Source organism: Limnothrix sp. CMB-01 (assembly GCF_055193175.1).
The window spans coordinates 4,267,815-4,498,500 of record NZ_CM143720.1 but is presented as its reverse complement, the minus strand read 5'-3'; the positions used below and the strand labels follow the sequence as shown (position 1 = coordinate 4,498,500).

At 53.8% G+C, this 230,686-nt stretch carries 189 protein-coding genes, 2 pseudogenes and 1 riboswitch (2 of these 192 only partly in view); of the genes and pseudogenes, 91 read left to right on the top strand and 100 right to left on the bottom strand.

Annotation, left to right across the window (positions count from 1 at the left end; genetic code table 11):
* Positions 1-1,275, top strand: partial view of a hypothetical protein gene (locus tag ACZA91_RS18580; protein WP_463184003.1) — the 3' portion only. It extends 684 nt beyond the left edge of the window; the window shows 1,275 of its 1,959 coding nt (coding positions 685-1,959); its start codon lies off the left edge, out of view; its stop codon occupies positions 1,273-1,275.
* Between the two features lie 13 nt (positions 1,276-1,288).
* Here the strand turns inward: ACZA91_RS18580 and ACZA91_RS18575 are convergent, their stop codons facing one another.
* The 6 genes from ACZA91_RS18575 to ACZA91_RS18550 all read right to left on the bottom strand — a co-directional run bounded on the left by ACZA91_RS18575 (position 1,289) and on the right by ACZA91_RS18550 (position 5,874).
* Entirely contained in the window at positions 1,289-2,446 is a 1,158-nt protein-coding gene (locus tag ACZA91_RS18575; protein WP_463184001.1) for an FAD-dependent oxidoreductase, read from the bottom strand.
* Between the two features lie 207 nt (positions 2,447-2,653).
* Positions 2,654-2,890: a 50S ribosomal protein L28 gene (rpmB, locus tag ACZA91_RS18570; protein ID WP_099533188.1), complete on the bottom strand. Its 237-nt coding sequence runs from the start codon at positions 2,888-2,890 to the stop codon at positions 2,654-2,656.
* A gap of 352 nt (positions 2,891-3,242) precedes the next feature.
* Positions 3,243-3,767 (bottom strand): hypothetical protein, encoded by a 525-nt coding sequence (locus ACZA91_RS18565; RefSeq protein WP_463183999.1) that lies wholly within the window; start codon positions 3,765-3,767, stop codon positions 3,243-3,245.
* Between the two features lie 448 nt (positions 3,768-4,215).
* On the bottom strand, positions 4,216-4,788 hold the full coding sequence (gene cobU / locus ACZA91_RS18560; RefSeq protein WP_463183996.1) for a bifunctional adenosylcobinamide kinase/adenosylcobinamide-phosphate guanylyltransferase: 573 nt from the start codon (positions 4,786-4,788) through the stop codon (positions 4,216-4,218).
* A gap of 113 nt (positions 4,789-4,901) precedes the next feature.
* Positions 4,902-5,360 carry a hypothetical protein gene (locus ACZA91_RS18555; RefSeq protein ID WP_099533192.1) on the bottom strand — a complete coding sequence of 153 codons (459 nt, stop codon included), beginning with the start codon at positions 5,358-5,360 and terminating at the stop codon, positions 4,902-4,904.
* Positions 5,361-5,469: 109 nt separating this feature from the next.
* The gene (locus ACZA91_RS18550; protein ID WP_099533193.1) at positions 5,470-5,874 is read right to left on the bottom strand and encodes an NIL domain-containing protein; all 405 of its coding nucleotides are present in this window, start codon (positions 5,872-5,874) and stop codon (positions 5,470-5,472) included.
* Positions 5,875-6,432: 558 nt separating this feature from the next.
* On the opposite strand from ACZA91_RS18550, the gene ACZA91_RS18545 reads away from it, so the two are divergent.
* Both ACZA91_RS18545 and ACZA91_RS18540 read left to right on the top strand, forming a co-directional pair.
* Entirely contained in the window at positions 6,433-7,056 is a 624-nt protein-coding gene (locus ACZA91_RS18545) for a thioredoxin family protein (protein ID WP_463183994.1), read from the top strand.
* A gap of 144 nt (positions 7,057-7,200) precedes the next feature.
* Positions 7,201-7,722, top strand: a complete 522-nt coding sequence (locus tag ACZA91_RS18540; protein ID WP_099533195.1) for an SRPBCC family protein — start codon at positions 7,201-7,203, stop codon at positions 7,720-7,722.
* A 183-nt stretch (positions 7,723-7,905) separates the two neighbouring features.
* On the opposite strand, the gene ACZA91_RS18535 is transcribed toward ACZA91_RS18540, so the two are convergent.
* Positions 7,906-8,058 carry a hypothetical protein gene (locus tag ACZA91_RS18535; RefSeq protein ID WP_463183990.1) on the bottom strand — a complete coding sequence of 51 codons (153 nt, stop codon included), beginning with the start codon at positions 8,056-8,058 and terminating at the stop codon, positions 7,906-7,908.
* Positions 8,059-8,087: 29 nt separating this feature from the next.
* Here ACZA91_RS18535 and ACZA91_RS18530 point away from each other — a divergent pair, with 29 nt between their 5' ends.
* Positions 8,088-8,312: a hypothetical protein gene (locus tag ACZA91_RS18530; RefSeq protein ID WP_158234428.1), complete on the top strand. Its 225-nt coding sequence runs from the start codon at positions 8,088-8,090 to the stop codon at positions 8,310-8,312.
* Positions 8,313-8,388: 76 nt separating this feature from the next.
* Here the strand turns inward: ACZA91_RS18530 and lpxD are convergent, their stop codons facing one another.
* Complete coding sequence (lpxD, locus tag ACZA91_RS18525) at positions 8,389-9,435, bottom strand: UDP-3-O-(3-hydroxymyristoyl)glucosamine N-acyltransferase (protein ID WP_190355083.1); 1,047 nt, start codon at positions 9,433-9,435, stop codon at positions 8,389-8,391.
* Positions 9,436-9,703: 268 nt separating this feature from the next.
* Positions 9,704-10,909 (bottom strand): phosphoglycerate kinase, encoded by a 1,206-nt coding sequence (locus ACZA91_RS18520; protein ID WP_463183987.1) that lies wholly within the window; start codon positions 10,907-10,909, stop codon positions 9,704-9,706.
* 86 nt (positions 10,910-10,995) lie between these two features.
* Between ACZA91_RS18520 and ACZA91_RS18515 the strand changes: the two genes are divergently transcribed.
* Both ACZA91_RS18515 and ACZA91_RS18510 read left to right on the top strand, forming a co-directional pair.
* A complete protein-coding gene (locus tag ACZA91_RS18515; protein ID WP_099533199.1) occupies positions 10,996-11,379 on the top strand; it encodes a universal stress protein in 384 nt (127 codons plus the stop codon).
* Between the two features lie 316 nt (positions 11,380-11,695).
* Positions 11,696-17,008, top strand: coding sequence for a PAS domain-containing protein (locus ACZA91_RS18510; RefSeq protein ID WP_463183985.1), 5,313 nt, complete (start codon positions 11,696-11,698; stop codon positions 17,006-17,008).
* An 81-nt stretch (positions 17,009-17,089) separates the two neighbouring features.
* On the opposite strand, the gene ACZA91_RS18505 is transcribed toward ACZA91_RS18510, so the two are convergent.
* Positions 17,090-19,840 carry a tetratricopeptide repeat protein gene (locus ACZA91_RS18505; protein WP_463183984.1) on the bottom strand — a complete coding sequence of 917 codons (2,751 nt, stop codon included), beginning with the start codon at positions 19,838-19,840 and terminating at the stop codon, positions 17,090-17,092.
* Positions 19,841-19,983: 143 nt separating this feature from the next.
* The gene (locus ACZA91_RS18500) at positions 19,984-21,282 is read right to left on the bottom strand and encodes a glycosyltransferase family 4 protein (RefSeq protein WP_099533202.1); all 1,299 of its coding nucleotides are present in this window, start codon (positions 21,280-21,282) and stop codon (positions 19,984-19,986) included.
* Between the two features lie 7 nt (positions 21,283-21,289).
* Between ACZA91_RS18500 and ACZA91_RS18495 the strand changes: the two genes are divergently transcribed.
* Entirely contained in the window at positions 21,290-21,481 is a 192-nt protein-coding gene (locus tag ACZA91_RS18495) for a hypothetical protein (protein WP_463183980.1), read from the top strand.
* Here ACZA91_RS18495 and ACZA91_RS18490 read toward each other — a convergent pair.
* Together ACZA91_RS18490 and ACZA91_RS18485 are read right to left on the bottom strand one after the other, a co-directional pair.
* Positions 21,478-22,545, bottom strand: coding sequence for a Gfo/Idh/MocA family protein (locus tag ACZA91_RS18490; protein WP_463183978.1), 1,068 nt, complete (start codon positions 22,543-22,545; stop codon positions 21,478-21,480). The genes ACZA91_RS18495 and ACZA91_RS18490 overlap by 4 nt on opposite strands.
* Before the next feature lie 319 nt (positions 22,546-22,864).
* Positions 22,865-24,817, bottom strand: a complete 1,953-nt coding sequence (locus tag ACZA91_RS18485) for an adenylate/guanylate cyclase domain-containing protein (protein ID WP_463183976.1) — start codon at positions 24,815-24,817, stop codon at positions 22,865-22,867.
* Between the two features lie 667 nt (positions 24,818-25,484).
* Between ACZA91_RS18485 and ACZA91_RS18480 the strand changes: the two genes are divergently transcribed.
* Both ACZA91_RS18480 and ACZA91_RS18475 read left to right on the top strand, forming a co-directional pair.
* Positions 25,485-27,020, top strand: coding sequence for a YifB family Mg chelatase-like AAA ATPase (locus ACZA91_RS18480; RefSeq protein WP_190530597.1), 1,536 nt, complete (start codon positions 25,485-25,487; stop codon positions 27,018-27,020).
* A 21-nt stretch (positions 27,021-27,041) separates the two neighbouring features.
* Positions 27,042-28,226 (top strand): glycosyltransferase family 4 protein, encoded by a 1,185-nt coding sequence (locus tag ACZA91_RS18475; protein ID WP_463183974.1) that lies wholly within the window; start codon positions 27,042-27,044, stop codon positions 28,224-28,226.
* 33 nt (positions 28,227-28,259) lie between these two features.
* Here ACZA91_RS18475 and ACZA91_RS18470 read toward each other — a convergent pair whose 3' ends face one another.
* Complete coding sequence (locus tag ACZA91_RS18470) at positions 28,260-28,706, bottom strand: bacteriohemerythrin (RefSeq protein WP_463183972.1); 447 nt, start codon at positions 28,704-28,706, stop codon at positions 28,260-28,262.
* A gap of 1,097 nt (positions 28,707-29,803) precedes the next feature.
* On the opposite strand from ACZA91_RS18470, the gene ACZA91_RS18465 reads away from it, so the two are divergent.
* Positions 29,804-30,640: a DNA alkylation repair protein gene (locus tag ACZA91_RS18465; RefSeq protein ID WP_190355169.1), complete on the top strand. Its 837-nt coding sequence runs from the start codon at positions 29,804-29,806 to the stop codon at positions 30,638-30,640.
* Positions 30,641-30,736: 96 nt separating this feature from the next.
* Positions 30,737-31,525, top strand: a complete 789-nt coding sequence (locus tag ACZA91_RS18460) for an MBL fold metallo-hydrolase (RefSeq protein WP_099531925.1) — start codon at positions 30,737-30,739, stop codon at positions 31,523-31,525.
* Here the strand turns inward: ACZA91_RS18460 and ACZA91_RS18455 are convergent.
* The 3 genes from ACZA91_RS18455 to ACZA91_RS18445 form a co-directional block, all read right to left on the bottom strand.
* A complete protein-coding gene (locus ACZA91_RS18455; RefSeq protein ID WP_463183970.1) occupies positions 31,500-34,154 on the bottom strand; it encodes a CHASE2 domain-containing protein in 2,655 nt (884 codons plus the stop codon). The two genes, ACZA91_RS18460 and ACZA91_RS18455, sit on opposite strands and share 26 nt — an antisense overlap.
* Positions 34,155-34,274: 120 nt before the next feature.
* Entirely contained in the window at positions 34,275-35,447 is a 1,173-nt protein-coding gene (alr, locus tag ACZA91_RS18450) for an alanine racemase (protein WP_463183968.1), read from the bottom strand.
* Positions 35,441-35,719: a hypothetical protein gene (locus tag ACZA91_RS18445; RefSeq protein WP_463183966.1), complete on the bottom strand. Its 279-nt coding sequence runs from the start codon at positions 35,717-35,719 to the stop codon at positions 35,441-35,443. Before ACZA91_RS18445 ends, alr begins: the two co-directional genes overlap by 7 nt.
* A 127-nt stretch (positions 35,720-35,846) precedes the next feature.
* On the opposite strand from ACZA91_RS18445, the gene ACZA91_RS18440 reads away from it, so the two are divergent.
* Together ACZA91_RS18440 and ACZA91_RS18435 are read left to right on the top strand one after the other, a co-directional pair.
* Positions 35,847-36,227 (top strand): TMEM165/GDT1 family protein, encoded by a 381-nt coding sequence (locus ACZA91_RS18440; protein WP_463183964.1) that lies wholly within the window; start codon positions 35,847-35,849, stop codon positions 36,225-36,227.
* A gap of 4 nt (positions 36,228-36,231) precedes the next feature.
* Positions 36,232-36,540 carry a TMEM165/GDT1 family protein gene (locus ACZA91_RS18435; RefSeq protein WP_099531929.1) on the top strand — a complete coding sequence of 103 codons (309 nt, stop codon included), beginning with the start codon at positions 36,232-36,234 and terminating at the stop codon, positions 36,538-36,540.
* A 55-nt stretch (positions 36,541-36,595) separates the two neighbouring features.
* Here ACZA91_RS18435 and ACZA91_RS18430 read toward each other — a convergent pair whose 3' ends face one another.
* The gene (locus ACZA91_RS18430; RefSeq protein ID WP_463183963.1) at positions 36,596-37,855 is read right to left on the bottom strand and encodes an MlaD family protein; all 1,260 of its coding nucleotides are present in this window, start codon (positions 37,853-37,855) and stop codon (positions 36,596-36,598) included.
* Positions 37,856-39,242: 1,387 nt separating this feature from the next.
* Between ACZA91_RS18430 and ACZA91_RS18425 the strand changes: the two genes are divergently transcribed.
* The 4 genes from ACZA91_RS18425 (at position 39,243) to ACZA91_RS18410 (ending at position 43,071) form a co-directional block, all read left to right on the top strand.
* The gene (locus tag ACZA91_RS18425) at positions 39,243-40,142 is read left to right on the top strand and encodes an MBL fold metallo-hydrolase (protein ID WP_099531931.1); all 900 of its coding nucleotides are present in this window, start codon (positions 39,243-39,245) and stop codon (positions 40,140-40,142) included.
* 218 nt (positions 40,143-40,360) lie between these two features.
* Positions 40,361-41,326 carry a bifunctional riboflavin kinase/FAD synthetase gene (locus ACZA91_RS18420; protein WP_463183961.1) on the top strand — a complete coding sequence of 322 codons (966 nt, stop codon included), beginning with the start codon at positions 40,361-40,363 and terminating at the stop codon, positions 41,324-41,326.
* Positions 41,327-41,494: 168 nt separating this feature from the next.
* A complete protein-coding gene (locus ACZA91_RS18415; RefSeq protein WP_190355069.1) occupies positions 41,495-42,433 on the top strand; it encodes an AAA family ATPase in 939 nt (312 codons plus the stop codon).
* 47 nt (positions 42,434-42,480) lie between these two features.
* Positions 42,481-43,071 (top strand): diheme cytochrome C, encoded by a 591-nt coding sequence (locus ACZA91_RS18410; RefSeq protein ID WP_099531934.1) that lies wholly within the window; start codon positions 42,481-42,483, stop codon positions 43,069-43,071.
* 128 nt (positions 43,072-43,199) lie between these two features.
* Here ACZA91_RS18410 and ACZA91_RS18405 read toward each other — a convergent pair whose 3' ends face one another.
* The 8 genes from ACZA91_RS18405 to pruA all read right to left on the bottom strand — a co-directional run bounded on the left by ACZA91_RS18405 (position 43,200) and on the right by pruA (position 51,338).
* Positions 43,200-43,655 carry a hypothetical protein gene (locus ACZA91_RS18405; protein WP_463183959.1) on the bottom strand — a complete coding sequence of 152 codons (456 nt, stop codon included), beginning with the start codon at positions 43,653-43,655 and terminating at the stop codon, positions 43,200-43,202.
* A gap of 59 nt (positions 43,656-43,714) precedes the next feature.
* Positions 43,715-44,053, bottom strand: coding sequence for a XisI protein (locus ACZA91_RS18400; protein ID WP_190530606.1), 339 nt, complete (start codon positions 44,051-44,053; stop codon positions 43,715-43,717).
* A complete protein-coding gene (locus tag ACZA91_RS18395; protein WP_463183957.1) occupies positions 44,038-44,457 on the bottom strand; it encodes an element excision factor XisH family protein in 420 nt (139 codons plus the stop codon). Before ACZA91_RS18395 ends, ACZA91_RS18400 begins: the two co-directional genes overlap by 16 nt.
* A gap of 195 nt (positions 44,458-44,652) precedes the next feature.
* Entirely contained in the window at positions 44,653-45,084 is a 432-nt protein-coding gene (locus ACZA91_RS18390) for a nucleotidyltransferase domain-containing protein (RefSeq protein WP_463183956.1), read from the bottom strand.
* A gap of 9 nt (positions 45,085-45,093) precedes the next feature.
* Positions 45,094-45,432: a nucleotidyltransferase family protein gene (locus ACZA91_RS18385; protein WP_463183953.1), complete on the bottom strand. Its 339-nt coding sequence runs from the start codon at positions 45,430-45,432 to the stop codon at positions 45,094-45,096.
* Positions 45,433-45,508: 76 nt separating this feature from the next.
* On the bottom strand, positions 45,509-46,723 hold the full coding sequence (locus ACZA91_RS18380; protein WP_463183951.1) for an MAE_28990/MAE_18760 family HEPN-like nuclease: 1,215 nt from the start codon (positions 46,721-46,723) through the stop codon (positions 45,509-45,511).
* Positions 46,724-46,827: 104 nt separating this feature from the next.
* Complete coding sequence (locus tag ACZA91_RS18375; protein WP_463183948.1) at positions 46,828-48,099, bottom strand: GmrSD restriction endonuclease domain-containing protein; 1,272 nt, start codon at positions 48,097-48,099, stop codon at positions 46,828-46,830.
* 272 nt (positions 48,100-48,371) lie between these two features.
* Entirely contained in the window at positions 48,372-51,338 is a 2,967-nt protein-coding gene (gene pruA, locus ACZA91_RS18370; RefSeq protein ID WP_463183946.1) for an L-glutamate gamma-semialdehyde dehydrogenase, read from the bottom strand.
* 243 nt (positions 51,339-51,581) lie between these two features.
* Between pruA and ACZA91_RS18365 the strand changes: the two genes are divergently transcribed.
* The 4 genes from ACZA91_RS18365 to ACZA91_RS18350 all read left to right on the top strand — a co-directional run bounded on the left by ACZA91_RS18365 (position 51,582) and on the right by ACZA91_RS18350 (position 53,142).
* Positions 51,582-51,905: a nucleotidyltransferase family protein gene (locus tag ACZA91_RS18365; protein ID WP_190355165.1), complete on the top strand. Its 324-nt coding sequence runs from the start codon at positions 51,582-51,584 to the stop codon at positions 51,903-51,905.
* Complete coding sequence (locus tag ACZA91_RS18360) at positions 51,892-52,233, top strand: HepT-like ribonuclease domain-containing protein (protein WP_190355063.1); 342 nt, start codon at positions 51,892-51,894, stop codon at positions 52,231-52,233. Before ACZA91_RS18365 ends, ACZA91_RS18360 begins: the two co-directional genes overlap by 14 nt.
* A gap of 268 nt (positions 52,234-52,501) precedes the next feature.
* Entirely contained in the window at positions 52,502-52,798 is a 297-nt protein-coding gene (locus ACZA91_RS18355) for a DUF2442 domain-containing protein (protein WP_463183943.1), read from the top strand.
* Positions 52,799-52,878: 80 nt separating this feature from the next.
* The gene (locus ACZA91_RS18350; protein ID WP_190530614.1) at positions 52,879-53,142 is read left to right on the top strand and encodes a hypothetical protein; all 264 of its coding nucleotides are present in this window, start codon (positions 52,879-52,881) and stop codon (positions 53,140-53,142) included.
* 68 nt (positions 53,143-53,210) lie between these two features.
* Here the strand turns inward: ACZA91_RS18350 and ACZA91_RS18345 are convergent, their stop codons facing one another.
* Positions 53,211-53,405, bottom strand: a complete 195-nt coding sequence (locus ACZA91_RS18345; protein WP_463183941.1) for a hypothetical protein — start codon at positions 53,403-53,405, stop codon at positions 53,211-53,213.
* 441 nt (positions 53,406-53,846) lie between these two features.
* Here ACZA91_RS18345 and ACZA91_RS18340 point away from each other — a divergent pair, with 441 nt between their 5' ends.
* Complete coding sequence (locus ACZA91_RS18340) at positions 53,847-54,281, top strand: acyl-CoA thioesterase (RefSeq protein ID WP_099531947.1); 435 nt, start codon at positions 53,847-53,849, stop codon at positions 54,279-54,281.
* 66 nt (positions 54,282-54,347) lie between these two features.
* On the opposite strand, the gene ACZA91_RS18335 is transcribed toward ACZA91_RS18340, so the two are convergent.
* A complete protein-coding gene (locus ACZA91_RS18335) occupies positions 54,348-55,112 on the bottom strand; it encodes an ABC transporter ATP-binding protein (protein ID WP_099531948.1) in 765 nt (254 codons plus the stop codon).
* A 156-nt stretch (positions 55,113-55,268) separates the two neighbouring features.
* Between ACZA91_RS18335 and ACZA91_RS18330 the strand changes: the two genes are divergently transcribed.
* From ACZA91_RS18330 to ACZA91_RS18320, 3 genes are all read left to right on the top strand, one after another.
* Positions 55,269-55,760 (top strand): hypothetical protein, encoded by a 492-nt coding sequence (locus tag ACZA91_RS18330; RefSeq protein ID WP_463183939.1) that lies wholly within the window; start codon positions 55,269-55,271, stop codon positions 55,758-55,760.
* A gap of 334 nt (positions 55,761-56,094) precedes the next feature.
* Positions 56,095-56,715, top strand: coding sequence for an anthranilate synthase component II (locus ACZA91_RS18325; RefSeq protein ID WP_190355058.1), 621 nt, complete (start codon positions 56,095-56,097; stop codon positions 56,713-56,715).
* A gap of 295 nt (positions 56,716-57,010) precedes the next feature.
* Positions 57,011-57,778 carry an MBL fold metallo-hydrolase gene (locus tag ACZA91_RS18320; RefSeq protein ID WP_463186475.1) on the top strand — a complete coding sequence of 256 codons (768 nt, stop codon included), beginning with the start codon at positions 57,011-57,013 and terminating at the stop codon, positions 57,776-57,778.
* Between the two features lie 87 nt (positions 57,779-57,865).
* Here the strand turns inward: ACZA91_RS18320 and ACZA91_RS18315 are convergent, their stop codons facing one another.
* From ACZA91_RS18315 to ACZA91_RS18305, 3 genes are all read right to left on the bottom strand, one after another.
* Positions 57,866-59,929, bottom strand: a complete 2,064-nt coding sequence (locus tag ACZA91_RS18315) for a cache domain-containing protein (RefSeq protein WP_463183936.1) — start codon at positions 59,927-59,929, stop codon at positions 57,866-57,868.
* A gap of 945 nt (positions 59,930-60,874) precedes the next feature.
* Positions 60,875-61,933 (bottom strand): ABC transporter substrate-binding protein, encoded by a 1,059-nt coding sequence (locus ACZA91_RS18310; protein ID WP_099531952.1) that lies wholly within the window; start codon positions 61,931-61,933, stop codon positions 60,875-60,877.
* Positions 61,934-62,081: 148 nt separating this feature from the next.
* Entirely contained in the window at positions 62,082-63,932 is a 1,851-nt protein-coding gene (locus ACZA91_RS18305; protein WP_463183934.1) for an SLC13 family permease, read from the bottom strand.
* Between the two features lie 945 nt (positions 63,933-64,877).
* On the opposite strand from ACZA91_RS18305, the gene ACZA91_RS18300 reads away from it, so the two are divergent.
* Entirely contained in the window at positions 64,878-65,411 is a 534-nt protein-coding gene (locus ACZA91_RS18300) for a nitrate reductase associated protein (RefSeq protein ID WP_242030761.1), read from the top strand.
* A gap of 197 nt (positions 65,412-65,608) precedes the next feature.
* On the opposite strand, the gene ruvB is transcribed toward ACZA91_RS18300, so the two are convergent.
* Positions 65,609-66,790 carry a Holliday junction branch migration DNA helicase RuvB gene (ruvB, locus tag ACZA91_RS18295; protein WP_242030760.1) on the bottom strand — a complete coding sequence of 394 codons (1,182 nt, stop codon included), beginning with the start codon at positions 66,788-66,790 and terminating at the stop codon, positions 65,609-65,611.
* Between the two features lie 108 nt (positions 66,791-66,898).
* A complete protein-coding gene (locus ACZA91_RS18290; RefSeq protein WP_190530618.1) occupies positions 66,899-67,438 on the bottom strand; it encodes a hypothetical protein in 540 nt (179 codons plus the stop codon).
* A 1,079-nt stretch (positions 67,439-68,517) separates the two neighbouring features.
* On the opposite strand from ACZA91_RS18290, the gene hpsP reads away from it, so the two are divergent.
* The 4 genes from hpsP to ACZA91_RS18270 all read left to right on the top strand — a co-directional run bounded on the left by hpsP (position 68,518) and on the right by ACZA91_RS18270 (position 77,202).
* Positions 68,518-69,684 carry a hormogonium polysaccharide biosynthesis glycosyltransferase HpsP gene (gene hpsP / locus ACZA91_RS18285; protein ID WP_099532013.1) on the top strand — a complete coding sequence of 389 codons (1,167 nt, stop codon included), beginning with the start codon at positions 68,518-68,520 and terminating at the stop codon, positions 69,682-69,684.
* A 121-nt stretch (positions 69,685-69,805) separates the two neighbouring features.
* Positions 69,806-70,552 carry a dienelactone hydrolase family protein gene (locus ACZA91_RS18280; RefSeq protein ID WP_463183930.1) on the top strand — a complete coding sequence of 249 codons (747 nt, stop codon included), beginning with the start codon at positions 69,806-69,808 and terminating at the stop codon, positions 70,550-70,552.
* 30 nt (positions 70,553-70,582) lie between these two features.
* Positions 70,583-71,704 (top strand): glycosyl transferase, encoded by a 1,122-nt coding sequence (locus tag ACZA91_RS18275; protein ID WP_190530620.1) that lies wholly within the window; start codon positions 70,583-70,585, stop codon positions 71,702-71,704.
* An 815-nt stretch (positions 71,705-72,519) separates the two neighbouring features.
* Complete coding sequence (locus ACZA91_RS18270; RefSeq protein WP_463183928.1) at positions 72,520-77,202, top strand: PAS domain S-box protein; 4,683 nt, start codon at positions 72,520-72,522, stop codon at positions 77,200-77,202.
* On the opposite strand, the gene ACZA91_RS18265 is transcribed toward ACZA91_RS18270, so the two are convergent.
* On the bottom strand, positions 77,195-78,916 hold the full coding sequence (locus ACZA91_RS18265; RefSeq protein ID WP_190530622.1) for an ABC transporter permease: 1,722 nt from the start codon (positions 78,914-78,916) through the stop codon (positions 77,195-77,197). The two genes, ACZA91_RS18270 and ACZA91_RS18265, sit on opposite strands and share 8 nt — an antisense overlap.
* Positions 78,917-79,277: 361 nt before the next feature.
* The gene (locus ACZA91_RS18260; RefSeq protein ID WP_099531961.1) at positions 79,278-79,484 is read right to left on the bottom strand and encodes a hypothetical protein; all 207 of its coding nucleotides are present in this window, start codon (positions 79,482-79,484) and stop codon (positions 79,278-79,280) included.
* Positions 79,485-79,595: 111 nt separating this feature from the next.
* On the opposite strand from ACZA91_RS18260, the gene dacB (ACZA91_RS18255) reads away from it, so the two are divergent.
* Entirely contained in the window at positions 79,596-80,825 is a 1,230-nt protein-coding gene (dacB, locus tag ACZA91_RS18255) for a D-alanyl-D-alanine carboxypeptidase/D-alanyl-D-alanine endopeptidase (RefSeq protein WP_463183924.1), read from the top strand.
* Positions 80,826-80,978: 153 nt separating this feature from the next.
* Here dacB (ACZA91_RS18255) and ACZA91_RS18250 read toward each other — a convergent pair whose 3' ends face one another.
* Positions 80,979-81,254, bottom strand: coding sequence for an HU family DNA-binding protein (locus tag ACZA91_RS18250; RefSeq protein ID WP_099531963.1), 276 nt, complete (start codon positions 81,252-81,254; stop codon positions 80,979-80,981).
* A 460-nt stretch (positions 81,255-81,714) separates the two neighbouring features.
* Between ACZA91_RS18250 and ACZA91_RS18245 the strand changes: the two genes are divergently transcribed.
* The 3 genes from ACZA91_RS18245 to ACZA91_RS18235 all read left to right on the top strand — a co-directional run bounded on the left by ACZA91_RS18245 (position 81,715) and on the right by ACZA91_RS18235 (position 85,616).
* Complete coding sequence (locus ACZA91_RS18245) at positions 81,715-83,028, top strand: glutamate-5-semialdehyde dehydrogenase (protein WP_190530625.1); 1,314 nt, start codon at positions 81,715-81,717, stop codon at positions 83,026-83,028.
* A 208-nt stretch (positions 83,029-83,236) separates the two neighbouring features.
* Entirely contained in the window at positions 83,237-84,133 is an 897-nt protein-coding gene (locus ACZA91_RS18240) for an SH3 domain-containing protein (protein ID WP_463183921.1), read from the top strand.
* 157 nt (positions 84,134-84,290) lie between these two features.
* The gene (locus ACZA91_RS18235) at positions 84,291-85,616 is read left to right on the top strand and encodes a glycosyltransferase family protein (protein ID WP_463183918.1); all 1,326 of its coding nucleotides are present in this window, start codon (positions 84,291-84,293) and stop codon (positions 85,614-85,616) included.
* Between the two features lie 235 nt (positions 85,617-85,851).
* Here ACZA91_RS18235 and ACZA91_RS18230 read toward each other — a convergent pair whose 3' ends face one another.
* A complete protein-coding gene (locus ACZA91_RS18230) occupies positions 85,852-86,784 on the bottom strand; it encodes an NAD(+) kinase (RefSeq protein ID WP_099532014.1) in 933 nt (310 codons plus the stop codon).
* A 134-nt stretch (positions 86,785-86,918) separates the two neighbouring features.
* Positions 86,919-87,902, bottom strand: a complete 984-nt coding sequence (locus ACZA91_RS18225; protein WP_099531967.1) for an NAD(P)H-binding protein — start codon at positions 87,900-87,902, stop codon at positions 86,919-86,921.
* Between the two features lie 489 nt (positions 87,903-88,391).
* Between ACZA91_RS18225 and ACZA91_RS18220 the strand changes: the two genes are divergently transcribed.
* Complete coding sequence (locus ACZA91_RS18220) at positions 88,392-88,814, top strand: ArsR/SmtB family transcription factor (protein ID WP_099531968.1); 423 nt, start codon at positions 88,392-88,394, stop codon at positions 88,812-88,814.
* Between the two features lie 509 nt (positions 88,815-89,323).
* Here ACZA91_RS18220 and trmD read toward each other — a convergent pair.
* The 3 genes and pseudogenes from trmD to ACZA91_RS18205 all read right to left on the bottom strand — a co-directional run.
* Positions 89,324-89,986 (bottom strand): annotated as a pseudogene (gene trmD / locus ACZA91_RS18215) (tRNA (guanosine(37)-N1)-methyltransferase TrmD); the annotation flags it as partial.
* Positions 89,987-90,257: 271 nt separating this feature from the next.
* Positions 90,258-90,905, bottom strand: coding sequence for an alpha/beta hydrolase (locus ACZA91_RS18210; protein ID WP_463183914.1), 648 nt, complete (start codon positions 90,903-90,905; stop codon positions 90,258-90,260).
* Positions 90,906-91,162: 257 nt separating this feature from the next.
* The gene (locus ACZA91_RS18205; protein ID WP_190355041.1) at positions 91,163-92,137 is read right to left on the bottom strand and encodes an alpha/beta hydrolase; all 975 of its coding nucleotides are present in this window, start codon (positions 92,135-92,137) and stop codon (positions 91,163-91,165) included.
* Positions 92,138-92,462: 325 nt separating this feature from the next.
* Between ACZA91_RS18205 and ACZA91_RS18200 the strand changes: the two genes are divergently transcribed.
* The 3 genes from ACZA91_RS18200 (at position 92,463) to ACZA91_RS18190 (ending at position 96,926) form a co-directional block, all read left to right on the top strand.
* The gene (locus ACZA91_RS18200) at positions 92,463-93,257 is read left to right on the top strand and encodes an SDR family NAD(P)-dependent oxidoreductase (protein WP_190530630.1); all 795 of its coding nucleotides are present in this window, start codon (positions 92,463-92,465) and stop codon (positions 93,255-93,257) included.
* 366 nt (positions 93,258-93,623) lie between these two features.
* Positions 93,624-95,522: a molecular chaperone DnaK gene (gene dnaK / locus ACZA91_RS18195; RefSeq protein WP_463183910.1), complete on the top strand. Its 1,899-nt coding sequence runs from the start codon at positions 93,624-93,626 to the stop codon at positions 95,520-95,522.
* 207 nt (positions 95,523-95,729) lie between these two features.
* Positions 95,730-96,926 carry a glycosyltransferase family 2 protein gene (locus ACZA91_RS18190; RefSeq protein WP_463183908.1) on the top strand — a complete coding sequence of 399 codons (1,197 nt, stop codon included), beginning with the start codon at positions 95,730-95,732 and terminating at the stop codon, positions 96,924-96,926.
* Between the two features lie 29 nt (positions 96,927-96,955).
* Here the strand turns inward: ACZA91_RS18190 and ACZA91_RS18185 are convergent, their stop codons facing one another.
* The 3 genes from ACZA91_RS18185 to ACZA91_RS18175 form a co-directional block, all read right to left on the bottom strand.
* Positions 96,956-97,567: an ATP-binding protein gene (locus ACZA91_RS18185; RefSeq protein WP_190355038.1), complete on the bottom strand. Its 612-nt coding sequence runs from the start codon at positions 97,565-97,567 to the stop codon at positions 96,956-96,958.
* A gap of 13 nt (positions 97,568-97,580) precedes the next feature.
* Positions 97,581-98,576: a sugar transferase gene (locus ACZA91_RS18180; protein WP_190530632.1), complete on the bottom strand. Its 996-nt coding sequence runs from the start codon at positions 98,574-98,576 to the stop codon at positions 97,581-97,583.
* Between the two features lie 570 nt (positions 98,577-99,146).
* Positions 99,147-100,382, bottom strand: a complete 1,236-nt coding sequence (locus tag ACZA91_RS18175; RefSeq protein WP_463183903.1) for a calcium-binding protein — start codon at positions 100,380-100,382, stop codon at positions 99,147-99,149.
* A 2,112-nt stretch (positions 100,383-102,494) separates the two neighbouring features.
* Between ACZA91_RS18175 and ACZA91_RS18170 the strand changes: the two genes are divergently transcribed.
* The 8 genes from ACZA91_RS18170 to argJ all read left to right on the top strand — a co-directional run bounded on the left by ACZA91_RS18170 (position 102,495) and on the right by argJ (position 115,417).
* A complete protein-coding gene (locus tag ACZA91_RS18170) occupies positions 102,495-103,598 on the top strand; it encodes a PstS family phosphate ABC transporter substrate-binding protein (RefSeq protein ID WP_463183901.1) in 1,104 nt (367 codons plus the stop codon).
* A gap of 274 nt (positions 103,599-103,872) precedes the next feature.
* Entirely contained in the window at positions 103,873-104,799 is a 927-nt protein-coding gene (gene pstC, locus ACZA91_RS18165) for a phosphate ABC transporter permease subunit PstC (protein ID WP_099531982.1), read from the top strand.
* Positions 104,799-105,710: a phosphate ABC transporter permease PstA gene (gene pstA, locus ACZA91_RS18160; RefSeq protein WP_099531983.1), complete on the top strand. Its 912-nt coding sequence runs from the start codon at positions 104,799-104,801 to the stop codon at positions 105,708-105,710. Before pstC ends, pstA begins: the two co-directional genes overlap by 1 nt.
* Positions 105,711-105,934: 224 nt before the next feature.
* Positions 105,935-106,729: a phosphate ABC transporter ATP-binding protein PstB gene (pstB, locus tag ACZA91_RS18155; RefSeq protein WP_099532015.1), complete on the top strand. Its 795-nt coding sequence runs from the start codon at positions 105,935-105,937 to the stop codon at positions 106,727-106,729.
* Between the two features lie 1,417 nt (positions 106,730-108,146).
* The gene (trpC, locus tag ACZA91_RS18150; protein ID WP_463183897.1) at positions 108,147-109,049 is read left to right on the top strand and encodes an indole-3-glycerol phosphate synthase TrpC; all 903 of its coding nucleotides are present in this window, start codon (positions 108,147-108,149) and stop codon (positions 109,047-109,049) included.
* A gap of 1,022 nt (positions 109,050-110,071) precedes the next feature.
* Entirely contained in the window at positions 110,072-112,432 is a 2,361-nt protein-coding gene (locus ACZA91_RS18145; protein WP_463183895.1) for a hybrid sensor histidine kinase/response regulator, read from the top strand.
* 132 nt (positions 112,433-112,564) lie between these two features.
* Positions 112,565-113,836, top strand: coding sequence for a sensor histidine kinase (locus tag ACZA91_RS18140; protein WP_463183893.1), 1,272 nt, complete (start codon positions 112,565-112,567; stop codon positions 113,834-113,836).
* Positions 113,837-114,175: 339 nt separating this feature from the next.
* Positions 114,176-115,417 carry a bifunctional ornithine acetyltransferase/N-acetylglutamate synthase gene (gene argJ, locus ACZA91_RS18135; protein ID WP_190529660.1) on the top strand — a complete coding sequence of 414 codons (1,242 nt, stop codon included), beginning with the start codon at positions 114,176-114,178 and terminating at the stop codon, positions 115,415-115,417.
* Between the two features lie 60 nt (positions 115,418-115,477).
* On the opposite strand, the gene ACZA91_RS18130 is transcribed toward argJ, so the two are convergent.
* Both ACZA91_RS18130 and ACZA91_RS18125 read right to left on the bottom strand, forming a co-directional pair.
* Positions 115,478-116,038: a Uma2 family endonuclease gene (locus ACZA91_RS18130; RefSeq protein ID WP_463183890.1), complete on the bottom strand. Its 561-nt coding sequence runs from the start codon at positions 116,036-116,038 to the stop codon at positions 115,478-115,480.
* A gap of 58 nt (positions 116,039-116,096) precedes the next feature.
* Entirely contained in the window at positions 116,097-116,561 is a 465-nt protein-coding gene (locus ACZA91_RS18125) for a helix-turn-helix domain-containing protein (protein ID WP_463183888.1), read from the bottom strand.
* A gap of 91 nt (positions 116,562-116,652) precedes the next feature.
* Between ACZA91_RS18125 and ACZA91_RS18120 the strand changes: the two genes are divergently transcribed.
* A complete protein-coding gene (locus ACZA91_RS18120) occupies positions 116,653-117,204 on the top strand; it encodes a hypothetical protein (RefSeq protein WP_463183886.1) in 552 nt (183 codons plus the stop codon).
* A 198-nt stretch (positions 117,205-117,402) separates the two neighbouring features.
* Entirely contained in the window at positions 117,403-118,830 is a 1,428-nt protein-coding gene (locus ACZA91_RS18115; RefSeq protein ID WP_463183883.1) for a TIGR04283 family arsenosugar biosynthesis glycosyltransferase, read from the top strand.
* Here the strand turns inward: ACZA91_RS18115 and ACZA91_RS18110 are convergent.
* Both ACZA91_RS18110 and ACZA91_RS18105 read right to left on the bottom strand, forming a co-directional pair.
* Positions 118,761-120,644 carry an aspartate kinase gene (locus ACZA91_RS18110; RefSeq protein ID WP_463183881.1) on the bottom strand — a complete coding sequence of 628 codons (1,884 nt, stop codon included), beginning with the start codon at positions 120,642-120,644 and terminating at the stop codon, positions 118,761-118,763. The two genes, ACZA91_RS18115 and ACZA91_RS18110, sit on opposite strands and share 70 nt — an antisense overlap.
* A gap of 181 nt (positions 120,645-120,825) precedes the next feature.
* Positions 120,826-121,395 (bottom strand): Uma2 family endonuclease, encoded by a 570-nt coding sequence (locus ACZA91_RS18105; protein WP_463183879.1) that lies wholly within the window; start codon positions 121,393-121,395, stop codon positions 120,826-120,828.
* A 188-nt stretch (positions 121,396-121,583) separates the two neighbouring features.
* Here ACZA91_RS18105 and ACZA91_RS18100 point away from each other — a divergent pair, with 188 nt between their 5' ends.
* From ACZA91_RS18100 to ACZA91_RS18090, 3 genes are all read left to right on the top strand, one after another.
* Positions 121,584-121,814 (top strand): helix-turn-helix domain-containing protein, encoded by a 231-nt coding sequence (locus tag ACZA91_RS18100; protein ID WP_393011474.1) that lies wholly within the window; start codon positions 121,584-121,586, stop codon positions 121,812-121,814.
* 219 nt (positions 121,815-122,033) lie between these two features.
* Positions 122,034-122,264 (top strand): helix-turn-helix domain-containing protein, encoded by a 231-nt coding sequence (locus tag ACZA91_RS18095; protein ID WP_190530762.1) that lies wholly within the window; start codon positions 122,034-122,036, stop codon positions 122,262-122,264.
* Positions 122,265-122,355: 91 nt separating this feature from the next.
* Positions 122,356-122,511 carry a hypothetical protein gene (locus ACZA91_RS18090; protein WP_463183876.1) on the top strand — a complete coding sequence of 52 codons (156 nt, stop codon included), beginning with the start codon at positions 122,356-122,358 and terminating at the stop codon, positions 122,509-122,511.
* On the opposite strand, the gene ACZA91_RS18085 is transcribed toward ACZA91_RS18090, so the two are convergent.
* Together ACZA91_RS18085 and ACZA91_RS18080 are read right to left on the bottom strand one after the other, a co-directional pair.
* Complete coding sequence (locus ACZA91_RS18085) at positions 122,508-122,873, bottom strand: LEA/WHy family protein (RefSeq protein ID WP_463183873.1); 366 nt, start codon at positions 122,871-122,873, stop codon at positions 122,508-122,510. The two genes, ACZA91_RS18090 and ACZA91_RS18085, sit on opposite strands and share 4 nt — an antisense overlap.
* 269 nt (positions 122,874-123,142) lie before the next feature.
* Positions 123,143-123,463, bottom strand: a complete 321-nt coding sequence (locus ACZA91_RS18080; protein WP_463183871.1) for a hypothetical protein — start codon at positions 123,461-123,463, stop codon at positions 123,143-123,145.
* A gap of 589 nt (positions 123,464-124,052) precedes the next feature.
* Here ACZA91_RS18080 and ACZA91_RS18075 point away from each other — a divergent pair.
* On the top strand, positions 124,053-125,021 hold the full coding sequence (locus ACZA91_RS18075; protein WP_463186432.1) for a transposase: 969 nt from the start codon (positions 124,053-124,055) through the stop codon (positions 125,019-125,021).
* Here ACZA91_RS18075 and ACZA91_RS18070 read toward each other — a convergent pair.
* On the bottom strand, positions 124,995-125,555 hold the full coding sequence (locus tag ACZA91_RS18070; protein WP_463183867.1) for a hypothetical protein: 561 nt from the start codon (positions 125,553-125,555) through the stop codon (positions 124,995-124,997). The genes ACZA91_RS18075 and ACZA91_RS18070 overlap by 27 nt on opposite strands.
* A gap of 260 nt (positions 125,556-125,815) precedes the next feature.
* On the opposite strand from ACZA91_RS18070, the gene ACZA91_RS18065 reads away from it, so the two are divergent.
* Positions 125,816-129,487 carry a hydantoinase B/oxoprolinase family protein gene (locus ACZA91_RS18065; protein ID WP_463183865.1) on the top strand — a complete coding sequence of 1,224 codons (3,672 nt, stop codon included), beginning with the start codon at positions 125,816-125,818 and terminating at the stop codon, positions 129,485-129,487.
* A 50-nt stretch (positions 129,488-129,537) separates the two neighbouring features.
* On the opposite strand, the gene ACZA91_RS18060 is transcribed toward ACZA91_RS18065, so the two are convergent.
* Positions 129,538-129,903, bottom strand: coding sequence for a winged helix-turn-helix transcriptional regulator (locus ACZA91_RS18060; RefSeq protein WP_463183862.1), 366 nt, complete (start codon positions 129,901-129,903; stop codon positions 129,538-129,540).
* Positions 129,904-130,029: 126 nt separating this feature from the next.
* Here ACZA91_RS18060 and ACZA91_RS18055 point away from each other — a divergent pair, with 126 nt between their 5' ends.
* Complete coding sequence (locus ACZA91_RS18055; RefSeq protein ID WP_190356301.1) at positions 130,030-130,590, top strand: cupin domain-containing protein; 561 nt, start codon at positions 130,030-130,032, stop codon at positions 130,588-130,590.
* A gap of 213 nt (positions 130,591-130,803) precedes the next feature.
* Here the strand turns inward: ACZA91_RS18055 and ACZA91_RS18050 are convergent, their stop codons facing one another.
* On the bottom strand, positions 130,804-131,304 hold the full coding sequence (locus tag ACZA91_RS18050; protein WP_463183859.1) for a hypothetical protein: 501 nt from the start codon (positions 131,302-131,304) through the stop codon (positions 130,804-130,806).
* Between the two features lie 489 nt (positions 131,305-131,793).
* On the opposite strand from ACZA91_RS18050, the gene ACZA91_RS18045 reads away from it, so the two are divergent.
* The gene (locus tag ACZA91_RS18045) at positions 131,794-132,834 is read left to right on the top strand and encodes a bifunctional heptose 7-phosphate kinase/heptose 1-phosphate adenyltransferase (RefSeq protein WP_190530119.1); all 1,041 of its coding nucleotides are present in this window, start codon (positions 131,794-131,796) and stop codon (positions 132,832-132,834) included.
* A 259-nt stretch (positions 132,835-133,093) separates the two neighbouring features.
* On the opposite strand, the gene ACZA91_RS18040 is transcribed toward ACZA91_RS18045, so the two are convergent.
* Positions 133,094-133,684, bottom strand: coding sequence for a TetR/AcrR family transcriptional regulator (locus ACZA91_RS18040; protein WP_190530144.1), 591 nt, complete (start codon positions 133,682-133,684; stop codon positions 133,094-133,096).
* A gap of 111 nt (positions 133,685-133,795) precedes the next feature.
* Between ACZA91_RS18040 and ACZA91_RS18035 the strand changes: the two genes are divergently transcribed.
* The 7 genes from ACZA91_RS18035 to ACZA91_RS18005 all read left to right on the top strand — a co-directional run bounded on the left by ACZA91_RS18035 (position 133,796) and on the right by ACZA91_RS18005 (position 141,352).
* Positions 133,796-134,509: a GNAT family N-acetyltransferase gene (locus ACZA91_RS18035; RefSeq protein ID WP_190530120.1), complete on the top strand. Its 714-nt coding sequence runs from the start codon at positions 133,796-133,798 to the stop codon at positions 134,507-134,509.
* Positions 134,509-135,213, top strand: a complete 705-nt coding sequence (locus tag ACZA91_RS18030; RefSeq protein ID WP_463183854.1) for an SDR family NAD(P)-dependent oxidoreductase — start codon at positions 134,509-134,511, stop codon at positions 135,211-135,213. The genes ACZA91_RS18035 and ACZA91_RS18030 overlap by 1 nt, the downstream gene beginning before the upstream one ends.
* 72 nt (positions 135,214-135,285) lie before the next feature.
* Positions 135,286-136,401: a dTDP-glucose 4,6-dehydratase gene (gene rfbB, locus ACZA91_RS18025; RefSeq protein ID WP_463183852.1), complete on the top strand. Its 1,116-nt coding sequence runs from the start codon at positions 135,286-135,288 to the stop codon at positions 136,399-136,401.
* A gap of 100 nt (positions 136,402-136,501) precedes the next feature.
* A complete protein-coding gene (locus ACZA91_RS18020; RefSeq protein WP_463183851.1) occupies positions 136,502-137,182 on the top strand; it encodes a hypothetical protein in 681 nt (226 codons plus the stop codon).
* Between the two features lie 299 nt (positions 137,183-137,481).
* Entirely contained in the window at positions 137,482-139,164 is a 1,683-nt protein-coding gene (locus ACZA91_RS18015; protein WP_463183849.1) for a VWA domain-containing protein, read from the top strand.
* A gap of 80 nt (positions 139,165-139,244) precedes the next feature.
* Positions 139,245-139,664 (top strand): hypothetical protein, encoded by a 420-nt coding sequence (locus ACZA91_RS18010; RefSeq protein ID WP_463183847.1) that lies wholly within the window; start codon positions 139,245-139,247, stop codon positions 139,662-139,664.
* A 299-nt stretch (positions 139,665-139,963) separates the two neighbouring features.
* Complete coding sequence (locus ACZA91_RS18005) at positions 139,964-141,352, top strand: Fic family protein (RefSeq protein WP_463183846.1); 1,389 nt, start codon at positions 139,964-139,966, stop codon at positions 141,350-141,352.
* 6 nt (positions 141,353-141,358) lie between these two features.
* On the opposite strand, the gene ACZA91_RS18000 is transcribed toward ACZA91_RS18005, so the two are convergent.
* Positions 141,359-143,161: a proline--tRNA ligase gene (locus ACZA91_RS18000; protein WP_463183844.1), complete on the bottom strand. Its 1,803-nt coding sequence runs from the start codon at positions 143,159-143,161 to the stop codon at positions 141,359-141,361.
* 135 nt (positions 143,162-143,296) lie between these two features.
* Between ACZA91_RS18000 and ACZA91_RS17995 the strand changes: the two genes are divergently transcribed.
* Both ACZA91_RS17995 and ACZA91_RS17990 read left to right on the top strand, forming a co-directional pair.
* The gene (locus ACZA91_RS17995; RefSeq protein WP_099532004.1) at positions 143,297-143,590 is read left to right on the top strand and encodes a nucleotidyltransferase family protein; all 294 of its coding nucleotides are present in this window, start codon (positions 143,297-143,299) and stop codon (positions 143,588-143,590) included.
* Complete coding sequence (locus ACZA91_RS17990; protein WP_099532005.1) at positions 143,587-143,916, top strand: HepT-like ribonuclease domain-containing protein; 330 nt, start codon at positions 143,587-143,589, stop codon at positions 143,914-143,916. Before ACZA91_RS17995 ends, ACZA91_RS17990 begins: the two co-directional genes overlap by 4 nt.
* A gap of 252 nt (positions 143,917-144,168) precedes the next feature.
* On the opposite strand, the gene ACZA91_RS17985 is transcribed toward ACZA91_RS17990, so the two are convergent.
* From ACZA91_RS17985 to ACZA91_RS17940, 10 genes are all read right to left on the bottom strand, one after another.
* On the bottom strand, positions 144,169-144,636 hold the full coding sequence (locus tag ACZA91_RS17985; protein WP_099532006.1) for a hypothetical protein: 468 nt from the start codon (positions 144,634-144,636) through the stop codon (positions 144,169-144,171).
* Between the two features lie 101 nt (positions 144,637-144,737).
* Entirely contained in the window at positions 144,738-145,394 is a 657-nt protein-coding gene (locus ACZA91_RS17980) for a ferritin-like domain-containing protein (protein WP_463183839.1), read from the bottom strand.
* A gap of 74 nt (positions 145,395-145,468) precedes the next feature.
* Positions 145,469-146,848 carry a glycyl radical enzyme family protein gene (locus ACZA91_RS17975; protein WP_463183837.1) on the bottom strand — a complete coding sequence of 460 codons (1,380 nt, stop codon included), beginning with the start codon at positions 146,846-146,848 and terminating at the stop codon, positions 145,469-145,471.
* A gap of 100 nt (positions 146,849-146,948) precedes the next feature.
* Positions 146,949-147,383 carry a hypothetical protein gene (locus tag ACZA91_RS17970; RefSeq protein ID WP_463183835.1) on the bottom strand — a complete coding sequence of 145 codons (435 nt, stop codon included), beginning with the start codon at positions 147,381-147,383 and terminating at the stop codon, positions 146,949-146,951.
* Entirely contained in the window at positions 147,367-149,616 is a 2,250-nt protein-coding gene (gene metE, locus ACZA91_RS17965) for a 5-methyltetrahydropteroyltriglutamate--homocysteine S-methyltransferase (protein ID WP_463183833.1), read from the bottom strand. Before metE ends, ACZA91_RS17970 begins: the two co-directional genes overlap by 17 nt.
* A gap of 672 nt (positions 149,617-150,288) precedes the next feature.
* Positions 150,289-150,432, bottom strand: a riboswitch (cobalamin riboswitch).
* Positions 150,433-150,514: 82 nt separating this feature from the next.
* Positions 150,515-155,290, bottom strand: coding sequence for a CHAT domain-containing protein (locus ACZA91_RS17960; RefSeq protein ID WP_463183831.1), 4,776 nt, complete (start codon positions 155,288-155,290; stop codon positions 150,515-150,517).
* A gap of 759 nt (positions 155,291-156,049) precedes the next feature.
* The gene (locus tag ACZA91_RS17955) at positions 156,050-156,631 is read right to left on the bottom strand and encodes a pentapeptide repeat-containing protein (RefSeq protein ID WP_190354693.1); all 582 of its coding nucleotides are present in this window, start codon (positions 156,629-156,631) and stop codon (positions 156,050-156,052) included.
* Between the two features lie 230 nt (positions 156,632-156,861).
* On the bottom strand, positions 156,862-157,809 hold the full coding sequence (locus tag ACZA91_RS17950; RefSeq protein WP_463183829.1) for an alpha/beta fold hydrolase: 948 nt from the start codon (positions 157,807-157,809) through the stop codon (positions 156,862-156,864).
* A gap of 178 nt (positions 157,810-157,987) precedes the next feature.
* Complete coding sequence (locus tag ACZA91_RS17945; protein ID WP_463183827.1) at positions 157,988-158,578, bottom strand: VOC family protein; 591 nt, start codon at positions 158,576-158,578, stop codon at positions 157,988-157,990.
* 31 nt (positions 158,579-158,609) lie between these two features.
* Positions 158,610-158,771: a hypothetical protein gene (locus tag ACZA91_RS17940; RefSeq protein WP_158234514.1), complete on the bottom strand. Its 162-nt coding sequence runs from the start codon at positions 158,769-158,771 to the stop codon at positions 158,610-158,612.
* A gap of 219 nt (positions 158,772-158,990) precedes the next feature.
* On the opposite strand from ACZA91_RS17940, the gene ACZA91_RS17935 reads away from it, so the two are divergent.
* The 3 genes from ACZA91_RS17935 to ACZA91_RS17925 all read left to right on the top strand — a co-directional run bounded on the left by ACZA91_RS17935 (position 158,991) and on the right by ACZA91_RS17925 (position 162,611).
* The gene (locus tag ACZA91_RS17935; RefSeq protein WP_190529601.1) at positions 158,991-159,458 is read left to right on the top strand and encodes a DUF3119 family protein; all 468 of its coding nucleotides are present in this window, start codon (positions 158,991-158,993) and stop codon (positions 159,456-159,458) included.
* A 218-nt stretch (positions 159,459-159,676) separates the two neighbouring features.
* Positions 159,677-161,080, top strand: coding sequence for a DUF3086 domain-containing protein (locus ACZA91_RS17930; protein WP_463183824.1), 1,404 nt, complete (start codon positions 159,677-159,679; stop codon positions 161,078-161,080).
* A gap of 247 nt (positions 161,081-161,327) precedes the next feature.
* The gene (locus tag ACZA91_RS17925) at positions 161,328-162,611 is read left to right on the top strand and encodes a D-Ala-D-Ala carboxypeptidase family metallohydrolase (protein WP_463183823.1); all 1,284 of its coding nucleotides are present in this window, start codon (positions 161,328-161,330) and stop codon (positions 162,609-162,611) included.
* A 266-nt stretch (positions 162,612-162,877) separates the two neighbouring features.
* Here ACZA91_RS17925 and ACZA91_RS17920 read toward each other — a convergent pair whose 3' ends face one another.
* From ACZA91_RS17920 to prmC, 3 genes are all read right to left on the bottom strand, one after another.
* Complete coding sequence (locus ACZA91_RS17920) at positions 162,878-164,038, bottom strand: histidinol-phosphate transaminase (RefSeq protein WP_099534619.1); 1,161 nt, start codon at positions 164,036-164,038, stop codon at positions 162,878-162,880.
* A 745-nt stretch (positions 164,039-164,783) separates the two neighbouring features.
* Entirely contained in the window at positions 164,784-165,977 is a 1,194-nt protein-coding gene (gene purT / locus ACZA91_RS17915; protein WP_190354698.1) for a formate-dependent phosphoribosylglycinamide formyltransferase, read from the bottom strand.
* A gap of 267 nt (positions 165,978-166,244) precedes the next feature.
* A complete protein-coding gene (gene prmC / locus ACZA91_RS17910) occupies positions 166,245-167,153 on the bottom strand; it encodes a peptide chain release factor N(5)-glutamine methyltransferase (protein WP_099534616.1) in 909 nt (302 codons plus the stop codon).
* Positions 167,154-167,611: 458 nt separating this feature from the next.
* On the opposite strand from prmC, the gene ACZA91_RS17905 reads away from it, so the two are divergent.
* Positions 167,612-168,841 carry a DNA cytosine methyltransferase gene (locus ACZA91_RS17905; protein WP_463183820.1) on the top strand — a complete coding sequence of 410 codons (1,230 nt, stop codon included), beginning with the start codon at positions 167,612-167,614 and terminating at the stop codon, positions 168,839-168,841.
* A gap of 1 nt (position 168,842) precedes the next feature.
* Here the strand turns inward: ACZA91_RS17905 and ACZA91_RS17900 are convergent, their stop codons facing one another.
* Positions 168,843-169,634: a hypothetical protein gene (locus tag ACZA91_RS17900; protein ID WP_190530664.1), complete on the bottom strand. Its 792-nt coding sequence runs from the start codon at positions 169,632-169,634 to the stop codon at positions 168,843-168,845.
* 89 nt (positions 169,635-169,723) lie between these two features.
* Entirely contained in the window at positions 169,724-172,552 is a 2,829-nt protein-coding gene (ileS, locus tag ACZA91_RS17895) for an isoleucine--tRNA ligase (protein ID WP_463186474.1), read from the bottom strand.
* A gap of 246 nt (positions 172,553-172,798) precedes the next feature.
* On the opposite strand from ileS, the gene ACZA91_RS17890 reads away from it, so the two are divergent.
* A complete protein-coding gene (locus ACZA91_RS17890) occupies positions 172,799-173,296 on the top strand; it encodes a hypothetical protein (RefSeq protein WP_463183818.1) in 498 nt (165 codons plus the stop codon).
* A gap of 258 nt (positions 173,297-173,554) precedes the next feature.
* On the opposite strand, the gene ACZA91_RS17885 is transcribed toward ACZA91_RS17890, so the two are convergent.
* From ACZA91_RS17885 to ACZA91_RS17850, 8 genes and pseudogenes are all read right to left on the bottom strand, one after another.
* Entirely contained in the window at positions 173,555-174,163 is a 609-nt protein-coding gene (locus tag ACZA91_RS17885) for a Uma2 family endonuclease (protein ID WP_463183816.1), read from the bottom strand.
* Positions 174,164-174,239: 76 nt separating this feature from the next.
* Positions 174,240-174,863, bottom strand: a complete 624-nt coding sequence (locus ACZA91_RS17880) for a type I restriction endonuclease (protein WP_190354705.1) — start codon at positions 174,861-174,863, stop codon at positions 174,240-174,242.
* A gap of 147 nt (positions 174,864-175,010) precedes the next feature.
* The gene (locus ACZA91_RS17875; protein ID WP_463183813.1) at positions 175,011-175,370 is read right to left on the bottom strand and encodes a chemotaxis response regulator CheY; all 360 of its coding nucleotides are present in this window, start codon (positions 175,368-175,370) and stop codon (positions 175,011-175,013) included.
* Positions 175,371-175,779: 409 nt separating this feature from the next.
* Positions 175,780-176,001, bottom strand: a pseudogene (gene yidD, locus ACZA91_RS17870) (membrane protein insertion efficiency factor YidD); the annotation flags it as partial.
* An 83-nt stretch (positions 176,002-176,084) separates the two neighbouring features.
* Positions 176,085-176,354 (bottom strand): YciI family protein, encoded by a 270-nt coding sequence (locus tag ACZA91_RS17865; protein WP_099534605.1) that lies wholly within the window; start codon positions 176,352-176,354, stop codon positions 176,085-176,087.
* Positions 176,355-176,471: 117 nt separating this feature from the next.
* A complete protein-coding gene (locus ACZA91_RS17860) occupies positions 176,472-177,965 on the bottom strand; it encodes a carotenoid oxygenase family protein (protein ID WP_463183811.1) in 1,494 nt (497 codons plus the stop codon).
* Positions 177,966-178,095: 130 nt separating this feature from the next.
* Positions 178,096-178,377 carry a photosynthetic electron transport-dependent transcriptional regulator PedR gene (gene pedR / locus ACZA91_RS17855; RefSeq protein WP_099534603.1) on the bottom strand — a complete coding sequence of 94 codons (282 nt, stop codon included), beginning with the start codon at positions 178,375-178,377 and terminating at the stop codon, positions 178,096-178,098.
* Positions 178,378-178,560: 183 nt separating this feature from the next.
* Positions 178,561-179,379 carry a YdcF family protein gene (locus ACZA91_RS17850; RefSeq protein ID WP_190530765.1) on the bottom strand — a complete coding sequence of 273 codons (819 nt, stop codon included), beginning with the start codon at positions 179,377-179,379 and terminating at the stop codon, positions 178,561-178,563.
* A gap of 566 nt (positions 179,380-179,945) precedes the next feature.
* On the opposite strand from ACZA91_RS17850, the gene ACZA91_RS17845 reads away from it, so the two are divergent.
* From ACZA91_RS17845 to ACZA91_RS17830, 4 genes are all read left to right on the top strand, one after another.
* Positions 179,946-180,533 carry a hypothetical protein gene (locus ACZA91_RS17845; RefSeq protein ID WP_099534602.1) on the top strand — a complete coding sequence of 196 codons (588 nt, stop codon included), beginning with the start codon at positions 179,946-179,948 and terminating at the stop codon, positions 180,531-180,533.
* 777 nt (positions 180,534-181,310) lie between these two features.
* The gene (locus tag ACZA91_RS17840; protein WP_463183807.1) at positions 181,311-183,071 is read left to right on the top strand and encodes a glycosyltransferase family 39 protein; all 1,761 of its coding nucleotides are present in this window, start codon (positions 181,311-181,313) and stop codon (positions 183,069-183,071) included.
* An 890-nt stretch (positions 183,072-183,961) separates the two neighbouring features.
* Positions 183,962-187,924: a PAS domain-containing protein gene (locus tag ACZA91_RS17835; RefSeq protein ID WP_463183805.1), complete on the top strand. Its 3,963-nt coding sequence runs from the start codon at positions 183,962-183,964 to the stop codon at positions 187,922-187,924.
* Positions 187,925-188,180: 256 nt separating this feature from the next.
* Positions 188,181-189,383, top strand: coding sequence for a glutathione S-transferase family protein (locus ACZA91_RS17830; RefSeq protein ID WP_463183803.1), 1,203 nt, complete (start codon positions 188,181-188,183; stop codon positions 189,381-189,383).
* A 28-nt stretch (positions 189,384-189,411) separates the two neighbouring features.
* Here the strand turns inward: ACZA91_RS17830 and dacB (ACZA91_RS17825) are convergent, their stop codons facing one another.
* Both dacB (ACZA91_RS17825) and ACZA91_RS17820 read right to left on the bottom strand, forming a co-directional pair.
* Complete coding sequence (dacB, locus tag ACZA91_RS17825) at positions 189,412-190,986, bottom strand: D-alanyl-D-alanine carboxypeptidase/D-alanyl-D-alanine endopeptidase (RefSeq protein WP_463183801.1); 1,575 nt, start codon at positions 190,984-190,986, stop codon at positions 189,412-189,414.
* Positions 190,987-191,240: 254 nt separating this feature from the next.
* The gene (locus tag ACZA91_RS17820) at positions 191,241-191,417 is read right to left on the bottom strand and encodes a hypothetical protein (protein WP_463186490.1); all 177 of its coding nucleotides are present in this window, start codon (positions 191,415-191,417) and stop codon (positions 191,241-191,243) included.
* Between ACZA91_RS17820 and hrcA the strand changes: the two genes are divergently transcribed.
* The 4 genes from hrcA to ACZA91_RS17800 all read left to right on the top strand — a co-directional run bounded on the left by hrcA (position 191,361) and on the right by ACZA91_RS17800 (position 196,091).
* Positions 191,361-192,491 (top strand): heat-inducible transcriptional repressor HrcA, encoded by a 1,131-nt coding sequence (gene hrcA, locus ACZA91_RS17815; protein WP_463183799.1) that lies wholly within the window; start codon positions 191,361-191,363, stop codon positions 192,489-192,491. The two genes, ACZA91_RS17820 and hrcA, sit on opposite strands and share 57 nt — an antisense overlap.
* Positions 192,492-192,636: 145 nt before the next feature.
* A complete protein-coding gene (locus ACZA91_RS17810; RefSeq protein ID WP_463183797.1) occupies positions 192,637-193,590 on the top strand; it encodes a ribonuclease Z in 954 nt (317 codons plus the stop codon).
* Positions 193,591-193,795: 205 nt separating this feature from the next.
* Entirely contained in the window at positions 193,796-195,220 is a 1,425-nt protein-coding gene (locus ACZA91_RS17805; RefSeq protein ID WP_463183796.1) for an NADP-dependent isocitrate dehydrogenase, read from the top strand.
* Between the two features lie 538 nt (positions 195,221-195,758).
* Positions 195,759-196,091 carry a rhodanese-like domain-containing protein gene (locus tag ACZA91_RS17800; RefSeq protein WP_099534306.1) on the top strand — a complete coding sequence of 111 codons (333 nt, stop codon included), beginning with the start codon at positions 195,759-195,761 and terminating at the stop codon, positions 196,089-196,091.
* A 225-nt stretch (positions 196,092-196,316) separates the two neighbouring features.
* On the opposite strand, the gene ACZA91_RS17795 is transcribed toward ACZA91_RS17800, so the two are convergent.
* The 3 genes from ACZA91_RS17795 to ACZA91_RS17785 form a co-directional block, all read right to left on the bottom strand.
* On the bottom strand, positions 196,317-198,314 hold the full coding sequence (locus ACZA91_RS17795; RefSeq protein ID WP_099534283.1) for a diguanylate cyclase domain-containing protein: 1,998 nt from the start codon (positions 198,312-198,314) through the stop codon (positions 196,317-196,319).
* Positions 198,315-199,444: 1,130 nt separating this feature from the next.
* Positions 199,445-199,885, bottom strand: coding sequence for a response regulator (locus ACZA91_RS17790; RefSeq protein ID WP_099534284.1), 441 nt, complete (start codon positions 199,883-199,885; stop codon positions 199,445-199,447).
* 400 nt (positions 199,886-200,285) lie between these two features.
* A complete protein-coding gene (locus ACZA91_RS17785; RefSeq protein WP_463183793.1) occupies positions 200,286-204,179 on the bottom strand; it encodes a PAS domain-containing protein in 3,894 nt (1,297 codons plus the stop codon).
* A 260-nt stretch (positions 204,180-204,439) separates the two neighbouring features.
* Between ACZA91_RS17785 and ACZA91_RS17780 the strand changes: the two genes are divergently transcribed.
* A complete protein-coding gene (locus tag ACZA91_RS17780) occupies positions 204,440-204,646 on the top strand; it encodes a hypothetical protein (RefSeq protein ID WP_099534287.1) in 207 nt (68 codons plus the stop codon).
* A 110-nt stretch (positions 204,647-204,756) separates the two neighbouring features.
* Here the strand turns inward: ACZA91_RS17780 and ACZA91_RS17775 are convergent, their stop codons facing one another.
* From ACZA91_RS17775 to ACZA91_RS17765, 3 genes are all read right to left on the bottom strand, one after another.
* Positions 204,757-205,071 (bottom strand): hypothetical protein, encoded by a 315-nt coding sequence (locus tag ACZA91_RS17775; RefSeq protein WP_463183791.1) that lies wholly within the window; start codon positions 205,069-205,071, stop codon positions 204,757-204,759.
* Between the two features lie 229 nt (positions 205,072-205,300).
* On the bottom strand, positions 205,301-205,501 hold the full coding sequence (locus ACZA91_RS17770; protein ID WP_099534289.1) for a hypothetical protein: 201 nt from the start codon (positions 205,499-205,501) through the stop codon (positions 205,301-205,303).
* A 262-nt stretch (positions 205,502-205,763) separates the two neighbouring features.
* On the bottom strand, positions 205,764-205,934 hold the full coding sequence (locus ACZA91_RS17765) for a hypothetical protein (protein WP_158234487.1): 171 nt from the start codon (positions 205,932-205,934) through the stop codon (positions 205,764-205,766).
* Between the two features lie 313 nt (positions 205,935-206,247).
* On the opposite strand from ACZA91_RS17765, the gene ACZA91_RS17760 reads away from it, so the two are divergent.
* Positions 206,248-207,681 carry a circularly permuted type 2 ATP-grasp protein gene (locus ACZA91_RS17760; RefSeq protein WP_463186473.1) on the top strand — a complete coding sequence of 478 codons (1,434 nt, stop codon included), beginning with the start codon at positions 206,248-206,250 and terminating at the stop codon, positions 207,679-207,681.
* A gap of 135 nt (positions 207,682-207,816) precedes the next feature.
* On the opposite strand, the gene rpsD is transcribed toward ACZA91_RS17760, so the two are convergent.
* Positions 207,817-208,425 (bottom strand): 30S ribosomal protein S4, encoded by a 609-nt coding sequence (rpsD, locus tag ACZA91_RS17755; RefSeq protein WP_099534291.1) that lies wholly within the window; start codon positions 208,423-208,425, stop codon positions 207,817-207,819.
* A gap of 209 nt (positions 208,426-208,634) precedes the next feature.
* On the opposite strand from rpsD, the gene ACZA91_RS17750 reads away from it, so the two are divergent.
* Entirely contained in the window at positions 208,635-208,808 is a 174-nt protein-coding gene (locus ACZA91_RS17750; protein ID WP_190530695.1) for a hypothetical protein, read from the top strand.
* Between the two features lie 146 nt (positions 208,809-208,954).
* Positions 208,955-209,326: a DUF6464 family protein gene (locus tag ACZA91_RS17745; RefSeq protein WP_099534293.1), complete on the top strand. Its 372-nt coding sequence runs from the start codon at positions 208,955-208,957 to the stop codon at positions 209,324-209,326.
* Between the two features lie 180 nt (positions 209,327-209,506).
* Here ACZA91_RS17745 and ACZA91_RS17740 read toward each other — a convergent pair whose 3' ends face one another.
* From ACZA91_RS17740 to ACZA91_RS17705, 8 genes are all read right to left on the bottom strand, one after another.
* Entirely contained in the window at positions 209,507-210,181 is a 675-nt protein-coding gene (locus tag ACZA91_RS17740) for a DUF3318 domain-containing protein (protein ID WP_099534294.1), read from the bottom strand.
* A gap of 509 nt (positions 210,182-210,690) precedes the next feature.
* A complete protein-coding gene (locus tag ACZA91_RS17735) occupies positions 210,691-210,810 on the bottom strand; it encodes a photosystem II reaction center protein J (protein ID WP_099534295.1) in 120 nt (39 codons plus the stop codon).
* Positions 210,811-211,024: 214 nt separating this feature from the next.
* Entirely contained in the window at positions 211,025-211,144 is a 120-nt protein-coding gene (locus ACZA91_RS17730; protein WP_099534296.1) for a photosystem II reaction center protein L, read from the bottom strand.
* A 12-nt stretch (positions 211,145-211,156) separates the two neighbouring features.
* Positions 211,157-211,291: a cytochrome b559 subunit beta gene (psbF, locus tag ACZA91_RS17725; protein WP_099534297.1), complete on the bottom strand. Its 135-nt coding sequence runs from the start codon at positions 211,289-211,291 to the stop codon at positions 211,157-211,159.
* 22 nt (positions 211,292-211,313) lie between these two features.
* The gene (psbE, locus tag ACZA91_RS17720) at positions 211,314-211,565 is read right to left on the bottom strand and encodes a cytochrome b559 subunit alpha (protein WP_099534298.1); all 252 of its coding nucleotides are present in this window, start codon (positions 211,563-211,565) and stop codon (positions 211,314-211,316) included.
* A gap of 56 nt (positions 211,566-211,621) precedes the next feature.
* On the bottom strand, positions 211,622-211,873 hold the full coding sequence (locus ACZA91_RS17715; RefSeq protein ID WP_463183786.1) for a hypothetical protein: 252 nt from the start codon (positions 211,871-211,873) through the stop codon (positions 211,622-211,624).
* 103 nt (positions 211,874-211,976) lie between these two features.
* Positions 211,977-213,008, bottom strand: coding sequence for a photosynthesis system II assembly factor Ycf48 (locus ACZA91_RS17710; protein WP_463183784.1), 1,032 nt, complete (start codon positions 213,006-213,008; stop codon positions 211,977-211,979).
* Between the two features lie 95 nt (positions 213,009-213,103).
* Entirely contained in the window at positions 213,104-213,508 is a 405-nt protein-coding gene (locus ACZA91_RS17705; protein WP_099534301.1) for a rubredoxin, read from the bottom strand.
* Positions 213,509-213,945: 437 nt separating this feature from the next.
* On the opposite strand from ACZA91_RS17705, the gene ndhC reads away from it, so the two are divergent.
* The 3 genes from ndhC to ACZA91_RS17690 are packed head-to-tail and all read left to right on the top strand — an operon-like array spanning position 213,946 to position 215,552.
* Positions 213,946-214,308: a photosynthetic/respiratory NAD(P)H-quinone oxidoreductase subunit C gene (gene ndhC, locus ACZA91_RS17700; protein WP_099534302.1), complete on the top strand. Its 363-nt coding sequence runs from the start codon at positions 213,946-213,948 to the stop codon at positions 214,306-214,308.
* A complete protein-coding gene (locus ACZA91_RS17695; protein WP_099534303.1) occupies positions 214,299-215,006 on the top strand; it encodes an NADH dehydrogenase subunit K in 708 nt (235 codons plus the stop codon). Before ndhC ends, ACZA91_RS17695 begins: the two co-directional genes overlap by 10 nt.
* A 12-nt stretch (positions 215,007-215,018) precedes the next feature.
* The gene (locus ACZA91_RS17690) at positions 215,019-215,552 is read left to right on the top strand and encodes an NAD(P)H-quinone oxidoreductase subunit J (protein ID WP_463183781.1); all 534 of its coding nucleotides are present in this window, start codon (positions 215,019-215,021) and stop codon (positions 215,550-215,552) included.
* Between the two features lie 161 nt (positions 215,553-215,713).
* Here ACZA91_RS17690 and ACZA91_RS17685 read toward each other — a convergent pair whose 3' ends face one another.
* From ACZA91_RS17685 to ACZA91_RS17675, 3 genes are all read right to left on the bottom strand, one after another.
* Positions 215,714-216,958, bottom strand: a complete 1,245-nt coding sequence (locus tag ACZA91_RS17685) for a helix-turn-helix domain-containing protein (protein WP_463183780.1) — start codon at positions 216,956-216,958, stop codon at positions 215,714-215,716.
* Between the two features lie 324 nt (positions 216,959-217,282).
* The gene (locus ACZA91_RS17680) at positions 217,283-218,089 is read right to left on the bottom strand and encodes a pseudouridine synthase (protein WP_190530766.1); all 807 of its coding nucleotides are present in this window, start codon (positions 218,087-218,089) and stop codon (positions 217,283-217,285) included.
* A gap of 74 nt (positions 218,090-218,163) precedes the next feature.
* Positions 218,164-218,496: a hypothetical protein gene (locus tag ACZA91_RS17675; RefSeq protein ID WP_190354727.1), complete on the bottom strand. Its 333-nt coding sequence runs from the start codon at positions 218,494-218,496 to the stop codon at positions 218,164-218,166.
* 341 nt (positions 218,497-218,837) lie between these two features.
* Between ACZA91_RS17675 and prfC the strand changes: the two genes are divergently transcribed.
* The 7 genes from prfC to ACZA91_RS17640 all read left to right on the top strand — a co-directional run bounded on the left by prfC (position 218,838) and on the right by ACZA91_RS17640 (position 227,394).
* Positions 218,838-220,448: a peptide chain release factor 3 gene (gene prfC / locus ACZA91_RS17670; RefSeq protein WP_190354728.1), complete on the top strand. Its 1,611-nt coding sequence runs from the start codon at positions 218,838-218,840 to the stop codon at positions 220,446-220,448.
* A complete protein-coding gene (locus tag ACZA91_RS17665) occupies positions 220,448-221,074 on the top strand; it encodes a class I SAM-dependent methyltransferase (RefSeq protein ID WP_190354729.1) in 627 nt (208 codons plus the stop codon). The genes prfC and ACZA91_RS17665 overlap by 1 nt, the downstream gene beginning before the upstream one ends.
* Positions 221,075-221,334: 260 nt before the next feature.
* Complete coding sequence (locus ACZA91_RS17660; RefSeq protein ID WP_143473083.1) at positions 221,335-221,631, top strand: hypothetical protein; 297 nt, start codon at positions 221,335-221,337, stop codon at positions 221,629-221,631.
* A 300-nt stretch (positions 221,632-221,931) separates the two neighbouring features.
* Positions 221,932-224,589 carry an endonuclease MutS2 gene (locus tag ACZA91_RS17655; protein ID WP_463183776.1) on the top strand — a complete coding sequence of 886 codons (2,658 nt, stop codon included), beginning with the start codon at positions 221,932-221,934 and terminating at the stop codon, positions 224,587-224,589.
* A 20-nt stretch (positions 224,590-224,609) separates the two neighbouring features.
* The gene (locus tag ACZA91_RS17650; protein ID WP_463183774.1) at positions 224,610-226,535 is read left to right on the top strand and encodes a hypothetical protein; all 1,926 of its coding nucleotides are present in this window, start codon (positions 224,610-224,612) and stop codon (positions 226,533-226,535) included.
* Positions 226,532-226,969 (top strand): NUDIX domain-containing protein, encoded by a 438-nt coding sequence (locus tag ACZA91_RS17645; RefSeq protein ID WP_463183772.1) that lies wholly within the window; start codon positions 226,532-226,534, stop codon positions 226,967-226,969. The genes ACZA91_RS17650 and ACZA91_RS17645 overlap by 4 nt, the downstream gene beginning before the upstream one ends.
* A gap of 35 nt (positions 226,970-227,004) precedes the next feature.
* Positions 227,005-227,394, top strand: a complete 390-nt coding sequence (locus ACZA91_RS17640) for a RidA family protein (protein ID WP_099534166.1) — start codon at positions 227,005-227,007, stop codon at positions 227,392-227,394.
* A gap of 127 nt (positions 227,395-227,521) precedes the next feature.
* On the opposite strand, the gene ACZA91_RS17635 is transcribed toward ACZA91_RS17640, so the two are convergent.
* The gene (locus tag ACZA91_RS17635) at positions 227,522-230,545 is read right to left on the bottom strand and encodes a glycerol-3-phosphate acyltransferase (RefSeq protein ID WP_190529543.1); all 3,024 of its coding nucleotides are present in this window, start codon (positions 230,543-230,545) and stop codon (positions 227,522-227,524) included.
* A gap of 24 nt (positions 230,546-230,569) precedes the next feature.
* Positions 230,570-230,686: the 3' portion of an SHOCT domain-containing protein gene (locus ACZA91_RS17630; protein WP_463183770.1), read on the bottom strand. The gene runs 549 nt beyond the window's last position; the window shows 117 of its 666 coding nt (coding positions 550-666); its start codon lies beyond the right edge, outside the window; its stop codon occupies positions 230,570-230,572.

Genomic DNA, 230,686 nt, shown 5'->3' with positions numbered 1-230,686 from the left:
TGGACAATTCGCAATCCTTCAGACTTGAAAGTGGCAGAAGACTTGGCATTACAGAAATCAGATCTAGTTTTGGCAATTCAAAGCCGCCTCATTGATGTGGAACGCCAACAACTATTCTTATATATTGGTGCTTTGGGCAGCTTGTTTTTAGTATTGCTACCGGTACTCTTTTTGGGGCAAGATTTCGGGCCGGTGGTTTCTGAAAAAATTGCCCGCACCATGCCGGAATTTCTGGATGGAGGACGCACAAATATTTTTGATCGTGATTGGATTGATTACTGGTTTTTTGGTCGTGGCACTAATCTCATTCCTCGATCGCTCCTTACGCCAGTCACTTTAATTTTTGGCTTTGCTTTACCTCTTTTTCAACTTTCCCTTTCGCAGCTCAAAGGTATTCAAGCGCGATTTCCCCTCGGTCACCGAATTACGCCGGAGGTTAACAATTTATGGCAACTGGGCTTGGCTTCGATCGGGTGGTTTTTGTTGGCCCATGGATTGCTATTTCGGCTCCACTTGCCCAGTCGCTACACGGGGCACAGCTTCCGAATCATAATCGCGATCGCGGCGGCCATTAGCCTTGTGATTGTTTGGGAAGCTCTCCAGCGCTGGGCTGGGCGATCGATTCCAAACTTTGATTCCTCTGCGGTTTATTCCTTGCCCCCGCTTTTCAATGCCCCAATTGCGCAAGCCATTCGACCAAAACCGAAATCCCTTCGTTGGAAAGTCTATCTTTCCAGAAGCTTCAGCATGATTTTAATTGTGCTGGTGTTGGGATATCCGCTGTTAGTTTCCACTTTTCCAGCAAATAGTTATCAAACGGGTCGTGCCGTCAAGCTCTATCAATTCCTTCAGGGGCAACCAACGGATATCAAAATTGCTTCCCTGAGCAGCATTGGGGACGATATTCCCACCTTTGCCGGACGTTCAATCCTCACGGGCAAAGAATATGCCGTGCCCTACCACTTGGGATATTACCGTCTGTTTCGGGAACGAATTTTACGAACCATTGAAGCCCAATACAGCACCCATGCCCAATCTGTGAAATTCTTTCTGGCCCGATATCACATTTCATTTTGGCTGATCGATCGAGCCGCTTTTTCAGAAAATTACCTCAAAGATTCTTGGCTAGAGCAATATCCAGAGGCCAGTGAACCAGCGCTGCAAACCCTGAGGCAGGGACAAACACCCCTCGTGCAATCCCTCATGAATAGTTGCGCCGTGTTGCAAGATCAAACCTGGGTGTTGTTAGATGCGCAATGTTTACGGGATAGCTAAGAAAATACTGCCTTTAAAGCTGCTGAAATTGCCGCATGAATTTCCGATCAATATAGTCTTTCCAAACCCAAGCCCAAGCTCCCGTAAAAGCCCAACGGCCACGGGTAGCGATCGCCTGGCCATTGGCTAAGTTAATAAGGCTGAGAAATTGCTTCTGGGCTTTGAAGGGTTTCAGCGGCTGGCCCAAAATGGCTGCTCGCAAGTTGTTAGCCAGGGGGCGGCCTTGACGCACCGCAAACACGCCGGCCTTGGGGCGTGGCTGTTCCACCATTGTCGCCACATCTCCCGCCGCAAAGACCTGGGGATGGGAGCAGGATTGCAGATAGCGATTAACCGCAATGAATCCCTGGGGATCCGTGGCGAGGCCGGTGGCCGCCAACCAAGGGGCTGCTGCGGCTTGGGTGGCCCACAGCACCCGATCGCCCCAAAACAGTTGCCCCGAGGCGGCCCGCAACTGGGTATCTGTGCCTATGAGGGTGGCGTGGGTGATGGTTTCACTCAAAACCAGCTCAATTCCCTGGGTTTGTAGCACCTGGGCCACCCGATCGCCCACTGCCGGGGCCAAATGGGGCAGGAGTTTTGCCTCTCGCTGAATCAAAGTAATCGACAGGCGATCGCCCACCAGGGGTTGCAAACGTCGCTGGGCCGCCAAGGCCAGCTCAACCCCACCCGCGCCGCCCCCCACCACCACCAACCGCAGCGGCCTGGATCCCCATTGGGGCAAGGCCGACAATAGCGCATCCCAGTTGGCCAACAGGGCTTGGATCGGCTTCGCGGCAATAATCGATCGCCCCAGCAGAGGTTGAACACCCGGGGGAACCAGGGGCGTGCTGCCCAAATTAACCGAGAGCCAGCGAAATCCAACCGTTTCCCCGCTGGCTAGTTGCACTTGTCGATCGCCCAAATTCAACCCCACAGCGCGATCGACCCGCAACGCCACCCCCGCCCGATCGCACAGGGCCCGCAAATCAATAAAACAATCTTCCCGGCCATAAACCCCCGCCACGTGGCCGGGAACCATGCCCGAGTAAGGTGCTTGGGGTGCTTCGCTGATCAGGGTCACCGAGTCGATCGCGCCGCTGGGCAGGGGGTTTTGGATCAACCGTCGCAGGGCGATCGCGTGGCTGTGGCCGCCCCCCAACAAAACCAAGGATCGGGCTGACTGTGGCAACTTTCAAAATCCCCAAATTGGCTAAATTTCCTAGATTTTCTAGATTCCACAATGAAAAATAAAAGATAAGAAATAAAAGAATAAAAGATAAAAAACCCCACCCAACAAAAGCTGCCACATAGGACAAATTGGGCGGGATTAATTAAACAGCTCAGTGCTTAATTTTCAGTGCTGAATTTTTGTATGGGATTAGCACTTAATTCAGAATTAGCACTTATTCAAATCAATGCCAGCTTCCTTAGCAAATGCTTGCAGACCCTTGGTGTTCAGGGTTTTCAGAGCTTTGGTCGAAAGACGCAACCGCACCCAACGATTACCTTGGGGCCACCAAATTCGCTTCCATTGCAGATTAACTTCTTGGAGCTTTTTGGTGCGGCGGTGCGAGTGGGAAATGGCGTAGGCGTTGTTCGCCTTTTTGCCGGTCAGTTGGCAAACACGGGACATGACGTTCTCCAAGCAGGACGAAAAGGTAAAACTTAGCGGTTGTGTTGATCCCGGCCCATCAAGCGATCAGGATAAGATTCACCACAACTCCAACCCAAAAGATGCCTCTCCAGGCAATAGCCCATTGGCAGCATCGGCCATGGCGGTCGGCTTAGGCGGGCGATCCTTCAGCGGGCGATCGATGACCGATTGAGAGCGCGATTGATCAGTATAACCCAGATAGCAACCAAACCCGGACAGCCCAGCCCGCCAGAAGCCCATTCCGCCCTTAAGACCAATGCCGATCGACCCGATCGATCGCCTAGTGATTAGCAGTCTCTGGTCAGAAGTCTGTGGCTCAGATCAACCCCTCCTAGGGCAGGGAATTTTCCGATCGCCCCCCATGCAAGCCGCCCCCATGCAAACTACAAGTATCTGACTCGCGAGCCTCGCCCCCGGTCGTTTCCTCGTTGGGCGGTGTGGGGATCAACTTTTGGCGAGACAGCCGTAGCCGAATTTGATCCAAATAATCCTGCACACAGACGGGCCCCCGTGGCGGTGGCCCATCATCGGGCCAAGAGGCCAAATCCTGACAGGGACAGGGCCCCGCTTCCAAGTAGCTGTCATTGATGGGATAGAGCAAACTACACCGCGCGCAGGGCAGCAAGCTCCAATGTCCCGACAATAAATCTTTCATGGAACAGACCGTGCCCGCCAGGTGATACATCTGGGGTTTTTCGAGAATTTGCCGCCAAAGTTGCTCAAATTCTGCGGAGTAAGCTTCACCGTCAATGGTGCGGCGAGTCCCGAGCAAGCGATCGTCGTGACCGCACACCACTTGCTTACCCAACTGCAACCAAAGAGCAAGATATTGTTTGACGCGTTCTTCAGGAGCCATTTTGGTGTGGAGTCCGGGGGCGAGGGCCAAAGGTTAAAGCACTGATGGCCAGGATTTGGGATTAGAGCTAGCTTCGCTAAACAAAACCAGGTTGAGAAACTTGACTAAAAATTAGTTCAAAACTGGCTTTAAAAAGCAAACTAAAACTCCAGATTGCGGGTTTATTTCCCAAGCGCCAGCTTCTGGATTAAGACAATAACTGGGAGACTGCCTAGGGAAATATCTGGAGGGTATTCGGAGAAACGTCTAAAGAAATAATTGGGGGAAACCTGAGTGAACAGCTCGCATGAAAACAGGTTAACCGAAAAGCTTGAATGGAAAATTGAGTTACTAACTATCCTGCTTTCGATCCTAAGCTAAGGTTAGAGGGGTCACCGACAAAGAATCTTGAGCTTAGATTAAAGTTTTGGACAATTTTTGGACAATATTTAAGGAAATTAAACAGTTTTTATCCAGTTGTTAAGGATTGACCGATCGCCCGTAAATTCACTGCAAAGCCCGCTGTGACCAGATAACAGGCATTGGATCGGCTGCCCAATTCCCGCACGAGTTTGCCGAGGCGATCGCGAAACAGGCGACCAGCGGGGAAGGCCGGAACCACACCCCAGCCCGTTTCTTCGGCCACAAAAATACACATGGCTGGCAAGGCCGCACAGGTGGCCAACAGCGCTGCACAGGTTTGTTGCCATTCGGGATCGGGGCGATCGAGCCAATTGGCCACCCAAGTCCCCAGTGAATCCACCAACAAACAACTATCGGCGGGCGCTTGGCCCAAGGCTGCGGCCAGCTCCAGCGGCACTTCCCAATTTTGCCAAGTTTCCGGGCGACGCTGGCGGTGTTGGGCCACACGATCGGCCCACTCTTGATCCTGGGGATCCAAGTACGAGGTGGCCACATAGATGACCGATCGCCCCGAGGCCGCGGCTAACCGTTCCGCCCACTCACTCTTGCCCGATCGCGCCGGCCCCGTCACCAGCACCACCCGTGACCATCCCGATTCTGAAGTCTGAGGCTGAGTCATGATGATGGGTTGCCCAATCGGGGCTACTTAAGGGGCTTTGCCCGGTTAATTGCCCGGTTAATTGCTCAATGAATTGCTCAACAAACTGCTCAATAAAGCATTCGGTGAATGAGCTACTCGCTGACCCGCGACATCAAAAACCAAGGGGCCAGCCCGATCGCGCTCCCAATGCCCACAGCACTGGCCGCCAACATTTGCCAAAACGATTGCCAGCGCGATCGGCCCGCCACCCGTAATTCCACCTTGGCCAAAAATTCCGCCGCCAACAACAGCATCACATCCGTTGTAATGTCCAACCGCGACAGCACAATCACCACGCCCATTGCTGCCAAAATTGCGCCCCCGAAAGACTTGGTGGCCGTTTGAAACCAAGAAAAACGCCCAAACTCTGGCCAAGGCAACTTAAGGGTAAACAGGGCCGCCAAAGCCACGGCCACCAACAAAGCCACTCCTGCCACCTCTACCAGCGAGGGGGGCCGGGGCACAGCCAGCAACGCCACCCAACTCAAGGCTAGGTAAACCAACGCCAGGATGAATAGCGATAGTCCGGTGTGGTTGTTGTATAAGCGCATGGAACCTTGTTTCCTCTTCAACTACAAGGTTTTGTCTGTAAAAAAGGCAATTTTCCGGGAAAATCAATGCGTAATTGAGAGGCTAATGAATTTTAGGAAATCGGAGAAGTTAAAAGCTAGTGGAAATGGCTTGAACCGGGCAGGTGGGAACACATTGCTCGCAAACTACACAGCGCGATCGAGCAAATTCTAGGCGGAAAGTTTCTGGGTGCAGCGACAACGCCCCCGTGGGACAAACGCCCGTGCAAAGACCGCAATGGACACAGCTTGCTTCATCGATCGAGATTTCTCGATTGGCAGAAGAAACATCAATATCGAGGGATTCCATCCACTCCATGGCCGCGTCCATTTGGTCAATGTCGCCAATGAGTTCAACGACTAATTTTCCAACGCGATCGGGGGCCACTTGCGCTCGAATGATGTTGGCAGCCACATTAAATTCTTTCGCCAATCGATAGGTGATTGGCATTTGCACCGCATGTTTCGGAAAGGTGAGTGTGACGCGCTTTTTCAAAACAAATCACCGCCAGCGAACGATCGGGGGAACCAGGGCAATCGGGTCAATTCAGATCAATTTAGGTTAATTCGGCTTAGTTCAAATTGGTTCAGATTAGTTCAGATCGATTCAGATCAATTAGGGAAAACCACAGCGCTCGGGCCGGCGGACAGGCCGATCGAGCCTTCACCGACCAATGCCCCCCTAAATCCTAAATAGCGAGCGGCCCATCCAGCGGCGATTCAACAAGCCTATGAAGACATGTAACGAAGTTGTTACAATCAAAATAGCCCTTGCAGAATACTGTTAACCCTAGAACACTGACCGAAGCGCCAATCACCGAAAGCGGTCGTGATTGGGGTTATGGGGGCGATCCCGTTGGTTTCGGAGTTGCGGGATTTGGGCGATCGGCCCAACCTGCGCCGAAAATTCTGGAGCACCAGCCACGGGGAACCAGAAACGAGTAACCAAAAAAGTTCGGGCCCGGTCGTCCTTGGCTCTTGAGGACTGTATCGCTAGCCTAGCACCAGAACTGAGCCGCCATTCCGCTTTGCCCTCTTGTTTTGCCATTCTGCCATGAGCCAGCTTTCTCCTGAACCGACTTCCCAGCCCTCAACCGTGATCCCCGGAGCTGCCGCGGCCGGTAGTCGTCTGCCAAATTTGGTGGTGGCCATTGTGGCGGCGTTGTTGGGGGTGGTGTTGTTTTTAGGGCTACGCACGGAACCCAACAGCAACATTCTGGAACGGCTGGCACGTGATTCTGTGCCGTTGGATCAGGCGATCGTCAATGGCAAGCCGACGGTGCTGGAGTTCTATGCAGATTGGTGTACCAGTTGCCAGGCCATGGCGAATGATTTGCGGGAGTTGAAGCAGGACTATGGCGATCGGGTCAATTTCTCGATGCTGAATGTGGACAACACCAAATGGCTACCCGAAATTCTGAGCTATCGAGTGGATGGGATTCCGCACTTTGTCTTTTTGAATGCCCAGGGTCAGGAGTTGGCCCAGGCGATCGGGGAGCAGCCGAAATCAATCATGGCGGCGAATTTGGCGGCCTTGGCTGACGGAACCGCCATCTTGCCCTATGCGAAGGTAAACGAAGGTCAAACCTCTGAGTTTGATGCTCCGTTGTCTGGAGATGGGGCCCAAAAATCGGCGGCAACGGATCCTCGCAGTCATGGTGCGTCAGTTGCCAATTAGGACAGGGTAACCGGCCGTGAATGTCGGGAATGCTCAACAGTCCCTAAAACCACCAGTTTAGAAGTCTCTAAAAAACCTCTAGCAACTTCTAGAAATACGGCTAGAACTACAGCCGTCCATTTTCACTTTTCCTTGGCCCCTGGCATGTCCTCCCGTCTTTTTACAACTCGAACTCAACTGGCTCGCGGCCAAGGTAAATCGGTTGTGCCGCGAGTTTATGAACAGTCGATCGCGATTCAGGCCAGTGCCACGGCGGTGGAGTGGTGCTTCACCGATCGCGAGCTGATGCATCGGTGGCTGAACCCAGCCCTGCGCTGTGATCCCGTGGGCGATCGCTGGGGAACCGATTTGGGCGATCGCACCCGATTTGTGTTGCAAATTCCCCTGTTGGAACCGGCGCTGCAATGCACGGTGGCGGAGCGATCGCCTGGCAAAATTGTTTGGGCTTTTTCTGGCTTTTTTGTGGGGCGCGACTCTTGGGAATGCATTCCCGATGGATCCGGCACTCAGTTAATCAATCGGTTTGAGTTTGTGATCCCCAATCCCCTTGTTCGCTGGGGGTTCGATCGGGTGGCGGCCGGCTGGGTGCAAGGCGACATGCAAGCCCAGCTCCGTCGTCTGAAGCGCGTGGCCGAGGAAGTCTACCACCTGCGATCGGGGCGATAGCACTGTCCTACGTAAAATTACGTAACCAAAATAGAACATTGTCCGGAAATCGCCGTCAAGCTCTCTAAAAGACAGTAGAGTTCAGAAGGATAGCCTCTTTTCCTGTGGCTTTTTCAGGTGGGCTTTCCTTCGTTCTGGTTTTTTCTTGGATGAGCACCATGGTCGATTCATTTTGCCATGGGTTCATTCACCGACTTTTTTGATTTCTGGATTGATTTCTGGATGAATTCCTGGATGAATTCCTGAGTTGATTCCTGGATGAATTTCTAGATAAATTCCTGGATTGGTTTCCATGGAGTCGGTGAAAATACCAGTTCCTCGCCACAGATCTGCCACCGAACTGCTACGTTGTCGGAGGGTTTGGTATGTCTAGAGCATCTTCAATGCACCTTGCTCCCCAGGAGCTAACATCCATCGAGCAGGATGTTTTACGTGTTATTCAACAGTGCGATCGCAAGGGTTTTGCAGCCACGTTGGATTTGATTCAAGTGAACACGGGCTATGCGCTGGACGCGATCGAGCGGGCCGTTGAACATTTGATTCAAAGCCGTCTAATTCGTCCTCTAAATACGGAAGCTTGGGGTGATTGATTGTGGGCCGGCGGAATAGGAAATTTCACTGAAGAAATTTCACTGAAGACTGCTCCCAATCATCTAGCCTTTCCCTCTAGTCCTTGAGGCCCAGGTGAGATTGAATCTGTCGCAGCAGCTTGTGCATTTCGGGCAAGCGGCGATAGATGGCAGAAGTTTTGAGCCATTGACTGTTGGAAATGGCTGGGTAGCCGGAGACAATCTCACCGGCCGGTACGTCACTGTGCAAACCGGACTTGGAGGAGGCGATCGCCCGATCGCCCATTTTGACGTTGTTGGCCACGCCCACTTGCCCGGCCAGAATCACCCCTTTGCCCAACTCCACGCCCCCCGCCAAGCCTGCTTGGGCCGCGATCGCGCAGCCTTCCCCCAGTTGGCAGCCATGGCCAATGTGAACCATGTTGTCAAGCTTTGTGCCCCGGCCAATGCGGGTTTCGCCCATAGCTGGCCGATCGATCGTGCTGTTGACTCCCACATCCACGCCGTCTTCGAGCACAACGCGCCCGGTTTGATCCAGCTTTTGCCAGCCTTGGGCCGTGGGCACAAAGCCAAATCCTTCATCGCCAATGACTGCGCCACTGTGGATGATGCAATGTTGCCCAATGATCGATCGCTCGTGGATGGTGCAGTTGGCATGGAGCCAGGAATCGGCCCCGATCGACGCGCCCCCATAAATCACCACGTTGGCCATCAGGCAAACCCGATCCCCGATCGTCACCCCCTCATAAATCGCCACATGGGGCCCGATCGACACTTCCTGACCCAGTTGCACAGTCGGATCAATCCAGGCGCTGGGGTGAATCCCCGGCTTGGGTTTAAAGGGTTGATAGAACAGCCGCACCGCCACGGCAAATAGCATTTTGGGATCTTGCACCGCCACCCAGGCCAACCCCAGCTCGCGAGCTTGGCTAATTAGCTCAGGACGGTTGGGCAAAATCACGGCGGCTCGGGTGCTTTCCAAGCAGTCCGCAAATTTATCGCCTTCCAAATAGGTCAACTGACCGCCCTGGGCCTGGGCGATCGGGGCGATCGTTGTCAGCTCAGGATCATCCGCCAAGGAAAATTGATCGAAGGGGCGATCGCTCAGCTTTTCTAACTGCTTTAATAATTCGCTAAATTTCATGGCTCAAACTTAACGGCTTAAATCTATTCAAACTTAAGTTATTCAGACTCAAGTTATTCAAACTCAAGAGTCATTCCAAAAACCCCAAGCAGGAAAGCGGAAACCCGGTTGGGGACGCACCGTCGTGCGCCCCCGCAGGAGGATTGCAACGATGGTGTGCCCCCGCATTCCATATGAGGATTGCAAGGCAAGGGGCTTAAGCCCCTTGTCCCTGCGATCTTCAGGGATTCCCGCAATCTTCAGCGGTTAATGGATCCTAGCCTGAGACTTAGGCTTCATCCAATGCCGCAATCCCAGGCAGCACTTTGCCTTCCAGCAACTCCAAGCTTGCACCGCCACCGGTCGAAATGTGGCTCATTTGGTCAGCCACACCCACCTTTTCCACCGCTGCCACCGAGTCGCCACCACCAATAATCGTGGTCACGCCCTTCGGAGTCAGGGTCGCCAAGGTTTCCGCGATCGCCTTGGTGCCAGCCGCGAACTTGTCGAACTCGAACACGCCCATGGGCCCGTTCCAAATCACCGATTGGCAGGTTTCCAGCGCCTTTTGGAACGCCGCCACCGAGTCGGGGCCAATGTCCAGACCCATCCAGCCATCGGGGATTGCATCCACGCTGACGGTTTGGCTGTTGGCATCGGGCGCAAAGTTATCGGCCAACACCACATCGGTCGGCAACAACAGTTCCACGCCCTTGTCCTTGGCCTTCGCTTCCAGAGCGGAGGCCAGATCCAGCTTGTCATCTTCCACCAACGACTTGCCCACGGACAAGCCGCGTGCTTTGTAGAAGGTGAAGATCATGCCACCGCCGATGAACAGCTTATCCACCTTGTCCAGCAGGGTTTCGATCACGGTGATTTTGCTCGACACCTTCGAGCCACCCACAATTGCCGCCAGAGGACGCTTGGGGCTTTCGATCGCCGCTTGCAGGTATTGCAGTTCCTTTTCGATCAGGTAACCCGCAACGGAGGGGCTGAGGAACTTGGTCACGCCTTCGGTGGAGGCATGGGCCCGGTGAGCCGTACCGAACGCATCGTTCACGTACAAATCAGCCAGCGAAGCCAGCTTCTTCGAGAACTCAGGATCGTTTGCTTCCTCTTCCGCGTAGAACCGCACGTTTTCCAGCAGCACCACATCGCCATCGTTCATGGCTGCAACCGTTGCTGCTGCCTCGTCGCCAATGCAGTCGTCGGTTTTAACTACCGGTTTGCCCAGCAGTTCCGACAGGCGCACGGCCACAGGCGTGAGACGCATCGAATCAACAACCTTACCCTTAGGACGGCCGAAGTGGCTGGCCAGGATGACCTTCGCGCCTTTGCCGGTCAGGTCTTGGATTGTGGGCAGGGCGGCCCGAACCCGGGTGTCGTCGGTGATTTTGCCAGCATCGTCGAGAGGTACGTTGAAATCAACGCGCACAAGGACGCGCTTGCCAGCTACATCAGCCGCCGACAAATTTGCTACAGTTTTCTTTGACACGATAAAAACCTCCTTTCAATGCGTCTCGCGGAAATTCGCGCGGGAGTTTTCGCGGAAGTTCACGCGGTGAATATTTTCCCCTAAAGATGTTCGAGACGATTCTTTTTCCGATCGATCGATCGCCCGAATCTCGTGAGGCGGCCGAAACCGTTGCCCAACTGGCGCAACTGCACAACAGTCGATTAGTCATTCTGTCGGTCGTTCCCGGCCCCGATGAAGGGGCCATTGAAGCGGCTGAAACCCTCCTCAGCCGGGCTAAAGCCATGTTTGCTGAGCGGGGCCTCGAAGCCGAAGTGATTGAGCGCGAGGGAATGCCTGCGTTCACCATCTGTGATGTGGCCGATGAAGTGGAAGCCAGCCTGGTCGTCATGGGCAGCCGGGGCATGGGTCTAACCACCGAAGGAGCCGCCGAAAGCACTGCCCATCGCGTCATTGACTTGTCTCCCTGTCCGGTGTTGATCGTTCCTTAGCACCAGGGATTCGTAAAACAGCAAAGCCAACACCAGCCAAAATCAAAACTAAAACAAGCTTGTCTGAAGCCTTGGACTGGAGTAATTCTGCCAGGGAAAGTCAGTTTCTAAAGGAGTTCCCGTGCATTTACGCCGGAGCGCGGCAGGCTTCATACATTGCTAAATTAGGGCGCTTTCCTTGCTAAAAAGGAGGGCGCTTTTGCTTGTTATCAGAGTTATGGTGGGATTAATTCCTGCAAAAGCTGGTTAGACCCATGCGACATTTCCCGGGACACCAGCACCCCCCTTCTAACTCTGGGTCTTATTTTGGGTACTTATGAATTTCGGGTCTCTACAGCAGGTCAGTTTTCCCGGGTATCTGAAAAGGCTGGCTCGGCGAATTGCAACACATAAACTTCCCCTCAATTACGTCATTACGGTTCCCTTTGTGCTGCAAGTGGGAATCGTGGTGGGCTTGGTGGGATATTTGTCCTATCGCAGTGGCAGCGATGCTGTTGAATCTTTGGTCGATCGACTGCTAGACAATAAAGCAAACCAAGTTCAGCAGGATTTAGATCATTACCTATCGATTCCTAAAATCACAACTCAAAACAATGCTTTTTTGATTCGCAAAGGTCACTTGAATAGCCTAGATTTAGACGAGCTTGAGTCATTTTTTATTGAACAGCTTAAGCTATTTCCTAAACTAAGCACTTTAGCCCTGTCTAATGAAGCGGGCGATTTTCTAGCCGTTGAGCGTCCGGATCCAAACGCGCTGATTATTCGTCGGTTGCAAGCTGCCTCACCCGATCAATCACTCCTTCGCTATTGGGCAAATCGTCAGGGTCAGCAGCGCGTTTTGCTCGAAGTTCGCCGTGATTATTATCCCCATCGCGATCCACCCCACGATCCTTGGTACTTGAAGGCTCAGCGCAACCCTGCTGGTCTTTGGACGATGGGAATTAGTCTATCGAAGGGCAAGCAAAATCCCATCTTGCACTTGATTCGGACTGTGCCTTTTTATGACCAGTCGGGTCGGTTTCAAGGAGTTTTAGGAGCGAGTTTTTACTTACAGCAATTTGGAGACTTCCTCCAGTCCATTAACACCAATGGTCAGGGGCAAATTTTTGTAATGGAACCCAACGGGCTGTTGGTGGCCAGCTCTGCCAATGAATTACCCTTTGATGCCAGTCCTCGAAAAATATTAGCCCAAAATACTCAACACCATAATCGGCGATTGGATGCCACTCAAAGCAAGGATAGTTTAATTTCAAAAACGGCACAAATTATTAGAAACAACAAAATTAATCTAGAACAAATTCAAACAAAGCTTAAGCTAACAATTCAAATTCAAGATCAAAACTATTTTGTACAAATTATTCCTATCCGAGGCGAGCTGAACTGGTTCACGGTGATTGTGCTGCCCCAGTCGGCATTTATGGATCAAATCCATAGCAATATTTACCGCACAATCTTGCTTTGCCTGTTGGCTTTGTTGGGAGCAGTAGCCACAGGAATTTGGACTGGCTATCGGATTAGTCGATCGCTCCAATGGTTGCGAGTGGCGACCAAGGCTCTCAACCATGATCACCACACCCAAGAATTACAGCCAATTGAAAATGTCCAGATTTTGGAATTTGATCTGCTCAATCTTTCCATTCAAAAAGTTCTGAAAGCACTGAAAAAATCTCGACAAGCTCAGGCAGATTATGAAAAAATCCTGCAATTAAAGGTTGAAGAGAAAACCGCCGCCTTACAAAAAAGCCAAGCCCGTCTTTTAGAAGCCCAAAGAATTGCCCGTGTGGGCCATTGGGAGTTGAATATGGCCAAGCGGGCGATCGTTTGGTCACCGGAAATTTATCGAATTTGTGAATTTGACAAACCCACCAAGGGTTTAAAAGCTCAGCAATTAATCAACCTCATTCATCCGGCCTATCGAGAACGATTTCAGCAAGATGTCATTGATTCAGTGATTGCTCATCGGGCTTTTGATGCTGATTTACGAATCATCACGGCTAAGGGCAATTCCCGTTACATTCAAGTTAAAGGCAAGCCGATCCTGAATGCACAGCAAGAAATTATTCAAGTTACCGGAATCATTGCAGATATTACAGAGCGCAAGCAGCTAGAGCGGGCTCTCAAAACATCGGAGGCCCAAGCCAAGGACATTTTAAACAGCGCGATCGCGGGAATCGTGAGTCTGCGTTTTTTTAAGAATCACACCTGGAAAATTGATCGCGTTTCTGCCGGTTGCGAAACCTTATTTGGCTATACCTGCGAAGAGCTATTAGCTAATCAAAATCTTTGGATACAAGATATTGAGCCGGAAGATTTGCAAAACATTCAAGATCAAATTATTGAAGATATTCTTCATGAAAGAACGGGAACCTATGAATATCGAATTCGTGATCACCAAAGGAGGATTCGGTGGATTTCTCAAACAAATAATGCCGTTTGGGATTTGTTAGGAGATTGTTGGCACGTGACAATTACCGCCATTGATGTCACTGATCGCAAGCTAACAGAGGTTGCCCTGAAGCAAAGTGAATCAAAATTTCTTGATATTTCCGATTCTTCACCGGCTAATATCTATATTTTGGTGCGTCGCCTGGATGGTTCCTTTTATTTTGAGCACATCAGTCGGGCGGCTGAAACCATTCATGAAATTCCCGTGGCGACGATTCTTCAGGATGCCAATATTCTGCTCGATCGAATCTACCCCGATGACCAAGCAGCTTATAACCAAGCCGTTGAACGCAGCATTGAAAACTTACGACCCTTTGAGCATGAATGGCGCGTCATTAATCCATCGGGGAAGGTGAAATGGTTGCAGGGAAGTGCTAGCCCAAAACGGCGAGAAAATGGCGAAATTGCTTGGTATGGCGTTGCAATTGATATTACCGATCGCAAGATTGCTCAAGATGCCTTGAATGAAAGTGAAAGTCGGCTCGTGCGGCTTTCTAGTGTGTCTCCTGTGGTGATCTATTCCGTGGTGGAGGAACCGGGAAAACCGGTGGAGTATGAATATCTTAGCGCTGCTTTTGAGGAAATTCATGAAGTTCCTCTCAGTGCAGCGATCCAAAATCCCATGATTACTTTTAATCAAATTCACCCGGATGATCAAGAAAACTATATCCAGGCTGTGGAATGGTCCAGCCGAAATTTACAGAACTTCCGTCATGAATGGCGAATTATTACACCTTCTGGCAAGGTGAAGTGGTTGCAAGCCAATTCGCGCCCAGAGCTTCGTGGAAACCAAGAAATCGTTTGGCATGGGGTTGTTCAAGATATTACAGATCAAAAGGCGATCGCCAACGCCTTGGCTAAAACAACGGAAGAACTCGATCAATTCTTTTCGGTGGCACTGGATTTACTATGTATTGCGGATATTAGCGGGCGCTTCCAACGCTTGAATTTACAGTGGTCTAAAATTCTGGGCTATCCCTTAGAAGAATTGGAGGGATCGCGGTTTATGGACTATGTTCATCCCGATGATGTTGAAGAAACTATGCTGGCTTTGAATGAACTGGTTAATCAAAAGGAGCTTCATGGATTTGTGAACCGTTATCGTTGCCAAGACGGTTCCTATCGTTGGATTGAATGGCGCTCCGTGCCGGTTAACTCGGTGATCTATGCGGCAGCTCGCGACATTACCGATCGCAAGCTGGCCGAACTGCAACTTCAGGAAGCGAAGGATAAGGCTGAGGCAGCTAATCGGGCAAAAAGTCTATTTCTAGCAAATATGAGCCATGAACTCAGAACACCTTTAAATATTATTTTGGGGTTTTCGCAACTCATCAACCGCGATATTCATTTATCAGAAAGCCATCGCGAATATATGAATTTAATTCAGAATAGTGGCACTCATTTATTAATGCTCATTAATGATATTTTGGATCTTTCTAAAATTGAAGCGGGTCAATTCACCCTTGACGAAGAAGAGGTAGATCTTTATGAAATTCTCTATTCCTTGCAAATTGCCTTTCAACAACAGGCTCTTAAGCGAGAAAATCAACTCATTTTGGAAATTGGCGACAGAGTTCCTCGATATATTATTTTAGATTCCAAAAAACTGAAGCAAATCCTGTTTAACTTGGTTGGTAATGCGATTAAGTTCACCACCCAAGGATCGATCGCGATTCGAGTTGATTTAATTTCAACCCTAATTGTTAATACCTTTCAAGTCTATCCCTATCCATCTTTGGCAGAGGGGCGATCACCGGTTGATTCCAGTACTTGCGACCCAATGTTGGCCGAAAATCCAGATTTTAGGGCTGCAACGTTTCAGCAATGTCAAAACGAGTCCTATAAAGGGCAGTTTTGTAATCATGACTATCTTCAGTTTCAGGTGATCGATACGGGCGTAGGGATTGAATCTGAGGATTTAAAAGCGATTTTTGATGCTTTTTCCCAATCGGCAGCCGGTAAAAAAAGCTCGGAAGGCACTGGTTTAGGCCTAACAATTAGCCAACAGTTGGTGCAGTTAATGGGTGGAGTGTTGACGGTAGAAAGTGCCGTTGGTTTGGGGAGCACGTTCATGTTTACCTTGCCGCTGCGTACCGGCCGATCGCCTGGGAAAAAATCTGAACATCAGCCTTGGGGGCCGCCTCAAAACCAAACGACGATTGCTGAATCAGCTCGATCGCCCGCATCCTTCTGGGGCGATCGCCTGAATTCTAGAATGTTGTCTCCGTCAAGGTTGAATCACCGGGAATCGGGAACTGTGGCTGATTCTCTGGCGAACGATCGCCCAACAGAATCACCAACGATCGGTTTGGCAGCCATTCGATCGCGCTATCGCATTTTGGTTGTGGACGATCGCCCAGATAATCGCTTGTTGTTAGTGCAATTGTTGAGTCAATTGGGGTTTGTGGTGCAGGAAGCCATGGACGGGGCTGATGCGGTGCAGCGGTGGCAAGATTGGCATCCACATTTAATTTTGATGGATTTAAGAATGCCCGGTTGCGATGGTTATCAGGCAACTCAACAAATTCGGGCGTTGGAGTCTTCGCGATCGACGGTAATTTTAGCCATCACGGCCCAGGCGTTGGTGGAAGATCGAGATCAGGCGATCGCGGTCGGCTGTGATGACTATTTAAGCAAGCCGATTTCCGATCAAGTCCTGATCCAAAAACTGGACTATTACTGTCAGCAAGCCGATCACTCCTCGGATCCGCTGCATCAGGTCTCTAGGGATCGGTCTGATTTTTCATTGACAAAACCGGCTCATTCCCCGGAATTGGTTGCGCCCTTCAATGGTGCTTTGGATAGTCGAGAACCTCCAGATTCATTAGATCCACCAGATCTATTAGATCCATTGAATCAACTGCTAAATCAGCGGCCGGATCCCTTTTCCGACCATTTCATGGATTCCTTTCCCGATCAATTGGGCGATCGCGCTGACGCACTCTCAGGCCTTCGGCATCACCAGCGGGGCCAAGAATTGTTGGCCAAAATGCCCCGCGATTGGCTCATGCAGTTACAACATGCCGCAGCCCTTTGCGCTGAAGATTCCATGCGCGAATTACTCCAGACCATTCCCGAGGAACAGACCCCGTTGTCTGATTATTTGGGCCAACTGATTTACGATTTTGCCTTTGACAAAATCCATCAACTGGTTAGCCGCTGCCTGAATGCGCCTTTTGAGTAATGTTGAATAATGCGCCTTTTGAATGGCCAGAATTCAGAACAGCAAGCGGGCAGCGGAGCAAAAGAGCCGCAGCATAACCCCTTAAACTTGGCTAAATTCCGCCTTGCTGCGTAAATCTTGCAAAATTCCGTACATTTCCGCCGCAAAGCCCTTGGGGTTCCAAAGCGGGGCGGGATTGGCCGGATTTTTAGCCTGTTGCAACTTGTGGCGCACCGCATTGCACAACTCCCGATCGCGCCCTAAGCGCACCCCCCACTCAATATATTCATCCCAAGTCCAGGCCATGCCCTCCTGGTCGAGGCCCGCCGCCCGCATCAGGGAATAGCCCAAGCGAGAGAAGGACTGCTCGCCCACCCTGGTCACGATCGGTTGGTTGAAGTAAAGGGCTTCCAGGTTGTGGGTTGCGCCGCTGTAGGGATAGGAATCCAACAACACATCGGTGATTTGATACACGGCCCGGTGTTCTTCCTCGCTGGCGGTGCGGGGCAACATCCGCACCCGATTGGGGTTCACGCCTTGGCGACGGCATTCCTCGTGATAGAGACTCAGCATCAGTTCCAAATCCCCAATCCGCGATTTGAAGAACAAAATGCTATCGGGCACATAGCGCAGCACATGAACTTGGGCTTGCAGCATTTCCATGCTGACCTTTTGTCCCGTGGGCACGCTGAGGAAAATGGTTTGGTTGGGATCAATCCGGAACGCTTGGCGCTGTTTGGCCCGATCGGTCGGCACGCTCGGCAGATAGGACAGGGCCGCAAAGGAACCCGACATCCGTACTAGCTTTTCGATGTAATAGTGCTCAACACCAGCCGGGTGGGTGTTCCAGTCCACCAGGTTGTAGTTATCGGGGCAAATGTGGGGCGCGTCGTAGCCCAACCAGGTGAGGCAAACGGGCGCGGGCCGGTGGTAGAGCACTTCCGCGTGGGGCAGAATCGTGATCGAATCGAGGTCAAACAGAATATCGAGGTTGTCTTCCCGGGCCCGGCGAATGATAGTGGGGGCGTTGGCATCGGGGAATCCTTCCTCACCGGGCATGTAGAACTTTTCGGCCAAGCCTTCAAACACCTTGGTTCGATCGTCCTTGGGCATGTCGCCGGTAACGTAGAGGAACAGGTGCGGCGTATGTTCCTTAAGGGCGGTGAGGATTTCGCCGCTGCACCACCCCACGGAATGGCGGCGATAGTGGCGAGACATGAACCCAATTCGCAGCCGATCGGACGTGCGGGGCGATCGGGCCGTGGGCATGGCATACAGGGGGCTATTGGCGGCTTGGTGGTCTTTAAAGGCATTTTCCACCAGCTTGCGATAGGCTTCCGCCAGGGCGTTGGCCACCCTGGTGTTGGCCGCCACATCGTCCCGCAGGTGCGGCATATCAAACAGCACGTTCCCGTAAAGCTTCGTGATGTCAAAGGGAGAAAGCTGGTCAATGACCTGAACAAACTCACTTTCAATTTCCAGGAACCGCTGACGGGCCACATGGCCCAAGCCAATGAAACAAAAGGCTTTGGTCGAGATGATGCCCGCGAGAACGCGCTCCCGGGGGCTGCTGCCCGGTTCGTTGAAGGTGCGCCAACAGCGATCGGCCACTTGGCGGGCTTGGGGCAAATATCCCCAGAACAGCAAATGTTCCATCAAGTCCCAATGGGCATCCAAGTGCTTGCGATCGAAGTGAATCGCCCGCTCATACCATTCAAACCCTTCCGGGCGCTTGCCCATGCCGACCAGGGTTTGGGCAATTCGGATGTAGCCCTGAATCCCTTGCACTTTTGGATCCACCGCCAGGGCCTGCTGCCAGCACTGGATAGCCTCTTCCTTTTTGTCGGCCACTTCAAAGGCGCAACCCATGCTCCAGTAGGCTTGGGCCATTTGCGGATTGGCCTGAATAGCCCGCTGAAAACATTGGATCGCCTCGTCCGTTTGCCGCTTGCCAAGCAGAATGCTGCCCAAGTTTGACCAAGCTTCCGCGTAGTTGGGGTTCAACTGCACAGCGGTTTGGTAAGCATTGGCAGCTTCTTGATAGTTGCCGCGGCCGAGCATGATGTTGCCCAGCAGCTTGTGGGCTTCCGGGAAGGCATTTTGGATTGCGAGGGCTTCGGTCACCAGCTCATGGGCCGCGTCCAATTCGCCCCGATCGAACAGCAATGCCCCCAGCCGCTCCAACAACTGGGCAAAGGGAACCGCGCTCGCCATGGTGCGCAGGTCGGCTTCGCGTCCCAAATCACAGGTAGTTTGGCTGGCTTTGGGAGGAACGGGCTGGCCGGCGCGATCGGCCTGGATCACGGCGGCGGGAGCTTCAATGCCCCAGAGGGTTGGGCGCACGGCCAAACCCCGACGATAGTGTTGTTCAGCGCCAGCCAGGTCACCAATTTCCAGCAGCAGGTTGCCCGAGACCAACTCAATTTCGGCCACGCGATCGAAACTACCCGCCAAGTAATGCCACTGGGCATATTGGCTGTAGGCCGGCAACAGATCCGCCACCAAGGCCCGCAGGTTATCCAACACCTCCGGACTGTCGGGCTTGATCTTTTGGGCCTTGGTGTAATACTGAAGCGCCTGATCCCAACTGCCGATCGCATGGCAAATTAGCCCCGAGGTGTTCAACACCGCCGGATCATTGGGGGTGAGGGTGAGGGCTTTTTCCACATATTCCACCGCGATCGCCATTTCGCCCATCTGATAGGCGATCGCCCCGAACCAGTGCAGCGCCTCCGGGTGGTTGGGATGGTGCTCCAGGATTTTTTTGTAAATCAGGCCCGATTGTTCGAGCTGACCCGATCGCAGCAGTTGGATCGCCCGTGTAAGGGCCTGAGAAACAGCAGCATCATCCATGACAAAATCCAGGGCAGAGGGAGGCGAAGTTGGCAAAACGCGCAAGTTGGAGGGAAACAATTGGCCAGAATCACGACCGTTGATTAACCCCCGCCCGCTTGGGCCCTCCAGTGCTCAGCCCGGCTGACAGGGGTTGAAGATCCCTAGACCACCGTGGCCGGCTCGCGACTGGGTTCGTTGTAGTAATCCACCAAGGTACTGGCGGGAGGATATTGAATCGGCGGCAGGCGATCGGCCGCAAAATCCTTCAGGAACTGCACATGTCGCCAAAGGAGCGCTTGATGTGAATAGCGCTCTAGAACGGTGTTGCGGGCCGCTTGGCGAATGTGGGCCATCTGGGTCGGGTGCTCCAGCACTTCCGACACCCGATCGGCAATTTGCTTGGGCGAGAAGAAATCGGCTAACAGGCCGTTTTCCCCGTCGCGAATCACTTCTTGCACGGGCGCAGTGGCCGAACCCACCACCAAGCAACCGGCCGACATGGATTCAATCATCGACCAGGAGAGCACAAAGGGCCGCGTGAGGTAAATGTGAGCCTTCGAGGCTTGCAGTACCTTCAGGTACAGGCCATAGGGCAAGGAGCCAACGAAGTGGATCCGCGACAGATCCAGAGGCAACCGTTCCAACATCAGTTGCTTATAGGTTTTGCCATCGGGCAGGGCGCGGCCATAGCAAACCCGATCGCTCCCCACAATCACCACATGGCAGTTGGGGCGCTTCTCTTGCAGATAAACCAACGATTCCATGAACTCGGGGAAACCGCGATAGGGTTCCATGCCCCGGCCCACATAGGTAACGATTTCATCCACATGGGACAAGTCGAGATTCGGCAGCACGAGCTTGGCGTTCGGCTCGGGCACAAAGAAATCGGTGTCTACACCATCGTGCAGTACATGCAGTTTGGATTGGTATTCGGCGGGAAATTGCGATCGCTGCCAGGCCGTGGGGCAAATTCCCCGATCGCAGGTGTAGAGATCCTGCAAAATTGACGCATTTTTAATCCGAATTCGGGCCTGATCGTCCACGGACAAGGGTTCCGCCGGATCAAAATCCGCATCGGCTCCCTTGGATTTATAAAACCACTCGAAATAGCCCAAGAACTTGGTGTCCGGGAAGGCATCCTTCATGAACAGGGTGGATCCCCAACCGGAGTGGCCATAGACCACATCGGGCACAAATCCATTGGACTTCAGCGCGTCGGCCACCCGGAACATGGATTGCCCCTGAAGCACGGCGGCCTCGAAGGGGCGGATGTAGTGATGGGTTCCAGGGGCGGGGTCGCGACTGGGCTTGAACAATACTTTTTGAACGCCGGCAATTTGCCACTCGGGGTTTTCGTTTTTCGTGCCAAAAACCACTTGGTTTTCGGGATCGCGCCCGAGGGCCGCCGCGACGTGGCGAAACTGTGCGGGGAAGTTGGGATGCAAGAACAGAATTCGCATGATCGCCGTGGGTCGTCCTAAAAGTCGTCCTGAAATTCGATCGAGTCTCAGTGTCCCACCGAAGGGCCAAACGGGCAATGCGGATTTGCGCAAGTTGCCCCTTGACCTGGGGGCCAGCAGCCAGCGACTGGAACCCGCTGCCGGAATTGGGAGCACCGTTGGGAGCGCTGTTGGGATCGTTCGGTTGGGATCGCCTTAAGCAACCCAAACCAGTTCCCCTTGACGGGCTAACGATCGGGAAGCGGCCGCCAACAACCGCACCAGGGCCGTGCCGATGGAACCATCGGAGCGATCGAGCGGTGCGCCATCCAAAACGCCGGCCAGAAATTGATCGCAAACCTGCCCAAGGGGTTCACCGCTCGCCAACTCGATCGACTGCTCCGATTGGTTGCAAGGAAGCCATTGGCTGCCAGATTGTTCCAGGGATCCCGCCCACAGGGTCAGGGGCGATCGGGCGTTCATTTCATCAAAAACCAATGTGCCTCGGGTTCCGACCAGGGCCAAGCGCCGGGCCCGATCGGGATTGTGCCAAGCCAGATGGATCGTGGCGGTGAACTGCTCAGGGTAGTAAAGGGTGAGCCAAACCAAATCCGCCAAGCCCGCCGCAGGACTAGGGCGATCGGTCACCTCAAGCCCGGCTCCGCGCCCCCGTTGTAACCAGGTTTGCCCCTTGGCTTGCAGGGCGATCGGGGTTGACTGAAGCCAATGGTTAAAGATGGCAATGTCGTGAATGGCCAAGTCCCACAACGCATCCACATCCTGGCGCACGGGGCCCAGATGGGTGCGAGCCGCATAGCCATAGCGCCGATCGCCGATCGCGCCCGATTGCAGGGCTTTGGCCCCCGCTTCCACCGCCGGATGAAAAAGATAGGTATGGTCAACCATCAGCCGACGATCGACCCGTTGCGCCAAGGTACACAAATCCTCGCACTCAGCCACATCCAGGGTTAGGGGCTTTTCCACCAGCACATGCTTGCCCGCCAACAGCGCCGATCGCACCAGTTCAAAATGGCTGGCGGCCGGCGTGGCAATCACCACGGCCCCAATGTCCGGATTGCCCCAGATCGATCGGCGATCGCTGACCCGTTGCACCTCGGTCCAACCGGGATAGCTGGCAAATCGATCGCCCACGGCGGCTAGCAGGTCTGGATTGGTTTCCACCACGGCCTTCAGGTGCGATCGAGGATGCTCCAAAAAATTGCGAATGAGGTGTGTTCCCCACCGGCCCGCCCCAAATACCGCCAGTCCCAATCGATCGGTCATTGCCTTTAGCCCAAAAACGTCAACGAGGAATCTCAACCGAATCAGAGAATGTCTGAAAAGCCCAAATTGATACCCAGAACTGGCCCCAGCGATCGACGGAAGCCAGAGGATCAAGCCCCTTGCTCCCGCAACCATTGGAGCTGGGCAATTGCTGATCAAGTCCTGAACGATACTTTTCCAGCAGCCTCTAATAATTCCGGTCTGGAAAATTTCCACCTGGAAAATTTCAGTCCGGAACTTCAGCAATGCACCTCAAAAAATCAGATTCAAAACCTAACCCCAAAGTACTGCCCCAGAAACCAAAAGGGCTGAAGAAGGGCTAAAGGGTTGATCGCTTGTCCAGCAGCCAATAGGTATTCATTTCACCACGACCTTTGATGTGAATTGAACCCCGTTCTTCAAAGTGATAGCGATCCTTCAGCCGTTCATAGGTGGAATCGGTGACTTGAATCGAACCAGGAACCCCATGGGACTCCATCCGCGAAGCAATATTAACCGCATCGCCCCATAGATCGTAGATGAACTTCTTCGTGCCAATTACACCGGCAATCACAGGGCCTGTGTTGATCCCAATCCGGATTTCCAACCGTTCACCCAAGGGCCCCAGTGCATGGGCCATGCTCGATCGCATTTCCAAGGCCATATCCGCCACGGATTCCGCATGGTTTGCCTGGGGAACCGGCACGCCCCCCACCACCATGTAAGCATCCCCAATGGTCTTAATTTTTTCGAGATGGTGCTTTTCCGCAAGCCGATCAAAGGTGGAAAAAACTTGATTTAAGCAATTAATTAATTCCAAAGGCTCCAGTTGCGCCGCCAAGGAAGTAAATCCCACAATGTCAGCGAAAAGAATCGTTGCTTCTTCAAATTGTTCCGCTGGTGATTCGTTGGAATCCTTGAGCTGGTCTGCCACCCGGCTGGGCAAAATATTTAGCAATAATAATTCCGATCGCTCCTTCTCCTTGCGCAGTTCAGCGGTGCGCCGCTCCACCCGTTGCTCCAATTCTTCAAAGGACTGCTGAAGTTGGGTGGCCATGCTGTTGAAGGCATCTGCCAGGCGATCGACTTCAATGATTGGACTGCTGGCAACGGTTTGCTCTAAATTGCCCTTGGCCATTTCTCCCGAAGCTTGGGCAATTCGACAAATGGGTTGGGTAATCCAACGGGCCGTTAAAATTCCAATTGGAACCGAAATTAAAAGCGCCAGAAAGCAGAGGGTGATCGTGTTTCTGGTGTTTTCATTAATTTTGGCCATGAAATCCGATTCAGGAACCACCACCACAATCAGCCAATTCAAGCCATAGGCATCCTTGAAGGGCGAAATTTGCAGAAATTGACGTTCATTGTTTAGCCAAAATTCAAACTGATGATCGCGCTGAATATTTGAGAGTTGATCAAATTGACCATATAAGAACTCAGCGCTCGATCGCAAAAGCTGATTGTTACTTTGGAGCGCATGAACTCGTTGTAGTTCTTTTTTGGCTTTTTGGGACTGCTCCACCCAAAGGGGCTGATCTTTCAGGGAAGTGGCCACCAGCTCGCCGCTGGGTTCGACAATAAAAACCTGGCCCGTTTTCCCAATTTTCAAGGTCTGCAAAAAGCCACGAATCTGATCCGTACCAAATTGGCTGGTTAAGATGCCCGCAGGTTGCCCGTTGCGATCGTAAATGGGCAAGCTGGCATTAATCTGCAACAGGGGATTGCCAAAGTTGAGATAAATTTGGCTCCAGGTGGGTTTTCCGGCCTTGAAAGCCACTTCGTAAAAGGGCCGTTTGCGCACATCATAGTTAGGCACGCTTTTGGCTAACTTGGCCCGTTGCCCTTTTTCGTCAATTTCGTAATAATTTAAGTTTCCGCCACCGGGAACGAGCTGTTCGGCAATTTGGGGCGTTTCGGTTGTGGAAAGGCGATTGATCCAACCCACCCGCAAATATTGTCCCTGTTGATTGGCAAACCCCACATAGCCAATGTTTTTGTAGGTGATCGTTTGTCGCCAAAAATAGGTGCGAGCTTCGGCAATTTTTTGTAAATCAATAATTCCCAGCTCGATCGCGTCGCGATTCACCTGATTCACCAACTGGGGAGTTTCCACATACGATCGCACCCGATCGCTCACCCTGGCTGTCACCTCATTGCGCAATTGGTTGGCCAAATCCCGCACCGCTTCCTGGCCGCTCTGAAACGACAGCCAACCCACCAACCCCACGGCGGTTACTAACTCGACTAAAAAGGGCAAAACCAGGGTGGTACGGAGACGAAACTTGCGGCGCACGGGTACAGGTAGGGACTGAGATGAAACTTGTGTCAGTGGAATTTCTGAGCTGACCATAGGAACTGATTCGCGATCGCCAGGATGGCTCGGGTGTTCAAAGCTCAAGGGTGAGGGATTCGGATCTGTGGCCCAGGACGGGAACGAAACTGCCACAGGAAAGATTGCATCTTCGCTTTACGGTAATCCAAGTTCCTGGAAATGGCGAAAGATTCCGTCTATCAAGGGGGGCGTGCTGAAGGAATCAATCCAGCGAATTCCTGTGGCCATCAGTTCAATTCGATTGTGTCAAGAAATATTAATACTAGGTACGTTTTGATACCCGAAAAAATTCCTGATTACTGAATTGCTGAACCATGATTGTAACCAACAAACCATCATTGAGTCATGATCGGTTGATTCATTAGGTTATTTTTTATCTAATTGGTAACTTAATTTAGTAAAATAAATCGATAAAAGCTAAAGTAAAAATTAATCATTAAATTAATGGTTAAATCAATCAAACAAGGTACTAAACAAGAATAATCCGACAAACACCTCTTGAGTTTTTAAAGATAGAATTCAACTGATCATAAACCGACAAGTGAATTAGATCGTTTCGCGAGAGACCGGCGCTGCTGATACACTAAAGCCTGGATTTTGCACAAAAATGTGAGGCGATCGGGAATCGATGTTAGCCCGAGTATGGAGTGCGGCCTTGGTGGGCATCGACCCGGTGAAGGTGGGGGTGGAGGTGGATGTCTCCAATGGGATGCCGGGAATTGCGATCGTGGGGCTACCGGATACGGCGGTGCAAGAATCTCGCGAACGGGTGAAAGCGGCCCTGAAAAATGCCGGATTTGCCTATCCCATGCGCAAAATCGTTGTGAATTTGGCTCCGGCCGATTTGCGGAAAGAGGGGCCGAGTTTTGACCTGGCGATCGGGGTGGGAATTTTGGCCGCCTCTGGACAAGTGAGCGCAGCCCTGTTGGGGGATCACTTGTTTGTGGGAGAAGTGGCGCTGGATGGAGCCTTGCGGCCGGTGACGGGTGTGTTAGCGATCGCGGCGGCGGCGGCTCAGTTGGGCATTGTGGGCTTGGTGTTACCGGCGGCCAATGCGGACGAAGCGGCGATCGTGCGGGAGCTAAAGGTTTATGGGTTTGAGCATTTGTCGGAGGTGGCGCGGTTTTTGAACCAACCGCAAACGATCGCGCCGCATCAACCGCCCCCAGAAGGGCGATCGCCCGATCCCTTGGCGTTGTTGGACTTGGCCGATGTGAAGGGCCAAACCCAGGCCCGGCGCGCGTTGGAAATTGCTGCCGCTGGTGGCCATAACTTGATTTTTGTGGGGCCGCCGGGAAGTGGCAAAACCATGCTGGCTCAGCGGTTGCCGGGTATTTTGCCCCGGTTGACCTTTGCGGAGGCCCTGGAAGTGACGCGAATTCATTCGGTGGCTGGCTTGCTGAAGGAGCGGGGAACCTTGGTGCGCGATCGCCCCTTTCGCAGTCCGCACCATTCCGCCTCTGGCCCCTCGCTGGTGGGTGGTGGCAGCTTTCCGCGACCGGGAGAAATTTCCCTGTCCCATCGAGGGGTGTTGTTTTTGGATGAGCTAACGGAATTTAAGCGGGACGTGCTGGAGTTTTTGCGCCAACCTCTCGAAGAAGGCTGCGTGACCATTTCCCGGGCCCGGCAAACGGTGCGATTTCCGGCGCGGTTTACCCTGGTGGCCAGCACCAACCCTTGTCCCTGTGGCTATTACGGCGATTCGGTGCAGGCCTGTACCTGCTCGCCCATGCAGCGCCAACGCTATTGGGCCAAGCTGTCGGGGCCGCTGATGGATCGGATTGATTTGCAGGTGGTGGTGAATCGGCTGCAACCGGAAGAGGTGACCCGATCGAGCGGTGGAGAACCCTCGGCGGCCGTGCGCGATCGGGTGTTGGCGGCGCGGCAGGTGGCCCAGTCTCGCTTTGCCCAAGAGGAATCGCAATCGCCCGTGCAGTGCAATGCGGAAATGCAAAGCCGCCAGATTCGCCGCTGGTGTGCCCTGACGGATCAGACCCGATCGCTATTGGAAAACGCAATTCGACGGTTAGGATTATCGGCAAGGGCGACCGATCGGATCCTGAAAGTGGCCCGAACGATCGCGGATTTAGAACAAAGCGAGACGATTGAACCGGGCCACGTGGCTGAAGCGGTGCAATATCGCATTGTCGATCGAATGCAATAGATAGGTCTCACAGGTCTAACAATGAAGCTTTTGGTTTTGGCTTCCCATCCGGTGCAATATCACGCTCCGGTATTTCGGTGCATGGCCCAAGAATTGGCCGCCAGAGGTGATGAATTGTTGGTGGTTTATCTCTCGGATTTTTCAATTCAGGGCTACCGCGATCGGGAGTTTGGCCAAAGTATTGCTTGGGATGAACCCCTACTTAATGGCTATCGATCGGTCGTTTTGAATCCCAATCAAACAAAGCAACCCAAAGGTTTTTGGAGTTTGCGAGCCACCGGTTTTCCGGCCCTCTTGCGCCAAGAAAAACCCGATCGCCTGCTGATTCACAGCTTGATTTATAAGGGAGCTGTCACCGCTGCCATTTCCGCCAGATTTCGGAAAATTCCTTGCAGTTTGCGGGTGGAAACCAATGATCAGGCAGTGCCGCGCCAGGGCTGGAAAAGCCTCGTGCGATCGCTGGTTTATCGGTTGCTGTATGGGCTGTTTGATTCGGCCGTGGCGATCGGTTTCCTGAACCGCGAGCACCTGATTCGTCACGGCATCCCCGCCAGCCGAATTGCCATGGCTTACTACTGCGTGCCCGATCGGTTTGCAGATTTATCTCCTGAAAAAAAACAAACGATTCGGGCCAAAACCCGTGCCGCCCTTTGGCTTAATCCAGAGCGAACCGTTTTGCTCTTTAGCGGTAAATTAATTCCCAAAAAAAATCCCGGTTTAATTCTCCAGGCGATCGCCCAATTACCCCCAGCATTACAAGCCCAATTAGCAGTTCTGTATTTGGGCGCTGGGGAATTGCAACCACAACTGGAAGCCCAGGCAGAAACTATGCCAGATTTGGCAGTCAAGTTTTTAGGTTTTCGGAATCAGCAGGAGTTACCCCCCTTTTACCTAGCAGCAGATGTGCTGACTTTGCCCTCAAATCGGGCAGGAGAAACCTGGGGATTGGTGATTAATGAAGGTCTGCAAGCGGGCTTACCCTTCATTGCCACTGAAGCGGTGGGTTCCACGGTGGATTTTGGTGAATTACCCGCAGTGCAAACAATCCCGATTGGGGACGCGACGGCCCTGGCAACCGCGATTCAACAGGTGATGGGCATCGATCGACAGTTCGATCGATACGCCACCACCATGGAGCACTTTTCAACGGAAACCGTTGCTCGGGTCATTGTGGAATCTTTGGCAAATTTTCAAGCCAATTCCTGATCAAAGGCCAATGAATTCCCAATGAATTCCCCATTAAATTCCAATCAGTTCACCTGCTTTACCGACCATCGTGAGTTGGTGGTGCTTTTGTTGCATAAACTGAATCATTTTTTGATCTTCGCCCTTGATGTGGTGGCGCAACCAATCGGCTAGGAAATTCATCAGATTCTGAATAGCGCTGGTTTCACCCGTTTGAAACTGTTGAATCAGTTTGGTCACTTTCTGAATTAGGCGATCGTGGCAATGTTTGTGGCGATCGAGTCCCGGGTAAGCATGATCCTGCATGAGTGATTCCTCATGCTGAAAATGGGCGATCGTGTGTTCAGCTAGTTTTTCCAACATCATCGCTAGCTTGTCCATCGATTCCTGACGATCGATAGCACTCTGCAACTCATTCACTAATTCAAAAATGTCTTGGTGCTCCTGATCCACTCGATCGTCACCAATACAGAAATGATCGCTCCACTCGACTTTGGCCATCGTAGTAATTATTCCAGGCAGCAAAACAGCAAAAATCACCCTTGCCCAACGCAGATAGCCGCCATATCTCACAACAATTCAAAAATTGATCGAGAATCAATCATCAGCCCATGTTCACCAATCATCGCAATGGGTAATCGCGAGTTTTCAGTTTTTCCAGTTCACAGCAGCCCAAGCGAGCCGGAAGTTAATTGCACCTCTGGCTCCCTCGAAAACTGGCTAGAGACTTTGCCCAGAAAAACAGAATGATTGGCGATCAGGTTCACAAACTTTGATCAATGACCCTCAGCTCATGAACAAGCATGGACGAATTGAATGAATTCATTCAACTGAATCCAAGGAATCTTAGATGAATTGTTGAGTCAGGTTAGATATTGAGGGGCACTGTGCAGGACTAATGAAGCTTGACTAGAATCTCTCAAGGTTTTCCATCATCCAATTATTCAATCATTCACTGTTGAAATATTGGGCAATTGAAGCCTTAAGAGATTGAAGGATTCATTAGTGTTCGGGCATCTAGAAATGGTCGGTTTGAGTTTCGACCATCGGGCGATCGGGCCAGGGATGGGGTACGCGATGACCATGCAGAACAAAATCTTGGGCCAAGGCTCCCCGGGCGATCGGGAGTTGGCAGCAACCCAATCTTTTGAGTTCCCCCGCGAGTTCGATGAACCCAGCCGGTTTCGTCAACTTTGATGGGTGTCACTGCCCACGACAGTCACTAGTTTTAGCGGAATGCTGGCCCGATCGCAATCATTTTTGACTTTGATGTTGTTTTAAAACATTCCTTGAAAAAAAGGTGTTTAAAGCATTTGAAATCACTGGATGATTCATCCTGAATCGGTGCTCATTGACCCCCTGATTCATGGGTCAGTGGTTGGTCAGTTGATTGACAGGTTCCCTAGCCGCAGTTTTCGGGGTTAATCAGCCATTGGCGTGAGGGGCAGCCCATTCCTGATTGAAATTTCTGACTGAAATTTGTTTTTGGGCGATCGCCTCACTAGGATCTGGTGCAGGTGGTCGCATCGGCTGCTGGATCCAAGCCTGACCTCCCCGGCTGACCTCACCCACTGGTATCTGGCATGACAATATCTGGCATGAAAACTTGTCCCGTTTCCCCGGCTCCGGCGCGTACCGGTGCGAAGTCGATCGCAGAAATTGCTCCGGCTATTTTGCAGCAACTGAACCACGGAACGCTGGAGGCGGTGACCCTCACGGAAGTGCTGGCGATCGACCATGGGCAACTGCTCCGGGCGATCGCCCCCGACGTGGGAGCGCCGATTTTGGAACAGGTGACCGCCCATGACCACTTGAAAATCAAGGCTCGGATGCAAATCGTGGGGCAACTGCTGCTCGATCGGTATGGTTTGGCCGGCTCGGAGCGATTTGCCACCCACCGCAGTGACACGGCCCGCAGTTGGGCTGCAATGATGGTGGGCTTGGCTCCGGGGCTGTCGTTGCCCGATCGCCTGGCCCAAATCGCTAACTTAGCGGACGATCCCAACGCCAATGTGCGGGAGTGGGCTTGGATGGCGTTGCGGCCCCATGCGGCCCATCAATTGGAACTGGCGATCGCCCAGTTAATTCCCTGGACGCTTCACCCATCGGCGAATCTGCGTCGGTTCGCCACGGAGTTAACCCGGCCGCGGGGCGTATGGTGTGCGCACATCCAAGCCCTGAAGCGCGAGCCATCCCTAGGATTGCCGCTGCTGGAACCCCTGCGGGCGGATCCTGCGCGGTATGTGCAAAACAGCGTCGCCAATTGGCTCAATGACGCGGCCAAATCGCAGCCGCAGTTTGTTTGGGACTGTTGCCAGCGTTGGCAGCGGGAGTCTGCCACCCGAGCCACGGCTTATATTTGTCGGCGGGCCCTGCGTGGTTTGCTCGATCGCGGTTGGCAGGACGATCGAACATTTGCCGATCGCGCCAGTTAGCCATCCGGTGGACGAGCGATGACGGACAGGATCGACAGTCAAAATCCAGCGCTACGATACAAGGCAGATCCACTCGCAAACTTCCCGACCGCACCCATGCACCTCACTTGGTTTGATAGCAATAGCTGGTTAATTGAACTGGCGGGCAAGCGCATTTTGCTCGATCCCTGGTTTGTGGGGCCGCTGATGTTTGGGAATGCCGCTTGGTTTTTTAAGGCCACCCATCCCAACCCCCGTCCAATTCCCGCCAATTTGGACTTGGTTTTGCTGTCCCAAGGGCTGGAGGATCACGCCCATCGCCCCACCTTGGAACAGATCGATCGCACCGTGCCGGTGTTGGGATCGCCCAGCGCGGCCAAGGTCGCCGAACAGTTGGGATTCCAAACGGCGATCGCCCTTGATCACGGTCAAACTTGGACGCTGGATCAACAGGTGGCCATCCGCGCCACCACCGGCTCCCCTACGGGGCCCAAAACCCTAGAAAACGGCTACATTCTGCGGGCGATCGCGGGGCCCGAAACTGGCGAAAGTCTTTACTATGAACCCCACGGCTATCACCCGGCGGAGTTGAGCGAGTTGGGGCCAGTGGATGTGACCCTTTGCCCGCTGATGGATCTATCGATCGGGGGATTCCTGCCGATTATTCAGGGAACCAACAGCGCCTTGAAGCTGGCCACCATGCTGCGGCCCCAAGTGATGTTACCGACGGCGGCGGCGGGCGATGTGCAATACGAAGGTCTGCTGGTGTCCCTGTTGCGGGCGAAGGGCAATGCCGCAGAACTTCAGACCCAATTGCAGGGAGCAGGGTTAGCAGCCCAAATCCTGGAACCCAAACCGGGCGATCGCCTAGCCATGCCCCTCAAGAAGACCTCAGCAATCGCCTAGGGAGTCGCTGCACCAGGCCAAGCCATCGGGAGAACTGGGAACGGCCCTTTCTCCCGGGAACTGGCAACAACACCAAGCCCATGGCCACCATGGGCGACACCACCGGTAACCACCAAGCCGCCCAAAAAAAACTGATCATCCCGATCGCCCCCACCGCCAGCGAGCCGATCGCCCCGATCCAAAGTCGATCACACCAACGAGGCTGCGGGTTCCTTGCCTGCCCAACCGCCAACAGCCCTGCCCCAAGACCCGCCCAAAGCAAAATCCACCCCAACTTGTGCGGCCAAGCGATCGCCTGAAGCAAGGGGCGATTGTCCAGCACCGCGCTTATCAGTTGGCTGATGCCGTGAGCCTGAATCTCCAAGCCCGGAATCTCTTGCCCACCCGGCAGTTTCCATCGATCCTCAGAACTGGCTTGGATATTGCCAATTAATACGATCGGATTGGGTTGACCAGTCCAAGGAATTCGATCGGTACTTTGCAACACCTCTCGCAGGGGCAAACGCACCCAATCCGCCCGCCGAGGAGCCAACAGCAGTTGATTGCCTTGGTCATCAAACCACCCATACCCCCCCGCTCCGGCGGTAATTTGGGGAATCGTGACGGAACCATACCGCCATCGATCGCCCACGGATTGAAACGCCACCCTCTGTTGCTTCAGGTAATCATCCACCAACAGAGCACTCAACCCATAGGTGGCGTGACAAGCTTGGCTAGACTGGGGAACCGCCATGGCCAAAAGTTGCCGTCGCACCACCCTTTTTGAATCACTGGCTTGATCAGAAAAAGCCACCCGATCGCGCTTCAAGCCCACTGGGGCCGGAATTTCCCAAGTATCTTCCGTTGGGTCAGCTAATTTGCACAGACCCACCACCCGAGAATTCGACCAGAGGCGCTTTTGCCAAGCGGAGGTCAGCGGCCAGGGGTAATAAATATCCACTCCAATGACGCTGGGTTTCAGGGTGGCCAGTCGCTCCTGAAGCTTGGCCAAGGCCTCCGGAGCCAAGGAATTTAACCCGCCAGCTGCCGTTGGAATCCGTCGCCAACCTTGACGATCTTGATAAGCCACGTCATTTTCATCAATCGTGACTAGCAAAATACGTTGATCTTGTAATTCCAACGGCCGCTGCTGCAACATTGCGTCATAAACCCAAAATTCCGGGGTCTGGATGATGCCGCCTAGGCCAATGGTGATCCCTGTGGCTAAAAGGGACTGCCCGACTAGTTGCCACGGTTTCGGACTAACTTTGGGGCTAACTTTCGGGCTAATTTGCTGATTGTTTTCTGGACGCTGATTGTTTTCTGGACTCAGTGCCTGATTTAGTTTTTGATTTAATTTCTGATTTGATTCCTGACTAGATTTCTGACTGATTTCCTGATCTAATTCCTGGCTTGATTTCTGACTGGGTTTCTGACTGATTTCTTGACCGGGTTCCTGGCTGAATTTCTGAATTGAATCCTGCCTCAGTGGCCGATCACTGCTGGGCCGAGCTGCACTGGGGCCAACGGGTTCGCTCCAGCTTTGGAAATCAGCTTCCAAGTGGGAGCGATCGGGCCAAGTGGGCAAATCTAACAGGGGATGGTGAAAGACCAGCGGCAACCAATCGGCCCTTGGATATTGGGCGCTGGAGCGTTGGAGCGATCGACGGGCTTCGTACAGAGATAGGGGCAGCGACCGCGATTGGGCGTAGTGAGTCAGAAAGTCCTTGAGGAAATGTTGAGCGACTAGATCGGGAACCGAAGCCCGCATCACAATGGCGGCCGGTAGGTGCGATCGATGCAGTGCTTCCGCCAAATCCACACTGTGGCAACAGTTAAAAATCGCCAGTTGCAAACCCTGCTGAACTGCGCCTTCCAAGGCATGGCTGAAGTTTTCTACGGAAATGTTGTTCCGCAGGTTAAGGCCAATCTGACCCGATCGGCTGCTAGTTCCGGGATAGCCATGGCCCGCAAAGACCAGCACTTGCGGTTGGTTATCGCGCAGGGCATCAAAAAACTGCTCAGGAGTCGGAGCGTCCAGCAACTGCACATTCGCCAGCCCCGCTTGGCTCAGTTGTTGAAGGGCCTGATGATCGGGATCCAGGTCTAAATCCTCCCGATCGCCCAAAACCGCCAAAATCCGAACCAAGCCCCTAGGGGCCGATCGCGCCTGAATGGGTGGTGTTTTGCCACTGGTTGGACAACAGCCCCAGGCAAGCTGGTGACTTTTCAGGGGTTTCCATTCGTCCCAAGGCAGCCTTGGCACATGGCGATCGTCCGTGGCGATCGACAGCCACAGATCATCATCGGGATTGCTAAATCGCAGAATTTCATGGGTAATTTCCCGAAAGCTTTCCCCCTCCAACCAGTTGTTAAACAGAGTTTGCAGGCGATCGGCCGCGAGTTGGCACTGTTGACGATGCAAAGAAAGGGGCAACTGTCGCTGAACGCCCTTCACCTTAATTCGCAGGTTGGGATAACTCGCCCACAAGTCCCAAAATTCCGTGGCCACTTGGACCAATTCCGGTGCGGGCGGCAGGCGAGTATCGCAAGTTTGTTGGTGATGGGGGCTGCGCCACAAGTCCAAGCGGGCCAACAGTCCCTCCGTTGCCAGGCAACCATGAAGCGAGAGTTTTACCCGAAAGGTCATTGGGCGGGATAGGGCGCAAGGTTAAGCAGGATTTCCTTAGTATCTGCGAAAGCTTCTCCAAAATCCCGCAATTGCCGCCATCAGCTCATTTCAGCTCCCTATTAATCTTTCAACCTCCTATTAATCATTAACCGTAATCCTGGGTAGGCGATGCTTAAAGCCGCAAAGGATTTCCCAAGAAATGGTTCCCAGGCGATCGGCCCAATCTTCTGCCCGAATTTGCTGGCCGGCATCCTCTCCCAACAGGGTGACCACTTCACCCGGCATCAGATCGCCGGGAAAGTCTGTCACATCCAACATCAACTGATCCATGGTGATTGACCCAATCTGCGGAACCGATCGCCCGCGAATCAAAACCTGCATTTGGTTAGACAAGTTGCGCGGCACTCCATCGGCATAACCAATTCCGACCACAGCCACCCGGGTGGGCCGCTGGGCCACGTAACGATGGCCATAGCTCACCCCCTCGCCGGGTTCGATCGTCTTCAGTTGGGTGATGCGGGCCCGGATGCTCATCACCGGCCGCAGGGGCAAAATACCGGCCAGGTGTGGTGCGGGGGCCAAGCCATAAAGCGCCAGGCCAGCCCGCACCCGATCGAAGTGGTAAGCCTGATCGGCCAGTAGGGCGGCGGAATTGGCCATGTGAATTTTGGGCAGGGTCAGGCCGCTCGATCGGGCCCGTTCGGAAAAATCCTGCAAAAATCCCTGAAATCGCTGATATTGCAGCCGCATCACCGTGGGATCCGGTTCATCGGCCGTGGCGAAGTGGGAATACAAACTGGCCAGGCGCAGGGGCGGCGCTTGGGCAACCCATTGGGCCCAATCAGCGGCTTCCGTCCAGCGGGTTCCCAGCCGGGCCATGCCTGTGTCGATGTTGAGGTGTACCGGCAGCGATCGCCCTAAGGATTTCAGCACCTCCGCAAAGGTGAAACTCTGTTGCAAGGTGCAGAGGGTGGGTTGTAGTTTCCAATGCAGCAGCGCCTTGATCTGATCGGCGGTGTGAGCTGCGCCTAACACCAAAATGGGTGCATCAATGTTGGCTTCTCGGAGTTGGCCGCCTTCCTCGATCGTGGCCACGGCCAGCCATTGGGCCCCCGCCGCCAGAGCCGATCGGGCAATGGTCGCCGCCCCGTGGCCATAGGCATCGGCCTTGACCACCGCCAACAATTCCACCCGATCGCCCACCCAGGTTTTCAGGTGGCGCACATTGTGGCGCAGGGCCGCCAGGTCAATTTCCACCCAGGCCCGCTCGCGCCGCAACCAAGTCAGGGACGGCTGTTGCTGCACTAACATCTTCGATTGTCTCCTTCACACCACTGTTGGGCCGTTGGCCCGTTGGATCGATCGCCGCCGTCCGGTTTCGGTAATTCCGGCAACGCTCGATCGCCCCAACCATAGCGCACCCATTCCGTAAACTCACCAAACTCACCGCTGTGGCGGCACGGGCGGCACTGGCAACATCGATCGCCTCTGAAGGGCCGGTTGGCTATGGCCCGGCTCCCATTGATCCAGTTCTCAGCCCGCTGGAATTCCTGAACCGCAATTCCCCAAACCATCTGCAACATCAGCGATAGAATAGGGTCATCAAAAATGAAAGCACTGTGAAAATCAGCGTTAATTCTTGCTGATTTCTGCTGATCTCATTTGTTTTCGCCTTGTTTTCGCCGTTTCCCGCCGCCGTTACGAGATCCCGTGAACTTGTCTGATCCTTCTGCCCTCACCCCGGCCCAGTCCGAGGCACAACCCGATCGCCCATCAGCGGCCCAATCGCCCGCCACCAGCGCCCGCAGCAATTTCCTCAGCGCCTTTGCCTCCACCTTCATCGCCATCTTTTTGGCGGAATTTGGGGACAAAACGCAAGTGGCTGTTCTGCTGATGGCTGCCGAGTCCCATCAACCTTGGGTGGTGTTTTTGGGGGCCACGATCGCCCTCATTTCCACCAGTTTGATTGGTGTGCTGTTGGGTCAGCTCCTGGCTCGTTGGGTGTCGATCAAAACCTTGGAAACCATCGTGGGCGCAATTCTGTTGATGGTATCCGTCTCCCTGTTGTGGGAAGCCATGGTTGGAGGGTAGGGAAATGAACTGGCAATTACTGGGACTGAGTTTTATCACCGTGTTTTTGGCGGAATTGGGCGACAAGAGCCAACTGGCCGCGATCGCCCTCAGTGGTGGTTCCCGATCGCCCCGAGCCGTGTTTGCGGGCACAGCGGCCGCCCTGGTGTTCGCCAGCCTGATTGGGGTTGTGATTGGCGAGGGCACGGCCCAACTTTTGCCCACCCGCTTGGTGAAGGCAGCCGCCGCGATCGGGTTTGCGATTATGGGTCTGCGATTGTTGTGGCCCGCAGCGGATTTTCCCCCGGACTACGAGGCTCCCGAAGCAGATTAAGCGGGCGATCGGCTTTCTTCACGAACACTCGCCCAAATCCCTAACGCTCAAGCCACTAACGCTCAAACCGCACATCCGCATCCGGTTCACTCTCGGATCGGTTAGCGGGCCGGTTGGTGGATCGATTGGCGGGCGGGGTTGCCCGTTCCGGCCCCGGGGCCGGCGCTTGCACCTGTTCCTCAAGCTGTTGCGTAGTGGCCAGAAATTGCCCCAGCGCCGTAATAATCACCCGCAAGCTGCTGCGAAATTGTGGATCGCCCGTCAGCTCATCCAAATCACTGGTAATCTTTTCAAGATTTTGGAGGGTCGATCGCGCGGAATTCACCGTTTGTTGCAACATGAACAGACTCTGGGGACTCTTAATTGCCCCCGTGATGTCCCGCAAATTGGCCGCCGTTTGGGCCGCATTTTCCGTCAGCGCATCCAAATTTTGCAGCAGGTTGCTACCGCGTAACTGACGCATGGCGGGCGCAACCTCTCCCAACGCATTGCGCAGGCTCGCACTGGTTTCCGCCAAGCTGGTCAGCGTTCGGCTCAAATTTCCTCGATTACTGACAATCAGCCCATTAACGCTCGTACTGGTTTGCTCCAGGGAATTGGCGGTGCGGACAATGGCCGTGGTGGTGCTGCCCGTGGCGCGGTTAATGGTGTCTGAGGTGCGGGCGATCGAACGGGCGGTGTTACCAAAGGTGCGCACCTCCTGCTGTAGAGATCGCGCCAAACTGGCCGCATCTCGACTGAGCTGGCGAATTTCGGCCGTGGTGGCGTTGAGGTTGCCCATGGCTCGATCGACCTTGCCTTGAAACGTCGGATCCGTAATCAAATCCGCAATTTTGACGATCGCCCGAATCAGCGATCCATAGTTAATGGGCGGGCTGCCCACCAGGCGATCGCCCCCACAAAGCAGCAACTGGGAATCACAATCCCCTTGGGCTGGCCCCGGCCCCACTGTGGGCACTGGCCGACTGTCGTTGAGGGGGCGAATGGCCAACGATGCTTCGCCAATCAACCCGGTGCGATCGACTTCCGCCGAGGATTGGCGAGGCATCCGTAGCTCCGGATTTTCCACCTCAATCACCACATCAACCGAATTGGAAGCCGCCCGAATGTCCGTCACCTTGCCAACCGGTACACCACGGAACAAAACCGGCGAGCCAACCTTCAGCCCATCGGCATTGGCAAACTCAACAATTAAACGATAGGGACGACGACCCAAATAGGTTTCACTGAGCCACAAACTCAGCACCGCAACCAGCCCCAGTCCCAATAGCACCAGCAGACCAACGGCCCCCTCTCGGACAGTGCGCGATCGCATGGTAAATGGTCTCCTAATGGCACTGGTTAGAGCAATTCAATAGACTAAGTAGCAGTTGGATCACGATCAGCCACACCCGCAGTCAACAGCGCAGGACTCAAAAATGGAGATCTCCAGGAAAGCTTAAACAGAGGCACAGCCCAGGCAGACTCACGCCCCAGCAGTTCTCCCCAAGTTCATCGCTCCCCAGTCATCGCTCTCAGGCCATGACTCCAGGATGACCCCCGATCGGTGGACTCAGCCCAAGCCAATGGTAGGGGCTAGCCTCCGCTTGTCCTCAAATCCAATCAAGCCCGGTCAGATCAGACCCAGAATGAACCAAAGACGGCTCCGATGTCTAGCGGCAGATCTTGACCACAGGGATCCTAGTCAAGTCTGGGCCATGAGGTTTGGCGATGGCGCTTGGCCCGAATCATCTGGGTCGGAATTGCGCTGGAAGCCTTAAGGATTCCGGACGCTGTTCCCCAATCTGCGAAACGAGGGATAACCTACCCTAAATCCTTGCGGAAATTGCCCCGATCGCCTGTGTTCTCCCTCACAGGCCGGCGGAGAATGTCAGCTAAGATGCTGGGAGGTTCAACAGGTTCAGGTTCGATCGCTTCCTTGGGCAACCCCCACCCGCCATCGGTTTCGATTCGTCAAAACGGTTAGTGCCCAATTGAGTCAGATTAGGTCAATATAGTTGTCGGGTCATAACCTGGCACGATCGGGGCCCAACGGGTCACAATCGAAGTCACCCAGCGCTGCTGGAATTTCACGCTTGCTGATTGATCTGTCTGATCAATCCGTCATCCGGATTCAGGATCTGGATCCAGAGGTTGCGGAGCCGCTCAGGGCCCAACACTAGCTTTGGCCTCTGAGGCGAGGATCTGGGTCGAGGATCTGGGTCAAAGCTCTAGGTCGGTGAAAATTTTAGAATCGCCCAAATGCTATCCCAGACTACAAATCTGACGGCAATCGGGACAAGCTTTGATTTAAATCACCTCGCCTGTGCGAATGCGGCTTTACTCTAGTTTTGGTTTCACCAGACTCTACCTGGGTGACAGTCCAACCACCTTGCATCTTGCGAATCCCTGTGCATCAATTGGCCTAATGCAAAGTCAATCTAGAACTTCAAGCCGAGATTCCTCACTGGGAATTCTTGCTGAAAATTCTAGAGATGCATTCCTCAGCAATGCAATCTAGGCCTAGGGCCGGGCTGCGACCGTCGGTTGTTTTCGGCAATGCTTTCGGCAAACATCGTTGGTCATGCTCCGTATGAATTCCGCCTGAATCTCCATCTGCTGACCCACCGCAATGTTTTCCCCAGTCATGCGACCGATCGCGCTAGGCTGTATGGCATCGGGGAGCGTCACTCTGCACTGAAATTTGGCTTATCCGCTTACCCATGTCCAGTCCGAACAGCCAGTTCCAGATCCGCTTTTGGGGTGTTCGTGGCAGTATTCCCTGCCCCGGCCCTGAGACGGTTAAATACGGCGGTAACACCCCCTGTGTCGAAATGCGCGTGGGCGATCGTCGGTTGATTTTTGATGGTGGTACGGGGTTAAGGGTCTTGGGGCAGTCCATGCTAGCCGAGATGCCCGTTGAAGCCCACATGTTCTTCACCCACAGTCATTGGGACCACATTCAAGGCTTCCCGTTCTTTGTGCCTGCTTTTATCAAGGGCAATCGCTTCCACATCTATGGAGCGCCCGCGCCCAATGGGGCGACGATTAAGCAGCGCATGAATGACCAAATGTTGCATCCCAACTTCCCGGTTCCCCTGCAAGTGATGGGGGCGGATTTGGCCTTTTATGACATGCAGGTGGGAGACACGATCGCGATCGATGATCTGCATGTGGAAAATGCGTCTCTCAATCACCCTGGCGAAGCGGTGGGCTATCGCATCACCTGGCAAGGGCGAGTTGTGGCTTACGTCACCGATACGGAACATTTTTCCGATCGCTTGGATGAGAACGTGCTGCACCTGGCCAAGGATGCGGATGTGCTGATTTACGATGCCACCTACACCGATGATGAATACAATTCGCCTAAGACCAGCAAGGTGGGCTGGGGCCATTCCACCTGGCAAGAGGCGGTGAAGGTGGCGCAGGCGGCCAATGTTGACCAGTTGGTCATTTTCCATCATGATCCTCTGCACACGGATGCCTTCTTGGATGAAATGGGTCGGCAGGCGGCGGCGGCTTTCCCCCATGCGTTGATTGCAATGGAGGGGATGACGATTCAACTGACCCCCCGACGACCGGAACAACCGACCATTCGCCCAGAGGTGACGGTGCTCGCCTAGATGACTGACAGCCATCCCTAGATTGCACACCTGGACTAAGCTGAGATTGCCGCGATCGGGTTTTGAGCTAGTAAGTCTTGAGCTAGCAAGTCCTGAGCTAGGTAATGCATCGGAGTCATGAACCTGGATCTCGGTCTAGGTCATCACTCTAGGTTGTCGATCGATCTAGAGGGCGCAGCTCGCAGGAGTTTGTTGTTCGGGGAGCTTAGAGAGTCCTATTGGTTTGGATCACGTCTGCACTGGATTCGGTACTGTCGCCGACCACGATCGCACTCGGTAATTTTGATGGTGTGCATCGGGGTCACCAACGGGTAATTGCGCCCATTTTGAATGGCCCGGCGATCAACCCAAGTGATTCTGCCGCTGAGCCAGGTTCGATGCCGGTGAGCACGGTGGTTTCCTTTTCGCCCCACCCCAAGGCGTTTTTCAGTGGGCGATCGCACCCTTTGCTCACACCGATGGATGAGAAGGCGCAGGTGCTCGATCGCCTGGGAATTGAGCAATTTGTGATTTTGCCCTTTGGTCGATCGCTGGCGGATTTGACCCCCGAAGATTTTACGGTGGAGATCCTGATTCGGGGCTTGCAGGCCCGGGCGATCGCCGTGGGGGCCGACTTTCATTTTGGCCGAGGTCGATCGGGGACGGCCGATCGCCTGCGAGAAATTGCCGCCGAATTTGGCGTGCCGGTCAAAATTGTGTCGCTGATGTCTGACCAAGAAGGGCGCATCAGCAGTTCCCGAATTCGGGCCGCCCTTGGGGATGGGGATGTGCATAAGACCCAAGCGCTCCTGGGCCGGCCCTACGCGATCGCCGGACGGGTGGAAGCGGGTCAACAACTGGGACGGCAATTGGGCTTCCCGACAGCCAACTTAACCATTCCCCCGGAAAAACTACTGCCCCGATTGGGGGTCTATGCGGTGCGGGTCACCTTGGCCGATGGTTCCCTGCGGCCGGGAGTCACGAATATTGGTCGGCGGCCCACGGTCGGTGAACAGGCGGCGGTGACCGTGGAAGTGCATCTGCTGGATTGGTCAGGAGACTTGTATGGACAATGGGTGACGATCGAGTTAGTTGATTTTCTGCGCCCAGAGCAGCGGTTTGCATCTTTGGCAGACCTGAAAACTCAAATTGAGCAGGATCGTCAACAGGCCCGCGATCGCCTCACTGCCGTTCCCTTAAGTTAAGCTGACGGAAGGCTTGGTTTCCCAGCCCCTCCGCCGCCTTCAGACCGACAGTTTCATGGCTTGCCGATGGCTTGGGGCCATTTCCTTGGGGTTGCACCCTCAGGGCGGAAGCTCTGGAGCTGGCTTTGCCAAGTTCGGCCCAATTCGGCCAAATTTTAGGATTGAATTATGGGTGAAAGTTCGCCGACGATCGAGTCGCACAAACAGGCACTGCAAGCACTTCAGAACAATCTCCAACGGGCGATCGTTGGCAAAGATGGGGCAATCCAGCTTGTGTTGGTGGCGCTGCTGGGGGGTGGCCATGCGCTGCTGGAGGATGTGCCCGGGGTGGGCAAAACGCTGTTGGCCAAGTCCCTAGCGCGATCGATTGATGGTAAGTTCCAGCGCTTGCAATGCACCCCCGACCTGTTGCCCGCCGACGTGACCGGTACTAATATTTGGAATCCCCAAAAGGGGCAATTCGAGTTTGTGGCGGGGCCCGCTTTCAGCAATGTGTTGTTGGCCGATGAAATTAACCGGGCCACACCGCGCACCCAAGCGGCGTTGTTGGAAGTGATGGAAGAGCGGCAGGTGACCTTGGATGGGTTGTCGCGGCCCGTGCCGGAGCCATTTTTTGTGATTGCGACCCAAAACCCGATCGAGTATCAAGGGACGTTTCCGCTGCCGGAAGCCCAAATGGATCGCTTTGCCCTGTCCTTTTCCCTAGGCTATCCGTCGGCGGAAGATGAACTGCGGATGTTGCAGCGACACCAGATGGGGGCGATCGACCAAGATTTGCAACCCTGCATTACGCTGGAGTCGGTGCGGGAACTGCAAAAGGCCTGTCGCCAAGTGCAGGTTTCCGCCGCAGTCCAGGACTATATCTTGCGCCTGGTGCGATCGACCCGCCAAGATGACGAAATCACCCTTGGAGTCAGTCCCCGGGGCGCGGTTGCCATGCAACGTTCCGCCCAAGCCCTCGCCTTCTTGCAAAATCGGGACTATATTTTGCCCGATGACGTAAAACAATTGGCGCTCTCGGTTTTGGCGCACCGTCTGATTCCCGCTGGGGGCAAAAATGCCCGCACCGTGGTCGATCGGCTCCTGCAAACGATTCCCGTAGACTAGCTCCCACCCATTTTTTTCCTCTAAATCCTTCACGGCAACCATCGGGCATGGCAGACAGCAAATTTGGGCATCTCATCCGATCGCGGCGTGCATCCTGGGGGGTTGCGCTCCTGCTGGCACTGCTGGCCATGCTGTTTGGGGTCGGGTTGGCCCGGGCGATCGCGCCGAGTTCGCTCCCGATCGCGGATTCTGGCCAATCGGTCATCGCCCAAGCCGAGCGATCAGTGCTCATCGACCCCAACGGCGACATCGATCGCGTTGCGCCCTCTTTCACGCTGGGGCGAGAACTGTACCTGGAAAATTGCGCCTCCTGCCATATCGGCGTGCCCCCAGGATTGATGCCCAGTCAGGTTTGGCGAAATCTGATTCGTGATCGCGACCACTACGGAACCACGATTGAAACACCCCGAGATCCCAGCCTCCAAATCATTTGGAACTATTTGAAAGAATATTCACGCCCCGCCGAAAACAACGAACAAATTAACTACCGCGTTGGCAGAACCACCACTTTCAAGGCTTTGCACCCCCGCGTTCAGCTACCAGACCCCGTTCAACTCAGCACCTGCATTCGTTGTCATCCCCGTGCTGATTTCTTTAATTTCCGTGCCCTTTCTCCTGATTGGGAAAATGCACCTTAATTGATCAGTGAAATTCCGTCGGCTTTGATATTTTGCAGGAGTGGATGGTGTTCCCAATCTAGCTGATGCTCTAGCCAGAAAATGGGGCAGATGACCAAGTAAGAAGTCGATAACTTTGGCATTTTGACTCAAGATTTCTCCTGGAATTGATCGATTAGCCAGCGGGTGATTTGTCCGTCATCTTCGCGATCGAGGTCGATCGGTGCATTGCCGGTTGGCAGGTCTTTGAGGTCGCGATCAATATAAAACGCTAGGTGCGGTTGTGCTTGCTGTTGTTGACACCGTTGAATAATGGGATTCACGTAGCCCGCCAGCTTCATTGGTGCAAGGGCTGCGTACAAGCCGACTAAACTGGGAATCATGGCATGGCTACGTGCTTGATCCGCACCCGATCGAGTGGGTTCCAGGCGCATCCAGCCGTTGTAGTAGTAGCCTCGCGAATTCTGACAACTATTGGGGTTGGTTTGTTGGGCGATCTCGATGAATTCTTCCCAGGTTCCGCGCTGCCAATGATCAAGAATGATGTTGGATGAGTGGTTGATCGATTCTAGCTGAATGCTTGATTGGGGCGGGGAGGTTGGCATGGTCAACGCTCCAGATTGGGTGTTTCGGACAGTGCTGAGTGATGGTTCCGACAAGCGGTTTAGGAAACAGCAAATTCAGTGATTTGACGGCGATCGCTGGGTTTAAATCCTAGAACAATGCGATTTTTGGGAATTCCTAAAGCGACTAGTTCATCGGCGATTCCTTCTTCTGTTCCATCCTGTTGAATCCAAAGCTTCTGATCAATGATGTCAATGTGTAGAAGCGTGCCATAGATGCGTCGTCCATTGTGCCAGCCAACTTCAACCAACAGATAATGGTGGTTCTGAGTATCGATGATTGTTTCTAGCTGAACATCATCACTGGTTCCTAAGAATTCAATGTAGCTATTGAAGAGTTTCTGAATGATTGATTGGTCGGTGTCTAAGTTGAAATCCATTGCTTAATAACCTCCTGGTTAGGGTCGAATGTCAGCAAGCGAATTAATTTATCTTCAAGCAGTATTTGGCCAGCTTCTTCTTCAAAAACAGTCTTGTAGACCGAATGGGTGACAGCTAAATAAAGGGTTCTTTCGGGAGCGTAGCGGAAGAGGAGTCGTTCATAAAGAATAAATTGACCGAGGGCATCTTCTAAATCTTTGATGTCGGAGGCGCGGGTGAAGCTTTTGATTTCAACGGCGATTTTTTCTGTGCCCCGATCGGCTGCAATTAAGCGCTCGGCACCGAGGTCAACAAAAAGGTTTTTGCGCGTTAATCGAATCCGAAAGGGATCATGGGTGATTGTCCAGCCTGCTTTAGCTAGAGAATTTTTGACGCAATCATGGAAAATATCTTTGGCGGGCATAATCGATTTCTTGCGGTGCTGGCTGTAATCGTCATTTTTCCTGACGGCTAATCTACTTAGTATTTTAATCGGTCAGCTTCTGGGCGATCGGGGAGGCTGGCATCGTCACAGTCGCTGCGCCCCTACCTGAAAGACATTGTGCTACGGGAGGCGGTGCGTGCCTTCTAGAAGTTTTACAGAATGGGTACAAGGCTCCTAATTAATTATCTCGTTCGAGCTCAGATTGATTAGTGAAATTCCGTCGGCTTTGATATTTTGTAGGAGTGGATGGTGTTCCCAATCTAGTTGATGCTCTAGCCAGAAAATGGGGCAGATGACTAATTCATAGTCTAGACAAAGGTCGGTGATGAACTGGGTTCGTTCTTGTTCTTGCAGGCGATCGATTTTGGCTTTCTGGTCGTGCAGAACAATCAGCAAATCGAGATCGGAGTCTGGTTTGGCATCGCCTCGGGCTTGGGAACCAAAGAGGATGAGGTGGGCTAGGCGATCGCCGTAGATGTTGAGTAGGTTATCGCGCAGGGCGATCACGATTTGAGCCAGGTGAGGATGGCGTGATTGCCCCGCCAGCGATCGCATCAGTACCGCGTCTTTATCGGTTGAGTTTTGGGCGATCGGGGAGGCTGTCATGGTCAACCCTCAAAATTGGGGTGAACGGTAAATCACTCGTGCTGTGTTGAGGATGTTTTGGCGGCGTAACCAGTTGTCACTGCGCTCGATCGCGGCTTTTACCAACAAGTCAATGGGACGGCCGAATAGTGCTTCTAGTTCATCACGGATTTGCAGGGTTTCCGTGAGGCCCCGTTGAGCGGTGGGGGCAAAGCTAACTAAAACATCGATGTCGCTGTCGGGGCGAAAGTCATCGCGCAAGACTGAGCCAAACAAAGCAAATTCAGTGATCTGCCAGCGATCGCACAGTTCACCAATACGCTCGATCAGAATTATGGTACAACTAGCTGATTCTAGATTTTTGACCATACTAGCCCTCAACAACAAAAATCATTGACTGAGTAGTAATTCTCTATCTTCTCAATAAGTAGCTCTCTCACTCTAACTAACTAAATATATAAATAAATGATTTATTCTCGCGAATTCGAGTCCATAATATTTCCATATCTTCAATAGGTTCGGAACTGCTAATCAGAGTCTCTGAATCTAGCATTAATGCAATTTGCAGGCTGCCGTTGAATGTGGAAATATCAACTATTTTATTTTTGGCAATTTTAGAGTTGATCGATATAGATTTAATTAGAAATGTTTCATATTGCATCTTCTCTCTTCGAGTTTGAATTATGATCTCGTCGCCAATTTTCATCTTGAGTCTAGCTGGAGCCTCAATCGTAAACCCGATAGTCCTTTTATTGCTAAAGACTTTAATAATAGTAAATTTTTTACAATCAAGACTCTTCGTCTTGTGAAATAAGAAGTTGTTCCTCAAAATACTCTGCAATCCTCTTGCATACAAAATGATTATTTCAATATAAATAATCATGCTTTCCTGAGAAAGAAAATCTAGGTTGTGTTGCCAACCGTGGGATATGATATTTCTTCTCATCACTAAGTCATTGATTACTTTTGATAAAAATTTCTTCCCTTCTTCTAAATTCTTCCCTTCTGCTAAGTTGGGACTAAAACTAAATCCGGTTTTGGCCTCTAAATTTTCGTTTTTATCAAGATCAGTCAATTTTTTTAGAAAAAGAGTTTCTTCAAGAACTTGTTTGTTGATATTGTCAATGCCTAAATCGGAGAAAAAATCTCTTATAAATTCAAATCGAAAATTCTGTCGATGGTTGGTATATGCGATGCTATTGAGATGATAATTCGTATTATTTGTGAAGCAGTGATGAAGATTTTGAATGATTACTTCTTTTGAAGTCAAATCTTCATATTTCTCATTTTCTATAAACCTAATAAAGTCTATGGACTTCAGAAAGTGTGTCTTCTGGACTTTCTCAGGTAGTTGACTATACGAAAGAGATATCTCTCGCAAATTTTCAAGATACTCTATCGATACTGACTCTATGAATGCCTCAAAATTACTATACATAGTTATAATTACGGCGTTATGACTTACCTCTTTCTTAGTAGTTCTTGCCTCCAAAGTCTGACTGACTAATTTCTCCAAGTTACTGAATTCAGGTCGCGCGGAAAGTATCAGTGAGTTAGATTTGAGAACTCTCAGTATTTCATTTTCTAAGTGATTAGTGACAAGGTAGTCTCTCAACCTTCTAAATCTTTCACTCATTTCGAGAAAGCTATTGCTCAGCATAAGTTTTGATAAAGATACTATGATTTCTGATGTTTAGGATATTTCTCGCTTGACCACTAAGAATCAAGCTTGGATGATTAATGGCAAGCTCTCAACGACTAGGATCACAAGATTCCTCTTAAAAACCCTTGCATTTTAGTAATTCTCAATGCGACATCTCCTACAGTGGTTTTTCGTCCACCGAAAATCACATCATTTTCTTGATAAAACTCTTTCAGTTTACTTTGAATCACTGATTTTTTAGCTTTCAGAACCTCAGGATTATCTGCGTATTGGCTAAAAGCTTGCATAATAGGGTCATAGACTACTTTCATAGGCTGTTTACTCCACTCCCATTCACCATCTCTTTTGCTTCCTTTCCTAGCTCTGCGCCATAATAGAAATGCGCTTTCACCCAGTACATCATTGACTAAAATAATAGTCTCATTGAATAAAGATTTATAGAGACCCAGTAATTCATCACTGAAATTTCTGTTTCCAAAGTCCAGAAAACGATCAAGAATCGACACTAGCGATCCTTGAAATTTATCTATCTGTCGATATGCAAAGAATCTAAGTACTAGTTCTACATCCTCCATCTTATTCCAAGGATTATTGCTAGTAACCTCTGAGCTTTCATCATCATTCTCATTCAGATTGATGGACTGAGTGAAATTCCATAAATCTCTGAATATTTTTCCAGCCGCCTCTTCACTATTAGCAAGCTCAATACACAGTGTATTAAATTGCCCACTATAAATTGCATTTCGGGCTTCTTGAGGCTCTAGCTTGATACCCCCACTATTAAGCCTTTCAAACACAACTCTTTGTAGAGTTCTAGCATCTTGTTCGGACTTGGCGCTTTCCTTTAACAAAATGATTGATGAAATATATCGTCTGTCAATTGCTTCACGGATTTTTTTGGGAAGGTCGCTATATCGTCTTCCTTCTAGCTCTTTCCAATATTGCAATTCTTCTAGCTGAAACTTGTCTTTGTAAAAATCATAAATTGCGCCCATCCGTTGTTGTCCATCCATTACTTCATATGACGCATACTCAATTTCATATAAAAAGATAGGCGGTACAGGGACATTCATAATAAATGACTCAATAAGCCTTGACTGCCGCTTTGAATCCCAACGCCGACGACGTTGAAATTCTGCATCTAGCTTATATTTAGACACACCATCATCAGTCTTAGCCTCCAACATTCTTACGATAGACTCAAGAGGATATCGGGCTTGTTCAGTGATGATTCTAGACTCTTGAGCTATGTACTTAGCACTAATGCTTTCATCATTCACTAAGTCTGATTTTTGCGAAGAGTTATTTAATGACTCTTTTTCTCGGGTAGAAAACTGCTCACCATCAAATAACTTGATCTGAATAGATTGCATTTTGGTGCTCTCCACTACAGGGTAATTAAACTGAATTTATGAGAACCACTTAGCAAGTCTAATTTTCTGTCAGGACTGAATGCCATAGTATTGTTCTAGCCAAAAAGAATTTATGCAAGATTTATCATAATTACTGCCTCGCTAGATCATAGCATCACAAGAGATAAGTTTTGTCTTGATACGCTCATTCATCTCATTTTTTAAAACTTTAACTTACCTACGCTGGGGCGCATACTAGTGCGCCCCCCTCTCGCGATTATGGCTGATCGCCCCTACTCAAAGCCCTCGACCGGCGCAAAGCCTTGGCGCTGGACGTTTTCCGTCACCACACGCGGCTCCAGGAATTGCAACAGATAGTCCGGGCCGCCCGCCTTCGAGCCAACCCCCGAGAGCTTGAACCCGCCGAACGGTTGCCGCGCCACGATCGCCCCCGTAATGTTCCGGTTGATATATAAGTTACCCACCTCGAACTCCCGAGCCGCCCGATCGATGTGCGATGGCGTGCGCGAATAGAGACCCCCCGTGAGCGCAAATTGCGTCCCGTTCGCGATCGCCAGGGCTTGCTCGAACGTCTCCGCCTTAATCACTGCCAACACCGGCCCAAAGATCTCCTCCTGGGCGATCGCCGCCGTCGGGGGCACATCGCGGAACACCGTCGGCCCCACAAAATAGCCACCCTCGGGGGCCGGCAACTCGATCGCCAGCGTCGATTCCGCCTTGCCCTTGGCAATGTAGTCGCGGATCCGGGCTTGGGACGTGCCATCAATCACCGGCCCCACCTTGACGCTCGGATCATCCGCCGGGCCAATGTTTAGGGACTTGACCGCCTCCACCAGCCGCTCCACAAACGCCTCGTAAATCGGCGCAAGCACGATCGCCCGGGAGCAAGCCGAGCACTTTTGGCCGCTGTAGCCAAAGGCCGAATCCACCACGCCCTGCACCGCCTGATCCAGGTCGGCGCTCTCATCCACGACGATCGCATTTTTGCCGCCCATCTCCGCGATCACCCGCTTCAGGTGCTTCTGACCCGGTTGCAAAATCGCCGCATTGGCATAGATCCAGCAGCCCACTTCCTGGGAGCCGGTGAAGACGATCGTGTGTACATCCGGGTGCTTGACCATGTGCGCCCCCGCCGTGGAGCCACGCGCCGGGACGTATTGCAGCACGCCATCGGGAATGCCCGCTTCCACCAGAATTTCGATGAATTTGGCGGCGATTACCGAGGAGGTTTCGGCGGGTTTCAGGATCGTGCAATTGCCCGTCACCAGCGAAGCCACGGTCATGCCCACCGGGATCGCCAGGGGGAAATTCCAGGGCGAAATCACCAACGTGATCCCCTTCGGTTGGTAGTGGTAGCGGTTGGTTTCGCCGGGGTAGTCGTAAGCCACGCCCGCCTCTAGCCGCTCCATTTCGTCGGCGTAGTAGCGGCAAAAGTCGATCGCCTCGGACACTTCGGGATCCGCTTGGCGCAAAGCTTTGCCCACTTCCAAGCAAACCCAAGCCGACAACTCCGCCCGCCGCGCTTCCATCAGGTCAGCCGCCTTTCTCAGGATCGCCGCCCGTTGCTGGGCCGGTGTGGCTTTCCAGGCCGGGAAGGCTGCCTTGGCCGCTGCGATCGCCTCGTCGGCCTGCTCAATGCTGGCCAGCCCCACCTTGCCGATCAGCTCCTGGGGCTTCGAGGGATTTTCCGAGGTGATCGTTTCGCTGGTTTCCACCCGCCGACCGGCAATCAGCGGCCGGTAAAGCTGGCCCAATTGACCGCGCACCTGGGCGATCGCCGCCAGGGCCGGATCGCGCAAATTCTGCCGCGAATAGTCCGTATCCGGCGCATTGGCAAAGGGAACCGCCGTTTCATAGGCCGCATCATTCGGCTGCGGCGCGGCGGCCAGCTCGTTCAGTTCCCGCTCCCCGAGGCTGCTTTGGCGCAAAAACGACGAATTGGCCGTGTTCTCCAACAGCCGCCGAATCAAGTACGCCATGCCGGGGATCAAGTCGCCGTAGGGGCAATAGACCCGCACCCGATAGCCTTTGTCCGCCAGGGTTTTGCCCAGTTTGTCCGCCATGCCGTAGAGCACTTGCAGCTCAAAGGCCCGCCGGGGCGCGCCCACCTTTTCCGCCACCGCGATCGCCTTCGCAGCCGATCGAGCATTGTGGGTTCCCAACGCCCCATACAAGTGAGCATGGCTCTCCAGCAGCAGTTGGGTCATCGCTTCGTAGTTGGCATCGGTGGCCGCCTTGTCGTTAAACACCGGTTGGGGCCAATCCTTTTGCACCGATTGGATCGTTTCCTGATCCCAATAGGCTCCCTTCACCAGCCGCACGGTCACGGGCGTGCCGCGCTCCTTGGCCCAGGCCACCACGCCCTGCAAATCGGCGTAGGAATCGCGCAAATAGGCTTGCAACGTCAGACCAATATCGGTGCGATCGCGAAACTCCGGCTCCATCAACACCGCTTTCAACGCCGCCAGCGTCGCATCCTTATATTTGTATTGCTCCATGTCGAAGTGAACCGCCGCGCCCAATTCCTTGGCCCGCCGCAGCAACACCCGCGCCCGATCGGCCGTTTTCGCCTGCGATCCGGCCACATCCAGCGGGTCAAACTGGGAATAGAACGCCGTCAGCTTCACGGACACTTGCACCTTGGGCAGGGGCTGACCGTCCGCCTCGTCGATCTGGGCGATCGTCGGCCAGCGCTGGGCCGCCGTCGCCAACTGTTCCATCAAATCCAAGTAGCGATCGAGGTACTGCTGGGCCTCCACTTCCGTGATCACCGCCTCACCAAGCAAATCGACGGTGAAGGCCATTTTGTCCTTCCGCAACCGCTCGATCGTCCGAATCGCCTGCTCGATCGTCTCCCCGGAAATGTACTTTTGCGCCAACGTCTTCACGGCCGTGCTCACCGTCGTCGCCGCCACCTGACCAGGCATCGAACCGGGGTCAGAAAAATTCAGCAACCCCTTCAGCAAGTCGGGCAGCTCCACCTCTTCCGTGGTCAAATATTCCCGCAGGTGGGCGGCAATTTCGGGGTTCGATTGCAACGCGGGCAGGCAGTCGATGAACCGAAACAATTGCACTTTCAAGCCGGGATTGCTCATCGTCCAATCCATCAGCTTGTCATCGAGCTTCATCTGGTCGCGCATTTGGGCCAGGAAGCCTTTTTTGGTTTGGGTGGCTTGAATCAGTTCACGGGCGATCGATTGGGTGCGGTCTTCGTAAGAATTGGGGACAGTTGCAACCACGGTGTGCGAGCCTCTCAAAGCGTTCCGGTGCTTATCTTCCATTCTAGGAAGTCCGGTGCACGGTGCTTAAAGCGACAGCAAGGGTCAACGGGGCGATCGTCCAAATCGATCGCGATGCGCGAATGGGCAGACCTTTTAATTCAGCCTTCAATGGTTAAGCCGGATGCCAACGAATGGTTGAATCGAGGAGCTGGTATAACGGACTATATCGCTGAACCCTCAAGCCATCGGCACGACAAAGGTATGTTGAAGCAGCCGTTGAAGATTCAGATTCCTCAGCAGGCACTGATCGCCTTTTGCCAAAAATGGCAGATTCAAGAGTTTTCGTTTTTTGGGTCTGTTCTACGAGACGACTTCCGACCAGACAGTGATATTGATGTCATGGTCAGTTTTGAGGACGGTTCAACTTGGGGAATTTTAGAGCTAGTTCAAATGAAGCGTGAACTGCAAACATTGCTAGGACGCAAGATTGATCTATTGACCAAAAAATCAATTGAGCAAAGCCATAACTGGATTCGCCGAAAAGAAATTCTAGAAACAGCCCAAGTTGTTTATGTCGCGGGATAGTGCATCACTGATTGATATCGTTCAGGCAGGGCAATTAATTTTACAGTTTGCTCAAGAACTCGATCGTGATCAGTTAGAGTCAGATTTGCGAACACAATCTGCAATTCTGTACCAGATTGCAATCATGGGAGAGGCAACAAAACGATTATCTCGCGAGTTTCGAGCACAACATCCAGAAGTGCCGTGGGATGATATGGCTGGAATGCGAGACATCGTTGCTCATCAATATGATCGAATTGATTTGGATATTGTTTGGCAAGTCATTGAACGCAATATTCCTCAGTTACTCCGTATGCTAATCAACTTGTTACCAAGTCAGGATGAATAATCAGACATTACTGATATTTTTGAGCTAAGTAATTTGTATAACTTCCAGAATCAGCAGTTGCATTAAGCTCTGGCAATTTAGCGATCCCTCTCAAGCGCGACAAACTAGATTGCTTGAAAGGCGATCGAATTTCCTGTTTCAAGGACTCTAGTAAAAGCTGTACGAGTTGCCACCGATGATCCAGCGACAGTTGAAGAACTTGGGTTTGTAATTCCTGGAATGTCATTAGCTTGCAATTGTATACGGTCTATCCATTGTATAAAATTCTATGATGTCGAAGCGAATTATGGGCGTAAATCTCAATGACGATTACTTGATTTTGGAATTAGAGGATGGGCGAGTTCTATCGGTTCCGATCGCCTGGTATCCTCGATTGGTTCACGGCACAGAAGCAGAGCGCCAAAATTTTCAAATCAGCGGTGCAGGTTTCGGCATTCACTGGCCAGAACTCGATGAAGATATTGGCATTGCGGGTCTATTGCTGGGCAAAAAATCTTCTGAAAGTCCAGAATCATTTCAGCGATGGCTGGCAAGGCGATCGGTGACGGCTTGTTCTTCAACGTAAACCGTTGGGAGTAATGGCGACCATTACGGTCTTGACTGGCTATCCTTAAGTCAACGCTTCATAGCCAATTACTCAAGACCATGCCCAAACTACCAATTATTCAGCCCGATCGCGCCTACAGCTTTGCGGATTATTTCAAGCTCAACTTTGCGCCCCAAGATATCTTGAGCTATTTCAATGTTGCGCTTGATCGACAACTGCTAACGCTTCCTAGCTATTCAGGAGAACTTGATCGCCTGAGAGATTTAAAGTCACGCATCCTAGAAAGCCTGCCACGCATCAGCTTGAATGCAATAATCACCCGTTCCCGAAACATGATCAAACTGCTTCAGTATGGACTGTAGGTGTACATCGCCCACCCTACTAGTTAGGCAATACTTGTCCCGCAAAATCATGAATTGCTTCACAAGAACTATTTCAACTTGCCAACAATCTTCCTGACTATATTTTCTAGTTTTTCAAATTGATTTTCCAATTTATCCAATCGCTCTTCTATTTCAAGAAGGTATTCTTTTAGATCATCTCCTTCCTGTTGCGTTTCTACCGGCTGTTGCTGTAGATATTGAGAATATAGAGCTTCAGTGTCTTGCTCTGGCAGTTCATTCATGCTTACTTGCCTGCATTTCTAAACACACTTTTGAAGTGCCAACTCTGAATACCTTATCATGCAGTTTCAAGCAATGACAGGTATCTTATGCTTTCTTCAAAATCTGATTTTCGATAGTTTGTAGTAGTTTATGAGTTGAGCAATACTAAACCCACGGAATGTCAACCCCTAAAGCCGCTAAAGTGCCGATACGATGAGGGACAAGGGCGCGATCGCACCGAAGTTGTTGTTCCCCAGCGGCTATTCCCTTGGCTCAACCAATTTCCTCGCCAGTTAAAGCCAGAGTGAATTCCATGACCGCCAACCGCCACATTGATCGAGCCATCCGAGTCTCCCAGCGATCGCACCCTTAAATATTAGCCATCCCGCAGCCACTCAGACTGACGTTTAATTTAATCAATTCAATTTATTATTCATATTAATCAATTCAAATTATCATTCATGGCTTTTACCTATCATCGTACCGTTCGCTTTGGCGAAACCGATGCCGCAGGGGTAATGTATTTTTCGCGGCTATTGGAATGGGCCCACGAAGTCTATGAAACCTCGTTGATGGCTTCAGGGGTTAATGCCAAACACTTTTTCAGCCGATCGCAGCCTTGGGTAATGCCAATTGTGGAAACGGGAGCGAAATTTTTTCAGCCCATGTCCTGTGGCGATCGCCTGGAAATTGTGATGCGAGTTTATGCCATCCAAGAAAGCGAATTTCGATGTGAATATGAATTCTTTTTTGAAGGATCGCAGCGGGATTTCCACACGGCTCAGGCATTCACGCGCCATGTTTGCATTGACCAAGAAACTCGCAAACGACGCGAAATCCCTCCAGAACTGGCAGTTTGGCTAAAGCTTTTTGAGGAACCTCAGCCCCAGATTTAGGGAAGGTCGATTTCTTTGGCTTTCTTGATAGAATGAATCGTCACGATCGCTGATGGATCCAGCCCTTTAAGCAACGGCGGTCACTTGTCCCAAATCTTCGGGATGGAGGCGATCGTGCAAAACCTGCCCATCCCGAAACCAAACCACACGATGAGTCCGACGGGCCACCTCCGGTTCGTGGGTCACCATCACCACAGTCATGCCGCTCTGGTTTAATTCTTCAAAAATATCCAGCACTTCTTGGGTGGTTTTGGTGTCCAATGCGCCGGTTGGTTCGTCGGCCAACAGCACGATCGGGCGGTTCACAATCGCGCGTGCAATGGCCACCCGCTGTTGCTGCCCCCCAGACAGTTGGTTGGGTCGATTGTTCACCCGATTCCCCAAACCCACGCGGCCCAAAGCGTCCAGGGCCCGCTGTCGTCGCTCCCCGCTGGGCACACCCGCATAGACCATCGGCAACATGACATTTTCCAGGGCGCTCAGTTGGGGCAGCAGGTGAAATTGCTGAAACACAAACCCCAGCTTGCGATTGCGCACCGTGGCTAGGTCTTTTTCGTTCAATTCGGCCACGTCAATGCCATCGAGCTGATAGCGCCCAGAACTGGGGCGATCGAGGCAACCAATCACGTTCATCATGGTGGATTTGCCGGAACCCGATGCGCCCATAATTGAGCAATATTCACCACTTTCCACCACCAAGTTGACCCCATTCAAGGCGCGTACCTCAGTGTTGTCGCTGCCATAGATTTTGTAGATCTCGGAGAGTTGAATAACTGGCGGGCGATCGGGAATGGGCGATCGGGGCTGAGGATTAGGCAGGGCAAGGGTCATAGCACTGTTTCAGGGAGGCAGGGATGAGCGGGAACCATCTCCCATTCTAAAAAGCTTGGCCAATTTTGTGCGGCCAGGGGATAACCGTAGAGGATGACTCGAGATGACAACTCAGCCGCTCACCGCTCAGTTGAATCAAGATAGGGGGATCGATCGATGACGAATGACCGTTCCAACGCAGATACTCAGCCCGAAAATACTCCCGGAAACATTTCCAAAAACACTTCCGAAAACATTCCTGAAAATCCTACAAATCATCCAGGAAATCATCCATCAGGCAATTCAACCAATCATCCAGTTACGGTTGCAGCCGCCAACACCATTACTTTTCAAACATCGACTAGAAATCGGCTCTTGGCCAAGCTGATTGTGTTGTTGCTCGTGACAGGAGGATTCAGCCAGTTATTTCTGAAGGTAAGCCAACAGGATTATCAAAAGGGTTTATCCCTTACCCCGGAGGCCTATTCACAATCCTATGAACGGTATCGCACCCAACTTTTATCTAAAAAGATGGTCGTTGATTATCCGGCTGTGGGTGTTTTTGCGGTTTTTCTGGTGTTGCTGGGTCTGGTCGGTGGCTATGAATTGGCGGTGTTTGTGATTGGTTTGTTGATCGGGAAATTGTGGCCGTCAGGAGGTCGTCGCTAACGTTGAAATGGTGGCGGAGGAGAACCGCTGGGAAAAGAGTAGCCAAGGTTGTTGGGCAAGGCATTTAAAGCCATAGGAGGGGCGCGAAATTGATGTCAATCATGGATGCCAATCATTGATGTCAATCTCGGATCGCCTGTGGGTCGCTGGCCGAAAACCAATTGCCTCGGGTGTTCGGGAGGGTTGGGCGCTGGAGGTGATGGGCCCTTTGTCCGGAGCCACTGGCCAAAGAGTCCGTGTCGATCGAAGCCGATGCCGGTATAGTTAAACCCTAGGTTCAGAATGGCGATCGCCCGATCGCTTCTGGCACTGCATCCCTTCCCGATCGCCCGCCATGACCGTCCTTGTCATCGACAACTACGACAGTTTCACTTACAACCTCGTTCAATACTTTGGCGAGTTGGGCCAAACCCACCCGATCGCTCGGGATATTCAGGTTTTTCGCAACGATAAGATCACCCTAGATCAAATTCGGGAACTGAAGCCCGATGGCATCACCATTTCGCCCGGCCCCGGCACACCGGACGAAGCGGGAATTTCCCTAGATATCATTCGGGAGTTGGGGCCAACTCTGCCGGTGTTTGGAGTTTGTTTGGGTCACCAAAGTATTGGCCAAGTATTTGGGGGCAAGGTGGTGCGTGCGCCGGAACTGATGCATGGCAAAACCTCCCCGATCGAGCATCGCAATGTGGGAGTCTTTCAGGGCATTGAATCTCCCATGACCGCGACTCGCTATCATAGTTTGGTCATTGAGCGAGAAAGCTGCCCGGAACAGTTAGAAATTACCGCTTGGGTGGCTGACGGAACCATTATGGGCGTACGCCATCGGGACTATCCCCACATTGAAGGGGTTCAGTTTCATCCCGAAAGTATTCTGACCAATGCCGGTAAGCAACTGCTCTCGAATTGGCTGACGGCGGTGGCCCAGTTCCACCAATCCGCCGCTTTGGTCTAAGAATCCTGAGTATCCTGGCTCCTGGTTTCTGCGGTCGATCGGGTCGCTCGTGTTGATTCGATCGCTTTGATGAGTACGCAAAGCGTTTCCAAAAAGTTCACCCCAGAAGTTCACCCCAAAAATTTACCCAAAGAGTTCATCCAAAGAGTTTTCAGAGCGTTTCCCAAAGGGAGTTTTCAACACGATTTCCCAAAGCGTCCCTGAAGTTCCCATTCAAATTCAGATCAACTCAGTCTCTAATCAATTCAATCCCTAATCAATCTCAAACGGTGCGAGGAATTTTATGGATCGGTGGATCAATCGGCGGCAAATTCTGCGATATGGCCTGATGGGTGCAGGGGCCGCCCTGGCCAGTGCGATCGGGAGCCGTGCAACCTCAGCCCAAGCCGCCGATGGCTTAACGATTCAGTCCTTGGGCCACACTTGCTTTGCCTTCACCGGGGGTGGGCTGCGGATTCTGAGTAATCCTTTCAACACCCTGGGTTGCACTGCTGGTTATCGATCGCCCAATTTCACCGCCGACCTCGTGACCATCAGCAGCCAACTGCTTGATGAGGGATTTGTCAGCAATCTGCCGGGCAATCCCAGTTTGCTGTTTGAGCCAGGAACGTTTGAGTTTCGCGGTAACCAATTCCAAGGCATTCGCACCGCCCACGATCGGTTTGGGGGGCGGCGATTTGGCGACAATGTAGTTTGGCGCTGGAAGCAGGGGGGCATCTCCATCCTGCACTTGGGCGGCATTGCGGCTCCTTTGGGAGTGGAAGAAAAAATTCTGATGGGGCGGCCCGATGTGGCCATTGTGCCGGTGGGCGGCGGGGCGAAGGCCTATAACGCTGAGGAAGCAAAACGGGCGATCGAGTCGTTGCAACCCAAGGTGGTGATCCCCAGCCAATACCGCACGGCGGCGGCCGATAGCCAATGCGATCTGGATGGGCTAGAGGCCTTCTTGAACTTGATGAGCGGCTACGACATCCAAACTTTGAACACGGAAACCATGACCCTGCGGCCGGAAAATCTGCCGCCCCAGGGCACGCTGATCCGCGTTTTGCGCCACCTGGTCTAGGGGCGACTCTGGCAAGGAAAACGCTGACCGCTATTGGTCTAAATTGGTCCAAATCGTGTGGACGATCGCCTGGATGGTGCTCCTGGGTTAACTGGGGGCAGATTGGCGATGCTGTGGTCGATCGCTTGTCAGATCGCCTGTCAGATCGCTGGGCAGATCGCCCGCCAAATCGATCGATCGCGCCGAGCCGCTGCTCACCACACTTTCGGCCCGCATCGGTGCATAGACCTCCACCGGCTCATGGCGACCTTTCAAACGCTGTGGGCCGAGGGAATGGAGCACCACCTCTGGATAGTTACGCAGGGCTTTGGCGGTGGTTTCATTAATCAAAATGGGATAGTCCGGAAACTGTTTGGTCAGGGTTTCCAGGCGGGCAGCAATGTTCACCGCGTCCCCAATGACGGTGTAAATCAGGCGATCGAGCGAGCCAATTTGACCCGCCACCGCCTGACCGGTGCCAATGCCGATGCCGCTTTGGATCGGTACCTGGCCGCGGGCGCGCCGATGTTCATTCAACTCCGCCAGGCGATCGCGCATGGCCAACGCCGCCGACACCGCACACCACTCCGCATCCGGCTGGGGCACGGGCGCGCCAAATACCACCACGATCGCATCGCCAATGAAGTTATTGATATAGCCGCCCCAAGGCGCAACGGCCTCCGTCATCGCCGTCATATATTCATTTAAAAATTCCACCACCCCCTGGGGATCCAACTGCTCGGAAAGGGTCGAAAATCCCCGAATATCGGAAAACAACACCGAAACCCAGCAGGTTTGCCCACCTAGCTCCACCCCACCCCGCAATAGTTGTTCGCGCACCACAGGCGACACCATTCGCCCAAAAATATTCAGCTCCCGTTCCCGCTCCCGCAAACCGGAAACCATTTGGTTAAAGGTGGCCGCCAACAAACCCAGCTCATCAGTGCCCTGAATGTCCACATGGGCCCGGTCAAACTGTCCCATCCGCAATTCCTGAGCCGCACGGGTGAGCAAGTGCAAGGGCCGCACAATACTCCGGGCCAGGGCCAGGGCCAGCAGGGCCACCGCTCCCCCCACCAGGAACACACTGGCCGTGGTGCGATGGGCCAACGCATTCAGCGGCGTGACAAAAACCGACTCTGGCTCCGTGATTGCCAAACGCCAGGGCCGCATATCCAAAGCCGACATACCCACGATTTCCGTTTTGCCCGTGAAGGGCGATCGATAGGCAATGTTACCGAAGGATGGCGGGCCCAGCTCCATCGTTGACTGGTTTGGGGTGGCGGTGGGCGTAATGGGGGGCAATGGAACCGCCGATGACGCAGCCGTGGGGGCAGAGGGCAATTGCAGCGATCGCGCCAACACCGGCAAATTCAAACTTTCAATTCGATCGAGGCCAAACTGGACTTTCGGGTCGATCGTGCGCAACTGCACAGGCGACAAAGGCAACAAGCTGCGATAGAGCCAACGCCGATCCGTATGGGCAATCACAATTCCGTTTTGATCGACCAAGAAAGCAGAGCCGCCTTCCTTTTGGTTCAAGCTGGTGAGCAAGCGGCCCACCGCCTCCGATCGCAGCTTAATCACCACCACGCCCAGCAAATTGCGCGTGCCCTTGGCCACCACCGGCACCGAAAGGAAAATCCCCGGCTGACCCGTGGTGGATCCCACCGTCCATTCCGAAATGTAGAGTTTGCCTTGGCGCGCTTCTTGGAAATAATTGCGAAAGGCGTAGGACTTGCCAATGTTGCTGGGATTCGTTGAAACCAAACAACGTCCCGTGCGATCGAGCAGAAACACTGAAAAATAATCAGGATTGGAATTGCGAACATTCGCGATCGCCTCAGCCGCCAAAATTCGCCAATAATTCTGTTTTTCCGGAGGTTCCTTGGCTGCTACCGACCCTGCAAATTGCACAATATCCCGCGCGCTGGCCATCTGAATCCCCACCCGTTGCGTGTCAATCAGCAACTGATCCAGTCGGGCCGCCACACTTTTTGCCAACAGTTCCAGATTTTTGTACTCCGCCATTTTGACCGTATACAGGCTTTGGCGAAGGTTATAAAACGCCGTCAGACTCATTGGCAGCAGCGACGCAGCCAACAAAGCCGCCGACAGCTTGGGCGCAATTTTCCAGCGAGCCGGATTCCAACTCCAACGCCAGCGGTTCACAAACAACCTCAGAGAGACACACTCAAAATGTAGGTTTAGCAGCGGCCACCATGACTTTGATTCGTCTTCAGCCATGAATCCGCAGCTAGCGAAATGCGATGCGAGTGTTTACCCCCACCTTCATCTTACCCAGCGCCCATTACCCAGGAACAGAGTCAGGGGTGCTGGTCAATCGCTCCAAGCTGCGCCCAGCAAGACAGCAAAAGATCCTCAGTCTTCTATTCTCAAATTCGCGATCACCTTCCCTTGACTGTTCAATCTTCCTGGTTCAAAATCCGCAGAAAAATCAAGCAACATCATCAAGATTTCACAAAAAATGGTCTGTAATTTTCCACAGAATTTCAAAATTGCAGTTAACAATCATCTTTAAGGTTCTAACAAGATCCACCCAATTTCAATGGGCTTTTATGATCGAACCTAGTCTCAGGCTGAAAGATCTTGACCCAAGCGCATAAAATTACACTGACATTAAGCTTGAGATTTCAAGATTGGTATTCAAAAGAGTGCCCTCAACATATCCTGGCTAAGCCATTGCTACTCAGGGAGAGCAAAGCCAAGCAGATTAATCAAAGTAAAATTAATCACCAGTCTTCTACGTAGAAACCCCTGCGATTGAACATAAATTTCTCGCTGGTCGCCTTGAATGGGCCGCCCTGAATAGGTCACACCGTTAGCGTGAGCAGGTCTGAGCACAACTGAACGCAACTGAACACAACCCAGCCAGTCGAGCCAACCCAGCAAACCGAACAAGAACCCGCTGCCAGAACCTGAGCAGGTTCTCTGTCGGCCCACATCGCCAGCCTAAATACCTGCCCAAGATTCGACAAAACACCCAAAATTACAACCCAAAATTACAAAATTAAAGGGGTTTAGGGGCCGTGACTCGGATCCCCTAAACCCCAACTGAATTTCTTGATTGCTCAAGCCCCCAATGACTCAGCCAGCCTATTGGTAGTAGTGGTTGGTGGCGTGGGCGAAGTCCTTATAAACCTTGGGGAGATCAACGCCATATTGCTTGAGCCGCGACTCCCGCATATACATCACAAAATTTTGGCTTTTCGTGCTGGGAATTTCGCTGGGACGACGATGATTTTCCAAGATTTCCGTTGTCATTTTGCCGGCCACTTCTCCCATCTCATAGGGCGAAATCCCAACCGCCAACATACCGCCATCATCCACATAAAATCCCCAACATCCGATATCAGGAATTGGTGAGTTCTCGATCGTCCACTTCATCACTTCCTTCGGCGACACCACCGTATCATCGGTACTGGAGCGGCGCAGTGTGTGGTAGTGCGTGATCAGCAAAAAGTCAGCAATTTTGCCGGAATTCTTGATAAATTGCTTCCACTCTTCAAAGGTGGCCACTTTTCGGTGTTCGATCAGGTCGATCGGTCGCCAGTCAAAATCTGCCATTTCTTGGTGAATGGCTTCCGATGTTTCCGAGTCATCGGAATAGTGAACAATGCGACGGCGATCGGGTGGCAAGATTTGCAGGAAAATCTCTTTCAAGGAAAGGAAGGGAATCCGCTCCAAAATGCCCGTCACATTGCTGGCTTTGTCAAATCCGTAGGCGCTGGCTTCCGCATTCACCCCGCTGTAGACAATATCAATCTTGGGGTGATTATTGAAATACTTGGCGACAAACTCTTGAGCATTATCATCGATCGAAATAATCACATTTGGTTCCCAGCGCTCAATGAGCCGCCGAGCCAATTGCCCTGCCTTCTCCTTGTAAGCCGCACCAGGATTCCGCTTCGTATCCATGTAGTGATACTGAATCGAGTAAGGCTTTTTATCCAGAGTCCAGCTTAGCCCCACATTAATGTCCTTCGTCCAGGCAAAGTCTGTGGCATAGCTGCTCAGTACCAATACACGCGGCTTACTAGAATTGCTGAAGGCAAAGAACACCAAGGCGCAAATCAAAAAGAAAATAATGGGCAATTTTTGAAGCTGCTTGCCCCAGCGGTTAACGTTAGAAAGCTTCCAGGTAAATCGTGACATGGCTAGAGAATGAGTGGAGAAGTGGGTCGGCCTTAAGCTGTCATCGCTTTGAGCGCAAAGATTTGAGCACAAAGATTTGAGAGCAAAGATCAGATGAATGCTCGTTTAGGAGTCTCTCAAAGTTGATTTCATGGTCTTCAGCAACGATTTAGAGAATTCCAAGGGTGCGGAAATATCCCAATGATAAATAGATTGAAAAGAAGCGAATCAGCGTTGCCAGGAAATTGCCTCGTAAAATTAAACGCTCATTAAAAAGTTGCTGTTTGTCCAATAGCTCCTGAAATTGTAGGTAGTAGGAACATTGGTAAGGAAAAAACCAGGCATCGCTGATATTTAGGATAATCGCTCCCACAATCCAAGGATTTACCCCGTTGCTTTCTGCCATCGGGATTAATATTGTGGCAAAAATTGCCACGGCAGTCGTGTTAGGGATCACAAACCGCACAACCAAAATTGTCAGGCTCAATAAAAAAATAAAAAGGGGAAAGTTGGACTTCATAGAATCGCTGAGCCAAGTCAGATACCCACCAAAGTGAGTGTCGAGACCTAAGTAGGACATGGCTTCTGCAATTCCAACCAAACTGCCTAATAAGATTAAAAATGGCCAGTCGATTTGGGTGCGAAATTCATTTTTTTTCAGAATCCCCAGCGATAGCACCAGAAATAGAACCCCCAAACCAATCCAGGGCAATTGGATTTTGTGAATGGATGCGGTGACAATTCCCAGCAACAACACGATCGTGCTGACCAGCGAAATCCACTCCTGGCTGCTCAAGGGCCCTAGGGTTTCCACCTGAGCTTCCACCTGTTGTTGGGAAATTTCAAAGGCTTGATTATTACTAAACAGGAATTTTGTGGAGATAAAATACAGCACTAGGGTCACGATCCCCACCACCAAACTCGCTTGCAACCAATAAACCCAACTAAATTGTTGTTGAACTTGTAAAGGCAAGAGGCCATAGACTACAAAATTAGCCGACTTACTGCTTAGAAAAACATGGGAAAGCAGGCTAGCACCGCTAAAAGCAGCAAAGGCGAGATGGCTGGCAGCTTTGCCACCTGGTTTGACTCCTGTGGCATCAATGGTATCTGTCAAAATTGGCGACAACAGACCAATTCGACCATTAGCCGAGGGCAAAATGGGGGTCATTGCCAATCCGGTTAAAAATAAAGCGGTCGCATACCAGCTTTCTGTTTTAGGAATGAATCGAGAGAGCCATAAAACTAGGCGATAGGTTAATCCTGATCCCATCAAAACAGCTCCTAACCCAAAGAGGCTGAGCGCCATAAAAAAGCTGCCCGATGCAAAGCCAGAAAGAATAACTTCACTGGGAGCAATGTCTAAAATTAGCAATGACAGAATGCAAAAAAGACCAGGAATAAATTCAGGAACCATCCCAAAAACCCACATCACAATGGTGGATGTGAGTACAATCAAAAACATCTGAGAATTCCAGTCAAATTCCGCAGTTTCCCTCAAAATCAAGTACAAAATACCGGGGATCACCACTGACAAAATCCAACCACAGGACTGAACCCAATCATTGCGCTTGAGCTGACTGATGGGCGATCGACTCTCCAGTTCTCGGTTAGGCTGTCCGCTGTAATGACTGAGCAGGGAAGCATAGAATCGATCGATGGTTGGAGTGCCAGCACCGGCCACTTTGGTAATAGCCTCGCGGGGCAAGGCGATCACTTCCGTGTTGTCAACCGCGATCGCGTCGGCCATGTAGTAGTCAGAGGAAACGGCCGCCTCTTCGCCCACAAAACCATGCTCCACCTCCGCAATGACACGCCCTCCAGCCCAAAGCTGCACTTTGCCCCGGCGCACAAAATAGAGGGTTAAGGCAGGGTTGCCTGACTGGAATAGGGCTTGGCCATTTTCCAGAAAATGCTCGACCGCATAGGGCACAACTCTCGCCAGTTCTTGTACAGAACAGTCAGAAAGAATAGGAGCGCGTCGCAACTCCTGCGCCATTTGCTTAAGATCGATCGCCATATGTTGATGTCCTGATCTGGAATTTCAATTGTAGGTCTGACCTATTAAAAAAAGGCAGTTTGATCAATTGCTTTGGGATACAGATTTAATTCTATCTTTCAGGCAACTTGCCAGCTATTGAGGAAATTGAATCAGCCAATTGAATAAACCATTAGTTTGTAGTTCAATTTCATTTCCAAAAGTTTGCTGCCAAAGGTAACGGCCCTCGCAATCCTGTTGAGCATCACTATCTTGAAAGTTATGATTCAACACCAATAGTTGTACCAATAACTATTGTTGCCAGATTGATTGGTGGCTAATTTTAAGGTTGTCTTGAGGTTGTCTTGATTGTTGAGAACAGCGTCAGGGAATGACTCTCGACGATCAGCGGAGCAAGCCTGAGCCAAGCCACGATCGCCTGGCCATTCATACAACAGCCATCAATTCAACCCGGTCAAAATAAACACAGAGCGCGGAGTTCATCGGTTGAGTCCGTGGTTTTGACTACGGATCAGGAATGATTTAATACAGGCTTCTCTGTGTTTTCCCTAAAGCCACTGTTTGGACAAATATTTGACAGGGGTGAGTTGATGAATTGGCTCGATCGCGGGGCGATCGGGTTGCTTAATCATCGTCAAAATGGATCAGGATGTTTAGGAACTGGCTGAAAGTCCCAAGAAATTCACATCTCAGGTTGGCAGCCCTGGTGAATTATTGCACCTTGGACTTGGTTTTTCAGGAGCATCTTTGGTGATCCCTTGAGATTGGTTAATAATTGGTTAAGGCAATGCTAGCGCAAAACTTCGCAGCCATCACCAATCGTTGATTAAATCCAGACAAGCCTGAAATTGCAGTCCCTGGTCAGAAATTTCAGAGAAAGATCGTCGAAAATAGCAAGCTGCAATTTATGATTCCATGGGTCAGAACTATCTTGAGAACATCAAGAACAGAGTATTCAGGGTTCCTATGGGTTTTGAGTCAGTCACGAAACATTCAGCAACCAATTCACCCACAATGGCCGATCGCCCAACAATCGTTTCGGAAGCCTCACCTTTTTTCCAGTTTGAGCAAGACTTCATCACTGGGTTACGGTGCATCCCCATGGTGGTTCGCTACCGGCTCGATCGAGTCGGCATTAAACTCAAACTGCACCACTGGAACCAACTGTCTGAGGCCGATCGCTTGCGGTTAGTTTTGGCTCCTTGCGACACCTTGCCCGAGCAAGAAACCTATCGCCAGGAATTGCGCGAGTTGGTGGCAGCGCGATCGGGTGAAATTCCCAAAGATTTGCCCCTGGAAAACCCGTTTCCTTGGCTGAGTGCCGACGTGCCCGATTCAGTCGCAGCACAAGCAGCGCGGGTTGGAGTCACAGTGAGTCATCAACAGTGGCGATCGCTCAGTGAATTGCAGCGATTTGCGCTCATTAAACTCAGCCAGCCCGGCCACGAAAACCGCAACTTTTTGCCAGCGGTTCAAGAATTTGGCCTCCTGAACCCCTAACGGTTGCCAGCACTGCGGTGGGGCGTTTTGAGGATGCGATTACGCCTGCGATCAGCCGGGGCTGCCAAGGGGGTTTACCTGAGGCGTTGGGAGCTGGCCGATCGAAACGATCAAAAAGACTGAAAAAAGCTGCCCACAAGATTGTACTGACAGGATCTTGGGATCTAGGGCTGGGCAGCAAACCCATTTTCTATTCTCTAGTCCACTAGAGAGTCAAGAGACGCGGGGAGAAATTTAGAGTAGCCCAGGTGTTGCCAAGCGGCGGGGGTGGCCACGCGGCCGCGAGGGGTGCGCTGAAGGTAGCCAATCTGCATCAGATAGGGTTCATAGACCTCTTCGATCGTCTGGGCATCTTCCCCGGTGGCGGCTGCCAAGGTTTCCAGACCCACGGGGCCGCCGTTGAACTGCTCAATAATGGCGCTCAGGAGTCGGCGATCAGTCCAATCCAGCCCCCGAGGATCCACATTGAACAGTTCCAAGGCCGCCGCCGCGATCGCCCCGTCAATGGTTGTTTTGCCTTGGGTTTCCGCTCCTTTCACTTGCGCGTAGTCCCGCACCCGCCGCAACAGGCGGTTAGCAATCCGGGGTGTCCCGCGCGATCGCCGGGCAATTTCTGCGGCCCCGTCTGGCTCGATCGCCACCTGCAAAATCGTCGCCGTCCGCAACACAATCCGGGCCAGCTCCTCGGGTTCATAGAACCGCAACCGTTGAATCAGGCCAAAGCGATCGCGCAGGGGCGAACTGAGGGCCCCCACCTGGGTTGTCGCACCCACCAGGGTGAACTTGGGCAACGGGATCGATCGGGTGCGGGCGCTCTGGCCCTTGCCCACCGTCACATCCAGCCGAAAATCCTCCATCGCTGGATACAAAATTTCTTCAGTGACCCGGGGCAACCGGTGAATTTCATCCACAAACAACAAATCCCCCGGCTGCAAATTCACCAGCAGCCCGGCAATATCCCGAGGGCGCTCCAGAGCCGGTGCGGTCGTAATTTTGCAAGACACACCCATCTCGCCGGCCAGAATTAAAGCCATGGTGGTTTTGCCCAAGCCTGGCGGCCCATAGAGCAACAGGTGATCCAGCGGCTCCCGACGACCCTGGGCCGCTTGAATCGCAATGGTCAGCACGTCTTTTAAATCCTGCTGCCCCACATAGTCCGCTAGCCGTTGGGGGCGCACACGCTCATCGGGTCGATCGCCCTGAGGAGACTGGTGAGCGGGCTTGGCCGCATCTTGGTGAGCTTCCTCAGGCGTGGCCACCGGATCCAGCAGCGACGGCGAAACGGACGATCGCGGGGAATTCGATCGCCTAGCGGGCTTGCGGGGAGGCTGGGGATCAGGATTGCCGCCACCGGTTGACTTGGAAGAAATAATCGCCATGCCGTTGATATTAGCAATGGCATCCGCTCGGCCAAAATCGAAATGGCAAACCTCAGCGGAATTTGAGGGGAACCGCCAGCTTGAGTCCAGCAGCAGTTAGACCTTGGGTCAGACCTTACGGCGGAACGTGGCCCCGCGATATTTCAGCTCGATCGTTTGGTTAGCGGCTTCAACTTCTGGGGCTTCGGTGGTTTCGGAAGTGACTTCCTGCCGCTTTTTCGGCATTTTCAGCCCCCCACGATCGGGCAGATGCCAAATCACCCCGCGATATACCCGATCGGTTACCGCCAAATGGGGATGCCCCAAAATCGAATCATTCGCTGCATGGGCCGCCGCATTCGACGTATTAACCGCCGTTAATTCCGCCTCATCAGCCGCCACCGACGAATCCGCCAACTCCGCCCGATCGCCCAAGGCCGCCGACTCCAGCACCTCCACCGGCTCCGGAGACCGCAGACCGTACCGCGCCACCCACCACACCGACAGCAACAGCAACACCTGAACTTCCCAGGGAGCCAAAACCAAGGCCACCAGAAAGCTCAAAATCGCCACACCATTCAGAATCAGCGACGGTTCATCCTGCCATCGTGGAGCCAGATAAACCGCAGCCACACAGATCAAAGTCGGCACCAAAAACCCAAGAGACATGGCTTACGCCTCAAAATAACTTGCCAGCTAGCCCGCATGATCAACAGAATCAGAATCAACATGCCCCTTTCAGAATGGGCAATGTGTATTTTTACTTAGTAATCTTTGCTGAATTGCAGCGAAATGATGGGGGGGGAATCGCTCGTTATTTCGCCTGTATCATCATGCTGACTCAAAGTGTTACATCAACGAAGGTAACTTTGTCAGCATATTCGGTCTTATTACGCAGCATTTTTTAAGAAAGTGGTGAGTAAAAACTCCTGCTCACCAACTGTCCAGGATGACCCAGGGGCGATCAAAGCGGGTCAAGGAAGCCAAGATCAGTAGTCTTCAGGGGGGTTCAGCCTTGCCCTTAGCGCACACCCATCCTGTGGGCAAATTGTGCCGTTAGTATCAGCAACTGAGTCATGAAAACTGAGTCATGGAAACTGGTTTGAATCGCTGACTTTTAGAGAACCCTGACGAAGATGTCATTAAACATAGTTTAGATCAGTTATCTAGGCTACGAATGGGGTTGAAATAGGTCTGATTGCCATCAAATTCATCGAACGCCAAGCGGCAATTGAATAGACTGTGGGGTATTTTCGGCATCAATATCAATGTCAATACAGCCTTTACCTAAAATAATTGGCACGTCATATCGCAAATGCCATGCATCAACGGTTCGGTGGGCACTGCCCACCCTACAGACAACTGTGCTTAGTAATCGAGATAAGGGCTGTATCTCAATATCAATGCCAGTATCAATGTCGGCATCGATGACTGATTAAGAACCGCAACACAATCATGGGTCTGGACAGCCGATTGCCATTGCCCGCCCCCGGTTGGACTTCGGTAGGCTAGGGTTGGAAAACCCGGTTTTGGCCAATCTTGCTGAAAACGGGTGCTGAACAGGGGTAAAGAACTGGATGAATGATTGAGATCATCATGATTCAGATGCCCCCTTCGATCGGGATCATTCGGGATCGTTAATCCACAGGCCCGACGCACCCAGGCCCTGCAACCCCGGAGATCGCATTCATCCCCCCGCTCTAATCGCCTCTTGCTGGAGTCCGCCTCTCATGACCGAATCACGCCCCTTGCGCCTGTTGCAAATTGTGCCATCCGTGTCCTTGGTCTATGGCGGGCCGAGCCAGATGGTGTTGGGGCTAAGCCAGGCCCTGGGCGCGGCGGGGGCGCAGGTGACGCTGCTAACCACCGACAGCAATGGGGATGCGGGGCAGGCTCCGTTGGATGTGCCGATCGCCCAGCCTGTGCCGGAAAAGGACTACAAAATCTATTACTTTCGCTGTGCCCCCTGGCGACGCTATAAGTTCTCGATCGGGCTGTTGTGGTGGCTCTGGCGACACGCACCGGAATACGACGTGGCCCACATCCATGCCCTGTTCTCGCCCATCAGCACCATGGCAGCGATCGTCTGTCGGTGGCGCAAGTTGCCCTACGTGCTGCGGCCCCTCGGCACGCTGGATCCGCTGGATTTGCGGAAAAAGGCAAAGTTGAAATGGTGGTATGGGCGGCTGCTGGAGCGGCGCAATTTAGCCAAGGCCGCCGCTGTTCACTTCACCAGTGCGGAGGAGTGCAAAATCTCTGAGCGGTTTGGGGCCATTTCCCGCGATTGGGTGATTCCCTTGGGGGTTCCGTTGCCGCCGCTCCGTGAACAACCCATGGCGCAACCGGCCAAGGAAGCGGGGCCGATGGTGCTGTTTATGTCACGGCTCGATCGCAAAAAGGGATTGGATATTGTGATTCCGGCGCTGGAAACGCTGGCCGTGTCGGGGCTGCCCTTTCGGTTTGTGTTGGCGGGGGCCAATGTACAGGATCCAGACTATGAACAATCGATTTCAGACTATTTGAACCGATCGCACCTGAGTGATCGCACGGAAATTGTGGGCTTCGTGACCGGGGAACAGAAGCGATCGCTTCTGGCCCAAGCCGATTTATTTGTGTTGCCGTCATACTATGAAAACTTTGGAATTGCGGTGGCGGAAGCGATGGCCGCCGGAGTGCCGGTGGTGATTTCTGACCAGGTGCATATCTGGCCCGATGTGGCCGACACCCGATCGGGCTGGGTTTGCACTTGCGACGTATCTTCCTTTGCCGGGGCCGTGCGCGAGGCATTAACCCAACCCACCGAACGACAACAGCGCGGCCAAAACGCCCGACGCTGTGCGGGCGATCGCTACAGTTGGTCAGCCATTGCCCAGCAATTAATCGCCGCTTACGGCGAAATTCGCCGAACCCGGTAGACTGAAACGGAAGTTCATGAAAGTTCGCGGAAGTTCATCGCATCGATGATCGCAGTCCCGATCGCAGTCACAATTGCAGACGATCGCGGCGATGTAATGACTCCGTTGCCAGGTTGCGCCTATGGTTCTTGAAATTTGCCGCGAAGTCACCATCATTCCCCCCCAGGAGCCTGGCTTAGGGATTGACCTCCAGGGCTACCTAGCACGCCCTCGGGCCGCCGGTTCCTATCCGGTGATCGTGGTTCTTCAAGAAGTGTTTGGGGTGAATGACCACATTCGAGATCTCTGCGATCGCCTGGCAGGATGTGGTTATGTGGCGATCGCCCCTGCCCTGTTTCAGCGCACCGCTCCGGGCTTTGCCGTGGGCTACAGCGCCGAAGAGCTAGCCCTCGGCCGACAACATAAGGACTTAACCAAGGCGGATCAACTGCTGGCGGATATCCAAGCCGCGATCGCCTTTGCCCAAAAACAACCCAACGCCAAAGCCGGAGCCGTGGGCTGCATCGGCTTTTGTTTTGGGGGCCATGTGGCCTATTTGGCGGCCACCCTGCCCCAAGTCGCCGTCACCGCTGCGTTCTATGGCGCAGGGATCACCACCTTCTGTCCCGGAGGCGGCGAGCCAACCGTCACCCGCACTTCCCAAATTCACGGTAAGCTCTGGTTTTTCGCAGGCTTGGCCGATCCGCTGATTCCCATTGACCAGCTCGATCGCCTAGAGGCGGCCCTCGTGACCCACGGGCGCAACTTCCGCATCTTCCGTTACCGCGACGCAGACCATGGATTCTTCTGCGATCGCCGATCGAGCTACCATCCAGCGGCCGCCGCCGATGCCTGGGAAAAAGTGCAAACCCTGTTTCGAGACCTCTAGACCGGATTTCATGGCCCACCCCCCAGCCGCATGACCCGTCCCATTCTTTACGTTGCCATTACTGCCCATGGATTTGGCCATGCCACCCGAGCGGCTGCCCTAGTTGATACCCTGCAACGGCTGCGGCCTGACCTGTTGCCGATTTTGGTCACCACCGCCCCCCGTTGGCTCCTCGGTTCCTACATCAGCGGTGAATTTCTTTACCGGCCCAGGGCGCTGGATGTGGGTGTGGTGCAGCAAGATAGTTTGCAAATTGACCGGCAAACGACTCTGGAGCAACTCCAGGCTCTGCGATCGCGGGCGGCGGCCATTGTGGCGGCAGAGGTGGACTTCATCCGGCAAATGTCCGTCAAAAATGGGCGTGTGGCTCTGGTGTTGGCCGACTTGCCCCCCCTGGCGATCGACATTGCCCAAGCGGCGGGTCTGCCCTGCTGGGCAGTCGGTAACTTCGGCTGGGATTTTATTTACCGAGATTGGGGTGGCGAGTTTGAGCAAGAGGCGGACTGGATTGCCGATCGTTTCCATCGGTGCGATCGCCTCTTTCGGTTGCCTTTTCACGAACCCATGGCCAGCTTTCCCCAACAAACCGATGTGGGTTTAACGGGCGGCGCACCCCGCTATGGTGCGGCGGAATTGCGCGATAAGTTGGGTTTACCAGATATCCCGCGCGATCGCACCGTTTTGCTCACCTTTGGCGGCCTGGGCTTGCAACAAATTCCCTACGAGCGGCTGCGGCAATTTCCCGACTGGCTCTTCATCACCTTTGACCGATCGGCCCCGGACTTGCCCAACCTATACCAAGTGCTCGACCCGATCGAACACCACGCGAGCGATCGCCCCTTTCGGCCCGTGGACTTTATGCCCCTTTGTGGGCGCATCGTTTCCAAACCCGGCTACGGAACCTTTGCCGAAGCCTGCCGCACAGGCCCAACCGTAGCTACCCTCACCCGCGATGGATTTGCCGAAGCTCCCATCTTGTTAGACCAAATTCAAGCCCAAACTTCCCACCAGATTTTGCAACCGACCGAATTTTTTGAGGGAGATTGGTCTTTTTTACAAGCAGCGCCCACACCTTCCCAGCCCGGCCAGCGGTTTACCTTGGATGGCAATGAAACCATCGCCCAGGCAATTAGCGCAGTCCTTGAAACCTAGCAAAAGCTTGAGGTCTAGAGGGAGGCTGCAAGATCCACAACAGCGATCGCCCCACATTCCCACCCTGGAATTTCCGACTTGAACTCCTCAACCTGTTTGTTTCATGACAACGTGCCCATCCACAAATCGCTAGAATGACCAGCGGCTGTTCGACGATTGGATTAGGCTAACCATTGGAGTTGGCAGCTCGACAGCTCTGGGGTGCTACCCCCCAAGGCCCATCCCATCGGTGCATCAAAATCGCAGACGAGCCTCATTTAACCAAAACGCTTCGTCAGGGATTTGTTAGGGTGCGATTAGGCGGTTATTTAGACTCAGGGTGGCCCCGACTGGGATCCAATCTCCTTAAGATTTGATCAATTCGATCCAGAATTTCGATCCAGAATAGGGAATAGGGCGCTACTCGATTTCAGTCCCGACTTTGGGCTGCGATCGCTGAAACAAGAAACGGCAGCCCCCATGGGTCACCATCATTCAGACACTGCCCAGCCGAGTCGGCCAGCGCGAGGCAGCTCGTCAATGATTTGTCTGTGATGGCTGGTCTGCGATGGGTAGCCTGCGATAGACAGTCTGCAATAGACGGTTTTCAATGGGTAGCCTGCGATAGATAGTGTGCGATCGACAGTCAGCAACGGATGGTTTCCAGCGGACAATCTGCAACAGACAATCTGCAATAGACAGTCTGCAACGAACAATCTGTGGCGGTTCCCATCAAGGCACAGAGACACATCGCCCGATCGCGGCCAAGACCCAAACCCAAATTCGGGCCGGTCATTCAGGGACGCATCCAGGGGTTTGAGTAGGAGGTAGCAAATTTGAAATTACGGCTCAAAACGCTGGTCATTGTTGGACTAGCGCTGCTCTGCTTAAACTTGGTGATGTTCACAACATCCTCCAATCTCCTGCTGGATGGCTATAGCCAGCTTGAGCGGCGTGAGGTGGAGCGCGATGTGCAGCGGGCCATCAGCGTCGTGATGGACAACGCCACGGATCTGGATGCGACGGCGCGGGACTATTCCGAATGGGACACCACCTACAGTTTTGTGGAAACCCATGATCCTGCCTATGAGCGATCGAACTTTGTCGATCGCACCTTCGACTACTTGCGGCTGAATGCTCTAATTTTGCTGGATCGATCGGGGAAGCCCCTCCTGCAACAGGGCTACAACCTGGAAAGTCGGCAGCGCGTGCCGATTCCCCGCAGCCTTTGGGAACACTTGCAACCGGGCAGCCCACTGCTCACCCACTCATCAACCACCAGCGCCGTTCATGGCCTGCTGCAATTGCCCGAGGGGCCGATGATGGTGGCGGCTCGCCCGATCGTCACCAGCGAGGCAGAGGGGCCGATTCGCGGAACCTTGTTGCTGGGGCGGTTTCTGGCTGGGCCGGAAATTGAACGGGTCAGCCGCTTAACGCAACTCAACCTGAGCCTGCAAAGTTTGCATGGGATTGTGCAACCATCGAGTGCTTGGGCCAAGCTCCCGGCCAGTTCTGGCCGCCGGTCTTTGCTACCTTCAGCCCTTGCCAAGTTGCCCCTCGTTGCGCGATCGGCTCCTGACATCACGCCAGCACCGCAACAGTCCACAGCACAACAATCAACACCGCAGCAATCCACACCAAAACCCGCTACGTCAATACCTGAGCGATCGAAACCTGAACGATCGGAGCCTGAGCGATCGAAATCATCAGCGCTGGCTCAGCCCACTGAACAAACTCAACCGCAATCAACCCGGCTGAGTGCTACGCCCCCAGAATCCATTCAACCCGAATCTACCCAACCCCAATCGCCTCAGTCGCCCAAAGTTGCCAGAATTTCCGCCGCGACAATGCCCCCTGCCATCGACGATTCCCGATCGAACTCGAGAGCTGAGGGGCCGGAGGTTTTGCGCCACCGAGCGGTGAAGGCCCTGCTGTTGGGTACGGAAACGGTGGCGATCGAAACCCTTTCCGATAATCGCCTGGCCAGCTATGCCCTGTTGGACGATTTGTATGGACAGCCAGCTTGGTTAGTGCGGGTTGAACTCGATCGCGCCATCTATAACCGAGGGCTAATTAGCCTCCGCTACACGCTGGTACTGTTGGTGTTGGGGGGCTTAATTTTTGGGGCCATTACCCTGCTGCTGCTGGAGCGCTTGGTGTTGGCGCGGTTGATGCGGCTGAGTGAACAGGTCAGCGCGATCGGCACCAGCGGCAACCCGACTCAGCGGGTGGAGGTGATGCCCGGAACCGATGAGTTGTCGGAGTTGGCGGCTATTTTGAACGCCACGCTCGATCGCCTGCAAGTGTCTCAGTCGGCCGTTTGCGCCGCCGAAGCCCAATACCGCAGCATCTTTGAAAACGCGATCGAGGGCATTTTCCAAACCACCCCCGATGGTCGCTACCTGAGCGCAAACCCGGCCTTGGCCCGCATCTATGGCTACAGCGGGCCCGATGTGCTGCTGCTGGCCCTGAATGCCACCCAAAATCTCTACGTCAACCCCAATCGCCGCAAGGAATTTGTTGAACAAATTCGCCAAAAGGGATCCCTTGCCAATTTTGAGTCGGAAGTTTACCGGGCCGATGGCCGCCGGATTTGGATTTCCGAATCGGCCCGGGCGGTTTACGACGAAGACGGCGAATTGCTTTATTACGAAGGCACAGTTGAAGACATCACGGAGCGCCGCCGATCGGAAGCCAGCCTGCGCACCCTGAAGGATCGACTGGAAGCGATTTTGGCCGCTGTGCCCGGCACGGTGTCGCGGGTGGGCCGCGACTTGCGTTACCTGGAAGTGAACCACCACTTGGCCGAAAGCTTTGGCCGCGCCCCGGAAGAATTTATTGGCCAAGACATCGGCTTTTTGGGCTATGGCCAAGAATTTCGGGAATTTGTGGCGGAATTTTTTGCTTCTCCGATCCAAGAGGCCACGCGCGAAGTGTCGCGACCGGTGGGCGATCGCATCGAAAGCTATTTGGTGGTGGCCCAAAAATACAACAATGACCAAGCGGCCTTTGTGCTGGGGATCGACATCACCGAACGCAAGGAAGCAGAACGGGCCGTGCGCGAAGCCGAAGAACGGTTCCGCAGCATTTTTGAAAACGCGATCGAGGGCATTTATCAAGCCCTGCCCGATGGTCGCTACTTGAGCGCAAACCCGGCCATGGCTCGCCTCTATGGCTATGAGTCACCAACCGCGCTGATCGAAGCGTTCGATCGCATGGGTGGGCCGCCCTATGTCCAGATCGATCGGGCACGGGAACTGCTGAACATGCTGGAGGCCAGCGGCAGCGTTTCCGGGTTTGAATCGGAAGTGTACCGAGCGGATGGGCAACATATTTGGATTTCGGAAAATGCTTCCGCCCTGCTCGATGATGCTGGGCGGCTGGTTTGTTATGAAGGGACGGTTGAGGACATCACCGATCGCAAACGGGCCCAGGAAACCCTGATGGAGCGATCGCGCCTTTCGATTTTGGAAGCGGAAGTGGGCGTGGCCCTTTGTCAACGGGGCGAACTCTCGGAAATTTTGCAAACCTGCGCCGAAATGATGGCCGGGCAACTGGATTGCAACCTGGCCCGCGTTTGGACGGTGGACTTAGATCCCACCTACTTGACCCTGCAAGCCCAGGTCAACCGCAACACCAACAATGCGCTGCACCTGGATATTCCCCTGCTTGATGATGCCCTGCGAGACAAAATCAGCCTGAGTACTCCGGAGCTGTCCACGGTGGCGGCCGTGGCTCGATCGCGCAATCCCCTGTTCCGCAGTGAATGCGCCCTGATTCCCCATCAAGGCAGATCCCGCACAGAAGTACATTTTGCAGGCTTCCCGCTGGTGGTGGAGGATCGGCTGGTGGGTGCGTTGGCGCTCTATCGTGTGGAACCCTTCGCGGAAGCGGTGCAGGATGCCCTAGGTTGGTTGGCCAGCGCGATCGCCGTGGGGATTGACCGCGCCCAAGCCCGCCAGGAACTGACCACCCGCCGCGAGGCCCTGTTGTTTCAGTTGGCGGCCCAAATTCGCAACTCCCTGGATTTGGATACGGTGCTGGAATCGGCCGTCCAAGGCATCCGTAACCTGTTGGATACCGATCGCTGTCTTTTCGCTTGGTATATCACCGATGCAGGCGGCGGCATTCCGGCTTGGGATGTGGTGAACGAGTCCCGTACCCCAGCCGTGCCCAGCGCCCTTGGCCCCTATCACCATATCCACGCCAGCTACTTCCTTCAGCAGTTGATGTGGAGCAAATGTGTGCGGGCCGATGACGTGTCGCGGTTAGATAATCCCACCCTGCGGCAAATGATGGAGGATCGGGGCTATCGTTCCCTGCTGGCCTTGCCGGTGCAAACCCGTTCCGGGGCGATCGGGGTGATTGAATGCGGCCAAAGTGCCCAGGTGCGCACTTGGAGTGAGCGGGAAGTGGAGCTGTTGCGGGCTGTGACCGACCAACTATCCACCGCGATCGACCAAGCGGAACTCTATGCCAAGGCCCAGGTCACCGCTGTGCAGGCCCAAGATCAAGCCAAACGCCTCAGCACTGCCCTCCAAGAGCTGAAAACCGCCCAAACCCAGCTCATTCAAAACGAGAAAATGTCCAGTCTGGGGCAGATGGTGGCTGGGATTGCCCATGAAATCAACAATCCCACCACCTTCATCCATGGCAACCTGACCTATGCCCGCCGTTACACGCAAGAGTTGCTCTCGCTCATTCAGCACTACCGGGATAGCTATCCTGTGCCGACGGAAGCGGTGGCCAATTTCTCGCGGGACATTGATGTGGATTTCCTCTGTGATGATTTGCCCAAAACCCTGCAATCAATGCAGTTGGGAGCGGAACGAATTCGGCAAATTGTCGCTTCCTTGCGGAATTTCTCACGATTGGATCAGGCGGAAATGAAGCCGGTGAACATCCACGAGGGCATCGAAAATACGCTGCTGATTTTGCAACATCGCTTCAAAGCCAATAGCAATTTCCCTGGAATTGAAGTGGAAAAACACTATGGTGATTTGCCCCTGGTGGTTTGCTACGCGGGGCAATTGAACCAGGTGTTCATGAATGTGATTAGCAATGCGATCGATGCATTGGAAGACCGTTACGGGCGATCGCGCAATTTGCGAGCCCAAGCCTTGCGATCGGCCCAGGTGGAAGAAGCCTCTCTCGTGGCCGGCAGCGGCAACAACAGCAAGGTTTGGATCACTGACAACCTTGAGGATCGCCCCATTGCAACCTCGATCGTGATGCCCAGGCTGACGATCACCACGGAATTGATGTCTGGAGAGTGGGTGCGAATTCTGATTGCCGACAATGGCAACGGCATGAGCGATGAAGTGCGCTCTAAGCTATTCGATCCGTTCTTCACCACCAAGCCCGTGGGCCAAGGCACGGGACTGGGCCTGTCCATTTCCTATCAAATTGTGGTGGAAAAACATCGCGGAACCCTTGATTGTCGGCCCGCAGAGGGGGGCGGCACGGAGTTCTTGATCGAAATCCCGATCGAACAGCCCGAGTGGAATGAGTCTACCTAAACTCGCTGGGTAGGCGACGGGGGCGCGATCGGGAAATTTGCCAACTCAACAGCGCCACCGGCACAATTCCCACTGCCACAATCGCCAAAGCGGGCCCCGCCGCATCCACAATCCGTTCATCGGAGGCCAACTGATAGGCCCGCACGGCCAGGGTGTCGAAATTAAACGGGCGCACAATCAGCGTGGCCGGTAACTCCTTCACCGTATCCACAAACACCAACAGCAAGGCCGTCAACAGCCCCCCACGCAGCATGGGCACATGGACGCGCCACAACACGGCCCCCGGTGACAATCCGGCAATCCTGGCCGCCCCATCCAGGTTGGGCACAATCCGATCGAGGCTGGCTTCAATCGGGTTCAGGGCCAAGGCTAAAAACCTGACCCAATAGGCAAAAATCAAGGCCCCGATCGTGCCGCTCAGCAACAAACCCGAAGATGCGGCTCCCGCTTCCGGGGCGATCGCCAAGGGTTGCGTCGCCAACTGTTGATCAACCCAACCCACCGAAATCAAAACGCCCACGGCGGCCACGGATCCGGGAATCGCATAGCCCAGCGCCATGAGTTTCAGCAGGAACCGCATCAGGGGCCCCGAAACTACCCGCACCCCATACACGGCAGCTCCGGCAATGATCGCCGCCGTGACCGCCGCCAAGCTAGCGACTACGGCGGTGTTGCGCACGTAGAGCAAGAAGCTGGGATCAAGAAGACTATTGGGATTGCGAATTGCCATGCTGGCCAGCAGCAGGGCCGGCAACCCAAAGCCCAAAAGCAGCGGCAACCCACAAACCACCCAGGCCCCGATCGCCCGCAACCCACGGAGGGAGTAGGGTGCTTGCACCGCATAGGCCCCGCCCGATCGATAGCCAGCCCCACCGCGCGATCGTTGCTCCACCCACACCAACAACAACACTGCCCCCAACAGCAGGGCCGACAGTTGACAGGCCGCCGGGCGATCACCCATGGCAAACCAGGTTCGATAAATACCCACCGCAAAGGTGTTAACGCTAAAAAATTCCACTGTGCCGTAATCGCCCAGGGCTTCCATCATCACCAAGGCAGCCCCTCCGGCGATCGCGGGCCGGGCCATGGGCAAAGCCACCCGCCAAAACCCCTGCCAGGGATTCAGTCCCAAGGTGCGGCCCGCCTCCAGCAGGCTGGCTGCTCCCTCCAGAAAGGCCACCCGCGCCAGCATATAAACGTAGGGATAGAGCACTAGGCCCATCATCAAAATGGCCCCGGGCAGCGATCGAATGGGGGGAAACCAATATTCACCGAATTTCCAGCCCGTGAGCGATCGCACCCAAGACTGAATGGGCCCATAAAAGTCCAGCAAATCCGTGTAGACATAGGCCAACAGATAGGCCGGGAAGGCCAAGGGCAGCAACAGCAGCCATTCAAACCATCGCCGCCCGGGAAACTGAGTGGCCACCACCAGCCAAGCCGTCGCCACCCCCAGACCGATCGCCAGGCCCGCCGTCCCCACCGCCAGCCCCACCGAAGCCGACACATATTCCCCCAACACAGTGCGGGTGAGGTGGTTCCAGGTTTGGCCGCTGGCGCTCAGGGCGGCTGCAATTGAGGCCAGGAGCGGCACGCCCACCGCCACCGCCGCCAACACCGTCGCACAGATCCACAACCCTTCCGTGAAGCTGAAGGGGCGCAAACGGAAGCGATTAAAGTTCAGCGGCGGCCAGCGGCGATCGGCGACGGTCATGCCAAAAACCTGAGAATAACTTGCAATAAACCAGAAGCCATCCTACCATTGCACGCCAATTGCATTAGGTTGCATCGATCACGGGGGCTGGGTGGGGAGACCCCATCCCAACAACCAAATTGATCGCCCAAATTTTTCCGATAGTTCAGGATTTGCTGACGAACAACCGAAGCAGCGATCCCCAAACCAGAATCGGGAAAAAGCTAGTGATGATGAGAGTTTGCGGATGGTGAAGAGCCGGCTTAGGCGGGGATCGCCGGCCAGTTGATCCAGCTAGGCCACTGGCCGAGGTCTGATATTCTTGAGGGCAATTTGTGCTGATGGGCCATCACGAGCCTGATGACCTCAGATTTGCTGAGGGTTAGCGCCATGCGGCCAAGGCCGTTGGACGATCGCCGCGACTCACACCCGTTTTTGCGATCGCCCTAGTCGCTAAGTCCTCGGAGTTGCCATCCGAGTCAATGGGCTTGTCCTGAGTGCGATCGATTTCTGGGGTCACTGACCCGGCTCGATCGCGCCGTTCCTCTCCCACCGCCCAAGGGTGCAGCCGTTGAACACGGCCGCCCATCACCGGTTGGATCCTTGTGGAACTGGTTCAGGTGTCCCGTCCCAATCCTGAGGATTGGATTGACTGTCAGGGATGTGCAGAACGGTCGTGCCTTTAAGGGAAATCCAACAGATGTCTGAGCAACCCCGATGGATCGCTGGTTTGGCTGGTTTGGGTTTGGCGTTGGGTGGTGGTTTGCTGACTGAACCAGCCCTGGCCAACTCCCAAGCAGCCACAACCGCTGAACCGGCTAGCGCTTCACAAACCGAGGCGATCGCGCCGCCACCAGCCCCCGCGCCTAACCCCTCAACGGATCCCGCGCGCGCGCCAAAACCGCTGTCTAAAACGCTGAGTCCAGCTTCTGCAACGGAGTTGGTTCCCGGAACCACCGTCACCCGTAAGCCGGGAATCGAGACCGAGGTGATCGAACCGGAGTCGATCGAACCGGAAACCGCCAAGCAGGAACCGATCGAAACCGTGGAAGGCAAGTCCCTGCTGGCCCAAACGCCTCGGGTTTGCAGCAACCAACTGGCCGGAGCCTTAAGCCGCATTATTGATGCGCCTGCTTTTCGATCGGCCCGCTGGGGGATTCGGGTAGAAACCCTGGCCGGGAATAACGTCCTGTTCGATCGCAACGGCATCCAAGCGTTGATTCCCGCCTCCAACATGAAATTGTTTGTGACGGCGGCGGCCCTGCAACTCTATGACGGTCAAACCCCGCTCAAGAACTCCAACTTGGGCACGTTGGTGCGCACCATCAACGTCAACAGCAACAATGGCTACGCCGATTCTCTGTTTCGATCGATTGGTGGCTCCGGGGCCGTGCAACGGGCCTTGGCTCCCTTGGGCGTTAATCGTGGCGAATATCGCATGAGTGACGGGTCTGGCCTCTCTCGCAGCAATGCCGTGCAGCCCCGTGCCTTTGTCCATTTATTGGAATCCATGACCGAAGCTAAGGGAAGCGACATCTTCCGCAGCTCCCTCCCGATCGCGGGTCAAACCGGCACGCTGCGCCGTCGTTTCCGCAACACACCGGTCCAAGGTCGTGTTTCCGCCAAAACCGGCACACTCCGGGGAGTCCGGGCCCTATCGGGCTACATGGAACACCCGCTTTACAACACCTTGGTTTTTAGCGTGTTGGTCAACCAACCGGGTCAAGATGGCGACACCTTGGTTTCAGCGGTCGATCGAGTGGTGTTGACCCTCGCTCAGATGCGGCCCTGTGATGGGTGGGACACCGAAGCCAACCCTATGCTGGATCAGCCCACCGAACCCGACGGCACATTGCGGCCCCTGCTGCCTTGGTGGCGACCGGGTGTGCCCCGGCCCAATGCCCCCAGTTCATCGGAACTCACCCCCTAAGTAAAAAAACAGCCCTGGGCCTGGCGAAACCAGCTCGGGGCTTTCCTTTACCAACAAAAATTGAACAATTTAACAATCGAACAATGGTTAGGGGGTTGAGCCTGAGAGTTGGAATTTGCGCCTAGAATTTGCGCCTAGAGTTTGCGCCGAAAATTAAGGAGCAACCGACTCCTTGAACTGTTTGCCCGCTGAAAAGGCCGGAACCTTGGTGGCGGGGATTTTCAGTTTCGTGCCGGTCTTCGGGTTGCGACCCTCGCGGGCCTGGCGCTCGCGGCGCTCAAACGTACCAAACCCCACCAGGGTCACCTTTTCGCCCTCTGCCACGGCATCCATGATCACTTCAATGGCAGCGGTCAAGATGGCATCTGCTTCCTTTTTGGTGGTATTGACCTTTGCTGCAATTTGGTCAATCAGTTCGCCCTTGTTCATGGAAACGCCTCAAGTTCGGTATTTCCAGCGATTCTAGCCCGACAATTTTCGATGTGAAGTGAAAGTTTTGTAGCAACTTCGCGGGTTTGAGCCAGTTCCAGGGCAGCGTGTGACCCGCTGGCAGTCCGTTAAATCGCGGTTGACAATGGCGAAAGCCTTTATTTCACAAGCCTTTCTCGGTTCTGTGGGTCTGAGTAACGATTAGACATTAAGGATCAAAAATCGTTGCGATCGCCCGCCTAGATACCTTTTGCCCCCCTGAGACCCGGTTTGGGTGTTGTTACAAAATTTTATAAACCCTCTTCATAAACCCTCCTGATCGGGATGTACCGTCACCCCATCAACCTTCAAACCCCACCAACCAACCTCGCCCGATCCCAAACGGAGTCATGGCCCATGGGATGGGCCGTCCTTGCCTATACTGTCTTCTACCCCTTTTGCTCCCTGTGCTCTTGCAATCATGACTGTTGCTTCATCTGCACCCACGCTGGTTGATCTTGCGCGCCAAACCCGCCAGGCGGCCCGAGCTTTGGCGCTGCTGCCGACGGCCGATCGACGGGCGGCCTTGGAAGCGGTGGCCCAATCTTTGAGCGATCGGGCGGCAGCGATTGTGGCGGCCAATGAAGCAGATTGCGCGGCGGCCCAAGCGGAGGGAATTTCTTCGGCACTTTATGGCCGGCTGAAGCTGGATGGGGTGAAGCTGGCGGGGGCGATCGCTGGGGTGCGCGACTTGGCCCAGTTGCCGGATCCCTTGGGCGATCGGCAAATTCACCGAGAACTGGATCAAGGGCTGGTTTTGGAGCGGGTGACCTGTCCGCTGGGGGTGTTGGGGGTGATTTTTGAAGCTCGCCCCGATGCGGTGGTGCAAATTGCGGCCCTGGCGATCGCCTCAGGGAATGGGGTGATCCTGAAAGGTGGCAAGGAGGCGGTGCGCTCCTGCCAAGCGCTGATTGAGGCGATTCACGGGGGCTTGGCTAATTCGGCGGTGGATCCGGCGGCCGTGCGGCTGTTAACCACGCGGGAGGAAACCCTGGAACTGCTGCGACTCGATCGCTACGTGGATTTGATTATTCCCCGAGGATCCAACGCCTTTGTGCAGTTTGTGCAAAACAACACGCGAATTCCGGTGCTAGGCCATGCGGACGGCATTTGCCATCTCTATGTGGATGAGGCCGCGGACTTAACCAAAGCAGTGCCGATCGCGGTGGATGCCAAAACCCAATATCCTTCCGCTTGCAATGCGATCGAGACCCTGTTGGTTCACCGGGCGATCGCCCCGCAGGGGGTGCCGGAGCTGGCCCGGGCCCTGGTGGCCAAGGGGGTGGAATTGCGCGGGGATGCGCCCACCTGTGAGCTGTTGCAAGGCATTTGCGAGATCACCCCGGCGACGGAAACGGATTGGGCGACGGAATATAGCGATTTGATTTTGTCGATCAAACTGGTGGCGGACTTGGACGAGGCGATCGACCACATCACCACCTATGGATCGGGCCATACGGAAGCCATTGTGACGGAAGACGATGCCGCCGCCGATCGCTTCCTGGCCGAAGTGGACGCGGCCGGAGTCTATCGCAACTGCTCCACGCGCTTTGCCGATGGCTTCCGCTACGGATTCGGGGCTGAGGTGGGGATTAGCACCAATCGCCTCCCACCGCGTGGCCCCGTTGGGCTAGAAGGTCTAGTGACCTATAAGTACCGCCTAACGGGCCAGGGGCATGTGGCGGCCACCTATGCCGGAGCCGATGCTAAACCCTTTACCCATCGGGACTTGTAGCCTGCGGGTTGCTCAGCGGCATCACCGCATGGGGGCAAAATCTTGCTTGATCGAGGGGCGATCGATGCTCCCCAAAATGGTCAATTGAGCGATCGATCCAAATCCTAGGCGATCGCTCGATCGCTCGACCAGAATGGGAGCAACTCCTGCAAACCTGCCTCCTTCGCTCTATCAACAGCGCGGGGATGCATCTTCAGGATGAATCACCATGCTTGCTGTGTTGCAGATTTTCCCTATGGATCAGTCCCTTTTCGGTCTTCGGACTCGCTCGGCCCACCTGGCTCGGCGTTATGGCCAAGCAATGCTGTTGACGGTGGCCCTGGTGGCCGGTGGGTTGGCAATGGGGGTAACGGCCCAACCGGCCGCGGCCGCTGAAGCAAACTGCCGTGTGGTCACCACCAACGGCTCACCCTTGAATATTCGCAGCCGCGCCGACAGTAACGCCTCCATTGTGGGCACGATCGCCAAGGGTCGCGCCCTGGACGTGATTGGCGGCCCTCAAAATGGGTGGGTACAGGTTCGCGCCACCGTACCCACCGCCAACGGTTCGCGCACCGTCGAAGGTTGGGTGGCCAGCAGTTTTCTGCGGCCCTGTGCAGTGGCCACGCCGCCCCGCACTTGCCGAATGGTGGCCACGAGCGATCGCCCCTTGAATATTCGCAGCCGGGCCGATGACGACGCGCCCATCTTGGGTACGATCGCCAAGGGTCGCACCCTGGAAGTCACAGGCAGCGCCCGCAATGGCTGGGTTCCTGTGCGGGCCACGGTCATCACGGGCAATGGCTCGCGCACGGTGGAAGGTTGGGCTGCGGCCGCGTTCCTGCGTCCTTGCACCACGGCCCAAAATCCCCAAAATCCGATCAAGCCGGAATTGTGCCGTCGAGTGGTCTATGGCGAAGGCCTGTCGGTTCATGCCAACCCCGACCTAACCAGTCCCCGGCGCGGCGGTGTGGCGGCCGGGAGTGAAGTGCAGTTGTTAAATCGGGAGTCCACCACGGCCGGGGGCGCGGTGTGGATGCAAATTAATCAGCCGGTTCAGGGATGGATTCCTGTGCGATCGCTCAACCGACCAACAGATCAACTGAATGTGCTGAATTGCCTTTAAGCTCCATCCCGGCGATCGGGGAAGTTGGGTCGCAAGGAAGATCGACCGTCTGAGACAATCGGCTAGCTGATGCAACCCATAAACCAGCCCATTGGCCCATCCTGTTCATCACCCTGCTGGATTTGCGCCCCATGGGGCTGCCCCAATCGCACCAATCATGCCGACTTCCCGCCCGATCGCCCCTGAAATGATGTCAACTGCTGCCGAGCCGCTGGATCTCTTAATTTTGTCCAACGGCCCCGGAGAGGTCACCACTTGGGTGCGACCGGTGGTGCAAGCCTTGCGGCAGCAGTGGGGAGCGGATCGATCGCGCCTGCGAATTTCCGTGGTTTTGGCCCCCTGTCCCAATGCAACGGGTCAGGAAGCGGCCGTGGTGCAATCATTTCCAGAAGTCGATCGGGTGCAAGGGGCTGCGGCCTTTTGGCCCTTTTTACTCTGGGGGCGGACAGCGGAAGGGTGGGATTGGCGCGATCGAGGTGTGGTGTTGTTTTTGGGCGGCGATCAATTCTTTGCCGTGGCGATCGCCCGCCGTCTGGGCTATGGCAGCGTGATCTATGCGGAATGGGATTTACGCTGGCTCCGTTGGGTCGATCGCGTGGGGGTGCGGTTGCCCCGGTTGGCCACCCAAGTTCCCCCCTGGGCCACCTCCAAAGTCGCCGTGGTGGGCGATCTGATGCTGGAGGCTGGCCGTTTAACCCATTCACCACAGGGCGATCGGGAACGGCTGGCCCTGCTGCCCGGCTCCAAAAGCGCCAAACTCGCTCAAGGCGTGCCGTTATTGCTGGGTACGGCCGATCGAATTCGAGCCGATCGGCCCCAAGCGGAATTTGTGATTCCCGTAGCCCCCACGATCGACCTATCCACCTTGGCCCGCTATGCCGATCGCGCCCATAATCCTGTAATTGATTGGGTTTCGGGCACAACAGCCCACTTGGTAATACCCGAAGCGATCGCCCCGGCCGATCCCCGATCGCTCCAGAACTTGCCTTACCTGGAAACCCCGGCGGGCACAAAAATTTGGCTTTGGGAGCGATCGCCCGCCTGGGACTTACTCAGCACCTGTGACCTATGCCTCACCACAGTCGGCGCAAATACGGCCGAACTAGGCGCATTGGCTCGCCCCATGTTGGTGTTGCTGCCCACCCAGCAGTTAGATGCCATGCGGGCCTGGAATGGCATTCCGGGGCTGTTGGCAAATCTGCCGGGTTTGGGCGGCCTCTTTGCCAAGCTGATTAATGGCTTTGCCTTGCGTCGGCTGGGGATGTTGGCTTGGCCAAACCTGTGGGCCGGGGAAGCGATCGTGCCGGAACTGGTGGGGCCGCTCACGCCAACGGTTGTGGCTGACCAAGCGATCGCCCTATTGGCCAACCCTACTCAGCTCCAGTCCATGGGCGATCGGTTGCGGGCCGTGCGGGGCGAGCCGGGAGCCGCCGAAAAACTCGCCACGTTGGTTACGGAATTGCTACAGCAACCCAAAAGCTAGAGAGCGGTTGGGTTTTGATTAGGTGGAGATTGAGCCTAGTAGCGCGACATCCTTAAAATATTGGGTCAAAGTTGCGGAGCCAGTCGTGGTAACAAGGGGCTTAAGCCCCTTGCTGCTTAACGATCAGGTGACGGTAACAGCCAGGTCATTTAACCCAGTGAATTAAGGCAGCCCTGCTACTAGTGAAAATTGACCCGGTGTTTCGATCGGTGATGGATCCATCCTAAAGCGCCGCCTAGGGCAACTCCACCGAAGTGGGCTTGGCAATGTGGGGCAGCCCCCAGCCCAGCTTTTCACGCAAAATTCGGAAAAATTCCGGCGGTTGCAACCGAATGAACTGGGCTGAATAGGCCGATCGATTTACCCGCACCCGATCGTCCGGCTGTACATAACATCCCGCATTCCCATCCACCACCATCACGATCGGGTTTTGGGTTGCCGAAAAAATTGTGACCGGCTCCGTTTCGGAAAACACCAACGCCCGAGAGGCCAAGGAGTGGGGACAAATGGGCGCAAGTTGCAACACCGGCACTTCCGGCGCAATCACCGGTCCTCCCGACGATAGGGCATAGGCCGTGGAGCCGGTGGGCGTGGACAGAATAATGCCATCCGCCGCAATATCCACAGGGGAGTGATGCCCGATCGCCACCTCAAAATGGCACATGCTGGTCATGGGTTCCCGGTGCAGCACCATCTCATTCAGGCACAACACCTCCCAAAGGGGGTCATCATCCCGAAAAACCCGCACCTCCAACATGGAGCGGCTTTCCACGGAAAAATTACCCGCCAAGAGCTGCTCGATCGCGGATGGAAGTTGGCTCAGGTAAATTTCCGTCAAAAATCCCATGTGCCCGGTGTTGACCGTCAACAGGGGCACCCCGATCGGGGCCAACTGCCGAAAGGCCGACAGCACCGTCCCATCGCCACCCAAGACGATCGCAAAATCTAGGGATGGATCAAACCCCGGTGGCACTAACTGCTCAAGCGGCGAAGAACAAACGGGATGGTTCAGCCGCGAGCAACCTAAAATTCCACCGGATCCCGTGGTGGAAATTACCCGACAGCCCCGGGCCGACAGTTGTTCGACCAAATCCGCCGCCGTCTTTTCCGCGACGGGCTTGGCATCGTTATAGATAATTCCAACGTTGGGGCAGGCGCTGTCAGACACGGGCAACGACCGAAGGAGTGAGATGGGCGGGGCAAATGAGGTGGATGAGTCAGTCAGGCTAGGATTCCGTCCTGGTGACCGAATCAGGCGAAACTCATCCTATCGCGCCCCAGCCGGATGCCACTGTGATCGCCTTAAAACCGCAAGGTTTTTTTACGCTTACTTTCCTTGGCCGCGATCGACTGTTCATAGTCAATTTGCTTCAGTTTCTTCAGAATTCGCCCAAAATATTCTTCTAGGTAGGCTTCCAGGGTGCTAATCTCCGCCGGATCAATGCCAAACGCGCGATAGGTTTCCGCCATCTCCGCCGTCAGCGGTTGGCCCGACGAAAACACATCCGCAAAGGCCAGGCGATCGGCCACATTCAAGCTCCACTTGAACCAGCGGGCCGCACTGCGCACCAAATTCAACAGACCCGTGGGCGGGCTGGTGATTTTGGCTTGGCGATCGGACAGTTTTTCGCAGAGGGCGATAATTTCCGCCGGAGTCCAGGCCTTGGGCCCCACCACCGGGAAGGCTTGGCGCTCCGTTTCCGTGGCCGTCAGGGCCCGCACCGCAAACTTCGCAATATCTTGGGTGTCCATGTAGGCCACGGGCGATCCCCGATCGGGCACCCACACCGATTGATTTTCCAAAATTGGGATCGCATACTGACCGATTAACCCTTGCAGAAAGCCACAGGGTCGCAGGATTGTGTAATTCATCTCCAATTGCTTCAGGTACTCCTCCGTGCAGCGCTTGACTTCCATCAGCGGCACTTTGGGAAACTGATTCGCATTCAAAATGGAGAGAAAAATGTAGCGATCGACTCCCGATTCCTTAGCCGCTTGAATCAGATTGACCTTGCCGCGCCAATCCACATCGCGCACCCCCAGGGAATCCGTTGCCCGAGCCGTGGCCGCGTCAATCACAGCGGTAATTTCACCACCGGCAAAGGACGGGGCGATCGTCTCCGCATCGCAAATGTCGCCGCCCACCAGCTCTGCTCCCCACTCCCGCAGGAACGAAGCACGGCTGTAACTGCGAACCAGGCACCGCACCGTGTGTCCCTCATCCAGGGCGCGACGCACGATTTGCCTGCCGAGGGTGCCGGTTCCGCCAACGACAAGAATGCTCATGAGGGACTCGTTACTAATCGTTAACTTTTTATAAGATGTTATCAGAAAGCGCTAACAGCACCACAAGGTGGGATCGCAAGATTTGCAATTAACCACCGTCAACCGACCCTAATTCCTAGGATTCCAGCGCTTTGCGCTTCGGGGCCAGTCTCTTCTCATTTTCCACGGAGCTGCGCTGGGCTGGTGTGATCCCGGCTTGCTAGGCTCATCCATCTCCGAAAGCGACACGATATGGTGTGGGAAGGATCTTGAAACCATAGGGATCGCTTCTCGAAGCCTCGCTCAGGGATTGTTTTCTCCTATCGCCTCACACAAGCCAATCATTTTTCGTTCTCTGTTCCCGAAAAACGAAACGCAGTACCCTGGTTGTGATTGGTTTTGATCGCAAGTGAGTAGTACTAGAGAATTAAGAGCACCACAACTCCCGCACGGGGTCTGGGCTTGGCATCGAGCAGTTAATGCAACGTAGTACTGACAAGGATTCTGGGTATGGCTGCCGATCACTCCTGCATAGAGCTATCCACGATAAGTCCCTCAACCCGTTTGGCGATCGACAAGCGATCGCCCGATGGATCAACAACACCAGCTCCCTTGGTGGAGAATGCCTTGGGCGATCGGGTGCTTTCCACCAACATGGCCCAACGGATGGCGGAGGTGTTTGCCCTGTTGGGTGACCCAAACCGCCTGCGAATTTTGTCAGCCTTGGTTCATCAAGAACTCTGTGTTTGCGACTTGGCCGAAGCCGTTGGCATGAGTGAATCGGCCGTGTCCCATCAGTTGCGGGCCTTGCGCAGCCAGCGCTTGGTGGCTTACCGCAAACAGGGCCGCCATGTCTATTACCGACTCAAAGACAGCCACATCCTGGTGCTCTATCAACAGGTCTTGGAGCATTTACAGGAACCGGATGATTAGCGGCCCTAACGCAACAGTTGCCGCAGCTCAGCCAGATCGGCCGATCGCCCCAGCCGTTCCTTGTAGGCAATCAGATGATGGAGCGACTGCACCCATAGGGATTGGCCAAAGTAGCGGGTGCGATGGGCGGTTTTGAGATCAGTATTCAGGGGCAAGCGCTTTTGCCCTCGAATGGCGTAGGCGGCTTCGTCGGCACAAAGATCAACCAACAACCCATTCACATTGAGTCGCAATAATAAGAGGTCAAATTCCGCGTCAATGTAGCGATCGGGCGGGGCGATCGCCCAATCTTGAAAGCAGGCATAGGCCCGATCAAAATCAGCGATCGCCACATCAACATCCAAATCATGCAGGGGCCAAGCGGAGCCATAGAGATTTCCCGCCAGGCCCCCCGTCACTTGGTAGCGAATTTGGTGGGTTTCTAGGCGCTGAATCACCCATTGCACCTGAGTCCACTGATCGGGCCCCATGCAAGGGGGATGGGTCGGCGAGGGGGCGGGGGGGCGATCCAAATCGGGACGACGCTCGCGGGTGCGCAAGATTTGTTCTTCGCGCCGCCATTGCTCGATCGCCCCGTGATTTCCAGACATCAAAACCGCAGGCACGGTTAGCCCCCGAAACTCCGGCGGCCGGGTGTAGTGCGGATAATCCAGCAGCGGTTCCTCAAAGCTTTCAGCCTTCAAGGATTCTTCCTTGCCCACCGTGCCCGGCTGAAGACGCAACACCCCATTGAGGAGGGTGAGGGCCGGAATTTCGCCGCAGGTCAGCACAAAATCCCCCAAGGACACTTCCCGATCGACCAGGCTCATTACCCGCTCATCCACCCCTTCGTAATGCCCACAGAGCAACACCAGTTGATCGCAATTGGCAGATAGGGCCTTAAACAGGGATTGGGTCATGGGTTGCCCTTGGGGCGTGAAGTAAATCACTTCCCGACGAGGCAGTTGCGGCAAAGAGTCGAGGGCCGCCGCGATCGGCTCCGGCTTCATCACCATGCCCACACCGCCACCGTAGGGTTCATCGTCCACTTTCCGATGTTTGTCCGTGGCGAAGTCCCGGGGATTGGTGACAAAGACTTCGGCAATTTGTTTTTGCAGCGCTTTGCCCACCAAGCCCGATCGCAGGGGGGATTCAAAAAAGTCTGGAAACAGGGTGACAAGGTCAAAGCGCATGGTTGAACAATCTAAAAAAACGCGCTAAAACAACGCAACCGCTGGGGGGTTTGCCGTGGGCCTTGGTCTTGGGGCAATGTCGCCATCCAAACCAATGTCCTGAGCATCCCAATGATTGCGTTGATTGCGTTGTTTAGACTAGCTGTTGAACAGCCCAGTTTGGCAAGGGGCGGCAATTCGGAAATTGCGGAAGACTCGAATTTTGAAAGAATCTTGACCGAGACTTCGGCCACCGTCCGCCCGCTCACTGGCTTTTACTGACCGGATAAGATTACTTACCGGGTAAGAATTGCCCGATCGCGTCACGAATTTCGTTGGCCATGCCCATGGCTCCGGCCGCATCCAGGCGCACGACGCTGGGGCCGTAGTCTTCTAGCACTTCCAAAACCGAAATTTTGCCATCATCCATGAGCGCCGTGACTAGGGCCCCGCGCAGGGCGTAGAAGTTACCCCGATCGTAGGGGGGGTAAATGACTTCGCTCACCCGCTTCAGCAACCGCTCACCCACGAAACCATAGGACAGTTTCACTGCGTCGGCGGGATCAATGCCCAAAACTTTCAGGTCGATCGAGGTGTTCAGATAGCCCCGCAGGCGATCGCGCGGTACTTTGCCATAGGATTCGATTTGACCCAGCAAACTATTAAAGCTATCGGAAACCGGTTTATCAGCCGCAAAGGCTTGCAGATCCTTCAGGGTGGCACTGACCCCGATCGGGCCATAGCGAATTTGAACCTGATCCGCCGCCTGGGCCATGGGAGCCAGCGACAACAACGCCGCTCCAGCCCCCAGCAGGGCCAAACGCCCGCGACGCAACAGGCAAGCAAGGGATTTTGCCGGGGCAGCACCTAGCGGGCTAGCAGGGGCGATCGCACACCCCGGCCCGGAATCCGACAAGAGAGAACCTACAGACATAACCATCAGCAGTACCGTCCTTGGATGGGGACTCGTGGGATGGGGACTCGTGGTCGAGTGACAGTGCTTTTGCACCATTTCGGCCAACGCTTCAGCATCAGAGACTTCAGGGAGTCGCAACCAGTCTGCATTGATGGTTGATGGCAATCAAGTTTGCAATGGTGTTTGTTTGCAAGTCAGTTTGCGATCAAATTCAATCAGACTGGTTGCTGCCTCGGTGTGGCGGCCCGGGTCAGGGGAAATCGTCAAGAACCGCAGGGGTCTTACATCACCGCCCGACAGGCTGCACCCCGATTCACCGGCAACCCGAGGACTTCCATCATGGCTGCCATGAACCCACTAACGCGCCCTTCATAAGGTTTCAGATCGATTTGGCTCACGTTGATCGATCCCAATTCCGACAGCAACGCCGAAAAGTCCCCAGCCGCCGCCTTTTGCAGCAGGGAACCAAGATTCACTTGGCGCAACAGTTTATCCAGGTCAGAACCCGGGTCGATCGTGCCAAAGGCCTGAATTGCCCCTTGAATCTTGCTGATGTCGCTGCTGGTCACCCCGGCTTCTGAGAGCAGTTGGTTCAGCTTGGCCGAATCCATGCTGGTCAGTTCCCGCACGGTCAGACCGCCCACCTTGCTGATAATCGGTTGCACCTTGGTTTTAACGCGGGTATAGATTTTGAGTGCTTCCCCCGCATCCACCGTCATGGTTTTCGGTTCAAGCTGCATCAACACATCCAAGGCCGTGACGGGTGCTGCCGAAGCGCGGGACAGCACCTTCTCGATCGCGGCGGTCAGGGGCTGAGCATTGCCTTGGGCGTTGTCGGCATAAAGCACCTGGCTAATGGAGCCGATCACCAACTCACCGGGACAGCTCTTCAACACGGACGGAGCCGTGCGAGCCGCCGCGCTGCCCACTTGGAAGGGGCTTTTCAAAATCCGTTGCAAATCAGCCCGGCTCACTTGCTTGGCCACGTTGGGATCGCTCAGCAGTTGCCCAAAGTCGCCGCTGGCTTGCCCCGTTTCCGCAAAGGTTTTCAGCTCTGCCATGGTGATATCCACATCACCCAGGCCCGGTAACCGCAACACTAACTTATCTAGGGCCAGGGCCTGACCGGCGGCCAAGGCAATCGCCAAGCTACTTCCCAGGGCCACGCTGCCGACTCGGCCAATCCAGCGAATGGCACGTTGACCCAACAGGGGAGGTTGCTGAACTGCTTGAGGTTGTTTGATCGATCGAGCCATGATCCACTCCTTCTCCTTTCTCAATCGGGTTGATACCTGTTTCAACCCAAAATTCAACCCAAAATAGGGTCAGGTACTAATGTTCAGGCATTCGTTCAGGCATCTGTATCAGGCTACATCTGACCGCTGATTAGCCCCGCCACCCATGCCCGATTACTATCGGCTGCTTCATGGGGGTCTGTTGTCCAGAATGGCACGGTTTCCAAACCGGCATTTACCTGGGAACCTGTCCAGCAGTGCCATTGGCGCAATTGGCACAGTATCGATCCTAAGCTTTCCTTCACGATTGAACCTTCTTGATTGCCCCAAGTTGAGAGGCTATTCCATGGCAACAGCCCTAATTACCGGCGCTTCTAGTGGCATTGGTGCAGCCTTTGCCCAAGCCCTGGCCGCCCGTGGTGTGAGTGTGATTTTGACGGCTCGATCGACCGAAAAACTCCAACCGTTAGCCCAGTCCCTAACTACCCAATTTGGGATCCAGGCGATCGCCCTGCCGCTTGACCTCAGTGAGCCGGGCGCGGCCGACCAGTTGGCCGCCCAAGTCAAAGCCCTTGGTCAGCCGATCGACTGGTTAATTAACAATGCTGGCTTCGGAGACTTTGGGGAATTCGCCACTCGGGACTTGACCAAGCAGCGGGCCATGTTGAACCTGAACGTGGTGGCCCTGACGGAGCTAACACACCACTTCTTGCAACCGATGCTTGATCGGGGCCAAGGACAAATCATCAACGTTGCCTCCACCGCTGCCTTTCAGCCCATTCCCTACCTCTCGCTCTATGCCGCCACCAAGGCCTTCGTCCTCAGCTTCAGCGAGGGCCTGTGGGTTGAGTGCCAAGGCCGCGGTGTGCGGGTGATGGCCCTTTGTCCGGGTCCCACCGCAACCAACTTTGCTGCGGCGGCCGAATTCCCCGGCAGCCTGAAGATGCCCAACGATATCGCCACTCCCGAGGCCGTTGTTCAAGAGGCACTCCAGGCGATCGCCCAAGGGAAGCCCAATTGCGTTACGGGCGGCTTGGCCAATCAAATTTTGGTGAACGCCGGCCGATTCATGCCCCGCAGCAGCTTAATCCAAGGGATTGGGAAGCTGTTTCGATCCGCTTCCACAGGATCCGAGGCTTAGCATCCCCATGAGCACCCCAAGCGCGATCGCGCTTGGGGTGCTCAATTTAACTAGCTCAATTTGATCAATTTACGAGTGATTGCGATCGATCCCATCGATCCCCAAATTGATCCCAATGCACCCCAAATTCATTCCAAATTTGCTGTGAATCAAAACCAGATCACCAGCTCTCGTAGGTATCCCTGGCGGTTTCCCAAGGGGCGATCGCCAGGGCCCAACCTTGCCTCAACCATGACCCCAACGCCTAAAACCGCCATCAAGCCGGTTCGGTAAATACCCCTTCATCATCTCGCCCCCAAGAACCACTATAGAAAGCAAGAAATACAGCCAAATTTTCCCAATCGCCTCAGAAGCAGCAATACCCCTATGGCCAAAGTCGTCGGAATTGACCTCGGAACCACCAACTCTTGCGTTGCCGTAATGGAAGGCGGCAAACCCACCGTCATCGCCAACGCCGAAGGTTTCAGAACAACCCCTTCAGTCGTGGCCTACGCAAAAAACGGCGACAAACTCGTTGGTCAAATTGCCAAGCGCCAAGCGGTGATGAACCCCGAGAACACCTTCTACTCGGTCAAGCGCTTCATTGGTCGTCGCTTTGAAGAAATCACCCACGAAGCCACCGAAGTGGCCTACAACGTAGACAACGTTGGTGGAAACGTCCGCATCAACTGCACGGCCAAGGGTGAAAAATACGCTCCGGAACAAATTTCCGCCCAAGTGCTGCGCAAGCTGATCGAAGATGCCAGCAAATATATCGGTGAACCCGTTACCCAAGCGGTCATTACGGTTCCCGCATACTTTAATGACTCCCAACGCCAAGCCACCAAAGACGCAGGCAAAATCGCAGGCGTAGAAGTGCTGCGGATTATCAACGAACCGACCGCCGCATCGTTGGCTTACGGTCTTGATAAAAAAGAAAACGAAACGATTTTGGTTTTCGACTTGGGCGGCGGTACGTTTGACGTATCGGTGCTGGAAGTGGGCGATGGCGTGTTTGAAGTGTTGGCCACCTCGGGGGATACCCACCTGGGCGGCGATGACTTCGACAAGCAGATTGTGGATTTCCTGGCCGACACGTTCCAAGCCAGCGAAGGCATTGACCTGCGCAAGGACAAGCAAGCTCTGCAACGGCTGACGGAAGCCGCCGAAAAGGCCAAGATTGAGCTGTCGAGCGTTACCCAAGCCGAAATTAACCTGCCCTTCATTACGGCAACCCAGGACGGGCCCAAGCACTTGGACTTGACCCTGACTCGGGCCAAGTTTGAAGAGCTGTGCGCTGACCTGATCGATCGCTGCCGGATCCCCGTTGAGAACTCCCTGCGCGATGCCAAGCTGACCAAGACTGACATTGACGAAGTGGTGTTGGTGGGCGGTTCAACCCGGATCCCGGCCATCAAAGACCTGGTGCGTCGCGTTCTGGACAAGGAACCCAACCAAAGCGTCAACCCCGATGAAGTGGTGGCCGTGGGCGCTGCGATTCAAGGCGGCGTGCTGTCCGGTGAAGTTAAGGACATCCTGCTGTTGGATGTGACTCCGCTGTCGTTGGGTGTGGAAACCCTGGGCGGCGTGATGACCAAGATCATCCCTCGCAACACCACGATCCCCACCAAGAAGTCCGAGGTGTTCTCGACGGCGGCCGACGGCCAAACCAATGTGGAAATTCACATTCTGCAAGGGGAGCGGGAGTTCGCCAACGATAACAAGAGCTTGGGAACCTTCCGTTTGGATGGGATTCCGGCTGCGCCCCGGGGTGTGCCTCAAATTGAGGTGACCTTCGATATCGACGCGAACGGCATCCTGAACGTGACCGCCAAGGACAAGGGCACGGGCAAGGAACAGTCGATCAGCATTACGGGTGCTTCGACATTGCCGAAGGACGATGTGGATCGGATGGTGCAGGACGCGGAACGCAACGCCGCCGCCGACAAGGAGCGCCGCGAACAAATCGACCTGAAGAACCAAGGCGACTCGCTGGTTTACCAGGCTGAGAAGCAACTGAAGGAACTGGAAGACAAGATCTCCGACGACCAAAAGGCCACGGCCGAGGCCGCGATCGCCAGCCTGAAGGATGCGTTGCAGAAGGAAGATTACCCGGCCATCAAGACCCAGGTGGAGGCCCTGCAACAGGCGCTGTATACGATCGGGTCGTCGGTGTATCAGCAAGGGGCCCCGGATGCGGCCGCTCCGGATGCACCCGCTGGGGATAGTTCGACCGGTGGCGATGGCGATGATGTCATCGATGCGGAGTTCTCGGAAACGAAGTAACTCAAACTCAGGTGCAAAACCTGGCGCTAAAACTCAGGTGAAGCTCAGTCGCTGAAATTCACTGCGTTTTAGGGTTGTTTCAGAGTCATTTCAGGAGCGATCGGGCAGGTTATCCCTACCCGATCGCTTGTCATTTAGGATGAGTGCATTGATTGGGTACGAATCCATACCAGGCACAGCAGCAGTGGCAAGACGGGTGACGAGACTATGGTGGGTTGGCTGATTCTGGATGGACTCTTGGCCCTGTCTGGGTTAGGAATTGGGATCTTTTGGGTGCGATCGTGCCAGTCCTTGGCCGGTGCATCGCGGCTGGAGCCGGTGACGCTCGCGGAGATTCCGGCTCGATCGATCGCGGTGGTGATCCCCGCCTACAACGAAGAAGTGAACATCGTTGATTGCGTGCGATCGGTCTTGGCCAGTGAGCTGCCGGACAATGTGGAATTACAAGTGTGGGTTGCCGATGACCAATCCAACGATCGCACCCTGACCCTGGCCGCAGCCTTGATGCCCACCGATGCCCGGTTGCGGGTGCTGCGAGTGCCCCCGCGCCCCACGGAGCAATTGTGGTTAGGCAAAAACTGGGCCTGTGTCCAAGTGACAGAGGCGATCGGGGAAACCGTAGATTATTTGCTGTTTATTGATGCCGATGTGCGGTTGGCTCCTGGGGCGATCGGAGCCGCCTTGACCCTGGCCGATCGCCAACAAATCGACTTGCTCAGTTGCGCCCCCCTGTTGGTTTGTGGCTGCCTCTCAGAATGGTTGGTGCAGCCCATTGTGGCCAGCGCCATGGCCATTGCCTTTGACTTCCGCACTTTGAACGATCCCAAATCGCCCACGGCCTTTGCAGCGGGACCCTTTATGTTCTTTCGGCGATCAAGCTATGCCGCCATCGGTGGCCACGCCGCCGTGGGCCATGAATTAACCGAAGACCTGGCCCTCGCTCGCCAGATTCGCCAAAGTGGGCGATCGCTGCATTTCGCCCTGGGGTTGGGGTTAATGCGCGTGCGGATGTATCAGAACTTTGCGGCCCTGTGGGAAGGTTGGACTAAGCATTGGCACATTGCCAACCAAAACAACATCCCCAAAACCCTGATCTCAGCAGCGGGGTTATTTGAAGTGTTTGCCATGCCCTGGCTGGGGTTGTTAATCGGGGCGATCGGGCTACTAATTGACGGCCCCTCTCCCCTTGGTTTTGCGTCCTGTGGGCTAGCACTCGCCACCACGATCTCGGTCTGCTGGATGCGCTGGGCGATCGCCCAACAAACTGACCAATCCCTGCGCTACTGGTGGCTGATGGGTGTGGGTGGCGTTTTGGTTTTCGCGATCGCGATCGCCTCAATCATCAAAGTCGAAACCGGTTGGGGATGGACTTGGCGCGGCCGCCCGTTAACCCAAAGTTCTTAACTCCTGAATCAAACAAGCAAACCGGAAAGCTAACTGGGGAACGATTTTTGAACCATCAAGCAATTGCGTTTTCCATAGCGACGGTAACGCACTCGCCGCGACAATTGCTCCATAAACATCAATCCTCGCCCCGATTCCTTCTCCAGAGGATTGCGTTTTTCTTGTTTCAGTAAAGCCAACTTTGCATCCCAATCAAAGGGATCACCGTAGTCCCAAATTTGAATATTTAAACAACGTCCGCAACGGCCCACCTCAACCACGATCGGGGTGTGGGGGGGGCGGTGATGGTGCGCATGGCGAGCCGCATTCGTAAATCCTTCCGTCAAAATCAACTGGCATTCCCACAGAAATTGCGGCGGCAGTGATTCAGGAATAGCCCGCTTCAAAATGACATCAAACCACTGCAACAACGAAGGTAGTTCCTGAAGATCCGTTGTGAGGTGCAGGTGCGATTGATGGCTGGTGGGCATCCAGCGGTTATCCGTTTGGTAGTCCCACCAATGGTGCAGACGGGGCCCCAACCCCTGAGTCCACCATTGCTGCCAGCGACGGGGCCGCAAGCAATCTCGCAACCAGGCAAGGCGGCCGCGCAGAGATTTAAAGCGGTTTGATTTGATCGAACCTTGAGGACGCGCGCCCATGTGACTCGCCTAACTACATTGCGCCGCTGCTGCGGGAAAACAGAAGTGCGACGGTTTTGAGAATGAGTTTTAAGTCGTGCTTCAAGCTCCAGTTTTCCTGATATTTCAGGTCTAGGCGAATCACATCTTCAAATTTTTTCACCGTCGATCGCCCATTAACCTGCCACTCACCGGTCATTCCAGGACGCACATCTAACCGCTGCCATTGGGGAACCTCATAGCGCTCCACCTCATCAGGCGTGGGCGGCCGAGTACCCACCAGGCTCATATCTCCCCGCAACACATTCCAGAATTGGGGTAGCTCGTCCAGGCTGGTGCGGCGTAAAAAACGACCAATGCGAGTAATGCGGGGATCGTTGTCATTCTTGAAGAACGCACCCTCAGCTTGGTTTTTAACTTCCTTGCGCCGGGCTTCTGCATCAGAAACCATGGAGCGAAATTTCCAAAGCCGAAACCGCTTACCCATCCAACCACAACGGGACTGGCTAAAGAGAATGGGGCCGGGGCTGTCAAGACGAATCGCGATCGCGAGGGGAACAAACAAAACGCCCAAAATAGTCAGCCCCACCAGCGAACCTGCAATATCGAGGGTGCGCTTCACCCACGATCGCACCGAGGGGTGAGTAGCCGGTGGCAACACCTCTTCTGATGCAGCCTTGGCGCTCATGAGGGTGGTGGCCCGTTCGATCGGCAACATCGCATCCAAACCCGTCATGGACAACACAGCCATCACTGGCGGCTGCACATCCCGCAGTACAAAGCTCACACCCGTCGCATGGGCCAGCTTATAGCTGCTGACCAATGCACCGATACCGCTGCTATCCACAAAAGCGGTGCGGCTGAAGTCCAGAGTGATTTGAACCGGAAGCGATTCCGATTCACAGAGCATTTTGCAGGTGTCCTTAAAATCAACGGCTTCCAGAACAGAGAGGCGCTCAGGGATATGAAGAACCGTTTCAGTGGTTCCAGCCACAGTTGAAACACCAATACTAGTCGGCTGCGAAGTCATAGAACCGTGCGAATCACGCGATGATTAGCAGTTGAACCTGAAACTGAAGACAGTTACGAATATCCTGTTGCACCCCTAGGAGAATGTCTGAGACGTAACTTGGGGTACTGGCAACGCAAGAGCTGCCTTCGGGGCAGGGGGCCTAAGCCCCTTGTCGTCGATCGATGAGACCCACAAGATAGCCGTTTTGGCTTTTTAGACATCCCCTAACCGATGACTCAGACTTTGAGGGCCTAAACACCGATTTTGCCTTTGCGGTCAGAATACCAGTGCGGGTTTGCAATGGTAGCAATTATGCTGTCAGCTACGACGAATTTTAGGATATTCGATCCGCTCATTCATATATAGCTCATCTGTTGGCAGTTACTGGCCATTTGCGCCTGATTCTGATCGATGACGATCAATTTCATTTGAAATTCCTAAATACTTCTATAGTGTTCGATTGATGGCGTAGCTGATAGGGATTCTAGGGGTCGATCGCCCTGAAACCGGCTCCCAAATTTTGAGAAACCAATACCGCAAAGGGAGCCGATCGCTTCAAAATCGGCCCCATTTCCTCAGCTAGCCGGTCTAAAAGCCGCTAATGCCGTCAGCGGGAGCGCCCACCAGGTATGCCACCACTCGATTACCCAGCAGCACCTTCGTATCGCAGCCCACAGACTCGAAGGTGACCTGACCAAAATCAAGGCCGGTGATGCGATCGACCCCTCGCTCAAAGTCCAGAATCGTGATGGTTCCGGGGCGATCGCCCAACACGAACGTATCCCGTCCCGCGCCACCGCCCAAGGTATCGTCTCCTTGGCCACCATCTAGCCAATCGTCTCCATCGTTGCCTAACAGCAGATCTTTGCCCCAACCGCCAAAGAGGGTGTCGTTACCATTGCCGCCGCCCAAGGTATCATCGCCATTCTGACCAACCAACAAATCATTACCTTCGCCACCCAACAGGCGATCGGCATCCGCTTCGCTACCCAGGAGATCTCGGGTCACTCCCCCATCAAGGTCACCAAACAGGGTGTCATTGCCCGCGCCGCCCACCAACAGGTCTTGGCCCAAATCACCCCACAGAAAATCATCATCTCGGCCGCCCCAAAGGGCATCTTGGCCACTACCCCCAAAGATGCGATCGCGCCCGGGGCCCCCCTGCACCACGTCATCCCCCGCGTTGCCGTTGAGCTGGTCGTTGCCCGCATCACCGTAAAGGTTATCGTTGCCACCTAGCCCAAAGATGCGATCGGCTCCCTCGCCACCCCGAATTTCTTCGCTGCGATCCGATCCGGTAATGAAATCGCTGGAGTTGCGGCCCAACGTGGCCGGCTGGGCGATCGAGTTCTGCCGAAACTGCACTCCGGGTAAATCAGGCAGCGGCAGCGGCGCAGGCTGCGTTGCTAGGTTACAAACGGGAGCACGCGAACTGCCGATCGGCGTAACCGTCGAAATATTCGGGAAAGTGACCCCTGACCCCGAGTTCGATCCGCCATTGATCACAATGCCCCGCGACGCATCGATCACAACTCCCGGGCCACTGGTGGTTGGTGTGCTGCTTCCACCGGTTGGTGTGCCGCCTCCCGATGTGCCTCCAGAAGTGCCGCCTCCGGAGGAACCACCGCCGCTAGCCGTGTCGTTATCGGTGTTACTAGCTGTAATCGTGAAGGTTTTACCTGAGTAATTAGCATCACTACTAGTCAGGGAACCATTGATGTTGTAGGCAATATTGCCATCCACCAGTGAGTCATCAACACCTGTAACCGTTAAGGTTTTGGTTGTATTCCAGTTAGTGTTGTCAAACTCCACTGAAGCGGGCAAAACAGTTCCTTCCGTGGTATCTGAACTAGTCAGATTAACAGTGACTTTGCTGGTGGGCGGCGAGGTTAGCACTAGCGTGAAAGTTGCTGTGCCACCAGCCTCAGTAGTGATTAGTCCCGAGGCCGGTGTGCGTACAATATCGGCTGTGTCATCGTCTGTGTTGCTGATATTAACTGCTATGTCACTCAATCCATCGTATTTGGTATCCGTAGAGCTAGGATCAAGCTTAATTTGATAGGATTGGTTGCCATCTTTGACTAGATCATCAACGCCTTTAACAGTAACTTTTTGATCAGTATTCCAATTGCTAGATGTAAACGTTAGAAAGGCAGGGGAAACAGTTCCTTCTCCTACGTTTGTGCTAGTCAAGTCAACTTTTACATCATTGGTAGGCTGGGATTGGAGCTTAACCGTAAAATCTGTTGTTCCGCCGCCTTCGGTGGTTGTTAAGCCCGCCGCTGATGTAACAATCAAACCTGCTGTGTCATTATCAGTAATCGTAATATTTTGAGAAGTAGTCGTGCCCAAAACCAGCCGACTCGAAGGGCTACTGAGAGTTAGAGTTGCGGTCTCGTCATCCTCATCAATGGAGTCATTGACGACTTTAAAAGTGGCTGTTCCCGAAGTCTTTCCATCGAGAATTGTGATCGTGGCTGTGCTGGTTGATGATCCATTCAGGGTGTAGTCACCGGTTGTAATTCCTGTTCCGGTGACCGTTAAGGTAACTGTCTGATTCCCTACTACTGAATCATCAGTTGCGGCATTTCCATCATCAGTCGTCGCAGTAACGGTAATTTCTGTTGTTCCAGCTTCGGAACCAGTACTTGCACTGGTTGTAATCTGAACAGGAATTTGAACCGCTTCATATGCCCCTGGAGCATACAGTCGCAGACTACTCGGTGCATTCCATGGAGCGGGAGTAGCGGGGGTAGCTTTGTTGATTTCGTCAAGCCATTGCTGTTTTGTACCAGAAAAACTACCGAGTTTAGAAAATTCACCAAGTGTAGGAGAAGGAGATTTGAAATTGGGTAACTCTACAAAAGCCTTAGCTGCATCTAGCGCAGCAACCTTAGCACTATCATTAGGATTACCAGAACTACCTTCAAAGCCATCGCCCTCGAAATCCAACTGGTAAATAATTTGCGAAACAGAGTTGAGAGGATCGCTTGAATTGGAAGACTGAAAGGCAATAATTTGATCGCCGTCTGTATCAAAAGTAAGATTGCTGTAGGCATCGCCACTAGCCCTGATACCAGTAGCAGGGAGTGAACCACTACTTGTCCAGGTAAATAATGAGGATGCAGCAGCACTGCTAATAACTGTCCCTCGAGGAATCTTGTTGCCACTAGTTACCTTAAACTTAACCAGCTCCTCAGCACTATTTCTCAGACCAGTTCCCGTCCAGCCTTTTGTGGTGAAGTAGATTTCAGTGTCTGCTTCCAAAGGAACTAGGTTGATGAAAAGGAATGTGCCCGAGGCGCTACTGCTGGCAGTGCGTTGGTAGCCAACGATCGCGATATCGCCGGGGGTCAGGGTGGTAGGCATGATGCTTCCTCGTGACGATCGAAGAAATTAAGAAAAGGACGTAGACAACCAATTAACCCTGCCGCGATCGATTGACCGAGCGACAAAGGCGGTGACCAAAGACCGGATTTGACGATCGCGCGGCTTGGTCTGACGCAAATCGGAAAATCGGGGCTTTGGGGTGAGATTTACGAAAACTTTAAAAGAAACCTTAAGATGCAGCCCCAATTTAACTATACCCAAGCGGATGAGCGAAATTTCCACTGAGGGAGCCAGGGATCATCAGTCGGCCTTGTGTGGGTAAGGATCTGGGCCCGAAACTCAAAAATTTGTAGCGATCGTGACAGCAAGCGGATCAGCCCCATTAACCTTTTCTTTACCCAAGCGGTTTATGCTAGCCGCCGTTTGCCCCTGTCATTATTCACCACACACCAACGGGCGGCGCAATCGGCAGTTTTAGCCGCCGCGAGGCAGTTTCCTCGTCAAGCAACCCACTCGACTTCAGCTCATCGCCGATTTCAAATCAGGTTTCAGATTTCAGACCTCAGACTTGATCGGTTGATTGACTTCACCCCTTACGGAAGCTCTATGAATTACTCACTCCTGCGTCGAATGACCCGTCACGCGGCTGCTGGCTCGATCGCAGCCCTGGCCCTCTCCCTAGCCGCCTGCGGTGGCGCACCCCAAGCAAGCAACAGCCCCGCCGCTGGCGAAAGCCCCGCTGCCGGTGCTAGCCCCGCTGCTGCGGAAGCAACAGCCACCGTTAAGGTTGATGGCTCCAGCACCGTGTTTCCAATTTCGGAAGCCATGGCTGAAGAGTTCATGAAAGTCAACACCAGCACCAAGGTGATTGTGGGATCGTCGGGAACCGGTGGCGGTTTCAAGAAGTTCTGCGCCGGGGAAACCGATATTTCCAACGCTTCGCGACCCATCAAAACAGAAGAAATCGAACTCTGTAAGAAGGGCAACGTGGAATATGTGGAGCTGCCCATCTCCTTTGATGGTCTCTCGGTGGTGGTGAACCCCAAAAATGATTTCGCCACCTGCTTGAGCGTTGATCAGCTCAAGAAGATGTGGGAACCGGCCGCCGAAGGCAAGGTGAAGAGCTGGAAGGATGTGGATCCGAAATTCCCCGACAAGCCGATGACCCTCTACGGCCCCGGTACGGATTCGGGAACCTATGACTACTTCACCAAGGCCATTACTGGCGAGGAAGGTAAGAGCCGTGGGGACTACACGCCTAGCGAAGACGACAATGTGATTGTGCAGGGCGTGTCGGGTGATGAAGGCTCCTTGGGCTTCTTCGGCTATGCCTATTACGAAGCAAACAAGGATAAGCTGAAGCTGGTGGAAATCAAGGGCAAGAGCGGCAAGTGCGTTGCTCCGAGCGCTGCTTCGATCGCCGACGGTTCCTACGAACCCCTGTCGCGTCCGGAATTCATCTACGTCCGCAAGGATGCCCTCAGCCGTCCTGAGGTGAAGGCCTTTGTGGCATTCCAGATTGATGCGGCTAACAAGCAAATCATTGCGGATACGGGCTATCTGCCGCTGCCCGATGAGGTGCTGACGCTGGCGAAGGAGCGCCTGGAGAAGGGAGTAACCGGTTCTGTGTTCGGTGGCAAGGCTCCGGCTGGGGCTAAGTTGTCGGATCTGCTGGCGGCTGAAAAGGCCGGCGATGCCGAGAAGAAGTAAACGGGTTCAGCCTGGTGCTGAGGGGCGATCGCCTGGGTCTTTAAAATCCTCACGGGGGCTTTAGATGACAGGGCTGATCATCCCTTGGCTTGTGGCAGATTCTTGAACAGGAGCAATTGGGGCCGGGCACCCAGCAGGGGTCACGCTTCGGTCACGTTGCTCCGTGGTCAAGGCGATGCGACAGGTGCTGAGTGGTTGATCAGCCGATTGCCGGTTTGCAGTTAAATCTAGAGAAAATCGAAAAGGTTTTGGCGGGTTCCCGCACCCCTTCCCTATGGAGAGTTCCCTGCGCGATCGCGCACTTTGGCAGCCCAATCGTCAAGCGAGTCACCGTACAGAGTTGATCGTTCGACTGATTTTGGGTCTTTTTTCATTTGTATCGGTCGCCACAACGATCGGGATTGTTTTCACCCTGATCTTTGAGACGATCGACTTCTTCAGAATCATTCCCGTTTGGCGATTTTTCACAGAAACCCGCTGGACTCCGCTCTTTGCCAGCGCCCAATTCGGGATCATTGTCCTGATCAGCGCCACGGTGCTCACCACGGGGATCGCCATTTTGGTGGCGTTGCCCTTGGGTCTGCTGTCGGCCGTTTGCCTGAGTGAATATGCCAGCCCCAAGGTGCGACAGGTGCTGAAGCCGGCCCTGGAGGTGTTGGCGGGTGTGCCCACGGTGGTCTATGGCTACTTTGCTTTGCTGTTCGTCACGCCGCTGCTTCAGAAAATCATCCCCGGACTGCAAGGGTTTAATGCCCTGAGTGCGGGGATTGTTTTGGGTGTGGCGATCACGCCGCTGATTGCCTCCCTGAGTGAAGATGCGATCTATGCCGTGCCTCGCAGTTTGCGAGATGGTTCCTATGCTCTGGGGGCCACGAAGCGCGAAACCATCATTTCAGTCGTGTTGCCAGCGGCCCTGTCGGGGATTGTGGCTTCGGTGATTTTGGCAGTGTCGCGGGCGATCGGGGAAACCATGATTGTGGCGATTGCAGCGGGTCAGAATGCCACCTTGGGTCTGAATCCTTTTGTTTCCGCCATGACCATGACGGCCTACATCGTGCAGGTCAGCCTTGGGGATACGCCGGCCGGGTCGATCGCCTACCGAACCCTGTTCGCAGTGGGTACCACCCTGTTTGTGATGACCCTGGTATTGAACGTGTTCAGCTTTTGGTTTGTGCGTCGCTTCCAGGAAAAATACGACTAATGGCTATTTCAAACGAATCCCAAGGGCGATCGCGCGCGTTGCTCTTCAACCCTCGTCTGGATCAGCGCTACGTCAAGGACAATATCTTTGCTGGAGCCACCTGGGTGGCCACCGGGTTCGCCATCCTGGTTTTGGTGGTTCTGCTGGTGGATACCTTCATTGATGGAATGCCCCGCATTAGCTGGCAATTCATCACGAGCCTGCCCTCGCGCAAGCCGGAATTGGCCGGGGTGGGCGCGGCGTTGGGCGGTTCCATTTGGTTGCTGGTGCTGACGGCGCTGATTGCTTTCCCGATCGGGGTGGGCGCGGGCCTGTACCTGGAAGAATTTTCGCTCGAATCTTGGTGGTCTCGCCTGATTGAGATCAACATCTCCAACCTGGCTGGCGTACCCTCGATCATTTATGGTTTGCTGGGATTGCAGGTGTTTGCTCGCTGGCTGCAACCCATCACTGGCGGCCGCAGCGTTCTGACCGGGGCCCTAACCCTCTCATTGCTGATTTTGCCGGTGATCATCGTGGCCACCCGCGAAGCCCTGCGCACCGTCCCCGACGGTCTGCGTCAGGCAGGCTTTGCGCTGGGGGCAACCCGTTGGGAGGTGGTTTCGGCCCATGTGTTGCCGCTGGCCCTGCCGGGGATTTTGACGGGAACCATTTTGGCCCTGTCCCGGGCGATCGGGGAAACCGCCGCGCTGATCACCATTGGAGCCTTAACCTTCGTTCCCTTCATCCCCAACAATCCCCAAAGCCCCTTCACGGCGCTGCCGATCCAAATCTACAACTGGGTCTCCCGACCTCAGCAAGGTTTCCACATCAACGCCGCCGCCGGGATTGTCGTTTTGATGATTGTTCTGCTGGCCATGAATGGCACGGCAATTCTGTTGCGCAACCGGTTCCAGAAAACTCTTAACTAGTTCTTAGGATTCCTAGGATTCCTGGTTTTTTGGGAATTCTGGTGACCGGCACGTTTTATAGTTCTGCAAACGCTCTGCGGTTGATCGATCGGATTAGGACTCATAGCCTGCTCATGGCCCGTAATCACCGGATCTTGACGATGGGGTTGAGATCGACCGCGCTGGATGCTGATGTTTCGACCTTCTCCCTTGCTTCTTCACTTTTCAGTTCAGGTTTGACTGGTATGCAATCTTCTGTCACGTCCAATGCGGTGTTATCTGCCCGATCGGTCTCGGTCTACTACGGTCCCAGCATCGCGGTGCGCGACGCATCACTAGACATCCCACGGGGCGAAATTGTGGCCTTCATTGGCCCCTCCGGTTGTGGCAAGAGCACGATTTTGCGTTGCTTTAACCGGATGAATGACCTGGTTCCCAGCGCCCGCGTTGAGGGACAAATTACCTACAACGAAGAAGACCTCTACGGCCCCAAGGTCGATGCCGTTTCCATCCGTAGCCGCATTGGGATGGTGTTCCAGCGCCCGAATCCCTTCCCCAAATCCATTTACGAAAACATTGCCTTTGGGGCCCGCATCAATGGCTATCGCGGCAACATGGATGAGCTAGTTGAAAGCTCCCTGCGGCGGGCTGCCCTTTGGGATGAGGTGAAAGACAAGCTGCGCGACAGTGGCTTGGCCCTCTCTGGTGGGCAACAACAGCGCCTTTGCATTGCCCGCGCGGTGGCCATTCAACCGGAAGTGATCCTGATGGATGAGCCTTGCTCGGCCTTGGATCCGATTTCCACCCTCCGGATTGAGGAACTGATTAAGGAACTGAGTGGTGACTACACGATCGTAATCGTGACCCACAACATGCAACAGGCTTCGCGGGTGAGCGATCGCACGGCCTTTTTCAACGCCCAAGCCACCGACTCGGGCAACAAGGTTGGCTATTTGGTGGAGTACGATCGCACGGAACGCATTTTCCACGATCCCGTGGAAGAAGCCACTCGCGATTATGTAACCGGTCGATTCGGCTAAAACTTCGGCCCCAACCAGAACCCTAAACGAAGGAGAGGATGCGTTCATGGCTCAATGAACCAGCATCCTCTCCTTTTTAAGGGTTGCACTTCTTTAGGGTTGCACTTCGTCTGAACTGCGTTTGAAGGGCGGCGGTAGATGAAATCTTGAGGGGGATCTGAGTAACGTCGAAGCTGTGGCGTTAGGAGTTGGCAGGTGGTGCAGAATGCAATCGTTGAAATTGGTCTCAGCCGGGTTGGGGCGCTTCCTGCCCATGATTTCTGGCCCATTTGCTGAAAGCTCATTCACCCCTGCAACAGACCATTAACTCCTGCAACAAATCAATTGTGATTAGCGGATTTTGATCAGCCAATGTTGATCAGCCTTTGATCAGCCAATGTTGCCATGAGTTGCGACTAGGATTCCAACAGGAACCACACAAACATCGCTTTAATGGCGATTGGGATGACCCAAGGCTTCATCAAAGCTTTCATCCACCATCATTGAGGACAGCAGAACGGGCGCAAACAAAACGGCAATTACGAGTAGCACAGACATTGATGAACCTCCCTTTTGGGTGAAGGGTAGAGGTAGGAGTTGCATCGCTCAACGGATGCAGGATAGATGCTTTCTGGGTGGATTGCTTTGTACTTTGATTGTGTCACGATCGCCCGATCGAGCCAGTGATGGTTCAGCCCGTGGCGCGTGACAGTACTCGGCGGCTTTGTCGATCGTTGTCGTCAGTCTGAGCGATCGCGATCGCACCCCCATGGTGTCCCACTGTTCATCTCCTAGGTTAAGCATCCCTAGGTTAGGCATTCATGGAATCAGCCACGGGATGAATGATCTAGATTTCCCAGATTCCAGCTTCCTAGATTCCAGCGCGATCCAGAGCAATCACCAGTTTTTTTACAAGATTTCCTTGAGAAATTCTCTGGGAGCGATTTCAAGGCATTTCAGGCCAGTTCTGGGGCGATCGATCCGGCAACAACTGATTTCGCGTATGATTAGGGCCGCTCAATCCAAGACGAGTGGGCAAGCCAATCGAACCCAAATTCGTCGCTACTGGACTTGGGTGTTGGATCTTGAGAAGTAGCAGTTGAGAGGGTGGCGGTGGCCTACAGGGCCTTGAAGCAATGGCTCGCTCGTTACTGGGAGAGCATTGCTAAAGCAATCAATCGTCCAAACGATCATGAAGGTCAACAGATCACCAAGAGCATTTCGACCATTGAACCCTAACCCAAAGATCGCTTTTGATCTCCCTTGGTCAGGACAAATTGCCCGTTAGCAAATTGCCAATTAAAGCACCAACTTTGCTGTTTGGCGAATTGGCTCATTTAATTGGTCGGCTATCGATGCTCCGATGCCCATTAGCCTACATCAGAATCGGCAAAATTCATCCCTTTCTTCATTTAGCGATTCACTGCTTCTAAATTCTATGCAAATTCGCCGCATTCAACCCAATCCGGCCGTTGCCGTTGACACCTTGCGCTATCAAGTGCGTGTGCCCGATAGCGAGCCTCGCCATATTTTGGAAAAAATCGTTTGGCACAAGGAATCAGAGGTCGATCGGCTGCGGGAATCGTTACCCCTAGTTAAACTTCAGCAACGGGTGCGAGAAGCCCAGCCCCCTCAAGACTTTTTAGCCGCATTGCGTCAACCGCCGGCCCCTCAACCAGCGCTAATTGCGGAAGTGAAAAAAGCCTCCCCCAGCAAGGGCGTGATTCGTGCGGATTTTGATCCGGTGGCAATCGCCCAAACCTATGAGGCTAGCGGTGCAGCCTGTTTGTCGGTGCTGACGGATCAGGAGTTTTTTCAGGGCAGTTTCGATTATTTGGCGCAAATTCGGCAGGCGGTTAATTTGCCGCTGCTCTGTAAAGAATTTGTGCTTTATCCTTACCAAATTTATCTGGCTCGATCGCTCGGGGCCGATGCCATCTTGTTAATTGCAGCCATCTTGACTGATACGGATCTGCAATATTTCTTGAAGATTATTAATGCCTTGGGAATGACGGCATTGATTGAGGTGCATACCTTGGCCGAATTAGACCGGGTTTTAGCCCTGGATGGGGTGAAGTTGGTGGGGATCAATAATCGTGATTTGGCCACATTTCAGGTGACGCTGGAAACCACGATCGCCCTCTTAGAAACGCGGGGTGAGCAACTGCGATCGCGCGATATTTTGGTGGTCAGTGAATCGGGCTTGGGCAATCGTTCAGATCTCGATCGGGTGCTGAATGCCGGAGCCGGGGCCGTGTTGGTGGGGGAATCACTGATGCGTCAGCCGGATGTGGGCCAAGCGGTCAATGATTTGCTGCATGGCACGACCGATCGCGAATGAGCCTCTAGATCAACCCCAGCCCGTCAACCATCCTCTCGGTGGTGGATGGTTGAGCGGTCACTTGCGGCAATGGTGGAGCACCAATGGCTGAGGGAGAAAGGGTTTAGGGCCGATCGTCATTTCCATCACCGTAGGGGTTGGGTCTCCCAACCCTAACCCGGGCGATCGCCACAACCCTGTCCATCCCTGGGAACACCCAAGGATCACAGGAACTGGGTGGGGAAACCCCGCCCCTACGACTGATTGGTTTAAAGAACGAGGTCATCAGGGTTTCAGGTGATTTGACGACAGGCTCTAAGTCCCTTGTTTGCGTTGATCACGGGGCTGTGCAGCGTAGCAATTTGGACTTTCCAGACATTTTCTTAGAGATTAATTGATTAAAAAATTCGGTAGTACTGCAACTCAGTAATGAGGAACAGGCGGTAGCCTGTCTGGGCAAGCAATCTTGCACTGGAAATCATCACCTTGCAGACAGCGCCGAAGTTTGTTCTATGAATGCAAATATACGAACTAGTTCTAAAAATCTAAATCAGTCTTGCCTGTCAGTGCTACAAATCACTGCTTAAAGCCGCCATTCGTTCTGAAATCAGAGTAATGTTGCTGCCTAAAACTAATATTAGGTGTTATCTTGAGTCAGCCTACTTTTACAGAGTCGATCGCGGATTTATTTTGATAGGGTAAAGATCTCGGATTTTCCTGTGCGATTTTTTACACTTGAATATTTTCTTGTGTAATTTTTTACACTCAATCAATTTCTTTCACAAAATTTTTACAAATCTCCGATAGAGTTGGCAGTCAGCAAGCAACCTCATGACACAAGGGAAATGGGAGCTACTATCTGCTTTGAAATGAAACAAATAAGTTACTCTAGCTGTTCATAACTTAGAGCAAATTTCACAGCCCGAGCGCATGACCTAATCACTTGCCACCGACTTCAGATCGTTATGATTTTGCACTCCCAACCAACCGACCGAAAGTTTGCAGCCACGCTGCCAAGCCTTAGTTCTTTCCTCAGCCTGAAGTTGTCTCGCAACCTGCTGATGCGGTTGATTGTGGGAGGCACGGCGCTGCTCGTAGGCGTGGGCGCATATATTAGCTATCAAACTGTGCGCCAAGCAACACTGGAAAATTTAAAGCAGGATGCACTATCCCGTGTGACCAACAAGTCCCAGGATATTGATAGTTGGTTGGCATTGTTGAAAACACGCGTGGAAATGTTATCCAACGTTGGAGTAGTGCGATCGATGGACTGGGCGATCGCCAGTCCCTATCTCAAAGCAGAAGATCAACGAATTGGAGATTTTTCGTTTTTTGGCTTCACCACAGCAGCAGGAATCCGCCAAAGCACTGTTGCCAAAACCAAGCCGGCCGATGTGCGCGATCGCCGGTGGTTTCAGAAGGCAATGACTGGGCAAATTTATGTCGATGATCCCATGATTGCTCGGATCACTCGTGTGCCTGGTGTGGCCGTTGCCGCGCCTATTTTTAAAGATCAAAACTCAAAAGAGAAACCCGCTGGAGTCATCCATGGGGTGGTCACGATCGATCGGATCAAGCAAGTCACCAATCAGTTGAAATATGGCGATCACAGCTATGCCTTTGTGCTCAATTCCAAGGGCGAGGCGATCGTGCATCCGAACTCAGCATTTATGTCCAATATGGATAAACCCGCGCCAAGCTTGGTACTTGCCCAAGACGCAGGATTAGCCCACATTGCCCAACAGATGGTCAATCGGCAGCAGGACATTCAATTGGTCAAAATTGACGGACTTGAAAGCTATGTGGGTTTTCGACCACTCACCGAATCACAATGGTCTGTGGCACTGGTGATTCCACGCCAGAATATTGAATCTCAGCTTCAGCTACTGGATGGCATTGCGATCGTTGTTTTGCTCCTCGTGGGCACGCTGATTGGCGTTTTGGTCTATGTTCAATCCACGGAGCAAGCACAGCTCAAGCAATCCAAGGCCGCAGCAGATTCCGCCAATCAGGCCAAGAGCGAATTCTTATCAAACATGAGCCATGAGTTACGCACGCCCCTAAATGGCATTTTGGGCTATGCCCAAATTCTCAGTCGCTCCAAAACTTGGGGCAAAAAAGAACAGGATGGCATCCAAATTATTCATCAGTGCGGAACCCACCTACTGACCTTGATTAATGATATTTTGGATCTTTCTAAAATTGAAGCTCGTAAATTTGACCTGGCAATTAACGAATTTCATTTGCCCTCGTTTCTGCAAGGCGTTGGCGAAATTTGTCGGATTCGCGCTGAACAAAAAGGCATTGCTTTTATCTATCGAGCTGATTCAGATCTGCCGATCGGGATTCGCGCCGACGAGAAGCGACTACGCCAAGTCTTGATTAATCTTCTCGGCAATGCAATCAAGTTTACTGATAAAGGACAAGTGACATTTCGCGTTCAAGCCCAAAAACTCGATGATCCGTCCCTATACCGTCTGCGATTCCAGGTTGAGGATACGGGTGTGGGGATGACACCAAAACAATTAGAAAAGATCTTTTTGCCATTTGAGCAAGTGGGTAATAGCAAAAAGCAGTCAGAGGGCACTGGTTTAGGACTCGCTATCAGCCAAAAAATTGTGTCCTTAATGGGTAGCCAAATTGAAGTGGAGAGCACACTGGGCCAAGGCAGTACCTTTTGGTTTGATGTGCAGCTACCGGAGGCCAAAGAATGGGCAACTGCCTCTCGAACAATTGACCAAGGAACAATTGTGGGTTATGAAGGCAAGCAACGCACCATCATTGTGGTAGATGATCGTTGGGAGAATCGCTCTGTGATTGTTAGCCTCCTAGAGCCACTTGGATTCAAAATGGTGGAAGCCCAAAATGGTCAAGATGGTTGGGAAACTGCACTGAATCATGCTCCTGACCTAATCATTACGGACTTGATGATGCATGTCATGGATGGCTATCAACTACTCAGACAAATTCGCGCCTCTGAAACTTTGCGCAATGTTGTGGCGATCGCGTCGTCAGCCAGTGTTTTTGAAAGCAATCAGCAAGAGGCGATCGATGCGGGCGCTAACTTGTTTTTGCCCAAGCCAGTCCAAGCTGAAGTGCTGCTTCAAATTTTGCAAGAGCAACTTAACTTAACTTGGATTTATGAGCAAGCCACCATCCCTGATCCTGCCTCAAAAACGGAACCTCTTCAGACCCAAGATGTGATTCCTCCCGCTTCAGAAATTGTGCAACGGTTGCACGATCTCCTGATGGACGGTGATACTCAAGAAATCTTATCCATGGTTGCTGAACTGGCAGCGTCCAACCCGAGCATGGCACCTTTTTCTGAGCAAGTCACTCAATTGGCGACTCGCTTTCAACTTAAACAACTACAAGCATTGCTTGAGCGCTACTTAGCTCAATAACCATTTTCGTCATTGAGCTTGTTTCTCTCGGTTTAATGATCCTCAACACTTCAAGAAGATCTAGAAAATTTTGGGAAATGCTTGCATAGTCTCTCCCAATCACCGGATGATTAAATCAACTCCTGATGGCCTATGTCAGCATCTGCGTCGAATGAATTTATTTTAGTTGTGGATGATAATCCAACTAATTTGGCGGTTTTATCAGAAGCGCTGAATAGTGCCGGGTTGCGTTTTCGCGTGGCGATCGATGGTGAAAGTGCATTGGCGCAGGTCGATCGCAATCTTCCAGATCTCATTTTGCTAGATGTCCAAATGCCAGGTATTGACGGCTTTGAAACCTGCCGCCGCCTCAAGGCCAATCCACTTACAAGGTCGATTCCAGTTATTTTTACAACTGCTTTTTCAGACACGGAAAATAAAGCCAAAGGCTTTGCCCTAGGAGCAGTGGACTATATTCCCAAGCCATTTGATCAAACAGAAGTTTTAGCTCGACTACAGGTTCACCTCAAGCTCAAAAAACTAACGGAGTCTTTGGAACATCAAGTTCATGATCGCACAGCCGCTTTGCAAAAAATGCAAGTGCAGCTTGTTCAGCAGGAAAAGCTATCAAGTTTGGGAGAAATGATTGCGGGCATTGCACACGAAATCAATAATCCTATCAACTTCATTTCTAGCAATGTGGATCCGCTGCGAGAGCACATTAACAACATGGCGGAAATCCTGCGGCTCTATCAGCAAGAACATCCGCAGCCTTCACCAGAATTAGCCGCCGTTTTGGAAGATTTGGAACCGGATTTTATTTTTGAAGATAGCCTCAAGATTATCAATTCCCTGACGCTGGGAGCCGATCGAATTCGCGGAATTTCCACATCGTTGCGCACTTTTTCACGTGCTGATACTGAAACTAAAATCCCAGCGAACTTGCATGAAGGTCTAGACAGCACCCTGATGATTCTGCAACATCGCTTGAAAAGCAGTGATCATCGTCCGGAGATTTCGATTCTCAAGTCCTATGGTGAATTGCCTCTACTGCCTTGCTATCCAGGACAAATCAATCAGGTATTCATGAATTTGCTCGCCAATGCGATCGATGCCCTAGAGGAGAGCGCACTGAAAGGCAAAACCCCCGATTCTGGGCTGCAAATTCAAATTACAACTCAGACCACCAGCGATCAGCAAATTGCGGTTTGCATTGCTGACAATGGAATCGGCATGAATGAGTTAGTCAAGCAACGGCTATTTGAGCCGCTGTTTACAACCAAGCCTGTTGGCAAGGGGACAGGACTCGGCCTAGCGATCGCCCATCAGATTGTGTCTGAAAAGCATAGCGGCACTTTGGAGGTGCAGTCAGAACTAGGGCGAGGCACTCAATTTCTGATTCGTTTACCGATTAATCCAAAATAAATTGATTCGGAATTGCCGCAATGTGCTGAAACTATCGGCTATTTCGATCAAGCAATTCTGGAATTGAAATTGTATGAATTACAATCTATGAATTGCGATCAAACAATGATTTATCCAGCGCGCGATCGCACAACCCTGTTAGCCCCAAGCGTTGGTCAAGCGTTAGTCAAGAACTGATTAATATTTGCGCTATTCATTAGCTCTCGCTGACAAATTTCATCAAGACTTGCATCGTGATCCCGTGACAGAAGCAGCGCGATCGCCCGAAATGACCTTGCTATAATCACCCAATTGCCCGGACTCTGGGCAACTTAGCAATCGTTAAAGGGCGATCGAATCATGGCAGATTGGCAAGTGATTTCCGGCGGCGTAACGGCTCCTAAGGGTTATAAAGCGGCGGGCATTACGGCGGGGCTGAAACCCTCAGGCGCGCCGGACTTGGCCCTGATTTATTCTGAAGTGGAGGCGATCGCCGCCGGGATTTTTACCACCAGCCAAGTGCGGGCCGCCTGCGTGGACTACTGCCGCGATCGCCTGCAAGCCAAGCCCAGCGCCCGCGCGATTTTGGTGAACGCGGGGCAAGCCAACGCCGCTACGGGAGCAGCCGGTGCGGCCGACGCGGAAGAATGCGCCCAATTGCTGGCTAAAGAACTGGATATTGATCCCAACACCGTTTTGCTGGCTTCCACGGGGGTAATCGGGCAGCGGATCAAAATGGAGCCGATGCGCGCTGGGATTCCGCAAGTGGTGGCGGCCCTATCCGACGAGGGGGGAGCCAGCGCCGAAAAGTCGATTTTGACGACGGATTTGGTCGTTAAGTCGATCGCCCTGGAAACCATGATTGGCGATCGCCCCGTGCGAATTGGCGGTATGTCGAAGGGATCGGGGATGATCCACCCGAACATGGCGACGATGCTGGCCTTTGTCACCTGCGATGCGGCCGTGTCGCCCCAGCTCTGGCAGGAAATGCTCTCGCGGGCGGGCGATCGCAGCTTCAACCAAATCACCGTCGATGGCGACACCAGCACCAACGATTCCCTATTTGCCCTCGCCAATGGTCAGTCGCGCACCCCGGCAATCACCCAGTGGGGCCCGGAAGCCGAAAAGCTGGAAGCCATGCTGACGGCGGTTTGTACCCACCTGGCCAAGGCGATCGCCCGCGACGGGGAAGGAGCCACCTGTTTGATTGAAGTGGCCGTCAGCGGCGCGCCCGACGAAGCCGCCGCCCGCGCCGTAGCCAAGACGATCGCCGGTTCCGCCCTCACCAAGTCCGCCATCTTCGGCCGCGATCCCAACTGGGGCCGGATTGCCGGGGCCGCCGGTCGCGCCGGGGTGAAGTTCGACCAAAACAACCTGCGAATTCAACTCGGTGACATTGTGTTGATGGAAAACGGGCAACCGTTGGCGTTCGATCGGATGGCAGCCCACAACTACCTGAAGGCCGCCGCTGAGGGTGAGTATTTGAAAACCGATACGGTGGCGATCGGGGTCAGCATTGGCGACGGGCCCGGCTCCGCGAAGGCTTGGGGCTGCGATCTCAGCTACGACTACGTGAAGATCAACGCCGAATACACCACCTAATTCTGATGGTTGAATCCCGTTAGGCAAGGGGCTTCAGCCCCTTGTCTGGGGTGGTGATCCTTAGGGCATTTCATCGAGTCCAGCGTAGAGATCCTCGATCGCAATGGTTAAGCCAATACTGATTAATTCCACTCGATCGCCCGCTTGATAGATTTGGCTTTCCCAGCGATCGCCCGCCACCCGTCGCTGACATTCCACAGCAATCTTTTCTTGATCAATTAAGACATATTCTTCGAGGGTTTCGATCGCTTGATAATCCTCAAACTTGGTGGTGCGATCGAATAATTCCGTAGAGGGTGATAGCACTTCCGCAATCAGTTTGGGATAGCGTTTGACATAGCGATCGGTGCGATCACGTGGATCACAAGTCACGAACGCATCGGGATAGTAAAAGAAGCGATCGGCATAGCTGACTTTCACATCACTGCCATAGAACCGGCAATCGGTTTGGCGCAAATGTCTATGAATCGCACTCAGCAAATTCGTGCAAATTGCATGATGATTTTCACTCTCATTAGCTATAACAAAAGCCAATTCATTACGATATCCATAGCGAAAATCACTTTGCTCTTCAAGTATCAAATAATCCGAGACGCTAAATCCGCCGGGAAGTGCAATCATCGTCCCAATTATCCCTGTGCTCTAAAGTTCTCATGGTAATTTCCCAATTAACTTAAATCTAGTCATCCTGCTGCGATTTGGTAGGAATTTCAAGCTTAATCATAAAAACTAATTTGTTGTGCTCAATATTGATATTGGTGATGTTGATTGTGCTTGCATTGGGATCGACATCGCGCAATTGAGCGGGCTGGGGGATCTTATATCCAGCCGATTCAAGCAGTTGCGGAACTTCACGCCAGCTACTCAGTTTGGTATTTCCCAGCCCCACTAGCTCTTTGACGTAGCGATACACAGTGGCAGCCAGGTCTGTTTCTACGCCATTGGCTTGCTTTTGTAACTGATCTGCAATCTCCCCTGGGCTATTTCCACACAAAATCCCTCTCAAGTGGACTTTCTCAGTGGGTGTCAAGGGTTTGCCCTTAGTTGAAGACAGATCTTGATAAAGCAGCTTCAGATCCCAGGCTTCAGCCGCTTCCACAAAAATTTCTGATGGATGCCGAATCGATGCAGACTGATCTGTCATAGTAAAGATTCTGATTGGTTGTAGTGGATATGTGATTCCATTTTGGGTATGAAATTATTATCGCCAATAATACTATCTTTCATTCCAAGTCATGCAATCTGAAGAGCAAATCAAGAAAACAAACATTATTGGTGCCGGAATCGCCATTGGGATCGTGATTCTATGGGGCGCAGCATATCTTGGATTTCTGACTACGATCAAAGAACAACAACAAGAGAAATCAAATACTAGCGGTGCAAAAACGTATTTTGGAGTAATCAACAGGAGCGTTCAGTCTTTCTATGTGGAAGAAGGCAGGTTTCCGCATAGTTTTCCTGAACTGACTAATAAGTATCGAGGATTTTCATCAGCTTATGTATCAGGAAATATGCTAGAGCAGCTTGAGAACTCAAACATGAAGATTTTGGGATACGAGTTTAACATGAGACTCGTGGACAGTGATACTGTTCATGTTTCAGCAGTACCACTGTATAAGGGCGACTACCCTACGATTTCTGGAGGTGTTTTCATGATCGCCAACCAGGCTCAGGGAAAACTCTGTCAATCTCAAAAATTTACTAGTGGGTCTATTAAATTTCCTGAGCGTGACACATCAGGTGGGTTAACCTGTCCATCTGGCTATGATGTGCCTAAGTCTCGATGAAGCAACAGAGTGGTGGTTCTGTGCATTAAACTCAAGTTAAAGTATTTTGAAGCTTGAATTTAGAAAATCAATCAGTCGGTAATTAACTGGCTAAATGCTTGATTAAGCCAGGACAAAATCAACATCCTAAATTGCCCCATTTGTAGTGTAGTTTCCTTATTGTTGGGTAACTAACCATCCAAATGGGGATTATTTGCATTGAGCTATTTAAAACTAACGATCGCCCTATTTGTCAAAGCGCCCGAATTAGGTCAGGTTAAATCGCGGCTGGCCAAAACGATCGGGGCGGATTTCGCGACGGAATTTTATCGATCGATGGGGCGGGACTGGTTCGATCGCCTCACCGCATTTACCGATCGCCAGCAAGCCGATCTCCGCGTGTTCTATGCGCCTGACTCGGGGCGATCGACTGTGCGGGATTGGTTGGGCTGCGACGATCGGCAACTGATGGCCCAAGGCGAGGGGGATTTGGGCGATCGGATGGCGCGGGCGTTCACAACTTGTTTTGGGCAGGGGAGCGATCAGGTTTTGCTGGTCGGTAGCGACAGCCCCGATTTACCCGATGAAATATTGACCCAGGCGGCTGAAGCGTTGAGCGAAACGGGCGTGGTGATTTGCCCCACGGAAGATGGGGGTTATTGCTTGGTGGGGTTTCGGCGCGATCGCTATTTTTCCCAGATTTTTCAAAACATGGTTTGGAGTACCGAAACGGTTTTTGCGGAGACGATCGCCCGGTTCCAATCAGCTAACCAACCGGTCGCAATTCTGCCCCATTGGTACGATATTGATCACGCAACCGATTTAGATCGATTCTGGCAAATAAATCAGCAAAATCTAGACCTGAAACGGTCAATAGCAACGCTGGCAAAACTTCGACAGCCGATCGCCCTTTCGGTGATTATGCCCGTTCTAAATGAAGGGGAACGGATTCAAAAAACACTCGATCACTTAGCAGCAATTGCCGAACAAATTCCCTACGAAGTGATTGTGGTGGATGGCGATCGGGCGGGGTCAACCTTGCAGTATTTGCCAAGCGATCGCCCGGTGCGGGGCATCACGGCGGCGCGGGGTCGGGGGCTGCAAATGAACGCAGGCGCGGCGATCGCCCGAGGGGAAACCCTGCTATTTCTGCACGCCGATACGCAATTACCCGCAACAGCCTTTACCCAAATCACAACAGCCCTAAAACAAACACCCACCGTAGGGGCGCACCGCCGTGCGCCCAATTTCGGCAAGGTGGTAGGAGGAGCATTTGACTTATCGATCGCCTCGTCCCGGTGGATCTTGCGAACGATCGCCCGGATCGCTTCGGTGCGATCGCGCCTCACCCGGTTGCCCTATGGGGATCAGGCGATTTTTATCCGGCGATCGGCCTTTATGGCCTTGGGCGGCTACCCGGAAATTCCGATTATGGAAGACGTGGCCCTGATGCGATCGATTCGGCGGCGGGGGTGGCGGATTCGGATTTTGCCCGATCGGGTGCTCACCTCGGCCCGGCGCTGGGAGCGTGAGGGCATTTGGCGCTGCACGCTCCGCAACTGGACGATTTTGCTCGCCTATTTTGCCGGGGTCAGTCCGTGGACGTTGCTGGCTTGGTATTCACCCGAAAGATCAAAGGCTTCGTGAACCGCCTTCAGCGCCTCCACGCCTTGATCCTGTTCCACCACGCAACTGATCTTGATCGCCGACGTGGTGATCATCAGCAGGTTGATCCCCTTGGCCGCCAAGGCGTTGAACATTTGGGCCGCCACGCCGGGTCGGTTGATCATCCCCGTCCCGACGGCGCTGACCTTGGCCACTTGGGCATTCACCACCACTTCGCCCCAGCCGAATTCCTGACCGGCGGCCAGCAGCACGGCGCGGGCGGCTTCCGCATCGGTGGCGGCGGTGGTGAAGGCGATGTGGCGGGTGGGGGAGCCGTTGACGACGATCCGCCGCTGGGACTGGACGATCGTATCGACGCTGATGCTCTTTTCGGCTAGCAGCTCGAAGATTTTGGCCGCCATGCCGGGGCGATCGGGCACGTTGCGGACGGCGATTTGGCTTTGGTTGCGATCGAGCGCCACACCGCGCACGGGCGGCTCCTCGGGGCTGGCGGGCTGCTCGATCGGCAGCACCTCCGGCAAAAGCTGATCGGTGTCTAGCTCAAAGGCATGGCGCAGGGCCGCCACCGCCCGCTGACAGAGCGCCTCCAAATCTCGATCGGCCGCGTCGTCGCCGGGAGCGATGATGCAACCCACCTGCACTTCCGAGGTGGAAATGGTTTCAATATTGATCCCCGCGTCCGCCAGGGTCTTGAACATTTGGGCCGCCACGCCGGGCCGGCCGATCATGCCCGCGCCGTAGATGCTGACTTCGGCCACGTGGCGATCGACCACCAATTCCGCTTCGGCTCCCTCCGTTTCCATCGGGCGGGTCGGTTCCGTCCGCAGGGTCGGCGCGATCGCCCCGGCCATGGCTTCAGCCCGATCGGCTTCCTGCTCCGTCACCGTGAAGGCGATGTCGTTGGTGTTGCCCTCGTGGATCGACTGAATAATCAAGTCCACATCCACCGCTTGCTTGGCCAGCTCCCCGAACAGCTTGGCGGCGATCCCGGGGCGATCGGGCACGCGCAGCAAACCGATTTGCGCCTGGTTCGTGTTGTAGCGAATGGCATCCACCGGCCGGGCAATTTCCAGGTTTTCCAAGGGGCGATCGCCCACCGGCTGCGACACCACCCGCGTTCCGGGATCAGTCGTCCAGCTCGACTTCACAATCAGCGGCACACCATAATTACGGGCAATTTCCACCGCCCGAGGATGCAACACCTTTGCCCCCAAGCTAGCCAGCTCCAGCATTTCATCGCAGGAAATTTCCGCCATGATTTGCGCTTCCGGCACCAGGCGGGGATCGGTAGTCAGCACCCCCGGCACATCCGTGTAAATTTCGCAGGCATCGGCCCGCAAGGCCGCCGCCAGGGCCACCGCCGACGTGTCCGAGCCGCCGCGCCCCAGGGTGGTAATTTCCAAATCATCGGCATTCGAGATTCCCTGAAAGCCCGCCGCCACCACCACTTTGCCCTCATCGAGGTGGCGACGCAGCCGATCGGGATCAATGCTCAAAATCCGCGCCCGCGTGTGGGACGCTTCCGTGACGATCCCAATTTGCGCGCCGGTCAGGGAAATGGCCGGTTGCCCCGCCGCCTGTAGCGCCATGCTCAACAGGGCGATCGACACCTGCTCCCCGGTCGAAAGCAGCATATCCATTTCCCGGCGGCTGGGTTGGTCGCTAATTTCCCGCGCCAGGGCCACCAGCCCATCGGTGGTTTTGCCCATGGCCGAAACCACCACCACCACGGAGTTTCCCGCTTTCACCGTGTCGATCACCCGAGCCGCCACGGCCTGAATCCGCTCGATCGAGCCGACCGATGTGCCGCCATATTTCTGAACGATCGTTGCCATTGGTCTTTGCCCCCACAACCGCTAAAGGTGCAAAAAACTTTACCGGAAACCGTCGCCGGCCGCCGCTGCCCCGTCTGCGATCGCGGCTACGGTTTGCCCAGGTTTCCGATTCTTTTTGGGTTCTTGACCATCTCGATCGAGGTTGGGATCAGCTCAAAATGAGCCTTGCAAAACAGGTAATTCAACCGGGCAATGATACGTCTTCGTACAAATCGTTGATCATCCCTTGCCAATCGATGCTGTGGAAAAACACGCGATCGCCCGGGCCATACCACTCCAAAACCCATCGATTATTGTCATCGCGGCGAAAGCACTCCACTCGCATCTTATCCTGACTAATTAGCACATATTCTTCCAGGCTTTCTAGCGCACTATAGTTAAAGAATTTTTCGCCGCGATCGCGCAGCTCCGTGCTATCTGAAAGCACTTCAATAATTAATTTAGGAAAGCATTTGTAATAATCTGTATTTTGGTCACGTGGGTCGCAGGTGACGAGCAAATCGGGATAGTAAAAGCAATTGTGGCGATCGACTCGCACTTTCATATCACCGGTAAATAGCTGACAACCTTGCTGGCGAACAGATTTCAGGAGCAGCGCCGTTAAGGTTGCCACGATCGTGCAATGGGCACTACTCGCACCCGCCATCGCTACAATTTCTCCATCAATATAGTCATGCTTTTGGGTGGATTTTGCCTCCTGTTGTAAATAGTCATCGGGGCTAAGGAAATATAAATCCTGTTGAGCAATCATGGACTTGTTAATTTCTCCTGATCAATTGCTTTCAGTGCGACATCGATCCTAACTTCAGTGTAGCAATGTGGTTGAGATGAGCGGCTAAAAGCAGTCATAGGGCGTAATGATGACTGTCAACCTTTAGGATTCCGTCGGCTAGAGGGATATCATTTACGGAAATCCAGACCTTTGAGACGATCGAGGGCATGGGAAAAGCCGGCCGCGTTTTGAAACAAGTGCTTGAGGATCACGAGGTGAGCCAATACTCCCTTGCGATGCAGATGGAAATTGAACGCACCAATGTTTATCGCTGGTGCAAAGAAATTCGCGATCCAACCGCTGAAACACTTTTGGAAATTGTGAAGGCCTTGAAAACACTCAAGCCCGAAGCAGCGCGGGACTTTGTGCAGCGCTACCTTGGCGAAGTGGTGGAATAGTCGATCGCCCTTGCCAGCTCCCCGCTGGATTTGCCAACCCTCATCAATATCACGGTCACATCATTCAATATTTCGTAGGGTGTGTAGGGCAACGCCTTCTTATTCCCAAAATCTCATTTTTGCCCTACGCACCGCTGCAACCGAGATTGAGCGACGGTGCGTGGGAGAAGTACGATTGCGATATTTACCGGATTAAGATTCTTTGACAGGATTGGGGGCATGGGAAGAGCAGGAAAAGCCCTCAAATCCGTATTAGACCAGCACAAAATCAGCCAGAACCGGCTGGCGGTGCTGTTGCAAGTTGATCGGTCAGTGGTTTTTAAGTGGTTTCACGAGCAGCGCGACCCTACGGCTGAGACCGTTGTGGAGATCGTCACAGCCTTGAAAGGATTGAACCCCGAAGCTGCCCGCGACTTTGTGCAGTGCTACTTGGGCGAGCTTTTGGAATAGTCGATCGCCCTTGCCAGCTCCCGGCTAGACTTGCCAGCCCTCATCGATATCACGGTCACATCATTCGGTATTTCGTAGGGTGTGTAGGGCAATGCTTGCTTATTCCCAAAATCTCGTTTTTGCCCTACGCACCGCTGCAACCGGGATTGATCGACGGTGCGTGGGAGAAAATGCCAGGGCGATCGTTTCCCCGCAAGCGTTCTCCCACACACCCTACGCCCTGAAGAATGTGCAATTGATCAACTAAGCTCTGCTCAGGTATTTGAATTTTTCGTCCTCGATTAGCTTTCGCAGATTTTGCAAAATTCTGAGGGCATAGGATGCTGCTAGATAGTCCTCTTTGGGTGATGAGTGGCTTAACTGGCTGAGCATTCGATCGCTTTCTTGGACAATGGCATCGCGGAAGAAGTTGCTCAGTTTTCTGCGGTTGCTGCCCATTAAGGAAACTACCGCAATTTTGGTGATTTCACCGTCTATTTTCATGTCTCGTTCTTCAGACTGACCAATTTTGGAAAATTCTGAATGGGTGAGCCATTGATAAAGCTCATTGGGAATATCAACAACTTCCTCTTCTTCTCCATTGTCTAAATAAAACGAAAAGCTCAACATTAACTTCCAACCTCATTTTTAGAATCAATTATTAATAAATTACGATGATAAGGGTGATCGCCCGAAAATTCAGCACGTGGTTTCTCAGAAGCAGCAAAAGTAGGGTGTGTAGGGCAACGCTTGCTTATGCCCAAGATCCCGTTTTTGCCCTACGCACCGCTGCAACCGGGATTGATCGACGGTGCGTGGGAGAAAATGCCAGAGCGATCGTTTCCCCGCAAGCGTTCTCCCACACACCCTACCGGCTAATTAAAACTAGTTAGGTATGTTTAGAATCCTTGGCGCAAGCTAATATGCCCATACGTTCTAGGGATAATCACGTAAAAATCGCTGTAGTTTTTCTTTAAGCTCTCGATAGAAAGACCCATTTCAAGGGCTACACTTTCCTCTGTTGGAACTGCTCCATCTTCTTGAAGCTTACGAATAGCACCAGCGAGTATTAGAATCTTAAACTCATCAACTTTCATTTCAAATATTTGAATATCTTTTTCTCCTTCTCTACGCCGATCCCAGCATGAGTGTACTTGCCAAGGACTTCCTAAACTATCAAATAAAACAGAATCGCCGTACCCATTTGTGTGGTAGTACACTTCTGCACCACACCACCAACAAATAGTCCTATGAGTTCTCGCAGAGTCAGTGTTGGAAGTGGATACGCAGGTGGTACGGGCTGTATAGCTCGTAAAATTTCTGAGATCACTTAAATCAAGGTTATTGAATGGCCGTCCCCCTCCACCGGAACACCAACCGCAAGTACATGATGGGTAATGATTGTAACCAGGCATCGATCATTCTCCTGACTTGTAAAAGTCTTCTAGGATTTTCATTGAATAAAATCAAGTTGATAGGTTTTATAAAAAACAACATTTCTTGAGCATATTTTTATGTAGGACGAAATACTTCATTTAGTCGAAGTCAGTTAGCAAGATTGTTGGTTATTGACTTGAATAGTTTGATTACGGCCTATGATTCTCTCAAGCAAGAACTACTCCCAAGGATTGTCGTCTGCCCATGACTCATCACTATAATCATCATGAACTGGAAAAGATCCAAATCGGCTCTGCTGATATTCACGTCGGTGATATCCAATATCAGAAGTGTTGAATGACAGATTCAGGTTATAAAAAAGGGGTAAGAAGATGTAATTCTTACCCCAAACAATCAAAAAGTAATACACCAATGTTACGCTCATTCTCTCAAATCGTCAAACCTATTCTCAAAAGCTTACCTGAGCATGATTACCCAGTGCTCAGCAGTCGGAGATTTTTTGAGATCTGGTTGACCTTCATTCTTGATCAAGGTTTGATGAGCATGAGAGACCTATTTTTCAAGCTCAATCACACCGGTATCTCAGTAGACATATCAACGTTTTCCAAGGCTTGTAAAAACCGGGATAATCACCGATTCTGCCGTATCTACACTCAGCTAATCAGAACACTGAAACAGCGTCATCATCCCGATGCCATGATGCTAATGCCCATTGATTCCACCGTTGTGACTCTCACTAGCCGACTGTTTTGGCAACAGAGTTATCATCGAGTCAAACTCTTAGCAGGCTTCAATCAGCAACAAGGGTGGTCAAGCGAATGCCTGATCCATTTTGGTCAAGGGCATGATGCCAAATTTTCTGGCTACCTGCCAAGTATGATTCCTGAAAACGGGATTGGGATTATGGATCGGGGTTTTGCTGATTGGCATTTCATTGATGAGTTGAGTGAAATAGGAACTTATTTTGTGGTGCGAATCAAGAACAATATGAAAGTCAATCTGAATCATGACCGCTATCGAGTAGTCACCTTTTGCGATCTAGAAAGTCGATGTGAATTTCGTTTAGCAACGAATTTAGTAGACTTTTCAAATGAAGAGATTGGAGAACTGTATCGAAAGCGCTGGCAGATTGAGTTGCTATGGAAGTTCTTAAAGATGCATTTAAAATTAGATCAGCTCATTACGAAAAATCAAAATGGCGTAGCAATACAGATCTACATGGTCTTAATTGCTTATGCCATCTTGCAGTTAATAGAATTGCCGCAGTTCTATAGTCAGACGCTACTAGATAAATTGCGATATTTGCAAGTTGTACTCGGTCGCTATGGCTCAATCAGTCATTGGAGCTATGATTTACTGCCAGAAACTCTTGTTGCCTAGAATATGAAGTTTTGTGTTTAGATTCAACACTTCTGATCCAATATATTTACTTCCGTCCATTGCATCTACGCTATTGCATGAATACCAATCTGCATGGTTTTCGGAATATTGGTCATTACGCAAGCATTCCTCCGTGGTGTTGCCATTAAGATTCTCAATAGGATGCTTCCTGCATCGACTTAGTGTAGGCAGTCGATTTGTATGCTTGAAGTCTTCCATCATTTGTAAATAAACAGTTTCCAAGTTCTTTGAAATCATTTCATATTCATTCTGATGAAATGGAAAATTATAAAGTTCTTGGTAGATATCCCTGATTTCTCTAAAGGAATATCCCATAAAGTTAGAAAGCACCATAACAGTCAGTACTTTAGAATTTTGGGGGCTGTAGAGATGACTCCTTTTTCTCTTAAGCCACATATCTATAACACCGATAGCTTGTCGCAAGAATTGCTTTCGCGCAAAATCAGGTGATTTGCTTTTATTAGATGTTTTCTTAGATTTCTTGTTTTTTTGTTTAGGGCTGTCTTTTTCCATTTTTAGAGCCTTCTATACCCATGTAGATTGTTAGACGTTTTGGTTTATTTCTCTAAAAGTTTAATAACTTGCAAGATTACTTGTTTACAGTGCTTGGAACTTTATTAAGATAAGCTCACAGTTTAAAATACGGTTTTTCTAGGCTACTGTTCTAGTTTAACCTACATACAGCATGATCGCCTTTGCCAACTCCCCGATCGCCCGTGACGGCCTTGATCGATATGATAAATCGAGATTAGGCGCTTCGGGTGGGGCAAAGCATGGATCGGCGTTGGTGGTTTTGGATCGATCGCGGAGGCACGTTTACCGACATTGTGGCGCGGCGGCCCGATGGGCGGCTGGTGGTGCATAAGCTGCTGTCGGAAAACCCCGATCGCTATGCCGATGCGCCCGTCCAGGGGATGCGCGACCTGATGGGATTGGCCGCCGACGAGCCGATCGACCTGGCGCAGATTGGGGCGATCGAGATGGGAACCACCGTCGCCACCAACGCCCTGCTGGAACGCAAAGGCGATCGCACCGTGCTGGTGATTACCGAAGGCTTTGGCGATGCCCTGAAGATTGGCTACCAAAACCGACCGGATATTTTTGCGCTGGAGATTCGCAAACCCGCGCCGCTCTATGAACGGGCAATCGAGGTGCGGGAACGGTTGAGCGCCCAGGGCGAGGTGGTGCGGCCCTTCGACGCGGCGGCCCAGGCGGACTTGTTGGCGCAACTGAAAGCGGCGCGGGCCGAGGGTTGCACCAGTTGCGCGATCGCCCTGATGCATGGCTACCGTTACCCCCAGCATGAGCACATTGCGGCGGCCTTGGCGGAGGCGGCGGGCTTTGAGCAAATTTCCGTGTCCCATCACGTGAGTCCGCTGATTAAGCTGGTTAGCCGCGCCGAAACCACCGTGGTTGATGCTTACCTGTCGCCCGTACTGCGGCGTTATGTGAACCAGGTGCGATCGACCCTGGCGGGGCCAGACCGTGAGGCCTTGGCGGGCAAGCTGTTTTTTATGCAGTCCAACGGCGGGCTGACCGATGCCGATCGGTTCCGGGGCAAGGATGCGGTGCTGTCGGGGCCGGCGGGCGGCATTGTCGGGGCGGTGCAAACCTGCGTGGCGGCGGGCTTTGAGCAAATCGTCACCTTTGATATGGGCGGCACGTCCACCGATGTGGCCCACTATGCGGGCGAGTATGAGCGGCAGTTCGAGACGGCGGTGGCGGGGGTACGGCTGCGTGCCCCGATGATGGCGATCCATACGGTGGCGGCGGGCGGCGGCTCGATTTTGCACTTCGACGGCCAGCGCTACCGGGTGGAGCCGGACTCGGCGGGGGCGAATCCCGGCCCGGCGGCCTACGGGCGCGGCGGCCCCCTGACCGTCACCGATTGCAATGTGCAGCTTGGGAAGTTGCACCCGGACTTTTTCCCGGCGGTGTTTGGTCCCGAGGGCAATCGCCCCTTGGACAAGGCGATCGTGGCGGAACGGTTCGCAGCCCTCACGACGACGATCGCCCAGGCAACCGGCGATGGCCGCAGCCCGGAAGCGGTGGCGGCGGGATTCCTGGCGATCGCGATCGAGAAAATGGCGGCGGCGATCAAGCAAATTTCCGTCCAACGCGGCTACGATTTGGCGCACTACACCCTCTGTTGCTTCGGCGGGGCGGGCGGGCAGCACGCTTGCCTGTTGGCGGAAGCGCTGGGGATGACGCGGATTTTTATCCATCCCTACGCCGGGGTGCTGTCGGCCTATGGAATTGGGCTGGCGGATGTGCGGCAAATTGGTGAACGGGCGATCGAGCAGGTTTTGGAACCGGGGGCGATCGCCGCGTTGGAGCCGATTTTTGGGGATTTACAAACAGAACTAGAGCCGCAATTGCCGGGATTCCAGGAGGCGATCCGTACGGCTCGGCTGCGCTACGGCGGCACGGACTCGCCCTTGGTGGTGAACTGGCCGGCGGCCACGGAACCCGACCCGGCGGGCTGGTTGCGCGATCGCTTCGAGGCGATCCACCGCCAGCGCTACGGGTTCGCCCTGCCCGACAAGCCGGTGGTGATTGAGGCGATCGCCCTGGAGTTGGTGCGCCACAAGGATTTGCCGCCGGAACCGTTGCTGGTGGCCAGTCGATCGACTCCGCCGAAACCGATCACGACGATTCGGATTTACACGGCTGATCGCTGGCAGGATGCGCCGGTCTTTGGGCGATCGGATTTGCAACCGGGCGATCGAATCGTCGGGCCAGCGGTGATTGTGGAACCAACGGGCACAAACGTGATTGAACCGGGCTGGGCGGCCACCTTGGGCGATCGGGGTGGCCTAGTCCTCGAAACCCTCGCCCCAACCGATCTAGACAAGGGGCTTCAGCATCTTGTCCGAACCGACGACGAGCCAGTGCCGCAGCCCGATCCGGTGCGCTTAGAGATCTTCAACAACCGGTTCAGCGCGATCGCCGAGCAGATGGGCGCAACCCTGCAAAACACCAGCTATTCCGTGAATATCAAGGAGCGGCTGGACTTCTCCTGCGCCCTGTTCGATCGCGCCGGGCAACTGATCGCCAACGCCCCGCACATTCCTGTCCACCTCGGTTCCATGGGCGAAACGGTCACGGCCCTGATGGCGGCGCGGGAACTGCGGCCCGGCGATGTGTTTGCCAGCAACAACCCCTACAACGGCGGCACGCACCTGCCCGATATCACGGTGATTACGCCGGTCTGGTCGCGATCGCCCGCCGGAGTTCTGAGCGATCGCCCGGATTTCTTCGTTGCCTCCCGCGGCCACCATGCGGACTTGGGCGGTCTGACCCCGGGATCGATGCCGCCCCACAGCCACTCGATCGCCGAAGAGGGCATCCTGTTTGACTTCCTGCCGATCGTCCGCGCCGGGGAATTCCTAGAGGCTGACGTGCTCGCGCAACTGGCTGACAATCCCTACCCCGCCCGCAACCCGGTGCAAAACCTGGCGGACTTGCAGGCGCAAATTGCCGCCAACGAGCGCGGTTGCCAGGAATTGCAGCGCCTGGCGGATACCTACGGAGCCGCCACGATCCAAGCCTACGCCGGGTTTGTGCAGGACAACGCCGCCGCTGCGGTGGAACGGGCGATCGCCCAATTGCGCGATGGGCAAGCGACGATCGCCCTCGACTGCGGGGCGCAGATTACGGTGCAAGTGCGGATCGATCGGGCGCGGCGGCGGGCGGCGATCGACTTCAGCGGCACATCGCCCCAGCAGCCGAACAACTTCAACGCCCCGATCGCAATCACCAAAGCCGCCGTGCTCTACGTGTTCCGCACCCTCGTGGCCGACGAAATTCCCCTAAACGCCGGGTGTTTGCGCCCGATCGATCTGACCGTGCCACCCGCCAGCCTGCTCGATCCCCGATCGCCCGCCGCCGTCGTGGCCGGCAACGTGGAAACCTCCCAAGCCGTGGTCGATGCGCTCTACCAAGCCCTCGGGGTGCTGGCCAACGCCCAGGGCACGATGAACAACTTCACTTTTGGGAGTGATCGCCACCAATATTACGAAACCATCTGCGGCGGCGCGGGGGCGGGCGCAACCTTCCCCGGAGCCGACGCGGTGCAAACGCACATGACCAACTCCCGGCTCACAGACCCCGAAGTGTTGGAGTGGCGCTATCCGGTGCGGCTGGAGTCCTTCCAAATTCGCCCCGACAGCGGCGGCGCGGGCCAACAGCGCGGCGGCCACGGCGTGATCCGCAAACTGCGCTTTTTGGAACCGATGACGGCGGCGATCGTCTCAGGGCGGCGATCGACCCAACCGGCGGGCCTGGCCGGCGGCGCACCGGGCCAACCGGGCCGCGCCTGGGTGGAACGGCTGAACGGGGCGATCGACTCCCTTGGGGCTACCGATCAGGTGCAGGTACAGGCAGGTGAGGCGATCGCGATCGAAACCCCCGGCGGCGGCGGCTATGGCCGATTGGGGAAGTGATCAGATGCAAACTCTAGAACACCTATGACTGATGCGAATTAGCCGCAGGCTCAATCTGAATTAGCGGAACTTGAATCTAAAGCATCCGGTAGGCGAGCTTCAGGAAATTGCTTCAGGCCCCAGCGAGCGATCGAGCGCAGCACAGGACGCAAACTTTCGCCCGCCTCCGTAAGTTGGTAATTCATGCGGCGAGTGTGATTGCTGTAGGGCTGTTTGGTAATCAGCCCCAGGGCTTCCAGAGACTTCAGGCGGCTGGCCAAAATATTGGTAGAAATTCCCTCGGGCGATTCCAAAAACTCCTCAAAGCGCTGCTTACCAAAAAACAGCATGTCCCGAATGATCAGCAGCGTCCACCGATCGCCCAGGAGATCCAGCGTACAGGCGATCGGGCAGTGAGATCGGTGGTCAACCGCCATAGCACAAGGCTCCAAAATTCATTCCCGTTCAGGAATTTACAACTTTTTCAAGTCTCTCTTGCATTTTACAAGTAACCCTGTTAGTTTGATTTTGACTTGCAACTTGCAATTTAAAAGTTAATTGCCATGTACCATGCCCCATCCAACACCCAACCCACAGCCCAGACCGGCCCAGACTTTGCCGTGACCCACGCGGGGCCGCTTGCCAACCTCGAACAGTTCACCTTCACCCTCAACCTGGGCGATCGATCTCTGCCAACGCCTGGAAAACTGTTCTTGAAGGATTTACTAGGGTTAACCGGGGCAGAAATTTCTGTTAATAGCCTTTCGCCCAAAGAGTCGCTGCTTTTCTATCACAAGCATCAGCAAAACGAAGAGGTTTATCTCTTTTTGGCGGGGGAAGGAGAATTTCAAGTCAATAACTGGGTTTTTCCAGTCCAAGAAGGCAGCTTTGTGCGGGTTAGTCCCGATGGTGAACGCTGTTTGCGTAATCGATCGCCCGTCGATCGCCTAGTTTGGATTGTGGTACAGGTGCGTGCTCAGTCCTATTCCTCGGGGAGCACCACGGAGGATGGAATCATGGTTCCCAAGCGGGTGAGTTGGATGGGCAAACAGGTGCTTAGCCCTGATAAAGTTCCAACGCCTCAACAAGGGCTAGATTCTGCACAAGGTGACCGTGGAGCTTAGAAAAATTCAGCTACCCAGCGTTTACCGAGTGTTAACAAAGGCAATCCATTTCCAGCGATCGGGCGATCGCAAGCACAATCACAGAACAGGAATCTTGTTGGACGATCGATCCATCAACAGAGAAAAGCAATCAAGCGCAATCCCCTAGCGTTGCTCCACCATCCAACAAGTTTTTCATCTCAGATTTAATTGACTTGCACGCTAACCAATACACTACTTACCGGCACAGTAGGTATTCACTTCCTTGACCAAGGCGCTTTCGTCCTTCGCCGCCGTTTCTCCCATCTTGCTGGCCCCGGTCACATCTTCCTGCAATTGCTTCAGCCGCTTCAAGCTTTCAGGACTCGGCTTTTTCGTCTTTTCCATTTCCTCCAATGCGCCGCCCACTTTGCTGGAAGCGGTGCTCAAGTCCGAATAGATTTTGACAAACCGTCCCTGAAAACCCTTCAGGGTCTCATCGGCCACTTCCACAGCCCCAATTTCTGTCGATAAGCCACTCAGATCCGTGGACAGTTTCTTCATCGCCGGGGCATCCATCCCCTTAATGCTGGAGCTGATCTGCTGCCCTTTGTTCACAACGGCAATCAGCTTATTGCATTGGGCGACTTTGCTTTCGCCACAACCCACCAAAGCTAAGGAAAGCACCGCAGAAGCGGCCACTAATCGCCCAGCAGATAGGGATTGACCAAGGCGATGCGTCAGGGTGAAAGACATGGGTAAAACACTCCTCAAATGGAAGTCATTTTGAATGATCTAAAAAATCAGCCAATTGCGCTAGCCACGGAACCCAAAGCTTATCAAAATTTTCGGAAATTAACACAGTTGACAAGCACAATGCTGATTGTCCACAATCAATCACTACAAGAAATTGAATGATGATTGATATTTCGATTCAGTCAAGTCTTGATCGCAAGAAATTGTTTCCTGAGGTTGATGGATTTTGAAGAATTTGGATCTAATCAGAGTTCCGTCTTAGGTTGCGCAATTCCCGACGGAATACGAATTGGTTGTTCACGAAAACCAGCAACTCATCACTCAAGAACCATGGCTAGCCGTTAAAGGAATCGGTCTTTTTTATTTTTATTACCTATACGGACAGGCTCAACCGCTCGCAGAGTCTTTGAATGAATGGAATGTGGTTTCAGCAGTGATCCTGATGTGCTGATAGCCTATTCTATGCTTGCGATCGTAACCTTGCCCCCTATGACTTTTGATCCAGACTTCATGCCGTTGTTGCGCCGATCGACCGATCGACTCTTGACCCTGATCGATCGCTTCGGGGAAGCGCAGGTGTTGGTGGTGGGCGATCTGACCTTGGATGAGTTTCTGACGGGATATGTGGAACGAATTTCCCGAGAAGCGCCAGTGCCGATCATCCGCCACGAACGAACGCGCCAAGTGCCCGGCGGCGGGGCCAATGCGGTCTATAACCTAGCTAAGCTCGGGGCAAACGTCCAGGTTGCTGGCTTTTTGGGGGACGATGTGCAGGGGCTGGCCATGCGTCAAATCTTTGAGGCGGCGGGCATTGACACCACCGGGGCGCTGGTGGAAGCGGCGCGGCCCACGGTCACCAAAACCCGGATTTCGGCCCACTCGCGCCAGTCCGTGACCCAACAGATCGTCCGGTTCGATCGCAAATCTGACGATCCCCCCACAGCGGCCGACTGCGATCGCCTGGCTGAGTTTGTGGCCGATCGCGCTCCCAAGGCCCAAGCAGTGGTTTGCTCCGACTACGGCGATGGGGTGTTTTCCAGCGGCGTGATCCAAGCGGCCCTGACCGGCCAGCCGGTGATCGTGGATGCCCAAAAGGAACTCACCCGCTACCGGGGAGCTACTTGGTTTACGCCCAACCTGCCGGAAGCGGAGCGGGAAGCGGGCTTTGGCATCACCGACCAAGAGAGTTTACTGAAGGCGGGGGCAACGCTGCTGGCCAAAACCGAGGCGGAATACGTGTTGATCACCTGTGGCGAGTCGGGAATGAGCTTGTTTGGGCGATCGGGCGACGTGTCCCACATTCCCGCCTTTAACCGGGCGGAGGTGTTTGATGTGACCGGCGCAGGCGACACGGTGGTGGCGGCCCTGACCTTGGGCTACGTGTTGGGGGCCACGCCTTGGGAAGCGGCGGTGCTGGGCAACTTGGCCGCCAGCCTGGTGGTGCGCCACATCGGTACAGCTACCACCAGCCGGGATGAGATGAAACGGGCCTTGAAAGCACTGCTCGATCGTCATGAGGGTGCTGACTGAGCTGTGCTGGTTGCAGGGCGATCGAACGGGTGAGGGTCGTAGTGCTTCCTCAACAGCAAGACATGAAGCGATTCCGTTCTGCTCCAAGTGTTTAGGGCTACCCTGAATTTTCGGGTTTAGGCTGTGTGATTAGGTATTGCCCTAGCTGTTAGTGATGGATTGCCCGATACGTGATCCATCACTAGCCAGGGGAACAAGAATTTCAAAGCTAACGCGCTAGATAATCCATGCAAGGGTAATTGAGTTTCACGCTAGAGACTCATGTTTTTCGATGATGCGTTAAGAGGACTTCAATTAATTTTTTAGCTGTTTCTAGGCGATCGTGATGATCCGCTTGGGCTATCCATGTGGCTAGCTCGTTGAGCGCTCCATTAACCAAATGCGAAAACCCTTCTGAATCAATGGTTTGGAGCTGACCAGATTGCACAAGATCTTGAATGGAGGCTTGCAACAATCCAAATCCATACTGATCAAATTCCATCAAGGCTTCTGCTGACAAAACGGCTGGTGCTTCGATTAATAAGAGCCGCCGTAGATCATCTTGTTGGACAACTTCTAGGAAGGATTGACAGCCAAAAATTAATTGCTCCCAAGGGTCATCAATAGCCTGAACTTGGGCATTGATATAGTCACTAACATCCCGATAGGCTTCGGCTACAACTGCCGCAAATAGTCCCGATTTGTCCTTGAAGTGGTGATAGAGTGCACCGCGCGTCACGGCCAACTCACCAATGATTTCTGCCGTACCCGTGGCCGCATAGCCTTGGGTGGAAAAGAGGTGACGAGCGCGATCGAGGATGGCGCGCTGGGTGCGAAAGGCTTGCTCTGCTTTGGTTTGCTTCGGGGGCATGATGATTTTGACATACATACAGCTTGTCTCTTGACAAGGGTAGTGGATTGCTGTCATTTTTAAACATACAGACTGTACGTATGCTAAAGACAACATCTCATATCCATGTCAATGCTGGTATCCCAAAGCCCTCTCGCCACAAAGGACTGGACGATCCGTGCTGCGGAATCAAGGGATATTCCTTTCCTTGCACGGATGATGTACGAAGCAGCCTTGCCGCCTCTGAACCACTGCTTTTGGGGTGACTTCTTGGTGGGACTAGACACTCCGACAATTGCCTTTTTGGAGGCGATCTTACGAGCGGATGGATGTTATTGGGGAAGTATTCAAACCTTTTGGATTTTGGAAGAACGGGGAGAACCGATCGCCGCTGCTGCAGGTTACGAAAGCTCCGTTGCTGACTATTGCCCAGTTAATCGATCGCGCTTGGATCAAATTGCTCAGCACTTGCATTGGACAGCGCCGATGGTGGAACAATTTCGCCAAAACTATGCAGAATTTTGGGGTGGTGACTATCAGCCTCCATTCCTGAAACCCTTTGCGCCTTGGACGATTGAAAGTGTTGCCGTTGCGCCCCAAGCTCGTGGTCGAGGCGCTGGGAAATTCTTAGTCCAATTCCTGATCGATCTAGGGCGCGATCGCCAGTATTCCCATGCTGGCATCATGATCATCAATGGCAATGTCGTAGCGCAGCGCACCTACGAATCCTTGGGATTTAAGCCCTATCAAACATTTCATGCGGACTATTTCCAAGGTTTTCTCAACCAAGTATTTCCAGGGTTGACTGGACTGCGCCGAACGCTACAAACCACGGAGGGAGTTTGATGGCTGATCGGGCATTTCAAACCCTTTTGGTGGCGGGGGCCAGTCGCGGTATTGGTTTAGCCGTGGCCGAACATCTCCAAGCCCGAGCCGATCGCCTGGTGAGCGTTTCCCGTACCCCGGCCCCGGTGGGGGAATGGGTAGCGGCGGACTTAGCAACCTCCGAGGGGATTGCTGCTGTGACGGAGGCGATCGGAGCCGATCGCCTGGATGCCCTGCTGTACATGGGCGGCACTTGGGAAACCGATGCCTTCACCAGTCGCTACGCCTTTGAAACCTGTAGCGATGCGGACTTGGAGCGGGTGATCGCGGTGAATCTGTTGGCTCCGATTCGGCTGATTCAGCGCTTGTTGCCGGCCCTGCGGCGATCGCCCAATCCCAAAATTGTCTTGATGGGGGCGCTGTCGGGTCGCGACAACTTCCCGGGGCGCGAAGTGGCCAACAGCGCTTCCAAGTTTGGGCTGCGGGGCGTGGTGCATGCCCTGCGCGAAGAGCTGCGATCGCAACAAATCGCCGCCACCATCATCAATCCGGGCAATGTGGGCACGCCGGAAGTCTTGGCCGACTTGGCGGCGGCGCAACTTGATGGGGGCGCGGCGATTCCCCTGTCGGACTTGCTGATGATTATGGATTGTGTGCTGTCCCTGTCGCGGGCCACCTGCCTCAAGGAAATTGACCTGCCCGCCATGCGGGGAACCGGCGCTTAGGGATGGGGCTGGGGTCTGGTAGGTTTTGTTTGTTGATCTCGACATGCGATCCCTGATCGAAATTCACCCACCATGACTGACTCGATCGCCCGTTCCCCTCGCCGCATCATCATCACGGGTGGTGCGGGCTTCATTGGTTCCAACTTTGTTCGCCACTGGTGCGATCGCTATCCGGGCGATCGGGTGGTGGTGCTCGATGCCCTGACCTACGCGGGCAACCGGGCCACCTTGGCCGATCTCGAAGCAGCCGATCACCTGCGGTTTGTCCAAGGCGACATCACTGATCGTATTCTGATCGATCGGCTCCTGAGCGAAGAGCAAATCGACACGATCGCCCACTTCGCCGCCGAATCCCACGTCGATCGCTCCATTCTCGGCCCCGGTGCATTTGTGCAAACCAACGTGGTCGGCACTTTCACCCTGCTAGAAGCCTTCCGCCAACATTGGCTGGCGGCGGGCAAACCGGCCGATTGGCGGTTCCTGCATGTGTCAACCGATGAGGTCTACGGCTCCCTGGGCGAAGACGATCCCGCCTTCAGCGAAACCACGCCCTACGCGCCCAACAGCCCCTATTCCGCCTCCAAGGCCGGCAGCGACCACCTGGCCCGCGCCTACTTCCACACCTACGGGATGCCGACGATCATCACCAACTGCTCCAACAATTACGGCCCCTACCATTTCCCGGAAAAGCTGATCCCGCTGATGTGCATCAACATCCTGCTGGGCAAGCCGCTGCCGGTCTACGGCGATGGGCAAAACATCCGTGATTGGCTCTATGTGGAAGATCACTGCGGCGGGATCGATGCGGCAATCCACAAGGGCCAACCGGGCGAAGCCTACAACATTGGCGGCAACAACGAGGTGCGGAACCTGGACTTGGTGAAGTTGCTGTGCGAGCTGATGGATGAGCTGGCCCCGCAGCATGGCTGGCACCTGCCTCAACAGCCCAGCAGCAGCCTGATTACCTTCGTGACCGATCGCCCCGGCCACGATCGCCGCTACGCGATCAATGCCGAAAAAATCCGCACCGAGCTGGGCTGGGAACCCTCCGTCACCGTCGAAGAGGGCTTGCGGCGCACGGTCACTTGGTATTTGACGAATCGCAGTTGGTGGGAACCGCTGCTCTCGGCCGATTACCAAACCTATTACCAAAAAATGTACGATCGCCGCCCGGAAGCGGTGGGCTAATCGTAAGTACAGGGGGCGATCGCGCAGTTAACCCCAACACAATCTGGATCGGTTAGCCTGGGTAGAAAGTCCTGCGATCCTCGCAATCCCCTTGCTGCTTATGCCGATCGCTCCCAATCCGTTGCTGGCTCACCCGTCTCGACCCACCCTGCGATCGCTCCCCCAAACCTATGGGGTGATTGGCCTGACCGCAGGCGGTTGGGCGGGTTTGTTGTGGTGGCTGGGGTTGCGGCCGGTGGTGTGGCTCGGTGGTTCGATCGCTACGCTGATCATGCTGGGTTGGTGGGTGCTGGAAGTGCGGCGGCTGCCGATCCCGAAAGCCAGTGAGGATTTGCTGGATGCGGCGGGGCTAGATCACCAGCTTGCAGCTCTGGAATCCTTAGGCGGTCAGTCGGCTACGGCCCAGCGCCTTTGGGCAACAGTGGTTCAGGACATGCAATCGCTGCGAGTGGCAGCGGCGGACATTGCCCAGCGGGATTCGTCCTTAGTGCCAGATTTATACGAGGCGATCGTGACGGGGCTGGGGTTAGCCGAGCAGGCCATGAAAGCCACGGCGGCGATCGAAACGGTGCAGACGGCCGCCTATCGCGATCGGGCGCGCAGTCAGCAGCAGGAGGCGATCGGCCGCTTAAAAGCAGCCTGCACCGCCATGACTGAATTACGGGATAGCTTGGTACTCGGAGCGATCGCCACCCAAGAAGGGCGATCGTCCCTGCCGGCCCGTTTGAGTCTGATTGTTGAAGACAATCGAGCAACACTCCAACGACAATCCCCGTCGTGATGTTGTGCTGTGCGAGATTTGTGCGTGAAATTTGTGCGTGAAATTCGATCGTTAACCAGCCCAGCGGCTCCCGTGCCAAGTTCAGATCAGCTTGCCCATGGAATCTTCACCAAGCAGGATCCTGATTCTTCAAAGACACTTGAAACCGACAGGCTCGCAGCCAGTTTTTGACCAATTGCCATTCATTGGGATATCAATTTTAGGAGTTTTGAGGCCGGCCTATGCTGTTTAAACACCGCCGACTACCCAAGCGACAATTATGGTCAATTGTTTTTGCGATTAGTGCTTGTATCACGGTTTTGACAGCCTGTTTAGGCGGTGGCATTTCTGAGGCCAAAAGCTTTGACGATGCTGTGAATATCCTAAGCAGTCAAGTGCTGCCCAAAATCACAGTCCAAGACGAATTGGTAAGCGACGCGGCGGCAGCTCGTTACTCGATCGAAGGCATTGCTGATCCGCTGCCGGATTTGGCAGACTTTCCAGTTTTTGCAGCCAAGCCCACGGGCAACTCTGAAACCTACGTGGAGATTTTTGGCTCCACGGAAAAATCCAATGCCGAGCGCACCGATAGCCGTTGGCTGGTGGATGTGGCAGAGGCATTTAATCAAAAAAATGTGGCGATCGGGGGCAAGCCCGTGCGCGTGGGAGTCCGCCGCATTGACTCCGGGGCGGGGATGCGACTACTGGCAGCGGGCCAAGCCAAACCGGCGGCCTATTCACCTTCTAACAATCTATGGTTGGCGCTGTTGCAAGAAAGCGGCGTGGCCTTTGAACCCGTTGCCGATCGGCTCTTGCCCAACTCGATCGGTTTTGTGTTGCGGGGCGAGATTTATCAACAGTTAGCCGCTACTGGCCCGGTCACCTTTGACAGTATTTTGAATGCGATCGCCGCTGGCAAAATCACGATCGGTTATCCCAATCCCTATCGAAGTTCAGTCGCTTTGAACTTGATGTATGCGCTGTTTTGGCGGGCAGCAGGTCGTGAGCAATCAGGTGGTCTGCTAACCGAGCAAGATATTCAATCTCAACAGGTAGCCTCGGTCTTTGAGCAGTTTCAAAAACAAGTGCTGATTGCCACCAACACTTCACCGGAACTGCAGGATATTTTCTTGCGGGATAAATCGACCCTGCAAGCTTTTCCGCTGGAATATCAAAATTATCAAACCATCCAAAAAATGCCGGGGTTTGAGCAAACCAAATTTGTGCCCCTCGGCCTACCCCACACCAATCCCTTGGTGAGCTTCGCTTGGACAACACCTGACCAAAAAGCAGCACTCCAGGCCTTCGCCGAGTTTGCGCGATCGCCCGAAATGCAGAAGCTGGCCACAGACACAGGCTTTGTGGAAACGGACTATACCAAGGCGGGTAAATTTCCCCCAGTCAATCCTTCAGGCAAAATTTTGAAAGCGATTCAAGCCCAATGGAAGCGGGGCAAAGACGTAGGCAAAACGGTCTATTTGATGACCGTGGTTGATACGAGCGGCTCCATGGATGGTGAACCCCTGAAAGCAGTGCAAGAGGGGCTAAAAGCCGCCACAACCCAAATTAATTCGGGTAACCAAGTGGGGCTGGTCACCTTTAGCGATCAGGTGGTGCGGCGGCTGGCCTTGGCACCATTCGATCGCCTGCAACATCAAAAATTCTTAGCAGCCATTGAAAGCCTGAGAGCCGATGGTGGCACAGCCATGTATGACGGCTTAATGGTGGCTTTGAATGAGTTGGTCGCCAAAAAGAAAACCGATCCCAATGGTCGTTTTTACGTGATTGTGTTGAGCGATGGTGACTCGAACGCGGGCTTTAAGTTGCCGGATGTCAAAAGCATCATTGCTCAGAGTGGCATTCGGGTTTATCCGATCGCCTATGGCGAGGTGGATAAAAACCAATTAGAAGCGATCGCGGCCCTGCGGGAATCCAGTGTGCAAACGGGCGATCCCAAAACGGTTCGTGACCTTCTCAAAGGCCTCTTTGAAACCAATCTCTAGTGGTGTCAGTAATCAGGATTGATCGGGTCAAATCTTGATCAATAGGTCGGTTCCCTCGACTGAATGGAAGAACAAGTCACATGAAATCGATCGACTGGGCATTTTTGAGAACGCTCGCAGTAGGAATCGGCAGCTTTGGTTTAGTGGGTGGGGCGATCGCCTGGATTTTTCCCCCCGAGCGAGTGGCAATCGTGGTCGATCGTGCCTTTTGCGCCCCCAACCAGTGGCAACTCACAACCGCAGCCTACCGCGATCGCTACCAAGCTCATCAACAGAAAGCCATGGTCATTGAGCGGGTCATTTTAGTTGGCGACTTGGGCGAGGAGCGCTTAGCCCAACTACCCACGCCGGAGGATTTTGCTCGGATCGCCACCTTTGGTCGATCGAATGCTGCGGTCTTAAATCAATGGCAGCAAACCAATTCTCTGCCACCCGAATTCCAAGGTCTCCGCATCGAACTACTCCGATGCGGTCTGAATCAACCGCCCCAGTCCCCGTAGGTACTTGTTGACATTCTCCCCAGCCTCAAGGCGTTGTGCCTAAGTCTCGTTTCAGGCCAACCGTGTCATGCTCCGTGGTTGAGTTCGAGCGATCGTCACAGGGCTTCGGCGATTTTGGTTTGTAGCGTGCTGACCAACTCGGCGATCGACCCACAATCAAAACGCAAAAATCATAAAATGAGTTTACAGACGGACAGCAACACTCAAACTATCCTAATTAGGGCAAGACTAGCGCTTTAGACCTCAAATCTAAAGACCTTGCTACCTTGTGACTATGTTTAAAACTCAAAAATTATTTTTTGCGGTCAACGAGTCGAGCAATGGGCAGAATCAGGACACCACGAACCTTTGAGCAACTCAGCGCAGCTATTCCCTTCGAGCAATGGTCGCCACTGCTGTCGCGCTATGGCGTGATTGATGAACAAGGCCGCTATCTGCATTGGAATGACTTTCAGTGGCGCGTTCAGCCCGGTGACGATGCACAAGCCGCTTGGCTAGCAACCAAATGGTCTAGAAGGGTGAACAGTGATGAAATTCCGATCTTGGCGGCTGAAGATGATTCTTGCTTTCAGTTTTGTATGCCTAATTCGCTACTAGCGCGACTGCATACGATCGACTGTATGACTGGGATTAATGCCAAAGTCGGCAATGCTAATGTGAGTGTTCATCCTACTGAAAAACATAGTTATCTTGTCAAAAGCCTGATCCAAGAAGAAGCGATCACTTCATCGCAATTAGAAGGTGCTTCGACCACCCGCGCCGCTGCCAAGGAGATGCTCGAAAAAGAATTGGCTCCTAAAGATAAATCTCAACAAATGATTCTCAATAATTATTTGTTGATGAAGAAAGTTTTTGAAAGAAGGAATGAACCATTGTCAATTGACTTCATTCAGGAGCTACATTTCATTGCCACTGACCGTGCTATCGAAAACCAGGCAGTTCCTGGGCAATTTAGAACAGATGATCAGATTTTTATTACTGATCAATATCAAAATAATGTCTTTCATCCGCCCGACTGGCAAACGATTCCTGACCGATTAGAGGAGCTTTGTATCTTTGCTAATCGTGATCATGGCGTGAACAACCTCAACAGCTTTATTCATCCTATGATTAAGGCGATCATGTTGCACTTTATGTTGGCTTATATTCACCCCTTCGGTGATGGAAATGGCCGTACCGCTCGCGCGCTGTTTTATTGGAGTGTGCTGAGGTCAGGCTATGACATTTTTGAATATGTTTCCATTAGCAAATTTATTCAAGCCAAGCGCGGCGACTATGACAAAGCATTTATCTATACGGAAACCGACGACTTTGATTTGACCTATTTTCTTTATAACCAAACGGAAACGATCATCAAAGCAATCCAAGCCTTGCATGACTATCTGGAACGCAAGCAACGAGAATTTTATGAATTCATGAGCTGGATCGATCGCAGCCCGATCGCCAAGACCCTGAAACGCGGTCATTTGGAAATTTTAAAAGCAGCTTTCAAGCAGCCCGGTCGGGAATTTACCGCCAAGCAAACGGCTACGGAATTTGGCATTAGTGAAAATACGGCCCGCAGCTATCTGAATCGATTGGTGGCTCAGGATTTGTTGATTGAGGCGCGATCGAAGGTGGAAAAATCCACCGTTTACATCGCGCCCGCCAATCTACCGACCCGCTTGCAATTGACCGAGTTGCCCTAGCGATCGCTATGCCTGCAAGGCTTCGGTGATTTTGGTTTGCAACGTGCTGACCAACTCGGCGATCGCCACTTCTTCGGCCGTGCCCGTGGCGCGGGTCACTAGCTCCACCTTGCCTTGGGCGATCGCCCGGCCCGTCACCACTCGGAACGGAATTCCGATCAAGTCCGCATCCTTGAACTTCACGCCGGCCCGTTCTTCGCGATCGTCCAGGATCGTTTCAATCCCGGCGGCGTTTAGGTCGCTGTAGAGCTGCTGGGCGATCGCCATTTGGTTCTCGTCGGCGATGTTCGGCACGGTGACGATCGCTTGGTACGGGGCGATTGCGACGGGCCAAATCACGCCGTTTTTGTCGTGGGACTGTTCCACCGCCGCCTGGGCAATCCGCGACACCCCCACGCCATAGCAGCCCATCCAAAAGGGCTGGCTCTCGCCGGATTCCGTCGTGAAGGCCGCGCCCATGGCCTGGGAATATTTCAACCCCAGTTGGAAAATGTGACCGGCTTCGATGCCCCGGGCCGATTGCAGGATTTGCGAGGGGTCATGCACCGCCCGATCGCCCGGCCGTGCCAAATCCAGCTCCACCACTTCCGGCAGTTTGTATTGAGCGCCCCAGTTTGCCCCCACCACGTGATAACCCGGTTGATTCGCGCCGGTTACGAAGTTCTGAAGCTGGCTGGCGTTTGGATCGACTAACCGCAGGAATTGGGGAGCCGTGTCCTTGGCCTGGGCGATGTGGTCGTCGCTCAAGTCCGGTGCGATGTAGCCCAGGGGCAAGGGCTTGGCGGCCCAGGCGGCTTGGGCATCCGCATCGGGCACTTTCAGGGCCAGCACCTTCGTGCCGCCGTAGTTCGGGGCCCGCTGGGTGATTGCGTTGAACAGCTTCACCTCGTTCACGTCCCGATCGCCCCGAATGCTCACCAGCACCAGCACCCGCTTGCCGTTATCCAGCACGGCTTCATAGAGCACGTTTTTCACCACCTGGGTCGGGTCGCACTTCAGCACCTCGCACAAGCGGGCGATCGTGGTGGTGTCTGGCGTTTCCAGGGTTTCAAAACTCGTAAAGGGCGAGGGAACCGTATCCACCGGCTGCGACACAGCTTTTTCCACGTTGGCGGCGTACTGCTCATCTTCCGTGAACAGGATTTCGTCTTCGCCCGTGTCCGCCAGGATCATAAATTCCTGGGAGGCGCTGCCCCCGATCGCCCCGGAATCGGCCTGTACCGGCCGGAACTTCAGGCCACAGCGGCGCAGCATATTCCGATAGGCCTGATCCATCGCGTCGTAGGTTGCTTTCAGGCTTTCGGGCGAGGTGTGGAAAGAATAGGCATCCTTCATAATGAATTCGCGACCCCGCAGCAGGCCAAAGCGCGGGCGAATTTCATCGCGGAATTTGGTTTGAATTTGATACAAATTCACCGGCAGTTGGCGATAGGAACGAATCAGTTCCTTGGCCACGGTGGTGATCACTTCCTCGTGGGTGGGCCCCAGCATCAGCTCCCGATCGTGGCGATCGCTCAGGGTAAAGGCGATTCCTTCTGCTTTGTACACATCCCAGCGGCCGGACTCCTGCCACAGTTCCGCTGGTTGCAATTGCGGCAGCAGGCATTCCTGCGCGCCCGTCGCGTCCATTTCCTCGCGCACAATCTGCGACACCTTTTGCAGCACGCGCCACATCAGAGGCAAATAGGCATAAATCCCGCTACCGATTTGGCGGATGTAGCCCGCGCGCAGCAACAGCTTGTGGCTGGTGACAACGGCTTCGGCGGGGTCTTCACGAAGGGTGACGAACAGGGCTTGGGACAGACGCATAAAACAGCCAGGAGCAATGCACAGTCCAGAATATCGCAGTTGGGGCGATCGAACAGGGCGATCGCGCGGGTAATGGGGTGAGCCTGACGCTTGGCAAGCCGATCCATTACGATCGGAATAAAAAAATGACAGCCGATGACACTCAACGACTTAACCCCAGTGCTCAGAGCGCGCATCAAAGAAATTGCGGCTCAACACGGAGCCTACAATGTCCGCATTTTTGGCTCCGTTGCCCGTGGGCAGGCTGATCACCATAGCGATCTGGATCTATTGGTGGATTACGATCTCAGTCGCATTAGTCCTTGGTTTCCGGTGGGGTTGATTCGAGATTTAGAAGACTTACTCGCCATTAAAGTTGATGTGGTGACTCCTGCCGGTTTGAAAGATCGAATTCGTCAAGAGGTTTTACAAGAAGCCTGCCCCTTATGAGAAATGACCTTGAGCGAATCAAAGATATCCAAGAGGCTATTCAAAAAATAGAAAAATATGCCCAAAGAGGTGAGAAAGAGTTTTTTGAAAATGAATTAATTCAAGGCTGGATCCTACTTCAGCTACAGATTATTGGCGAAGCGGCAAGAGCGATCAGCAGGGAAACCTATAATCAATACCCGAATATTGCTTGGCGTGATATTGTTGACTTCCGAAATCTACTGGTTCATGAATACTTTAGAGTTGATCTAAGAATTGTTTGGAGAGTTGTTGATCAAGAAATTCCTGAATTGAAATCTCAAATTCAAGTCATTCTTGACTCATAATCCTATCAAAAATAGTAGTGCGATAATCCAATAGTCAGTAGGTTAGGTTGAGCCTTGCGAAACCTAAGGACAGAGATTCATGTAAAGATCACTGGTGACAACGGCTTCGGCGGGGTCTTCACGAAGGGTGACGAACAAGGCTCGGGACAGACGCATAAAACATCCAGGAGCAACGCACAGTTCAGAATATTGCTGTTGGGGCGATCGGGCAGGGCGATCGCCCCAGAAGCCGACAGACCGCAGCCAGTTTCACTAGAAATTCAGACCGATTCCAGATTGCCCCACCTCAGCAGCATTCGGTTGTTCAAGACGAAATTCATCTTGAATTCGGCAAACTACTTGATAACTTTTAGGAGGCGAAATGGGCAAAGCGCGTAAGTACAAAAAAGCGGCTTGAGCGCCAGATTCCAGCAACAAAACCAGATCGGTTTCGGGGTTATAGCTGTCAACGGCTTGCAAGATGTGACCATTGATATGGTGATGATTCAAAATAACCATGTCAGGAAAGGCTAGCCAAGCATTTAAAAATGCTGCGAGCCGTGGTCTCACAACATAATGGGTGCGAAATGTTTCTCCTGTAATATTGAGTTGCGGTGAATTCAAGCTACAAATAACTGCACCTCGTCCTCCCGCCAGATAATTACTCCAAGCGTTATATCCCAGAGCAATTAAATTTGTGGCAACAAAGGACTCCTGCCAATCAGAAGAAGATGTCGCCATACAAAAACTCCAATTCGTCACAACTTCAAATCAAAAACCATGGTCGAAAAAGTTGAAAAATACGATTGTCAGTGATAGAATCCAAGCCGCTGCCTGACCAGCTATCGATAACTTGGCAGGGCATCGTTAGCAATTTCAAAAAATGCAGGCTGAATCGCGCGGCGGGTTTCCACCAAATCAGAAGCACCTTGATAGAGCAAGCTATCTGATGCATCCAACCAACGTTGAGGCTTCCCAGAGCGTCCTGCTTCAGGAATCCGCAAGCCATCAACAAGCCAACCAACGGTATCTCTTCTGAGACGGTCTAAGGAACTGCTGTAGGTCAATCCCAGATCATGAGCTATTTGGCGATGCACAGCCGCATGGACAGACTCATCACCAGAAATATCGCCCGAGATGATTCCTAAACCCACACCACCAAACATCCGAAGCAAGGGCAAAATCACAAAGAAAACAGAATTTTCTAATACAAAGGCCTTAACCAGCGGGTGATCAGGATGATTAATCCATTGCTGGTGAATTTGCTTGGCTGTTTCTTCATCTCTATCTGTCGTTAATTGATAGATTTGAGCGGCCATGCCTAATACTTTGTCGTGCCGTTCCTCGTCCAGAATATTAGAGCGCAGACATTCAACTGCTGTTGCTGGAAGTGTCGTTTTACCCAAAGCATCGTCTAGCCATTCCGCCACTTCTAATTCAAGAATGCGCAGAGCCAGGGCCCGCCCCAAAACTTGATCCGCCCCCGGCACTGTATTCATTTTTCGCCACAAGTGGGTGTCCAAGAGCGCTTACGAGCTAATTGTTCAGTGTAAAAGTCCATCAGAGGTCCTTTCTATTCAGCACAAGCAACACATTCGTCAGCCGCCAGATCGCAAGTGACCTGTTTCTGTTGAATGATGGTTTTATCAAGGGCAACCTGCTGACGGACTGGTAATCGATAGTAGGTTGTCCAGAGTGCCGATCGCATCCATCGTTCTAGGAAAGCTTGATCAATCACCTGGGTATCCCAAACATTAAAGGAGATCGAGTGAGCCTGTCCCGTCGCTTCCATACTTTGCTGCCAACAATTGGCCAATCGGAAATAGTCCTCATACCCCACTTCTGAAGCAATTTCTACTCGGGGATGATGATCATAGGTTTGAATCCCAAAAACGCCACTGTAGCGATCGACTTCACAGGCGATCGGGGGGCTAATTTCCGGTGTTGTTGTGTAGCCGTCGCGATCAACATAGCGATAAGCACAGGAAGCCGTTGGCGCAATTGTTAGACTGCGCTCCATTCCCTTTTTTCGGGCCCAAGCCGCAGCACGATCGAACCCTTCAATCAGACTGCCCACTAATCGATCGGCCTTGGTTTGATTTTTGGTGTAATCGATCGGCCGCAGGCGCAATTCCCAAGCTTCAACTAACTCACGATAAGTAATCCCTTCGATCGCCAAAAGCGATGCCAAGCCGATTACCCCCAACCCCACCTGTCGATCGTGTTCGGGCGATCGATAAAGGCCGCTCTCACCCACACCAGTCACAGGGTGAATTGCACAGAGCATCTTCATACCATGCTCGAAAGCATCAGGAATATCCTCAATGCAGCACATTCCCAAGTTGACATGCTGTAGCAAACAGGTTCCCCGTGACGGCAAGAAGATTTCATTGCAAACATTGCCATACAGCAAATTTCCCGCAGCGTCAGTCCGAGCTTTAGAGAGCCACAAACTGCCGGATTGCATTTGCTCCATGATGTCATTCAGGTATGGCAATTGCAGCAAATCATCATGGACAATTAGCGTGCGTTTAGCCCAAGGCAGGCGATCAATTGGAATATTAATAAAGTCCTGAGCATCGGGGTGATGACTATCCAGATGCAAATTGACCGCTCCGTTTTTAAATCGGCCGCCCCGGCGGATCGTCTCATTCAGAACACTGTAAATGCGAGCAAAAGATGTGGGGCCAGAGGCCGTGACATTCGGCGAAACCGTACCAGCGGGCCGCAGCGCTGACAAGTTGATCGCGACACCGGCCCCATAGCGGAGGGCCTGGCTCGTGAAATGCCAACTATCTTCGATGCCATCCGGGCCATCCATTCGATCCTGCACAGCCAGAACCGTGCAGCTCACGGGCAATCGTCCCGCAGGATCATGTAGCCAATGATCCACTCGCCCTGTCACTGCCACGGTGGGATGGTCTGCCAATGCCAAAATTGACTGTTTATTCATAAATGAAAGAGGACACAATGAACTAGCTCATTCATCGAGCTGATAGGCCGAATCAATCATCAACCTTGAAATTTTTGGTGTTAATTCAGCTCCTATCGAGTTAAGAAGCCAAATTAAACTCTGACCAGCGATCGCAAACTTGGCGATAACACTCAGAAGGCGCAATTGCTAGGTTTTGCAGCCAGTCAATCTCAACCTCTTGACCGTGCTTGACCAAAATCAAAATTTCTCGATCGGGCACATAGGTTTTGACCGTGTTCAACAGGCGATCAATTGAACTAACAGGCACAAGGCAGAGGTCAAGGTATAAAGCAGCAAGGTCAAACGGAATATATTGCACAGACCTTGCTGTTACATTCTCAATCCAGCCCAAGCGAGTAGTCACCGTTTCTTTCGCCACACAAGCCACGATTCCTCGTCCATGTTTGAGGTAGCCCTGCCATGCAACATAGCCGATATACAGGAAGTTTTCCTGAATAAAAGTAGGTGACTCAACAGTCAGGTCAGGCAACCTTGAACTAGTGGGATGAATCATGAATTTCTTCCCGTAGCTTTTGCGTGGCGAGCACCATATTTTTGAGCGCAGGAAGCACTTCTTCCCACTGGCGAGTTTTTAATCCGCAGTCAGGATTAATCCAGGTTTGCTGAACAGGCAAAAGATCAGCACCAGTGCGCAACTGTTGGAGAATTTGCTCCACACTAGGAACGCTTGGGCTGTGGACATCATAGACCCCGTTCCCAACTTGATACTGATATCCAGCATCCGTAATCTCAAAGAGCGTTGCGTTGTTGCTGCGGCTATTTTCAATGGATAGAACATCAGCATCTAGACGCTCAATGTGCTCAATAATGTCTCCAAACTCGGAATAGCACATGTGCGTGTGAATCTGGGTTTCAGCCTTCGCGCCACCGGTGGCTAATCGGAACGAATCCACAGCCCAACTGAGGTAATCATTCCACCGGGCAGATTTCAAGGGCAACCCTTCCCGGAGAGCCGGTTCATCCACTTGCACCATGGCAGCTCCGGCGGCTTCCAAATCGGCAACCTCATCGCGCAAAGCCAGCGCAATCTGCATGGCCTGTTCACGGCGCGGGAGGTCAGCTCGGGGAAATGACCAATTGATCATTGTGACCGGGCCAGTGAGCATTCCCTTCACTGGCTTGTTTGTCAACGATTGTGCAACTCGAAACTCCCGAACGGTCATGGGTTGCAAGCGGGACACATCACCATAAATGATGGGTGGGCGCACACAACGACTGCCATAACTCTGCACCCATCCATCCGTTGTGAAGGCAAAACCCTGGAGTTGCTGTCCAAAATACTCCACCATGTCAGTCCGCTCAAATTCACCGTGGACTAGCACATCTAGCCCAACTTCCTCTTGGCGCTTGATGCACTCTGCAATCTTGATATCGATCGCCTGGTGATAGTCTGTTTGGGAAATTTCTCCCTTTTTGTATCGGAGCCGCAGTTGTCGGATGTCTTGGGTTTGAGGAAAAGAACCGATCGTGGTGGTGGGCAAGGGGGGGAGTTTGGGTTGCCGATTCAGTCGTTGTTCATAGGGAAGGGAGCGCTGAAAATCCTCTACTTTTAGGGTTTGCAACACATCGCGCACCACCGGATTGGGCAAGTTAAAGCGCTTGAATGCCTGCCAACGCAACTCGATCGCCGCTTGCTCATGGGCAATGTCTTGTCCGTTGAGGCCCTTGGCCAGCAACACCACTTCCGTTAACTTTTGCTCCGCAAAGCTGAGGACATCGCGCAAGGGTTGGGGGAGTTGAGTTTCGCAGGTTGCATCATGGGGAACGAACTGGAGCGACGCGGAGGGCTGAACGCGCAAATTTGGTGTGATTGCCTGCAATTCCTGAAGCAGTTCCAGCAGTCCCTTGGGTTCAATTGCCCAAACACTCCGCCCGTCCACAACACCGGCCCCAAGCACTTTGTCGTGAGGAATGCCATGGGCTTTCACTAAAGACAGATTGTTGCCTCGCGTGAAATCGAGGCTCACTCCAGCTACCGGGAGCTGCATCACCCAGCTATAGGCATCCCCCAGATCATCAAAGTAGGTCACCAGTTGCATCGGCAGCCCCGCAGTTGCTAGCTGATGGTAGGTATGTTTAATGGCAGTTTCTAAATCGCCGGCATGACTGGTCACCAAGGCTGGCTCATGGAATTGCACCTCGGTGATTCCCAGAGATTTCAACTGCCCCAGCAGGTCAAGGTAGAGAGGCAGCAACCGATCCAAATCTGAGTAGAGATCGTTGGAGCGCCGACTGAGGGTGAGCAGCGTGACCGGACTGAGGATCACGGGAGTCGCCCGATCGCGGAGAATGAGCTGTGCTCGCTTGACCGTTGCCAGAAAATCATCGAAATTGGCCGCGGGAGCAAGATCAGACTCAATTTCGGGCACGAGATAGTGATAGTTGGTATCAAACCATTTCGTCATTTCGAGGGCAGGAATCCCGTCTTTGCCCCTGGCCATAGCAAAGTACTGATCAATGCCTGTGAACTGCCGAAACCGAGCGGGAATTAACCCCAGGCGCACCGACCAATCTAGAACGTGGTCGTAAAGAGTTTGGTCTCCGACGGCAATTCGATCGACCCCAGCCTTTAACTGGGTTGTCCAAGCGTGGGTTTCCACGGCTTCTACGACCGATCGCAAGGCGCTGATCTCACACTTACCATGCCAAAAAGACTCTAGGGCCTTTTTGACTTCACGATTTTTACCCATGCGGGCATAGCCCAAGGTGGCGGTTTGAATAACCATGGGAATCGAGGCTCCTGAAATTTTGTGAAATTTTGTGAAATGTTGAGTGACGATGACACCGCCATTGAGGGGTACTCGATTGAACAGAGCACCTGCCGATCGGCTAGGCAAGTCCGCGCGATGTCAAGGAATGAATGTTGAAACCAAGTCCTGGGCGACAAACAGACCTAATCCAGCCAAGATGCAGCGAGTGTGGGCATTACTCTGAGGTTGCCTAAGTCTCGCTTTGGGGGCTAGGTTCGCAAGATTGGCGGTTGTGCCCCTGTGCTGGAGTTTGTCACTGGTGAGAGCGACGAAGGTTGAGTTCGAAGGTTGAGTTTGTCGGTCTTTTTAGTCCCGCTGACACCAAGTCCCGCTAATTTTGACGGGGCGATCGGGTTTCTCATAATCTGGAGAAATTCCAAATTGCAGCCACCGATCGGGCAACCTGATAGTCAGTCCCCGGTCATCGTGGTTGGCCTTTGCCATTGGGTAGAAACTGAATTGCCCTAGCGATCAGCTCTTTGAGGGAATTAGGATCCACGCCCGCCTGGACTTAGAAGTTTGCCGGACAAGCAGGCACGGTCAAGGTGCTGAGCTGAAATGTTGCGCCGTAAGAATTTGACGACCCAATTTTCTGGGGGTCGTCCGCAAAATGCTGTAGGTTCATCTGTACCTCGCAGATGTGTGGTGCTTTGTAGGATTGAATCGGCGGGCATTCTGACTCGGAGAAACGCTTCTCCTTCACAGCTGCGGGACAGTGCCGGATTTACACCGAACTTTCCCCGTTACCTCTAGCGGCTGCTCCCCGCTAGAACCGACTCGGTGCAGTATAGCATCGTTTCTCCAACTTTCGGCGCTGGTGAGATGGGAATTCATCAATGCTCACCTTTTGGGCAGGAGTCTATTGGAGACTGAACTATCGGGTGTCGCCAATCAGGGTGAAGGCGGCCCAGTCGATCGGGTCGGGATATTCCTGAATGGTTCTTAGGGTGGCTTGGCGCAGGGCCGCCGCCTTGTCCATTCCTTGCCCCAGGAATTGATAGAACTGGGTCATCAGGAAGGCGGTGGGTGCGTCGGGCACGGCCCATTGGGTAACGATCGCGCTGGGGGTTCCGGCCGCCAGGAGCGATCGGGATAGGCCCACAATCCCATCACCGGAAATTGCCCCCTGGCCAGTGTTGCAGGCGCTGAGAACGACTAACTGCGCCTTCAAGTCCAGGTTCAGCAGTTCTCGGGCGGTCAGCCAACCATCATCCCCTGGGCTGTTGCTGGGGGCCAGGGCGATCGCGCTGTCTAGGCCATGTTTCGCATCCAGAATTCCATGGGTGGCCAAGTGGATCAGGCTGGCTTGCTCCATTTGCCCGAGGACGGCGGCTTTGGTGGCTTGGGATCCCAACAGGGGACGAGCGTTCAACATGTGGGCGATCGATTGGGCTTCGATTTCCGCATTGGGCAGCGGGGCCAATTGCGATCGGGTGTTGGTTCGGCTGCTGGGTAGACGCGGCATGGTTGGATTACCCACGATCAAGGGGCGATCGGTCAGGGCTGTTCCTCCCTGACGCAGGCGCTGGGCCTGGCGTTGGGTGCGATCAAGCACTTGAATTGAAGGAGCCATAGCCAAACTGTGGCGCTCGATGAGATATCGGCCTTGATCATCTTGCAGGGCAGAAAAGGGCACCAGGAACAGATCCTGCTGGGGCATCACAATCAATCGATCGCCCGGTTGGGTGGGTAACCATTCGGCGATCGGCTCAATCAACAGGCGATGGAGCTGGCGCAAACCGGGGGTGATCGATCGCCGGTTGCCGTTCGCCGTGGCCTGGGCCGATCGGCTGGCGGTGCGTGTTCCCAAAAACAACCGCAACAGGGGAATTTGATCGCGTAGGGTTTGGCTGTTGGGCAAGGGCACTTGGCGAAAATGCACCTGTCCCGAAGGTTGCACCACCCAAATATTGATGGCTAAGTCGAGGAGTTGGCGTTGGCCCTCGTGGTCTCGGGTATCCCGCTCGATCGCGTAGGAAATCAGCGTGGCGGACTGCTCGCGGGCCACCCGCTGGATTTGCCCTAGGTCGATCGAGTCCGTCAATTCCGATGGATTGGGAGTTGGGGCCGATCGCGCGGCGGATCGATCGCCCCATTGGCTTTCTTCCGCCAACAGTTTCAAGAGGGCTTGGGCCCGACCCCGTTCATTGGCCAGCAGGGCTTGTTCCGGTTTTTGGGCCGCAATCAACACCGTTTGCAAGGTGCTGTAGGTGGTTTCTTGGGTTTCAAAAATCGCCAGCCGGGCCCCATCGCTGGTCAGGTTTTCGCGCACCTGTTCCCAAGAGGCGATCGCCCGTTGCAGATAATCCGTGGCCGCGTCAAAGTCTTGGAGTCGATAGTATGTATCTCCCAGGTTAGACAGGGCCCGCGCCGTACCGTGGCGATCGCCCAAGGCCTGCGACAGGGCCAGGGCCTTTTGTTGAACCGTGGCCGCGGTTCCATAGTCCCCTTGGGCATAGTAGGCCAAGCCCAAATTATCGAGGGTGCGGGCGATCGCCGGTTGATCGTTCGCCTGTTCCGCCAGGGCCAAACTGGCCTGATGGGCTTTCACGGCCGCCTCGTAGCGCGTGGCTTGGTAATCCAGCAGGCCGATTTGGGTGAGGGCGCGGGCTTGGTTGCTCAGATCCTGATGCTGCTGGGCGATCGCCAAGGACTGTGCAAAATAGGCGCGGGCTTGCTCCAGGTTTTGTTGATTGGTCGCCATCAGGCCCAAGTTATTCAGGATATTGCTCTCCAACGTGGGCGCAGGGTTCGATCGCAACAGGGCCAAGGCCTGCTCATAATGGGCGATCGCCTCTGGATATTGACCCAAAGCCCCATAACTACTGCCCAGGTCACTTTCCGCGATCGCGGCCAAGAGGGGCTGATCCGTTGCCAAATCACGACTTTCGCGATGGGCCAAAATCGCATCGCCATATTCACCCGCTTGGTAGTGGGCCCGGCCCAACCGCTGCAAGGCCACCACGATCGCCTTGCGATCGCCACTGCTGCGGGCCCGCTCAAGGTCTTTGCGTTGGCAATCTAACCAAACGGTGTTGTCGCAAAGGGCTGCTTGCAGGGTTTCGGCCCGCAAGGCTTGCAGATTCAACACTTGCCCTGGATCGGTTACTGGGCCGTTGGCAGGGATTCCCGAGGAATTTGTGCTCTCCAAACCGGGCGATCGAGACCCCAGCAAAGCCGTTTGGTTAATCGCCTGGTTGGTTTGGGAATTCACCACGCCGGCCGAATGGGCCAGGTTCGAGCCACCCTCTCCAATTGCACCACTGTTGGGTAAGGGGTTACTACTCACCGGTAGCCCCGTTGCCAAGGTTCCCACCATCGAGCTGTTGGCCGCATCCGTCACCCCCGAGGGTGGAACCAAAGGCGCTGCATTGGGAGACTGGCCGGAAGAAGGCGCGATCGACAAATTCGTGGATGTGGGAACTGCACCGGTCACAGGGGCCGCATTTCCAGTAACGCCGTTCACCGATGCCGGGTTCGCCGCAAAGGCAGCAGAGGCCAGATTCGCCCGCTGCACGATCGAATCGGAACTAATGGCCGCGCTTAGGTTATTGCCAATCAGGTTCGTATTCCCAGCATTGGCAGTTCCCGCCACTGGGCTACTCCCCCCCACGCTCACCGGTTGTTCAGTGGTGTTGGCCAAGGTGGACTGCACTAACCCATCCACATTGGCAGCCCAAGGGGCCGAAATGGGTGCCTTGCCGGTAGAGAAATGGATTCCTTGATTGGTTGGTGTCAATAAGCCACCAAAGTTTGCTCCGTCAAGGTTGATGTTGACCGTAGCCACCGTGAATGAAGGGCCAGTGTTCCCGGTATTAGCGGTGTTGGAATTGTTGTTCACCACGATCGGCTTCACAGGCAAGAAAGCAGATCGATCGTCCTCATCCTCTGAATTGGTGGAATTGGTTGTGGTTGAGTCCACAGGGGCGATCGGGATCAAGCTAAAGGAAGTGTTCAGGCCGCTAACGGTGGTGTTGGTGGTGCTGGAATTGGAGACAGTTTGCATGGGAGCCACCGGAATCAGCGACACTGAACTGCTCAGGGTTGGATTGGTACTGGGGGGATCGTTGGTTGTGCCGGGAATCAGGGTAATGGATCCGGGGTTGATTGTGCCCGTTGTCCCTGTGCTCGTGCCCGTTGTTCCCGTGCCCGTGGGGTTCAAAGGAACGACAGGGCGTAGGGTTGTGGAGCCAGTGCTGGTGCTGCTGCTGGAACTGGTGCTGCTGGGTGAGGGCGTAGTGGGTCTGGTGGTGGTGGTAGCAACCACGGGCGAGGAAATGAAGGGAGCGCGGTTGCTGCGGGCGGGTGTGGAGCCGAAGGCAAGGGTGGTTTGACCATCGCGATCGCTGAAGATCGGTTCAAAGACCGTGCGAAACAGCACCCGATCGCCCGTCGGTTGCGTCACAAACAATTGACCACCCGTGCGCAGGGGCAAATTCCCGGCGATCGCCCCTGAACTCACTAAAAAAAGATTGCGATCACTGATGATGCTGCTGTCGGGGTGGTGCAAGCCGTATAGATCCACCTGTCGATCGCCCCAGAGGGTCAACTGTCCCCCGGCGCTCAACCGCAAAGGATTCGTGGGATTGTCACGCCCGATCGCCGCTTGTCCCGCCAGTAAATGTAAATCGCCCGTGGTGCTGAGCTGACTAGACAGCAGCAGCAAGTTATGGGCCGCCGACAGGGTGGCCGTTCCGGCCGTGGCTGACTGCACCGCCACATCACCCGCCGTCAAGGGGCCCTCAGAATGGCCGATCGAAACCGTGCCATCGGGTCGCACCGTCAAGGCATTGGCCGTGACCGGTTGCCCCGCCAGCAGTTCCGGAATGGTTCGCGGGGCGATCGGGCCCAATGCCAAATCCGCACCGGGCCGCCCCCCGATCGGCAAATCCAACGCCAGCACCGACCCTTCCGGCGTGAACCGCACAAAGCGATCGCCCGGAACCGCCGCCACCATCAGCCGCCCCCCCGGAGCCGACAGGGTTCCCACGCTCAACACCGTGCCCCCCACCAAACTCAAGCTTTGGCCCGTTGGCACAGCCAGGGCCGCCCGGTTCAAAATTCCCGCCGGTTGCGACAGGGCAAACGCCAGCCCCGTTGGATCGCCCAACAAATTCGCGTATTGATTGGCTCCCGTCGCCTGGAACCAAAATTCCCCAGACTCACCAAAGCTCACACCCGTGGCCGTGGTGGCCGTGAAGGAAGCGGGCACATTCAGCCGAGCATTGGGCCCAAACACCAAACCCGCCGGATTCACCAAAAACAGATTGGGGTTGCCACCGCTGACCTGAATGAGTCCATCAATTCGCGATGGATCGCCCCCCACCACACGCCCCAGAATGTTGCGCAAGTCCGGCGTGGCCAGGAAATTCGCAATTTCCTGGGTGTTGAGATTAAACCGCTCAAAGCTGTGGAACAGGTTAGCCCCATCGCTCGATCGACTGCCACCGCTGATATCGAGGCGATCGCCCTGGGGAGTCACCACCGTGCCCGTGCCGTCGGCCGCCGGGGCGATCGACTGGGCCCAAACCGCCCCCGAGTCAGCACCCAGGCTCCCGATCGTCAAAAAACCCGCAATTCCCGCAATTAAACAGCCCCCAACACCTGCCCCCACGAAGGAGCAGCCACCTAAGTTCCGCAAGACATGCATGGTAAGGACAACAAGCAGTGAGTAGGAGTCAGATCCAGCGAGATCAAGACGCAAGCAAAATTAAGATGCCATCAAATCGCTGAAGTTTCTGGAGAGCTGCTCAACAAGCAACATACCCATTTTTCGCAAGAATTTGATCCCAGACGCTCCCTAGCCAGTCTAGAACATTCGTTTATGAAATTTAGAAACGATGCAGGCTGTTCAAGATCCGGTTCTGAATCCATTCAAAAACTGATGAAACCGTCAATTAAATTACTGATCAAGTTCTATTATTAATTTTTCTCATTACAGACAAAAACGCCGAATTTTTCATTCGCAATTCTTTAACGCAATGAATATCAGAACCAATGAATACAGCCCTTACCTCGATTACTAAGCATAGTAGCCCGTAGGGTGGGCACTGCCCACCGAGCTGTTGCTTCATGGTATCTGTGATATGGCGTGCCAATTATTTTAGGTGAAGGCTGTATCAAGCGAATATCAAAATTAGACTTGAAACTCAGCCTCAAGTAACTGTGTGATCTTGTTGTGACTTTGCAATCAATTCTCAAATAAAAAAGATAAACCCTGATGACTGTCAGACTTTCTTGAGCATCCAAATAGGCATGGTGTCCAAAATTTCTGCCATTTTTGCAATTACTCGCAGCGCCAGAAATGATTGATCAATGCCATCGATCCTTTGGATTACAAGTTTATGGCCTGCTTTTTTCACTGATGTACAGAGCGAAAACCATACTCCCAAAAATCAGTTAAGCGCCTTCAGGCCGTTTCAGCACTCGTGTCAGCGCTATGAATTCGATGGCGCTGATGTTGACGTAGTTTCAACATTAAATCGGGAGGCAACTTGGCAGACTTCCAATAGGCATCCTGGAAATTGGACTCGGCTAACTTTGCCATATGCAGGTCGGCCCCGGCAAAATTGGCTCCCAAAATATTTGCTTCTTGTAAGTTCACTCCCACCAACGATGCGCCCACAAAATCAGCCCCCAAAGCGCAGAGTCGATGAAGATTAGCACCATCAAAGGTTGCCCCAGTGAAGACCGCTTCGATCGAGTTAGTGGCTGATAAATTGGCTCCGGTAAAGTTGGCCCCGATCGCCCTGACCCAAGTGAGGCTAGCTCGACTGAGATTCACCCCAATCAAATCCACCCCAATCAAGTTTGCACCGTTCAAATTGGCTTCACTCAAGTTGGCACGGGTTAAGTTAGCCAACACCAAATTGGCTTCGCTCAAATTAATTCCCGGTAGCTCGGCCGCAATCAGATTAACTTCACTGAGATCTGCACCTCGAAAATTCCGTTCTCCTAAGCGATAGCGCCCCAACAGTTCATCTGCATCCATGACGTTATTCACCCCATTTACTTCAATTGGCTTGGGAATGAGCCAAATCGATCGCCCCTTGTCGTCACAAAGGGCTGTTACTGCTCAATATGACTGAATTATGACGAAGTATTGTCATCAATTCTGGGCAATCGACAATCTCACTGCTTCCCTCTATTCTGTTCAGAATAACGATGAGTAGAAACGAGTTGGCTTAATTATCGATTGATTTAGTTTTTATTCCCTTCCAGTCAATCTATCTTTACAAGCAGTTTGAGGGTGAATTCTGAAACCGCACGGGTGAAAGCTGCCGTGGATTCATAGGGCAAAACATTCCGTCCTGGAAGTTTGTAGCCTTCACCTTGGGGAAGATTTTCAAGGTAAAGATTGAGACGCTGATCGGGGCTTTCCTGCTTGCCGCTTTTACTGATGCTAGAAGCGGTTTCCCCAAACAAGGCCAAGGTTGGGTAGGGGATTTTGCGAATTTTTTCGGCATAGCCCTTCTGCCAAAACCGAGCCAGAAACGCAAAAACCGCATGGCGACTGGCCGGATCCGCAGCCCCTTGATCCAGCATGGAAAGCCATTCTTCGTCAATATCTGGCAAGGCAGCAAAAAGCTGTTTTGCCGAAAAAGAACTCAAAAATTGCCGCCGCTTCGCATATTGAAAAAAAGCAGCCCCGATCCAAGAGTCAAACAGCCCATTCCAGAGCAATTTCTGTTGCCACTTTGGCGCAACTTCGGCCATCACTTGCCAAGCAGGCGGCCCCGAGAGAATCAGGCCGCGAATGTCGATCGCCCCGCTGGCATTGTTGGCATGGGTCGATCGCTCCACCATCTCGATCGCCACGGGAAACAACGCCCCTTGCACCACCAAAATCACCGGCCGCTGCACCACCGTTTGCACAAAATGCAGCAGTTGATCGGCCCAATCTTCTGGATAAAGGGCGTAACGAGGCTTGGCCGCATCCCCACAGCCCAACAAATCTGGATTAAAGATGGCTAAGGCACTGCCCGATCGCTCCCAAGCATTAATGAACCGCGTCCAAAAGTGTCGCGATAGGCCAACCCCGATCGGGTGAATTAATAACAAAACTGGCTGGTTCGGCTGGGCTGTTCCCCACTGATCATAGCTACAGCGATAGCCTTGCCAATCATAAAATTGAGTGGCGCGATCAGTCGAATTTTGCAGATTAGTCATGGTAATTGCTCGCAAATAATGGCTAAATTCAGGTGTCTATTTTGGCTTTTCAGATATCTTCCGAAATTGCCTCATGAACTCGAGTTTTGAAATTGGCTCATGAACTTGAGCTTTGAAATTGAGTTTTGAAATTGGGTTCAAAGATGGGGCGAAGGGTGAATGCAACAACGGTGATTTCTTAACTGGACTCCGAAGACTTTGGATCCGGATCACAGCGAATTTCTACCATGAATCCGTCAGGGTCGTAAAAGTAAACACCACGACCGGTGGGGCGAGTGACGGGCCCATGGGCGATCGCCACTTGGTGCTGCTGAAGGACGACAAGGGCGCGATCGAACGCTTCGGGAGCAATATCAAAGGCCAAATGATTGGCGCGGGTAAATTGCTGATCCGGATCCGGGTGCGGCGGCTGTAGGTCTGGCTCCCAAAACAAATCCAAAATCAAGCCATCGGGGAGCAAAAAGTTGGCAACCTTGCCCGCCGCCACCAGGGATTTGAGGGTGCTGGGAACCCGATCGCCCGTTAACTCCTCCAGACCCAACAAACCGCCATAAAAGCGACGGGCAGCCTCCATATCCTTGACGTTGAGGGCGATGTGGTGAACCTTGCGCAGGGTGGCTGGTCCCAATCCAACGGACGCTGACGGGGCGGATGCCAACCCACAAGGCAAAGGAGACAAAGATGGCGAATCAACTTCCGGGGTCACTTCCGGGGTCACTTCCGGCGCGATCGCTTCAGGGTTCACCACTCGATCGACTGCTGTTTCCATCGCTCCATGCTTTCCCAACGCTTCGTGCCTTTCAGGTTAACAGGGCGATCGGGTGGGTGTCGTTGCCGTAAATTTGCGGAGAAAGGTGCTGAGAACCGGCGCATGAGTCACAGACCAGGGGTGAAGGGCAGGATCGATCGCGCCGTTCCAAACATCCTCTTAGAATGGGACAGCGACCGCTGCCCTTGGTCATCCAATCGCTGCGTTTTGCCGCGTTGAAATGTTTGCCGCGTTGAAATGGCTGTGCTCAACGCCAAAGCGGTCTGGAGCAATCCCAGGGCCATACCCAGAGCTATTCCAGAGCTATTGCTGTATTTTTTTGATCTCAACTGATCCCAATTGATTTCAACATTGATTTCAACATTGTTTTCAACTCGCGTCCCAATTGATTCCAACTCGCGATCGCCTAAGTATGTCTGAATCCAACGCAACCCCATCCGCTGTCCAGTCGCCCGACTTGTCCCCGATCGCCCCTGGGGAAACCACCGCTGGCTCGCTGCCCGATTCGGAGGTGATCGAACTGCCGCCGGATTTTGTGTTGCCCACGGGTTTGGCGGCCATCTCAATTCTGTTTTTGGCTTGGAACTTGTTGGCGGCGTTGGCGCTGGCGGCGTTTTCGGCGTTTTTGACCCTGCAAGCGGCCACCCTGCGGCTGTTGTTCACGGCAACGGCTTTGGACATTTACCGGGGTGACAAGCTGATTCGGCGCTTTCCTTACCAGGATTGGGAAAACTGGGATATCTTTTGGTACTACCTACCGACCCTGTTCTATTTCAAGGAAGTGAAGAGCTTGCATTTCCTGCCCATTTTGTTTGACCCCAAGCTCTTGCGGGCCTGTTTGGAAGCGAAACAACTACCTAAGCGCCGCGCTTGGCAATAGGGCCGCTGGGGCACGATCGAGCGCCGGGGAAATTTCTGAGGGCGATCGAGCGGGAGCGATGGAATTGGCGAGATCGGTCACTTTCGGGAAACCCGACCGAAGATCGGGTGGGGCTACGAATCATAATTGTCCAAGGAACTGGGATGATGGCGGCCAAGGTTTAAACGCTCAGTGTTGTTCCGCTTGAGCGTTCCACTGTTTGCAATCTAGTGCTTGAAATGTCTGATATTGCTGATCTGTCCGAATCGATCGATCGCCCCTCGGAAACCAACTGGGACGATGAACCGTTGCCCACCCCTGCCCCATCGCCCCAGGTGGGAGAAGCGGCGACGGCCGGAACACCGGTCAGCTCGGTGGATCGATCGAGCACAGCAGCGCTGACAGCCACAGGGGAATCGATCACCGATTTGGCCGATTTGGCCCCCGAGGCTTCCCCCGCCCCGGAACCGACAGCGACACCGGACACGATCGACGCACCATCCCCGATCGACAGCTCCCCGGTGGCTCCGGCCCCGATCGTCGCGGCTCCAGAGTCGGCAGCGCCTCCAGCGGATAACCCCGATCGAGCAACGCCAGCAGCCACTTCAAGTGCAGACCCAAACCCAAACCCAGATCCCGATCCAAGCGCACAGCCCAATCTCGACCCAGCGCCAACTTCAAATTCCCAAAATTCCCAATCAGCCGCCCAAGCCTTGGCCGATCGCGTGGCCGATCTCCAAGAGCAACGCGATCAACTGCTGGCGGAAATTGCCCAAGCCCGTCGCGACCTCAGCCGCATTCTCAGCTTGGGAACTGCCGAGCTGGAACAGCGCCGCCAAAACCTGACCGCCAGCATTGAGCAACTGGAGCGCCGTCAGGAACGAATTCGCCAGGAAATGAAAAGCACGTTTGCCGGTGCATCCCAAAACGTTGCCGCCAGGGTTCAGGGTTTCAAGGACTATCTGGTCGGTAGTTTGCAAGAGTTGGTGGCCGCCGCTGAGGAATTATCCTTTGCGCCGCCGCCTGCCCCAACTCCAGCCCCGGCTCCGGAGCGATCGGCCCCCACGCCACCCACCGCGATCGAGGGACAATTTCAGGGCGATCGCCGCAAAATTGAGCAAATCCTAGAGCGATATCGCACCCGGCCGGACTATTACGGTCCCCCGTGGCGTTTGCGGCGCACCTTTGAGCAGGTTCACGCCGATCGGGTCAGTCAGTGGTTTTTTGACCTCAGCGGTCGAGGGGCCCTGCGCACCATGGGCAGCCGCCTACAAAACATCCTGGTGGTTTCCGCCACCATCTCCGTGCTGCGGGCCATCCATGGCGATCGACTCCGAACCCTGATCCTGATCGACAGTCCCGAGCGGCTGGGCGACTGGCGGCGCGGCCTGCAAGACTCCCTGGGCATTTCCCGCGCCGACTTTGGGGCCGAACAGGGCGTAATGCTATTTGAGTCCCCGGATCCCTTGGCGCAACGGGCCGATCGAATCCAGCGGGGCGGTGGCGTGCCGTTCATTGTGGTGGACGAGTCCGACGGCCGCATTAGCCTTTCGTTGTTGCAGTTCCCCCTATGGCTGGCGATCGCGCCGGATCCCCGGATTGCGCCCCCCAGCGGCCTCGGCGGCAGCAGCTATGACTACTAACGTTGAGCTGGCCGACACCAAATGGTCAGTATCGAGTAGACACCGCGAATGAGTTGTTAGGGCCAGTTGTTAGGGCTAATCCAAGCGATCGAGGGCTGAAGCCCCATGGCGATCGGGCAACGAGAGTGGCAAAATTCGTAAAAATCCTTGAAGCTTCAAGCCATCCAACCTATTGATGGCTAGCATGTCCAAGTAACTGCAACCAGTTCAAGATCACTGGGCGCTGTATTTCGGTGTGGTGCAACCTATGGTGAAGCTGAAAATCGTTCAACCCACGATCTTCAAAAGCCGGCCAGTCTCGTCGAGTGAACTGCCAACCGCAGAAAAACTCTCGGTTGCCCCCCGCGAACTCACGGTACAGGCGGCCGTTTTGGAAGGAAGTCACTATCGGGTGACCCTGATCGAGCCGATCGGGAATCGCCAAGAGTGGTTCATCTTTAAAGATCATTTGGAAATTGCCGCCGTCCCCACCCTGGTTGTCAAGAGCGAAACCGTTTTTAAAACCCGTGTGGCCCTGTCTTCGGCCCTGAGCAGCGCGGAGAAGCTGAGTGTGGCCCGGGGTGAATTTCCCCTTGAAAGCTACGAAGAAGCGCCCGATTCCCACCTGAGCGTGGTGTTGATGCAGCCCCTGCGCGATCGCAAAAATTGGGTCGTGTTTAAGGGGCACATCGAGCTATTGAACGTGCCGCCCTACCCGCCGCCAAAGGACGCAACTAATTTTCCGCCCCTGCCCAAGATTCGGGTCAAAGTGCCCACCATCTTTAAGCAGCGCCCCGTCTCTTCCGCAGAACTTAAGGATGATGAAGAGGTGTCCGTATCGCCGGGCGATTTTCGGATTCGGGCCATCAGTCGATCGGGCAGCCACTATCAGGTGCAGCTCAGTGAGCCGGTGGGCGATCGCCAAACTTGGTTTGTGTTTGCCGGCCATGTGGACTTAATTGATGCCGATCAATTGCTTTCGGCCAGTCCGGCTCCTAGCCCTGCCCCGGCTCCCGCTCCTAGCCCCGCGCCCGCCCCGGCTCCAGCCCCCGCCCCAAGACCGGCCCCGGCTCCCGCGCCCGCCCCTCAACCTGCGCCCGCGCCTAGTCCTAGCCCCGCGCCTTCCCGCGGCCCCGCCATTCGGATCCCTGGCTATGGTGTGGTGGGAACCCGTGATCCAATTGTGCCGAACGGTTCCTTTTTTTGGGGAGAAGCGACTAAGGACGGCACCAGGCTCCCTGAGTCGGAAGAAATTGCCCGCAACATTGTGCGGATGGCTCAACAGATGCAGCGAATTCGCACCAAATTGGGCGATCGCGCCATCACCATCACCAGTTGGTATCGACCGCCAGCGGTGAACCGGGCTGTGGGCGGCGCTTCCAACTCAACCCACATGCGAGGCCATGGGGTGGATTTTGTGGTGGAGGGTCTTTCACCCCAAGCGGTGCAGCGGATTCTGGATCCTTGGTGGGAAGGGGGCCTGGGATATGGCTCCACCTTCACCCATGTGGATAACCGGGGGTATCGGGCCCGGTGGAATTACGGCAATTAATGTCTGAAGTGGGTGATCCCATCTAGCGCCTAAGTGGGTGTCTGAGAAGTAACTTGAGAGGCCTGCAAAGCACGAGTCGTCGTGGAGCAAGGGGCTGAAGCCCCTTGTTTTCGATGATCGATGAGACTCGCAAGGTGGCAGTGATGACTTTTCAGATATCCCCTAAAATTTCGCGAACTTCGCTGCTAAAGTCTGGCTGCTAAAAAACGGCTTCCCCCCGATCGATCAGGGGGAAGCACCTTTGCAGCAAATTTCAGCCCGATCGCCTAGCGGGAGGCAACGGTTTGCGCCAAGGCCACCCGCATTCGATCGACAGTACGTGCATTTTCCGCCGGGCTGCCCACGGTAATACGCAATCCGCCTCCTGTGTGACGAATCAGGGTTCCCTGCTGCTTAAGCTGCTGAACCAAATGAGCCATGGCTTCGTCGGTGTTGGCGGCTCCCTTCAGGCGAGCATAAAGAAAATTCGCTTGGCTGTCCCACAGTTCCAGTCCTGGCAGGGCCCGTAACTGCTGGAGCAATCGATCGCGCTCCGTCAAAATTTCTGGGACGATCGCCAACAGGTCTCGGCGGTGGGCCAATGCGGCGAGGGCGGCCGCTTGGGTAAAGCTGGGCAGGTTGTAGGGTAGGCGTACCTTTTCCAGAATGGCGGACAATTCGGGATTGGCGATCGCGTAACCCACCCGATGGGCCGCCAATCGAAACGCCTTCGAAAACGTCCGCAAAACCACCCAGTTGGGCCGCGCTTGCAGTTCGCCCACCACGGTGCGACGACTGAATTCAAAATAGGCTTCGTCAATCACCACCAAAATATTGGGTGGCAGTCCCCGCAACCAGTTGAGTTCCGCCGTCGTCAGGGCGTTGGCGGTGGGGGAGTTGGGATGCACCATCCACACCACCCGCACGGGCGAGGGGGTCAGTTGCGCTTGGGCAATGACCTGACGCGCGGCATCCAGATCAATTTCAAAGGTTTTGGGCGATCGGCCCACCCGTTCCACCGGAATTCCCAGGGTTTGGGCCAAAATCCCATACATGCCAAAGGTGGGCTGGGCCACCAACACGCGACCACGACCGCCCACACAGGTGGCAATCAAGATCGATCGAATTAATTCATCCGAGCCATTCCCCACGGAAATTTGCCCAGGGGCGATCGCCTCCGCCGTGCCGTTGGCAATGGCCGAGCAGGCTTCATTCACGTATTGGGCGATCGCCCGCTTCAGATCCGTATGATCGCCTCCCGGGTAACGGTTGGTTTCAATCAGGTTCTGATAGGTTAAGCAGAGTTTTTCTTTCAGCGCTTCCGGCAACTGATAGGGACATTCATTGGTGTCCAGACGATCAATCTCAACGCCCGTGGGTAACTCTCCCCCCGGGTGAGCCTGATAGGCGACAAACTCAACCAAATCTGGACGCAAAAACTCCAACATGGTGCGGGCTACAAATGGCTGTTAGGGAGGTTGACCGGCCTTCCGTCTTCAAACAACGGAATGGGCTGCACAAAAAATCTGAAACAAACCCCAAAAATTCAATTTCAACTGCAATTAGATGGGCAACACCGATATTGATCTGCTGTTGATCTGTTATTGATCTGTAGTTAGTCTGTGATTTGGCTAGGATCCCCCCCTTGAATCGCGAACTGAATCACAGGTAGAACACAAACTTAATCTAGTTCAAGCAAGCCAGTCTAATCAAGCGAGTTTCATTGGGCTAATTTAGTCGGGCTAATTCGCTCAGGCTCATTCAATCCGACTAATTCAACCGGGCTGATGCAATGCATTGGATAAGTTGATTAGTTGGGGCTTCCATAGCACCGGGTTGAAAAGCCACCAGTTAACGCAAAAATGATCAGCATTGAAACAAGAATTGATTGGCGATTTAACCTAAAGATGGCTTGAAGATGGCTTGACCTGAAGGTGGCTGGATGGGGCTGAAGGTTCTTCAAAAATGATCTAGTCCCAAAACCACGGCGGCCAACATTTTTTCAAGATTTTTGAGGATGCATTTGGACGATCGCCCTCATCATACCGAGATTCTCCTTGCAAAAACACTGGACTCCAGAAAACGCAATCGAAAACCGGTTGGGGCCTCCGCTCTGCCCGACCTTGGGGAGCGATCGTCGCTGGCCTCGGGGGCGATCGCTCCAGCAGCACATTCAGCGGCCCCATCGGCTCCCTATAGCCCCGTCAGGTTGACCTGAACCGATCGCGCCACTCGATTTGCCTTGGCCCGGGCCTGGTCGATCGAGTCAGCCCGCGCCAGGGCCACCCCCATCCGCCGATATTGACGGGTGCTGGGTTTGCCAAACAACCGTACATCCGTGCCCGGCTCCATCAGGGCTTCCGCCAACCCGTCATAGACCACCGACTCTGCGGGATCCGACTGGCGATTGGCCAAAATGGCAGCACTCGCAGCCGGTTCGTAAACCGTAATTTCTGGGATGGGCAACCCCAAAATGGCCCGCAGGTGCAGCTCAAACTCATTCAGGTTTTGGGAGATGAGAGTGACCATGCCCGTGTCGTGGGGGCGGGGCGACAGCTCAGAGAAAATGGCAGCGTCAGGCGTGATGAAAAATTCCACCCCAAAAATGCCCGCGCCGCCCAGGGCCTCCGTCACCCGTTGGGCGATCGATTGGGCCTGCTTCAACAGCTCCGGAGCGATCGGGGCCGGTTGCCAGGATTCTTGATAGTCACCGCGTTCTTGACGATGGCCGATCGGGGGGCAAAACAACGTTGGCCCCGCCCACTGCCGAATCGTCAGCAGCGTGATCTCCAGCTCAAAGTGAATAAATTCCTCAACAATCACCTTGGCCTGGTCACCGCGCCCCTGTTCGGTGGCGTACTGCCAAGCGGTGGTTAGCTCCTCGGGCGATCGCACCACGGATTGGCCCTTGCCCGACGAAGACATCACCGGCTTCACCACATTCGGAAAGCCAATCTCTGCCGCCACGGCCTGCAATTCCGCCAAGGTGGCCGCATAGCCATAGCGAGCCGTGCGCACCCCCAACTCGCCCGCCGCCAAGTCCCGGATTCGATCGCGGTTCATGGTGTAGTGGGTGGCGGCGGCCGTCGGAATGACGGTGATTCCGCGTGCTTCAAACTCCGCGAGCTTTTCGGTGCGAATTGCTTCAATTTCCGGAACGATGAAATCTGGGCGATGCTTCGTCACGATCGACTCCAGCGCATCCCCATCCAACATTGAGATGACCTCTGCCTCGTCGGCCACCTGCATCGCGGGCGCATTGGCATAGCGATCGACCGCAATCACCTGGTTGCCCAGACGCTTGGCCGCGATCGCAAACTCTTTGCCTAACTCGCCGGAGCCAAGCAGCAAAAAGGTTTTAGGCAAAGTAGAACCGGTGACGGACATGAACTTTCAACACACCATAGCTGAACGATCATCAACGCCGCAGCCCCAGACCAGAGGCCACGTTTTCCCTGAACATTTTTGCCTGAACGCTTTCCTGGATGCGGTTAACACCACGGAACTGGATTCGGCTCTTTCTGGAGGCGGCACTGATTCCAGCACAACCACCCGATCAAGCACCCATCCCAGTCCCGATCGCCATCCCGATCGCCCCTTAGAAATCGCTCAGGCAACCCAGGGCCAAAGCCCGTTCAGATAACCTTCCTATTATCACGCGGTGGGGGCGATTTCCACAGAGAGCGGGCGACGCAGCGGTTGGTATCTAGCCGAAACAAATCGATCAATCCCCGCCAAATCCCGATGGGCCGTAATCTCCTGATAAGACCCCTTGGCCCACAACAGTTCCATCACCGTCGGAGCCTGCCCAGCCATCACCTCCACCAACCAAACGCCACCCGGTCGGAGATAGGCCGGAGCCGTCTTCACCAAATGACGCAAGCAATCGAGGCCATCGGATCCCCCATCGAGCGCCCCATGGGGTTCATGGTCAGCAACTTCCGGCTGCAACGCAGGCACTTCCGCACTCGGGATATAGGGCGGATTGGAAACCATCCCCGCCAGGTGGCCCGCCAGATCCGTCAGAGGTTCAAACCAGTTCCCCAACGCAAGGTGAATTCGGTGATCCAGCCCTGTGTGCATGGCGTTGAGATGGGCAATTTCCAGCGCCGCTGTCGATCGATCCACCGCCCAAATCGTTGCCTCCGGCATGGCTTCCGCCAGCGCCAGGGCGATCGCCCCGCTCCCCGTCCCCAAATCCGCCCAAACCCCCCGCCGCAAGAGGGCATTCGTCGCCGTCAGCTCCCAAGCCAAGTCCACAATTAACTCCGTCTCGGGCCGAGGAATCAGCACCCCGGGAGACACCTGCAGCCGAAAATTGCGCCAGCCCACCACCCCAGCCAGGTACTGCACCGGTACGCGATCGATCAATCGCCGCTGCCACAGTTGATCCAAGCGCTCTAGGTCGATTCCCGAAGGCAAATCGCCCACCTGGAGCCGCAGCCGCAGCCGATCGACCCCGGCCCATTCGACCAAGAGCCAATCCAGTTCCCCAATGGGCACTTGCTGCTCCGATGCTTGGCGGCGCGCTTGCGCATACCAAGTCCAAAAATCCGCTGTCATGGATCACACCGCTCCGCAATTGCCACAAAGCCTCGAGTGAACAGTGCCCCGCTGCGATCGCTTTGTACCGCTTCATGGCCCTTCTCGCAATGACCGGGCCACAAATTGTGCCCATGGAACCCGCCCAAAAATCAACGGCAACCATTGGCCCGAGCACCCACTCAGGCGATCGGCAATCCATTTCAGGAATGATTTCGGCTAAAACACGCCCGCCAAGGCCAAAACGCAGCGATCGCCCGCCAGCACAGAACACCTCAGGCGCGGTTGTTAATTCTGAACTGCAACACTCTCCCCAGATCTTGAACCTCAGATCTTTTGATTTTTGCAAGGAATTTCATATCATGGCAAAGTCAGAGATCTTGCAAGTGTAGTGCCCAATCCTTAGTCATTATCAGCGGGTGCTGTTAGCCCAAATTCCTTACCGTCACCATCAATTAATAGCTGTTAATAGCTTTCATATGATTCAAGCCTTAAGTTTTTTTTCAGGGTGTATGGGCCTTGATTTAGGTCTCGAAAAAGCGGGTATTGAAGTGTTACTCGCATCAGAAATTGATCCAGCCGCTCGACAAACTATTCAACTGAACCGTCCCTACCTACCCCTATTAGGCGACGTGAGAGATTACACAGCCCCCGAAATTCGATCCCTAGCCAAGCTAAAAGTTAATCAGGATCTTGATTTAGTTGTGGGTGGGCCACCTTGCCAAGCTTTCAGCAGTGCTGGCAAGCGGCAGAGCTTTAATGATGATCGTGGTAATGTTTTTTTATTATTTATTGATTTGGTAATTGAATTAAATCCTCGTTTTTTTGTCCTGGAAAACGTCCGAGGATTGCTATCAGCAACTCTCCAGCACCGCCCCATGCACCTGCGCGGCAAACAAGCACCGCCCCTGAATCCAGAGGAAAAACGCGGTAGTGCCCTAGTGCACATCATTCAAAAAATTAAATCTGCTGGCTATAGTGTTTCATTCAATTTATACAATGCTGCTAATTTTGGCTCTCCTCAACAACGAGAACGGGTGGTGATCGCTTGCAGTCGTGATGGGCAGAAATTGCCCTATTTAACACCAACTCATTCTGAAACAGGGCTTTATAATTTGCCGCGCTGGCGCACGCTACAGGATGCCTTAGCGGGCTTACCCACCGAAGGTCATGAATTTGTGAAATTCCCTGAAAAGCGCTTGAAATATTATCGCCTGTTAAAAGCCGGACAATATTGGCGAGATTTGCCACCAGAATTACACGCGGAAGCCCTTGGCGGTTCTTATCAAGCTGTGGGCGGAAAAACGGGCTTTTATCGCCGTCTGGCCTGGGATAAACCGTCACCCACGATCGTGACTCATCCAGCAATGCCAGCTACCGATTTAGCGCATCCTGAGGAAGATCGTCCCTTAAGTGTTCAAGAATATAAACGCTTACAGGAATTTCCAGATGATTGGAAAATTGCCGGTGGATTGCTCGATCGCTATCGCCAAATTGGTAATGCAGTGCCCTGTTCGCTAGGGAAGGCGATCGGTCAAATGTTGCTTGACTATCTCAACGGTCAAACAGAAACCAAATATCCGGACTTTCCCTATTCTCGTTACTCTAAAACTGATGACGTGAGCTGGTGGGCCGACGTTGTTGGCAACTCAGAACAGCCTGAACATGGTCATGACAAATCACAGCAGCTTTGCTTAGATATCTTTTGATCTATTGCTCACTTTGAAAAGCGAGATAAGCCGCTTCAATATTCAAAATCATGGTTTTTACGCTGTCTTCAACTAGACCATACTCAATCCCAATCTTTGACCAAAACTCCTGACCGCAAGCCCGAGGAATTGTGGGACTAGAAAAGTTCCAAGTCCCTAAACAGAATGCAGCAGCAAATAAGGAAAATTCATGAATAGCTAACTCTTCCTGAGATCTGGGCTTTTGGCTACCGGTTAATGTGCCAGGTGTCGTTTTGAGTTGCGTGAAGATCGGGTTGGTGTGGCCCACCTCAAAAATAATGATGTCTATTCCTGTAATTTTGATCCCAAAGTCTTTTTCTGGGCTGATGGCATAAGGACTGATTTTAGCCAAATCTTCCCATAGTTGACCCATTTTGGTGCTTAAACTGCGAGAAATTGCATTACTAGCAGTAAAGAGTGTTGCACCACAGAGTTCATAGAGATTTTTGGGATTTTCAGCAGCTTGGCGAGGCGATCGCACTAGGGACGGAATCGAGTCGATAAATTGCTGGGCAAATGCATGACATTTTTGGGTGATCGCCTCTGATTGGTTTTGGCGATCGAGTACAGAGTTGTCTTGCTGATCGGCTGTAATTTGTTCACGGCAATAGTCCAGCAATAGCGGCTTGATGGCAGTTGCTCGCTGATAGGCAGTTTGCAAACTCGGTTTGATTTGTGGAGGAACTGTTATTGACTTGGCATAGGTATCAATCAACGTTGCCCGATCGCCCAAGGAGAGTGATCGCAAGTCATCTATTTTCAAATCATTCATAAAGTCTGGCCGAGATGATTAGCAGAGCAGAATCATTCAGCATGTTCCAGGTAGGGGCGCACCGATGTGCGCCCGCAATTTCGCCAGTTTTAAAAAGTGCCCGCCAAGGCCGAAACGCAGCGATCGCACGCCAAGGGATGTTCCTCAATCGTGCCGACCGAGGGCGAATAGTTCCAGCAGCGATCGCACTTGTGCCCCTCGGCATCCACCACGCCCACGCCCAGCGGCTCCGATTCAAAACTGTATTTCAAGCCCTGGAGCCGATCGACTCCATCCAGCAATTCCACCTGGGAGGTGATGAACAAATAGCGCAATTCATCGACCCCGTTGGTGTCATCATTCAGGGAGGAAACCGGGTTGAATTTCGACAGTTGATCGCGCAGGGAATCATCGGCCACGTATAGCAGCAACTTCGCTTCCAGGCTGGCCCCGATCGCCCCATCCTTGCGGGCCGCTTCCAAAACCTTGTTGGCTTCCATGCGGATTTGGCGTAGGTTCTGCCATTTTTCCGCGAGGGCGGGTTGCGACCAGGCGGGATCGATCGCCGTCCAACCGGCTTGGAATACCGATGGATGGGATTTGGCGTAGGGAATCGCTTGCCAGATGTCCTCGGCCATGTGGCAGAGCACCGGGGCGATCGCCTTGGCCAGGTTTTCCAGGGCGATCGCCAAGACCGTTTGGCAACTGCGGCGACGGAAGGCGGCCGGCGCGCTGATGTAGAGGCGATCTTTAGCGATATCCAGATAGAAATTCGACAGATCGACCACGCAGAAATTCTGCACCGTTTGGAAGAACTTGAAGAATTGGAAACTATCAAAAGCTTCTGTAATTTCGCCAAACACTTCCGAGATCCGATGCAGCAAATAGCGATCGAGTTCCGGCAGTTGATCGTAGGGAACTGCATCCATTGCCGGGTCAAAATCGTGCAGATTGCCTAACAGGAACCGCGCCGTATTTCGGATCTTGCGGTACACATCGGCCATCTGTTTCAGGATTGTTTTCCCGATCGGCACATCGGAGGAATAGTCCACCGACGACACCCACAACCGCAGCACATCCGCACCGTAGGGCGGGTTTTGTTTTTGATCCTTGCCGCCGTTGATGATTTCCAGCGGGTCGATGATGTTGCCCAGGGATTTGCTCATTTTGCGGCCCTGTTCATCGAGCGTAAACCCGTGGGTCAGCACCGTTTTGTAGGGCGCATGGCCGGAGTTGGCGACGCTGGTGAGCAGGCTGGATTGGAACCAACCCCGGTGTTGGTCGGAGCCTTCCAGGTAGAGATCGACCGGGTAGCCCAGGCCGCGCTGTTTGGCCACCGCCGCCCAGGAGGAGCCGGAGTCGAACCACACATCCATTGTGTCCGTGCCCTTGGTGTAGGTGCGGCCGTTGCTGCGGTAGGGTTCCGGCAACAGTTCCGCCACGGACAGTTCCCACCAGGCATCGGAGCCGCGATCGCGGAAAATATCGCGCACATGGGCGATCGTCTCGGCGTTCATCAGCACCTCGCCGGTTTCCGCATCGAAAAACGCCGGAATCGGCACGCCCCAACTGCGCTGGCGGGAAATGCACCAGTCCGATCGCTCGCCCACCATCGACTCAATCCGGTTTTGGCCCGTGGCCGGAATCCAGCGCACTTCCCCGATCGCCGCCATGGCCGCCTCCCGGAAGCCATCCACCGAAGCGAACCACTGCTCCGTCGCTCGGAAGATCGTCGGCTTCTTCGTGCGCCAATCGTAGGGATATTTGTGAGCGTAGGGTTCTCGCTTCAGCAGCGATCCCGCCTCGGTTAGGGCGGCGATTACCGCGTCGTTGGCATCCTTCAGCACGTTCAACCCGGCAAAGGGGCCCGCTTCCTCAGTGAAATTCCCCCGATCGTCCACAGGCGACAGCACACCCAACCCGTACTTTTGGCCGGTAATGAAGTCCTCTTGACCATGGCCGGGAGCCGTATGCACCAGCCCTGTCCCCGACTCCGTGGTGATGTATTCGCCGCCGATCACGACGGGCGAGGTGCGATCGAACAGCGGATGCTTGTACTGGCAATGCTCCAACAGTGCGCCCTTGAACGTGGCTCGCACCGTCAGGGCCGCCCCAAAGGTCTCCGCCAGCGACTCCGCCAAATCCTTTGCCACCACCAAATAGCGCGGCAGGCCCGCCAGTTCCCCGGCCGTATCCACCACCGCGTAATCCAAAGCCCCATTCACGGCCACGCCCAAGTTGCCGGGGATCGTCCAAGGGGTCGTGGTCCAAATCGCCACGCCCAAGTCCGCCGCGAACTCACCCAGCACCGGTTGGGCCGCCGCGCTCAGTTCCGTCACCCGAAACGCCGCATAGATCGACTGGGAAATGTGCCCCTCGGGATATTCCAACTCCGCTTCCGCCAAGGCCGTTTGGGAGCTGGGACTCCAATGCACCGGCTTTAGACCGCGATAGATGTAGCCCTTGGTGAACATTTCGCCAAAGACTTCCAGTTGTGCCGCCTCGTATTCCGGCTTCAGGGTCAGGTAGGGATTTTCCCAATCGCCCCACACGCCCAGGCGCATGAATTGGGCTTTTTGGATCTCGACCTGTTCGAGGGCGTAGGCTTTGGCTTTTTGGCGCAGGGCGATCGGGGTGAGGCCGGCGCGTTCGTCTTTGCCCAGGGATTGCAGCACTTTCAGTTCGATCGGCAGGCCGTGGCAGTCCCAACCGGGAACGTAGCGCCCTTTGCGGCCGCGCAGCAGTTGGTAGCGGTTGATGATGTCCTTCAGGGTTTTGTTGAGGGCGTGGCCCATGTGCAACGACCCGTTGGCGTAGGGCGGGCCGTCGTGCAGGGTGAAGGTTTCGCCGGGGTTGCCTGCTGCCAAGGTTTCGTAAATGTTGGCTTCTGCCCAAAAGGCCTGAATTTCCGGTTCGCGCTTGCTGGCGTTGGCCCGCATGTCGAAGGCGGTCTGGGGCAGGTTAACGGTGTCCTTATATTGGCTTTCGGCCTTGGCAGTTTTGTCGGCAGTCACGGCGGTGTCGCTTGCGTCATCAAAGGGTTGCAGTCCCTATGATTCTACCGGTCAAGGAACTTTGGCGTGTTAACTTGACAAAATGCATAATATGGGTTTTGTTGACCGTGATGGTTTTTCTTCAGCTCAACTACATCTGAACTTAGCCAGTGCTATTCAGGAGTCATAGTTATGCGGCCCTATAGTTTTTCAGCACAAAAACTAATTGGACTCAATGGCGAGAAAATTCTAGATTCTTGGCTAGGAAAGACTTACCAAATTTCTGATGTTTCCTCTATTCCGCACTATCAGAAGGCTGGCATTGACCGTGTTTTGTCAATTGGCAAACATACAATCAATGTTGAGTACAAACTTGATCTGAGAGCAAGGCAAACACAAAATCTCTTCTTTGAGCATATTTCTCAGGATCAGGGGATGGTTCCTGGATGGGGCTGGTCTTCACAGGCAGACTATTGGATTTTTCTGATTCCAGATCAAAGAATTTTGGTTATTGAACCTGGAGTGATGAGGTGCATTGTCTGGCAAAACAAGGGGAATTTAGATGAGAAGTGTGTAAAAAACCAAACTTACAACACTCTTGGCTATCCTCTACCAATTTCCCGTGTTGAGTCGGCTGCCAAGCTGGTAGTGAAACTACCTTGTGACTCCCTCCCACCTCCCAACTTTTAGTTTGATTTTGACTATGGAGATCATTTTTGTTTTTGTCTTGTTAGTTGTCTTGATACTCATTCTGGGTTCTTCTTCTGACAGCAGCGCTTCATCTAGTAAGTCCTTTCACGATGTAAGCGACAGAATTTCCGTCAGGCCCCATTTTCGCAAGGGTAGTTTCGTTAGAGGACATACCAGACGAAAAGCGAGGCGCAAATAAATTTGCTTTACAGCACGTGACCAGGGAAGTGCGGTAATAACTATCCCTTCACTCAACTATCACGTGATCGGGAAGTTTACCCGTCGGTAGATTTCGGCTAGGGAAATCGAGAGTTGCAGGTTACTTAACCAGAGAGCCGCATCGATTTCCCCGTGGCTGGTGAACGTCCAAGCCACCGGATCAGTTTTGCAATAGTGCTCGATGTAGGGTTCCTCAGCACTAATCAACAAATAATCTTGGAAGCTGGGGAGCGATCGATACTTGCGGAATTTTTCGCCCCGATCGTACCGCTCCGTTGAAGGCGACAACACCTCCACAATCAAACTAGGATTCAGAATTTCATCATCGCGATCACCGTGAAATTCTGGCTCCCCCCGCACCACCATCCCATCCGTATAAGTGCAGCAGCGAGCGTCAGGAATCCAAACCCGCAAATCGCTGTTATACACCTGCCAATCCGTATCCCGCAGCGCAAAATGCAGAAACGCCACCAGGTTCACCGCAATTTTGCTATGCGCCTCTGATCCGCCAGCCATTTCCACTCGAATTCCATCGTGATATTCATGCCGTTGCTCGGCGATCGCTTCCTGCTGCCAATAATCAGCCAAAGACAGGCGATCGCCCTGCGATGGCGGCACGCTCGGAGCGGATGGGATTGACGCAACCATAGCGAAACCCGAGGGAAACGGGAACTTTAGGTTAATGCTTAGTTTAGCAAGGCGATTGAGAGGCCGCCGGTCGGCGTTATTGATTGCCGAGATTGCGCAGAATTTGAGTTGCGATCGCCAATTCCTCCAGGGAAGTTAGGGGCGAAAAAAGTCGCGAAAGATCGTAACAACGACGCGGTTGCTGTTGCAATTTCACGAAAAACATTTCATCCCCATTGGTGACAAAACCAAAGCTGGGGCGATCGGGATCAGGATTCGCTGCCAAATAAGCCAATGACTGGGGCAAAGCTGTCCACACCGAAAGAGCCGTTTTTTTGGACTCAATCACCACAATCCAAAGACGATCGCGCAAGACCAACACATCCAAACGACCTTGCAGGATTTCATCCCCATCCCCGATCGCCAATTCCACCGAGGGTTCCGCACAAATTTGAAACGGTGGATCGTAAAAACCCGCGATCGCCAACAGGGGCGAAGTGAGCAACAAATTCACCGTTCCTTCCAAAAGTTGCCCGGCCGATCGCTGATAGAGATATCGTCGTCGCAATTGCGCCAAGGCCGCGCGATCGCTCTCCGACAGCGGCGGTAAACGATCGCGCCATTCCGTGAAGAAGTCGCCGCCCTCTTCCCAACGCGCCAACGCCAGGGTTTGTTCTGCAACCGCCAGACTTGTGATGGCATCAGTAACCGCGATCGGCATGAAATCAACCGTTAGGAATTGTTAGTGTGGCAGCGTCGTTCTGGTAACCAAAGCCGATCGCCCAGATTTGGTTGAGTTTCACGGGCGATCGCCGGATGAATTATCCCAATGACTAACCGTTAGGAGTTGACCGGGAGCAAACTAGCATCACAAAACAGCCTGAATTTTTTGCTTCAGCGTCTCGGCATTGAAGGGCTTAACAATGTAGTTGTTAACACCGGCTTCCTTGGCAGCAATCACATTCTCCGTTTTGGATTCTGCCGTCACCATGATGAAAGGTGTGGCGCTTAGTTTACGGTCAGCTCGCACTTCTTTCAACAGTTGCAGCCCTGTCATTGGCTCCATGTTCCAATCTGCAATGATCAGCTCAACCCTATTTTCCCGCAGCTTTTGAAGGGCGCTAACACCATCACCCGCTTCTTCAATATCGTCATAACCAATCTGCCTCAACAAATTCCTGATGATTCGGCGCATGGTGGCGTAGTCATCAACGACTAGAACTTTCATCTTCTGTTGCTCCTATGGGTGAAGAGATGGTGAGCCATCAGGTCTATACTTGGGCGAAAAATGCAGCGCTTGGCAAATTTGACTGTGATGGCCACGACAATGAATGAATCTTAATAGATTGGATTGGTTAATGCGGCTAAAAATATCGAGACTCAAAATTAGTTTATGTTTTTTAATTTTTTGGATATCAATCTTTTAGATTTCAATCTTTTGGCTGGATTGTTTCTGAATTTGCCACTTCCGAATTGGCTAAATTAACTGGTTCAATGCCCTCGGTTTCGATCGCCTCTGTGGCGATCGACTGGTTGCCCGATCGCTGATATTTGGCCCAGAGGGGATGGGGCCGGCCGGCCATTGCATCGGAGTCGATCGCGCCGGGGCCCAGGGCCGCCCGCCAAGACCAGGTTTCCGGCAAGGGGTCATAGCCTCCCGGCTGGAAGGGATGGCAGCGCAGGATGCGGGCCAAGGCTAACCAGCCCCCGCGCCCGAGGCCAAATCGCTGAATCGCCCCGATCGCGTAGTGGGAGCAGGTGGGGTAATAGCGACAGTTGGGGCCCAACAGGGGCGATAACAGGACTTGGTAAAGACGCACCAGCCCGATCGCCAGTCGGCCAGGGAGCGATCGCAACAGGGAAATATGGTTGGTAAAACCTGTTTGGTAAAACCCGTTTGGTAGCTGTTTAGGCTTTTGAGATATCCTCTCAGGCATCTTTTTTAGAAGGCTTGAATCCATTCTTTGATTTCGTATTCTGTCCAAATACCGTTTTCCCAATAGGGATCGGCTTCGATGAGCTGACGAACGATTTCTTCGCTGTCTGCTTCATAGATGCCAAATACTTTGCTGTTGTCTTTGGTGGGGCCTAGGGTGATCAAAATGCCTTCTGCTTTTTGTTTGGCTAAGCCGTCTAGGTGCGCCTGTCGATAGGGGGTGCGTTTTTCGAGGGCATCTTCACAGTAGCTGCCAAACAAAATGTATTTAGCCATGGTTCAAGAGTTGTGATGAATTAGGTTTTTGGGGGCTGCCGATTGCATGGAAAAGCAAAAGCAAGCATGAAAGCGGTGGCTGAACGTGGCTCTTTTCAGCCACCGCCTTCAGGCAACTTAGGAAGTGGATTTGGGATGCCAAACCCCATGGAATCCGAGGTTAATCGGGTGGGGGAAGGCTAAGCGGGCGATCGGGACATCATCTAGCCGATCGCTCTGCCAGATGCGCAGGTCGCTGCAATCCCGGTTGCCATCATAGACCACGCTCAGGATCCAACCCGATCGCCCGTCGCCGGCCGGGTCGGCCACAAACAACGGCTCCGAAGGATAGCACCCCGGTTCTAGGCTGGCATAGGTGATGCGATCGGTTTGGGCATCGTGGCGGGCGATCGTGCCGAATTGTTCCTGTTTGAAAGCGGCGGGGCGATCGAGGTCGGGTCGATGGGCCGAAAAGTAGCTGTAGCGGTTGGGGGAGCCAACTTCGCTGGGGGCCACGGTCGGAAAGTCCGAATGGCGATCGAACAGAATCCGTTGATCCAGCAATTGCCGCCGCTGGAGATCGAACCGCAATTCCACGTATTGGGATGTTGCAAGGGTGTTGATTTTGCCGCTGGCCGCTTCCTTCAGGTGTTGGTTGGTGGCAAAGTTTGGGTAACGCGCCATGGTCAGGCTGACGGAGCGATCGGGATTCTGCCAACCGTTGCCAAAGTGCCACTGAAACCAAGGTTCCGCTTCAATGGTGGCGGCGAGGGTCAGGGTTTCGCGATCGACAAACCAAACTTGCGTGGGCCGATCGCCCTGCCACTTCATCGCGTCACTGAAACATTTGAAGTTCAACAGCGCTGGCAACAGTTCCAAACTCAAGGGCGGAATGCAAAAGACCAGATAGGGCCCCGCTAACACACAATCATGGATTAAGGGCAGGGATTGCAGGGGCAGTTGGCGTTGGGCCAGGAGGCGACCGGCGCGATCGAACCGCAGCAAGTTCAGCTTGGGACGGGGGCCCGGCAACACTCCAAAGTTATAGATTTCGCCCGTGGCTGGATCCACCTTGGGGTGAGCAGAGAAGGCCTGACCCGGCTTCAGCACCCCATCCAAGGAATCGGGGCCGATCGTGGTCAAGTTGTCTAAATCCAGCGCATGGGGCCAACCCCCTTCCCACAGGGCCAGGAGCCGATCACCCAAGGGCAAAACGGAAGTGTTGGCGGCATTTTTGAGATCGCGCCCCACCCGTTGCCACCAAGGTTTTGGAGCCAGTTGCCCGTAATTGGCAAACAACCATCGATCGGCCGCTTCTTCCTGTTCGTAGGCCGCCGTTTGCACCATCCGATAGGTGGCTCGGGCCTGGGGTGGGCCTTGGGGTTGATCGGGCGATCGGCCAAAATGCACCGCCAACACCGCCCCATCTCCATCAAACCAATGGCCCGTGGGCTGTCCCGATCGCACTATCCGGCCCGGCCCGTTGCGGTAAAGCGTGCCTTGCAAATTTTCGGGAATTGCCCCAGCGGTCACCGTCAAGGGCGTGAGCGGAAATTCGATCGCCGGTCGCTGCACGGCCGGCAACCACTGAGGATCGCGACTCGTCTGAGCTTGCTCTGTTGCTAAAACCATTAATTTCGCAATCTCCTGACGAATGATGGCCTGTGTTTCGCGGTTCAGCGCGGCCCTACGTCAATCTGGGATGACCTGGGACGAGCTGAAATGAACTGGCATGGATCTGAAGAGTCATCGTCGGCTGTTCCTAGGAAGCCGTTGCGCGATCGTTTTCCACTTCCACGGGCGGCACGTTGGGCAATGTGCAGCAATTGACCTGATCTAGGCAAACCTTGCCCCACTGCAACGCCCAACGCACCAAAGCCACCCGATTTTCGGTTCTGGTTTTGGTCAAGATATTACTGATGTGGTTATCAACCGTTCGCTTGCTGATCTCTAACTGCTCCGCAATATCTTGGTTGGTTAAACCAGCAGCCACTAATTCAACAATTTGCAGTTCGCGATCGGACAGGGAGATCCAGTTATCCATGGGACGGTAAGACTTTCCGTTTGTTGAATCCGTATATTTACTTATTTTCCCCCAGTTGCTTGCGGCCTGGGGAAGCGACAACCGGGCCGAGCGCCCCGTTGCTTCAGCAACTCAGATCCCTATGAGTGTACTTGACGATTCTTAACATGCCTATGGGGCACGGGCCGATCGATCCCAGCGGCCCTAAATCCAGCCCCGCAACCAGTAAGCCACCATCCCCACATATTCTTTAATGGCCCGAGTGGTGGCCCGCAAATTATCCGCATCGGGCAAGAAATTCAACGCAATTCCCTCTGGAGAACTGCGCCGCTCACGCTCATCTTGATCACTAAAAAGAAAATCCGTGGGAGCCGCGATCGCCTCAATTCCCAGCTTGCGAAAAATGGCGATCGAGCGCGGCATATGCATCGCTGAAGTCACCAACAACACCCGCCGCAACCGTTCCCGCTCCAAAATCTTCTTCACCTCTTCGGCATTTTGGCGCGTGTTCAAGGAGTTGGGATCCTGCAACATATCTTCGCTCGGAACTCCCATTACTCCCGCCAACTCCGCCATGGCCGCCGACTCCGGCTGACCGCCACCACCCCGCCAAGCAATTCGACCGCCACTAAAAATCAGCTTCGGAGCCTTGCGATCGCGATAGAGCTTCACCGCATAGAGGGTGCGATCGCCCTCATCAGCCAGATCAATCCAAGGGCGAGGTGGCTCCGTGGACTTAATGCCCCCACCCAAAACCACGATCGCATCGGCCCGGGGCAGGTCACCGGAGCCGCCCGTTTGTTGCTGAAGCACCAGGGCCCGCGACTCCAGCGATCGGGTCAGGGCCACCGCCACCCACCCATTCGCCGCCGTCCACAAAATCACCAGCGCCAAGGCCACCGCCCAAGCCGCCCAACGCCCGCGCCGCATTGACAACAACACCAACGCCGCCACCATCAGAGCGCAACTTAGCCCCAGGGGATAAAAAAACAGTGGCAACAGCTTCGATAAAAACAAAAACATGGGCAGCGATGGCAAGGGCAGAAACAAGGACGAAAGCATAGTTCATCATTCATAATTCGCCTTTGCTTGTCAATCGCCGTTTCAGTTCCTAAGCCAGCATAAGACGATGAAATCGATGAGTAATTTTTTAAAGGTTTGGCACAAGATTTAAAACAATTCCCAAGAAGGAATTCAACACAAAAATTACTGGAGCGAGTTGAATTTTGATTTTGGGTTGATTTCGGCAAAACTTAAGATTCAGATTAGATTTTCGATTATCTATCATCAAAATTGTCAAAAATATTTAGAAAATCATTAATTAATTCAGCAAAAACCGTTAAATATCGATCAGTTCATGATCGCATGGATCAAAGCACTTAATACGGGCTTAAGCATTCATTGAATAGAAATTAAATGAAAACCAAGCCAGTCAACTCAGTAAAATTCAAGCTATAATTATTGCCGATTATTTTCAGCCAATCGCTTTTGATTGGTTTTAATCACGCTCAGAGTAATTAAGATTACCCTTTTAATCGGTTTTCAGAATTAGTCTGCTGGATTGGCTCAATGAATTGAAATGGGATCCTATGCAAACATCGATGACCTTGCCGGAACCGATAACCTTTGAAGCGGCGATCGAGCTAACGCAAGAATGGCTCGATCGCTGGGCTACTGGATCCTGGACAACAACAGAATTCGCAACGGCGGCAGCTCAGTTAGTGGCCAATGTGGCCGGGGCCCGTGGTTTTTTTGTGGTCTATTTGACCGACGAGCGATCGATTGTGGACCCTGCGCCGGAAGCCCTTGTGGTCACCCTTGCTCAATCGCCAGACCAGGTGTTGGAACTTTTGGTGAAAAATCTGGCCATGGCGGCGGCCATGGTGGTGATTCACGAGCGAGCGGGCGATGGGGCCATGGCTGACCAATCTCGCCGCACCAGCCGCCGATCGGGCAACCTGCTTCAGCAACTGGATCAGTATTTCGCCGCCCATCCGATCCTCCTGGCAAAAGCCGCCAGCCCTTCCATCACAGAGCTGCTGCACCAACTCCGAACCGCAGCCACCGAGCAAACCGGGCCCTTCGCTGACTTCCTGGAACGGTGGGGCTATGACGATTTGCAACGGCGGGCGATCGTGCGGGCGATCGAACATGTGGGTATGCAACCGGGTCGCTAGGGCAACGGCCAAGCGTTGTCGATCGAAAATCCGGCTAGCCACTCAACCGGCGGGGAAGTTTAGCCCCGATCGGCGCACTTGTTTGGGGTCTGGGGGCGATCGATCCCGATCACTCAAATCCTCAACCCTGCGGGAGAACCCCATGGAGGCAAGGGGCTTCACCCCCTTGTCTTCCCTAAATTTCAAGCGCTATTACCCATACTGATATCAACACTAAAACTTTGAGATTAATTTTGGAATTAATTTTGGGATTGATTTTGGGATTATTGTGCCCGTTGTTACCGGATTTGCCTTGTTTACGCTTGCTTGGGACTTTCGATGCAACTCCGTAAACTCGTTTGTTTTTGGGTGCTTTTTTTAACCCAACACTTAGACCAATTAGCTTTTATTTTCTAATTGATTATCTAGAATAATCGATCCTCGAAATCCATGACAAGCTCCAAAAAATAATTCGATGGGTAACCGAAAGTTATAAGATGCAAGGCTACCGACGGTAAAACACAGCCTCCACAGTCAAAAATCATTTTGACAATCTCTATCCATACCTTGGTGAATATCTGCGATTCATCAGTCAACTCATTCACAAATCAACCTATTCACAAGTAAAGGCATCACAAGTCAGCTTAAAAAGCAATGGAGATCTCCCTGAAATTTCATCGGGCGATCGCCTGTTTGTGGTTTTTGCTTAACGAAAATTCAAAATCAATGACACAAGAAACGATCGTGACCCGAAGCAAACAACCTTGGGGTAGTCGTTGGCTCGCGTGGATTCTGGCCATGCTGGTTGGTGTGGGGGTTGTTCTCCGATTTAGCCATCTCGAAACCAAAGTGTATTGGGGTGATGAAGTATTCACCTCCTTTCGGATTGCAGGCTACACCCTCGCGGAAGTCAACCGGGAACTACTGGATGAGCGCCCCCGCACCGTGGCTGAACTGCAAGCCACCTATCAGCAACCCCATGAGCAGCGATCAATGAATGACACCATTCGATCGCTCGCGGAAGATGACCCCCAACACCCCCCTTTTTTCTATATATTCGCCAGGATTTGGGAACAAATTTTAGGCAGTGAATTGGGCACGAGACGCGCTTTTGCAGCCCTTTGCAGCCTATTGCTCATCCCAGCATCGGCCGGCATTGCTGTGGAATTATTTGGTAGTCAATTGGCTGGCTGGATTGCGGCGGCCATGGTTTCCCTGTCGCCATTTCATTTACTTTATGCCCAAGAAATGCGGGAGTATGGCCTTTGGGCTGCCATGATTGCTCTCACCGGTTGGCTGCTTTTGCGGGCACTCAGAACGGGTGGCATTTGGGCTTGGGTCGGGTGGAGTTTATCGCTCGCCCTGTTGCTCTATACCCATCTGTTTTCAGTCTTAATTGCTGGGGGATATTGCTTGGTTGCGGCCTATTGGCTCTGGCGATCGAGTCAGTCTGTTTCGGCTGATCAATCTACTCTCACTCGATCATCTTCTGCGGCTAATCAATCCGCAATAACCGAGCAAGTTGCTCCAGCAAATGCTCCCCCAGCGCCCCTGTCCAGGCAATGGCAATTCTTTGGAATCAGTACCCTCAGTGCTGGCGTTTTATTTTTGCCTTGGATCATTGCCACTCTCCAAAACCTCAGCACCATTTCCCGCACTAACGGATTTACTGCCCAAGCCGTTCCTTTCAGCACATTGCTTTATAACTGGTGGCTGAATTTGGCCCGACCATTTGCAGATTGGGAGCCAACAGGACAGATTTTAAGCAACCCGATCGCGGCGCAGGGAATTGTCTTGGCTATTGCCATTTTGGTGGCCATTAGTTTTTGGAACTTGGCTTATCGTCAACCGCTGTTGAGTCGGTTGTTGTTGTGGGCAATGATGGGATCGCAGGGCTTGGCATTGGTGATTTTAGACCTCAGCCAAGGAGGATTTCGATCGGCTATTATTCGCTACCTTGCACCTTGTTATTTGGGCTTGCAACTGACCATCACGGGCTATTTGTCAACGCTGTTGCTGCCAAATACCATTCCCGATCGCCCTGCTCAGCAAGCTCATCATTCATCCAAATTCTTGTTCATCAAGCAGAACATTGATCAGAACATTCATTACATTCATCGGCGGCTCATTGCCTATGGCCTTTTGGCTATCCTGTTGATCGCGGGCGGCAGTTCTTGCGCCATGATTTTGCCTGCCAATACTTGGTGGAACAAACAAGGGAGCTATGCAATTCCTCCCTTAGCTCAAGTCATTGAGCGCTATGAATCACCTTGGATTGTTGCTTACGACACCATGCCGCGCATGTTCTCCCTCAGCTATCACCTCAATTCTCGGGTCGTGATGCAATTTATACATGCTCAGTCACCTGTAAATGTGCCCCCAAATTATGATCTGCTGTTGTTTCGTAGTTCCCTTGAGGTGCGCGATCGACTGCGGCGTTCTGGCTGGCAGCTCGATCGCCAATTTCAAACCAGCACCATCTATCCCTATCTATCTCCCCTGGACAAACAGGCTCAACTTTGGCTGGATTCGGCGCAGCGCAATTCCCTGCTTCCTTGAACGGGCCTTCGATTGACCCAATCTCGATTGGGCGCAGTCAAACTCGATCAGTCTCAATGAATCTCGATCCATTCCGACTCATCCAGACAAGTCGAAATTCATTGGGATTGATCCAACCCAGCTGCGTCAGGTTAAGGGGGAATTTACCGGATTCGGTCTGTGTCGCCTGTCTAGTTAGTTATCAGTAATTTTGAAGGATAATTAGACTCAAGGGGGTGAATTAGTGCTAGAACAAATTTAGGTTGTTGCAGGAATCTTCCATGCGATCGACCATCGTCTAGCTCGTAATGGAGAAAGCACCAAGTTTGTTCTTCGTCTTTGCCGATTCGGATCACCCTCGAATTTAATTGCTTCGTAATGTATAAAAAAGCTCTTTGTTATCACGGAAATAACAGTTAAATGGAAATTAATAGGCATTTTGGCAAAATCATCAGTGAGAATTGATACAACTCCTTCGTTCTAAATTTGCAGCATCCCTGAGCCGTTCCAGTCAGCAGCAGCGGATCCAGCAAAAAATCGGTGAAAAAGCTTGAACCCCCAATGACAGCGATCGGGTCATTTTCTTAAAGATAGTAAGGCACTGATAGTTGCATAATCTTTCAAGGAATTAAACCTCCCAGGAATTAGTAGTCATGAAGCCTATTCTTAGCTTGCTATTGTTTCAAGCCTCAGATGAGGATGTCTTATCGATTATTCGAGAACTTTATCATCATCACTTTAATTTAAGTTGGAAGTGGGTTAAAAATACCAAGCAATTACAAATTGCCCTGGCAAAACAGTCATGGGATTTAATTATCTCTAATCATCAAGATGCTGGATTAAGTGCCTTTGATGTTCTCAAAATTCTACAATCATCCAAACGTGATATACCGCTGATTGTTATTTCAGAGGTGATCGAGGATAGCCTAGCCGTTGACCTCATGCAGGCGGGCGCGGTGGACTGTTTTGTTAAGGGCAATACCACCCGCCTCCCGGAAGTGATCCGTCGCGAAATTCGTGAGGCCCAAATTCGTAGAGAACAGCGCTTAGGGGCATCCCAATTAGAAGCAGTTCAAGAGCGGTTGCAATTGGCGATCGAAAGTTCTGGGTTGGGATTGTGGGATTGGTTTATCGATCGCGGCGAGGTCACCCTCAACGAACGTTGGGCTGACATGATTGGCTATACCCTCGAAGAACTAGCCCCCATTCAATTAGGAACCTGGCAAAAATACACCCATCCTGAAGATTGGCCGAAGGTAGTTTCGGCGCTGGATAGCCATTTTCAAAACCAAACCAGCGCCTATGAATGTGAATTGCGAATGCGCCATCGATCAGGGCACTGGGTTTGGGTGCTGGCAAGGGGCAAAGTTGTTGAGCGCGACGCAACGGGCCGCCCTTTGCGGATCACAGGGACACATCTAGATATCACAGAGCGCAAAGAATCTGAATCCTTGCTCAGCAAACGGGAGCGCTACCTAACTGCAATTGTTGAGATCCAAAAGCAACTTTTATCCAACCATACGGATCAGAATATCTATCAAACAATTTTGGAAATTCTGGGGCCCATTGCCGGAGCCGATCGGATCTATGTGTTTGAAAAGCATCAGGATCGGTTTGGAAATTCTCTCATTAGCCAACATGGGGAATGGTGTCGCCCTGTCATTCAATCTCAGCTTAGCAATCCCCAATTTCAGAATTTGCGTTGCCATCCTGAATCAAACCCTTGCCTTTCTCAGCTAACTCAAGGGCAATTAATTAACAGCTTGGTTTCCGATGTTTCAATGTCGGAATTTCAGGCTTTAATTGCACCAGAGGTGGCGGCAGTTTTGATGCTGCCCTTGATGGTAGATGGCCAATTTTTTGGGTTTATTGGGTTCGATCGCGTCACTCCAGACCTGTGGGATGCGATCGAAATTAATCCCCTCAGTTCCGTTGCGGCTGCGATCGCCCTGTTCAAGGAACGAGAACTGGCAGTGAGGGCCTTGGCGCGCTTAAACCAAGAGCTAGAGGAGCGGGTGGAGCAGCGAACTGCGGCTTTGCAAGACAGCGAAGCGCGGTTACAAGCAATTATTGATTTTGCCCCCGCTATTATTTATGTCAAAGATCTTCAGGGTCGCCACACTTTGGTTAATCGATCATTTTTGAAGTTTTTTGGCTGCACTAAGCGCGAGATCTTAGGCAATACTAACCAAGACCTGTTTGAGCCAGAATTAGCAAAAGTTCTGGATGAAAATGATAATGAGGTCTATCGGCTCGGTCGTTTTCAGCAATATGAAGAAGAGATGGAAATCAATGGCAGATTCTACACGTTTTTGTCTAATAAATTTCTGTTGCTCGATCGAGACTGGCAGCCCTACGGCCTCTGTGGCATTTCAGTAAACATCACATCCCGCAAAGAAGCTGAAAAAGCCATTCAGCGACAACTGGCAATGATGGAAGCTGCCATTGATGGCATTGCCCTCATTGAAAATGGTCAGTTGACCTATGCAAACCAAGCCCATGCCAATTTGCTTGGGTTTGATCAGGTTGAAGAACTCATCGGTCAACCTTGGCAACAGTTCTATGACCCCCTGGAAACTGAACGATTTGAGCAGCATATTTTGCCCCAGCTCCAGCGCGATCGCTCCTGGCAAGGAGAGGCGATCGCCCGGCGCAAAGATGGCAGCACATTCTATGAAGGGCTGTCCCTCACATTGTCCGAAGATGGCACTTTAATTTGCGTCTGTCGGGATATTAGTCATCAAAAACACACAGAGGCACAACTAACGAGTCTTTCTAATCGTTTAGCCTTGGCGTTGCAATCGGCAGCGATCGGGACATGGGAATGGAACTTTCAAGATGAAGTTCAATGGGATTCGCGCATTCGTGAAATTTATGGCTGGCACAACCCCGATCGCGATCCCACTTACCAAGATTGGCTGAACTGCTTACATCCAGAAGATGCCATGGCGATGGAAGCCTTCAGGGAATCGATCATGAATCATCAAGGGGAATTAAACCTGGAGCTGCGCATTAACCGCCCTAACGGGGAACAACGGTTTGTGCAATGTTTTGCGATCATTGAGCACGACACCAACCATCAACCTCTGCGCATGGTTGGGGTTAACTATGACATTACTGAGCATAAACAAGCAGAACATGAAAATCAGTCGCTGAAGGAACGATTGGAATTTGTTCTTTCGTCCAACCCAGCAATTATTTACACTTGTCAGCTAGGCGAAAATTATCGATTTACCTTCGTCAGCCGCAACATTGAATCAATTTTGGGCTATCCCAAAGAAGAATTTTTGCAGAATCATGCCTTTTGGCTAGAGCATATTCACCCAGAAGACTTAACCTATGTCCTTGACAGCCTGCATAATTTAAACGACCTGAAATATCATGTTCGCGAATATCGATTTTTGAAGAGCAATGGCAGTTACTGTTGGCTGCATGACGAGTTTCGGGTGGTTTACGATACCCAAGGTAAACCCCTAGAACTGGTGGGTTACTTTGCCGATATCAGCGATCGCAAGGATACCGAAGAAGCCCTCAAGCAAACCAATGCGCAATTGGAACGGGCCACCAGGCTCAAGGATGAGTTTTTGGCCAGCATGAGCCATGAGCTAAGAACGCCTCTCAATGCCATTTTGGGCATGTCGGAAAGTTTGCAGGAAGATATTTTTGGGCCAATTACGCCAGAACAAACGAAGGCCGTTGCCACCATTGAAAAAAGTGGGCGGCACTTGCTGGAGCTGATTAACGACATTCTGGATTTGTCGAAAATTGAAGCCAATCGCCTGGAATTAGATTTGGATTTGGTTTCGGTTTGGGATCTGTGCGAAAACAGCTTGGCTTTTGTGAAGCAGTTAGCTTCGCAGAAAAAAATTGCCCTGAAAGCCTCGATCGCTGAAAATCTGCGGGATTTGTCGATTCAAGTGGATGGGCGACGGATGCGGCAGGTTTTAATCAACTTGTTGAGCAATGCGGTTAAATTCACGCCGGATTCTGGGGCCGTTGAGCTGGTGGTGATGATGGAAGAAGCACCGCAAAAACCACCCTATGAACCGCTCGATCGAGAACCGATCTCAACATCTATTTCAGCGCCGATCGAAGCTTCAAATTCCCAAGCTTCAGGTTCCCAAGCGTCAAGCTCCCAAAGTTCCTATTCAGATTTTCGACCGGCCCAAATTTGCTTCACTGTTCGCGACACAGGCATTGGCATCGCGCCAGAAAACCTATCAAAACTGTTCCAATCTTTCGTACAAATTGACAGCCGCCTCAGCCGCCAATATGCAGGCACAGGCCTAGGCTTGGCGCTGGTGAAGCGCATCACTGAATTGCATGGCGGTCGGGTCAGCGTCAGAAGCGAAGTGGGCCAGGGCAGTTGTTTTCAGGTGTATTTGCCCTGTTGGTCAAAGGGACCAACGCGATCGCCCAGCGCTTCTGAAGTAGCCCCGGGACTCCATAGCTCACTGCCTGCTTGCAACGGAACCCAATTGATTGACTTGCAAGCGATTGAAACCGGTCAGCCATTAATTTTGTTGGCGGAAGATAACGAAGCCAACATCATGACCATTTCCAGCTATCTAAAGGCACAAAACTATCAGATTCTATCGGCCCAAAATGGCCGAGAAGCTATTGAAATGGTGCGATCGCACCAACCCGCTTTGGTGTTAATGGATATCCAAATGCCAGAAATGGACGGGCTGACGGCCATTGCCCAAATTCGCCAAGATCCCGACTTTCAATCCTTGCCGATCATTGCCTTGACGGCCCTCGCTATGGCAGGCGACCAGGAACGGTGCTTGCAAGCGGGAGCCACCGCCTACTTGAACAAACCCGTTAAGCTCAAGCAATTGGCGAATATGATCCAGGAGCTATTAAAGCAATAACCCAAAAATCTGGAGTTAAAGATCTGAAGTTAAAATCTGGAGTTAAAAATCTGGAATCAAGCCCCTAGAGCAACACCAAGGGACTATGGCAAAGGCTCAGTCACCAATACTTCAGCAGATATTGAAAAAGCCCAAAAAAGAAAAGCCCAAAAAAGCTCAAAACTAAATTTGGGTATGTTTCACGTTATCAAACCGGGCTGCATATCCTAATCTAGAACTGAATGAAACCTTGAATAGGCTTGCTACATCACCAACCATGACCCGCGACCCCCTATCTTGGACTGATTTAGCAGCGCTGACCCAATGGCAACCGAACTTAGTTCATGGGCCCACCAATTCCCAAGCAAAATTGCGACTCTTTGGGCAGCCGGACGCTGAACCCCGCGTCACGCTCTATCGCGATCACCACGCTTGGTGTCCCTATTGCCAAAAGGTTTGGCTTTGGCTAGAGGAAAAGCAAATTCCTTACCGCATCGAAAAGGTCACGATGTTTTGCTATGGCCAAAAGGAGCAATGGTATAAGCAAAAAGTGCCCTCGGGCATGTTGCCAGCCCTGGAACTAGATGGGTATTTGATCACGGAAAGTGATGATATTTTGCTGGCTTTGGAGCAGGCATTTGGGCCATTGATCTATGGCATGGAGTCGGCGCTGGTGTTGCCTTTGCGCCGTTTGGAACGGTTGCTGTTTCGGGCTTGGTGTTCCTGGCTTTGCTATCCAACCTTATCTGAGCAGCAGGAGGCTCGAAACCGGCGGCAATTTCTGGAGGTGGTGACCTCCGTTGAGGCGGCCCTGGCGGCAACTTCTGGGCCTTATTTTTTAGATCAATTCAGTACGGCAGATGTAATTTTCACACCCTATGTGGAGCGGATGAATGCCAGCTTGTTTTACTACAAAGGCTATTCATTACGGGACGAAAATCCCCGTTTGAAAGATTGGTTTGCGGCGATGGAAACTCGATCGACCTATCGCGGAACCCAAAGCGATTTTCATACCCATGCCCATGATTTGCCGCCACAAATGGGCGGCTGTTGGGAGAACCAAGATCCACAAACTGCGATCAATCAAACCAAGGTGGATCATGGCCCTTGGTTGGGCTTGCCGGACGCAACCTATGAGGAGCCAGACACGGCCCGATCGGAGGCCCTATTTCGGATGGTGAAGCATCGGGCGAATTTAATTCGGGTGAATCCCAGTCACGATGAGCTGGTGGATCAGGCGTTGCGCTGTGCCCTGACGCGGATGATGACGGGTGAGGTTTGTGTGCCGCCGTCGGGGTCGGATGTGGCGTTGCGATATCTGCGCGATCGAATCAGCGTGCCTCGGGATATGTCGATTTATGCGGCGAAATATCTGCGTGAAGCCCTGGAGGCGACGGCGGCCTTGGCGGGCGATCGCCAGGGGCCACCGATTCCCACCAAGCACCGCCGCGATCAGGATCCAGCGAATTTCTTGCGCTGAGGATGAATCCAAGACGGCTGGGAATGGCTCAGTTGGCACACGATCGCGCCCCATACAGCCACAGCACCACCTGATCCAGCGCGGCCCGCAGGTCACGGGTGGGGGTGTTGGCGTGGTCAATCATCAAACTAAAGGCCACGGGCCCCCACTCAGGATGGTTCAGATAGCCAGACAGGGCCGCCACGCCGGTCAGCGTACCGGTTTTGGCGCGTAACTGGCCCGCTAGGGGAGTGTCCCGAAAGCGGTTGGCCAACATGCCGGTTTCCCCCGCGATCGGCAGGGAATTTTCGTAAATCTGGGCATGGGGCGATCGAGCCATGATCGTCAGCAGTTGCACGATCGCCTCGGGGCTAACCAGGTTTTGGCGCGACAGGCCCGCACCGTCCACCAGCCGATAGGCCGTTGGATCCAAACCCAAATCAGTCAAGACGGTTGTGAGCCGATCCATGGGGCGATCGGGATCTAACCAACGCAACAGGGCCTCCGCCCCCAAGTTATCGCTGGCTTGGTTCACCTGGCTAATCACCGCCGCCAGATTGGCGGATGCCAGTTCCGCCGTGGGCTGTCCCAAGGGCCCGGGCGGATTCCGGAGATTCACGATCGGGACAACGGGCGGATTCCGAAACCGATCGTAGGCAGGGGCAGGCAGGGGGGCCACTTCCAAGGGCGATCGCTGCCAATTCACAGTCGGCGGTGGCGGCGGGGCCACCAACGGGTGCGATCGCACCTGGCGAAAAAATTGCTCCGACAGGCGATCGGCAATCAGCCAAGCGAATTGTTGGCCCGGTCTGGGATGGGCCACTTCCGCTTGGGCCAATGTGCCCGTGGGCAGCCCCCCAGTGAACAGAATCAATCCCGTTTGTCGATCGCGTTGCAATTGCCAGGTGGGTTCCGCGTCGGCCGGCAAAGCCTGAAATCCCCGAGGCTGAAACCAAGTCAACAACCCTTCCACTGGCTCTTGGGTTTGCACTTCCAAACTCGGCGCACCGTCCAAAAACTGGGGGCGAAAGGTCAAGGAAACGGCGTTGCGATCGACCATGGCCCGGTTCACCACGGGAGCGTAACCATAGGTCAAATCATCCCATTCCCAACTGGGCGGAGTTTCTGAGCGATCGAACACCACCACATCCAGCGCCTCCGTTGGCGGGTGCAAGGTCGCCAGGCGATCGGCCCAAGCCTGGAGCTGTTGGTGGGTGATGGTGGGGTCACCACCGGGCACAATCCACCAAGCGGGCCGGGGTTGGGTGGCGCTTTTGGGTCGCCAATAGGCCCACGTGGGCGATCGAAACTCGGGGCCCAACGCCGCCAGGGCCGCCGCCGTGGAAAACAACTTGGCATTGGAGGCTGGCACAAAAAATTGTTGAGCTTGCCCCTGAATCAAGGTTTGGGGATTGGCAGGATCCAAGGTGCGGGCCAGGAATCCCCAGTGCGATCGGGCCCAGCGGGGATCCTGTTGCCATTGGGCGATCGCGGCGGGCAAATCCGCCAAGCAACGGGGTTGGGCTGGCTCCGTGGCCCCGGCAACTCCAGCCCCCAACAGTCCGATCGCCCCGATCGCCGCCAACCCTTGAGCAGCCCAGCGTCCCTTGATTCGATCGTCCATGACGATGTTTATTGACAAGATTGATTAGTAATGTTCGCTTGAAAACGCCCGTTAACCGTCCATTAGACTGCAATTCGCTCATCGGGCTTCGGTTTCAACTCAGCTCTAACTCCACTCTTAGCCAAGTCCCAATCCAGATCCAATTCAGATCCAATTCAGACTCAATTCAGATCTAAGTTGCAGCTATGACAGATTGCTCCCGCCGCCGCCCCCTACAATAGGAGGCAGTCGAGCTTCTAACCGCCTGCCCAGTGCTAGGCGATCGACCCGCCCAGTCTCATTGGTAGCCATTCTGCCAGGGCGATCGCCCCGATCGCGCCCCCCGTTTTCATTGCCCCATCCAACTGATCGCCGTTTTCGATTTTTCCTAATTTATGGAGTTTCAGCTCACCGAACGCCAAGAGCGCATTTTGTTCGCCACCATCCGTCACTACATCTCCACGGCCGAGCCAGTGGGGTCAAAGGTGCTGGTGGAAGAATATCAACTGGATGCGAGTCCGGCGACGGTGCGAAATGCCATGGGGGCCTTGGAAAAGGCCGGCTTACTCTACCAACCCCACACGTCAGCCGGGCGCGTCCCATCGGACTCGGGCTATCGGGTCTATGTCGATCGTTGCGCTGTCCCGTCCGATCGCACAGCCCAAAAGGTGAATCAACTCCTGAGCGATCGCCTGGATGCTTCGTCGCCCCACTTGGAAGTGTTGCTGAAGGGAGCGGCCCAGTTGTTGGCTCGCCTCAGCGGTTGCATCGCGGCGATCGCCTTGCCCCAAACCCGCACGGTTCAGGTGCGCCATGTGCGACTGCTGCCCATGGAAGTCGATCGGGTGATGGTGTTGGTGGTGACGGATGATTACCAAAGCCATTCCGCGATCGTGCCCTTACCGAACACCGAAGAGGCTCCCCTACCGGATCCGGAAACCCTGGAGCGGGAGTTGGTGATTCTGTCGAACTTTTTGGATGCTCGCCTGCGGGATCACTCCCTTTTGGCCGTGGCCCATTTGGATTGGGATGAGCTGGGCCGGGAGTTCGATCGCCGGGGCCAAGCTCTGCGGGAAGCCTTGATTCATTTGGCGCGCCGGGCCCAAACCCCGATCGCCACCCGAATTTTGATTAGCGGCGTGTCGGAGGTGTTGCGCCAACCAGAGTTTTCGGAGCTGCAACAGGTGCAAACCCTGATTCATCTGCTGGAAGCGGAACAAGATCAACTGTGGTCGCTGATTTTTGATGAGCCAGAAGATGAGCGCCGGGTGCGCATCCGCATTGGCATGGAAAACCCCTGGGAACCCATTCAGGGTTACACGCTCATTTCTTCCCTCTACGGCAACGGCCTATCGCCCCTTGGCAGTGTGGGCATTTTGGGCCCGACCCGGCTGGACTACGATCGGGCGATCGCCGCCGTGGGGGCCACCGCCGACTATCTATCCGAGGTGATGGGCGCATCAGGATCGGAACTGCTAGCAGGTCGCTACCACCCGGCGATCGGCAACCCCGATAGCTCCGGTTAATTGCCCCCAAACCATGGGCATCAGCCCTTGAGACGCGAAATGGGAGTGGTTGCCAGACCCGATCGACCGGGGTGCTTCCGGGTGCAACGAACGGCCCCGCCCGTGGCAAGATAGGGGCGATCGATTCGCAGGAGCAGCGACCATCTTGGAAGTGACGTTTTTGGGCACGAGTTCTGGCGTACCGACCCGATCGCGCAACGTTTCCAGTTTGGTGTTGCGGTTGCCTCAGCGGGCCGAAGCTTGGTTATTTGACTGCGGCGAAGGCACGCAACATCAGCTCTTGCGCAGTGAAGTGCGATCGAGCCAAATCACCCGCATTTTCATCACCCACATGCATGGAGATCATATCTTTGGGTTGATGGGATTGTTGGCCAGTTCTGGCTTGGCGGGGCAACCTCACCCGATCGATCTCTACGGGCCGGCCGATTTATCGGGGTATTTAAAAGCCTGTCAGCGCTATTCCCAAACGCGCTTTTCCTTCCCGGTCAAAGTCCACACCGTGGAACCGGGCAAAATCTTTGAAGACGACGAATTCACGGTGCATTGCCAACTGCTGGAGCACCGGGTTCCGGCCTATGGTTACGCGGTCACGGAAAAAGATCGCCCCGGCCGATTTGATATTGAAAAAGCTCGGGCCCTGGAAATTCCCGCCGGCCCGGTTTATGGCCGCCTGAAGCGCGGCGAAACCGTCACCCTGCCCGACGGCCGCACAATTGACGGCCAAACCCTCTGTGCGCCGCCGGAACCAGGACGCAAATGGGTTTATTGCACGGACACAGTGTTTTGTGAGCGATCGATCGAGCTGGCCCAGGATGCCGATGTGCTGATCCACGAGGCCACCTTTGCCCACGCGGATTCACAATTGGCCTTTGAGCGGCTCCATTCCACCACCACCATGGCCGCCCAAGTGGCCTTGGCGGCGCAGGTCAAAACCCTGATCATCACGCACTTCAGCCCCCGCTACGCCCCGGGCAACGCGATCGACTTTCACGATTTGCTGAACGAGGCCCGAATGATTTTTCCCAACACGGAAATGGCTAAGGACTTTTGGAGCTATGAAGTGCCCCGCCGCCGGGCGATCGACCTGGCCTCGGTTTAGGCCAATCAACCCGGGGCCAATCAACCTAAAGCCCATTGATACCGATTCACAACATCGATGAACGTCGATCGATGCTGACCAGTGCCGACCAGTGCCAATCAACCGATCGATGGGCGATGTCTCCGATCGATCGAGTCTGTACGCCATGACCCGCCGAATTGCGAGTCGCACGGTATAGTTACCCCAATCCGTTTTTCGCGCAACCATGTACGACAAGATTACGCCCCCCACCGTCGGTGAAAAAATTCGCTTTGAAAACGGTCAACCGATCGTCCCCGACAACCCGATCGTTCCCTTCATTCGCGGCGATGGCACGGGCATTGACCTTTGGCCCGCCAGCCAGCGCGTGCTTGATGCGGCGATCGAACAAGCCTACGGTGGTCAGCGCAAAATCTCCTGGTTCAAGGTCTATGCGGGCGACGAAGCCTGTGAAGTCTACGGAACCTATCAATATCTCCCCGAAGACACCCTCACGGCCATTCGGGAATATGGCATGGCGATTAAAGGCCCCCTCACGACTCCCGTTGGCGGCGGCATTCGATCGCTCAACGTAGCCCTGCGGCAAATTTTTGATCTCTACGCCTGTGTTCGTCCCTGTAAGTATTACAACGGCACGCCTTCTCCCCACAAAAGCCCTGAAAAACTGGACGTGATTATCTATCGGGAAAACACCGAAGATATCTACCTGGGCATTGAGTGGAAACAGGGCACTCCTGGCTGCGATCAATTGATTGATTTTCTGAACAATCAACTGATTCCCGAAACTCCGGAACTGAAAAATAAACAGATTCGGTTAGATTCCGGCATCAGCATCAAACCCATCAGCATCACCGGTTCCCAGCGCCTAGTCCGTCGGGCGATTCAAAACGCCCTGCGGTTGCCCAAAAATAAACAGGCCGTGACCTTGGTTCACAAGGGCAACATCATGAAATACACCGAAGGAGCCTTCCGGGATTGGGGCTATGCGGTGGCAACCGGTGAATTTCGTGCCGAATGCGTGACTGAGCGGGAGTCGTGGATTCTGAGCAATCAAGAGAAGAATCCTGACCTGTCGATCGAGGACAACGCCAAGCTGATTGACCCCGGCTATGACAGCTACCCCGCCGAAAAGCGGGAAGCCATTTGCCAAGAGGTGCGCGAGGTTCTGGAAGCCATTTGGGACAGTCACGGCAACGGCCAATGGAAGGAAAAAGTGATGGTCAACGATCGGATCGCTGACAACATTTTCCAACAGATTCAAATTCGCCCCGATGAATATTCAATTCTGGCGACCATGAACCTGAATGGCGATTATTTGTCCGATGCGGCCGCCGCGATCGCAGGCGGTTTGGGCATGGCTCCGGGGGCTAACATTGGTGACAACGCAGCCATTTTTGAAGCCACCCACGGCACTGCGCCCAAGTATGCGGGATTGGATCAGGTCAACCCGGGATCGGTGATTTTGTCTGGCGTAATGATGTTGGAATTCATGGGCTGGCAAGAGGCGGCTGATCTGATTAAGACCGGTTTGGCCAAGTCGATCGAGCAGCGAGAAGTGACCTACGATCTGGCTCGACAGATGGAGCCGCCTGTCAATCCGCCGCTGAAGTGCTCGGAATTTGCCAGCGCCATCATCAAAAACTTCGGCTAGGGCTTCTATGGGCCAAGGGGCGAATCCGTTCCCAAAACAGTGGGTTCATCACCTGCTGTGCTGCGGAAGGACTGACCTTGGCCCCGCCTCGATCGGTTCCCGATCGATTTCCCTAATCAATTGCTGGTCAATCATGGCTATGCCTGGCTGACCAATCCTGATCTCAATTTCCAATTCATCCATACCAATCAGCATGGAACCTGGAACCTCAAAGTCAGTTACTTTGATGGCGATTTTCGATGGCGATTATTTAAGGCCGATCGATGGTATAAACCACGACTTCATAGCCCAAATGGGATCAATTTCAGAGCGGCTTGCTGTTTAAAATTGTTTTGAAATTGGCCGAAGCGTCTACAAAAGACACTGTTAAGTTCTGGTTTATACAATTAGTCGCCTGTTTTTAAAAGTCGGGTTATGGTGATAAAGAATCCCTTCGTAGGGTTTTCTTCTCGGCCAATCTCGATCAAATTCAATTAATCGCAGTTTGCTGCGGTCTTTCGCCCCTTTTGAACAGAAGCGTGATTTGGAACGAATGCTAATGGATACCGTGACTGTGCAAGATTTGGCAGCCTATTTACGCGAACCGACCGGTCTGGTGCAACTGGTAGATGTGCGGGAACCTCAAGAATTGGCCTTGTCGCAACTCCCTGGATTTATTAATTTGCCCCTGAGTGAATATGAACAATGGAGCACCATGATCGAATCAATCCTGAACTTTAATCAGGAAACCTGGGTGATTTGTCACCACGGGTTGCGATCGGCTCAAATGTGTCAGTGGCTGGAAGGGAAGGGCTATCAAATCGTGAAAAACATCACAGGCGGCATTCATGCCTATGCCCTAGAGATCGATCGCTCAGTGCCCCTTTACTAGGTTTTCTTTGGAGTTACTGAGGTCTTTCAACTAAACAAATCGCAATTCGTTTGCTGATTGTTTGCTGAAATTTACTGAAGTTAATTGACGTGATCTGAAGTTGCTGAAATTGGCTGAAGTTAATTGACTAAAGTTAATTGACTAAGGTTAACTGATGTGATTTGAAAGTTGCTGAAATTGCTCAAGTTAACTGATGTGATCTGAGTTGATCCCACACCACAGAACTCAGTGGGACAACTCACCGCTTGGGCAAGCTCGGTTGCGACCACGGGTTTTCGCTTCAAACAGGGCCAAGTCAGCCGCGGCCACCAGCGCCGAGGGATCTAAATTGGCACGCGGAATCAGACTGGCGGCCCCTAAGCTCAGGGTCACGATCGAAGCCACGGGCGAATAGGCATGGGGAATTTGCAAATCGCGGATGGTTTCGAGAATGCCATGCGCCACCGTCATGGCTCCGTCGATGTGGGTTTCCGGCAAAATTACCGCGAATTCTTCCCCGCCATAGCGAAACGTGAGATCCGTTGATCGCTTCACGGCCTGGGCGATCGAGCGGGCCACCTGGCGCAGGCAATCATCCCCCGCCAAATGGCCATAGCGATCGTTATAGGTTTTGAACGAGTCAATATCACCCACCAAGATTGCCAGGGGCGATTGTTGGCGCAAGGCCCTTTGCCACTCTCGGGCCAGGGCCTCATCGAAACTGCGGCGGTTGGAAATGCCCGTCAGGCCATCCAACGTAGCCAGTCGCTCCAACTTTCGGTTGGCCAACTCTAACCGTCGATATAACTCCGCCTGTTGAATTGCGATCGCCAGTTGGCCGGCCAACTGCTTCAAAAACTCAATTTCCCAGGCTTGCCAACTGTGGGGTTCGTGCCACTGATACACCACCAACAGTCCCCACTGATCATCTCCAAGCGGATTAGGCGGATGTCCCGTGGTGGCCCCGCCCTCTGGGCGATCGTCCATTTTCAGCGGCAACACCGGCACCGCTTCCCCTCGCAAAATGGGCACGGCTAAGATGGCACGCACCCCCGCCTGGGCAATGGCATCCCGGTAAGCGGCCGGCCAGCGATCGTCCGCCAACACATCCTCCACCTCCCAAATCTCATGCTTCACGAGGTAGAGCAACCGCTCCAGGCCCGCCCCGTCGGTCACCGCCTCACTGCCACAGACTGGAGGAGCGGCATCACGGCAATTCATCGCCGACAGCTCCAGTGCATGGGTGCTGGATGGGTCAGCGTCCGATCGACTCGCCATCCCCGCCGGAGTCAAGTGACGATAGATGGCCGTTTGATCCACCCCCAACACTTCGCGCACCGTTTGCACCGTCGTTTGCAGAATTTCCCCCAAATCTAGCGATCGGCGAATTTGCTGGGTCACTTGGCTCAGAAGTTGTTCCCGTTCCGCCTGTTGCCACAACAGGGCCTCCGCCTGTTGCCGTTCCGTAATATCCGTAATCACGCCCAGCAGTTGCCGTTGGGTTGAATTGGGCAACATCAAGGGCTTTTTAATGGTTTGAAACCAACGCACTTCGCCCGTTGAGCTGCGGCGTGGCTCCTGGGCAATATATTTTTCTTGCATGGTTTCAATAATCGATTCTTCCTCCCGCTGGCTATGTTGCACCTGGGCCGAGTTTCCGCCTAGTTCCGCTTCTGTTTTGCCCAGCATTCGCCCAGGCGTTGTGTTGTAAAACGTTGCTAAAGCTTCATTAACTAGGGTGAATCGCCCTCGTTCATCCTTCACAAAAATAAAGTTTGGGTTCGCGTCAACAATTGCCCGCAAAAACGACTCCTGCCGTTGCAATTCTTCGCGGTTGTGGCGCAGGTCATCCAAAATTTGTTGCCGCTCGATCGCATAGCGCATGGCCCGCGACAGCAAATTTGGCCGCAATTCATCTTTTAAAAGGTAGTCTTGGGCCCCTTCGCGCAAGGAAGCCAACCCGATCGCCTCGTCATCCAACCCCGTCAGCACCACGATCGGCACATCGGCCACCGCCGATCGCACCCGCCGAATCGTATCCAGCCCGTAGCTGTCCGGCAGGGCCAAATCCAACAGCACAATATCGTACCGCCGTTGATTCAACAGCGTCAGGGCATCGCTCAGGCGATCGACCCTTCGCCAACGAAACCCTTGGGTCGTCACCTTCGCCAAAATCATTTCCAATAATCGCGCATCCGTGGGATTGTCTTCCACGACCAGCACTTCAATCGCTGAGTCCCCCACCGCTGAATTAACCTCCTAGATCCTGTGGCCGCGCGATCGTGAGTGGCATAGCATGACTGACCTCAAATGACCTCGATCGTTGTCAACTTCAGCCTAACCACCCAAACCTCAACCCCCAAGGGGATTGATTGGCAAAATTGCCGCCACCGGTTTGCCTAATCATTTCCGCCCATGCGACTCCAGCAGTCCTCCCACCCAGAAAGCAATCAGACCTTGAGGGCGGTTGTCTAGCAGAATCCCAGTGATCCTACTCATTTAACCAACCCCATGACCAGAATTTTCCCAAAGGTAAAGGCAAAGTAAAGGCACAGCCGAACATCCTTGGAAGTTCGGCTCGTTAGGTCTATCTCATGCAAATTCCTGCCCTATACATCATGACCCATCTTTTTAAGACCAACCTTAAACTGGGAAGTCTTAGCAAGTGAGCTGATCAAACTCATGATTTTCGTCTAAGTATTAACGAGAGAAGCCTACCAATCAATATTCTTGGATTGTTTTTACGCTGTGATAGAAACATCACTGTCCTTGAATATTTTCAGGATCAATCATGCGCTCCCGATCGGTCAATTGTTCAGTATTAACCCAAAGCAACCCAAGCATGGTCAAGGAATGTCTGAGCAATGTGCGAAATGCTACCAGAGTGATTACAGATTCAAATACAGCCCTTACCTCGCTGACTACGCACAGTTATCTATAGTTATTTGTAGTTATCTGTAGGATGGCTAATGTCCACCTAATGATTGCTGCATGGCATCTGTGATATGGCGTGCCGATCGTTCCGGGTAAAGGCTCTATATCAATTTTAGCTAACGATTCGATCGATAGTGGTCAAGTTTAGTTATGCAAGCGGCTCATCCAATCTGTTCGGTTTCTTTGCAGGGAACAACCATATTAAAATTAACTAACTCGTCAAAATAAATAATCAAGTAAATAATCAAAATCAAGAACAAGAACAAAAATTTTTATGATCTTACATCATTAGTTCAAGTTTCATGTTGTCAGCAGTGAAAAATTATCTATTTTATTTTCAGAGTTTATTTTTAGGCTTCATTTTCAGAATTTATTTCCAGGTTTTATTTCTGGGTTTTATTTCTGGGTTTTATTTTCAAACAGTAAACCGATGATGGCTTTTAGAACTTTGGAGAGGGTAATTTCACAGAACGTAACCAAAACGCCTCGATTGCCAGTAGCGTTTCTAAAAGACTATGTAAACTATCTGGCTTGGTAATGTAGGCATTGGCTTGCAATTCATAGCATCTGCGAATATCTTCCTCTTGATCAGAAGTGGTCATCACAATGACAGGAATAATTTTGAGTGATGGATGTTTTTTAATTGCTTCTAAGACTTCATAGCCACTACGACGGGGTAAGTTCAAATCTAAAAGAATTAAATCGGGCCAGTATTTTTCAGGAACTAATGCTGTTTTCTCTAAAAACTTGATTGCTTCTTCGCCATCTCGCACCAAGTGTAATCGATGGGGAATGTTCAGCCGCCCAAACAGCCTTTCTGTTAGCCTGGCATCAACCGCTGAATCTTCAATGAGTAAAATTTCAATATTTTTTGCTGGCATTATAACGACATCCTAACAATCTGGTCACTGCCTGCTCATTTGCTGAAAGGGGTAATGATTCTGAAATTGGGGGTCATTATTAATGGGATTATATTCCTATTGACTCATCATTTCTATTCACTCACAAACTCACTCATTCACCAATCCTTCGATCGATCAACAAACCCTGCACAGCCCGATCGAGAACCCCTCAACTGAGAAATCCTGCTGTTGTCTGGCAATTACTCCATTAAACCCACTCAACCAATTCAGCCCATTGAACTCATGGCACTCCTTGGGCTGGCCCAACTCAAACGATTGGGCAATTTAATAACAATCATTGGCTTTAATAACACGGACGAAAACCCATGGCACGGGCGATCGAGCGGAATTAAACATCAATCCTACAGGGTTGCGATCGCTAGCTGGGGCTAAAACTTAGCTCAGTGATGGGAATGGTTTCGGGCTGGTCGGGAATCGTAAACCAGAATGACGATCCTTGGCCGAGTTGAGATTGCACCCCGATCGAGCCACCGTGACGCTCAATAATTTTCCGACAGATGGCTAACCCAATGCCAGTCCCTTCATATTCTTCACGGTTATGGAGTCTTTGGAAAATATTAAAAATTCGCTCGCTATATTGTGGGTCAATTCCAATGCCATTATCAATGACCTGAAAACGCCAATGATGCTCTTCGTGATTAGCAGTAATGGTAATGACAGGATTGGATTTGCCCCGAAATTTTAGGGCATTGCCAATGAGATTTTGAAAAAGCTGTGCCAATTGCATAGAATCGGCCAAAACAATGGGTAAATTTTTAGCCTGAATAGTGGCCTGATTATCTTGAATCGCCAGTCGTAAATTATTAAGTACGATCTCAATAATCTGGCTGCAATCAACCGGTTCTAGGGTTCGGCCGCGAGTTTCCACTCTGGAATAGGCCAAAAGATCTCGAATCAATTGGCGCATTCGTTGGCCGCTGTCGATGATGAATTGCAAATATTCTTGGGCGTTTTGATCAAGTTGGGGGGCGCATTCTTCCGTGAGCATTTCTGAGAAGGCAATGATGCCACGCAGGGGTTCTTGCAAGTCATGGGAAGCGACGTAGGCAAATTGCTGGAGCTGTTCGTTGGAGCGCCGCAATCCTTCAATGGCTCTGGTGCGTTCTTCAAGGAGGTGGGCTTGGTAAAGGGCAATGCTCAGTTGTCCAGCCAGTTGTTGTAACAGGTCAATTTCAAAGGAAGTCCAATGCCTTGGCCCCTGACATTGCTGAAGGCACAGCAGCCCCAACAGAATGGTGGCCGGTTGTAGCCGATCGGTCAGCACTTCCGGGGGCACAAATCCAAGGGCACTGGGATTGAAGTGAACAGCGGCGATGGTGACGGGGACGATCACTTGGCTACGAATGCTGAGGCTGTCGATGCAACTGCGCTGTTCGGGGGACAGTTGCAGTTGGGTGAGGTCGTCTTCGCAGGAAATTTGCCCCTGCCAGTAGCGATCGAGGTTGGGGTGGGTGTTGTCTAGGTTGAGGGTGCAACACCAGGTGTGGCTGGGGTCGATCGCCCCGAAGGGCTGGGCGATGGCTTCGGCGGCGATCGATCCGTTGCCGTCCGCTTGGCAACGGTAGAACATCACGCGATCGGCTTTGAGGGTTTTTTGCAGTTCGCTGACCGTGCGCCCCAAGATCACTTGAATATCCAAAGATTGGCGAATTTTGAAGGCGATCGAGGCGAGCAGTTGCCGATAGCGGTTTTGGTTGTTGCGCTGGAGGGCGGCTTCTCGCTCTTGGGTAATGTCGCGGGCGCTGCCCAGGAGCTTAATCACGCGGTTCCAGGCATCGCGGATGGGGACTAAGCTGGTGTGCCAAATTCGCTGTTTACCCCGAATCATCAGCTCTTCTTCGCAACGGATGGTGTCCCGGCCAGCCACGCAGGCTCGAAACCGAGCAATGATCGGCGTGGCACAACTGGGGGGAAACAGGTCTTGGGGCGATCGACCGATGATGTGGGTGGCGCGGTGTTCCAAGGCCCGTTCAAAGGCGGGGTTCACGGTTTCGTAGGTGAACCGTCCGTCTGGGTGGACATTAACCAAAAAAATTCGTTCGTCCGATCGCTCAAAAATACTGGAGTAGAGCGCTTCTGAGGCTCGCAGCCGATCTTGGGTGGCTTGGCGATCGTACCAGGCGTAGATGGTGTCCCCAATGGTTTGCAGAATTTGCAGGTCTTGGGCTAACCAGGAACGCGCTTGATGAACACAAAGCACCAAGGCTCCCCAGAGGGCATCCCGGCGATCGTGAATGGCGGCAATGAGCACGGAGTTGGCCCCCAAGCAGTTGAGCCACTCGGTCACGGCGGAATCTTCCGATTGCAGGGCCTGTCGGGATTCAATCACCACGGCTCGATCGCGCCCTAATTGCTCAGTCCAAAGGGGCGGCAAATGGCCCCCAAGGCGGTTAAAGTCTCGTACCACAGGCATTTGATTCTCTTCATGCCACTCGCAGGCCAGGTTCAAAAGGGGGCGTTCCATGGGCCCATGGAGCAGCAAGACCCGATCGGCCAACATGGCTCGCCCCACCGCTTCCAAAACAGACCCAAACCGCACATCATCATCGGCAGTCACCAACAGACGCGCCACATAGGCCACCACACTTTCCAGGCTGAGGCGATAGCGCAAGTCTGCCTCAACCCGCTTGCGATCGCTCACATCCCGAATGGCCACGGCATAGGCCGGCTCCCCCAACCACTCGATCGGGGACACATTCAAATCACCCACGCCCACGGAACCATCGGGGTGCAGAATATCAATTTCTGTGGTTTTCTCGGAGCCGATCGGAATTCCAAGGTGCTCGCCCACCAACTGTTCCGGCGATCGCCCAAAAAGCTGACAGGCCGCCGGGTTGGCATAGTCAATTCGCCCCTCGCGGTTCACAATCACGATCCCATCGATTGTGTGATCCAACACCTGATCCAAGACCGCTAACCACGATTGGGATGCCGCTCGAGATCGATCGGCTGCTCCCAAGGCTGGCAGGCGATCGCCTTGAATGGCGGTAATTTCGCCCTCGGTGGGCACTATTTTCGGCCCGTTGCCCTCGGCACTTGGGGCCGGCGGCATGGCAACCGCCTCGATCGAGTTTTCGGGGTTAATTTCAGGGTTAACTCCGGGGCTGGTATCAACGTTAATTTCGGGGTTAATTTCGGGGCAAATTCCAGGATCAGAGCTGGTTTCCGGTCTAATTTCCGGTTCAATCTCAGGTCTAATTTCAGGGCCGGTTAATAAACTCTCAGCGGCCATCCCGGCCCGATCGCTGCTAGGGCCCGAAAAAACGCCCCCCAAGGGAATTCTCAAGCCGGGTAGCACGGTGGTTGACGGCACTCTGGGCCGCTGACCGGCGGGGTTGGCCGGTGAAGCTTGCGGTTGCCAGCCCATTGGCGCGGATGATGGCAACCCGATCGTCAATTCTGAATCATCACTGGGCTGCAATCCTGATTCTGAACGGGCTGCCAAGTCCGCTGTCCATGGGGCGATCGGACGGGTGGAGTCGTTGTCTTCCCGATTGCGGTCTTCCCGATCGCAACTGGCCGTTGCGAGCAGGGGTTGCTCGATCGAAGGCAACCCTGGGGCGCAATTGATGACCACACCGGGAATGATGCCCGGAGTTGCCCCCGTCTTCGAGTGGGAAGCTGGGTTAATCGTCGAGTTTTCGATCGGGCTTGCGATCGGGCCGCTGGCCAATTGGGTTCCTGAATTTGGTTTCTCCGCACTGGCCCGCACAATCACCGCAGCCGAATCCGCGATTTCACCCATTTCTTCCGCAAAAGGAGCCGCCAACGCCAACTGCCGCTCCCAATTGGCCAACACCCCTTGCACCAACCGCAACGATCGCCCCAACCGGATCAGGCCTCCCGTCGCCGCCAACGCCGACCACACCAAAGCATCTAGCGCACCCGCCTCAATGGCCGCCACCTCCGCAGCGGGCGAGTCCACCAACACCACCAACAAGCGGGCGATCGAAACCTGATATTGTTCATCAACCATCCCGGACAAGGGCATCGCAACCGGTGACCCAGAGGGGAGCAAACACCGCCACAACGGCTCTCCCTGCTCATTCACCACCGCCCCATCCACCACCAACAACCCCGTTGGCCACAGGGAACTGTCATTCGCCAACCATTGCTGCTGGGCGATCGCCCCGTCAACGATCGAAGCAGCCTGGGCCCAGTGCGTATCCACCTGCGCCAGCCACTGCACCACCTGCTCTGCCCGATCGCGATCGGCACAGACTACCGTTGTTGGCAAAACCCGATATTCCATCTCCCAATGGTACGCAGAACCGCCAATCGCGCGCTGCAACCTCAAACACCCAAATTAGACTTCAATCACACCGCAAATTTTGCCAACTATCAATCTTGGCAGCTATTGTTAACGACCATGCTCCTAAATGCTTTCAGTGGTTAAATGAACCATGAATGCCGATCAAGGGCTAGTGAAAGTCAGCAACTTTCCAGTTCTTGATGCGCCATTCCTCCGCTCTTGTGAACTTTCACTCTTCTTTAGACTTTTTCCTCAGAGCCATGGCCGAATCTCTCGCGCTGATTGACGATGACAACTGGGCTGCCAACTTAGAGCAAGTGATTCGTAATGCTCAAGATGGCGATACCATCATTGTTCCCAACTTCTCAGTTCAAGCCCTTGCTGAACGAGCCAAGGATGAATTATATCCTGATAAATTACTGCTCTTTGTGGTTCCAGAAACTGCCAACTCCGAAGCCAGCAATTAAGAGCAATTAATCTAACTTCATCAAACACTAATCAACAGTCCGTGCAAAATCAATTCAGGAACTTACAGGAACTTAGTTGCTCCAAAGCATTCATTTAAGTATCCAGTCAGTTATTGATCTGCTTGATTGTGCTTGATTGTGTTTGATGACTTGATTATGTTTGATGACTTGATTGCGTTTGGTGATGCGTTGGGCTTAGGCCAGAACCAGAGCAACTGTGGCCAAATTGTTTGCAAAACCAAGGCGGTTCCCGATCGCCAGTGGTCGGGAGCCGCCTGTTGTTGTTTGAGGATTTGTAACCGGTGACTCAGCGATCGCCAGTAGGCGATCGAGAACCCCGCCAAATAGGTGGCCAAAATCAGACCCAAACCATGCTGAATGAAAAACTGAATGAGAAAACTTTCCCAGTGATGCCCAAGAATCATCGAAGTGACAACACGATTGCTAACAGTTACTCAATGAGTCCAAAATCTTGAAGAAATTTTGACAAACCTGAGCAAGCCCATTATATCGGAAGGCTAGATATCGTGAGGCCACATATTCCAGGGGCAGATGGTGCAGGGTCAGATATCACGGAACGCAAGCAAGCTAGATATCCAAAAGCTCAGGAGCAAACTAATTGCTCAACCCATTATTGCTCAACCCATTACCGAACTAATTTGCGCAACTGAGCCAGCCACGGCGCACAGCGTGAACAATTCGATCGATTGCGGCCAAATCTTCGAGATCTAACGAGCAGCTCAACAGAGCACGGGACAGACCCCAGCGATCACTCATGGTCAAGCACCGGGATTCCCAAACACGCGAAAACAGTTCTGCCAACATATCTTTGTAGAACCAGGTTGTTTGCGACATGTCTGTGAACCTCCCAGGGCATTTCAGAATTGGATTGCTAACAAAAAATTCGATGTTGATGTATCGGGTTTCAGTGCTCAGTGCCATGATCTTTGGAGTTGGTTAAGGGTTGGCGAAACAGGACAAAAGCCAGCTATTGGAGACAACTAATTTTTAAGAGTGATGAAGGCACTGGGCACTTGCGAATTAGTTATCTCGATGACATTAAATATGCCGTGATTTTGGCTTGAACGTTGTGATTCATCTGTAATTCAAGCCGTGATTATTTCCCCGCAATCGCGTGACGAAAGCCCATGATTGTGGGTGGTAATTTCACAGGCCAAGCGTGATCCACCGACAGAGGTGCTGTGATCCCGATCGCCCGGTGATCCCCCGCCGGGGCCCAACCCCTTGGGGCCGCCACCTCTTGCCCGCTGCCAACCGCAATGCCCATCGCCCATCTGGGATGATTGAGAAGGCTCGTTTGGATTCCGAGATCACCAACGCCTTTCGCCGATTCCGTTAGCCTGAACCTAGGCTTCACCGCGCGATCGCCCCGGAACAGTCACACCCTGGCTCAACTTCCATGCATTTCTGGGCAACCGCGATCGCGTCAAAACTTACAGAATCACGGCCAGCCCCTGCGTTATCACGGGCTAAGGGGCGATCGACTCCAACCCCCGAGCCTCGGCCAGCGATCGCCCAACCCGATTCACCCTTTATTGGCCCAACCCCGAAAGCCCATGACTCGGCCCACGCATCCGCCTATGAATGTGGATTCCTACGATCCAGGGGACTTTTACGATGAGATGTTTGCCGGCCCCGGTCAGCCCCGCCCCGAAGCTCAATTTTTGGTCGATCGCCTCCGATCGCTATCGGCCACCGAGGTCAGCCAACGCCAAGAAGCAGCTCAAATTGCCCTCTTCCGGCAGGGGGTCACCTTCAATGTGTATGGAGCCAGCGAAGGCATTGAGCGAGCCTTTCCCTTCGATATCATTCCGCGCATTATTAACGCCCAAGAATGGCAAACCCTCGAACAGGGTCTGAAACAGCGAATTCATGCCCTGAATTGCTTTTTACAGGATATCTATAGCGATCAAAAAATTATTGCAGATGGTATTTTGCCCCGCGATTTAATCGAATCAGCCAAGGGATTTTTGCAGCCTTGCATGGGATTGCAGCCCCCCAAGGGCATTTGGTGCCACGTGACCGGAACCGACTTGGTGCGCGATCGCCAAGGGCAGTTTTATGTGCTCGAAGATAACCTGCGCTGCCCGTCGGGCATTTCCTACGTTTTGGAAAATCGGCGCGTGATGAAAAGCACCTTCCCCAAGGTCTTTGAAAACGCCAACATTCAGGCGGTGGATGAATATCCGTCGCGATTATTGGAAACGCTGCTGAACCTTACGCCCGATCGCCTGGCCAATCCCACCGTCGTTGTGCTCACGCCGGGAATCTACAATTCCGCCTATTTTGAGCATTCTTTCCTGGCTCAACAAATGGGCGTGGAACTGGTGGAGGGGCGAGACCTGGTGGTGGCCGATGGCTATTTGCAAATGCAAACCACCAAAGGCCTGCAACGGGTGGATGCCATTTATCGACGGATTGACGACGACTTCATCGATCCTCAGGTGTTTCGCCCCGATTCTATGTTGGGCGTGCCTGGGCTAACGGATGTGTATCGATCGGGACGAGTGGCGATCGCCAATGCGCTGGGAACCGGCGTGGCCGACGACAAGGCGGTTTATGCCTACGTGCCCAAAATGATTCGCTACTACCTGAATGAAGAGGCCATGATCCCCAACGTGCCCACCTATCTTTGTTGGGAACCGGCGGACTTGACCTATGTGCTGGAACATTTGGATTCATTGGTGGTCAAGGCGGCCAACGAATCCGGGGGCTATGGCATGTTGATTGGCCCCCAATCCACCGCCGAGCAACAGGCCGATTTTGCCGATCGAATCCGGGCCAACCCCCGCAACTACATCGCCCAACCCACCCTCTGTCTGTCGCGGGTTCCCACCCTGCTCGATGGGGAGTTTGAGGGCTGCCATGTGGATTTGCGCCCCTATGTTCTCTATGGGGAGGATATCTATGTGCATCCCGGCGGTCTGACACGGGTGGCCCTGCGTCGGGGATCGCTGGTGGTCAACTCTTCCCAAGGGGGCGGCTCCAAGGACACTTGGGTGTTGATGGATTAGGCATTGCAATCGAAAAAAATCACCCAACCGATCGGGCTGGGTGACTCTTGAAATGCCTTTTTGGCAATGGATCCAGAAACCTGAATCCCAAATTTGCATAGAAGTGGGGAATTGGGGAATCTGGCCCCAACGAACCTAAGCTTGGCGAGAGTAGTACTCAACCACCAGTAGTTCGTTGATTTGCAGCGCCACCCACTCGCGATCGATCACGCTGTTCACCTTGCCGGTCAACTTTTCCTTGTCAAATTCCAGGTGGCTGGGCATGTTGGCCAAACCGGGGAATTGCAGGTTGTTTTCCACAATTTTGCGCGATTGATCTTTCGGCCGCACCGTAACCACGTCCCCAGGACGGCACTGATAGCTAGCCACGTCCACGCGCCGGCCGTTGACCATGATGTGGCCATGGTTCACCAACTGACGAGCGGCGGGAATGGTGGGAGCCATGCCCAAACGGAATACGGTGTTATCTAGGCGCATTTCCAGCAGTTGCAACAGCACCGTTCCCGTGGAACCGGCTGCCCGACGAGCTTTCCGAACGTAGCGCAACATTTGGCGCTCGCTGACACCATAGTTAAACCGCAGCTTTTGCTTTTCTTCCAAGCGCACGGCATATTCCGAACGCTTTTTGCGGTTTTGGCCATGTTGTCCGGGCGGGTAGGCACGCTTGGCACTCTTGCGGGTCAAACCCGGCAGCTCGCCCAAACGACGCACAATGCGGAGACGCGGACCTCTGTATCGAGACATAACTAAGACTTTAGATTCCTTTCCTTGTTGCGGTTTTTGCGCCTAATCGACAACGGGAAGGACGGTTGGAGATCAAGCAACGCAAGCTTCTGAGCCAGAAAGCTTATGACAAACGTGCCAGCCGCGGCATACGTTTCCAGACTGACCAGTATACAGGTATTGGCGCGATCGCCCTAATGTTTTGCACAAAATTCCCGCGCATTTTTTGCGTGGCAACGGCGCAGTCATGCGGGCTGGATTTTTGGGGCCATTGCTTGGCGGACTTGGATGATTTTGTTGGCTGGGCCGATCGATCCAAAATCGCCCGGGCTGATCGGTGGTTTGGCCCTGGATTGTGGATCCCTGTGCGATCGACCGGTGAGGTGGCCGCCGGATTCCGGTGAGTCTCGGGCTAGGATAGGACAATTGCGAATGCCGGGCGATCGCCCCAAGGGGCCAGGCCCTCGCGCCGATTTCCCATCATCCGATTGCAAACTGCCCGATCGGGTTTGTCAACCAGGTTCCTTCTGAATCCTTCCCCCGTTTGCCCATGCAACAAGATCCACCCTCATTGCCCACGGAGGTGATTGTCACCCACCCTCGTGAGTCCCTCGGTGATGTGCAACTTGATTGGCATCCTCAGCCCGGCAGCTACTTAGACTTGGCCGGCAAGACCTACGCAGTCTTGGAACGACACCATCGCTATCAACTGCGATCGGGCCGCTACCATCTCTACAAGATTGCGTTGCATGTACAGGCCACCCAGCGCCCCTCAGAGCAAAACTTCTTTGAAGGTCAATGGATCATTGGCGATCCGCGCTGTCGATTCAATGCGCGATCGGAACTGCTCCGTTGTGCCGTGAACCCGTCGGGCCCCTGCTTGGGCTGTCGCTCCTTTGAACTGATTCCTAAGCGGGCCTAATGATCCAGATGATCAAGCCCCATTCAGCCTAGCTGGGTTGAGCTGTCTGGGCCTAAATCATGGGGGGATCCCGCAGTTGGCGAGATCCCCCCAAAATGTTCAAGCGGCAGTTAAGGGCCCGGCCTCAAAGCACTAGCCTCAAGATGCCAGTTTTAAAACGCCAACTTTAAAACGCTACCCTTAAAACTCCAACTGCCGATCCCGATCGCGGTAGAAATTCGGCTCCGATTCTGGGCCACCTTGCATCCGAGCTTTGGCCTTGGCGGCACTGCGCTTCAGGGATTGCAGTCGCGATTCATACCGGCTGCGCAATTTCTTTTTAGGGGTTTGTTCCACCAGGGTTTTCAGGGCGCTGCCCAAACTTTTGTAGGCATTGGGCAAGGAATAGCCAAACCGAGCGGCTAGGGCGATCGCCTTTTCATCAGCCTCGATCGACTCTTTCAGTTGTCGATCACTGTTGTTTTTCTGATAGAGCCGCCAGCCGGACACCCCACACAACCCCAAGGCCAACAGCAACAACAGGCCGTCTTGTACCCACAGTTCACCCACCGCACCGCCTAGCCCGATCGCCAGGGCAGCCATTTCCCAGCCGTCGCGCGGGATGGTGTCGTTTTGAATGCGGGCCACCTCGTGCCAAAACAGCAAATTGCGCTGATCCTTCGCGAATTGCTCCCAGGCCACCAAATCCACCTGAATTTCCACCTGATCCTTGCCGATTTCTTCGCAACGAATCAGGGGCGGATTCACGTCCATGGCCTTTTCAACGGTTACCCAGCTCTGTAGCTCAGGGGGCAACAGGCTTTTGAGTCGTCGAAGTTCGCTGAGATCCGATCGAGCTGTGGAAAACGAGGTCATTGCAACTGGTATCCAAACCGAAAAAGCACCGGAAACAACCCGAATCTAGCTGGGGAGAGCAACCTGCCCCGGCATCCGTCGATCAACTGTTCTAAGGTTCTGGGCAAGGTTCTGGACAATGGCGATCGCACCCTGGGCTGGTGGCTCCGTTTAATGGGAATTAATGGAAACCAAGCCATCGATCACTGGGGAACCTTGTCCGGCTCTGGCTGATCAGGGGCCCATGCCAACTTGCGGAACAGTGCTCGTTGATTGGTGATCTGATCGGGTATTTGCAGTATATCGCGCCCCGTTTCCGGCTCCCGGTCGCCAATCGCACATCTTCAGCGGTTGCCATGGGGTTCTGCCACGGTTCCACCACCCTTGGCCAGGGTTTGATCGGGTGGGGCGCTGGGCTAGATTGTGCCACTGGCAACCCTAACCACTGATTCCCATTGACCAGACCCTAATCAGCAAAAACGCCCTTGTGCCAAGCGACAAGAGCGTTCCCAATCAACAGGCAGCCAAAATTACATCGACGAACCAAGACCGACGTAAGCGCCATAGAAAAACAAACCGACAACACCGATGACACCAATACCGGCGATCGTGCCGACAACCCACAGGGGAATTCGTCCGCCTCCAGACACAGCCGTGACCTCCTTAGTAAGGAAATAGGGTTTGATGAGGACGCGCCACTAGAGCGCATCACACTGAATAGTTTCCCCAGCTCAGGGCTGGAGGATGTTGATCATTCGTTGACCATTCAACGATCATTCAACGAATGCTTCATCAATTCAGCAGCCAATCAGCAGCCAAGGCTTAAGCCGGAGCTTAAGTGCTTGCGCGGCTCAGTTGACCAGCCTAGTTGAAGAAGTAGCTGGACATCAAAATGCCAATCACGAAAATAAACAGCAGACCTAGATAGAGCGAAGTCCGGTTCAGCTCTACGGGTTGCTTGTTGGGGTTAGGGCTACGTTCCACAGTGACAATCTCCTAGCGCTGAATGAACTGCATGGCCGCGATCGCGCCCAGGAAGAACACCGTCGGTACTGCCAGTGCGTGAACTGACAACCAACGAACGGTAAAAATCGGGTAAACAACGGGCTGGTTGGGATTCTGCGTCGCCATGATTGTTAAAAACGCTCAATAACTACTTCTGCAAGAACTGATCAATCTGAGTCTTAGCGCCTTGACGGATTTGCACGATCGGCACTTCGGTGCGCGTCTCGGTGAAGTATGCGTTGGGGCGGGGCGTTCCGAATGCGTCGTAGGCCAAGCCCGTGCTGACAAACAACCAACCAGCGATAAACAGAGCCGGGATGGTGATGCTGTGGATGACCCAATAGCGGATGCTCGTTACGATGTCCGAAAACGGACGCTCACCAGTTGATCCAGATGACATAGTCTCTTTAGTCTTCTCTCAATGGAAAATTAAACAAGAGCTAGCGGCTTGCCCAATCATTCAACCCGGAAACCGCTGAGTTTTGGGAACTTCAGCGACGGCCGGAGAATGGGCAATTGCTGGTTTCCATGATACAGAACGGGGGAAAAACTCCACAAGCCAATCCTGGGCGATCGAGCTTTTTGCGAGGGGCGGCGGGGATCGGGCGATCGCTGGGGATGCGTCCCGCGATTGTCATGAACCGGCACATGAACCGGCACATGAACCGGCACATGAACCGGCACATGAACCGGCACATGAACCGGCACATGAACCGATGCAGAAACCGGCGACTAATCCACCAGCGATCGAGCACCAACAACGCTCCCGGCCGCAACTCACCGAAAATCGATGGACAAAGCCGCGATCGCCTTAGCTGGCAGCCGGATCTGCGGCATTGAGCTTGGCTGTGTCATAGCGCAAGATTACGCCGTTTTGGCCCAGCACAAAGCCCTGATCCTGCCCAAAGAACAGAATTCGGTAGAAATTGGAGGGCACATCGCCGACGGCGCGATCCTTCTGCCAGGTTTTGCCACCGTCATAGCTGGCGAGCAAATCGCCGCTCCCCCCAGTAATCCACAGCTCCTGATCATTGCGATAGGCCAAGTCCAGCAGCCCAAGGCTGTTGCGCAGTTCGGGGCTGGTGGTGGCGGCCCAGGTTTCCACATCGGTGGGGCTGCTGAATTGCACCTGGCCCCCGCGTGCGAGAGACCACAGGCGATCGTCAGGGCCAAAGCCCATGTTTTGCAGACGGCGCGAGCTGTTGCGGTTATGTTGCTGCCAAGCTTCATCGCCAGGAGTCCAGGTGGAGTAGTAGCTCCCCCGCGAGGAAACGGAGACGTATTTACCGCTGCTCGATCGGGAAACGTTGCGCACCACCCCGATCGACTCTTGCACCATGGCTTTCCAGTTGCGGCCGCCGTCCGTGGTGCGGTAAATGGCTCCCAAGTCGGTCATCATTTCGGCCTGCTGGGATCCCAAAGCCACAATCAAGCGTGGATCGCCGGGCAGTTGGTTGCTGAGGGGAATTTCCGACCAGGTTTTACCCTCATCGGTGGTATGCAGCAGGATGGCGGGCTTACCGACAATCCAGCCCTCTTTGCCCGAGAAACTCACGGACTCCAAGTTATAGGGCGAGTCACCCAAATCCAGGGACTTATCGGCCCAGGTTTTACCACCGTCAGTGGTTTCCAGGATGGTGGCCCCTTTACCCACCATCCAGCCGTGGGGCCCCTTGCCCACCAGGGTCACATCCAACATGGTTTGTTCGGTGGGCAGGTTAATCACCTCCCAGGGGTTGGCCGCTACGGAGTCAATTTTGCGAGCGGTGCAGCCCACGCAAAGCAGGGCCGCAAACAGGACAGGCAATAATTTGGGGAATAGATTACGAAGCCAGTGGGTCATGGGATAAATGGGATGATGAGGTGACCGGAATCGAGAGTTTCGGTGCGGTCTGAAAGGAGTGCTCAGCGGGAATCAGCCAAGGGAACTGCCTTGGGCTAATTCAGACCATAAAAGCTCAGGAGCAACAGAATTCCCAGGCCCAAAACGCTGAAAATGAGGACGTTTTTTGCACCGGGAGTGAGGGTGTTAACCCCAATGCCGTAGCCGAGGTTTTCGTCAAATCCGGAGGCTTTGCCGGCGGGGCCGATGCTTTTGAATTGATATTTTTTCACGCCACAAACGGGACAGCGCCAATTTTCAGGCAGGGTCTCGAAGGGGGTGTTGGGGGCCACGTTCCGACGCTCATCCCCCTTGCCGGGTTCGTAGACATAGCCACAGGAGCGGCATTCATAGCGATCGGGCGGGGCGGGGGCGGCCGGTTCCGAGGAGGTGGCCTCGATCGCGCTGGAGTCGGCAGCCGCGATCGGTTCGATCGGTGAGTCCTCTGGTGGATGAGTCATGGGTTGCGACAGGAAGCGTGAAGATCGAAACGACGGGAATTCAACCGAGCCGATCGAGGTCAGGACTCGATCGGGTTTAGCCCCATGGAGCCGGGCACAGGCCCATGCTCCGCCACCGTTAACCTGGGCTAGTTAACGTGGGCTAATTACTGGGATTAAAAGATTGTCTTAACGATTATCGCACAGGCGCGATCGCCCCTCTGGTCTAGGCTCTGGGGCGATCGACCCTGCGCAAAATCCCCCAAAAAGCCATCAAATCCCCAGCATCCAAAGTTTTCATCGATTCGTTCATGTCAGAATAATGAGCGCCAGCTTCCAGCAGCTTCCAGCAAGTGATGGCCAGCCCTTGGGTTGGCAAACCCTGGGTGAATCCGACCCCAGGTTGGGAAAAAAGGCGCTGATCCCCGCTTTAGAGTTCTCCAGCAGTACCCCCAGATATGTTTACGCTGAGTGGCTATGAATACTTTCTAGGCTTCCTGCTGCTTTGCGGCATTGTGCCTGTGCTTGCCCTAGGTGCTTCTGCCGTTGTGCGCCCCAAGCGTCCTGGCAAGGAACGGCGCACGACCTACGAATCAGGGATGGAGCCGATCGGCGGAGCTTGGATTCAGTTCAATATCCGTTACTACATGTTTGCACTGGTTTTCGTGGTCTTTGACGTGGAAACCGTGTTTCTATACCCCTGGGCGGTGGCTTTTAGCCGCTTGGGTCTGTTGGCTTTCATTGAGGCCCTGGTCTTCATTGCCATCCTGGTCATTGCCCTTGTTTATGCCTGGCGCAAAGGAGCGTTGGAATGGTCGTAACACCGAACCCTAACCCGATCGAGTCCGTGGGTCGTCCGCAGATCACGCAAGATCTGTCGGAAAACGTGATTTTGACCACGGTGGATGACCTCTACAACTGGGCGAAGTTGTCGAGTTTGTGGCCGATGCTCTATGGCACGGCCTGTTGCTTCATTGAATTTGCAGCCCTGATTGGCTCCCGTTTTGACTTTGACCGCTTTGGACTGGTGCCCCGCTCCAGCCCGCGCCAGGCGGATTTGTTGATCACCGCCGGAACGATCACCATGAAAATGGCTCCGGCCCTGGTGCGCTTGTATGAGCAAATGCCAGAGCCGAAATATGTGATCGCCATGGGGGCTTGCACAATCACGGGTGGCATGTTCAGCGTGGACTCACCTTCGGCCGTGCGCGGTGTGGATAAGTTGATTCCGGTGGATGTGTATCTGCCCGGTTGCCCGCCCCGTCCGGAAGCGATCGTGGATGCGATTATCAAGCTGCGCAAAAAGGTGGCCAATGAGTCACTGGCGGAGCGCGGAGCCACGGCCCAAACCAACCGCTACTACACGATCGACCACCAAATGAAGCCAACTTCGCCGATTTTGACCGGTCGCTATTTGCAAGAGCCGGGCCGACAAGCCCCGCCCAAGAGCCTGACCGACGCGATCGGGCTGCCCGTGCCGCCCGCGCTGTTGACCGATCGGGCCAAACAGGAAGCTTAGGAGACGCAACGCATGGCCGACGAAACCCAACCCACCGATCTCGCCACCAACGAAGCCGGTGCGATCGCCCTCAAAGGGGACATTTCCCAATGGCTGACCAGCAACGGCTTCGGTAACGAACTGCTGGAAATCGATGATTTGGGCGTGGAAGTGATCAAGGTCGATCAGGACAAATGGCTGCCGATCGCCACCGCCCTCTACGCCTACGGGTTTAATTACCTCCAATGTCAGTGTGCCTACGACCTGGGCCCCGGTGAAGACCTCGTGAGTCTCTATCACCTGGTGCAGGTGGCCGACAACGTGACCAAGCCCAAGGAAGTGCGTGTCAAGGTGTTCCTGCCGCGTGCCAACCCAACCGTAGCCTCGGTCTACTGGATCTGGAAAGGCGCTGACTGGCAAGAACGCGAAGCCTACGACATGTACGGCATTGTCTACGAAGGCCACCCGAGCCTGAAGCGGATTCTGATGCCAGAAGATTGGGTGGGCTGGCCCTTGCGCAAGGACTATATCTCGCCGGACTTCTACGAACTTCAGGATGCCTATTAGGCCGTCCCAATCAACGATACTCAAAGCCCTCGGATCGCGATTTGATCGATCCGAGGGCTTTGCAGCATATGGAGAATAATCAAAAGGTTGAAAAATCAAAAGGTTGAAAGGTTGAAAACACTCGCTGATCGGCTACACAAGAGCCACGCAAATATAACCGGCTAGTTAGGTAAGCTATTGCGATTTGCGCCGTCCCGCGCCTGATTTTGGTTATTTGCCGGAGTGCCGCCACGCTGGTTGTTAGGGCGATTGTTTGATCGCCCCGGAGCCTGGCCAGCACCGGGCGTGCCAAAGCGAGCCGACTGCACCGCTCCTGTATTACCCAGCTTCCGTTCTGTGCCCTCGTTGTAGCTCAGGAATGTCCCTCCCGCATTGCCCGTCACCACCACCACATTGCGCTGACCCGTCACCAAACGCTGGGTTCCTTCGGGCAAGACCCCTTCATAGATCACCTTGCCATCGGTCAGAATTCGCACCCAAGAACGGGCCGTGAGCCGCACATTCACCCGCACTGGGGCGATCGGGGCCAGGTTGAGCCGCTGCGGAAAGCGAATTTGGCTAGCAATTCCCTGAGCCACCAACACCCCGTCACCCCCACTGGCTAGGGCTGGAACGGGCGATCGCGCAGGACTGCTGGTCGCAGCAGGGCGGGGCGACTGGGCCGCCGTGCGCCTCGGTGAGGGCGTGGGGGTCGTGGCACGAGGACTCGGACTCGTGGTGGGCTTCGGTGTGGCAGAAGCCGTAGGAGTCGGGCTGGGCGAAGGGCTAGGTGACGGACTGGGGCTAGGAGTCGGTGAAGGGCTAGGGCTAGGAGTCGGTGAAGGACTGGGAGTCGGTGAAGGGCTAGGCGAAGGCGTGGGGCTAGGTGAAGGGCTAGCGGCCGCCGTCGGGCGAGCTGGGGTACTGGGGCTGGCAGTCGATCGGGGAGTCGGCGTAACCGCCGGGCTGGGTGAAGCAACCGGCGGCTGCACAATCACCGTGCTGGGGGCCGGCTGGCTTTGGCGCAACAGGGCCGACAGACCCAACACCGACGCAATCAGGACACCGATATACAGCATCACCAAATGGGCCGGCTTGAGCTGGGGAGCAGGAATCACCGACAGCACCCGTTGGGAGCGCACGGGAACTATGCCATTTTGCAGCGGATATTCCTGGGCAATTTCGGAACCATCCAACCCCAAAGCCGTGGCGTACTTGGCAATAAACCCGCGCACATAAACCGGCTCGGGCAGCGAGGACGAGTCGGCCGCCTCAAGTGCTTGCAGGATACGACGTTGAATTTTGGTGGTTGCCGCGACGGACTCGATCGTTAAGCCTTGGCTTTCGCGACATTCCCGCAGTCGAGCGCCGATTTCAACAAGGCGCTCAACTTGGGGCGAGTCAGCAGGCATCGTGCTGTCGTTCATATCCTTGTGGCTGCTGCGGTGCGTGATGCGGCGGAACGGGGAGGAGTTGGAAGATTGTACCGAGAGTTGGGGAGACGAAGACTCGTGACTATCCTAGCGACCGAGAGGCCATCTTGCGAAGGTTTAGACAACCACCATCAGAATTTTGAGGTCAGATTTTTGAGGTCAGAATCTTGAGGATGGTACTTGGGTCTGAGATTAGGATTGTCCCATGGGCTGGGTCTTGACCGATACCGCTCGCGACGCTTTTGGGAATTCAAGGGGAATTCCGGCAAGCATGATGATCAATCATGATCAATCGACGGGGAACGAGTCGGACTGGGATTAATGGGCTGATCCTAAGCCGGACTGGCGGCGCAACTGCTGAATTTCAGCGGCTGTTAGATGCCGATGAGTGCCGATTGGCAGCTCTTGACCCTGCTTTGATTTCAGGGTGAGCGAACCAATAGCAATACGGTGCAACTTTATCACCGGATGACCGAATAATTCGGCCATGCGTCGAATTTGCCGATTTCGACCTTCCACCAAAGTGATTTCTAGTTCCGTGCGATCGCCCTGAGGGTGATTCCCGCGCCCTTGCACCTCGCGGACTTGGGCCGGCAGCGTTGGGCGGCCATCCAATAAAATGCCCTGTCGCCATTGCGCCAACACTTGGGCGCTGGGCTGTCCCTGCACCCACACGCGATAGGTTTTGGGTTGGTGAAACCGAGGATGGGTGAGGGCGTGGGTCAGTTCCCCATCGTTGGTTAACAACAAGGCCCCAGTGGAATCCCAATCTAAGCGGCCCACGGGGTGCAGTCCCGTTTGTTCAACGAGCGATCGGGGAAGTAAATCCAACACGGTTCGCCGCTGCCGATCGTCTGCACAAGCCGACAGCACCCGGGCGGGCTTATTCAACAGTAGATAGATCAGTGCGGGTCGATCGGCTGGATGAACGGGCCGACCATCAACCTCAATTTGATCCACTGCGGGATTGACCACGCAGCCCAATTGCGCCACCTGGCCGTTGACCCGCACTCGCCCTTCCGTAATCCAAACTTCCGCATGGCGACGGGAAGCCAAGCCCCATTGGGACAATACCTTTTGCAACCGTTGCCCAGCTTGGGGCGCGATCGCGTGGGGGGCAGCCATTGCCCCAGGGGCGATCGGCTGGGTCAAGTCAGAGGCGGACGATCGGGCAGGGACAGTAGGACGGCGGCGACGACTCACGGGCGGGATGCTGAGGTTGGGGTAGGTGATGGGGTTGGGGTGGGTGATGGGGGCGGTTCGCAGCCTATCGTATGGCCCCGCAGCCAATCCAGCGCCCCTTGAGGACTGGGAATGGTATTGGTTTCCAGGGTGGCGATCGTCCAAGGATCATCAAGCTGCTGCTGCGATTGCCCCAAGGAGACCCCAAACCAGCGCCCAGAAACCGCCGCCTGGGTGCAAGCTGTTGTTTGGGGAATTTTGGCCGTGGTGCTCGATCGCGGTAGCAACAGAAGCTGCAAGCCAACCACAGTCATTAGGGTGGTGATCGCAAGGCTGAGATTGTTTCGCATGTCGATCGCACCTCAAAACGCAGGACTCCAACGCGGCCCAGCCGCTGGGTAATCGTCGGTCAGCCTAAGGCCGCCAGATGTCAGGGGGTTGTCAATGGCATGTCAGACGGCGTTTCAATCCATTGGCTTTCAGCAACTTTCGGATTTCAGCCAATTCTGACTGCCATTGAAAATCGGATTCTGATCCTCAGAAGATACAGGGATTGATTCGGTTCCCGTGCGATCGATTTAACAGGATGGTTGCGATCGAGATCGGTTGCGGCGGTTGCAATCGATCGGGCCCCAGCCGCCCACACCGGCCCAAGCCCCTATAATCTGAAAGCCAATCCTTCCGTTGAACCATGGTCGTTGAATTCGCCGACTCCGCCAAACTGGCTGTGGAAGTTAACCGCCGCCGCAACTTTGCCATTATTTCCCACCCGGACGCGGGGAAAACCACCCTCACGGAAAAGTTGCTCCTGTATGGCGGTGCAATTCACGAAGCCGGTTCCGTGCGGGCCCGTCGCGACCAGCGCCAGGCCACCTCAGACTGGATGGAATTGGAAAAGCAACGGGGCATTTCCATCACCTCCACGGTGTTGCAGTTTGAATATCGTGACTGCCAAATTAATTTGTTGGATACGCCCGGTCACCAAGATTTCAGCGAAGACACTTACCGCACCCTGGCCGCTGCGGATAATGCGGTGATGTTGATTGATGCGGCTAAAGGGTTGGAGCCACAAACGCGCAAACTGTTTGAGGTTTGCCGGTTGCGGAAATTGCCGATTTTTACCTTTGCCAACAAGCTCGATCGCCCCTCTCAAGAACCGCTGAATCTATTAGATGAAATTGAAAAGGAACTAAAACTCGCCACCTATCCGGTGAACTGGCCGATCGGGACGGGCGATCGCTTCAAAGGAGTGTTCGATCGCCGTACTCGGAAAGTGCATCTGTTCCAGCGATCGCGCCACGGCAGCAAAATGGCCGGCGAAACCACCCTGGATTTGGACGCACCGGAACTGCTGGAACTGGTGGAACCGGATGTTTATCAAGCCTTTAGGGATGAACTGGAACTGATTGAAGAAGTGGGTTCTGAGTTGGATCTCGAAGCGGTTTTGGCCGGCGAACTCACCCCCGTTTTCTTCGGCAGTGCCATGACCAATTTTGGGGTGCAACTGTTTCTCGATGCCTTCTTGGACTATGCGGCCAAGCCAGGCCCCCGCACCGCCCGAACTGGATCCGTTGACCCAACCCATGAGCATTTTTCGGGCTTTGTCTTCAAGTTGCAGGCCAACATGGATCCGAAACACCGCGATCGGGTGGCCTTTGTGCGGGTTTGCTCCGGCAAATTCGAGAAAGACATGGTGGTGACCCATGCGCGATCGGGCAAAAGCTTACGATTGGCTCGGCCGCAAAAACTCTTTGCCCAGGATCGCGAATCCGTTGAAGAAGCCTACGCGGGCGATGTCATTGGCTTAAACAATCCTGGAGCCTTCTCGATCGGGGACACCATTTACATTGGCCCCAAAATTGAGTACGAAGGCATTCCCTGTTTTTCGCCGGAACTCTTTGCCTATTTGCGAAACCCTAACCCCTCTAAATTCAAACAATTTCAGAAGGGAATTTCGGAACTTCGCGAAGAAGGAGCCGTCCAAATCATGTATTCCACTGACGAAGCCAAGCGCGATCCGATTTTGGCGGCCGTGGGGCAACTGCAATTTGAAGTGGTGCAATTCCGCCTGCAAAGTGAATACGGAGTGGAATCACGGGTTGAGCTGCTGCCCTATTCCGTGGCCCGTTGGGTCACTGCCGGTTGGGATGAGCTAGCCAAAGTGGGCCGGTTGTTTAATGCCATGACCGTCAAAGATATGTGGGATCGTCCCGTTTTGTTGTTCAAAAACGAGTGGAATTGTCAACAGGTGGAGGGAGATCACCCCAGCCTACAACTCCAGTCGATCGCACCCTTAACCTAATGACTTCACGATCTGCGACGTTTGGCTATTTTGGGGGCTGGTTTGACCAACGCTTTGGGTCAGCCCCCCAAGCCCGCTATCCAACGTTCAAGTCAGCGATCGGGCTATTTTTGCAGCACTTGGGCGATCGGCGGGATGGGGTGATTGTGGAAACCGGCACTCAGCGACTACCCGACGACTGGGGAGCTGGCTGCTCAACCACCATCTTTGGTGAAACCCTGGAAACCTTTGATGGCGGTCGTCTTTGGACGGTGGATCTGTCGCCGGAAAATCTGACCACTTCCCAGCACTGCACCCAGCATGTGGCTCAGCGAATTGAGTATGTTTGCAGTGATTCGGTGACCTTCCTCAAACAGTTCGATCGCCCGATCGACTTGCTGTATTTGGATAGTTTGGATTGGTGGGACGATCCTCAAATTCAACAACAATCTCAGGCCCATCAACTGGCAGAAATTGAAGCTGCCTGGGATAAATTACGCCAAGGTTGCATCATTTTGCTCGATGACAATGGGTTGCCGGGCGGTGGCAAAGCCCGACTCACGAAGGAATTCTTAAGCCAGCAGGGTTGGAGCTGCATCCTCGACTATCAACAGAGTCTTTGGATTTCCGAGAAAGTCATGTTTTAAGTACATGTTCTAAGCTTGTGTTCTAAGCTTGTGTTCTAAATTTATGTTTTAGATACATGTTTTAGATGCATGTTTTAGATACAGGTCTTAAATTCATGCTTCAAAGTGCTGTTTGCAGGACTTTGATGGGATCACTGAAAAATTGAGACTGGAATTCTGCCACCATTTGAGGTAAACCTGCAATTAGAGTGCCTTGATGATGGGTGATGGGGCACTTCCCCGCGTTCCTTTGCTTGTTTCCTTCACCTTGGTTCTGCCCTGTGCCATACTCATCCACCCGATCGCGTGCCTTGTCTAAACGGTCTCAGCCGCCCGAGACCGACTATGCAGACTACCTGGAACTGCCGCCAGAGGGGCCAGAGCTGGACTTGTTACGAGCAGCCCGAGCTATCTATGAGGCCTACTGTGTGATTATGGTCGATCGCGCTCGGCGGCCCTATGGAATTGTGGTGAATCGGCACACCTTTCGCGGGCGACCGATTTTTCAAGATCGAGTGATTCTTTTGCCTGACGAACGCTTCATTTCAATTCGGCAAATTGAATTGCAAATGTATTAGATCAATCAAGTTGGATCAGTCAAGTTAGATCAATCAAAAATTGGAGCCGTCAGCGATCAGATGATCGATGCAGCCAGCCAGCGCAATGGCAGAAAATGCAATCAGGATCAACACAGTTAGACCCAAGAATATAGCCAGGTTAATCCTGGAATCAAAATCAGGTCTGAATTAGAAAATTTGATCAAGGACAAAGCAGGACAAGATCAGCAATTTCTGAAATTTCCTAGATCTGTCTTTTGAGCTTGACCTTTACAATAGAAGAACCGCGCCGTTTTTCATCGCAATAACGTTAGGTTGCCTGTGTCTCCGTTGCCATCATCACTGATTGCCAATCAAGCTGAGTCGATCCAGATTGAAACCCTGGAATTGTTGGAATGGCCGCGCCTTTGCCAGCATCTGGCAACCTTTACGGCAACCAAGCTGGGGGCGATCGTGGCGCGCCAATTACCAATTCCGAGCGATCGCCGCACCAGCGAAGCCCTGTTGGCCCAAACCCGCGAGGCCTGGGAGTTGGAACGCAGCGCCACGGGGGGTCTGAATTTTGGCGGCATTGCCGATATTGGCTCGGCACTCGATCGGGCGACGCGGGGCGGCGTGCTGGCCGGCGAGGAGCTGTTGGAAGTGGCCACCACCTTATCGGGGGCCCGCAACCTGCGCCGGGCGATCGACCAGCGGGAAGATTTGCCGGCCCTGGCGGCCCTGGTCGAGGAGCTGCGGACTTATCCCGAGCTGGAGCAGGAAATTCACTACTGCATCGATGATCGCGGTGATGTGACCGATCGCGCTAGCCCCAAGTTGGCGGAAGTCCGCGAAAAGCTGCGGGCTGGCCGCGATTGGATTTACCAAAAGCTGCACAACATCATGCAGCAGCAGTCCAACGCGATTCAGGAACCAAATATTAGCCAACGGGGCGATCGGTTCGTGATTCCCGTGAAGGCCAGCCATAAGGACGTGATTCGCGGCATTGTCCACGACACGTCTTCCACGGGCGCGACCCTCTACGTGGAACCCCACACGATTACGGAGCAAAACAACCGCCTGCGCCAATGGCAACGGCAGGAGGCGATCGAGTCGGAAATTGTCCGGCGGCGGTTGAGCGAGCAAATTGCCGAGGTAGCTCCGGATCTGGAGCGACTGCTGGCGGTGGCCACGGAGCTGGATTTGGCCGCTGCGCGGGCCCGCTATTCCTTTTGGATTGAGGGCAATGCGCCGCGTTTTATTGAACCGGATGAAACCCTGACCCTGCGGCAGTTGCGCCACCCGTTGCTGATTTGGCAACAGAAGCACGAGCAAGGGCGGGACGTAATCCCGATCGATGTGCGCGTTGATCCGACGATTCGGGTGGTGGCGATTACGGGGCCGAACACCGGGGGCAAAACCGTCACCCTGAAAACCCTGGGCTTGGCGGCCCTAATGGCGAAGGCGGGGCTGTTTGTGCCCGCGCGGGAGCCGGTGGAGTTGCCGTGGTTTAGCCAGGTGTTGGCGGATATCGGTGATGAGCAGTCGATCGAGCAGAATTTGTCCACCTTCTCGGGTCACATCCGCCGGATCGTCCGTATTCTGGATGCCCTCCAGCCCGATCGCCCCACCACCACCAACCCATCGCCAGACAAGGGGCTTAAGCCCCTTGCCCCCGACGATTTCGCCACCACAGACGATTCAGAGGCGATCAATGCTAACGAAACCGTAGGGGCGCAAGGCCTTGCGCCCTCCGCCGATCGCCCCGCCACCAACGATGATTCGGATGATCAAAACGGGTTGGGTGCGATCGCGACGGAAAGGGCGCACGGCGGTGCGCCCCTACGGGAACGTGGTCTGGAATCGTTGGTGTTGTTGGATGAGGTGGGCGCAGGAACCGATCCGGCTGAGGGCAGCGCCCTGGCTGCCGCCTTGTTGGAGACCCTAGCCGATCGCGCCCGCTTGACCGTGGCCACGACCCACTTTGGGGAACTGAAAACCCTGAAATATCGCGATAGCCGGTTCGAGAACGCCTCGGTGGAATTTGATGACCAAACCCTCAGCCCCACCTATCGGTTGCTGTGGGGGATTCCGGGGCGATCGAACGCCTTGAGCATTGCCCGCCGGTTGGGGTTGGATGAAGCCGTGGTGATGGCCGCGGGCGATCGGGTGGGTGGTCAATCGGAAGACATCAACCGGACGATCGCCGGCCTAGAAGCCGAACGCCGCCGCCAGGAAGCCAAGGCCAACGAGGTGGCGCACCTGTTGCAGCGGGCGGAGTTTTTGCATGAACAAATCGATCGCAAGGCCCAAACCCTGAAGGAGCGCGAAGAACAGCTCAAACAAACCCAAGAAGCCGCCGTCCAAAAGGAAATTGAGCGGGCCCGCAGCGAAATCGCCCAGGTGATCCGGCAGTTGCAGCGGGGCACACCCACGGGTCAGCAAGCCCAGCAAGCCACGGCCCAGGTGGGCGAAATTGCCCAAAAATTCCTACCGTCCCAGCAGCCAAAACCGAAACCCAAGGGCTACAAACCCCAGGTGGGCGAACGGGTGCGCGTGCCCAAGCTTGGCGGCGCGGCGGAGGTGTTGGCGATCGATGAGGCCGACGAGGAAATCACGATTCGGATGGGGCTGATTAAAGCGACCCTCAGTTTTGCCGATGTGGAATCCCTCGATGGCAAAAAAATCGAGGTGCAAAAACCGGAGCCGAAACCCGCGCCGCCGCCAAAAACCAAGGAGCGATCGATCCTCCGCACCAGCAGCAACACCCTAGATATTCGTGGGTCCCGGGTGGCCGACGCGGAAATCGAGGTGGAACAGGCGATCGATCGAGCCATTTCCGCTGACTTTGGTTGCCTGTGGATCTTGCATGGCAAGGGAACCGGTAAACTGCGAGACGGCGTGCGCGCCCACCTCAAGACCCATCGACTGGTGGAACGGTTTGAGGATGCCCCCCGCGAGGACGGCGGCACGGGCGTGACGATCGCCTATTTGCGTTAGGTTCTGGCCAGGAGTGGTGTGTGTTGAATGCCGTTCGATCGAAGGGCTGGCCGTGGCTGGCGGTTTGGGTGCTGCCCGCGCTGCTGCTGGCGGCCTTGATGGTGCGTTATGGCGTAAACCTGCCCACCTACGACCAGTGGGACACGCCGGGGGTGTTGTTCGTGAAGTTGGCGGAGCAACAACCCCTGACCTTCGCGGATTTTATTTCCCAACACAATGAAAGCCGCAAGGTGTTTCCCCGGCTGATCTTTTTGGGATTGGCTTATCTGACGGGCTGGGATATTCGGGCAGAGTTGGCGGTAATTTTTGCCCTGGTTTGTGGGGCAGCAGTGGCGATTTTTGCTCTGGGGCGATCGACCGTTTTAGATCGCAGATTTCAGGCGATCGCCTTTGCCTTAGCCAGTTGCTTACTCTTCAGTCCGTCCCAATGGGAAAACTGGGTTTATAGCATTCAAATTGTTGTTTTCCTGCCGATTTTTTGCATCACCACGAGCTTATGGTTGGCGCAATCTTCGCTGAAGTTTTGGCAGAAAATTGCGATCAATATTGTGTTAGCTACAATCAGCACCTATTCCAGCGCTAGCGGGATGTTTTGCTGGTTTCTGTCGTTCCCGGCGTTGTTTTTAAAGGATTGGATCGTTGGGTTGGGTCGGCAAGATGCTGGTGGGCGCACGGCGGTGCGGGATGTTGGTGAAATTGGATCGTTAGGTGACGAAGATGGTGGTGGGCGCACGGCGGTGCGCCCCTACAAGGTTGTGGGGGATTTGGGGCGATCGATTCAATTGTTGGGGGCGACGGCTCGCCAATCCTGGATCGGCCTTGGAGTTTGGCTGGCGGCAATGGCGGCGAATTTGCTGCTCTATTTTTGGGATTACTACAAACCCCCCAGCCACCCGAGTTTTGCAGGGCCGCTGCAACAACCGATCGAGGGGTTGAAATATTGGTTTGCCTTGATGGGGGCAATCCTGGGGTTTGATGATTTAGGGCTGAGTCAACTGCTGGGTGCTTTGGGATTGCTGGGCTTTTTGGGGTTAGTAATCCTGGCTTGGCGGGGCGATCGGGTGCGATCGTTTGAGTGGGTGATCTTTGGGTGCTACGCGATTGGAACGGATGCGATCGTCACCCTCGGGCGATTTGGATTTGGGCCCGATTCTGCCCTGACTTCCCGTTACCAAACCTTTTCGCTTTATCTGTGGATTGCGATTATTCATCTGTCTGCGATTTTGCTGCCCCAATTCACTCAGCGCCGCCTACCCAAACCTTGGCGAAAAGGGCTGGTGATTTTTGCATTAACCCTATTTTTAGTGTTGCATTACGCCAGCTTTGCGATCGGGTCGCGCAACTTGGCAAACTTCAGTCGCGATCGCCATCAGGGCAAAGCTTGCTTAACGTTCATCAACAGTTTCCAAGATGAACGCTGCTTCACGGAGTGGATTTATCCTGAACTGAATGACCATGTTTTAAAGACGATCGGGGATGTGGATCGCCTCGGATTTATCAAGCCGCCCTTAGCTTTGCCGATGCCGATTAAGAGTGATTTGAAAATTATGGCGAAGGGCCAGCCGATCGCCGGAAACTTCCAAACCCTCACGATCCAAAAAAATGACGAGACCTGGGAATATATGGCCGGTGGTGAGCTGACCCTGGGCGGTGGCTGCCAGCCTACGCGATCGATCTTGTTGGCTTACGAAAAAGACGGCGCAACAATTCCGTTCACAGCGGCAAAAGTAGGTAAAAACTATCGCGGGATGGGACAAATTCTCGGTGATTTTGTTTGCCCTAATAATCGCTGGAGCAAGAGTTTTGAGCTAGAAAAACTGGTGTCTGATCCCCAAAAACGGCTGGAGATTGTGCGATCGCCCAAAATCACCGCCTGGGCTTTCGACACCGAACGCGGCACGGTCTATCCCCTCACGGGTTCCTATTCTCTCCCCCAAAAATCATGAGTGAGCCAACCTACCGCAATCCAGCCCCCACGGTGGATTTGATTATTGAACTGGTCGATCGCCCTCACCGCCCGATCGTGTTGATTGAACGCAAATACGATCCGCTGGGTTGGGCGATTCCCGGCGGCTTTGTGGATTATGGCGAATCGGTGGAGGATGCGGCCCGGCGGGAAGCCCTCGAAGAAACCTGTTTGACGGTGAATTTGGTCGAGCAATTCTATGTCTATTCCGACCCGCAGCGGGATGCGCGCAAACACACCATGAGCGTGGTGTTTATCGCGGCGGCTACGGGCGATCCCCAGGCGGCCGATGATGCCCAAAATTTAGCGATCTTTAATCCTTGGGAGCTGCCTAAAAATCTTTGCTTTGATCACGATCGCATCCTCGAAGATTACCTCCGTTACCGCTATTATGGACAGCGACCTCGCCCCTGATTTTGATTACTAATTCTCTGGTTGCCCATTAGATCATGCCTAAACAAGTTATTCAAACCGACAAAGCGCCTAATCCCGTTGGCCCCTATAACCAAGCGATCGTCGCGAATGGAATGCTGTTTGCTTCGGGGCAAATTTCCATTGATCCGGCTACCAATCAACTCGTTCATGAAGGCGATGTGGTGGCCCAAACGGAACGGGTGCTGCAAAATCTGGAAGCAGTTTTAGAAGCCGGAGGAACCAGTTTTGCCAATGTGGTGAAAACCACGATTTTTCTGGCGAATATGGATGATTTCGCCATGGTAAATGCGGTTTATGCCAAATACTTTTCCGAGGTAACGGCTCCGGCGCGGGCAACCGTGGAAGTGGCTCGTTTGCCCAAGAATGTATTGGTGGAAATTGACTGCACCGCCATTGTTGATTAACCGAACTCACCAGATCACAGCCTGATCGAGCTGTGATGGACGGGCTGTTCATGGTGAAGAGGTGCGGATTAACAGGGCGGTATTTTCCAGCCGATCAACCGGACGATCGGGCCGGACCCAAGGTCAATCAATCTAAGATCTCGATCGTGCCGGTTGTGCCATCCAGCCGCAACAGTTGCCCCGTGCGGAGTCGTTGGGTGGCGTTGGGAATGTCCATCACCGCTGGGATTCGATATTCCCGCGCCACGATCGCTCCGTGGGACAAGCGCCCCCCCGCCTCGCAAATGAGGCCGCCAGCCCGCACCAAAAGGGGGCCCCAAGCCGCATCCGCATGGGGAATCACCAAAATGGATCGTTGATCGATCGCCGGAGCCAGGGTCAGTTCACTCAGCGATCGAATCACAATCACACGCCCCTCCACCCGGCCGGGACTGCCGCCCAACCCACGGAGGGTCGATCGCGCCGCCGCCGCACTCCACTCCAGCGCACAAAGGGGCGGCTCTTGGCCATAAACCAACGGAGCGGCCGGCGTTTCGCACCAATCGGCAAAGGCTTGGCGGCGTTGGGCAATCCGAGCGGTCAGAATCCGTTGCAGGTTTTGGTTTTGGGGGTGAGCCACCCATTGCCGAATTTCGGCTAATTCCAGATAGAAAATGTCGCCTTCCTGCTGCAACAGGCCGATCGCCTGCCACTGCTGCTCTAGGGCCACAAAAGTCCATCGCAGTTGCGCCAACAGCTTGTTGTAGAGTTCTGCCACCTGTCCTTTCAAATCAAGACGGCGCTGGGCGATCGAGGTTTGACGGCGAGGGTTGCTAGGCTGGGTGATTGGGGTTTTGGCCAACTGCAACAGCATGGTCTGTGGAATTTCCACCGCCTCGCGCCAGGTGGGCACGGCCACATCGGTTCCCACTTCGCTCAAATAGCCATAGGTGTCCAGAAACACTTGAAAGCTGGCGAGAATTTCCCGCCCTTCCGGTGACTCCGCCAAGGCGGCCCAAACGGCCGGGGCCTGATCCAAGGCGCGAATTCGCTCCAAGGACAAAACCGCTTGCATCCGTTGAGCCAAATTCTGGAGCCAGCGGGTGGCGGCCACTTCCGGGTGGCGGCTGGGATCCAGTTGCTCCGGTTTGCGACGGCCGATCGCCTGGCGCAGGGCCGCACTCAGGGGGGCCAAAATGCTGTACTCCGTGGCGCGATCGAGCAGCCCCATAATCTGTTCTGCCCGCACCAAGAGGCGTTCTGGCTCTGAAAACTGTTCTGCTGGCAGGGTTTCCAGGTTTTGGAGTCCGGGTTCAAACCACTGTTCCCAGTCGCGCTGAAACGATCGATCCAAATTCCACTCCCGACCCAACAGCCGCCACAGCCCCGGCAAGTTGCGCAGGGTGGCCGTGAGGGGTGGCCGGCTCATTTTGCCCCCGTGGGTGAGGGCTTCCAAACTCTCGGGCGGCAAGCCCATCCGCCGAAACAAATCCGCCAACAGGGTGACGTTGAAATAGGCGCGGCCGTGGAAAAGGGTGGCCGTTTCCAAAAAATCCAATCCCGCTGCCCGATCGCCCAAAACCAGCGTGAACAGTCGCCCCCAAGCCCCACAGGTCATGGGCCGGTTAATGGACCAAGTGAGGGGCCGAATTACGCCGGGAATGGCTTCCGCGGCCATCCGCCGCGTCCAAATGGGTAGCAGGGTGGTGATGGGGCGAGCCTGCAAAATCCACAGGTGCTGGCCGTCAAATGTCCATTCCACATCCTGGGGAACGCCATCAAAGTGAGATTCCAAATCCCGCGTCAACAGGGCCACTTCCCGCACCAACCAACCGGGCACATCGCCGGTTCCGGTTTCGGCGGCCAGGGGGCGCGTGCTGGTGGCGAGGGCCCGCAATTCTGACTCGATCGACTGGGGCGGATTGGCCGGGCCCGGAAAGGCAACCGATCGGGACTCGCGCCAGGCCGTCACATCCAATTCACTCAAATCAATTCGGTACGATTCGGGGGTGATGCGCCCGGAAACCACCTGGGCAGCAGAACCGGGCAGGGCTTCCACCAAAACCGCTTCGCCCTGTTGCGTCACGGGATCGCGGCTGAAGGCCACTCCCGAAAAGGCTCCGGCAATTTGTGGTTGCACCAGCACGGCCATGCTGGCATCGGGCAGGTTGCGATCGCGCCGATACTCGATCGCCTCCGGTGCGTCATAGGACACAAAAACCACCGCCGCCGCTTCCACCAACTCCAAGGGGGTACGCACATCACTGACAGTGCAATACAAGCCAGCGGCGGCCGAGCGATCGCCGTCCTCCCCGATCGCAGACGATCGCACAATCAAAGGCGGATCAAAAATGGCTTGGGCCACCCCTTCAGTTAACTCGCCCTGGCCCGCCAAGCGGTTAGCCAACAGCACGGGATCATCTCCCGGCAGCAAAATCCAACCGGGCAAAACCGGATAGCCCCAAGCCTTCAAGCGGGACAGGGTGGCGGCCTTCGTGCCGGCCCGTTGTGGATCTAGTGGTTGATCGAGAGAGAGCATTGAATCTGCCTTGCCTTGAAAAAAGCCCATGGCCCCTTGAGAACCGGCGGCCGCTCCCGATCGCCCCAAGGCCAGATCCTCGGGCATGGTTTGGCAAATCCAGGCCAGCAAAGCCGCCACCAACACAGCCCCCACCACCCGATCGACCCCATTGGGATTCAGCAACCCCAACATCAACGGATAGAGCGCCAGGGCCAGCAGCCGACTGGTTTGGCGATCGCGCGTGAAGGCAAACCCAGACACCGACAGCAACCCCGTCAGCAACGCCGCACTGGGTTCATGGGCGATCGCCCCCCAAGTGGCGTTGGTCATGCCCGCGCCTCGGCCCACCCAGTAGCGCCCCAACACGACACCCCCGATCGTCAGCCATTCCCAGCCCGACTCAATCGGGAAAAACTGCCGAGCCAACCACACCGCGCCCAATCCCTTCAGGGCCTCCCCCGACACGGCCAACAGGCCCCACCAGGGCCCCGCATGGTAAAAAGCCGCCGAGACGCTGACATTTCCCGTGCCCAACCGTCGCAACCGTTTGCCCGTGCCCCAACGCACAATCCAGTCCGTGAGCGGCAAAGCTCCCAAAGCCGGACAAAGGGTTAGCAACAGTAGAAGGCCCAAGGTCTGTTCGCTGGTCATGGATGGCAACGGTCGAGGCAATGCTCAAACTAACTGTGGGAACTGACGAACCGCCACCTGTCCCCGGGAACTGAAACAAATCAGCCCCTGGCTTTCCGTCGTTTGTTGCTGGCTGAATCCCGTAATCTGATAACCCGTGGT

Excerpts from the sequence above, each read along its gene's own strand:
- rpmB (WP_099533188.1), bottom strand. The coding sequence starts at position 2,890 with ATGTCCCGTGTTTGCCAACTGACCGGCAAAAAGGCGAACAACGCCTAC.
- ACZA91_RS18565 (WP_463183999.1), bottom strand. The coding sequence starts at position 3,767 with ATGGCTCCTGAAGAACGCGTCAAACAATATCTTGCTCTTTGGTTGCAG.
- cobU (WP_463183996.1), bottom strand. The coding sequence starts at position 4,788 with ATGACTCAGCCTCAGACTTCAGAATCGGGATGGTCACGGGTGGTGCTG.
- ACZA91_RS18555 (WP_099533192.1), bottom strand. The coding sequence starts at position 5,360 with ATGCGCTTATACAACAACCACACCGGACTATCGCTATTCATCCTGGCG.
- ACZA91_RS18545 (WP_463183994.1), top strand. The coding sequence starts at position 6,433 with ATGAGCCAGCTTTCTCCTGAACCGACTTCCCAGCCCTCAACCGTGATC.
- ACZA91_RS18540 (WP_099533195.1), top strand. The coding sequence starts at position 7,201 with ATGTCCTCCCGTCTTTTTACAACTCGAACTCAACTGGCTCGCGGCCAA.
- ACZA91_RS18530 (WP_158234428.1), top strand. The coding sequence starts at position 8,088 with ATGTCTAGAGCATCTTCAATGCACCTTGCTCCCCAGGAGCTAACATCC.
- lpxD (WP_190355083.1), bottom strand. The coding sequence starts at position 9,435 with ATGAAATTTAGCGAATTATTAAAGCAGTTAGAAAAGCTGAGCGATCGC.
- ACZA91_RS18515 (WP_099533199.1), top strand. The coding sequence starts at position 10,996 with ATGTTCGAGACGATTCTTTTTCCGATCGATCGATCGCCCGAATCTCGT.
- ACZA91_RS18510 (WP_463183985.1), top strand. The coding sequence starts at position 11,696 with ATGAATTTCGGGTCTCTACAGCAGGTCAGTTTTCCCGGGTATCTGAAA.
- ACZA91_RS18505 (WP_463183984.1), bottom strand. The coding sequence starts at position 19,840 with ATGGATGATGCTGCTGTTTCTCAGGCCCTTACACGGGCGATCCAACTG.
- ACZA91_RS18500 (WP_099533202.1), bottom strand. The coding sequence starts at position 21,282 with ATGCGAATTCTGTTCTTGCATCCCAACTTCCCCGCACAGTTTCGCCAC.
- ACZA91_RS18490 (WP_463183978.1), bottom strand. The coding sequence starts at position 22,545 with ATGACCGATCGATTGGGACTGGCGGTATTTGGGGCGGGCCGGTGGGGA.
- ACZA91_RS18480 (WP_190530597.1), top strand. The coding sequence starts at position 25,485 with ATGTTAGCCCGAGTATGGAGTGCGGCCTTGGTGGGCATCGACCCGGTG.
- ACZA91_RS18475 (WP_463183974.1), top strand. The coding sequence starts at position 27,042 with ATGAAGCTTTTGGTTTTGGCTTCCCATCCGGTGCAATATCACGCTCCG.
- ACZA91_RS18470 (WP_463183972.1), bottom strand. The coding sequence starts at position 28,706 with ATGGCCAAAGTCGAGTGGAGCGATCATTTCTGTATTGGTGACGATCGA.
- ACZA91_RS18465 (WP_190355169.1), top strand. The coding sequence starts at position 29,804 with ATGAAAACTTGTCCCGTTTCCCCGGCTCCGGCGCGTACCGGTGCGAAG.
- ACZA91_RS18460 (WP_099531925.1), top strand. The coding sequence starts at position 30,737 with ATGCACCTCACTTGGTTTGATAGCAATAGCTGGTTAATTGAACTGGCG.
- ACZA91_RS18455 (WP_463183970.1), bottom strand. The coding sequence starts at position 34,154 with ATGACCTTTCGGGTAAAACTCTCGCTTCATGGTTGCCTGGCAACGGAG.
- alr (WP_463183968.1), bottom strand. The coding sequence starts at position 35,447 with ATGTTAGTGCAGCAACAGCCGTCCCTGACTTGGTTGCGGCGCGAGCGG.
- ACZA91_RS18445 (WP_463183966.1), bottom strand. The coding sequence starts at position 35,719 with ATGTTGCAGATGGTTTGGGGAATTGCGGTTCAGGAATTCCAGCGGGCT.
- ACZA91_RS18435 (WP_099531929.1), top strand. The coding sequence starts at position 36,232 with ATGAACTGGCAATTACTGGGACTGAGTTTTATCACCGTGTTTTTGGCG.
- ACZA91_RS18430 (WP_463183963.1), bottom strand. The coding sequence starts at position 37,855 with ATGCGATCGCGCACTGTCCGAGAGGGGGCCGTTGGTCTGCTGGTGCTA.
- ACZA91_RS18425 (WP_099531931.1), top strand. The coding sequence starts at position 39,243 with ATGTCCAGTCCGAACAGCCAGTTCCAGATCCGCTTTTGGGGTGTTCGT.
- ACZA91_RS18415 (WP_190355069.1), top strand. The coding sequence starts at position 41,495 with ATGGGTGAAAGTTCGCCGACGATCGAGTCGCACAAACAGGCACTGCAA.
- ACZA91_RS18410 (WP_099531934.1), top strand. The coding sequence starts at position 42,481 with ATGGCAGACAGCAAATTTGGGCATCTCATCCGATCGCGGCGTGCATCC.
- ACZA91_RS18405 (WP_463183959.1), bottom strand. The coding sequence starts at position 43,655 with ATGCCAACCTCCCCGCCCCAATCAAGCATTCAGCTAGAATCGATCAAC.
- ACZA91_RS18400 (WP_190530606.1), bottom strand. The coding sequence starts at position 44,053 with ATGGATTTCAACTTAGACACCGACCAATCAATCATTCAGAAACTCTTC.
- ACZA91_RS18395 (WP_463183957.1), bottom strand. The coding sequence starts at position 44,457 with ATGCCCGCCAAAGATATTTTCCATGATTGCGTCAAAAATTCTCTAGCT.
- ACZA91_RS18390 (WP_463183956.1), bottom strand. The coding sequence starts at position 45,084 with ATGACAGCCTCCCCGATCGCCCAAAACTCAACCGATAAAGACGCGGTA.
- ACZA91_RS18385 (WP_463183953.1), bottom strand. The coding sequence starts at position 45,432 with ATGGTCAAAAATCTAGAATCAGCTAGTTGTACCATAATTCTGATCGAG.
- ACZA91_RS18380 (WP_463183951.1), bottom strand. The coding sequence starts at position 46,723 with ATGCTGAGCAATAGCTTTCTCGAAATGAGTGAAAGATTTAGAAGGTTG.
- ACZA91_RS18375 (WP_463183948.1), bottom strand. The coding sequence starts at position 48,099 with ATGCAATCTATTCAGATCAAGTTATTTGATGGTGAGCAGTTTTCTACC.
- ACZA91_RS18365 (WP_190355165.1), top strand. The coding sequence starts at position 51,582 with ATGTTGAAGCAGCCGTTGAAGATTCAGATTCCTCAGCAGGCACTGATC.
- ACZA91_RS18360 (WP_190355063.1), top strand. The coding sequence starts at position 51,892 with ATGTCGCGGGATAGTGCATCACTGATTGATATCGTTCAGGCAGGGCAA.
- ACZA91_RS18355 (WP_463183943.1), top strand. The coding sequence starts at position 52,502 with ATGATGTCGAAGCGAATTATGGGCGTAAATCTCAATGACGATTACTTG.
- ACZA91_RS18350 (WP_190530614.1), top strand. The coding sequence starts at position 52,879 with ATGCCCAAACTACCAATTATTCAGCCCGATCGCGCCTACAGCTTTGCG.
- ACZA91_RS18345 (WP_463183941.1), bottom strand. The coding sequence starts at position 53,405 with ATGAATGAACTGCCAGAGCAAGACACTGAAGCTCTATATTCTCAATAT.
- ACZA91_RS18340 (WP_099531947.1), top strand. The coding sequence starts at position 53,847 with ATGGCTTTTACCTATCATCGTACCGTTCGCTTTGGCGAAACCGATGCC.
- ACZA91_RS18335 (WP_099531948.1), bottom strand. The coding sequence starts at position 55,112 with ATGACCCTTGCCCTGCCTAATCCTCAGCCCCGATCGCCCATTCCCGAT.
- ACZA91_RS18330 (WP_463183939.1), top strand. The coding sequence starts at position 55,269 with ATGACGAATGACCGTTCCAACGCAGATACTCAGCCCGAAAATACTCCC.
- ACZA91_RS18325 (WP_190355058.1), top strand. The coding sequence starts at position 56,095 with ATGACCGTCCTTGTCATCGACAACTACGACAGTTTCACTTACAACCTC.
- ACZA91_RS18310 (WP_099531952.1), bottom strand. The coding sequence starts at position 61,933 with ATGTCACGATTTACCTGGAAGCTTTCTAACGTTAACCGCTGGGGCAAG.
- ACZA91_RS18305 (WP_463183934.1), bottom strand. The coding sequence starts at position 63,932 with ATGGCGATCGATCTTAAGCAAATGGCGCAGGAGTTGCGACGCGCTCCT.
- ACZA91_RS18300 (WP_242030761.1), top strand. The coding sequence starts at position 64,878 with ATGGGTTTTGAGTCAGTCACGAAACATTCAGCAACCAATTCACCCACA.
- ruvB (WP_242030760.1), bottom strand. The coding sequence starts at position 66,790 with ATGGCGATTATTTCTTCCAAGTCAACCGGTGGCGGCAATCCTGATCCC.
- ACZA91_RS18290 (WP_190530618.1), bottom strand. The coding sequence starts at position 67,438 with ATGTCTCTTGGGTTTTTGGTGCCGACTTTGATCTGTGTGGCTGCGGTT.
- ACZA91_RS18280 (WP_463183930.1), top strand. The coding sequence starts at position 69,806 with ATGGTTCTTGAAATTTGCCGCGAAGTCACCATCATTCCCCCCCAGGAG.
- ACZA91_RS18275 (WP_190530620.1), top strand. The coding sequence starts at position 70,583 with ATGACCCGTCCCATTCTTTACGTTGCCATTACTGCCCATGGATTTGGC.
- ACZA91_RS18265 (WP_190530622.1), bottom strand. The coding sequence starts at position 78,916 with ATGACCGTCGCCGATCGCCGCTGGCCGCCGCTGAACTTTAATCGCTTC.
- ACZA91_RS18260 (WP_099531961.1), bottom strand. The coding sequence starts at position 79,484 with ATGGGCGGCCGTGTTCAACGGCTGCACCCTTGGGCGGTGGGAGAGGAA.
- dacB (WP_463183924.1), top strand. The coding sequence starts at position 79,596 with ATGTCTGAGCAACCCCGATGGATCGCTGGTTTGGCTGGTTTGGGTTTG.
- ACZA91_RS18250 (WP_099531963.1), bottom strand. The coding sequence starts at position 81,254 with ATGAACAAGGGCGAACTGATTGACCAAATTGCAGCAAAGGTCAATACC.
- ACZA91_RS18245 (WP_190530625.1), top strand. The coding sequence starts at position 81,715 with ATGACTGTTGCTTCATCTGCACCCACGCTGGTTGATCTTGCGCGCCAA.
- ACZA91_RS18240 (WP_463183921.1), top strand. The coding sequence starts at position 83,237 with ATGCTTGCTGTGTTGCAGATTTTCCCTATGGATCAGTCCCTTTTCGGT.
- ACZA91_RS18235 (WP_463183918.1), top strand. The coding sequence starts at position 84,291 with ATGCCGACTTCCCGCCCGATCGCCCCTGAAATGATGTCAACTGCTGCC.
- ACZA91_RS18225 (WP_099531967.1), bottom strand. The coding sequence starts at position 87,902 with ATGAGCATTCTTGTCGTTGGCGGAACCGGCACCCTCGGCAGGCAAATC.
- ACZA91_RS18220 (WP_099531968.1), top strand. The coding sequence starts at position 88,392 with ATGGCTGCCGATCACTCCTGCATAGAGCTATCCACGATAAGTCCCTCA.
- ACZA91_RS18210 (WP_463183914.1), bottom strand. The coding sequence starts at position 90,905 with ATGGTTATGTCTGTAGGTTCTCTCTTGTCGGATTCCGGGCCGGGGTGT.
- ACZA91_RS18205 (WP_190355041.1), bottom strand. The coding sequence starts at position 92,137 with ATGGCTCGATCGATCAAACAACCTCAAGCAGTTCAGCAACCTCCCCTG.
- ACZA91_RS18200 (WP_190530630.1), top strand. The coding sequence starts at position 92,463 with ATGGCAACAGCCCTAATTACCGGCGCTTCTAGTGGCATTGGTGCAGCC.
- dnaK (WP_463183910.1), top strand. The coding sequence starts at position 93,624 with ATGGCCAAAGTCGTCGGAATTGACCTCGGAACCACCAACTCTTGCGTT.
- ACZA91_RS18190 (WP_463183908.1), top strand. The coding sequence starts at position 95,730 with ATGGTGGGTTGGCTGATTCTGGATGGACTCTTGGCCCTGTCTGGGTTA.
- ACZA91_RS18185 (WP_190355038.1), bottom strand. The coding sequence starts at position 97,567 with ATGGGCGCGCGTCCTCAAGGTTCGATCAAATCAAACCGCTTTAAATCT.
- ACZA91_RS18180 (WP_190530632.1), bottom strand. The coding sequence starts at position 98,576 with ATGACTTCGCAGCCGACTAGTATTGGTGTTTCAACTGTGGCTGGAACC.
- ACZA91_RS18170 (WP_463183901.1), top strand. The coding sequence starts at position 102,495 with ATGAATTACTCACTCCTGCGTCGAATGACCCGTCACGCGGCTGCTGGC.
- pstC (WP_099531982.1), top strand. The coding sequence starts at position 103,873 with ATGGAGAGTTCCCTGCGCGATCGCGCACTTTGGCAGCCCAATCGTCAA.
- pstA (WP_099531983.1), top strand. The coding sequence starts at position 104,799 with ATGGCTATTTCAAACGAATCCCAAGGGCGATCGCGCGCGTTGCTCTTC.
- pstB (WP_099532015.1), top strand. The coding sequence starts at position 105,935 with ATGCAATCTTCTGTCACGTCCAATGCGGTGTTATCTGCCCGATCGGTC.
- trpC (WP_463183897.1), top strand. The coding sequence starts at position 108,147 with ATGCAAATTCGCCGCATTCAACCCAATCCGGCCGTTGCCGTTGACACC.
- ACZA91_RS18140 (WP_463183893.1), top strand. The coding sequence starts at position 112,565 with ATGTCAGCATCTGCGTCGAATGAATTTATTTTAGTTGTGGATGATAAT.
- argJ (WP_190529660.1), top strand. The coding sequence starts at position 114,176 with ATGGCAGATTGGCAAGTGATTTCCGGCGGCGTAACGGCTCCTAAGGGT.
- ACZA91_RS18130 (WP_463183890.1), bottom strand. The coding sequence starts at position 116,038 with ATGATTGCACTTCCCGGCGGATTTAGCGTCTCGGATTATTTGATACTT.
- ACZA91_RS18125 (WP_463183888.1), bottom strand. The coding sequence starts at position 116,561 with ATGACAGATCAGTCTGCATCGATTCGGCATCCATCAGAAATTTTTGTG.
- ACZA91_RS18120 (WP_463183886.1), top strand. The coding sequence starts at position 116,653 with ATGCAATCTGAAGAGCAAATCAAGAAAACAAACATTATTGGTGCCGGA.
- ACZA91_RS18110 (WP_463183881.1), bottom strand. The coding sequence starts at position 120,644 with ATGGCAACGATCGTTCAGAAATATGGCGGCACATCGGTCGGCTCGATC.
- ACZA91_RS18105 (WP_463183879.1), bottom strand. The coding sequence starts at position 121,395 with ATGATTGCTCAACAGGATTTATATTTCCTTAGCCCCGATGACTATTTA.
- ACZA91_RS18100 (WP_393011474.1), top strand. The coding sequence starts at position 121,584 with ATGGGAAAAGCCGGCCGCGTTTTGAAACAAGTGCTTGAGGATCACGAG.
- ACZA91_RS18095 (WP_190530762.1), top strand. The coding sequence starts at position 122,034 with ATGGGAAGAGCAGGAAAAGCCCTCAAATCCGTATTAGACCAGCACAAA.
- ACZA91_RS18090 (WP_463183876.1), top strand. The coding sequence starts at position 122,356 with ATGCTTGCTTATTCCCAAAATCTCGTTTTTGCCCTACGCACCGCTGCA.
- ACZA91_RS18085 (WP_463183873.1), bottom strand. The coding sequence starts at position 122,873 with ATGTTGAGCTTTTCGTTTTATTTAGACAATGGAGAAGAAGAGGAAGTT.
- ACZA91_RS18075 (WP_463186432.1), top strand. The coding sequence starts at position 124,053 with ATGTTACGCTCATTCTCTCAAATCGTCAAACCTATTCTCAAAAGCTTA.
- ACZA91_RS18070 (WP_463183867.1), bottom strand. The coding sequence starts at position 125,555 with ATGGAAAAAGACAGCCCTAAACAAAAAAACAAGAAATCTAAGAAAACA.
- ACZA91_RS18065 (WP_463183865.1), top strand. The coding sequence starts at position 125,816 with ATGGATCGGCGTTGGTGGTTTTGGATCGATCGCGGAGGCACGTTTACC.
- ACZA91_RS18060 (WP_463183862.1), bottom strand. The coding sequence starts at position 129,903 with ATGGCGGTTGACCACCGATCTCACTGCCCGATCGCCTGTACGCTGGAT.
- ACZA91_RS18055 (WP_190356301.1), top strand. The coding sequence starts at position 130,030 with ATGTACCATGCCCCATCCAACACCCAACCCACAGCCCAGACCGGCCCA.
- ACZA91_RS18050 (WP_463183859.1), bottom strand. The coding sequence starts at position 131,304 with ATGTCTTTCACCCTGACGCATCGCCTTGGTCAATCCCTATCTGCTGGG.
- ACZA91_RS18045 (WP_190530119.1), top strand. The coding sequence starts at position 131,794 with ATGACTTTTGATCCAGACTTCATGCCGTTGTTGCGCCGATCGACCGAT.
- ACZA91_RS18040 (WP_190530144.1), bottom strand. The coding sequence starts at position 133,684 with ATGCCCCCGAAGCAAACCAAAGCAGAGCAAGCCTTTCGCACCCAGCGC.
- ACZA91_RS18035 (WP_190530120.1), top strand. The coding sequence starts at position 133,796 with ATGCTGGTATCCCAAAGCCCTCTCGCCACAAAGGACTGGACGATCCGT.
- ACZA91_RS18030 (WP_463183854.1), top strand. The coding sequence starts at position 134,509 with ATGGCTGATCGGGCATTTCAAACCCTTTTGGTGGCGGGGGCCAGTCGC.
- rfbB (WP_463183852.1), top strand. The coding sequence starts at position 135,286 with ATGACTGACTCGATCGCCCGTTCCCCTCGCCGCATCATCATCACGGGT.
- ACZA91_RS18020 (WP_463183851.1), top strand. The coding sequence starts at position 136,502 with ATGCCGATCGCTCCCAATCCGTTGCTGGCTCACCCGTCTCGACCCACC.
- ACZA91_RS18010 (WP_463183847.1), top strand. The coding sequence starts at position 139,245 with ATGAAATCGATCGACTGGGCATTTTTGAGAACGCTCGCAGTAGGAATC.
- ACZA91_RS18000 (WP_463183844.1), bottom strand. The coding sequence starts at position 143,161 with ATGCGTCTGTCCCAAGCCCTGTTCGTCACCCTTCGTGAAGACCCCGCC.
- ACZA91_RS17995 (WP_099532004.1), top strand. The coding sequence starts at position 143,297 with ATGACACTCAACGACTTAACCCCAGTGCTCAGAGCGCGCATCAAAGAA.
- ACZA91_RS17990 (WP_099532005.1), top strand. The coding sequence starts at position 143,587 with ATGAGAAATGACCTTGAGCGAATCAAAGATATCCAAGAGGCTATTCAA.
- ACZA91_RS17985 (WP_099532006.1), bottom strand. The coding sequence starts at position 144,636 with ATGGCGACATCTTCTTCTGATTGGCAGGAGTCCTTTGTTGCCACAAAT.
- ACZA91_RS17980 (WP_463183839.1), bottom strand. The coding sequence starts at position 145,394 with ATGAATACAGTGCCGGGGGCGGATCAAGTTTTGGGGCGGGCCCTGGCT.
- ACZA91_RS17975 (WP_463183837.1), bottom strand. The coding sequence starts at position 146,848 with ATGAATAAACAGTCAATTTTGGCATTGGCAGACCATCCCACCGTGGCA.
- ACZA91_RS17970 (WP_463183835.1), bottom strand. The coding sequence starts at position 147,383 with ATGATTCATCCCACTAGTTCAAGGTTGCCTGACCTGACTGTTGAGTCA.
- metE (WP_463183833.1), bottom strand. The coding sequence starts at position 149,616 with ATGGTTATTCAAACCGCCACCTTGGGCTATGCCCGCATGGGTAAAAAT.
- ACZA91_RS17960 (WP_463183831.1), bottom strand. The coding sequence starts at position 155,290 with ATGCATGTCTTGCGGAACTTAGGTGGCTGCTCCTTCGTGGGGGCAGGT.
- ACZA91_RS17955 (WP_190354693.1), bottom strand. The coding sequence starts at position 156,631 with ATGGATGCAGATGAACTGTTGGGGCGCTATCGCTTAGGAGAACGGAAT.
- ACZA91_RS17950 (WP_463183829.1), bottom strand. The coding sequence starts at position 157,809 with ATGACTAATCTGCAAAATTCGACTGATCGCGCCACTCAATTTTATGAT.
- ACZA91_RS17945 (WP_463183827.1), bottom strand. The coding sequence starts at position 158,578 with ATGGAAACAGCAGTCGATCGAGTGGTGAACCCTGAAGCGATCGCGCCG.
- ACZA91_RS17940 (WP_158234514.1), bottom strand. The coding sequence starts at position 158,771 with ATGACCAAGGGCAGCGGTCGCTGTCCCATTCTAAGAGGATGTTTGGAA.
- ACZA91_RS17935 (WP_190529601.1), top strand. The coding sequence starts at position 158,991 with ATGTCTGAATCCAACGCAACCCCATCCGCTGTCCAGTCGCCCGACTTG.
- ACZA91_RS17930 (WP_463183824.1), top strand. The coding sequence starts at position 159,677 with ATGTCTGATATTGCTGATCTGTCCGAATCGATCGATCGCCCCTCGGAA.
- ACZA91_RS17925 (WP_463183823.1), top strand. The coding sequence starts at position 161,328 with ATGGTGAAGCTGAAAATCGTTCAACCCACGATCTTCAAAAGCCGGCCA.
- ACZA91_RS17920 (WP_099534619.1), bottom strand. The coding sequence starts at position 164,038 with ATGTTGGAGTTTTTGCGTCCAGATTTGGTTGAGTTTGTCGCCTATCAG.
- purT (WP_190354698.1), bottom strand. The coding sequence starts at position 165,977 with ATGTCCGTCACCGGTTCTACTTTGCCTAAAACCTTTTTGCTGCTTGGC.
- prmC (WP_099534616.1), bottom strand. The coding sequence starts at position 167,153 with ATGACAGCGGATTTTTGGACTTGGTATGCGCAAGCGCGCCGCCAAGCA.
- ACZA91_RS17905 (WP_463183820.1), top strand. The coding sequence starts at position 167,612 with ATGATTCAAGCCTTAAGTTTTTTTTCAGGGTGTATGGGCCTTGATTTA.
- ACZA91_RS17900 (WP_190530664.1), bottom strand. The coding sequence starts at position 169,634 with ATGAATGATTTGAAAATAGATGACTTGCGATCACTCTCCTTGGGCGAT.
- ileS (WP_463186474.1), bottom strand. The coding sequence starts at position 172,552 with ATGCGGGCCAACGCCAGCAAGCGCGAACCGGAAATTCAGGCCTTTTGG.
- ACZA91_RS17890 (WP_463183818.1), top strand. The coding sequence starts at position 172,799 with ATGCGGCCCTATAGTTTTTCAGCACAAAAACTAATTGGACTCAATGGC.
- ACZA91_RS17885 (WP_463183816.1), bottom strand. The coding sequence starts at position 174,163 with ATGGTTGCGTCAATCCCATCCGCTCCGAGCGTGCCGCCATCGCAGGGC.
- ACZA91_RS17880 (WP_190354705.1), bottom strand. The coding sequence starts at position 174,863 with ATGCCGATCGCGGTTACTGATGCCATCACAAGTCTGGCGGTTGCAGAA.
- ACZA91_RS17875 (WP_463183813.1), bottom strand. The coding sequence starts at position 175,370 with ATGAAAGTTCTAGTCGTTGATGACTACGCCACCATGCGCCGAATCATC.
- ACZA91_RS17865 (WP_099534605.1), bottom strand. The coding sequence starts at position 176,354 with ATGGCTAAATACATTTTGTTTGGCAGCTACTGTGAAGATGCCCTCGAA.
- ACZA91_RS17860 (WP_463183811.1), bottom strand. The coding sequence starts at position 177,965 with ATGGTTTTAGCAACAGAGCAAGCTCAGACGAGTCGCGATCCTCAGTGG.
- pedR (WP_099534603.1), bottom strand. The coding sequence starts at position 178,377 with ATGGATAACTGGATCTCCCTGTCCGATCGCGAACTGCAAATTGTTGAA.
- ACZA91_RS17850 (WP_190530765.1), bottom strand. The coding sequence starts at position 179,379 with ATGTTTTTGTTTTTATCGAAGCTGTTGCCACTGTTTTTTTATCCCCTG.
- ACZA91_RS17845 (WP_099534602.1), top strand. The coding sequence starts at position 179,946 with ATGCAAACATCGATGACCTTGCCGGAACCGATAACCTTTGAAGCGGCG.
- ACZA91_RS17840 (WP_463183807.1), top strand. The coding sequence starts at position 181,311 with ATGCTGGTTGGTGTGGGGGTTGTTCTCCGATTTAGCCATCTCGAAACC.
- ACZA91_RS17830 (WP_463183803.1), top strand. The coding sequence starts at position 188,181 with ATGACCCGCGACCCCCTATCTTGGACTGATTTAGCAGCGCTGACCCAA.
- dacB (WP_463183801.1), bottom strand. The coding sequence starts at position 190,986 with ATGGACGATCGAATCAAGGGACGCTGGGCTGCTCAAGGGTTGGCGGCG.
- hrcA (WP_463183799.1), top strand. The coding sequence starts at position 191,361 with ATGGAGTTTCAGCTCACCGAACGCCAAGAGCGCATTTTGTTCGCCACC.
- ACZA91_RS17805 (WP_463183796.1), top strand. The coding sequence starts at position 193,796 with ATGTACGACAAGATTACGCCCCCCACCGTCGGTGAAAAAATTCGCTTT.
- ACZA91_RS17800 (WP_099534306.1), top strand. The coding sequence starts at position 195,759 with ATGGATACCGTGACTGTGCAAGATTTGGCAGCCTATTTACGCGAACCG.
- ACZA91_RS17790 (WP_099534284.1), bottom strand. The coding sequence starts at position 199,885 with ATGCCAGCAAAAAATATTGAAATTTTACTCATTGAAGATTCAGCGGTT.
- ACZA91_RS17785 (WP_463183793.1), bottom strand. The coding sequence starts at position 204,179 with ATGGAATATCGGGTTTTGCCAACAACGGTAGTCTGTGCCGATCGCGAT.
- ACZA91_RS17780 (WP_099534287.1), top strand. The coding sequence starts at position 204,440 with ATGGCCGAATCTCTCGCGCTGATTGACGATGACAACTGGGCTGCCAAC.
- ACZA91_RS17775 (WP_463183791.1), bottom strand. The coding sequence starts at position 205,071 with ATGATTCTTGGGCATCACTGGGAAAGTTTTCTCATTCAGTTTTTCATT.
- ACZA91_RS17770 (WP_099534289.1), bottom strand. The coding sequence starts at position 205,501 with ATGTCGCAAACAACCTGGTTCTACAAAGATATGTTGGCAGAACTGTTT.
- ACZA91_RS17765 (WP_158234487.1), bottom strand. The coding sequence starts at position 205,934 with ATGGGCATTGCGGTTGGCAGCGGGCAAGAGGTGGCGGCCCCAAGGGGT.
- ACZA91_RS17760 (WP_463186473.1), top strand. The coding sequence starts at position 206,248 with ATGAATGTGGATTCCTACGATCCAGGGGACTTTTACGATGAGATGTTT.
- rpsD (WP_099534291.1), bottom strand. The coding sequence starts at position 208,425 with ATGTCTCGATACAGAGGTCCGCGTCTCCGCATTGTGCGTCGTTTGGGC.
- ACZA91_RS17745 (WP_099534293.1), top strand. The coding sequence starts at position 208,955 with ATGCAACAAGATCCACCCTCATTGCCCACGGAGGTGATTGTCACCCAC.
- ACZA91_RS17740 (WP_099534294.1), bottom strand. The coding sequence starts at position 210,181 with ATGACCTCGTTTTCCACAGCTCGATCGGATCTCAGCGAACTTCGACGA.
- psbF (WP_099534297.1), bottom strand. The coding sequence starts at position 211,291 with ATGGCGACGCAGAATCCCAACCAGCCCGTTGTTTACCCGATTTTTACC.
- psbE (WP_099534298.1), bottom strand. The coding sequence starts at position 211,565 with ATGTCATCTGGATCAACTGGTGAGCGTCCGTTTTCGGACATCGTAACG.
- ACZA91_RS17710 (WP_463183784.1), bottom strand. The coding sequence starts at position 213,008 with ATGACCCACTGGCTTCGTAATCTATTCCCCAAATTATTGCCTGTCCTG.
- ACZA91_RS17705 (WP_099534301.1), bottom strand. The coding sequence starts at position 213,508 with ATGACTCATCCACCAGAGGACTCACCGATCGAACCGATCGCGGCTGCC.
- ndhC (WP_099534302.1), top strand. The coding sequence starts at position 213,946 with ATGTTTACGCTGAGTGGCTATGAATACTTTCTAGGCTTCCTGCTGCTT.
- ACZA91_RS17695 (WP_099534303.1), top strand. The coding sequence starts at position 214,299 with ATGGTCGTAACACCGAACCCTAACCCGATCGAGTCCGTGGGTCGTCCG.
- ACZA91_RS17690 (WP_463183781.1), top strand. The coding sequence starts at position 215,019 with ATGGCCGACGAAACCCAACCCACCGATCTCGCCACCAACGAAGCCGGT.
- ACZA91_RS17685 (WP_463183780.1), bottom strand. The coding sequence starts at position 216,958 with ATGAACGACAGCACGATGCCTGCTGACTCGCCCCAAGTTGAGCGCCTT.
- ACZA91_RS17680 (WP_190530766.1), bottom strand. The coding sequence starts at position 218,089 with ATGGCTGCCCCCCACGCGATCGCGCCCCAAGCTGGGCAACGGTTGCAA.
- ACZA91_RS17675 (WP_190354727.1), bottom strand. The coding sequence starts at position 218,496 with ATGCGAAACAATCTCAGCCTTGCGATCACCACCCTAATGACTGTGGTT.
- prfC (WP_190354728.1), top strand. The coding sequence starts at position 218,838 with ATGGTCGTTGAATTCGCCGACTCCGCCAAACTGGCTGTGGAAGTTAAC.
- ACZA91_RS17665 (WP_190354729.1), top strand. The coding sequence starts at position 220,448 with ATGACTTCACGATCTGCGACGTTTGGCTATTTTGGGGGCTGGTTTGAC.
- ACZA91_RS17645 (WP_463183772.1), top strand. The coding sequence starts at position 226,532 with ATGAGTGAGCCAACCTACCGCAATCCAGCCCCCACGGTGGATTTGATT.
- ACZA91_RS17640 (WP_099534166.1), top strand. The coding sequence starts at position 227,005 with ATGCCTAAACAAGTTATTCAAACCGACAAAGCGCCTAATCCCGTTGGC.
- ACZA91_RS17635 (WP_190529543.1), bottom strand. The coding sequence starts at position 230,545 with ATGACCAGCGAACAGACCTTGGGCCTTCTACTGTTGCTAACCCTTTGT.